General features: G+C 69.2%; 216 protein-coding genes, 6 tRNA genes and 6 pseudogenes (2 of these 228 running past the window's edge). 112 read left to right on the top strand and 116 right to left on the bottom strand.

Annotated elements, in window-relative coordinates:
* Positions 1–291 carry the 5' portion of an SCO4225 family membrane protein gene (locus LUX31_RS30145; protein ID WP_235478455.1) on the bottom strand. Its footprint begins 57 nt before the window's first position, so only the first 291 of its 348 coding nucleotides appear in the window; its start codon is at positions 289–291; the stop codon falls past the left edge of the window.
* A 121-nt stretch (positions 292–412) separates the two neighbouring features.
* Here LUX31_RS30145 and LUX31_RS30140 point away from each other — a divergent pair, with 121 nt between their 5' ends.
* From LUX31_RS30140 to LUX31_RS30105, 8 genes are all read left to right on the top strand, one after another.
* Positions 413–1,672, top strand: a complete 1,260-nt coding sequence (locus LUX31_RS30140; protein ID WP_235478454.1) for a right-handed parallel beta-helix repeat-containing protein — start codon at positions 413–415, stop codon at positions 1,670–1,672.
* Positions 1,673–2,092: 420 nt separating this feature from the next.
* Positions 2,093–3,154 carry an ABC transporter substrate-binding protein gene (locus LUX31_RS30135; RefSeq protein WP_235478453.1) on the top strand — a complete coding sequence of 354 codons (1,062 nt, stop codon included), beginning with the start codon at positions 2,093–2,095 and terminating at the stop codon, positions 3,152–3,154.
* 135 nt (positions 3,155–3,289) lie between these two features.
* Positions 3,290–4,159 carry a siderophore-interacting protein gene (locus LUX31_RS30130; protein ID WP_235478452.1) on the top strand — a complete coding sequence of 290 codons (870 nt, stop codon included), beginning with the start codon at positions 3,290–3,292 and terminating at the stop codon, positions 4,157–4,159.
* 150 nt (positions 4,160–4,309) lie between these two features.
* Entirely contained in the window at positions 4,310–5,764 is a 1,455-nt protein-coding gene (desA, locus tag LUX31_RS30125) for a lysine decarboxylase DesA (RefSeq protein ID WP_235478451.1), read from the top strand.
* A 10-nt stretch (positions 5,765–5,774) separates the two neighbouring features.
* Entirely contained in the window at positions 5,775–7,055 is a 1,281-nt protein-coding gene (locus LUX31_RS30120) for a lysine N(6)-hydroxylase/L-ornithine N(5)-oxygenase family protein (protein WP_235478450.1), read from the top strand.
* Complete coding sequence (locus LUX31_RS30115) at positions 7,052–7,630, top strand: GNAT family N-acetyltransferase (RefSeq protein WP_235478449.1); 579 nt, start codon at positions 7,052–7,054, stop codon at positions 7,628–7,630. Before LUX31_RS30120 ends, LUX31_RS30115 begins: the two co-directional genes overlap by 4 nt.
* Positions 7,627–9,396, top strand: coding sequence for an IucA/IucC family protein (locus LUX31_RS30110; protein ID WP_235478448.1), 1,770 nt, complete (start codon positions 7,627–7,629; stop codon positions 9,394–9,396). The genes LUX31_RS30115 and LUX31_RS30110 overlap by 4 nt, the downstream gene beginning before the upstream one ends.
* 115 nt (positions 9,397–9,511) lie before the next feature.
* Positions 9,512–10,396: a DUF4429 domain-containing protein gene (locus LUX31_RS30105; protein ID WP_235478447.1), complete on the top strand. Its 885-nt coding sequence runs from the start codon at positions 9,512–9,514 to the stop codon at positions 10,394–10,396.
* Between the two features lie 89 nt (positions 10,397–10,485).
* Here the strand turns inward: LUX31_RS30105 and LUX31_RS30100 are convergent, their stop codons facing one another.
* Positions 10,486–12,057: a purple acid phosphatase family protein gene (locus LUX31_RS30100; RefSeq protein WP_235480110.1), complete on the bottom strand. Its 1,572-nt coding sequence runs from the start codon at positions 12,055–12,057 to the stop codon at positions 10,486–10,488.
* Positions 12,058–12,221: 164 nt separating this feature from the next.
* On the opposite strand from LUX31_RS30100, the gene LUX31_RS30095 reads away from it, so the two are divergent.
* Both LUX31_RS30095 and glmS read left to right on the top strand, forming a co-directional pair.
* On the top strand, positions 12,222–12,479 hold the full coding sequence (locus tag LUX31_RS30095) for a hypothetical protein (RefSeq protein WP_235478446.1): 258 nt from the start codon (positions 12,222–12,224) through the stop codon (positions 12,477–12,479).
* 17 nt (positions 12,480–12,496) lie between these two features.
* Positions 12,497–14,314: a glutamine--fructose-6-phosphate transaminase (isomerizing) gene (gene glmS / locus LUX31_RS30090; RefSeq protein ID WP_235478445.1), complete on the top strand. Its 1,818-nt coding sequence runs from the start codon at positions 12,497–12,499 to the stop codon at positions 14,312–14,314.
* A gap of 359 nt (positions 14,315–14,673) precedes the next feature.
* On the opposite strand, the gene LUX31_RS30085 is transcribed toward glmS, so the two are convergent.
* Complete coding sequence (locus LUX31_RS30085; protein ID WP_235478444.1) at positions 14,674–15,201, bottom strand: universal stress protein; 528 nt, start codon at positions 15,199–15,201, stop codon at positions 14,674–14,676.
* Between the two features lie 371 nt (positions 15,202–15,572).
* On the opposite strand from LUX31_RS30085, the gene LUX31_RS30080 reads away from it, so the two are divergent.
* The 5 genes from LUX31_RS30080 to LUX31_RS30060 all read left to right on the top strand — a co-directional run bounded on the left by LUX31_RS30080 (position 15,573) and on the right by LUX31_RS30060 (position 19,118).
* On the top strand, positions 15,573–15,869 hold the full coding sequence (locus tag LUX31_RS30080; protein ID WP_235478443.1) for a hypothetical protein: 297 nt from the start codon (positions 15,573–15,575) through the stop codon (positions 15,867–15,869).
* Positions 15,870–16,246: 377 nt separating this feature from the next.
* A complete protein-coding gene (locus tag LUX31_RS30075) occupies positions 16,247–17,524 on the top strand; it encodes a helix-turn-helix domain-containing protein (protein WP_235478442.1) in 1,278 nt (425 codons plus the stop codon).
* 333 nt (positions 17,525–17,857) lie between these two features.
* Positions 17,858–18,463: an oligoribonuclease gene (orn, locus tag LUX31_RS30070; RefSeq protein WP_235478441.1), complete on the top strand. Its 606-nt coding sequence runs from the start codon at positions 17,858–17,860 to the stop codon at positions 18,461–18,463.
* A gap of 142 nt (positions 18,464–18,605) precedes the next feature.
* A tRNA-His gene (locus LUX31_RS30065) sits at positions 18,606–18,678 on the top strand.
* A 47-nt stretch (positions 18,679–18,725) separates the two neighbouring features.
* Positions 18,726–19,118, top strand: coding sequence for a GNAT family N-acetyltransferase (locus tag LUX31_RS30060; RefSeq protein ID WP_235478440.1), 393 nt, complete (start codon positions 18,726–18,728; stop codon positions 19,116–19,118).
* Between the two features lie 30 nt (positions 19,119–19,148).
* Here the strand turns inward: LUX31_RS30060 and LUX31_RS30055 are convergent, their stop codons facing one another.
* Positions 19,149–20,204, bottom strand: coding sequence for a LacI family DNA-binding transcriptional regulator (locus LUX31_RS30055; RefSeq protein ID WP_235478439.1), 1,056 nt, complete (start codon positions 20,202–20,204; stop codon positions 19,149–19,151).
* A 451-nt stretch (positions 20,205–20,655) separates the two neighbouring features.
* Here LUX31_RS30055 and LUX31_RS30050 point away from each other — a divergent pair, with 451 nt between their 5' ends.
* The 4 genes from LUX31_RS30050 to LUX31_RS30035 all read left to right on the top strand — a co-directional run bounded on the left by LUX31_RS30050 (position 20,656) and on the right by LUX31_RS30035 (position 25,500).
* Positions 20,656–21,981 carry an ABC transporter substrate-binding protein gene (locus LUX31_RS30050; RefSeq protein WP_235478438.1) on the top strand — a complete coding sequence of 442 codons (1,326 nt, stop codon included), beginning with the start codon at positions 20,656–20,658 and terminating at the stop codon, positions 21,979–21,981.
* A 5-nt stretch (positions 21,982–21,986) separates the two neighbouring features.
* Positions 21,987–22,994: a carbohydrate ABC transporter permease gene (locus LUX31_RS30045; RefSeq protein ID WP_235478437.1), complete on the top strand. Its 1,008-nt coding sequence runs from the start codon at positions 21,987–21,989 to the stop codon at positions 22,992–22,994.
* Between the two features lie 11 nt (positions 22,995–23,005).
* Positions 23,006–23,914 (top strand): carbohydrate ABC transporter permease, encoded by a 909-nt coding sequence (locus LUX31_RS30040; protein ID WP_235478436.1) that lies wholly within the window; start codon positions 23,006–23,008, stop codon positions 23,912–23,914.
* A gap of 158 nt (positions 23,915–24,072) precedes the next feature.
* Positions 24,073–25,500 (top strand): GH1 family beta-glucosidase, encoded by a 1,428-nt coding sequence (locus tag LUX31_RS30035; protein WP_235478435.1) that lies wholly within the window; start codon positions 24,073–24,075, stop codon positions 25,498–25,500.
* A 312-nt stretch (positions 25,501–25,812) separates the two neighbouring features.
* On the opposite strand, the gene LUX31_RS30030 is transcribed toward LUX31_RS30035, so the two are convergent.
* Positions 25,813–27,195 (bottom strand): sensor histidine kinase, encoded by a 1,383-nt coding sequence (locus LUX31_RS30030; RefSeq protein ID WP_235478434.1) that lies wholly within the window; start codon positions 27,193–27,195, stop codon positions 25,813–25,815.
* Positions 27,192–27,896: a response regulator transcription factor gene (locus tag LUX31_RS30025; protein WP_235478433.1), complete on the bottom strand. Its 705-nt coding sequence runs from the start codon at positions 27,894–27,896 to the stop codon at positions 27,192–27,194. The genes LUX31_RS30030 and LUX31_RS30025 overlap by 4 nt, the downstream gene beginning before the upstream one ends.
* Positions 27,897–28,015: 119 nt before the next feature.
* On the opposite strand from LUX31_RS30025, the gene LUX31_RS30020 reads away from it, so the two are divergent.
* Positions 28,016–28,546: a hypothetical protein gene (locus tag LUX31_RS30020; RefSeq protein WP_235478432.1), complete on the top strand. Its 531-nt coding sequence runs from the start codon at positions 28,016–28,018 to the stop codon at positions 28,544–28,546.
* Between the two features lie 26 nt (positions 28,547–28,572).
* Here the strand turns inward: LUX31_RS30020 and LUX31_RS30015 are convergent, their stop codons facing one another.
* Positions 28,573–29,442, bottom strand: a complete 870-nt coding sequence (locus LUX31_RS30015) for a spermidine synthase (protein ID WP_235478431.1) — start codon at positions 29,440–29,442, stop codon at positions 28,573–28,575.
* A gap of 37 nt (positions 29,443–29,479) precedes the next feature.
* Positions 29,480–29,911 (bottom strand): hypothetical protein, encoded by a 432-nt coding sequence (locus tag LUX31_RS30010; protein WP_235478430.1) that lies wholly within the window; start codon positions 29,909–29,911, stop codon positions 29,480–29,482.
* A gap of 280 nt (positions 29,912–30,191) precedes the next feature.
* On the opposite strand from LUX31_RS30010, the gene LUX31_RS30005 reads away from it, so the two are divergent.
* Positions 30,192–31,676, top strand: a complete 1,485-nt coding sequence (locus LUX31_RS30005; protein WP_235478429.1) for a hypothetical protein — start codon at positions 30,192–30,194, stop codon at positions 31,674–31,676.
* A gap of 268 nt (positions 31,677–31,944) precedes the next feature.
* On the opposite strand, the gene LUX31_RS30000 is transcribed toward LUX31_RS30005, so the two are convergent.
* Positions 31,945–32,541, bottom strand: a complete 597-nt coding sequence (locus tag LUX31_RS30000; RefSeq protein ID WP_235478428.1) for a histidine phosphatase family protein — start codon at positions 32,539–32,541, stop codon at positions 31,945–31,947.
* A 284-nt stretch (positions 32,542–32,825) separates the two neighbouring features.
* Here LUX31_RS30000 and LUX31_RS29995 point away from each other — a divergent pair, with 284 nt between their 5' ends.
* The 8 genes from LUX31_RS29995 (at position 32,826) to LUX31_RS29960 (ending at position 39,519) form a co-directional block, all read left to right on the top strand.
* Positions 32,826–33,791 carry a phosphatase PAP2 family protein gene (locus tag LUX31_RS29995; protein WP_235478427.1) on the top strand — a complete coding sequence of 322 codons (966 nt, stop codon included), beginning with the start codon at positions 32,826–32,828 and terminating at the stop codon, positions 33,789–33,791.
* Positions 33,742–34,935, top strand: a complete 1,194-nt coding sequence (locus LUX31_RS29990; protein WP_235478426.1) for a hypothetical protein — start codon at positions 33,742–33,744, stop codon at positions 34,933–34,935. The genes LUX31_RS29995 and LUX31_RS29990 overlap by 50 nt, the downstream gene beginning before the upstream one ends.
* Entirely contained in the window at positions 34,926–36,581 is a 1,656-nt protein-coding gene (locus LUX31_RS29985) for a hypothetical protein (RefSeq protein WP_235478425.1), read from the top strand. Before LUX31_RS29990 ends, LUX31_RS29985 begins: the two co-directional genes overlap by 10 nt.
* Positions 36,578–36,718 carry a hypothetical protein gene (locus tag LUX31_RS29980; protein ID WP_235478424.1) on the top strand — a complete coding sequence of 47 codons (141 nt, stop codon included), beginning with the start codon at positions 36,578–36,580 and terminating at the stop codon, positions 36,716–36,718. Before LUX31_RS29985 ends, LUX31_RS29980 begins: the two co-directional genes overlap by 4 nt.
* On the top strand, positions 36,715–38,067 hold the full coding sequence (locus LUX31_RS29975) for an AAA domain-containing protein (RefSeq protein WP_235478423.1): 1,353 nt from the start codon (positions 36,715–36,717) through the stop codon (positions 38,065–38,067). Before LUX31_RS29980 ends, LUX31_RS29975 begins: the two co-directional genes overlap by 4 nt.
* Before the next feature lie 169 nt (positions 38,068–38,236).
* Positions 38,237–38,641: a hypothetical protein gene (locus LUX31_RS29970; protein WP_235478422.1), complete on the top strand. Its 405-nt coding sequence runs from the start codon at positions 38,237–38,239 to the stop codon at positions 38,639–38,641.
* Positions 38,642–38,804: 163 nt separating this feature from the next.
* Positions 38,805–39,455: a bifunctional DNA primase/polymerase gene (locus LUX31_RS29965; RefSeq protein WP_235478421.1), complete on the top strand. Its 651-nt coding sequence runs from the start codon at positions 38,805–38,807 to the stop codon at positions 39,453–39,455.
* Positions 39,446–39,519 (top strand) — tRNA-Lys (locus LUX31_RS29960). Before LUX31_RS29965 ends, LUX31_RS29960 begins: the two co-directional genes overlap by 10 nt.
* A gap of 57 nt (positions 39,520–39,576) precedes the next feature.
* On the opposite strand, the gene LUX31_RS29955 is transcribed toward LUX31_RS29960, so the two are convergent.
* Positions 39,577–40,920: a M6 family metalloprotease domain-containing protein gene (locus LUX31_RS29955; protein ID WP_235478420.1), complete on the bottom strand. Its 1,344-nt coding sequence runs from the start codon at positions 40,918–40,920 to the stop codon at positions 39,577–39,579.
* Between the two features lie 427 nt (positions 40,921–41,347).
* Here LUX31_RS29955 and LUX31_RS29950 point away from each other — a divergent pair, with 427 nt between their 5' ends.
* Positions 41,348–43,231: a putative bifunctional diguanylate cyclase/phosphodiesterase gene (locus tag LUX31_RS29950; RefSeq protein ID WP_235478419.1), complete on the top strand. Its 1,884-nt coding sequence runs from the start codon at positions 41,348–41,350 to the stop codon at positions 43,229–43,231.
* 57 nt (positions 43,232–43,288) lie between these two features.
* Here the strand turns inward: LUX31_RS29950 and LUX31_RS29945 are convergent, their stop codons facing one another.
* From LUX31_RS29945 to LUX31_RS29935, 3 genes are all read right to left on the bottom strand, one after another.
* Positions 43,289–44,389 carry an LLM class flavin-dependent oxidoreductase gene (locus LUX31_RS29945; RefSeq protein WP_235478418.1) on the bottom strand — a complete coding sequence of 367 codons (1,101 nt, stop codon included), beginning with the start codon at positions 44,387–44,389 and terminating at the stop codon, positions 43,289–43,291.
* A gap of 266 nt (positions 44,390–44,655) precedes the next feature.
* Positions 44,656–45,387 (bottom strand): maleate cis-trans isomerase family protein, encoded by a 732-nt coding sequence (locus tag LUX31_RS29940; protein WP_235478417.1) that lies wholly within the window; start codon positions 45,385–45,387, stop codon positions 44,656–44,658.
* Positions 45,384–46,193 carry a maleate cis-trans isomerase family protein gene (locus LUX31_RS29935; protein WP_235480109.1) on the bottom strand — a complete coding sequence of 270 codons (810 nt, stop codon included), beginning with the start codon at positions 46,191–46,193 and terminating at the stop codon, positions 45,384–45,386. The genes LUX31_RS29940 and LUX31_RS29935 overlap by 4 nt, the downstream gene beginning before the upstream one ends.
* Before the next feature lie 155 nt (positions 46,194–46,348).
* On the opposite strand from LUX31_RS29935, the gene LUX31_RS29930 reads away from it, so the two are divergent.
* Together LUX31_RS29930 and LUX31_RS29925 are read left to right on the top strand one after the other, a co-directional pair.
* The gene (locus tag LUX31_RS29930; RefSeq protein ID WP_235478416.1) at positions 46,349–47,299 is read left to right on the top strand and encodes a D-2-hydroxyacid dehydrogenase; all 951 of its coding nucleotides are present in this window, start codon (positions 46,349–46,351) and stop codon (positions 47,297–47,299) included.
* A 36-nt stretch (positions 47,300–47,335) separates the two neighbouring features.
* Positions 47,336–48,748, top strand: a complete 1,413-nt coding sequence (locus tag LUX31_RS29925) for an amidase (RefSeq protein ID WP_235478415.1) — start codon at positions 47,336–47,338, stop codon at positions 48,746–48,748.
* Here the strand turns inward: LUX31_RS29925 and LUX31_RS29920 are convergent.
* On the bottom strand, positions 48,729–49,241 hold the full coding sequence (locus LUX31_RS29920) for a DUF3830 family protein (RefSeq protein ID WP_443046012.1): 513 nt from the start codon (positions 49,239–49,241) through the stop codon (positions 48,729–48,731). The genes LUX31_RS29925 and LUX31_RS29920 overlap by 20 nt on opposite strands.
* 101 nt (positions 49,242–49,342) lie before the next feature.
* Between LUX31_RS29920 and ehuB the strand changes: the two genes are divergently transcribed.
* The 6 genes from ehuB (at position 49,343) to LUX31_RS29890 (ending at position 53,446) form a co-directional block, all read left to right on the top strand.
* Positions 49,343–50,254, top strand: coding sequence for an ectoine/hydroxyectoine ABC transporter substrate-binding protein EhuB (ehuB, locus tag LUX31_RS29915; RefSeq protein ID WP_235478413.1), 912 nt, complete (start codon positions 49,343–49,345; stop codon positions 50,252–50,254).
* A complete protein-coding gene (gene ehuC / locus LUX31_RS29910; RefSeq protein WP_235478412.1) occupies positions 50,251–50,919 on the top strand; it encodes an ectoine/hydroxyectoine ABC transporter permease subunit EhuC in 669 nt (222 codons plus the stop codon). Before ehuB ends, ehuC begins: the two co-directional genes overlap by 4 nt.
* The gene (gene ehuD, locus LUX31_RS29905; protein WP_235478411.1) at positions 50,916–51,566 is read left to right on the top strand and encodes an ectoine/hydroxyectoine ABC transporter permease subunit EhuD; all 651 of its coding nucleotides are present in this window, start codon (positions 50,916–50,918) and stop codon (positions 51,564–51,566) included. Before ehuC ends, ehuD begins: the two co-directional genes overlap by 4 nt.
* Positions 51,556–52,335, top strand: a complete 780-nt coding sequence (gene ehuA, locus LUX31_RS29900; protein WP_235478410.1) for an ectoine/hydroxyectoine ABC transporter ATP-binding protein EhuA — start codon at positions 51,556–51,558, stop codon at positions 52,333–52,335. The genes ehuD and ehuA overlap by 11 nt, the downstream gene beginning before the upstream one ends.
* 181 nt (positions 52,336–52,516) lie before the next feature.
* A complete protein-coding gene (locus LUX31_RS29895) occupies positions 52,517–53,275 on the top strand; it encodes an IclR family transcriptional regulator (RefSeq protein ID WP_235478409.1) in 759 nt (252 codons plus the stop codon).
* 97 nt (positions 53,276–53,372) lie between these two features.
* Positions 53,373–53,446: transfer RNA gene (locus LUX31_RS29890), tRNA-Lys, on the top strand.
* Positions 53,447–53,508: 62 nt separating this feature from the next.
* On the opposite strand, the gene LUX31_RS29885 is transcribed toward LUX31_RS29890, so the two are convergent.
* The 5 genes from LUX31_RS29885 to LUX31_RS29865 all read right to left on the bottom strand — a co-directional run bounded on the left by LUX31_RS29885 (position 53,509) and on the right by LUX31_RS29865 (position 59,199).
* Positions 53,509–55,158 carry an AMP-binding protein gene (locus LUX31_RS29885; RefSeq protein ID WP_235478408.1) on the bottom strand — a complete coding sequence of 550 codons (1,650 nt, stop codon included), beginning with the start codon at positions 55,156–55,158 and terminating at the stop codon, positions 53,509–53,511.
* 40 nt (positions 55,159–55,198) lie between these two features.
* A complete protein-coding gene (locus LUX31_RS29880) occupies positions 55,199–55,741 on the bottom strand; it encodes a hypothetical protein (RefSeq protein WP_235478407.1) in 543 nt (180 codons plus the stop codon).
* 104 nt (positions 55,742–55,845) lie between these two features.
* Positions 55,846–56,451 carry a lytic polysaccharide monooxygenase auxiliary activity family 9 protein gene (locus LUX31_RS29875; protein ID WP_235478406.1) on the bottom strand — a complete coding sequence of 202 codons (606 nt, stop codon included), beginning with the start codon at positions 56,449–56,451 and terminating at the stop codon, positions 55,846–55,848.
* 98 nt (positions 56,452–56,549) lie between these two features.
* On the bottom strand, positions 56,550–57,677 hold the full coding sequence (locus LUX31_RS29870) for an SPFH domain-containing protein (protein ID WP_235478405.1): 1,128 nt from the start codon (positions 57,675–57,677) through the stop codon (positions 56,550–56,552).
* A gap of 97 nt (positions 57,678–57,774) precedes the next feature.
* A complete protein-coding gene (locus LUX31_RS29865; protein WP_235478404.1) occupies positions 57,775–59,199 on the bottom strand; it encodes a peptidoglycan-binding protein in 1,425 nt (474 codons plus the stop codon).
* Between the two features lie 172 nt (positions 59,200–59,371).
* On the opposite strand from LUX31_RS29865, the gene LUX31_RS29860 reads away from it, so the two are divergent.
* The 3 genes from LUX31_RS29860 to LUX31_RS29850 all read left to right on the top strand — a co-directional run bounded on the left by LUX31_RS29860 (position 59,372) and on the right by LUX31_RS29850 (position 64,025).
* Positions 59,372–59,445 (top strand) — tRNA-Lys (locus LUX31_RS29860).
* A 627-nt stretch (positions 59,446–60,072) separates the two neighbouring features.
* The gene (locus LUX31_RS29855; protein WP_235478403.1) at positions 60,073–62,091 is read left to right on the top strand and encodes a glycosyltransferase family 2 protein; all 2,019 of its coding nucleotides are present in this window, start codon (positions 60,073–60,075) and stop codon (positions 62,089–62,091) included.
* Positions 62,088–64,025 (top strand): kelch motif-containing protein, encoded by a 1,938-nt coding sequence (locus LUX31_RS29850; RefSeq protein WP_235478402.1) that lies wholly within the window; start codon positions 62,088–62,090, stop codon positions 64,023–64,025. Before LUX31_RS29855 ends, LUX31_RS29850 begins: the two co-directional genes overlap by 4 nt.
* Before the next feature lie 259 nt (positions 64,026–64,284).
* On the opposite strand, the gene LUX31_RS29845 is transcribed toward LUX31_RS29850, so the two are convergent.
* On the bottom strand, positions 64,285–66,102 hold the full coding sequence (locus LUX31_RS29845; protein WP_235478401.1) for a sensor histidine kinase: 1,818 nt from the start codon (positions 66,100–66,102) through the stop codon (positions 64,285–64,287).
* The gene (locus LUX31_RS29840; RefSeq protein ID WP_235478400.1) at positions 66,099–66,800 is read right to left on the bottom strand and encodes a response regulator transcription factor; all 702 of its coding nucleotides are present in this window, start codon (positions 66,798–66,800) and stop codon (positions 66,099–66,101) included. Before LUX31_RS29840 ends, LUX31_RS29845 begins: the two co-directional genes overlap by 4 nt.
* 108 nt (positions 66,801–66,908) lie before the next feature.
* Between LUX31_RS29840 and LUX31_RS29835 the strand changes: the two genes are divergently transcribed.
* Genes LUX31_RS29835 through LUX31_RS29820 form a run of 4 tightly spaced genes read left to right on the top strand, consistent with a single transcriptional unit; the run spans position 66,909 to position 69,557 of the window.
* On the top strand, positions 66,909–68,153 hold the full coding sequence (locus LUX31_RS29835) for a L,D-transpeptidase (protein ID WP_235478399.1): 1,245 nt from the start codon (positions 66,909–66,911) through the stop codon (positions 68,151–68,153).
* Positions 68,120–68,620 (top strand): hypothetical protein, encoded by a 501-nt coding sequence (locus LUX31_RS29830; RefSeq protein ID WP_235478398.1) that lies wholly within the window; start codon positions 68,120–68,122, stop codon positions 68,618–68,620. The genes LUX31_RS29835 and LUX31_RS29830 overlap by 34 nt, the downstream gene beginning before the upstream one ends.
* Positions 68,621–68,630: 10 nt before the next feature.
* Entirely contained in the window at positions 68,631–68,978 is a 348-nt protein-coding gene (locus LUX31_RS29825; protein WP_235478397.1) for a hypothetical protein, read from the top strand.
* Positions 68,979–68,984: 6 nt separating this feature from the next.
* On the top strand, positions 68,985–69,557 hold the full coding sequence (locus LUX31_RS29820; RefSeq protein WP_235478396.1) for a hypothetical protein: 573 nt from the start codon (positions 68,985–68,987) through the stop codon (positions 69,555–69,557).
* Between the two features lie 83 nt (positions 69,558–69,640).
* On the opposite strand, the gene LUX31_RS29815 is transcribed toward LUX31_RS29820, so the two are convergent.
* From LUX31_RS29815 to LUX31_RS29790, 6 genes are all read right to left on the bottom strand, one after another.
* A complete protein-coding gene (locus LUX31_RS29815) occupies positions 69,641–70,672 on the bottom strand; it encodes a glycoside hydrolase family 6 protein (RefSeq protein WP_235478395.1) in 1,032 nt (343 codons plus the stop codon).
* Positions 70,673–71,124: 452 nt separating this feature from the next.
* Positions 71,125–71,796: a class F sortase gene (locus tag LUX31_RS29810; protein WP_235478394.1), complete on the bottom strand. Its 672-nt coding sequence runs from the start codon at positions 71,794–71,796 to the stop codon at positions 71,125–71,127.
* A 6-nt stretch (positions 71,797–71,802) separates the two neighbouring features.
* A complete protein-coding gene (locus LUX31_RS29805; RefSeq protein WP_235478393.1) occupies positions 71,803–72,393 on the bottom strand; it encodes a hypothetical protein in 591 nt (196 codons plus the stop codon).
* A gap of 116 nt (positions 72,394–72,509) precedes the next feature.
* Complete coding sequence (locus LUX31_RS29800) at positions 72,510–73,289, bottom strand: HAD-IIA family hydrolase (RefSeq protein WP_235478392.1); 780 nt, start codon at positions 73,287–73,289, stop codon at positions 72,510–72,512.
* Between the two features lie 122 nt (positions 73,290–73,411).
* On the bottom strand, positions 73,412–74,128 hold the full coding sequence (locus tag LUX31_RS29795; RefSeq protein WP_235478391.1) for a hypothetical protein: 717 nt from the start codon (positions 74,126–74,128) through the stop codon (positions 73,412–73,414).
* A 495-nt stretch (positions 74,129–74,623) separates the two neighbouring features.
* Positions 74,624–75,631, bottom strand: coding sequence for a PIN domain-containing protein (locus LUX31_RS29790; protein ID WP_235478390.1), 1,008 nt, complete (start codon positions 75,629–75,631; stop codon positions 74,624–74,626).
* A 179-nt stretch (positions 75,632–75,810) separates the two neighbouring features.
* On the opposite strand from LUX31_RS29790, the gene LUX31_RS29785 reads away from it, so the two are divergent.
* Positions 75,811–76,272 carry a hypothetical protein gene (locus LUX31_RS29785; protein WP_235478389.1) on the top strand — a complete coding sequence of 154 codons (462 nt, stop codon included), beginning with the start codon at positions 75,811–75,813 and terminating at the stop codon, positions 76,270–76,272.
* Positions 76,273–76,294: 22 nt separating this feature from the next.
* On the opposite strand, the gene LUX31_RS29780 is transcribed toward LUX31_RS29785, so the two are convergent.
* Positions 76,295–76,486 carry a hypothetical protein gene (locus LUX31_RS29780; protein ID WP_235478388.1) on the bottom strand — a complete coding sequence of 64 codons (192 nt, stop codon included), beginning with the start codon at positions 76,484–76,486 and terminating at the stop codon, positions 76,295–76,297.
* Between the two features lie 555 nt (positions 76,487–77,041).
* Between LUX31_RS29780 and LUX31_RS29775 the strand changes: the two genes are divergently transcribed.
* Together LUX31_RS29775 and LUX31_RS29770 are read left to right on the top strand one after the other, a co-directional pair.
* Positions 77,042–77,248, top strand: a complete 207-nt coding sequence (locus tag LUX31_RS29775; protein WP_235478387.1) for a hypothetical protein — start codon at positions 77,042–77,044, stop codon at positions 77,246–77,248.
* Entirely contained in the window at positions 77,245–77,814 is a 570-nt protein-coding gene (locus LUX31_RS29770; protein ID WP_235478386.1) for a GNAT family N-acetyltransferase, read from the top strand. The genes LUX31_RS29775 and LUX31_RS29770 overlap by 4 nt, the downstream gene beginning before the upstream one ends.
* Positions 77,815–78,049: 235 nt before the next feature.
* Here the strand turns inward: LUX31_RS29770 and LUX31_RS29765 are convergent, their stop codons facing one another.
* Entirely contained in the window at positions 78,050–79,168 is a 1,119-nt protein-coding gene (locus tag LUX31_RS29765) for an ROK family transcriptional regulator (protein ID WP_235480108.1), read from the bottom strand.
* 86 nt (positions 79,169–79,254) lie between these two features.
* Between LUX31_RS29765 and LUX31_RS29760 the strand changes: the two genes are divergently transcribed.
* The 4 genes from LUX31_RS29760 to LUX31_RS29745 all read left to right on the top strand — a co-directional run bounded on the left by LUX31_RS29760 (position 79,255) and on the right by LUX31_RS29745 (position 83,455).
* Positions 79,255–80,337 (top strand): Gfo/Idh/MocA family oxidoreductase, encoded by a 1,083-nt coding sequence (locus LUX31_RS29760; protein ID WP_235478385.1) that lies wholly within the window; start codon positions 79,255–79,257, stop codon positions 80,335–80,337.
* On the top strand, positions 80,334–80,879 hold the full coding sequence (locus LUX31_RS29755) for a heme-degrading domain-containing protein (RefSeq protein ID WP_235478384.1): 546 nt from the start codon (positions 80,334–80,336) through the stop codon (positions 80,877–80,879). Before LUX31_RS29760 ends, LUX31_RS29755 begins: the two co-directional genes overlap by 4 nt.
* Positions 80,880–80,943: 64 nt before the next feature.
* A complete protein-coding gene (locus tag LUX31_RS29750) occupies positions 80,944–81,807 on the top strand; it encodes an LLM class F420-dependent oxidoreductase (protein ID WP_235478383.1) in 864 nt (287 codons plus the stop codon).
* A 166-nt stretch (positions 81,808–81,973) separates the two neighbouring features.
* Positions 81,974–83,455, top strand: a complete 1,482-nt coding sequence (locus tag LUX31_RS29745) for a condensation domain-containing protein (protein ID WP_235478382.1) — start codon at positions 81,974–81,976, stop codon at positions 83,453–83,455.
* On the opposite strand, the gene LUX31_RS29740 is transcribed toward LUX31_RS29745, so the two are convergent.
* The 4 genes from LUX31_RS29740 to LUX31_RS29725 form a co-directional block, all read right to left on the bottom strand.
* Positions 83,442–84,299: a fumarylacetoacetate hydrolase family protein gene (locus tag LUX31_RS29740; protein ID WP_235478381.1), complete on the bottom strand. Its 858-nt coding sequence runs from the start codon at positions 84,297–84,299 to the stop codon at positions 83,442–83,444. The two genes, LUX31_RS29745 and LUX31_RS29740, sit on opposite strands and share 14 nt — an antisense overlap.
* 79 nt (positions 84,300–84,378) lie before the next feature.
* On the bottom strand, positions 84,379–85,134 hold the full coding sequence (locus LUX31_RS29735) for a YidC/Oxa1 family membrane protein insertase (RefSeq protein ID WP_235480107.1): 756 nt from the start codon (positions 85,132–85,134) through the stop codon (positions 84,379–84,381).
* 145 nt (positions 85,135–85,279) lie between these two features.
* On the bottom strand, positions 85,280–85,606 hold the full coding sequence (locus LUX31_RS29730; protein WP_235478380.1) for a DUF6412 domain-containing protein: 327 nt from the start codon (positions 85,604–85,606) through the stop codon (positions 85,280–85,282).
* Between the two features lie 86 nt (positions 85,607–85,692).
* Positions 85,693–86,454: a class E sortase gene (locus tag LUX31_RS29725; protein WP_235478379.1), complete on the bottom strand. Its 762-nt coding sequence runs from the start codon at positions 86,452–86,454 to the stop codon at positions 85,693–85,695.
* Between the two features lie 210 nt (positions 86,455–86,664).
* On the opposite strand from LUX31_RS29725, the gene LUX31_RS29720 reads away from it, so the two are divergent.
* Both LUX31_RS29720 and LUX31_RS29715 read left to right on the top strand, forming a co-directional pair.
* Complete coding sequence (locus LUX31_RS29720) at positions 86,665–88,140, top strand: beta-1,6-galactanase (protein WP_235478378.1); 1,476 nt, start codon at positions 86,665–86,667, stop codon at positions 88,138–88,140.
* A 127-nt stretch (positions 88,141–88,267) separates the two neighbouring features.
* Entirely contained in the window at positions 88,268–89,305 is a 1,038-nt protein-coding gene (locus LUX31_RS29715; protein ID WP_235478377.1) for an SEC-C domain-containing protein, read from the top strand.
* Between the two features lie 524 nt (positions 89,306–89,829).
* On the opposite strand, the gene LUX31_RS29710 is transcribed toward LUX31_RS29715, so the two are convergent.
* From LUX31_RS29710 to LUX31_RS29695, 4 genes are all read right to left on the bottom strand, one after another.
* On the bottom strand, positions 89,830–90,369 hold the full coding sequence (locus LUX31_RS29710) for a GNAT family N-acetyltransferase (RefSeq protein ID WP_235478376.1): 540 nt from the start codon (positions 90,367–90,369) through the stop codon (positions 89,830–89,832).
* A gap of 59 nt (positions 90,370–90,428) precedes the next feature.
* Positions 90,429–91,214, bottom strand: a complete 786-nt coding sequence (locus LUX31_RS29705; RefSeq protein ID WP_235478375.1) for an SDR family NAD(P)-dependent oxidoreductase — start codon at positions 91,212–91,214, stop codon at positions 90,429–90,431.
* Positions 91,215–91,268: 54 nt separating this feature from the next.
* Complete coding sequence (locus LUX31_RS29700) at positions 91,269–92,906, bottom strand: serine hydrolase (protein ID WP_235478374.1); 1,638 nt, start codon at positions 92,904–92,906, stop codon at positions 91,269–91,271.
* Between the two features lie 99 nt (positions 92,907–93,005).
* A complete protein-coding gene (locus tag LUX31_RS29695; RefSeq protein ID WP_235478373.1) occupies positions 93,006–94,061 on the bottom strand; it encodes a PQQ-dependent sugar dehydrogenase in 1,056 nt (351 codons plus the stop codon).
* A 293-nt stretch (positions 94,062–94,354) separates the two neighbouring features.
* On the opposite strand from LUX31_RS29695, the gene pqqA reads away from it, so the two are divergent.
* From pqqA to LUX31_RS29635, 12 genes are read left to right on the top strand one after another with little or no spacing between them, the layout of a single operon-like run.
* Positions 94,355–94,471 (top strand): pyrroloquinoline quinone precursor peptide PqqA, encoded by a 117-nt coding sequence (gene pqqA / locus LUX31_RS29690; protein WP_235478372.1) that lies wholly within the window; start codon positions 94,355–94,357, stop codon positions 94,469–94,471.
* A gap of 9 nt (positions 94,472–94,480) precedes the next feature.
* Positions 94,481–95,389, top strand: coding sequence for a pyrroloquinoline quinone biosynthesis protein PqqB (gene pqqB, locus LUX31_RS29685; RefSeq protein ID WP_235478371.1), 909 nt, complete (start codon positions 94,481–94,483; stop codon positions 95,387–95,389).
* Positions 95,386–96,216 (top strand): pyrroloquinoline-quinone synthase PqqC, encoded by an 831-nt coding sequence (gene pqqC / locus LUX31_RS29680; protein ID WP_443046011.1) that lies wholly within the window; start codon positions 95,386–95,388, stop codon positions 96,214–96,216. Before pqqB ends, pqqC begins: the two co-directional genes overlap by 4 nt.
* Before the next feature lie 26 nt (positions 96,217–96,242).
* A complete protein-coding gene (gene pqqD / locus LUX31_RS29675) occupies positions 96,243–96,506 on the top strand; it encodes a pyrroloquinoline quinone biosynthesis peptide chaperone PqqD (RefSeq protein WP_235478370.1) in 264 nt (87 codons plus the stop codon).
* On the top strand, positions 96,503–97,642 hold the full coding sequence (gene pqqE / locus LUX31_RS29670) for a pyrroloquinoline quinone biosynthesis protein PqqE (protein WP_235478369.1): 1,140 nt from the start codon (positions 96,503–96,505) through the stop codon (positions 97,640–97,642). The genes pqqD and pqqE overlap by 4 nt, the downstream gene beginning before the upstream one ends.
* On the top strand, positions 97,639–98,877 hold the full coding sequence (locus LUX31_RS29665) for an amino acid ABC transporter substrate-binding protein (protein ID WP_235478368.1): 1,239 nt from the start codon (positions 97,639–97,641) through the stop codon (positions 98,875–98,877). Before pqqE ends, LUX31_RS29665 begins: the two co-directional genes overlap by 4 nt.
* Before the next feature lie 7 nt (positions 98,878–98,884).
* Positions 98,885–99,772: a branched-chain amino acid ABC transporter permease gene (locus tag LUX31_RS29660; protein ID WP_235478367.1), complete on the top strand. Its 888-nt coding sequence runs from the start codon at positions 98,885–98,887 to the stop codon at positions 99,770–99,772.
* On the top strand, positions 99,756–100,871 hold the full coding sequence (locus LUX31_RS29655) for a branched-chain amino acid ABC transporter permease (protein WP_235478366.1): 1,116 nt from the start codon (positions 99,756–99,758) through the stop codon (positions 100,869–100,871). The genes LUX31_RS29660 and LUX31_RS29655 overlap by 17 nt, the downstream gene beginning before the upstream one ends.
* Positions 100,852–101,649: an ABC transporter ATP-binding protein gene (locus LUX31_RS29650; RefSeq protein ID WP_235478365.1), complete on the top strand. Its 798-nt coding sequence runs from the start codon at positions 100,852–100,854 to the stop codon at positions 101,647–101,649. Before LUX31_RS29655 ends, LUX31_RS29650 begins: the two co-directional genes overlap by 20 nt.
* The gene (locus tag LUX31_RS29645) at positions 101,639–102,424 is read left to right on the top strand and encodes an ABC transporter ATP-binding protein (RefSeq protein WP_235478364.1); all 786 of its coding nucleotides are present in this window, start codon (positions 101,639–101,641) and stop codon (positions 102,422–102,424) included. The genes LUX31_RS29650 and LUX31_RS29645 overlap by 11 nt, the downstream gene beginning before the upstream one ends.
* 17 nt (positions 102,425–102,441) lie before the next feature.
* Positions 102,442–103,395: a LamG domain-containing protein gene (locus tag LUX31_RS29640; protein WP_235478363.1), complete on the top strand. Its 954-nt coding sequence runs from the start codon at positions 102,442–102,444 to the stop codon at positions 103,393–103,395.
* A gap of 34 nt (positions 103,396–103,429) precedes the next feature.
* Complete coding sequence (locus LUX31_RS29635) at positions 103,430–105,532, top strand: PQQ-dependent sugar dehydrogenase (protein WP_235478362.1); 2,103 nt, start codon at positions 103,430–103,432, stop codon at positions 105,530–105,532.
* A gap of 93 nt (positions 105,533–105,625) precedes the next feature.
* On the opposite strand, the gene LUX31_RS29630 is transcribed toward LUX31_RS29635, so the two are convergent.
* Positions 105,626–106,273: a hypothetical protein gene (locus tag LUX31_RS29630; protein WP_235478361.1), complete on the bottom strand. Its 648-nt coding sequence runs from the start codon at positions 106,271–106,273 to the stop codon at positions 105,626–105,628.
* Between the two features lie 442 nt (positions 106,274–106,715).
* Positions 106,716–106,861: pseudogene (locus LUX31_RS29625) on the bottom strand (IS5/IS1182 family transposase); the annotation flags it as partial.
* Positions 106,862–107,030: 169 nt separating this feature from the next.
* Between LUX31_RS29625 and LUX31_RS29620 the strand changes: the two are divergent.
* Positions 107,031–108,233 (top strand): serine hydrolase domain-containing protein, encoded by a 1,203-nt coding sequence (locus LUX31_RS29620; RefSeq protein ID WP_235478360.1) that lies wholly within the window; start codon positions 107,031–107,033, stop codon positions 108,231–108,233.
* 270 nt (positions 108,234–108,503) lie between these two features.
* Complete coding sequence (locus tag LUX31_RS29615) at positions 108,504–108,851, top strand: VOC family protein (RefSeq protein ID WP_235478359.1); 348 nt, start codon at positions 108,504–108,506, stop codon at positions 108,849–108,851.
* 70 nt (positions 108,852–108,921) lie between these two features.
* Here LUX31_RS29615 and LUX31_RS29610 read toward each other — a convergent pair whose 3' ends face one another.
* Positions 108,922–109,392 carry a hypothetical protein gene (locus LUX31_RS29610; protein WP_235478358.1) on the bottom strand — a complete coding sequence of 157 codons (471 nt, stop codon included), beginning with the start codon at positions 109,390–109,392 and terminating at the stop codon, positions 108,922–108,924.
* A 325-nt stretch (positions 109,393–109,717) separates the two neighbouring features.
* On the opposite strand from LUX31_RS29610, the gene LUX31_RS29605 reads away from it, so the two are divergent.
* Positions 109,718–110,833 carry a hypothetical protein gene (locus LUX31_RS29605; RefSeq protein ID WP_235478357.1) on the top strand — a complete coding sequence of 372 codons (1,116 nt, stop codon included), beginning with the start codon at positions 109,718–109,720 and terminating at the stop codon, positions 110,831–110,833.
* A 29-nt stretch (positions 110,834–110,862) separates the two neighbouring features.
* Here the strand turns inward: LUX31_RS29605 and LUX31_RS29600 are convergent, their stop codons facing one another.
* Complete coding sequence (locus LUX31_RS29600) at positions 110,863–111,708, bottom strand: DUF6602 domain-containing protein (protein WP_235478356.1); 846 nt, start codon at positions 111,706–111,708, stop codon at positions 110,863–110,865.
* A 147-nt stretch (positions 111,709–111,855) separates the two neighbouring features.
* Between LUX31_RS29600 and LUX31_RS29595 the strand changes: the two genes are divergently transcribed.
* Positions 111,856–115,017 (top strand): DUF3427 domain-containing protein, encoded by a 3,162-nt coding sequence (locus tag LUX31_RS29595; protein WP_235478355.1) that lies wholly within the window; start codon positions 111,856–111,858, stop codon positions 115,015–115,017.
* A gap of 4 nt (positions 115,018–115,021) precedes the next feature.
* Here LUX31_RS29595 and LUX31_RS29590 read toward each other — a convergent pair whose 3' ends face one another.
* Positions 115,022–115,690 carry an ATP-binding protein gene (locus LUX31_RS29590; RefSeq protein WP_235478354.1) on the bottom strand — a complete coding sequence of 223 codons (669 nt, stop codon included), beginning with the start codon at positions 115,688–115,690 and terminating at the stop codon, positions 115,022–115,024.
* Positions 115,691–115,893: 203 nt separating this feature from the next.
* Between LUX31_RS29590 and LUX31_RS29585 the strand changes: the two genes are divergently transcribed.
* On the top strand, positions 115,894–116,739 hold the full coding sequence (locus LUX31_RS29585) for a helix-turn-helix domain-containing protein (protein WP_235480105.1): 846 nt from the start codon (positions 115,894–115,896) through the stop codon (positions 116,737–116,739).
* The gene (locus tag LUX31_RS29580; RefSeq protein WP_235478353.1) at positions 116,739–116,945 is read left to right on the top strand and encodes a DUF397 domain-containing protein; all 207 of its coding nucleotides are present in this window, start codon (positions 116,739–116,741) and stop codon (positions 116,943–116,945) included. Before LUX31_RS29585 ends, LUX31_RS29580 begins: the two co-directional genes overlap by 1 nt.
* A gap of 15 nt (positions 116,946–116,960) precedes the next feature.
* Here the strand turns inward: LUX31_RS29580 and LUX31_RS29575 are convergent, their stop codons facing one another.
* The 3 genes from LUX31_RS29575 to LUX31_RS29565 are packed head-to-tail and all read right to left on the bottom strand — an operon-like array spanning position 116,961 to position 118,598.
* Complete coding sequence (locus tag LUX31_RS29575) at positions 116,961–117,809, bottom strand: helix-turn-helix domain-containing protein (protein WP_235478352.1); 849 nt, start codon at positions 117,807–117,809, stop codon at positions 116,961–116,963.
* Positions 117,810–117,832: 23 nt separating this feature from the next.
* Complete coding sequence (locus tag LUX31_RS29570; RefSeq protein WP_235478351.1) at positions 117,833–118,366, bottom strand: DUF6879 family protein; 534 nt, start codon at positions 118,364–118,366, stop codon at positions 117,833–117,835.
* Positions 118,341–118,598 (bottom strand): hypothetical protein, encoded by a 258-nt coding sequence (locus tag LUX31_RS29565; protein ID WP_235478350.1) that lies wholly within the window; start codon positions 118,596–118,598, stop codon positions 118,341–118,343. Before LUX31_RS29565 ends, LUX31_RS29570 begins: the two co-directional genes overlap by 26 nt.
* A 299-nt stretch (positions 118,599–118,897) precedes the next feature.
* Here LUX31_RS29565 and LUX31_RS29560 point away from each other — a divergent pair, with 299 nt between their 5' ends.
* The 5 genes from LUX31_RS29560 (at position 118,898) to LUX31_RS29540 (ending at position 121,569) form a co-directional block, all read left to right on the top strand.
* Positions 118,898–119,224, top strand: a complete 327-nt coding sequence (locus tag LUX31_RS29560) for a DUF6415 family natural product biosynthesis protein (protein ID WP_235478349.1) — start codon at positions 118,898–118,900, stop codon at positions 119,222–119,224.
* 157 nt (positions 119,225–119,381) lie between these two features.
* Positions 119,382–119,819, top strand: a complete 438-nt coding sequence (locus LUX31_RS29555; protein WP_235478348.1) for a hypothetical protein — start codon at positions 119,382–119,384, stop codon at positions 119,817–119,819.
* A gap of 91 nt (positions 119,820–119,910) precedes the next feature.
* A complete protein-coding gene (locus LUX31_RS29550) occupies positions 119,911–120,282 on the top strand; it encodes a hypothetical protein (protein WP_235478347.1) in 372 nt (123 codons plus the stop codon).
* Between the two features lie 110 nt (positions 120,283–120,392).
* On the top strand, positions 120,393–120,953 hold the full coding sequence (locus LUX31_RS29545) for a GNAT family N-acetyltransferase (protein WP_235478346.1): 561 nt from the start codon (positions 120,393–120,395) through the stop codon (positions 120,951–120,953).
* 10 nt (positions 120,954–120,963) lie between these two features.
* The gene (locus LUX31_RS29540; protein WP_235478345.1) at positions 120,964–121,569 is read left to right on the top strand and encodes a DUF5753 domain-containing protein; all 606 of its coding nucleotides are present in this window, start codon (positions 120,964–120,966) and stop codon (positions 121,567–121,569) included.
* 64 nt (positions 121,570–121,633) lie between these two features.
* Here LUX31_RS29540 and LUX31_RS29535 read toward each other — a convergent pair.
* From LUX31_RS29535 to LUX31_RS29495, 9 genes and pseudogenes are all read right to left on the bottom strand, one after another.
* Positions 121,634–122,000, bottom strand: a pseudogene (locus LUX31_RS29535) (aminoacyl--tRNA ligase-related protein); the annotation flags it as partial.
* A 149-nt stretch (positions 122,001–122,149) separates the two neighbouring features.
* Entirely contained in the window at positions 122,150–122,578 is a 429-nt protein-coding gene (locus LUX31_RS29530; protein ID WP_235478344.1) for a hypothetical protein, read from the bottom strand.
* 133 nt (positions 122,579–122,711) lie between these two features.
* Entirely contained in the window at positions 122,712–123,371 is a 660-nt protein-coding gene (locus tag LUX31_RS29525; RefSeq protein ID WP_235478343.1) for a hypothetical protein, read from the bottom strand.
* The gene (locus LUX31_RS29520; RefSeq protein WP_235478342.1) at positions 123,368–124,024 is read right to left on the bottom strand and encodes a hypothetical protein; all 657 of its coding nucleotides are present in this window, start codon (positions 124,022–124,024) and stop codon (positions 123,368–123,370) included. The genes LUX31_RS29525 and LUX31_RS29520 overlap by 4 nt, the downstream gene beginning before the upstream one ends.
* Positions 124,017–124,340, bottom strand: a complete 324-nt coding sequence (locus tag LUX31_RS29515; protein ID WP_235478341.1) for a hypothetical protein — start codon at positions 124,338–124,340, stop codon at positions 124,017–124,019. Before LUX31_RS29515 ends, LUX31_RS29520 begins: the two co-directional genes overlap by 8 nt.
* A 608-nt stretch (positions 124,341–124,948) precedes the next feature.
* Positions 124,949–127,150 (bottom strand): bifunctional serine/threonine-protein kinase/ABC transporter substrate-binding protein, encoded by a 2,202-nt coding sequence (locus tag LUX31_RS29510; protein WP_235480104.1) that lies wholly within the window; start codon positions 127,148–127,150, stop codon positions 124,949–124,951.
* A gap of 51 nt (positions 127,151–127,201) precedes the next feature.
* Complete coding sequence (locus LUX31_RS29505) at positions 127,202–129,439, bottom strand: bifunctional serine/threonine-protein kinase/ABC transporter substrate-binding protein (RefSeq protein WP_235478340.1); 2,238 nt, start codon at positions 129,437–129,439, stop codon at positions 127,202–127,204.
* Entirely contained in the window at positions 129,436–130,233 is a 798-nt protein-coding gene (locus LUX31_RS29500) for a hypothetical protein (protein WP_235478339.1), read from the bottom strand. The genes LUX31_RS29505 and LUX31_RS29500 overlap by 4 nt, the downstream gene beginning before the upstream one ends.
* A gap of 149 nt (positions 130,234–130,382) precedes the next feature.
* Entirely contained in the window at positions 130,383–131,105 is a 723-nt protein-coding gene (locus LUX31_RS29495; protein WP_235478338.1) for a hypothetical protein, read from the bottom strand.
* A gap of 170 nt (positions 131,106–131,275) precedes the next feature.
* On the opposite strand from LUX31_RS29495, the gene LUX31_RS29490 reads away from it, so the two are divergent.
* From LUX31_RS29490 to LUX31_RS29480, 3 genes are all read left to right on the top strand, one after another.
* Positions 131,276–132,247, top strand: coding sequence for an NAD(P)-dependent alcohol dehydrogenase (locus tag LUX31_RS29490; RefSeq protein WP_235478337.1), 972 nt, complete (start codon positions 131,276–131,278; stop codon positions 132,245–132,247).
* Positions 132,248–132,394: 147 nt separating this feature from the next.
* On the top strand, positions 132,395–132,808 hold the full coding sequence (locus LUX31_RS29485; RefSeq protein WP_235478336.1) for a hypothetical protein: 414 nt from the start codon (positions 132,395–132,397) through the stop codon (positions 132,806–132,808).
* 46 nt (positions 132,809–132,854) lie between these two features.
* Complete coding sequence (locus LUX31_RS29480; RefSeq protein WP_235478335.1) at positions 132,855–133,163, top strand: hypothetical protein; 309 nt, start codon at positions 132,855–132,857, stop codon at positions 133,161–133,163.
* Positions 133,164–133,259: 96 nt separating this feature from the next.
* Here the strand turns inward: LUX31_RS29480 and LUX31_RS29475 are convergent, their stop codons facing one another.
* Positions 133,260–134,219, bottom strand: coding sequence for a GlxA family transcriptional regulator (locus LUX31_RS29475; protein ID WP_235478334.1), 960 nt, complete (start codon positions 134,217–134,219; stop codon positions 133,260–133,262).
* A gap of 95 nt (positions 134,220–134,314) precedes the next feature.
* On the opposite strand from LUX31_RS29475, the gene LUX31_RS29470 reads away from it, so the two are divergent.
* Complete coding sequence (locus LUX31_RS29470; protein ID WP_235478333.1) at positions 134,315–134,764, top strand: hypothetical protein; 450 nt, start codon at positions 134,315–134,317, stop codon at positions 134,762–134,764.
* A gap of 64 nt (positions 134,765–134,828) precedes the next feature.
* Here LUX31_RS29470 and LUX31_RS29465 read toward each other — a convergent pair whose 3' ends face one another.
* Both LUX31_RS29465 and LUX31_RS29460 read right to left on the bottom strand, forming a co-directional pair.
* Positions 134,829–135,335: a hypothetical protein gene (locus LUX31_RS29465; RefSeq protein WP_235478332.1), complete on the bottom strand. Its 507-nt coding sequence runs from the start codon at positions 135,333–135,335 to the stop codon at positions 134,829–134,831.
* A 92-nt stretch (positions 135,336–135,427) separates the two neighbouring features.
* Positions 135,428–136,690: a DUF445 domain-containing protein gene (locus LUX31_RS29460; protein WP_443046010.1), complete on the bottom strand. Its 1,263-nt coding sequence runs from the start codon at positions 136,688–136,690 to the stop codon at positions 135,428–135,430.
* A gap of 279 nt (positions 136,691–136,969) precedes the next feature.
* Between LUX31_RS29460 and LUX31_RS29455 the strand changes: the two genes are divergently transcribed.
* On the top strand, positions 136,970–138,316 hold the full coding sequence (locus LUX31_RS29455; RefSeq protein ID WP_235478331.1) for an SGNH/GDSL hydrolase family protein: 1,347 nt from the start codon (positions 136,970–136,972) through the stop codon (positions 138,314–138,316).
* Between the two features lie 393 nt (positions 138,317–138,709).
* On the opposite strand, the gene LUX31_RS29450 is transcribed toward LUX31_RS29455, so the two are convergent.
* The 4 genes from LUX31_RS29450 to LUX31_RS29435 all read right to left on the bottom strand — a co-directional run bounded on the left by LUX31_RS29450 (position 138,710) and on the right by LUX31_RS29435 (position 142,200).
* A complete protein-coding gene (locus LUX31_RS29450; protein WP_235478330.1) occupies positions 138,710–139,441 on the bottom strand; it encodes a DUF1707 SHOCT-like domain-containing protein in 732 nt (243 codons plus the stop codon).
* 32 nt (positions 139,442–139,473) lie between these two features.
* Positions 139,474–140,454, bottom strand: coding sequence for an ABC transporter ATP-binding protein (locus LUX31_RS29445; RefSeq protein WP_235478329.1), 981 nt, complete (start codon positions 140,452–140,454; stop codon positions 139,474–139,476).
* A 14-nt stretch (positions 140,455–140,468) separates the two neighbouring features.
* A complete protein-coding gene (locus LUX31_RS29440) occupies positions 140,469–141,293 on the bottom strand; it encodes an ABC transporter permease (RefSeq protein WP_235480102.1) in 825 nt (274 codons plus the stop codon).
* Between the two features lie 100 nt (positions 141,294–141,393).
* Complete coding sequence (locus LUX31_RS29435; RefSeq protein WP_235478328.1) at positions 141,394–142,200, bottom strand: ABC transporter permease; 807 nt, start codon at positions 142,198–142,200, stop codon at positions 141,394–141,396.
* A gap of 241 nt (positions 142,201–142,441) precedes the next feature.
* On the opposite strand from LUX31_RS29435, the gene LUX31_RS29430 reads away from it, so the two are divergent.
* The gene (locus LUX31_RS29430) at positions 142,442–144,880 is read left to right on the top strand and encodes a transglycosylase domain-containing protein (RefSeq protein ID WP_235478327.1); all 2,439 of its coding nucleotides are present in this window, start codon (positions 142,442–142,444) and stop codon (positions 144,878–144,880) included.
* Between the two features lie 77 nt (positions 144,881–144,957).
* Here the strand turns inward: LUX31_RS29430 and LUX31_RS29425 are convergent, their stop codons facing one another.
* Together LUX31_RS29425 and LUX31_RS29420 are read right to left on the bottom strand one after the other, a co-directional pair.
* Entirely contained in the window at positions 144,958–145,314 is a 357-nt protein-coding gene (locus LUX31_RS29425) for a GroES family chaperonin (RefSeq protein ID WP_235478326.1), read from the bottom strand.
* Positions 145,315–145,335: 21 nt separating this feature from the next.
* A complete protein-coding gene (locus tag LUX31_RS29420; protein WP_235478325.1) occupies positions 145,336–145,665 on the bottom strand; it encodes a DUF3618 domain-containing protein in 330 nt (109 codons plus the stop codon).
* Positions 145,666–145,835: 170 nt separating this feature from the next.
* On the opposite strand from LUX31_RS29420, the gene bcp reads away from it, so the two are divergent.
* The 5 genes and pseudogenes from bcp to LUX31_RS29395 all read left to right on the top strand — a co-directional run bounded on the left by bcp (position 145,836) and on the right by LUX31_RS29395 (position 148,453).
* Positions 145,836–146,303, top strand: a complete 468-nt coding sequence (gene bcp / locus LUX31_RS29415) for a thioredoxin-dependent thiol peroxidase (protein ID WP_235478324.1) — start codon at positions 145,836–145,838, stop codon at positions 146,301–146,303.
* Between the two features lie 60 nt (positions 146,304–146,363).
* Positions 146,364–146,904: pseudogene (locus tag LUX31_RS29410) on the top strand (AAA family ATPase); the annotation flags it as partial.
* A pseudogene (locus LUX31_RS29405) lies at positions 146,901–147,203 on the top strand (hypothetical protein); the annotation flags it as partial. The pseudogenes LUX31_RS29410 and LUX31_RS29405, both read left to right, overlap by 4 nt.
* Before the next feature lie 108 nt (positions 147,204–147,311).
* On the top strand, positions 147,312–148,316 hold the full coding sequence (locus LUX31_RS29400) for an HNH endonuclease signature motif containing protein (RefSeq protein ID WP_235478323.1): 1,005 nt from the start codon (positions 147,312–147,314) through the stop codon (positions 148,314–148,316).
* Between the two features lie 54 nt (positions 148,317–148,370).
* Positions 148,371–148,453: transfer RNA gene (locus LUX31_RS29395), tRNA-Leu, on the top strand.
* Positions 148,454–148,518: 65 nt separating this feature from the next.
* Here LUX31_RS29395 and rdgB read toward each other — a convergent pair.
* The 4 genes from rdgB to LUX31_RS29375 all read right to left on the bottom strand — a co-directional run bounded on the left by rdgB (position 148,519) and on the right by LUX31_RS29375 (position 150,942).
* Positions 148,519–149,121 carry an RdgB/HAM1 family non-canonical purine NTP pyrophosphatase gene (rdgB, locus tag LUX31_RS29390; protein ID WP_235478322.1) on the bottom strand — a complete coding sequence of 201 codons (603 nt, stop codon included), beginning with the start codon at positions 149,119–149,121 and terminating at the stop codon, positions 148,519–148,521.
* Between the two features lie 43 nt (positions 149,122–149,164).
* On the bottom strand, positions 149,165–149,518 hold the full coding sequence (locus LUX31_RS29385; RefSeq protein WP_235478321.1) for a hypothetical protein: 354 nt from the start codon (positions 149,516–149,518) through the stop codon (positions 149,165–149,167).
* Positions 149,519–149,759: 241 nt separating this feature from the next.
* Complete coding sequence (rph, locus tag LUX31_RS29380; protein WP_235478320.1) at positions 149,760–150,497, bottom strand: ribonuclease PH; 738 nt, start codon at positions 150,495–150,497, stop codon at positions 149,760–149,762.
* Between the two features lie 169 nt (positions 150,498–150,666).
* The gene (locus tag LUX31_RS29375) at positions 150,667–150,942 is read right to left on the bottom strand and encodes a PTS glucose/sucrose transporter subunit IIB (RefSeq protein WP_268828215.1); all 276 of its coding nucleotides are present in this window, start codon (positions 150,940–150,942) and stop codon (positions 150,667–150,669) included.
* A gap of 185 nt (positions 150,943–151,127) precedes the next feature.
* Here LUX31_RS29375 and LUX31_RS29370 point away from each other — a divergent pair, with 185 nt between their 5' ends.
* On the top strand, positions 151,128–152,375 hold the full coding sequence (locus LUX31_RS29370; protein ID WP_235478318.1) for a PTS transporter subunit EIIC: 1,248 nt from the start codon (positions 151,128–151,130) through the stop codon (positions 152,373–152,375).
* Positions 152,376–152,449: 74 nt separating this feature from the next.
* Here the strand turns inward: LUX31_RS29370 and LUX31_RS29365 are convergent, their stop codons facing one another.
* Positions 152,450–153,202, bottom strand: coding sequence for an MBL fold metallo-hydrolase (locus LUX31_RS29365; RefSeq protein ID WP_235478317.1), 753 nt, complete (start codon positions 153,200–153,202; stop codon positions 152,450–152,452).
* A 206-nt stretch (positions 153,203–153,408) separates the two neighbouring features.
* Here LUX31_RS29365 and LUX31_RS29360 point away from each other — a divergent pair, with 206 nt between their 5' ends.
* Complete coding sequence (locus LUX31_RS29360) at positions 153,409–153,876, top strand: type II toxin-antitoxin system PemK/MazF family toxin (RefSeq protein WP_235478316.1); 468 nt, start codon at positions 153,409–153,411, stop codon at positions 153,874–153,876.
* A gap of 77 nt (positions 153,877–153,953) precedes the next feature.
* Here LUX31_RS29360 and LUX31_RS29355 read toward each other — a convergent pair whose 3' ends face one another.
* The 7 genes from LUX31_RS29355 to clpS all read right to left on the bottom strand — a co-directional run bounded on the left by LUX31_RS29355 (position 153,954) and on the right by clpS (position 158,736).
* A complete protein-coding gene (locus LUX31_RS29355; RefSeq protein WP_235478315.1) occupies positions 153,954–154,904 on the bottom strand; it encodes a PLP-dependent cysteine synthase family protein in 951 nt (316 codons plus the stop codon).
* A 16-nt stretch (positions 154,905–154,920) separates the two neighbouring features.
* Complete coding sequence (locus LUX31_RS29350) at positions 154,921–155,199, bottom strand: MoaD/ThiS family protein (RefSeq protein ID WP_235478314.1); 279 nt, start codon at positions 155,197–155,199, stop codon at positions 154,921–154,923.
* Positions 155,200–155,323: 124 nt separating this feature from the next.
* Positions 155,324–155,422 carry a putative leader peptide gene (locus LUX31_RS37730; RefSeq protein WP_328285704.1) on the bottom strand — a complete coding sequence of 33 codons (99 nt, stop codon included), beginning with the start codon at positions 155,420–155,422 and terminating at the stop codon, positions 155,324–155,326.
* Positions 155,423–155,501: 79 nt separating this feature from the next.
* On the bottom strand, positions 155,502–155,924 hold the full coding sequence (locus LUX31_RS29345; RefSeq protein WP_235478313.1) for a Mov34/MPN/PAD-1 family protein: 423 nt from the start codon (positions 155,922–155,924) through the stop codon (positions 155,502–155,504).
* Positions 155,925–156,107: 183 nt separating this feature from the next.
* Positions 156,108–157,535 carry an amino acid permease gene (locus LUX31_RS29340; RefSeq protein ID WP_235478312.1) on the bottom strand — a complete coding sequence of 476 codons (1,428 nt, stop codon included), beginning with the start codon at positions 157,533–157,535 and terminating at the stop codon, positions 156,108–156,110.
* Positions 157,536–157,764: 229 nt separating this feature from the next.
* The gene (locus LUX31_RS29335; protein ID WP_235478311.1) at positions 157,765–158,370 is read right to left on the bottom strand and encodes a DUF2017 domain-containing protein; all 606 of its coding nucleotides are present in this window, start codon (positions 158,368–158,370) and stop codon (positions 157,765–157,767) included.
* A 57-nt stretch (positions 158,371–158,427) separates the two neighbouring features.
* Positions 158,428–158,736, bottom strand: a complete 309-nt coding sequence (gene clpS, locus LUX31_RS29330; protein WP_053741646.1) for an ATP-dependent Clp protease adapter ClpS — start codon at positions 158,734–158,736, stop codon at positions 158,428–158,430.
* An 86-nt stretch (positions 158,737–158,822) separates the two neighbouring features.
* Here clpS and LUX31_RS29325 point away from each other — a divergent pair, with 86 nt between their 5' ends.
* A complete protein-coding gene (locus LUX31_RS29325) occupies positions 158,823–160,163 on the top strand; it encodes a nicotinate phosphoribosyltransferase (protein WP_235478310.1) in 1,341 nt (446 codons plus the stop codon).
* A 154-nt stretch (positions 160,164–160,317) separates the two neighbouring features.
* Entirely contained in the window at positions 160,318–160,902 is a 585-nt protein-coding gene (locus LUX31_RS29320) for a nicotinamidase (protein WP_235478309.1), read from the top strand.
* Between the two features lie 335 nt (positions 160,903–161,237).
* Here the strand turns inward: LUX31_RS29320 and LUX31_RS29315 are convergent, their stop codons facing one another.
* From LUX31_RS29315 to LUX31_RS29305, 3 genes are all read right to left on the bottom strand, one after another.
* Positions 161,238–161,747 carry a pyridoxamine 5'-phosphate oxidase family protein gene (locus LUX31_RS29315; RefSeq protein ID WP_235478308.1) on the bottom strand — a complete coding sequence of 170 codons (510 nt, stop codon included), beginning with the start codon at positions 161,745–161,747 and terminating at the stop codon, positions 161,238–161,240.
* An 89-nt stretch (positions 161,748–161,836) separates the two neighbouring features.
* Positions 161,837–162,193, bottom strand: a complete 357-nt coding sequence (locus tag LUX31_RS29310; RefSeq protein WP_235478307.1) for a hypothetical protein — start codon at positions 162,191–162,193, stop codon at positions 161,837–161,839.
* Between the two features lie 121 nt (positions 162,194–162,314).
* Positions 162,315–164,660 (bottom strand): immune inhibitor A domain-containing protein, encoded by a 2,346-nt coding sequence (locus LUX31_RS29305; RefSeq protein ID WP_235478306.1) that lies wholly within the window; start codon positions 164,658–164,660, stop codon positions 162,315–162,317.
* Between the two features lie 425 nt (positions 164,661–165,085).
* On the opposite strand from LUX31_RS29305, the gene LUX31_RS29300 reads away from it, so the two are divergent.
* Complete coding sequence (locus tag LUX31_RS29300; RefSeq protein WP_235478305.1) at positions 165,086–165,379, top strand: hypothetical protein; 294 nt, start codon at positions 165,086–165,088, stop codon at positions 165,377–165,379.
* Positions 165,380–165,459: 80 nt separating this feature from the next.
* Here LUX31_RS29300 and LUX31_RS29295 read toward each other — a convergent pair whose 3' ends face one another.
* Positions 165,460–166,122, bottom strand: coding sequence for an RDD family protein (locus tag LUX31_RS29295; RefSeq protein WP_235478304.1), 663 nt, complete (start codon positions 166,120–166,122; stop codon positions 165,460–165,462).
* A gap of 110 nt (positions 166,123–166,232) precedes the next feature.
* The gene (locus LUX31_RS29290) at positions 166,233–167,732 is read right to left on the bottom strand and encodes an RDD family protein (protein ID WP_235478303.1); all 1,500 of its coding nucleotides are present in this window, start codon (positions 167,730–167,732) and stop codon (positions 166,233–166,235) included.
* Between the two features lie 308 nt (positions 167,733–168,040).
* On the opposite strand from LUX31_RS29290, the gene LUX31_RS29285 reads away from it, so the two are divergent.
* The gene (locus tag LUX31_RS29285; RefSeq protein ID WP_105974374.1) at positions 168,041–168,514 is read left to right on the top strand and encodes an SsgA family sporulation/cell division regulator; all 474 of its coding nucleotides are present in this window, start codon (positions 168,041–168,043) and stop codon (positions 168,512–168,514) included.
* Between the two features lie 17 nt (positions 168,515–168,531).
* On the opposite strand, the gene LUX31_RS29280 is transcribed toward LUX31_RS29285, so the two are convergent.
* Positions 168,532–169,932: an FAD-binding oxidoreductase gene (locus LUX31_RS29280; RefSeq protein WP_235478302.1), complete on the bottom strand. Its 1,401-nt coding sequence runs from the start codon at positions 169,930–169,932 to the stop codon at positions 168,532–168,534.
* A gap of 99 nt (positions 169,933–170,031) precedes the next feature.
* Between LUX31_RS29280 and LUX31_RS29275 the strand changes: the two genes are divergently transcribed.
* Entirely contained in the window at positions 170,032–171,429 is a 1,398-nt protein-coding gene (locus LUX31_RS29275) for a tetratricopeptide repeat protein (RefSeq protein ID WP_235478301.1), read from the top strand.
* 31 nt (positions 171,430–171,460) lie between these two features.
* Here the strand turns inward: LUX31_RS29275 and hppD are convergent, their stop codons facing one another.
* Entirely contained in the window at positions 171,461–172,606 is a 1,146-nt protein-coding gene (gene hppD / locus LUX31_RS29270; RefSeq protein WP_235478300.1) for a 4-hydroxyphenylpyruvate dioxygenase, read from the bottom strand.
* 137 nt (positions 172,607–172,743) lie between these two features.
* Between hppD and LUX31_RS29265 the strand changes: the two genes are divergently transcribed.
* The 7 genes from LUX31_RS29265 (at position 172,744) to LUX31_RS29235 (ending at position 177,863) form a co-directional block, all read left to right on the top strand.
* Positions 172,744–173,220 (top strand): Lrp/AsnC family transcriptional regulator, encoded by a 477-nt coding sequence (locus LUX31_RS29265; protein ID WP_235478299.1) that lies wholly within the window; start codon positions 172,744–172,746, stop codon positions 173,218–173,220.
* A 17-nt stretch (positions 173,221–173,237) separates the two neighbouring features.
* Entirely contained in the window at positions 173,238–173,885 is a 648-nt protein-coding gene (locus LUX31_RS29260) for an ABC transporter permease (protein ID WP_235478298.1), read from the top strand.
* Positions 173,878–175,122 (top strand): betaine/proline/choline family ABC transporter ATP-binding protein, encoded by a 1,245-nt coding sequence (locus LUX31_RS29255; protein ID WP_235478297.1) that lies wholly within the window; start codon positions 173,878–173,880, stop codon positions 175,120–175,122. Before LUX31_RS29260 ends, LUX31_RS29255 begins: the two co-directional genes overlap by 8 nt.
* A gap of 77 nt (positions 175,123–175,199) precedes the next feature.
* Positions 175,200–176,000, top strand: a complete 801-nt coding sequence (locus LUX31_RS29250; protein ID WP_235478296.1) for an ABC transporter permease — start codon at positions 175,200–175,202, stop codon at positions 175,998–176,000.
* On the top strand, positions 176,000–176,971 hold the full coding sequence (locus LUX31_RS29245) for a glycine betaine ABC transporter substrate-binding protein (protein ID WP_235478295.1): 972 nt from the start codon (positions 176,000–176,002) through the stop codon (positions 176,969–176,971). Before LUX31_RS29250 ends, LUX31_RS29245 begins: the two co-directional genes overlap by 1 nt.
* 86 nt (positions 176,972–177,057) lie before the next feature.
* Complete coding sequence (locus LUX31_RS29240; RefSeq protein ID WP_235478294.1) at positions 177,058–177,675, top strand: ArsR/SmtB family transcription factor; 618 nt, start codon at positions 177,058–177,060, stop codon at positions 177,673–177,675.
* On the top strand, positions 177,672–177,863 hold the full coding sequence (locus tag LUX31_RS29235; protein ID WP_235478293.1) for a hypothetical protein: 192 nt from the start codon (positions 177,672–177,674) through the stop codon (positions 177,861–177,863). Before LUX31_RS29240 ends, LUX31_RS29235 begins: the two co-directional genes overlap by 4 nt.
* Positions 177,864–178,123: 260 nt before the next feature.
* Here LUX31_RS29235 and LUX31_RS29230 read toward each other — a convergent pair whose 3' ends face one another.
* From LUX31_RS29230 to LUX31_RS29200, 7 genes are all read right to left on the bottom strand, one after another.
* A complete protein-coding gene (locus tag LUX31_RS29230) occupies positions 178,124–179,167 on the bottom strand; it encodes a LacI family DNA-binding transcriptional regulator (protein WP_235478292.1) in 1,044 nt (347 codons plus the stop codon).
* Between the two features lie 208 nt (positions 179,168–179,375).
* A complete protein-coding gene (locus LUX31_RS29225) occupies positions 179,376–180,167 on the bottom strand; it encodes a S16 family serine protease (RefSeq protein ID WP_235478291.1) in 792 nt (263 codons plus the stop codon).
* 65 nt (positions 180,168–180,232) lie between these two features.
* Positions 180,233–180,874: an IclR family transcriptional regulator gene (locus tag LUX31_RS29220; RefSeq protein ID WP_235478290.1), complete on the bottom strand. Its 642-nt coding sequence runs from the start codon at positions 180,872–180,874 to the stop codon at positions 180,233–180,235.
* Between the two features lie 326 nt (positions 180,875–181,200).
* Positions 181,201–183,012: a DEAD/DEAH box helicase gene (locus LUX31_RS29215; protein WP_235478289.1), complete on the bottom strand. Its 1,812-nt coding sequence runs from the start codon at positions 183,010–183,012 to the stop codon at positions 181,201–181,203.
* 157 nt (positions 183,013–183,169) lie between these two features.
* A complete protein-coding gene (locus tag LUX31_RS29210) occupies positions 183,170–183,559 on the bottom strand; it encodes a type II toxin-antitoxin system death-on-curing family toxin (RefSeq protein ID WP_235478288.1) in 390 nt (129 codons plus the stop codon).
* Positions 183,556–183,756: a CopG family transcriptional regulator gene (locus LUX31_RS29205; RefSeq protein ID WP_053741608.1), complete on the bottom strand. Its 201-nt coding sequence runs from the start codon at positions 183,754–183,756 to the stop codon at positions 183,556–183,558. Before LUX31_RS29205 ends, LUX31_RS29210 begins: the two co-directional genes overlap by 4 nt.
* Before the next feature lie 40 nt (positions 183,757–183,796).
* On the bottom strand, positions 183,797–185,263 hold the full coding sequence (locus LUX31_RS29200) for an MFS transporter (RefSeq protein WP_235478287.1): 1,467 nt from the start codon (positions 185,261–185,263) through the stop codon (positions 183,797–183,799).
* A gap of 229 nt (positions 185,264–185,492) precedes the next feature.
* Here LUX31_RS29200 and LUX31_RS29195 point away from each other — a divergent pair.
* A tRNA-Cys gene (locus LUX31_RS29195) sits at positions 185,493–185,564 on the top strand.
* 117 nt (positions 185,565–185,681) lie between these two features.
* Here the strand turns inward: LUX31_RS29195 and LUX31_RS29190 are convergent.
* Positions 185,682–186,512 carry a hypothetical protein gene (locus LUX31_RS29190; protein ID WP_235478286.1) on the bottom strand — a complete coding sequence of 277 codons (831 nt, stop codon included), beginning with the start codon at positions 186,510–186,512 and terminating at the stop codon, positions 185,682–185,684.
* A 123-nt stretch (positions 186,513–186,635) separates the two neighbouring features.
* A pseudogene (locus LUX31_RS29185) lies at positions 186,636–186,830 on the bottom strand (site-specific integrase); the annotation flags it as partial.
* Positions 186,831–186,958: 128 nt separating this feature from the next.
* On the opposite strand from LUX31_RS29185, the gene LUX31_RS29180 reads away from it, so the two are divergent.
* Complete coding sequence (locus LUX31_RS29180; RefSeq protein ID WP_235478285.1) at positions 186,959–187,411, top strand: hypothetical protein; 453 nt, start codon at positions 186,959–186,961, stop codon at positions 187,409–187,411.
* A 61-nt stretch (positions 187,412–187,472) separates the two neighbouring features.
* On the opposite strand, the gene LUX31_RS29175 is transcribed toward LUX31_RS29180, so the two are convergent.
* Entirely contained in the window at positions 187,473–188,075 is a 603-nt protein-coding gene (locus LUX31_RS29175) for a hypothetical protein (protein ID WP_235478284.1), read from the bottom strand.
* Positions 188,076–188,627: 552 nt separating this feature from the next.
* On the opposite strand from LUX31_RS29175, the gene LUX31_RS29170 reads away from it, so the two are divergent.
* Together LUX31_RS29170 and LUX31_RS29165 are read left to right on the top strand one after the other, a co-directional pair.
* Positions 188,628–189,395, top strand: a complete 768-nt coding sequence (locus LUX31_RS29170; protein WP_235478283.1) for an endonuclease domain-containing protein — start codon at positions 188,628–188,630, stop codon at positions 189,393–189,395.
* Positions 189,396–189,785: 390 nt separating this feature from the next.
* Positions 189,786–190,319 carry a VOC family protein gene (locus LUX31_RS29165; RefSeq protein ID WP_235478282.1) on the top strand — a complete coding sequence of 178 codons (534 nt, stop codon included), beginning with the start codon at positions 189,786–189,788 and terminating at the stop codon, positions 190,317–190,319.
* A 26-nt stretch (positions 190,320–190,345) separates the two neighbouring features.
* Here LUX31_RS29165 and LUX31_RS29160 read toward each other — a convergent pair whose 3' ends face one another.
* From LUX31_RS29160 to LUX31_RS29115, 11 genes are all read right to left on the bottom strand, one after another.
* On the bottom strand, positions 190,346–191,215 hold the full coding sequence (locus LUX31_RS29160) for an SUKH-4 family immunity protein (RefSeq protein ID WP_328285703.1): 870 nt from the start codon (positions 191,213–191,215) through the stop codon (positions 190,346–190,348).
* Between the two features lie 148 nt (positions 191,216–191,363).
* Complete coding sequence (locus LUX31_RS37560; protein ID WP_268828213.1) at positions 191,364–191,489, bottom strand: hypothetical protein; 126 nt, start codon at positions 191,487–191,489, stop codon at positions 191,364–191,366.
* Complete coding sequence (locus LUX31_RS29155) at positions 191,486–193,795, bottom strand: xanthine dehydrogenase family protein molybdopterin-binding subunit (protein WP_235478281.1); 2,310 nt, start codon at positions 193,793–193,795, stop codon at positions 191,486–191,488. Before LUX31_RS29155 ends, LUX31_RS37560 begins: the two co-directional genes overlap by 4 nt.
* Positions 193,792–195,483, bottom strand: a complete 1,692-nt coding sequence (locus LUX31_RS29150; protein WP_235478280.1) for a 2Fe-2S iron-sulfur cluster-binding protein — start codon at positions 195,481–195,483, stop codon at positions 193,792–193,794. Before LUX31_RS29150 ends, LUX31_RS29155 begins: the two co-directional genes overlap by 4 nt.
* Positions 195,480–196,373, bottom strand: coding sequence for an FAD binding domain-containing protein (locus LUX31_RS29145; protein ID WP_235478279.1), 894 nt, complete (start codon positions 196,371–196,373; stop codon positions 195,480–195,482). The genes LUX31_RS29150 and LUX31_RS29145 overlap by 4 nt, the downstream gene beginning before the upstream one ends.
* 263 nt (positions 196,374–196,636) lie before the next feature.
* Positions 196,637–198,262 (bottom strand): beta-N-acetylhexosaminidase, encoded by a 1,626-nt coding sequence (locus LUX31_RS29140; RefSeq protein ID WP_235480101.1) that lies wholly within the window; start codon positions 198,260–198,262, stop codon positions 196,637–196,639.
* A gap of 16 nt (positions 198,263–198,278) precedes the next feature.
* Positions 198,279–199,157: a carbohydrate ABC transporter permease gene (locus tag LUX31_RS29135; RefSeq protein WP_235478278.1), complete on the bottom strand. Its 879-nt coding sequence runs from the start codon at positions 199,155–199,157 to the stop codon at positions 198,279–198,281.
* Positions 199,157–200,074 (bottom strand): carbohydrate ABC transporter permease, encoded by a 918-nt coding sequence (locus tag LUX31_RS29130; RefSeq protein ID WP_235478277.1) that lies wholly within the window; start codon positions 200,072–200,074, stop codon positions 199,157–199,159. The genes LUX31_RS29135 and LUX31_RS29130 overlap by 1 nt, the downstream gene beginning before the upstream one ends.
* A 38-nt stretch (positions 200,075–200,112) precedes the next feature.
* Positions 200,113–201,438, bottom strand: coding sequence for an extracellular solute-binding protein (locus tag LUX31_RS29125; protein WP_235478276.1), 1,326 nt, complete (start codon positions 201,436–201,438; stop codon positions 200,113–200,115).
* A gap of 236 nt (positions 201,439–201,674) precedes the next feature.
* Positions 201,675–201,971, bottom strand: a complete 297-nt coding sequence (locus tag LUX31_RS29120; protein ID WP_053741615.1) for a DUF3039 domain-containing protein — start codon at positions 201,969–201,971, stop codon at positions 201,675–201,677.
* A gap of 30 nt (positions 201,972–202,001) precedes the next feature.
* Entirely contained in the window at positions 202,002–202,577 is a 576-nt protein-coding gene (locus LUX31_RS29115) for a YqgE/AlgH family protein (RefSeq protein ID WP_235478275.1), read from the bottom strand.
* Positions 202,578–202,879: 302 nt separating this feature from the next.
* On the opposite strand from LUX31_RS29115, the gene murA reads away from it, so the two are divergent.
* The gene (gene murA / locus LUX31_RS29110; protein ID WP_235478274.1) at positions 202,880–204,226 is read left to right on the top strand and encodes a UDP-N-acetylglucosamine 1-carboxyvinyltransferase; all 1,347 of its coding nucleotides are present in this window, start codon (positions 202,880–202,882) and stop codon (positions 204,224–204,226) included.
* Between the two features lie 145 nt (positions 204,227–204,371).
* On the opposite strand, the gene LUX31_RS29105 is transcribed toward murA, so the two are convergent.
* The 8 genes from LUX31_RS29105 to LUX31_RS29070 form a co-directional block, all read right to left on the bottom strand.
* Complete coding sequence (locus tag LUX31_RS29105; protein ID WP_105974351.1) at positions 204,372–204,653, bottom strand: HU family DNA-binding protein; 282 nt, start codon at positions 204,651–204,653, stop codon at positions 204,372–204,374.
* Between the two features lie 326 nt (positions 204,654–204,979).
* On the bottom strand, positions 204,980–206,428 hold the full coding sequence (locus LUX31_RS29100) for an NAD-dependent malic enzyme (protein ID WP_235478273.1): 1,449 nt from the start codon (positions 206,426–206,428) through the stop codon (positions 204,980–204,982).
* Positions 206,429–206,767: 339 nt separating this feature from the next.
* Positions 206,768–209,080 carry a HelD family protein gene (locus LUX31_RS29095; protein WP_235478272.1) on the bottom strand — a complete coding sequence of 771 codons (2,313 nt, stop codon included), beginning with the start codon at positions 209,078–209,080 and terminating at the stop codon, positions 206,768–206,770.
* A gap of 147 nt (positions 209,081–209,227) precedes the next feature.
* Positions 209,228–210,013 (bottom strand): anti-sigma factor family protein, encoded by a 786-nt coding sequence (locus LUX31_RS29090; protein WP_235478271.1) that lies wholly within the window; start codon positions 210,011–210,013, stop codon positions 209,228–209,230.
* 47 nt (positions 210,014–210,060) lie between these two features.
* Positions 210,061–210,582 carry a sigma-70 family RNA polymerase sigma factor gene (locus LUX31_RS29085; RefSeq protein ID WP_044471680.1) on the bottom strand — a complete coding sequence of 174 codons (522 nt, stop codon included), beginning with the start codon at positions 210,580–210,582 and terminating at the stop codon, positions 210,061–210,063.
* A gap of 359 nt (positions 210,583–210,941) precedes the next feature.
* The gene (locus LUX31_RS29080) at positions 210,942–211,517 is read right to left on the bottom strand and encodes a CGNR zinc finger domain-containing protein (protein ID WP_235478270.1); all 576 of its coding nucleotides are present in this window, start codon (positions 211,515–211,517) and stop codon (positions 210,942–210,944) included.
* Positions 211,518–211,926: 409 nt separating this feature from the next.
* Entirely contained in the window at positions 211,927–213,096 is a 1,170-nt protein-coding gene (locus LUX31_RS29075) for a uroporphyrinogen-III synthase (RefSeq protein WP_235478269.1), read from the bottom strand.
* A 123-nt stretch (positions 213,097–213,219) separates the two neighbouring features.
* Positions 213,220–214,602, bottom strand: coding sequence for a nitrate/nitrite transporter (locus tag LUX31_RS29070; protein ID WP_235478268.1), 1,383 nt, complete (start codon positions 214,600–214,602; stop codon positions 213,220–213,222).
* Between the two features lie 553 nt (positions 214,603–215,155).
* On the opposite strand from LUX31_RS29070, the pseudogene LUX31_RS29065 reads away from it, so the two are divergent.
* The 3 genes and pseudogenes from LUX31_RS29065 to LUX31_RS29055 all read left to right on the top strand — a co-directional run.
* Positions 215,156–215,539: pseudogene (locus LUX31_RS29065) on the top strand (ISL3 family transposase); the annotation flags it as partial.
* A gap of 124 nt (positions 215,540–215,663) precedes the next feature.
* A complete protein-coding gene (locus tag LUX31_RS29060) occupies positions 215,664–216,338 on the top strand; it encodes an RNA polymerase sigma factor (RefSeq protein WP_235478267.1) in 675 nt (224 codons plus the stop codon).
* A complete protein-coding gene (locus tag LUX31_RS29055) occupies positions 216,335–217,381 on the top strand; it encodes a CU044_5270 family protein (protein ID WP_235478266.1) in 1,047 nt (348 codons plus the stop codon). The genes LUX31_RS29060 and LUX31_RS29055 overlap by 4 nt, the downstream gene beginning before the upstream one ends.
* Before the next feature lies 1 nt (position 217,382).
* Here LUX31_RS29055 and LUX31_RS29050 read toward each other — a convergent pair whose 3' ends face one another.
* From LUX31_RS29050 to LUX31_RS29030, 5 genes are all read right to left on the bottom strand, one after another.
* Positions 217,383–217,901 (bottom strand): hypothetical protein, encoded by a 519-nt coding sequence (locus tag LUX31_RS29050; protein ID WP_235478265.1) that lies wholly within the window; start codon positions 217,899–217,901, stop codon positions 217,383–217,385.
* A gap of 160 nt (positions 217,902–218,061) precedes the next feature.
* Positions 218,062–219,303 carry an acyltransferase family protein gene (locus LUX31_RS29045; RefSeq protein WP_235478264.1) on the bottom strand — a complete coding sequence of 414 codons (1,242 nt, stop codon included), beginning with the start codon at positions 219,301–219,303 and terminating at the stop codon, positions 218,062–218,064.
* Positions 219,300–221,498 (bottom strand): glycosyltransferase, encoded by a 2,199-nt coding sequence (locus LUX31_RS29040; RefSeq protein WP_235478263.1) that lies wholly within the window; start codon positions 221,496–221,498, stop codon positions 219,300–219,302. Before LUX31_RS29040 ends, LUX31_RS29045 begins: the two co-directional genes overlap by 4 nt.
* Positions 221,499–221,563: 65 nt before the next feature.
* A complete protein-coding gene (locus tag LUX31_RS29035) occupies positions 221,564–222,295 on the bottom strand; it encodes a hypothetical protein (protein ID WP_235478262.1) in 732 nt (243 codons plus the stop codon).
* Between the two features lie 471 nt (positions 222,296–222,766).
* Positions 222,767–223,744 carry a LysR family transcriptional regulator gene (locus tag LUX31_RS29030; RefSeq protein WP_235478261.1) on the bottom strand — a complete coding sequence of 326 codons (978 nt, stop codon included), beginning with the start codon at positions 223,742–223,744 and terminating at the stop codon, positions 222,767–222,769.
* Positions 223,745–223,827: 83 nt separating this feature from the next.
* Here LUX31_RS29030 and LUX31_RS29025 point away from each other — a divergent pair, with 83 nt between their 5' ends.
* Together LUX31_RS29025 and yicI are read left to right on the top strand one after the other, a co-directional pair.
* Positions 223,828–225,189: an MFS transporter gene (locus tag LUX31_RS29025; RefSeq protein WP_235478260.1), complete on the top strand. Its 1,362-nt coding sequence runs from the start codon at positions 223,828–223,830 to the stop codon at positions 225,187–225,189.
* 75 nt (positions 225,190–225,264) lie between these two features.
* Positions 225,265–226,395 carry the beginning of an alpha-xylosidase gene (gene yicI / locus LUX31_RS29020; protein ID WP_235478259.1) on the top strand. It continues 1,143 nt past the right edge of the window, so the window shows 1,131 of its 2,274 coding nt (coding positions 1–1,131); it begins with the start codon at positions 225,265–225,267; the stop codon falls past the right edge of the window.

Genomic DNA, 226,395 nt, shown 5'->3' with positions numbered 1-226,395 from the left:
CATGAAGGCCGCGTTCGCCAGAGCAGCCACCCCGATCCCCACCAGGTAGACCGCCAGGAACGCCCCGTCGCCCGTGCCGTTCAGGGTGCCCTCCGGCAGGAGGGTGTACAGGAGGCTCAGCGGGGCCGTCAGGAGCCACGGGACCGCGCCCGCCATCGAGGCGTCGGTGTGGGAGACGAAGAAGGTGTCTACGAGGAAGAAGCCCGTCGCCGCGACGACCACGGCCAGGTAGCCGCGGGAGAGCCAGTTGTCCGTGGCCAGGGTGAGCAGGGTGCGGCGGTTGTTGCTCATGATGGCCTCCGGTACGTGTGGTGCGTCGTGTGATGCAGTGCGTTCACGATGGCCCGCGCACGGCCGCCTCGGCATGAGTACACCTACTCATCCGTAATTGAGCTTCAGGGGGATTCACCACATGGGAAACACGCAGAACAACGCGGAGAACACCGCGCCCCGCACCCGCAGACTGTTCCTCGGCGGAGCCGCGGTCGGTGTCACCACCGCCGCCCTCACCGGAATCGGCGCGGCCACCGCCACCACCGCGACCGCCGCCGAGGGGGACGCGCCCGAGGTCAACGGCCTCGGGTGGCACGACGTACGCGGCTACGGCGCCACCGGTGACGGCACCACCGACGACACCCTCGCCATCCAGGCCGCCCTGGACGCCTGCGAGCCCGGCAACACGGTGTATCTGCCGGCGGGTCAGTACCGTACGAGCGCGCCGGTCAAGATACCGCCGTACGTCACGCTCCAGGGGACCCACGGCGGCGGCGAGAACGAATGGGGCGCGGCCGACCCCGCGTTCGGGCTGAAGCCGTTGCCGGGGTTCACGGGTGAGGCCGTCGTGCTGGTGCTCGACCAACTCCGTGGCGGGTACGCCACCAAGTCCGTCGAGGTGCGGATTCTTCAACTGACCATCGATGGCAGCGCGTTGCCCGTGGGTGGTGCCGAGGTCGACGGGATCCGGGCCGTCGGGCAGGTCCAGCACCTCCAACTGCGGGACGTACAGGTGCGGAAGGTCACCGGGCACGGCATCAACACCACCTACAACGAGGCCGTGCCCACGGGCCCGCAGGCGCCGTTCTGTCTGCACTTCGACCGGGTCTCCGTCCTCTGGCCGGGGACCTACGGCATCGCGCTCAACAACTCCACGGACTCCGTCCTGCACGACGTGTACGTGCTCGGCGGGAACGGCTCCGGCTGGTGGATCGCGGGGGCCGGCAACTCGACGTTCAGCAGTTGCCGGGCCGAGTGGTCGGCCAAGGAGGGCTTCGTACTGCGGACTTGGCAAGGGGTCGTCCAGTTCAGCGGCTGCTCCACCGACCGCAACGGCTACGACGGCATCAACGTGCAGAACACCGACAGCAAGGGCATCCTCCAGCTCAGCGGCTGCCGGCTGACCCGTGACGGCCGCAACGGCGGTACGGGCGGGGGCGGTTACGCCGGGCTGAAGGTGCGGAACACCACCGCCAAGGTCTTCGCCGACGGTCTGCTCGTCACCGCCGGGAACGACGACGACGGTTCACTGGGGGCCTCCCCGGCCCGGGGGGTGTCCGCCGGCAACTCGGCCTGCACCGTGGTGAGTTCGGGCTTCGTCGACGGCGTGGAGATCGACTGGCACGACGACGGCGGCAACACGGTCTTCCAGAAGGGGGCGACTGTCGTCCTGTCGTAGCCGTGGTCGTCCTGTCGTAGCCGTGGTCGTCCTGTCGTGACCCTGGTCTCCCTGTCGCAGTCCTGGTCGTCCTGGCTGGAAACCGCGCTGCCGGTGACCGCTCGACATGCTCTCGCAAGGCTCGATCCCGCCGGGGTCGGGCCTTGCGGCCGTTCAGCAACCCCTCCCCCGAGCCACCTGAGCTATCTGAGCTATCTGAGCTACCTTCACCTTCGCGGTACAGACATCGCTCCAGTGCTTGAATAAGCACCCACGCAGACAGCACACCTTCGATCCACAGGCCGTTCACAGAAACGGGCACACGTCACCCCGGGCATCCCACTTCCCGGAACCGCCCTCTGGACAACAGCTGAGGTTAGGCTAACCTACCTTTCGAATTGTCCGGCGGGCCAAACCGCCCTGTTCGAAAGCAGCCATCTCATGTCCAACGCCCGTGCCACCCACTTCTCCCGCCGCGGCATGCTCGCCGCAGGCGGCGCCCTCGGCCTCGGAGCCGTCCTCGCCGCCTGTGGGGACGACGACGCGAAAAGCGGTGGCTCGGACGCGGACGCGTCGAAGGCCGCCGCGACTCCCGCCGCCGGTCCGTGGACGTTCAAGGACGACCGCGGCACGACCGCCAAGGCCGACAAGGTGCCCTCCAGCATCGTCGCCTTCATCGGTGTCGCCGCCGCGCTCCACGACTACGGCGTCGACGTCAAGGGCGTGTTCGGCCCGACCACGACCAAGGACGGCAAGGCCGACGTCCAGGCCGGCGACCTGGACGTCACCAAGGTGACCGTCCTCGGCAACGAGTGGGGCCAGTTCAACATCGAGAAGTACGCGGCCCTGGCCCCGGACCTCCTCGTCACCACGATGTTCGACAACGCGGGCACCCTCTGGTACGTCCCGGAGGAGTCCAAGGAGAAGATCCTCGGCGTCGGCGCGCCGACCGTCGGCATCTCCGTGTACGACATCCAGCTGGACCAGCCGCTGCAGCGCATGCTGGAACTGGCCAAGACCCTCGGCGCGGACACCGCCTCCGCCAAGGTGACCGCCGCGAAGAAGGCCTTCGAGGACGCCGCCGCCCGGCTGCGCGCGGCCACCAAGGCCAAGCCGAACATCAAGGTGCTGGCCGGTTCCGCCGCGCAGGACATCTTCTACGTCTCCGGCTCCAACCTCTCCACCGACCTGGAGTACTTCAAGGCCCTCGGCGTGAACTTCGTCGAGCCCGCCGCCGATGTCCTCAAGGCGAGCGGTGGCTGGTACGAGAACCTGAGCTGGGAGAACGTCGACAAGTACGAGGCCGACATCATCATGATGGACAACCGGACGTCGGCGATTCAGCCCGCCGACATCACCGAGGCCACGTGGAAGCAGTTGCCTGCGGTGAAGGCGGATCAGGTGATCGCTCGTAATCCCGAGCCGATTCTGTCTTACGACAAGTGCACGCCGCTTCTCACCAGCCTTGCGGAGGCTATCGAGAACGCGAAGAAGGTCAGTTAGCAGCGGGCGCCGGTACTCGCGCCGTGAGTGAGTTAGGTCGTGGGGAACTGCGGGCCCGTCGTGGCTGGTCGCGCAGTTCCCCGCGCCCCTTTGGGGCGCGTCATCGCGTCCCCTGACATCACATCAGGAGTCCGAATGACCACCACCGTCACCGCCCCCTTCCGGTTCTTCGCCCTCCAAGTCGTTCGCACCGTGCGGCTCGGGCCCTCTCTCGTTCGCGTCACCTTCGGCGGGGACGATCTGGCTTCCTTCCTCTCGGAGGGGCGCGACCAGAGCCTCTCCCTCTTCCTTCCGCACCCGGGGCAGGACGCCCCCGCCGTGCCCGTCGAGTTGGGGGACGGATGGTGGCAGGGGTGGCGTGAACTGCCGGACGACGTACGGGCGGTGATGCGCTCGTACACACTCCGCGCGCTGCGTGCCGATGCCCAGGGGCGTACGACGGAGATCGACATCGACTTCGTGCTGCACGGCGTCGAACCGGGCGCCGCCGTCCCCGCCGGGCCGGCCTCCCTCTGGGCCTCCCGGGCCGGCGCCGGTGACCGCGTCCTGCTGCTCGGGCCGGCGATCGCCGACAACCGCGCTATCCGGTTCCGGCCGCCGACCGGGACCGATCTCGTCGTCATCTGGGCCGACGAGACCGCCGTACCGGCCGCCTCCGCGATCCTCGAATCGCTGCCCGCCGGTACCCGGGCGCAGGTCTGGCTGGAGGCCGGGCACGCCGGGGACATCCAGGATCTGGTGACGGCCGCCGACGCCGAGATCACCTGGCTCGTGCGCGGTACGGGCGGAGGCACAGGTGCGCCCACGGCCCTGGAGGCGATCCGAGGCGCCCAACTCCCCTCCGCCGAGCGGCCGTACGTCTGGATCGCGGGCGAGTCGTCCGTCGTGAAGGAGCTGCGCCGACATCTCGTGCGCGAGCGTGGCATCGACCGTCGGGCCGTCACCTTCGTCGGTTACTGGCGGCGCGGGCTCAGCGAGGAGCAGCTGCGCGAGCAGTCCGAATGACGGCAGAGGCCTAGATCACAGCTGTTACGGGTGGGGCAGGACCACACAGGAGTTACAACTTAGGTTAGGCTAACCTAAGTTCCACACGTTGGAGCTGTTCGACATGGCGATCCTGCACCCGCCCTCTCTGTCCCCCCGGAGGCTCCCCCGATGCGCTCGCACCTGCTCAATGACACGACCGCGGAGCGGTACCGCCGCTCCGTGACCGAAGGAGTCGAGCGGGTGGCGGCCAAACTCGCCACCACGGACCGTCCGTTCACCGGCGTCACGGTCGACGCCCTCGCCCCCCACATCGACCGGATCGACCTGGACCGACCCCTTCTCGACGAGGCCGCAGCCCTCGACGAGCTCGAAGAGGTCTATCTGCGCGACGCGATCTACTTCCACCACCCGCGCTACCTCGCCCACCTCAACTGCCCGGTCGTCATACCGGCGGTGCTCGGCGAGGCGATCCTCTCCGCCGTCAACTCCTCCCTGGACACCTGGGACCAGTCGGCCGGCGGCACCCTCATCGAGCGCAAACTGATCGACTGGACGAACGAGCGCATCGGCCTCGGCCCCGCCGCCGACGGCATCTTCACCAGCGGCGGCAGCCAGTCCAACCTCCAGGCGCTGCTGCTCGCCCGCGAGGAGGCGAAGAGCGACTCCTTCGCCAAACTGCGCATCTTCGCCTCGGACGTCAGCCACTTCAGCGTGAAGAAGTCCGCGAAACTGCTCGGTCTGAGCCCCGACTCGGTCGTCTCCATCCCCGTCGACCACGACAAGCGGATGCAGACCGTCGCCCTCGCCCACGAGCTGGAGCGCTGCAAGCGCGCGGGGCTCGTCCCCATGGCCGTCGTCGCCACCGCCGGTACGACCGACTTCGGCTCCATCGACCCGCTGCCCGAGATCGCCGAACTCTGCTCCCAGTACGGGACTTGGATGCACGTCGACGCCGCGTACGGCTGTGGACTGCTCGCCTCGGTCAAGCGCCGCGACCTCCTCACCGGCATCGAGCGCGCCGACTCGGTCACCGTCGACTACCACAAGTCCTTCTTCCAGCCGGTGAGTTCGAGCGCCCTGCTGGTCCGCGACTCGGCCACGCTCCGCCACGCCACCTACCACGCGGAGTACCTCAACCCGCGCCGCATGGTGCAGGAGCGCATCCCCAACCAGGTCGACAAGTCCCTCCAGACGACCCGCCGCTTCGACGCCCTCAAGCTGTGGATGACCCTCCGTGTGATGGGCGCCGACGGCATCGGCCAGCTCTTCGACGAGGTCTGCGACCTGGCCCAGGAGGGCTGGGAGATCCTGGCCTCCGACCCGCGCTACGACGTCGTCGTCGAGCCCTCCCTCTCCACCCTCGTCTTCCGCTACATCCCCGCCGCCGTCACCGACCCCTCGGAGATCGACCGCGCCAACCTGTACGCCCGCAAGGCCCTGTTCGCCTCCGGTGCGGCCGTGGTCGCGGGGACGAAGGTCGGCGGTCGCCACTACCTCAAGTTCACCCTGCTCAACCCCGAGACCACGACGGACGACATCACCGCCGTACTCGATCTGATCGCCGGCCATGCCGAGCAGTACCTGGGAGAATCCGTTGACCGCGTCGCTTCCGTCGCTTCCTGAAGCCGAAGCAATGAACAAGACCTACGACTTCATCGGGATCGGTCTCGGCCCCTTCAACCTCGGCCTCGCCTGCCTCACCGAGCCCATCGACGAACTCGACGGCCTCTTCCTGGAGTCGAAGCCCGACTTCGAGTGGCACTCGGGGATGTTCCTCGAAGGCGCCCATCTCCAGACGCCGTTCATGTCGGACCTCGTCACCCTCGCCGACCCGACCTCCCCGTACTCCTTCCTCAACTACCTGAAGGAATCGGGCCGGTTGTACTCGTTCTACATCCGCGAGAACTTCTACCCCCTGCGCGTCGAGTACGACGACTACTGCCGCTGGGCAGCCAACAAACTCCGCAGCGTCCGCTTCAACACCACGGTCGCCGAGGTGACTTACCAGGACGAGGACGAGCTGTACGTCGTCCGTACCGTCGGCGGTGAGCTCTACCGGGCCCGCAAACTCGTCCTCGGCACCGGCACTCCCCCGTACATCCCGGACGCCTGCGCCGGCCTGGACGGCGACTTCATCCACAACTCCCAGTACATGCAGAACAAGCGGGAGTTGCAGGCCAAGGAGTCGATCACGCTCGTCGGCAGTGGTCAGTCCGCCGCCGAGATCTACTACGACCTCCTCAGCGAGATCGACGTCCACGGCTACCGGCTCAACTGGGTGACGCGCTCGCCGCGGTTCTTCCCGCTCGAATACACCAAGCTGACGCTGGAGATGACCTCCCCGGAGTACATCGACTACTTCCGCGCGCTGCCCGAGCGGACCCGTTACCGGCTCACCCAGGACCAGAAGGGCCTGTTCAAGGGCATCGACGGCGAGCTGATCAACGAGATCTTCGACCTGCTCTACCAGAAGAACCTCGGCGGCCCGGTCCCCACCCGGCTTCTCACCAACTCCGCGCTCAACAGCGTGAGTTACGAGAACGGATGCGAGGGAGGAAGCGGGACGTACACGCTCGGTCTGCGTCAGGAGGAGCAGGAGAAGGAGTACACCCTGGACACCCAGGGCCTGATCCTGGCCACCGGCTACAAGTACGCCGAGCCGGAGTTCCTGAAGCCGGTGCGCGACCGGCTGCGCTACGACACCCAGGGCAACTTCGACATCGGCCGCAACTACGCGATCGACACGACCGGACGCGGGGTCTTCCTCCAGAACGCCGGTGTCCACACCCACTCGATCACCTCGCCCGACCTGGGCATGGGCGCGTACCGCAACAGCTTCATCATCGGCGAGCTGCTCGGCAGCGAGTACTACCCGGTCGAGAAGACCATCGCCTTCCAGGAGTTCGCCGTATGACCTCCATATCCTCCACGACCTCCGTGACCTCAATGAATCTCTCCCTCCGGCCGCTCGACCCCCTCAAGGACGCCGAGCTGCTGCACACCTGGGTCACGCATCCCAAGGCGGCCTTCTGGATGATGCAGGACGCCAAACTGGAGGACGTCGAGCGTGCCTACATGGAGGTCGCCGCCGACGAGCACCACCACGCTCTCCTCGGCCTCCAGGACGGCGTACCCGCCTTCCTGATGGAGAAGTACGACCCCGCCCACCGCGAACTGGTCGGTCTGTACGAGCCGCAGCCCGGCGATGTCGGCATGCACTTCCTGGTGCCGGCGACCGAGACGCCCGTGCACGGCTTCACCCGGGCCGTCATCACCGCCGTGATGGACGAGCTGTTTGCCGACCCGCGCACCCGCCGGGTCGTCGTCGAGCCCGACGTGACCAACAAGGCCGTCCACGCGCTGAACGAGGCCGTCGGCTTCGTCGCCGAACGCGAGATCCAGAAGCCGGAGAAAAAAGCCCTCTTGAGCTTCTGTACCCGCCCGCAATACCTGGCCGCACGAGCGGCTTCCCGAGGAGTAGCGATATGACCCTGTCCGACGCCGTGGCGCACCTGTCCCCCGAGCGCTGGGCACAGGCCAACCGCCTCCTGATCCGCAAAGCCCTCGCCGAGTTCGCCCATGAGCGGCTGATCACGCCCGAGCCGGACGGGGCCGGCTACGCCGTACTCGGCGACGACGGCCTGACCCGCTACCGCTTCACCGCCGTACGTCACGCCCTCGACCACTGGCAGGTCGACGCCGACTCCATCACCCGGCACCGCGACGGGGCCGAACTCCCGCTCTCCGCCCTGGACTTCTTCATCGAGCTGAAGAAATCACTCGGCCTGAGCGACGAGGTCCTCCCGGTCTATCTGGAGGAGATCTCCTCCACCCTCTCCGGCACCTGCTACAAACTCACCAAGCCGCAGATCCCCGTCGCCGAACTCGTCAAAAGCGACTTCCAGGCGATCGAGACGGGGATGACCGAGGGCCACCCCTGCTTCGTCGCCAACAACGGGCGGCTCGGCTTCGGCGTGCACGAGTACCTCTCGTACGCACCCGAGACCGCGAGCCCGGTCCGGCTGGTCTGGCTGGCCGCGCACCGCTCGCGCGCCGCGTTCACGGCGGGCGTCGGTATCGAGTACGAGGCCTTCCTGCGCGAGGAGTTGGGGCAGGAGACGGTCGTCCGCTTCCGTACGAAACTGTCCGACCAGGGCCTCGACCCCACCGAGTACCTGTTCATCCCGGTGCACCCCTGGCAGTGGTGGAACAAGCTCACCGTCACCTTCGCCGCCGAGGTCGCCCAGAAGAGCCTGGTCTGCCTGGGCGAGGGCGACGACGAGTATCTCGCCCAGCAGTCCATCCGGACCTTCTTCAACAAGTCCAACCCCGAGAAGCACTACGTCAAAACGGCTCTCTCGGTCCTCAACATGGGCTTCATGCGCGGACTTTCGGCCGCGTACATGGAGGCGACCCCGGCCATCAACGACTGGCTGGCCCAACTCATCGACAACGACCCGGTGTTGAAGTCGACGGGCCTGTCGATCATCCGCGAGCGCGCGGCCGTCGGCTACCGCCACCTGGAGTACGAGGCCGCCACCGACCGCTACTCCCCGTACCGCAAAATGCTGGCCGCGCTGTGGCGCGAGAGCCCGGTGTCGTCCCTCGACGAGGGCGAATCGCTGGCGACGATGGCCTCCCTCGTCCATGTCGACCACGAGGGGCGCTCCTTCGCCTCCGCGCTCATCGAGCAGTCGGGCCTGAGCCCGAAGGAGTGGCTGCGCGGCTATCTGCGCGCCTACTTCACCCCGCTCCTGCACAGCTTCTACGCCTACGACCTCGTCTACATGCCGCACGGCGAGAACGTCATCCTCGTCCTCAAGGACGGCACCGTGCAGCGCGCGATCTACAAGGACATCGCCGAGGAGATCGCCGTCATGGACCCGGACGCGGTACTGCCGCCGACGGTCGAGCGGCTGCGCGTGGACGTCCCGGAGGAGAAGAAGCTCCTGTCCATCTTCACGGACGTCTTCGACTGCTTCTTCCGCTTCCTGGCCGCGAACCTCGCCACCGAAGGGGTCCTGGAGGAGGACGACTTCTGGCGGACGGTCGCCGACACGGTCCGCGACTACCAGGAGGCCACCCCCGAACTCGCCGACAAGTTCAAGCAGTACGACATGTTCGCGCCCGAGTTCTCGCTGTCCTGCCTCAACCGCCTCCAACTCCGCAACAACAAGCAGATGGTGGACCTCGCGGACCCGGCCGGCGCGCTCCAGCTCGTCGGCAACCTGAAGAACCCCATCGCGGGCCTGTAGCGGTAGCGACACCGCGACACCCGCCCCCATACAGACGGGCACCTCGGAGTACGGTCCTCCGAGGTGCCCGTCGTCGTACGTATCGCGGAGCAATCCCAGTGGAACAATTGCCGTCATGGCGGAAATCATCCAGAAGGACGGCACGTGGGTCTTCGACGGCGACGCCCTCCGGCTCACCCCTGGACGTGACAAGAACGTCAGCCTGCTCCGCAAGACCCTGGGCGAACTCGCCGTCCCCCTCCACTCGTTGGCCGGTGTCTCCTTCGAACAGGGCAGAAAGTCGGGGCGGTTGAGGCTCCGGCTGCGCGACGGCGCCGACCCACTGCTCCAGGCGACCGGCGGCAAGCTGGCGGAGCCCAACGACCCGTATCTGCTGAACGTCGAGTCCGACCGGTACGGCGTCGCCGAGTACTTCGTGGACGAGGTCCGCAACGCGCTGCTGCTCGACGAGGTGCCCTCCGGCGCCGTCGACCGCTATCTGCTGCCCGGACCCGCCGTACCGCTGTCCGTGTCGGCCGGGGACGGCACCGCGGCCTTCGACGGTGAGCACGTCCGGCTGGAGTGGAACTGGAAGACGGAGGACGCGAAGGCCGCCGCCGGCCCCCGTTCCCTCACCGTCGCCGACATCGTGGCCGTGGAGTGGCATCCGGCGGTGGGCCTGGAGAACGGCTATCTGCGCTTCAGCGTACGACACGCGCCGACCAAGGCCCCGCCGAAGTACGACCCCAACTCCGTCGAGCTGTGGGGGTTCAAGAAGGACCCGCTGATGGCACTGGTCGCGGCGGCCGTCCAGGCCCGGCTGCCGCATCCGACGGCGCCCGCAACGGACGTACCGCCGAAGGAACTTGCCGCGCCACCGTCCGACAACACACCACCCGCCGAACACGACCACGACGCCCAGCTGCGCCGCCTGCGCGAACTCGGTGAGCTGCACCAGACGGGCGTACTCACGGACGAGGAGTTCGCCCTCGCCAAACAGGCGGTCCTCAGGCGCATGTAGCAACTCGCGCCGGAGAACCGCCTGTTGGACCAGCCATTCACTACTCACTGCTCACTCGTACGCCCTGCCTTCGGGGCATACGCGCACGCTCAGCGTACGCGGCGGGCGACCGTGAAGCGGTCGACCTCCTCGCCCGTCTCCGCGATACCGCGCACCGTCAGTGTGGCGAGGCGGCCCCGGGAGGCCGGGGTGACGTCGACGCGCAGGAACGAGTAGTCGAGGTAGCGCACGCGCGACCAGGTGACCGTCTCGTTGACCTTGCCGTCCTTGGTGTTGATGAAGGAGGCGACCGAGTCGACCTCGTTCTCGTGGCCCTCGTAGGACTGCGGGGCGGTGAACGCGTACAGGCTGCGGCCCGCCGCGCCCGCCGTCACGTAGACGACACCGTCGGTCTCCGGGTACGAAGTCCCGCCGATCGGGAGCTTCTTGGTGACCTTGCCCGCCTTGATGACGTCGGTGCGCTCGTACTGGTGGTTGTGGCCGTTGATGACCAGGTCGACCGTGTACTTCTCGAACAGCGGCACCCACTCCTGGCGCACGCCCCCCTCCGAGGCGTGCGCGGTGGAGGTGCAGTAGGCGCAGTGGTGGAAGAAGATCACGACGAAGTCGACGTCCTTCGAGGCACGGAACTTCTTGAGCTGCCCCTCCAGCCATGTGGTCTGCGTACCGCCGGAGATCCCCAGGTTGGCCGGGATCTCGAAGGAGATGTCGTTGGCGTCCAGCGAGATGACCGCCGTGTTGCCGTAGACGAAGGAGTACACGCCCGGGAGGTTCTCGGGGTCCGGGCCGTTGTCGGGGAGGTTCCAGCGGGCGTCCTCGCCGCCGTAGCCGTTGGGCGAGTACCAGGCCTCCATGTCGTGGTTGCCGTAGGCCGGCATCCACGGCACGGACTTGGCGACCGACTCGGTCTGCGCGAGGAACTGGTCCCACACGCGCGAGTCGAACCCGGTGTCGGCGGTCTTGCCCGCGCCGGACGGGTCGGCGTACGCGATGTCACCCGCGTGCAGGTGGAAGGCCGGGTTCTGGCCGAGCAGCAGGCTGTTGTTGGCGAGGCCGTGGTAGCCGACGCCCTCGTCGCCGAAGGCCGTGAAGGTGAACGGCTCCTTGTGCGCGGGCGCGGTGGTGAAGGTGCCGAGCGTGCCCAGCAGGTGTGCCTCGGCCGGGTCGAAGCCCGCGTGGCCGACGCCGTAGTAGTACGTCCTGCCCGGGCGCAGGTGGCTCAGCTTGGCGTGCAGGTAGTACTGGGTGTGGTCGCCGCTGGCGCCGACACCCGCCGGGGTGTACAGCGTCCGCACCTCGGCCTCGATCTTGCGGGAGAGGTCCCAAGGAGTGGCGCCGATCCGGATGAAGGGCTTCTTCACCGCGACCGGGACCTGCCAGGAGACGGTGATCTCCGTACGGGGGTCGTTGCCCCAGGCGAGGTGACGGCCGAAGGGGGCGACGAGCGCGCCGTCGACCTTCTCGGTCTGCTGGTACGTCTGGGTCGATGCGGTGGTCCGCGTCGCGGCCTGGGCCGCGCCCGGCACGAACGCACCGCCTGCGACGGCGCCCACGGTGACGGCGCCGCTTCTGATCATCGTGCGCCGCGAGAACTTGGCGCGAAGGTACTCGTGCTGCTCGGCCATGCTCATGCGCGCGGCGAGCTGCTCCGGTACGCCCATACGAGGAGTGTCCATGGCTGAAAAAGGTGCTCTGGGCAGCCATCGATACGCAGGACACAGGATGAACAGGCCCCGAACAGGGTCCCATAAGAGTTTCAACAGACCGTTGCCCGAAATCGGGCAGGATTCTTGCGATTGCCAGCGCTTTACCTCAGGATCGTCGGGTGCACGACGAACTCGTTGATCATCTGATGCGTACCACACCCCTCTCACGGGGTGAGTCGCTACGGGTGATTCAGGACGTTCTCGCCTACTTCGACGAGACGACCGAGGATTATGTCCGTCGCCGCCACCGCGAACTCCAGGGCCAGGGCCTGGTGAACGCGACGATCTTCGACCGGATCGAGGCGGACCTGAAATACCGCGCGGTGGCACCACCGGAGCTGACGCTCCGCCAGCTGCGCCGCATCGTCTACGGCTAGGGACCAGGTACCTATATATGTGCGGAATTGTCGGATACATCGGCAGGCGTGACGTGGCGCCGCTGCTCCTCGAAGGCCTTCAGCGCCTGGAGTACCGCGGCTACGACTCGGCGGGCATCGTCGTGACCTCGCCGAAGGCGGCGGGCCTGAAGATGGTCAAGGCCAAGGGCCGGGTCCGGGACCTGGAGGCCAAGGTCCCCAAGCGCTTCGCCGGCACCACCGGCATCGCCCACACCCGCTGGGCCACGCACGGCGCCCCCTCCGACCACAACGCGCACCCGCACATGTCGGCCGACAACAAGGTCGCCGTCGTCCACAACGGGATCATCGACAACGCCTCCGACCTGCGCAAGAAGCTCGAAGCGGACGGCGTCGAGTTCCTCTCGGAGACGGACACCGAGGTCCTCACCCACCTCATCGCCCGCTCCCAGGCGGAGACCCTGGAGGAGAAGGTCCGCCAGGCCCTCCGGATCGTCGAGGGCACGTACGGCATCGCCGTCATGCACGCCGACTTCAGCGACCGGATCGTCGTCGCCCGCAACGGCTCGCCGGTCGTCCTGGGCATCGGTGAGAAGGAGATGTTCGTCGCCTCGGACATCGCCGCGCTGGTCACCCACACGCGGCAGATAGTGACGTTGGACGACGGCGAGATGGCCACCCTCAAGGCCGACGACTTCCGCACGTACACGACCGAGGGCACCAGCACCACGGCCGAGCCGACGACCGTGGAGTGGGAGGCCGCCTCGTACGACATGGGCGGCCACGACACCTACATGCACAAGGAGATCCACGAGCAGGCCGACGCCGTGGACCGCGTCCTGCGCGGCCGGATCGACGACCGCTTCTCCACCGTCCACCTCGGCGGCCTGAACCTGGACGCCCGCGAGGCGCGCCAGATCCGCCGCGTGAAGATCCTCGGCTGCGGCACCTCGTACCACGCGGGCATGATCGGCGCCCAGATGATCGAGGAGCTGGCCCGCATCCCCGCCGACGCCGAGCCGGCCTCCGAATTCCGGTACCGCAACGCGGTCGTGGATCCCGACACCCTGTACGTCGCCGTCTCCCAGTCCGGCGAGACGTACGACGTGCTGGCCGCCGTACAGGAGTTGAAGCGCAAGGGCGCGCGGGTGCTGGGCATCGTGAACGTGGTCGGTTCGGCGATCGCCCGCGAGGCGGACGGCGGCATGTACGTGCACGCGGGCCCCGAGGTCTGCGTCGTCTCGACGAAGTGCTTCACGAACACGACGGTCGCCTTCGCCCTGTTGGCCCTCCACCTCGGCCGCACCCGCGACCTCTCGGTCCGCGACGGCAAGCGGATCATCGAGGGCCTGCGCAAACTGCCCGCGCAGATCTCCGAGATCCTCGACCAGGAGGACGAGATCAAGAAGCTGGCCGAACAGTACGCCGAGGCCCGCTCGATGCTCTTCATCGGCCGCGTACGGGGCTATCCGGTGGCCCGCGAAGCCTCCCTGAAGCTCAAGGAGGTCTCGTACATCCACGCCGAGGCCTACCCCGCCTCGGAGTTGAAGCACGGCCCGCTGGCCCTCATCGAGCCCGCTCTCCCCACGGTCGCGATCGTCCCGAACGACGACCTCCTGGAGAAGAACCGCGCCGCCCTGGAGGAGATCAAGGCCCGCAGCGGTCCCATCCTCGCGGTGGCCCACCAGCACCAGGAAAAGGCCGACCAGACGATCGTCGTCCCGAAGAACGAGGACGAGTTGGACCCCATCCTGATGGGCATCCCCCTCCAACTCCTGGCGTACCACACGGCCTTGGCCCTCGGCCGAGACATCGACAAGCCGAGGAACCTCGCGAAGTCGGTAACGGTGGAGTAAGACGCCTGTTTTTGGCTGCGGGCCGCGCGGGGAGCTCGTTTCCAGGGGCGCGAGGAACCTGCTTTTAGGGGCGCGGGGAACTGCGCGAGCAACCCCCACCGGCCGGCAGAGGCCAACGAACAAGAAACGAACCCCCCGTGTTGCCACCAACCACGGGGGGTTCGCCATATAGCCGGGGGCCGCCCAAACCCCCAGCCTGCGCAGCAAACCGGTGGCCGTCACACCCCGGCCGCAGCACGTCCTGGAAGGACCAGCTCGCACGGTGACCGGTATATGCCCTTCACAAGCGCACGAACACATCTACGCACGAGTAGATTTGCCCATCTCACCTGGGAGAACGTGGAGTTACGGACAGGGGGTCACGGGATGACGACGACCGGGCGCTGGGCCCGCTTGGCCAACCGCCCCGCCACCGACCCGAAGATGCGGCCGACGATGCCGTGGGTCGAGCCGACGACGATCGCGTCGGCCTCGTACTCCCGCCCCACCTCTTCGAGTTCGTGGCAGATGTCGCCGCCGCGCTCGACCAGGATCCAGGGCACTTCGGCCAGATAGTCCGCGCAGGCCAGTTCGAGCCCGAGGACCTCGGTCCGGTGGTCCGGGACGTCGACGAAGACGGGTGGCTCGCAGCCGGCCCACACCGTGGTGGGCAGCCGGTTGGCGACATGCACGATGATCAGGCCCGAACCGGAGCGGTGGGCCATACCGATGGAGTACGCGAGGGCGCGCTCACTCGACGTCGAGCCGTCGAAACCGACGACGACACCGTGCTTGAACGCGGGGTCGCAGGACTGACGTGATTCTTCCGCCGCCAAGGGCTCGGCCGCCGTGGGGTCGGCGACGGGGCGCTTGCGGTCCGCGGGATCCAGGAATTCGTGACCGGCCATGGGTATCTCGGCGTTTTGATCCTCGTGATGGGACGACGTGATATGGGACGACAGAGTGCGGCGGAGCTGTGTCCGGGAATCATCTTCCCAACCCCATACCCCCAAGGGTACGGCGGCACGCCTCCTTAGCCCATAGCCCGCACAGGCCCCGGTCGGGGTTCCAGGGAGCATGCACGAGGGGGTGCCCGCAACGCAATGGTTGCTGCCCCGTACAGGCTGTTTCCACAGGGTTCGCGTACATCTCGCCTACGTCGATCACGTCCGCACACGTCTTCCGGACACGATCGACCAGTGACCTACTGCTGACCGACCAGTGACTGACCGCTCGAACAAGCGTTGAACCCGGTGACCCACCGTCACAGGGAGCAGTCATGACCTCACCGACGCAGGAATCCGCGAGCGACCTCGTCCGCTGGGCCGCCTTCAGCTGCGTCCTGGTCCCCGTGGTGCTCGTCCTCTACGGCACCTCGCTGGGCGGCGCGGCCGGTACGGCGCTGGGGCTGGCGGCCGTGACAGGGGTGTGCCGGGTGCTGCTGCGGCAGTCCGAGCGCTGTGCGGCCCGGACGCCGGCGGAGGAGAGCGCCGCGCATCGGGGGCGGCACAGCCGAACCCATTCGGGTACCCCGCGCGGCGGCCGCCACTCCGGCGGAACTACACCGGTCGACTGACCTGTTTTCGCGCACGCGCCCGATGCTTTTCAGCCAACTTCCGGCCACCGTACATCCCTTGGCCGAACAACCCCCAAACCCCTGTTCCACCTGCACTGAAAGGGTCCAGACGGGCCCGCGCACCCTACGCGGATTGGCCACTACGACGAGGCGCACTTCCCTGCACGGCCCACGAGTGCAACGCTTCGTGATCGAATGCTTTACGCCAAGTTGCCAAGTCGACAATCTGCCGGGTACCGAACTGGTCACCTCGGCATCATGCGACACAGTAGATTCGATCTTGACTGTCTACGGCGGGGGACTCGTGCAGGACCGAGGGGAAACGTGCAGGAGCGACACAACCGAGGAGCCGCGACCACCGAGGGGGGCTTAGCAGTATGAGCCACGACTCCACTGCCGCGCCGGAAGCCGCGGCCCGGAAACTTTCCGGGCGACGCCGCAAGGAGATCGTCGCGGTGCTGCTGTTCAGCGGCGGCCCCATCTTCGAGAGTTCCATACCACTTTCGGTGTTCGGGATCGACCGCCAGGATGCCGGAGTGCCGCGCTACCGACTGCTGGTGTGCGCCGGAGAAGAGGGCCCGCTGCGGACGACCGGCGGGCTTGAACTGACCGCGCCGAACGGCCTGGAGGCGATCGCACGAGCAGGCACGGTCGTCGTGCCCGCCTGGCGTTCGATCACCGCGCCGCCACCGGAGGAGGCGCTCGACGCACTGCGCCGGGCGCACGAAGAGGGTGCGCGGATCGTGGGCCTGTGCACAGGCGCGTTCGTCCTCGCGGCGGCGGGCCTGCTGGACGGCCGCCCGGCGACGACACACTGGATGTACGCGCCGACGCTGGCGAAGCGCTACCCGTCCGTGCACGTCGATCCACGGGAACTCTTCGTGGACGACGGCGACGTGCTGACGAGCGCCGGCACGGCGGCGGGCATCGACCTGTGCCTGCACATCGTGCGGACGGACCACGGCAACGAGGCGGCCGGCGCACTGGCCCGCCGACTGGTGGTCCCCCCGCGCCGATCGGGCGGCCAGGAGCGCTACCTCGATCGGTCTTTACCAGAGGAGATCGGCGCCGACCCGCTCGCCGAGGTCGTCGCCTGGGCGCTGGAGCACCTCCACGAACAGTTCGACGTGGAGACGCTGGCGGCGCGGGCGTACATGAGCCGTCGTACGTTCGACCGCCGGTTCCGCTCGCTCACGGGCAGCGCGCCGCTGCAGTGGCTGATCACGCAACGCGTGCTCCAGGCGCAGCGCCTGCTGGAGACGTCGGACTACTCGGTGGACGAGGTCGCGGGCCGCTGCGGCTTCCGTTCGCCGGTGGCTCTGCGCGGGCACTTCCGCCGCCAGCTGGGCTCGTCCCCGGCCGCGTACCGCGCGGCGTACCGGGCGCGCAGGCCGCAGGGTGAGCGGGTGCAGGATCCGGACGGTGCGGTGGGTGGCCCCGGCGGCGGCATGGGTACGCCGACCACGGCCGGCCAGGGACACGGGCACGGCCCGGGTCACGGCCACGACCGCGTCCCGCACTCGGAGAGCCCGGTCCCGATCCAGGCACGGCGTACGGCGGCTGCGGCCAGCGCGGTCGGCCTGTCGGCGGAGCATGCGCGGGATCCGTATGTCGGAAGCCGGGCGAGTCTGCCGGGGCAGCGGAGTGGTGCGTAAGGGTGCGTGACGTGTGAATGTGGGGTGGGCCGGGGTTATCTACCCCGGCCCTTCTCGCCCCCGCCGCCCTTACCCGTTCCCATCCCTGGGGGCTGCGCCCCCAGACCCCCCTTTGTCGCGCTGAACGCGCTCGTCCTCAAACGCCGGACGGGCTGGATGGTGCCGGCCGGCGCTTGGGTATTCAGCCCGTCCGGCGTTTGAGGACGAGGCCGTTCAGCCCGATGCGGGGGTCTGGGGGCGCAGCCCCCAGGGATGGGACGGGTAGGGGCGGCGGGGGCGAACCCCTTGCCCCGCGGGGTTCACCCCGCGTCACCTCCCCGTAAGGTGAGACGCATGAACGATCGCATGGTGTGGATCGACTGCGAGATGACCGGTCTCTCGTTGTCCGACGACGCGCTCATCGAGGTGGCCGCACTGGTCACCGACTCCGAGCTGAACGTACTCGGCGAGGGGGTGGACATCGTCATCCGTCCGCCCGACTCGGCGCTGGAGACGATGCCGGAGGTGGTGCGCCAGATGCACACCGCGTCCGGACTCCTCGACGAGCTGGCCGGCGGCACGACGCTGGCGGACGCCGAGGCACAGGTCCTGGCGTATATCCGCGAGCACGTCAAGGAGCCGGGCAAGGCCCCGCTGTGCGGCAACTCGGTCGGCACGGACCGCGGCTTCCTGCTCCGCGACATGAGCACCCTGGAGGCCTACCTCCACTACCGGATCGTGGACGTCAGTTCGGTGAAGGAGCTGGCCCGGCGCTGGTACCCGAGGGCGTACTTCAACAGCCCGCCCAAGAACGGCAACCACCGCGCCCTCGCCGACATCCGCGAGTCGATCGTCGAGCTGCGCTACTACCGCGAGGCGATCTTCGTACCGCAGCCCGGCCCGGACTCGGACACGGCCCGCACGATCGCGGCCAAGCACGCGCTGCCGGCGGCGCAGTAACCCGTACGACAGCCTCCGCAACAGCCCGTACGACAGCCCTTGCCGCAGCCCCGGGAAAGCCGGGCGCGAGCACCCCTTCTGACCCTGTACACTTTTTCTCGGCCGGTCAGGAAGACCACTCGGAACTCCTCACCCGGTCATGGTGGGTGTAGCTCAGCTGGTAGAGCACCTGGTTGTGGTCCAGGATGCCGCGGGTTCAAGTCCCGTCACTCACCCTGAATTGATCAAGGGCTGACCTGTGAAAACAGGTCAGCCCTTGGTCATGTCCAGCCCCTTGGGAACGTCATGGGAACACCGACCCTCCGCACCGCCCGCCTGGACCTGCTCCCCCTCGCCGTCGCGCACGCCGAGGAGATGGCGGCTGCGCGCGGACGGCTGCCTCACGGGCACCGTCCAGGTCACGGTCACCGAGGACCGGGGGGTCGCGGAGATCGCCTGGGTCGTGGGCACGCCCTGGCAGGGGCGCGGGCTCGCCTCGGAGGCGGCGCGGGAGCTGGTGACCTGGCTGGGGCGACGATCGCCGACCGTCCGTACGGTCGTCGCGCACATCCACCCCGGCCATCACGCGTCGGCGGCGGGCCTGTTCCCGACAGAGGAAGAACAGGACGGCGAGATCAGATGGCGGCTGTCACTGCCCGCCGCCAAGCGTCCGTGAACTCCCGTACGCTCCCTGCCCGTCGGCCCCTCAGGACGACGTACGGGTCATCAGCTCCGTAGGAAGCACGACCCGGCGGCGTTCCAGTACCCGGGATGCCGTCGGGCGGCGGTCCGCGACCTCCTCCAGGAGGAGGTCGATCATCGCCCGGCCCATTTCCACGATCGGCTGGCGGACGCTCGTCAGGGGCGGGTCCATGTGGCGGGCTATGGCCGAGTCGTCGTAGCCGACCAGGGCCACGTCGTCGGGTATACGGCGGCCCTGTTCGCGCAGGACCTGGCGGGCGCCGGCCGCTGTCACGTCCGAGCCCGCGAAGACCGCGTCCAGGTCGGGGCAGCGGGCCAGGAGGCTGGTCATCGCGCGGCGGCCGCCCTCCTCCGTGAAGTCGCCCGGTTCGATCAGGGCCTCGTCGACCTGGTGGCCCGCGGCCTCCAGGGCCTCGCGGTAGCCGTCGACGCGGCGCTGGGCGCCGTACACGTCCAGACGGCCCGTGATGTGGGCTATCTTGCGGCGGCCTCGGGAGAGGAGGTGTTCGACTGCCTGGCGGCCGCCTCCGTAGTTGTCCGAGTCCACTGAAGTGAGGGTTTCCGCTGCCGACCTCGGGCCGCTGATCACCGCCGGGATCTCCAGCTGGGCCAGCAGGTCCGGGAGCGGGTCGTCCGCGTGGACCGAGACCAGGAGCACGCCGTCCACGCGGTGGGCGGCCAGGTACTGGGCCAGGCGCTGACGCTCCCTGTCGCTGCCCGCGAAGATCAGCAGGAGTTGCATCTCCGTGTCCGAGATCGCGCCCCCGACGCCACGCAGCATGTCCGAGAAGTACGGCTCCGCGAAGAAACGCGTTTCCGGCTCGGGCACCACCAGCGCGATCGCGTCCGTACGGTTCGCCGCGAGGGCGCGGGCCGCCGTGTTCGGGACGTAGCCGAGTTCCGCGACCGCCGCCTCGACCGCCGCGCGGGTCGCGTCACTGACCCTCGGTGAGCCGTTGATCACCCGGGAGACCGTGCCACGGCCCACTCCGGCGCGCGCGGCGACCTCTTCCAGGGTCGGCCGGCCACCGCTGCGGCCCCGCGCTCCGTGGCTTGCCATCTGGCTCCGCCCTTCCCCTGTCATCGCCCTGGCCTGGAATCTAACAGTCCTGCCTGGGGGCGCCTGTCACCACCGGGGAGGTCCGACCGCCCCGGCGGCAGAGCGGCGACAGGAGTCGCCGAACCGCCCTCCGTACCGGCCCGGCCCGGTTCCCGCGCCGACTGCCGTGATGGCCGATCTTCACCGGTCCGCGTCCCCTCCGCACCGGTCCGCCGAGTTAGTTAACAGGCCGATAACCGAAGACAGCTCCTCCCGTCATCGCCCTTGACACCCCCGCCCGGACCGACGAACCTTCAACACATCACCGATGGGAGCGCTCCCACGGTACCTGACACATACACATCCCGCACGTTCCCCGCCCGAGCCGCAGCGACGCGATTCAAGACGAACTAACGGGCCCAACAATGCAGTTGGCCGGGGGGTCGGCACGTCAGGGCAACAGGAGGACGCAATGCGAGCACGTACCCGATCCGCCCGCAACAGGGCGGTCGTCCTCGCGGCCGTAGCATCGCTGGGCGCCGGGCTGCTGGCCGGCTGTGCCGACGACGGCGGCGACGACACCGGCGGTTCGTCGTCGGAAGGTGGCGGCGGCGGCAAGACCAAGATCACCCTCGGGCTCTTCGGCACCGCCGGCTTCGAGGAGTCCAGTCTGTACAAGGAGTACGAGAAGCTCCACCCGGACATCGACATCCAGCAGACGGTCGTAGAGCGCAACGAGAACTACTACCCCGCGCTGATCAACCACCTCACCACCGGCAGCGGTCTGCAGGACATCCAGATGATCGAGGTCGGCAACATCGCCGAGATCGTCAAGACCCAGTCGGACAAGCTGCTCGACCTGTCGACGTACGGCAAGAAGAGCGACTACCTGGAGTGGAAGTGGGCGCAGGCCACCACCAGCGGCGGCCAGACGATCGCGGTCGGCACCGACATCGGACCGATGGCCATCTGCTACCGCACGGACCTGTTCAAGGCGGCCGGGCTGCCGACCGACCGCGAGGAGGTCGGCAAGCTGTGGGCGGGCAGCTGGGACAAGTTCGTGGACGTCGGCAAGCAGTACAAGGCCAAGGCGCCCAAGGACACCACCTTCCTGGACTCCCCCGGCGGTCTGCTCCAGTCGATCCTGAGCAGTGAGAAGGACCGGTTCTACAACGAGGCCGGCGATGTCATCTACAAGACGAACCCGGCCGTGAAGTCTGCCTTCGACCTCACCGCGCAGGCCGCCGAGGACGGACTCATCGGCAACCAGACCCAGTTCCAGCCCGCCTGGGACACCACCATCGCCAACAGCAAGTTCGCCGCGATGTCCTGCCCGCCGTGGATGCTCGGCTACATCAAGGGCAAGTCGCAGCCCGACGCGGCCGGCAAGTGGGACATCGCCCAGGCCCCCAAGTCCGGCAACTGGGGCGGCTCGTTCCTGAGCGTGCCCAAGTCCGGCAAGAACACCGAGGAGGCGGCGAAGCTGGCCGCCTGGCTGACCGCACCCGCGCAGCAGGCCAAGCTGTTCGGCGTCCAGGGCAGCTTCCCGAGCACCCCGGCGGCGTACGAGTCGACCGAGGTGAAGGACGCGGTCAACGACATGACCGGTGACGCACCGATCGGCACGATCTTCGCCGAGGCCGCGGAGAACATCCCGGTCCAGACGATCGGCCCGAAGGACCAGATCATCCAGCAGGGCCTGACCGACAACGGCGTCATCCTGGTCACCCAGGGCAAGTCCGCCAAGGAAGCCTGGGACACGGCCACCAAGACCATCGACAACAACCTGGACCAGTGACCCGTATGACCACTGGGCACGACACCGCCGCCGCGCCCCCCGCCACGGAGGGGGGCGCGGCCCCGGCCCGCCCGCCCGCGGAGCCCGCGGCCGAGCGCCGCCGGGCCCGGCTGTCCCGCCGCTGGCAGCGGGACATGCGCTGGAGCCCGTACGCGTTCGTCTCGCCGTTCTTCCTGCTGTTCCTCGCGTTCGGCCTGTTCCCGCTGATCTACACCGGCTGGGCCTCGCTGCACACGGTGGAACTGACCGCGCCGACCGACATGTCGTGGGTGGGGCTGCGCAACTACACGCGGATCTTCGACGACGACTTCTTCTGGAACGCGGCGAAGAACACGCTGACCATCGGGATCATCTCGACGGTCCCGCAGCTGATGATGGCGATGGGCCTCGCGCACATCCTCAACTACAAGTTGCGTGCTTCAACCTTCTACCGGGTCGCGATGCTCGCCCCGTACGCGACGTCGATCGCCGCCGCCTCGCTCGTCTTCGTGCTGCTCTTCGGCCGTGACTACGGGATGATCAACTGGGCGCTGAACCTGGTCGGCATCGACAACATCGACTGGCAGAACGACAAGTGGCCCTCCCAGATCGCGGTCTCGACGATCGTCATCTGGCGCTGGACCGGCTACAACGCGCTGATCTACCTGGCGGCGATGCAGGCGATCCCGCAGGACCTGTACGAGTCGGCGGCGCTCGACGGGGCCAACCGCTGGCAGCAGTTCTTCCACGTCACGCTGCCGTCGCTGCGGCCGACGATCCTGTTCACGGTGGTCGTCTCGACCATCGGCGCCTCCCAACTCTTCGGCGAGCCCCTGCTGTTCGACGCGAACAAGGGCGCGTCCGGCGGCTCCCAGCATCAGTTCCAGACCCTCGGCCTGTATCTGTACGAGCAGGGCTGGGTCAACCAGCACCTCGGCCGGGCCTCCGCCATCGCCTGGACGATGTTCCTGATCCTCATCGTCATCGGGATCGTCAACTACGTCATCTCGCGCCGGCTGCGCGCCAGCAGTTAGGAGAACCGGCCGTGACGACGACACTGACACCACCCTCCGAGACACCGGAGCAGAAGAAGCCGACGCGAGTACGGCGCCCCAAGGCCGCGCGCGCCGGCGGCACCATGCACGCCGGGCCGATCGCGTACGTCATCCTCGCCCTGTTCACCATCGGCTCGCTGTTCCCGCTGGTGTGGACGGCCATCGCCGCCTCGCGCGACAACCAGCGGCTCGCGCAGACCCCGCCGCCGTTCTGGTTCGGCTCGGGTCTGTTCGACAAGCTCGAACTGGCCTGGACGGACGCCAACTTGGGCGAGGCGTTCATCAACACCACGTTCGTGGCGGGCGTTTCGGCGATCACCATCGTCGTCCTGTCGACGATCGCCGGGTTCGCCTTCGCCAAGCTGCGCTTCAAGGGCCGCCAGGCCATGATGCTGATCGTCATCGGCACGATGATGGTGCCGCCGCAGCTGAGCGTGATCCCGCTGTACATGATGGTCGCCAAGCTCGACTGGTCCGACCAGCTCCAGGCGGTGATCCTGCCGTCCCTGGTCAGCGCGTTCGGGGTGTTCTTCATGCGGCAGTACCTGCTCCAGGCGCTGCCGGACGAGATCATCGAGGCGGCGCGGGTGGACGGCGCGAGCAGTTGGCGCGTGATCTGGCACGTGGTCTTCCCGGCGGCGCGGCCCGCGATGGCCGTCCTCGGGATGCTGATGTTCGTGCAGACGTGGAACGACTTCCTGTGGCCGTTCCTGGTCCTGACCCAGAACGGCAACCCGACGGTGCAGGTCGCGGTCGCGGGACTGGGCCGCGGGTACACCCCCGACCAGTCCCTGATCATGGCGGGCGCGCTGCTCGGCACGCTGCCGCTGCTGATCGTCTTCGCGATCTTCGGCAAGCAGATCGTGGGCGGGATCATGCAGGGCGCGGTGAAGGGCTGACCCACGCATCGACTGTCGTACGGGAACTTCTGACTGTCGTACGGGAACTTTCTGGGGGCCGGGTCACCGCCGCCTCGGCCCCCTTCGCACTCTCCCCCCACTTCCCTCTTCTCCTCTCCTACCCGTCGGTCTCCACGACCTCCTATGGGAGCGCTTCCATGACTGAGCCCGTTACCCCGGTGACCTTTCCTCCCGCCTTCCTCTGGGGCGCAGCGACCTCCGCGTACCAGATCGAGGGGGCGGTGCGGGAGGACGGCCGCACCCCCTCGATCTGGGACACGTTCAGCCATACGCCGGGCAGGACGGCCGGCGGCGAGCACGGTGACATCGCTGTCGACCACTACCACCGCTACCGCGACGACGTGGCGCTGATGGCCGACCTCGGCCTGACCGCGTACCGCTTCTCGGTCTCCTGGTCGCGCGTGCAGCCGACCGGACGTGGTCCCGCGGTCCAGCGCGGCCTGGACTTCTACCGGCGCCTGGTCGACGAACTCCTCGCCCACAACATCAAGCCGGCGGTCACCCTCTACCACTGGGACCTGCCGCAGGAGCTGGAGGACGCGGGCGGCTGGCCGGAGCGGGAGACCGCGCTGCGGTTCGCCGACTACGCCCAGATCATGGGCGAGGCGCTGGGCGACCGCGTCGAGCAGTGGATCACGCTCAACGAGCCCTGGTGCAGCGCGTTCCTGGGCTACGGCTCGGGTGTGCACGCCCCCGGCCGTACCGAGCCGCTGGCCTCCCTCCGGGCCGCCCATCACCTCAACCTGGCGCACGGGCTGGGCACTTCGGCCCTGCGGGCGGCGATGCCGGCCCGCAACACGGTCGCGGTGAGCCTCAACTCGTCGGTGGTGAGGCCGCTTTCACCGGCCCCGGAGGACCTGGCGGCGGTCCAGAAGATCGACGACCTCGCCAACGGTGTCTTCCACGGCCCGATGCTGCACGGCGCCTACCCGCAGACCCTGTTCGCCGCGACCTCGTCGATCACGGACTGGTCGTACGTCCTGGACGGCGACCTCGCGCTGATCAACCAGCCGCTGGACGCGCTGGGCCTCAACTACTACACGCCCACGCTGGTCTCGGCGGCCGAGGACCAGCCGACCGGCCCGCGCGCCGACGGCCACGGCGCGAGCGACTACTCGCCGTGGCCGGGCGCGGACGAGGTCCTCTTCCACCAGTCGCCGGGCGAGCGTACGGAGATGGGCTGGTCGATCGACCCGACCGGCCTGCACGACCTGATCATGCGCTACACGAAGCTGGCCCCGGGCCTGCCGCTCTACGTCACCGAGAACGGCGCCGCCTACGACGACAAGCCCGACTCCGACGGCCGCGTCCACGACCCGGAACGCATCGCCTACCTCCACGGCCACCTCCGCGCGGTCCGCCGCGCGATCGCCGAGGGCGCGGACGTCCGCGGCTACTACCTCTGGTCCCTCCTGGACAACTTCGAATGGGCCTACGGCTACAGCAAGCGCTTCGGCGCGGTGTACGTCGACTACGCGACCCTCACCCGTACGCCCAAGTCGAGCGCCCTCTGGTACGGCCGCGCGGCGCGGAGCGGGACGTTGCCGCCGGCGAACGGGGAGTGAGCGACCTCGGCTGACGGGGGTCGACCGGGGGTCGGGGCGCGGCACTGGAGGGGGGTGCCGTGCCCCGGCGGGGGCTGGTCCGGCGGGGGTTGGTCCGGCGGGGGTTGGTCCGGCGGGGGTTGGTCCGGCGGATGGGAACCGGGAGGGCGGTCGGGTGCGGGCCGGTGGGGGTTTCTCGCGCAGTTCCCCGCGCCCCTGAAAAGCAGGGGCTACGCCCCGTGCTTTTCGGCCCGCAGGGCCGGGTCCTTCAGGGGCGCGGGGAACTGCGCGACCAGCCCCCACCGGCCCGCACCCGACAGCGAACTCGAGACATCAGGTTCCGGAGTGCCGGCGGCACCAAGTCGCCCCCGTTCCCCGGCCCCGGTGTCCGCGTCGTACCGGCGCCCTGCCGTCCAGTTGGATCCAGATCCGTATCTCCGTGCCGCCGAGTACCGACGAGCCGATGCGTACGTCTCCGCCCGTCGACTCCGCGAGTCGGCGCACGATGTCCAGGCCCAGGCCGGTCGATCCCGCGCTGCCCGAGCCGCGCCCCCTGGCCATCGCGGCCTCGGGGTCGGTGATGCCTGGGCCCGCGTCCGACACCAGGACGATCACCGCGTCGTCGCCGTTGTGGACGTCGACCGCGAAGGCGGTGCCCTCCGGGGTGTGCCGGAAGACGTTGCCGAGGAGGGCGTCGAGGGCGGCGGCCAGGTCGGCGCGGGCCACGGGTATGCGTACCGGCCGGTCGACACCGGCCACCCTCACCTTCCTCCCCTCGTCCTCGGCGAGCGCCGACCAGAAGGCCATCCGCTCGCGCACGACCTCGGCGGCGTCGCAGCCGGCGCCCGGTCCGGCGACCGTCGTCTGGGGTTTGGCCTCGCGGGCGGTACGGATGATCGTGTCGACCTCGTGCTCCAGCTGGGCGACCGCGGTCCGGGTCTGGTCGGCGGCGGGCCCCTCGCCCAGCGAGGCCGCGTTCAGCCGCAGCACGGTCAGCGGCGTGCGGAGGCGGTGGGACAGGTCCGCCGCCAACTCCCTTTCGTTCGCGAGCAGTTGTACGACCTGGTCGGCCATCGAGTTGAACGCGACCGCCGCGAGGCGCAGTTCGGCCGGCCCTTCCTCGGGCACTCTGGCGCCCAGCTTCCCCTCCCCCAGTTCGTGTGCGCCCTCGACCAGGCGCTGAGCGGGCTGCACCATGCGCACGCCGAGCCGGTCGGCGACGGCGACCGATCCGACGACGAGGACGGCCCCGACACCCGCGAGCACCGCCCAGGCCAGGCCGACGCCGTTGCCGACCTCGGCCTCGGGGACGTACACCTCGACGACGGCTATCGCGCCGGAGCCGATCGCGACGGGCTGGAGAAGGGTGGACCCGCCGGACACCTCGGTGGTGGAGGCGCGGCCGAGTCTCCGGACGGCCTCGATGTCGGTGTCGGTGGCGCGCTGCCGCCCGAGATCGACCGCGCCCGTGCCCCCGCTCGCGGGGATGTGCACGGCCATGCCCGCGTCCGACCCCGCGGAGGCGACCACCCGTTCCAACTGGTCGCGGTCGGTGGTGATGGAGAGGGCAGGGGCGACGGCCGCGGCCTCCCGCTCGGCGTTGGAGAAGGCACGGTCGCGGGCCATCTCCCGGATGACCAGCCCGAGCGGCACGGCGAAGGCCACCACGACCATCGTCGTGACCGCCACGCAGACTTTCACCAGCGCCCACCTCACAGCGGCGGCTCCGCTCCCGGCGGCGCCAGCTTCACGCCTACGCCCCGCAGGGTGTGCAGATAGCGGGGCTGGGCCGCCGTCTCGCCCAACTTCCGCCGCAGCCACGACAGATGGACGTCGATCGTCTGGTCGTCGCCGTACGACTGCTGCCACACCTCCGCGAGCAGCTCCTTGCGCGCGACGACGACACCGGGTCGCCCGGCGAGGAAGGCGAGCAGGTCGAACTCACGGCGGGTCAGGTCCAGTCGTACGCCGTCCAGTTCGGCCTGTCGGCGCAGCGGGTCGATGGCCAGGCCGCCGACGCGGATGACGGAGGAGGGAGGAGTGTCCGCGGGCGCTGTGCGGGCGCGGCGCAGTACGGCGGCCATGCGGGCCGACAGGTGTTCGACCGAGAACGGTTTGGTGAGGTAGTCGTCCGCACCAGCGTTGAGCAGCCGGACGATCTCCGTCTCCTCGTCGCGCGCGGTGGCGACGATCACGGGCACATCCGTGATTCCGCGCAGCATCTTGAGGGCCTCGGACCCGTCGAGATCGGGCAGACCGAGATCCAGGATGACCACGTCGAAACGGAAGTGGGCGACCTCGCGCAGCGCCTCAAGGGCGGTGCCGACGCTGCGCACGAGGTGCGCGGCATCGGTCAGATGCCGGATGAGGGCGGAGCGCACGAACTGGTCGTCCTCGACCACGAGCACACTTGCCATGCGCCGCACCGTACGCCAATCCGGCGAGCCGGGTCCGACCCTGTGGATAACTCCCCGGCAGCCGCTCCAAGTCGGCAACAGGCGACACCGGTGGGGCGCGTGAGGCAGTATGACCGGCGATGCGCAGAGGACTCGTACACCTTCTGGCGTGGACGCTGGCCACGGGCGCGGCGGCCACGATGACGTGGTGGGGTGTGCACACGGTGATGGCGGGAACGGCGTACGACCCGCCCCGCGCGCTCCCCATCACGGCGGCCGACTCGGTGCGGCAGAAGTCGATCGTGCAGGAGCCCGCGGCGCGGACGCCGAAGCCTCTGCCCACGGCGACGAGCCCGAAACCGACCCCGACTCCGACCCAGGAACCCAGTCGGTCCGCCACGCCCGCTCCGACTTCCACCCCGAGCGCGACCGCTTCCAAGGCCCCGTCCACGACGGTGAAGGCGTACGACACCGACGGTGGGCGGGCGGTGTTCGACCTCGGGACGGACTACGCGACGCTCGTGTCGGCGACGCCGGGAGCGGGCTGGTCGATGCAGGTGTTCAAGACGGAGACGTGGATCCGGGTGGAGTTCAGCGCGGGCGCGGACCGGGTGTCGGTGTTCTGCACCTGGCACGACGGCCCGCCGCACGTCCAGATCCTCACCTACTGAACCTACTGACCGGCCGGCTCCCGGGTTCAGCGGAACACCGACGGTGGCGGTGCCGGTGAGGCGACGGCCGCCGCGTCCGTGACCGGTGCGGCGCCGCCGGTGAAGTCGGTGAGGGCGCGCCCGTGTTCGAGGCGGGCGGGGTGCGGGTCGGAGGCGGCGCGGCGGGTCAGTTCGGCGATGGGCAGCGGGTGCGCGGAGGCGACGAGCACCGCGTTGCCGAACCGTTTCCCCCGCAGCACGGCCGCGTCGGCGATCAGGGCGAGCTCCGGGAAGACGACTCCCACGGTGGCGATCTGGCCGCGCAGGTGGGCGAGCGGCGGCCCGTCGGCGAGGTTCGCGGCGTAGCAGCCGGCGTCTTTCACGACCCTGCGTACGTCCGTCAGGAACTCGACCGACGTCAGATGGGCCGGGGTGCGGGCGCCGCTGAACACGTCCGCGATGACGAGGTCGGCCCAGCCGTCGGGGACCTTGGCGAGTCCTTCGCGGGCGTCGGTGGAGCGCACCCGGATCCGGGCGTTCGGGTCCAACGGCAGCTCTCGGCGGACCAGTTGGACGAGGGCCGCGTCCCGTTCGACGGCCTGCTGGGTGGACCGGGGGCGGGTCGCGGCGACGTACCGGGCGAGGGTCAGGGCGCCGCCGCCGAGGTGTACGACCTGGACCGGCTTGCCGGGCGGGGCGACGAGGTCGATCACATGACCGAGGCGGCGCTGGTACTCGAAGGAGAGGTACGCCGGGTCGTCGAGGTCGACATGGGACTGTGGGGCGCCGTCGAGGAGCAGTGTCCAGGCGCGCGCCCGGTCCCGGTCGGGGATCAGCTCGGCGAGCCCGCCGTCGACCGTCTCGACGACGGCCTCGGCGGCCGACTGTCCGCGCCGCGCGTTTCTGGACTTTCCCATTCCCCCATTATCGGGGTGGGCCACCGGGGCCACCGGCTCAGTGACGGTTGTCGGCGGCCTCGATGAGCCGGGCCGCTTCGCCGAGTGCCGCGCGGAGCACCGCCGGGTCGGTGGCCAGGTCCGCCTCGCCGGGCGGGAGCAGCCAGTCCGAGCCCTCGACCGGGGGTTCGGGATCGGGGACCGCGAGGCTCAGGCCGCGCCCATTGGTCTCCGTGCAGGTGCTTCCGGGGACGTCCCAGGCGGCGGCGGTGCCCGGCGGGACCAGGAAGGCGAGGGTGTCGCAGCCGTCGTCGTGCAGTACGGGGCCGACCGCGTCGCCGGCACCCCGGCGCAGGATGTCGACCGCTTCCAGCCCCTGCCGGGCCGGGACCGTCACCAGATCGCAGTCGGGCAACGCGGGTGCTGTACGCGTTCTGAACGGCGTACACGGATCGGTGCTCTGGCTGATCTCCATCCCGGCCTCCACCACGGAACCCCTCCTAGTGCGAGTGGGTCGGGAGTTCGGGTGGCTCCCGGTCCGCCAGGTTCAACGCGTCAGAACGTCAACGGCTACGGCACAAGACCGCCGCAAAGGATGGCAGTTCATGGCAGATCGTGGATGAGATATCCGGTTTGTAGCCAAACCCCGCGTGGTGGGTCGTGCACAGCGGGTACGTTCTTGCCCGCCGGAAACAGGGCGTCCGATGGATAACTGTTCCAACTCGCCAGGAATCCGGCACGGTTCGACGGTTCGCAGAGAGGGCCCGGCCATGACGTCGTCAACGGTGACCTCGTCGCAGTCCCCACGGCCGCCACGGCCGAACCTCGCCTTTCGGCAGTTGCGCGGGCAGCGCTCTCCGGGCGAGTTCGCCGCGGCGGTACGGCGGGCCGCCCGCGAGATCGGTGAGCGGGTGAGCTGTGACGCGCGCTACATCGGCCGGGTCGAGGCGGGCGAGATCCGCTGCCCCAACTACGCGTACGAACGGGTGTTCCTGCACATGTTCCCCGGACGGACACTCGCCGACCTGGGGTTCGCACCCCGCGCTTCGGTGCGCGGGCGTGGGGCGCGCGAAACGGGGGACACGCCCCCTGCGCACCTCGCGATCCCGCCGTCCGGCACTGGTGAGACGGCGGGGGTGCACGAGCCGTATGACACGCAGGACGCACAAGAAACACCCGACACGTACGACACGTACGACACGCAGTACCCGTACGAAACGCACGACAACTACGAGGAGAGCGACGTGCTGCGTCGCGCATTCATGGCGGGCGGTGCCACTGTGGCAGCCGCCTCCCTGAGCCCCTTCGGGCTCACATACGAGGCTTCGGCCGCGGGCCGTCCCATGCGCCGCGTCGGGACCGGCGAGGCGGGGGCCCTGGAAGAGGCCGTACGCCGGATCAGGCTGCTCGACGACCGGCACGGCGCCGACGGTCTCTACCGGCGCGCGGCGGCTCCGCTGCGGGCCGCCTACGAGCTGCTCGACGCGGGCGCGGTACGGCGGACCACCGCCGACCGGCTGCACGCGGGCGCCGGTGAACTCGCCATCTCCGTCGGCTGGCTGGCCCACGACTCGGGCCGCTTCGACGACGCGCGCTCGCACTACGCGGAGGCGCTGGCGACGGCCCGGGTGGCCGGGGACGCGGCCCTGGAGGCGCACGCCTTCTGCAACACGGCGTTCCTCGCGCGCGATGCGGGGCGTCCGCGCGAGGCGGTCAGAGCGGCGCAGGCGGCTCAGCGCGTGGCGCGGCCACTGGGCTCGCCCCGGCTGATGTCGCTGCTCGCGCTGCGCGAGGCGGGCGGGTGGGCGGGGCTCGCCGACCGCGCGGGGTGTGAGCAGGCGCTGGCGCGGGCGCAGGGGCTGTACGAACGGGGGCCTTCGGAGGCCGATCCCGAGTGGATGAGCTTCTACGGCGAGGCGGAGCTGGAGGGCTTGGAGGCGCAGTGCTGGTCGACGCTGGGCGACTGGCCGCGGGCGGCTCGGCACGCGCGGCGGGCGGCGCACCTGCAGAACCCGCACTTCACGCGGAACATCGCGTTGTACACGGCCGAGCTGTCGGATGACCTGGCCCGTGGTGGCCATCCGGACGAGGCGGCGGCGGCGGGTATGCGTGTACTGGACCTTCTGGACGAGGTCCAGTCGTCCCGCATCCAGACGATGCTGGCGGCGACGGCTCGGGTGCTTTTGCCTCACCGGCGGGCGGCGGGGGTGTCGACGTTCCTGGAACGCCACGCGAGCGTGCGGCGCACGGCGTGAGCGACTTGGCGGCGGGCGGGTGGGGCTGGTCGCGCAGTTCCCCGCGCCCCTAAATGCCTGCCCCAGGCGGCCGGAGATCGCAGGTACCGAACGATTGTCCAACCCGTCCGGCTGTGGGCCCGGTGGGGGCTGGTCGCGCAGTTCCCCGCGCCCCTAAAAGCACACCCGCCTAGCTGCGGGCATGCGTGCCGCTAGGGGCGGCACGGGTGGGCGCAGCGGCGCCCCGTGCAGCGCCGGGCTGCGCGACCCACCCCCCGGCACCAGCCCCTCAGTCGGTCAGGTGGCCCACGTCGTTCCAGGTTTCTATCGCCGGGGCGTCGTACGCCCAGCCCAGTACCGACAGTGACGTCGGGTTCAGTCTGATGCGGGATGCGAAGTCGAGCGGGAGGCCCAGCCAGCGGGCGCCGATCGTGCGGAGTATGTGGCCGTGTGCGAACACCAGTACGTCTCGGTCCATCGACCGCGCCCACTTCACCACCTCGTCCGCGCGCGCGGACATCGACTCCAGGCTCTCGCCCCCGGGGACCCCGTCCCGCCAGATCAGCCACCCCGGCCGGACGGCCTGGATCTCCGCCGGGGTCATGCCCTCGTACGCCCCGTAGTCCCACTCCATCAACGTGTCCCACTCGGCCGCCCGCTCGCCGAAACCCGCTATCTCGCACGTCTCCCGCGCGCGTGCCAGAGGACTCGTGCGCACCTCGACCCCGGAGAGGCCGTCGAAGGGCGGCCGGTGGAGACGTTCGCCGAGCAGTTTGGCGCCGCGTCGGCCCTCCTCCAGGAGGGGGACGTCGGTCCTGCCGGTGTGCTTGCCGGCCAGCGACCACTCCGTCTGTCCGTGCCGGGCCAGCAGGATGCGCGGTGCCATGAGAGACCCTTCCGGGGGGAGACTGTGAGTGTGGCGGACAAGGTGAGAGGCGAACGTCAGGGGGCAATCAAGCGAATCAGGGGTACCGAAAGGCGGAAAAGCAAGGCGGAACCCCTCCATCATCGCGCACGCTGTGCGAGGGCAACCCGGGGGTCGATCTTTGCGTCCTGTGTGACAGGGGCGCCCGATGGGGCGTTCACGTACACCGTAAAATCGGACGAACCGCAGGCCACCGACGACCGGAGGCGCAGCTCGACGGGGACAGAGAGTGGGAGAGAGATCGGATGCCGCGGACCGATACTGCACCGACGGAGCCCGTCGCTCCCACCCGCCTCCGCTGGTGGACCGAGCTGCCACTGATCCTGCTGGTCTACGCGTGCTACTCCGCCGGACGCCTGCTGGTGAAGGGCAACGAGTCGACCGCCGTCGAGCACGGTCTGGCGATCCTCAGGTTCGAGAAGGACCTCCGGCTCAACGCCGAACACCCGCTCAACCGCCTGTTCACCCGCGAACCCTGGATCGGCATACCCGCCGACTTCTGGTACGCGTCGCTGCACTACATCGTCACCCCCGCCATCCTGATCTGGCTCTTCCGGTCCCGCGCCGTCCGCTACCGGGCGGCCCGCACCTGGCTGATGACATCGACCTTCATCGGGCTGATCGGCTTCACCCTGCTCCCCACCTGCCCGCCCCGGCTCCTCGAACCCGGTCACGGCTTCGTGGACACGATGGCCCAGTACAGCTCGTACGGCTGGTGGGGCGGCCAGGCCAGCGCCCCGCGGGGGCTCGGCAGCATGACCAACCAGTACGCCGCGATGCCGAGCCTGCACGTCGGCTGGTCCCTGTGGTGCGGAGTGATGCTGTGGCGGTACGGCGGTACGCGCACCACCAAGGTCCTGGGTGTCGCGTACCCGCTGATCACCACGATCGTGGTGATGGGCACCGCGAACCACTACCTCCTCGACGCGGTCGCGGGCGCCGCCGTGATGGGCCTCGGGCTGCTTCTCGCCCCGCACGTCATGCGGAACGCGGACCGCGCGAAGGTGTGGATCACGGTACGGATCACGGCTCGTGTCGCGCCCGGCTCAGCGCGCTCTCGCGGCGCAGGGGCCTCAATTGTCAGTGGTGGATGCCAGACTGCCCCGCGTGAGCGAATTCCAAGGCAGCGCGAGTCCGTCTTCGGGCCAGGGGCCGAGCCCGGTGCCGCTTCCGCGGACGCCGGGGACGGCGCTGCGGCAGCGGCTCGCTGAGCTGCGCGGTCCGGACGTACCGGCGAAGGCGCTGGACGCGCGTGCCCTCGCGGCCCTCGCCGCCAACCCCGGGTGCAAGCGGCGCGCGATCCTGGACGGCGCGGGGGTGAACAAGGCGACGCTGGCGAGCGCGCTGGGCTCACCGTCCGGCTTCGGGCAGTCCCAGTTCGCGCTGGCACGCGGCAACACCTTCGAGGCCCGGGTGAAGGCCGACGGCGGCGCGGAACTGCTCCGGCTGGTGCACGAGAAGCTGGACCCGGGTGCCGTACCGCCGACGGAGGCCGAGGTCCCCGACCTCACGGCGACCGGCCCTGAGGGCCGCACCGCGCGGACGGCGCTGGCTCTGCGCGACGCCCACCTGGCGAGGAGCGACAGCGCTGCGGGCGGCTGGACGCTTCTCGACCATCCGATGCTCGCCCTGGACGTCGCGGGCTCACCCGCCTTCCTGGAGCCGGACGCGGTGGTCGTGCACCCGGACGGCGGCTGGACGGTTGTGGAGATCAAGTCCTTCCCGATGCTGGACGGTTCGGCGGACCCCGCGAAGGTGGGCGCGGCGGCCCGCCAGGCCGCGGTGTACGTGCTGGCGCTGGAGGAGGTCGCCGCCCGGCTCACCCGGGACGGCACCGCCCCGGCGCCGACCGTCAACCACCGCGTCCTGCTGGTCTGTCCCAAGGACTTCTCCAACCTCCCCGCCGCATCCGCGGTCGACGTCCGCAAGCAGCGCGCGGTGACCGGTCGCCAGTTGTCCCGGCTGACCCGGATCGAGGACATCGCCGACACCCTCCCCGAGGGCACCTGCTTCGCCCCGGACCTGCCCACCGCCGAACTGACGGCCGCGGTCGAGTCGGTGCCCGCGGAGTACGCGCCGGAGTGCCTGTCCGCGTGCGAGCTGGCCTTCCACTGCCGGGACCGCTCCCGCGCGCGGGGCGCGGTGACGTCCCTGGGCCGTTCCGTACGGGCCGAACTGGGCGCCCTGACCACGGTCGACGACGTCCTGGCGGCGGCCCACGGCCGGTCCGGCGACCCGGAGGACCCGACGGTGGCCGCGCTGCGCAGAGCGGCGGCCCTGCGCGCGGAGGCGCTGAACACCCCGACCGTGTCCCTGCCCTCTCCGCCTTCTCCGGAGGGAGCCGCATGTCGCTGATCACCACCCTCGCCCGCCTCGAAGCCGTCAGCACCGGCCGCGCCCAGCCCGCCGCCACCGTCCGGCACCGCCACCTCTCCGAGCGGCCCCTGGTCCTCGTACCACTGACCACCGCTGGTGAGGCCGGGGCCCCGCTGGGCGCGCTGGTCGGCGACGACCGGGACGCGCCTCGCCTGCTCGTCGTCCCGCAGCCGCGCGATCGCGACCTCAGGTTCGCGTTCCTCGCCGAACTGGCGGACGTGGTCCTGCCGTTCATCGACTCCTACGCCGACGCCGTGGAGGCCGCCGAGCGCAACGAGACCGACCCGGAGACCGGCAAGCGGGTCAAGGTCGAGGTCGAACTGTGCGCGGACGCACCCCAGTTGATCGTCCCGAGCCGCGCCGGCGTCGACTTCGTACGCCTGCTGGGGCGCTCGATGCGCTTCCGCCGTACGGCGGAACAGGACCCGGAGACACCGCATCCGGCCCCGCCCCGGGTGCCGTTGCTCGGCCGCTGGTTCACGCACTACGGGGAGCGGGCCCGGGTCCCCGGCTCCGCCCTGCTCCTGGCGCTGACGGACGTGCTGTCGCGGCACTGGGCCACCGGGCAGTCCACGCTGGAGGACCAGCACCTGGGCGCGCTGCTCGCCTGGATCGACCCGCCGGACGGGGAGTCGGGCGCCGAGGCCGCACTGGGGGCCGAGTTGGCGCGGGACGCGAAGGGGCAGCTGCTGTGGCCGCCGGCCGGTCCGGCGACGGACCCGGCGTTCGACAACAAGCTGCTGGCCCCCGCGATCGAGCGCTTCAACCGCGCGCGGACGGCGCACGCCGCCGCCGAGGACGGATTGGAGGCGGACGACCGGCTGCGTGAACTCACCGCCGCCGAGCGGGAGTTGCACGCCCTCGTCGAGAGCCGTACGCGGCCCACCTGGGACGCGGTGTGGCGCGGCCTCGACCTGTTGCGGGCCCTGCCGGAGGGTGCCCACGCGGCCGACCGGTGGACGCGCGACCGCTGGTCGTTCACCGGCCACCGCGACCGGGTCACCGCGGGTGAGCCCCCGCAGCCACGCCGCGACGACGCGGTGACGGCGGCGAACAAACTCGCCACGCGCGAGCGCGAACAGGCCCGCCTGGAGGCCCAGGAGGCCCTGGACGACCCGCTGGTGATGGCGGGGCGGCGACTGTCCGGGGAGGCGTTCGCGGGCGAGGTCATCGATGTCGTCATGACGTACAGCGAGGGCAAGCGCCCGAGTCCGCGCCCGCTGGTCACCGTACGCACGGACGACCGCCCGCAGCTCGGGGAGCGGGCGAAGGTGTACCGCTCACTGGGCGGCAAGCCACAGGCGGCGGAGTTCGTGCGCCATGAGGACGGCCCGGAGGACGGTCCGAGAGCGGAGGGTTCGGGAGCTGAGGGTTCGGGAGCGGAGGGTTCGGTGATCGTCCTGCGGGTGGTCGACAAGATGGGCCGGGGCAAGGAGCCGGAGGCCGGGTCGGTCCCGGAGAAGGGCGACCTCGTCTGCTTCACCCTCTTCGAGCACGAACAGCGGGGCGGAGCGAAGCTCCCGGACGCGGACCAGACCCCGTGGACGCATGGCGGCCCTCCGGGCGAGCAGGCGGCGACGACGGTTCCGGAGCCGGACGCGGTGACCGAGGAGGATGTTCTGTGAACGCCGGTTCGCGGAGGGGCGGTTCGGCCTCCGGCCAGCGACGTTTCCGCCGCCGCGCCGAGGCGACCGTCCGCGCGCGGACGGGCCCGTCGACCCCCGGCACCATCCGCCCCACCCCCGAGGAAGGCCCCCTGTGACCGCCGCCCGCACCCCGCAGGCCGCCTTCGACCCCGGGGCCGCCGCCGGCCGGGCCACCGACGCGATCCTGCGCGACACGCTGCACGGCGCCCACCGCGGGGTCGTCGTGGACTCGCCGCCCGGGGCCGGGAAGTCGACGCTCGTGGTCCGGGCCGCGCTCGAACTGGCCGAGGCCGGGCGCCCGTTGATGGTCATCGCGCAGACCAACGCACAGGTCGACGACCTTGTCGTGCGGCTCGCCGAGAAGAACCCCGAGCTGCCTGTGGGGCGTCTGCACAGCAGTGACGCCGACCCGTACGACAAGGCGCTGGACGACCTGCCGAACGTACGGAAGTCCGCGAAGGCGGCCGAGCTGGCGGGCCTGGACGTGGTCATCTCGACGGCCGCCAAGTGGGCCCACGTCAAGGTCGACGAGCCGTGGCGGCACGCGATCGTGGACGAGGCGTACCAGATGCGCTCGGACGCGCTGCTCGCCGTCGCGGGACTGTTCGAGCGGGCGCTGTTCGTGGGTGACCCGGGGCAGTTGGACCCGTTCGCGATCGTCGGCAGCGAGCAGTGGGCGGGCCTGTCGTACGACCCGTCGGCCTCTGCGGTCACGACCCTCCTGGCCCACAACCCCGAGCTGCCCCAGCACCGCCTGCCGGTGTCCTGGCGGCTCCCGGCCTCGGCGGCGCCGCTCGTCTCGGCCGCGTTCTACCCGTACACCCCGTTCCGCAGTGGCACCGGCCACGGCGACCGGCGGCTCGCCTTCGCGGTCCCGTCGGACGGCTCGGGCCCGGACCGGGTCCTCGACGAGGCCGCCGAAACGGGCTGGGGCCTGCTGGAACTCCCCGCCCGGCACACCCCTCGTACGGACCCGGAGGCCGTACGCGCGGTCGCCATGGTCGTACGCCGCATGCTGGACCGGGGCGGTGCGGCCACCTCGGAACGCGGGCCGGACCCGACGCCCCTGACCGCCGACCGCATCGCGGTCGGCACCGCACACCGGGACCAGGCGGCGGCGGTCCGGGCGGCGCTCGCCGAGCTGGGGGTCACAGACGTCACCGTCGACACGGCGAACCGGCTCCAGGGCCGGGAGTTCGACGTGACAGTCGTCCTGCACCCCCTCTCGGGCCGCCCCGACGCCACCGCCTTCCACCTGGAAACGGGCCGCCTCTGCGTCCTCGCCTCCAGACACCGGCACGCGTGCGTGGTGGTGTGCCGCGCGGGCGTGACCGAACTCCTGGACGACCATCCGTCGACGGAACCGGTACAGCTGGGGGTGACGGTGAAGTTCCCGGATGGGTGGGAAGCCAACCATGCGGTGCTGTCGCATCTCGCCGAGCACCGGGTGCCCTGGCGGCCGTAGTCGCAGATCAGGTGCCCTGTCGGGTGAAGCCGTGGCCTACTTGCGCGGGCGGGGGACAATGGACGGTGGCCCGGCTCGACCGGCGGGGCCTGTCGACCGTGTGCCGTACATGCCCTGGTGCGTGAGCGGTACGTACGAACGGTGCGGAATCGTACGAGGAGGAGAAGACATGGCGGAGCCCACGCCGCGTCGCAACGAACCGCGGCTACGCCCCGCGCCCCTGCTCTTCGAGCCCACGCAAGTGGCCGACGACCCGGAGCACTTCTTCGACCTGGAGTCGATCGACGACCCCCGCGCGCTGCTGACCCGCGCCACAGAGCTGACCCAGGCGTTTCGCGCCGCGACCGACCGCGCGGTCGAGTACCAGGCGATGGCGGCGGCCCAGCTCGCCGACCCGCGCCGCTTCGACCGGCTGACGACCGCCGACATCGCGGAGCGCGCCGAGTGGACCGAGGACTACGCGAAGAAGATGATCGAGTACGGCCGTGAGCTGCTGCGCGGCGGCGGGGAGAACGCGAGTGGCGGGGGCAGCAGTGGCGGTGGCCATGGCCACGGTCACGTCGACCCGGTCTGACCTCTGACCTGGTCGGACACTCTCGTACCGGCTCGGACTGGCCCCGTCTCGAAAATCCGTGCGGCATATTCAGTAGGGCAAGGTACTCCAGCTCGCCCCCTCCTGTCCCGGTTTCCGGCAACCCTCGGAGGTCGTGCGCTCACTGCCGGTAGATCTAGACGTCATGAGCAGCACATATTCCGACGCCTCGGGAGTCACCTCGGAGGGCGCCGCCTGGCTCGCCTCCGCAGGAACGTATCCGCGCAGCACGCTCTCGCTCTGGGCCGAGCGGCCCACCGCCCCGCTGGTCCTGCCCTGCGGCACCGCGTTCGACGTCGTCAACGTGCCCGCCGTCTTCGGCCGGAGGATGCTCGACCGCCTCTGGGGCGAGGGTCCCGGCTCGGGCCCGGTGGCCGCCTACCGGGGCCGGATCCTCCTGTTCGCGGCACTGGGGACCGCCCAGCGGCTGCCCTCGCTTCTGAGGTGGGAGGAGTGGGGCTCCGCCGCCGAGTGCGGCGATGACGACGACCCCGGCATCGGGCGTCGGCACTCGATCCCGCCGCTCCTCTGCCACGGCCGCGGCGACGCGGTGACCGTCCCCGCCCTGGCGACCGACGACACCGAGTACGAACAGGTCACCGAGGGCAGGCCCCGTCCCGAATCCCGCTGGGTCGTCGCCCCCGATACCTGCCGTCCCTGGCTTCCCGGCCCGGAGATCCTGCTCTGGGCGGCCGTACGAGCGGCCCGTGCCGCCGTCTCCGGTGGCCTGCGGATATCGATTTTTCCTCCCGCCGATCAGGGTGCTAAGGTCTACGACGTCAGCAGGCGCCGCTAGCTCAGTTGGTTAGAGCAGCTGACTCTTAATCAGCGGGTCCGGGGTTCGAGTCCCTGGCGGCGCACAGACGATCGAAGGCCCCCTGCGGAAGCGGGGGGCCTTCGATTTGTCGTCGCTCGGCTCAGCCGGACGTGATCTCCACCGTCCACGCCCCCGAAGGCGTACGGCCCTCCACCTCCACGCGGACGTTCTCGCCCGGCACCGTGAAGCTCTCGCCGAGGGCGACGGGCGCGTCCGCGAGGGGTGGGTAGACCGAGTCCTCCCAGCAGGCCTCGGTACGCGGATGGGCGTCGACCACCTCGACCGGGCCGCCGCCCGACTCGGCCCCGCTCTGCACCCGGTAGACCAGCACGCCCTGTGTGCACGTCGCGCTGTCGTTGCCCGTCGTCCCCCTGGCCTCGAAGGCGAGCGCCCGGTCGACCCCGGTCCGTACGACGGCCAGTTTCACCCCGTCCCCCTGCCCGAAGACGGGCGCGCCCGCCGCGCCCCCTTCGCCACCCGCGTTCGCGTACGCGGTCGTGGCCGGATGGGCTCCCAGCGTTTCCAGGGTCAGGCGGGTCGCGCCTCCCCCGCGTACGCACGCCACCTGGCGCGGTTCCAGCCACCCGAGTTTCCACTTGTGCCAGGCGAACAGATCCGGCGCCAGTCCGAACTGGCTGCCCATCAGGTCCCAGTCGCCGACGTACGTGTCCCAGTCGCCCTTGCCGTCCATGGGCCGGTGATAGAGGTCGGGCAGGTCGAAGACGTGGCCGGTCTCGTGGGCGAGGACGAGCCGGTCGGGCGGGTGGTTCTCGAAGACGGTGACGACGCGGCGGATGTCCGTGCCGTCGGCCCGCAGCGGGACGTCCAGGTTGACGACCTTCGTCGCGTCGGAGTCGACGCCGGGCGCGTCCGGGTCGGCGACGAAGTAGACGATGTCGTAGCGCGAGAAGTCGACCTCGCGGTCGGCGGTGGCGAGCGCGTCGCGCAGATAGGCGGCGCGGTGGGCGGCGCTCCAGTCCCGCTGTATGGCGTACGCGGTGGACGGCTTCGGCATGCGCAGCCAGCGCTGGAGCGGGTGCGGGCGCAGTGTGAATCGGCCGTACGAGGCGCGGTCGAAGAAGTCGCTGGTGGCCGGGAAGTGGTCGGCGGCCAGTTCGGCGGGGGTGGTGCGCGGGGGCGCGTCGGGGAAGGAGAGGAACACCATCACGGCGTCGAGGGCGCGGGACGGGCGCGGATAGGCCGCGTTCCAGGTGTCCAGGCCCTCCGAGTGGTGGGCGTCGGTGCGTTGCAGGGCGCAGGGCTGCGCCGAGAAGGGTTCGGCGACCGAGGGGTCCGCGATGATGGAGGTGGCGGCGAGGGCCGTCATGGTGGTGAGTACGGCGGCGGTGCTGCGCAGTCGGGGGCGCGGTCCGTCGCACGCGAGCCCCTTGAGCCCCGTCAGGGCGTCACGGGTGAGCCCCTTGAGGGGGAGCTGACGCAGCACGCAGACCTCCGGATGCGGTTCGGGGACACCGCAACCCAGCCTGTGTGATCTTGTGTTTATATGCCCTGTTTGTCTGCACCAGAAGGGTGATTGGGCGTCGAACAGGGGTCGACCGGGCATGCTGACAAGCATGTGAGGACTCACCCTTTGTGGAGCGACACCCCGAAACACTCACGGAACGTCACAACCGATCGAGGCCGAAGGAACCCGTCCAGGCGCGGGCAGAAACGATCTGTCAGAACCGGCGGTCGTTCATGGACACTGGACAGTGGCTGGAAGGGCTTGGGGCCAGCCTCTATGATCGGCACACTTTCCTGGCACTTCCCTGACACTTTCCTGCACGGACCTGGCCAGGGCGGCGGTTTGCCGCCCGGTCGGCCGCCCGACGGGATCCATATGAAGACCGAGTGCACTGCGGGAGCGAGCGGTGAGCGGAACGTCCGAAGGGCCGGCGCCCGCGGTAGAACTCGTCCGGCCGGCCGTCACACTGAGTAACTTCACCACGTCCTCTGCGTCATCCTCCCGCGTGGCCGGGGGTACGAACCTGCTGCGTGCGGCGTTCGCGGCGGCGCCGCTGGCGATGGCCGTGGTGAACCGCGAGGGCCTGATCGTGGAGGCGAACGAGTCGCTGGGCACGCTGCTGGGCATCGCCCCGGAAGCGCTGGCCGGCCGGGTCGCCGCCGATCTGGTGGACCTGGCGTCCGACACGCGGGCGTGGCACGCGTACCGCGAGGTCCTGCGCGGCCGACAGGCACGACTGCGCTGCACGCGCCGTCTCAAGCACCCCGACGGGCACTCCCTCTGGGCGCAGGTCACGGTCGCGCCGCTGCCCACGGAGGGGCCCGAGGGGGCGCTGGGGGCTCGGGCGTACGGCGGCCAGGGTGTCCTGCTGTCCGTCGCCGACATCAGCGCGCGCCGTGAACTCCAGGCGCGGCTGCGGCACTTGCAGATGCACGATCCGGTGACCCGACTGCCCAACCGCGCGCTGTTCTTCGAGCGGCTGTCGGCGGCGCTGGAGGCGGAGTCGTACGAGCAGAGCGGGACGGGCCGGATCGGTCTGTGCTACCTGGATCTCGACGGTTTCAAGGCCGTCAACGACACTCTCGGCCATCGTGTCGGCGACCGGCTGCTCGCCGCCGTGGCCGAACGCCTCACGCGCTGCGCGGAGGAGGCGGGTCTTGCCCGGGGGAACCCGGGAGCCGTCGCGCCGCTGGTGGCGAGACTGGGCGGCGACGAGTTCGCGCTGCTGGTCGAGGACTCGACGGGCACCGACCAACTCGCGGACCTGGCCGAGTCGGTGCTGAAGGCGCTCCAGCTGCCCTTCGACCTCGCCGGTCAGCGGGTGTCCGTATCCGCCTCGATCGGTGTCGTGGAACGGCATGCGGCGGGCACGACCCCCACGGGCCTGATGCAGGCCGCGGACACCACGCTGTACTGGGCGAAGGCCGACGGCAAGTCCCGCTGGACGCTCTTCGACCCCGAGCGCAACGCCCACCGGATGACCCGCCAGGCGCTGTCCTCCACGCTCCGGCCGGCCATCGAGCGGGGTGAATTCGCCCTGGACTACCAGCCGTTGGTGGGCATGGAGGACGGCCGGGTGCACGGTGTCGAGGCGCTGGTGCGCTGGCACCACCCCCAGTTCGGCACACTGACGCCGAACCGCTTCATCGGGCTGGCCGAGGAGGACGGTTCGATCGTGCAGCTGGGGCGCTGGGTCCTCGCCACGGCCTGCCGCCAGGCCCGCCGCTGGCAGCTCGAACGCCCGGACGAGCCGCCGATCTTCGTGAGCGTGAACGTGGCGGTACGTCAGGTCTGGGACTCGGATCTCGTCGCGGACGTGGCGGAGATCCTCGCGGAGACGGGCCTGCCCGCGCATCTGCTCCAGCTGGAGCTGACGGAATCGGCGGTCATGGGCTCCGCCGGGCGGCCCCTCCAGGCACTCCAGGCACTCAGTGACATGGGTGTGGGCATCGCGATCGACGACTTCGGCACGGGGTACTCGAACCTGGCCTACCTCAGCAGGCTCCCCGTGTCAGTACTGAAACTGGACGGTTCTTTCGTCCGCGGGTTCATGTACGAGGGTGAGGGTGTCGCGCCGAATCCGGCCGACGAGATCGTCGTCGAGGCGATGATCCAGCTCGCGCACCGGCTGGGGCTGACGGTCACCGCGGAGTGCGTGGAGACGGCGGCGCAGGCGGCTCGGTTGCGGCGGATCGGGTGCGACACGGGGCAGGGGTGGCTCTATTCTCGGCCTGTGGGGGCGGATCGGATTTCGGTGCTGATGGGGGGAAGTGCCTGTCGGCAGGGGTGAGTTGGCCCATCGCCGATTCGTCGACCGCATTCCCCCCAACTCACACGCACGAATCCATCAGGCCGTCGGCAGGCCGTACGCGTCCGCGATCAGTTCGTACGAGCGCAGGCGCAGGTCTCCCCGGTGGGCGTGGGCCGTCAGCATCAACTCGTCTGCCCCCGTGCGCTTCTGGAGGTCGTCCAGGCCTGTGCGGACCTCGTCCGCCGTGCCGTGGATGATGTTCGTCATCCAGGAGTTGATGAACTCCCGTTCCATCGGGCTGAATTCGTAGGCCTCCGCCTCCTCCGGGGCCGGGAACAGGCCCGGCCGGCCGGAGCGCAGACGCGCCATGTTGAGGCCCATCGCCAGGACCTGGCGGCGGGCCTCGTTCGCGTCGTCCGTCGCGAGGGTGGAGACGCCGATGAGGGCGTACGGGGCGTCGAGGACCGCGGAGGGCTGGAAGGACTCGCGGTAGAGGTCCAGGGCCGGGACGGTGTTCTGCGCGGAGAAGTGGTGCGCGAAGGCGAAGGGGAGGCCCAGGACGCCGGCCAGGCGGGCGCTGAAGCCTGAGGAACCGAGCAGCCAGATGGGCGGACGGTGGGTCGACTGGACTCCGCCCGGGGTTGTCGACTGGATCGGGCCCGGGATCGCGTGGATGCGGTGGTAGGGGTGACCGGTCGGGAAGTCGTCGTCCAGGAAGCGGGTCAGCTCCGCCAGTTGCTGGGGGAAGTCGTCGGCGCCCTCGTTGAGCCGGTCGGTGCGGCGGAGGGCCGCGGCGGTGGCGCCGTCCGTGCCCGGGGCTCGGCCCAGGCCCAGGTCGATGCGGTTCGGGGCCATCGCTTCGAGGGTGCCGAACTGTTCCGCGATGACCAAGGGGGCGTGGTTGGGGAGCATGACTCCGCCGGAGCCGAGGCGGATGCGGTGGGTGTGGGCGGCGAGGTGGGCGAGGATCACGGCGGGCGAGGAGGAGGCTACGCCGGGCATGGAGTGGTGCTCTGCTACCCAGTAGCGGTGGAAGCCGCGGGATTCTGTGAGGCGGGAGAGGGCGACGCTGGTCTGGAGGGCTTGGGTGGCGGTGTGGCCGGAGCCGACTGTGACCAGGTCCAGGACGGAGAGGGGGGTGGGGGCGGTGCCCTGTGTTGTGCCTCGGATCTCGTCTGTGGTCGCGTCTGCGGTCACGGTGGGGCCTCCTGCTGCTGTTTTGACGCCGTGCGCTGTCCTCCGGACGAGAACAGGAGGGGGGCTCCGTTTTATTCCGGGGGATGTTCTCGCCCCCGCCGCCCCTACCCGTCCCATCCTCGGGGGCGCTGCCCCCGAACCCCCGCTCCTCAAACGCCGGAGGGGCTGGATGATGCCGGCCGGTGCTTGATCTTTTAGCCCGTCCGGCGTTTGAGGACGAGGCCGTTCAGGCCGATAGCGGGGGTCTGGGGGCGGCAGCCCCCTGGTTATGCCTGTGTCAGTGGTTCCCGTGTGAACAGGGTGCCCAGGGACGGGGCGTTCACCTTGCGGGTGGTCAGTCGCAGGGCCTCCCAGACCGTTACCTGGTTGGCCGTTAGGACCGGCTTCGCCAGCTGGCTCTCCAGTTTTTCTATGTGCGACGCCGTGTGCAGGGCCGTGTCCGGCAGCAGGAGTGCCTCCGCTTCCGGGGCGTCCGACTCCTGTGCCAGGGCTCGTACGTCCTCCTCGCTCCACTCCCCCACCTCCGCCGCCGTGACGATCCCGGCGCCCTTGACCCCCGTCACCTCCACCCCCGCCGCCCCCAGGAACTCCGCGAACAGTTCCGCCACGTCCGCCGGGTACGTCGCCCCGATCGCCACCCTCCGTACCCCCAGCTCCCGCACCGCGTGCACGAAGGCGAACGACGTCGACGAGGCCGGCATGCCCGCGGCGCGGGCGAGGTCGCGTACCTGGTCGTGGGCGCCCTCCCAGCCGTACACGAAGCTGCCGCTGGTGCACGCCCACACCACCGCCTCCGCGCCGCACAGCCGCAGCTCCTCCACACCCGCCGCGAGGCGGTCCGGCGAGCCCATCTCCAGGAGGGCGTCCACGCGGTGCGCGTCCTCGCCGATGTCCGTGTGGATCACGTCCAGCCGGATGTCGCTGCCGAGCAGGTGTTCCATGCGCTGGTAGTCGTCCTCGGCGGAGTGGCCCGGGTACAGGAATCCGAGTGCCGTCATGTCCAACCTTCCCGTTCCTGGTGTTCCTGGTGCTCCTGCTGTTCCTGGGGCCATGCGCGTGCCGCCTCGTCCAGCAGCGCCTGGTACGGCCCCACCGCCCGGGTACCCAGTCGACGCAGCGCTGCCCACATCGTGACCTGGTTGGCCGAGATCACCGGGATGCGCAGTTCCGCCTCCAGCTGTGCGATGACGTCGTACGTGGGGAGGTTCGTGCAGCTGATGAACAGTGCTTCCGGGCGGCCCTGGCGGCTCTCCTCCACCGCCCTCCTCGCCATGTCCGCCACCGCTCGGTACGGGACCTTCCAGATGTGCCGCGTCAGGCCCATGAACGCGCAGCCCGTGACCGTGACGCCCGCCTCCGCCACGTACTCCTCCAGGGACCGCGTCACCGACACCGTGTAGGGGGTGACGAGGGCTACTCGGCGTACGGAGAGTTCCGTCAAGGCCTCCAGCAGCGCGCCCGACGTCGTCACCGACGCCACCTCGCCCGCCCTGGTCATCGCCTCGCACATCGCCCGCTCGCCCGCGACACCGCCGACGAAGCTGCCGGACGTGCAGGCGTAGGCGACGATCTCGGGGGCGATGACGTTGAGGGTGCGTACCGCGTCGCCGAGTGTCTCGTGCTCGCTGACCAGTCGGGCCAGGTCGAGGCTGACCTCCACGGGGACGTACGGGGTGCGGGTGAGGTGGAGGGACACCTCGTCGGGGACCCAGCGCCACAGCTCGCGGTCCAGGGCGAAGTCGAAGGGGGCCACCACGCCTACGCCGCGCTGCGGGCGTGGTCCACCGAGAAACGACACATCCATGACAGGCACCGGCCTCACAGTGAGGAACGACGGGGCAACGGACCGTACGCACGTCCGTGTTGACGAAGGTAGGTTCGGGTGCGAGCGTGGTCAATCCGCGCATGTCAGACGTCCGGCCCCCTCCCCCCAGCGTCCCCAATCGGAAACGGCTCACCATGCCCGCGCCCCCCACCCTCCTCGTCCTCGACGCCGACCCGCCGCCCCGCCTCGGCAGGCTCACCGGGCGGGCCCGGATCGTGCATGCCGATGACACGACTCTTGCCGGGCAGCTCCCTCACGCCGACGCCCTGTTGGTCTGGGACTTCACCTCGCACGCCGTACGGGCCGCCTGGCCGGGCGAGGGGGCGCGGCCGCGCTGGGTGCACACCGCGAGTGCCGGGGTCGACCACTTGATGTGCGCCGAACTCGCCGCGTCCGACACCGTGGTGACCAACGCACGCGGCATCTTCGACCAGCCCATCGCCGAGTACGTCGCCGCCCTCGTCCTCGCCATGGCCAAGGATCTGCCCCGGACACTCGACCTCCAGCGGCGGCACGAGTGGCGGCATCGGGAGTCCCAGCGGGTTGCCGGGACCAAGGCCTGTGTTGTCGGGTCCGGACCCATCGGGCGGGCGATTGCCCAGTATCTCAAGGCACTTGGCATCACCACCGCCCTCGTCGGGCGTATCCCGCGTACCGGGATCCATGGGCCCGACGACCTCAACCGGCTGATGGCGCGGGCCGATTGGGTGATATCCGCCGCTCCCCTCACCGCCGACACCCACCGCATGTTCGACACCCGCCGTTTCGGTGTCATGCAGCCCTCGGCGCGTTTCATCAACGTCGGGCGGGGACAGCTCGTCGACGAGGTCGCGCTCGCCCAGGCGTTGTCGAAGCAGTGGATCGCGGGTGCCGCGCTGGACGTGTTCGAGCATGAACCGCTGCCGTCCGACAGCCCCCTGTGGGACGCGCCCGGGCTCGTCGTCTCCCCGCACATGAGCGGTGACACCGTGGGCTGGCGCGATGAACTCAGCACGCAGTTCGTCGAGTTGTACGAGCGGTGGGAGGCCGGGAAGACGCTGACCAATGTGGTCGACAAACAGCGCGGGTACGTACCGGGGCACTGACACGCACTACCGCACGCACTACCGGAGGGGCGCACGATGACCGAGCCGACCCAGCTTGCCGAACTCACCGCCGACCGGCTCCTCGACGGTTATCGCAAAGGTGAGTTCAGTCCGCTCGACGCCACCCGGGCCGCGCTGGAGCGGGCCGGGCAACTCCAGCCCGTCGTCAACGCGTTCGTGCGCGTCGATGCCGACAGCGCGCTCGCGCAGGCCCGCGAGTCCACCGAGCGGTGGCGGCGCGGTGAGCCGGCGGGGCTCGTGGACGGCGTGCCCACGACCGTGAAGGACATCATCCTGCTGCGCGGTACGCCCACCCTGCGCGGCTCCAAGTCCGTCGACGTCAACGGGAGTTGGCGTGAGGACGCGCCCTCCGTCGCCCGGCTGCGCGAGCACGGCGCCGTCTTTCTCGGCAAGACGACCACCCCCGAGTACGGCTGGAAGGGCGTCACCGATTCGCCGCTGTCCGGCGTCACCCGCAACCCGTACGACACCTCACGCACCGCCGGTGGGTCGAGCGGCGGGAGTGCCGCCGCCGTCGCGCTGGGCGCCGGGCCGCTGTCGCTCGGGACGGACGGCGGGGGCAGTGTCCGTATCCCGGCCGCGTTCTGCGGGGTCTTCGCGCTGAAGCCGACGTACGGCCGTGTCCCCCTCTACCCGGCCAGCGCCTTCGGGACGCTCGCGCATGTCGGGCCGATGACCCGGACCGTGGCGGACGCGGCACTGCTGATGGAGGTGATCGGGCGACCCGACTCCCGTGACTGGTCAGCACTCGGGCCGGTCGACGGTTCGTTCCTCGACTCGCTCTCCGGCGGGGTGCGGGGGCTGCGGGTGGCCTACTCGCCCTCCTTCGGCGGTCAGGTCGCGGTGCGTCCGGCGGTGGCCGGCGCGGTCCGGCGGGCGGTGGAGCGGCTCGCGGAACTCGGCGCGTACGTCACCGAGGCCGACCCCGATTTCGCCGACCCGGTGGACGCCTTCCACACCCTGTGGTTCAGCGGGGCGGCCCGGGTCACCCAGCGACTCGGGGCGGAGCAGGCCGAGTTGCTCGATCCTGGGCTGCGGGAGATCCGGGCGGTGGGGGCTCGTATCAGTGCGCTCGACTATCTCGCGGCTGTCGACGTCCGGATGGAACTCGGGCGGCGGATGGGGCTGTTCCACGAGTCGTACGACCTGCTGGTCACGCCTACCTTGCCGATCACCGCGTTCGAGGCGGGAGTTGAGGTGCCCGTCGGGTCGGGGCTGCGGCGCTGGACGGGGTGGACCCCGTTCACGTACCCGTTCAACATGACGCAGCAGCCCGCCGCGAGTCTCCCGGTGGGGGTCGACGGGGACGGGCTGCCGGTCGGGATCCAGATCGTCGCGGCCCGGCACCGGGACGACCTGGTGCTGCGGGCCGCGCACGCGCTCGAAGAGGCACTCGGCCTCTCCGCCTTCAGGCCCGGCGGAAGCTGAGCGTCTCCCCCGCCGCACCCGTCCGCCACAGGTCGTTGCAGGCTGCCGCCATCTCCGGGAGGCCCTCGACCACCTCGCCCCACACCGTGCCCGGCACCCAGCCCACATCGCCGTTCAGCAGCAGGTTGTTGCGCTCGTAGAACAGGGCCAGGTCGATCAGTGTCGTGCCGGGCCCGACCTCGCGGTCGTAGCCGTACGACTTCGTGCCCAGCTCCGCTCCCGCGAACGCGAAATAGCAGAGATCTCCGGGGATCGGGGTAACTGTCGGATTCTCCAGGGGAGGTTCCGAACCGGCTTCCGCGAAGGGCGGGAAGAGGGCGTAAATCTCGTTGCGCGCGTACTTGGCGTGGTAGACGTCACCGGACAACGGCAAGGCATTCCACACGGTCGCGCAGGTGATGGGGGCACGGTCGGTCAGGAGTTTCGCCGTGCAGTGGATTCCCCGGGCGGCCAGTGACACTTCGATGTATCGATCGTCAGCCATGCCTTCCATGTCTGCCCCGCCGACCCTCTCGCATGCCTTCTCGCCTGCCTCTCGCGTGCCTCTCGCATTCCCCGTGCATAACTCGTGCGCTCTCGGGTAGCCGCGCGGCCATGGCTCCATCAATCGCACCACCACGCATAGGACGCCGGTCGCTGCTCGCGGGGGTAGCGGCGCTCGGCACCCTGGGGACGGTCGGCTCGTTCGGCACCCTCGGGTGCAGTCGTGTGTCCGCGGACTCCGGCGTCGAGGGCGGTGACCTGCTCGACCGGCTCCGGGCGCAGGGCGTCGTACGGCTCGGTATCGCCGGGGAGATTCCCTTCGGGTACATCGACAAGGACGGTGAACTGACCGGCGAGGCGCCTGAGTTGGGAAGGGTCATCTTCAAGCGGCTGGGGGTGGACCGGGTTCAGCCCGTGCCCACCGAGTTCGGGTCGCTCATTCCCGGCCTGAATTCCCAGCAGTTCGATGTCGTGGCCGCCGGGATGTATGTCAATCCGGAACGCTGCCAGCAGGTTCTCTTCGCCGACCCCGACTACCAGATGCTTGATTCTTTCGTTGTCCGCAAGGGAAATCCCAAGGATCTTCACAATTACTCGGACATCGTGAAGAAGAAGGCCAAGCTCGCCACCGGTACCGGATATGCGCAGATCCAGCATGCTGTCGAAGCCGGTTACAAGGAGAGCGATCTGCTCATCGTGCCCGACCAGGTGGCCGGCCTGAACGCCGTGGAGGCCGGGCGCGTCGACGCGTTCGCCGGCACGGCGGTCACCGTCCGGCTGGTCGCGAAGAACTCCCGCAAGGCGGAGGCCACCGACGCCTTCGCGCCGGTCATCGACGGGAAGCCCCGGGGCGACGGGGGCGCGTTCGCGTTCCGGCTGACCGAGACGAAGCTCCGGGACGCCTTCAACGTCGAGCTGCACAAGCTGAAGAAGAGCGGCGAGGTGTACCGCATCCTGCGGCCGTTCGACTTCACCCAGGACGAGATGACCGATCTGACCGCGAAGGAGCTGTGTCGCGGATGACCTCCGGACTCTGGGAAATAGTCCTCAGAGGAGTCTGGGTCACGATCCAACTCCTCGTGTTCAGCGCCCTGTTGGGTGCCGTCGTCGCCTTCGTCCTCGGGATCTCGCGGACCCACCGGCTGTGGTTCGTACGCTTCCTCTCGGGCGCCTGCACCGAGGTCTTCCGTGGCACCTCGGCGCTCGTGATGATCTTCTGGGTGTACTTCGTGCTGCCGCCCGCCTTCGGCTGGCAGCTGGTGCCGATGTGGGCGGGCACGCTCGCGCTCGGCCTGACCTATGGCGCGTACGGCTCGGAGATCGTGCGCGGCGCGCTGAACGCCGTCGACCCGGCGCAGCGGGAGGGCGGGATCGCACTCGGGTTCACGCCCTGGCAGCGGATGCGGCTGATCCTGCTGCCACAGGCGGTGCCGGAGATGATCCCCTCCTTCTGCAACCTGCTGATCGAGCTGCTCAAGGGCACCGCGCTGGTGTCGGTGATGGGCATGGGCGATCTGGCCTTCAGCGCCAACCTGGTGCGGCTCGCGCTGCAGCAGAGCGCCGAGATCTACACGTACATCCTGCTGATCTACTTCGTGATCGCCTTCCTCCTCACCCGGGTCATGCGCGGCCTGGAGAAGCAGCTGAAGCAGCAGCTGGCCGGGCGGCCGACGGGAGGTGCCGCATGACATGGGACTGGGGCGCCGTACGCGACTTCATGCCGTTCTTCTGGGACGGGCTGCTCGTCACCCTCCAGGCGCTGGCCCTCGGGTCGCTGATCTCGTTCACGCTCGGGCTGGTCTGGGCGCTGCTGATGCGGACGCCGACGCGCTGGGTGCGCTGGCCGGTGGGGGTGGTCACGGAGTTCGTGCGGGACACCCCGCTGCTGGTGCAGCTGTTCTTCCTCTTCTATGTGCTCCCCGAGTGGGGCATCGCCGCCTCCGCGCTGACCACCGGTGTCATCGCGATCGGGCTGCACTACTCGACGTACACGATGCAGGTGTACCGCGCCGGCATCGAGGCCGTGCCGCCGGGCCAGTGGGAGGCGGCCACCGCGCTCAGCCTGCCCCTGCGGCGCACCTGGACGTCGGTGGTCCTGCCGCAGGCGGTGCGCCGGGTCGTACCGGCGCTCGGCAACTACGTGGTCGCGATGCTCAAGGACACACCGCTGCTGATGACGATCACCGTGCTGGAGATGCTCGGTGAGGCGCGGCTCTACTCCCAGGAGCACTTCCAGTTCACCGAGCCGCTGACCGTGATCGGCGTCGCCTTCATCGTGATCTCCTTTCCCGCCTCCCTCGTCGTACGAACTCTGGAGCGACGCCTTGCCAGTTGACACCGTTGACACCGACAAGACCCCTGAAACACCCACCGAGCTGGTCCGGCTCGACCAGGTCACCAAGCGGTTCGGTGAGCAGACCGTCCTCGACCGGCTGAGCCTCTCCGTCGACGCCGGGCGGCATGTCACGCTCATCGGGCCGTCCGGGTCGGGCAAGACGACGATCCTGCGGATGCTGATGACCCTGGCCAAGCCCGACGAGGGCACGATCACCGTCGGCGGGGAGCAGCTGTTCCCGGCGCCCGAGAAGCAGGTCCGCGAGGTGCGGAAGAAGATCGGGATGGTGTTCCAGCACTTCAACCTCTTCCCGAACATGAGTGTGCTGCGCAACATCACCGAGGCGCCCGTCACCGTCCTCGGCCTGTCCAAGGAGGAGGCGGAGGCGCGCGGGCGCGATCTGCTGGAGCTGGTGGGCCTCGCGGACAAGGCCGACGAGCGGCCGTCCCGGCTGTCGGGCGGACAGCAGCAGCGGGTGGCGATCGCGCGGGCGCTCGCCATGCGTCCGCAGGTGCTGCTGCTCGACGAGGTGACGTCGGCGCTCGACCCCGAGCTGGTCGCGGGCGTCCTCGACGTGCTGCGGGACATCGCCCGTACCACCGACATCACGATGCTCTGTGTGACCCACGAGATGGGTTTCGCCCGGGACATCTCAGACCAAGTGCTGATGTTCGATTCCGGCCATGTGATCGAGTCGGGTCCGCCGGAGAAGATCTTCAGTGATCCGGAGGAGGACAGAACGCGCGAATTTCTCAGCGCGGTGCTCTGACCGCGCCGAAGAGGCACTCTGCATGCCAACGGCATATGCCAAGTGAACACGCGCCTGCTGAGAGGCCACGGCCCGAGCGAACAATCTCGTCAACGCCCCCTCCACGTAACCCCCTTGACGGCTATCGTGGAGGGGATTGGCTGTCCGGATCACGGCCCAGAAGCAAGCCAGGGGGAACACCGTGGCTCTCAAGCACGAGCCGACCGCGCCGCACCACTCGGCCCAGGACGCCCTGCGCGTCCTGGACACGGTGGCACGGCACTCCGCCGGTGTCACCGACGCCGAAATCGCCCGTCAGACCCGCCTCGGCACGGACCGGCTCACCCCACTCCTGCGCATGCTGCGCCGCGAGGGGTACGTCGAACAGGCCGCCGACGGTTCGTACGTCTCCGGCACCTCCCTCAGCCGCCTCGGCGCCACGCACAGCCACGACCAGGCTCTGCGCACCCAGCTCCAGCACACCCTCGACCGGCTGCGCGACTCGGTGGGCGCGGCGATCTACATGAGCCGGTACGTCGACGGCGAGATCCATGTCACCCAGTGCGCGGCGAGCGCGGCGACGCCCGCGGTCAACGAGTGGGTCGACTTCCGCTCGGCCGCGCACGCCAGCGCGATCGGCAAGAGCCTGCTGGGCCAGCTCGACCACAACAGCCGCCGCGACCATCTCGCCCGCCACAAGCTGGCCCGCCTCACCTCGCGCACGATCACCAACGAGCGGGTCCTGCTCTCCCGCCTGGCGAACCAGCCGCCCACGGTGCCGGTCCTGGACCTCCAGGAGTACGCGGTGGGCACGGTCTGCGCGGCGGTCCCGATCACGGCCGGCTCAACGGTCGGCTGCCTCGCACTGTCCCTCCCGGTCCGCCACGCCCACCGCCTCCGCCAGGCGGCGGACCGGCTGAACCGGGGTGCGGCGCCGGTAATGCTGTCGCTGGCCATCTAGCCCCAGATCGGCGCAGGACTGCCTGGTCCGCAGCACTCTTCCGGACCAGGTATTATTTTTCCTGTCGCCAGCCGCGAGAGCGGTCGGCGAGGGTCATGCGCCGCTAGCTCAGTTGGTTAGAGCAGCTGACTCTTAATCAGCGGGTCCGGGGTTCGAGTCCCTGGCGGCGCACGTGACGAAGGGCCCCTTGCGAAAGCAAGGGGCCCTTCGCGTATTCCGTCCGCCCTGGACGTCTATCTGCTGAGCAGCTCCTCCCGCCCCCGCTCCCGGTACCTCTCCACCAGCCCCGCCACGTCGTCCCCGGTCAGCCTGCGGTACGTCGGCTCTTCCGAGGGGCGCCACCAGACCGGGTCCGGGCAGCGGAACCCCTCCCGTCTGAGGCCCGCCCGGTGGATCTTGTTGGTCGCGGTGACCGGCATCCGCTGTACGACCCGGACGAACCGGGGTGCCATCTTCGTCCCCAGGTCGGGCTGCGCGGCCAGGAAGGCGGTGAAGGCGGCGGGGTCGAACGTGCCGGCCAGGGTCGCCATGACCTGGTCGCCGGAGACCGGGTCCGGCACCGCGTACACGGCGACGGCCACCGCACCCTCGTACCGGGCGAGGATGTTCTCGATCGTCGCGGCGGCCAGGTTCTCGCTGTCGACGCGGAGCCGGTCGTCGGCGCGGCCCGCGAAGTAGAGGAAGCCGTCCGGGTCGCGGTAGAAGAGGTCGCCCGTCCAGTACCAGCCGTCCCTGCGGCGGGCCGCGTCGGCCTCCGGGTTGCGCCAGTAGCCCTCGAAGGGGTTCGGGCCCCGGTTCACCAACTCCCCTATCGCAGCGGTGCCGTTGAGCAGTCTGCCCGAGGCGTCCAGTACGGCCGGCGGGCACTCGGTGCGGGTCTCCGGGTCGACTACGACCAGGTCGTCGTCCGGGGCCGCCCGGCCTACGGCACCGGACGGCGTCCCGGGCGTCCACCGCACCGCCGCCCCGCCCTCCGAGGACCCGTACCCCTCCACCAGCCGCACCCCGAACCGCCGCTCGAAGGCCGCCGCGTCCACCGCCCCGGCCTCCGTGCCGAAGCCCAGCCGGAGGGGGTTGTCCCGGTCGTCGGGACGGGCGGGCGTCGCCAGCAGGTACTGGACGGCCCGGCCCACGTACGTGAAGTAGGTCGCCCGGTAGCGGCGTACGTCCGTCAGGAAGCCGGAGGCCGAGAAGCGGTGGCGCAGCGCGACCCCGGCGCCCGCCGCCAGGGCCGGGGCCCAGTCCGCGATGACCGCGTTGCCGTGGAACATCGGCATGCAGATGTAGTGGACGTCGTCCGGGCCCACCCCGAAAGTCCGGGCCAGTGTTTGGCCTGCGGCGGCCAGTCTGCCCTGCGTGCAGATCGCCGCCTTGGGCGCGCCGGTCGAGCCCGAGGTGAAGTAGAGGAGGAGGCGGTCGGTGGGGGTGGCGCGGGACGGGTCCGGTTCGGCGTCGGCATGCCGGGCCAGGAGGTCCTCGTACTCCTCCGTGTCGGTCAACAGGAGGCGTACGCCGGGGAGTTCGAGGTCCGTGAGAAGTGGGAGGTGGGTGCTCGTGGTGATCAGGAGCGGGCACTCGGTGTGCAGGATGTCGCGGGCCAGCTCGGGGCCCCTGCGGGTGGGGTTGATGCCTGCGACGGCGGCACCGGCGAGGGCAGCCGCGCTCAACCAGAGGGGATATTCAGGGGTGTTGTCCAGCAACACGCCTGAATGCGGTTCGGCGGACGGTGGCAGCAGGTCCCTCAGCAGGGCCGCCCTGGCCGCCGCGCCCGCGGCCACCTCGTGGTGTGTCAGTGTCCGGTCCTCGCACCACAGCCCGGGACGGTGGTCGCCCCACCGTGCCGCCACGAGTTCCGCGACCGTGCGCTTCTCCGTGAACTCCATGAGCGCGCACAATAATTGACGTGCCGTCAGATGTGGAGGGTCACGGCATCTCCGCGAACTCGTCGGCCGGGAACGTCTCCCCCGTCTGCTCGTCGACCACGTACCCGCCGTCGTCCGTACCGAAGAAGACGTCGCCGATCGGCTCGAAGACCTGGCTGTACGTCACCATGAACCCGACGCAGAACACCACGACCACGCCCAGGAACCCGAGGACGCCGGCCAGGGCCAGCCCGTGCCGGACCGGGCTCGGGCGGTGTGCCGTGGCGTTGATCTGCTCGCCCTCGCTGTAGAAGACGGTGACGTAGTCGCCCTCGATGACCGTGCCCGGGCCGTGCGGTTCGTCGAAGCGGACGGTGCGGCCGTCGCGGGCGACGAACTCGTAGACGTGGTGCAGGGTCGTGTGCACGGAGGTGTCGCCGGAGCCGCCGCTCGTCGTCGTGTACGTGCGCAGACAGCGCGCCTCGGCGGTCAGGCCGCTGTTCCAGGCGCGGCGCATCCGCAGCACCCGGCGGATCACGAACGTCGCCATCAGGACGGCGATCGCGATGATGAACGTCGGCCCCGCGTAGAACATGAAGTCCATGGCCGTACCCCGTTTCTCAGTACTGCTCCCCGTACGCCTCACCTGGTCCTGTGGGCGTACGGGGAACGTACCCGTGGGGGGTCGGGGATTTGCTCAAGGAATGCTCAGAACGTGACGTCCGAGCAGGCGTAGAAGGCGTTGGCCGTGTCGGCGATCGTCCACACCGCGACGATCACATGCCGGCCGCTGAGCCCGGACGGCACTGTGCCCGCGTGCGAGAGGGTGGACGGCGGCCGCTGGCCGTTGTAGGGGACGGTGAGGAACGGGGTCAGGTTGAGGTCCGAACGGGCGAGGGCGTGGTTCTGGTTCCAGCCCGACTTCGTGACGTAGTACTTGAAGTCGGTCGTGGCGTGCATGGCGGTGAACTGCCAGCGGAAGGTGTAGCTCTGACCGCCCGTCACCTTCGTCGCCGGCCAGGTGCCGCCGGACGGGGTCTTCGGCTGGTTGAGCGCGCCGAAGTTGGTGTGGTTGGCCGAGCAGATCTGACCGTCGGCGGGTCCGGCCGCCGGGAAGCCCTTGGGGCCCTCGACGCTCTGCGGCTCCCACTGGATGTCGCCGCAGCCCGTCACGGTGCCGTTCTGACAGAGCTTCTGCCTGCTGATCGGGAGGTCGGTGTAGCCGTGACCGGTGGCGCCCCCGGTGGTGAGGACGAGGGCGCCGGTCGTGGCCAGACCGACCACGGAGGCGTACAACTTGGTCTTTTTGCGCATGCTGCCGCTCCTGCTGAACGTGGGGGAGGTTCATGTGAGGCGTGCAGGTCTAGACCAAGTATCAGAATATTACCGTCCCTTGGGCATGTCCAGACCAATCACGGCCCCGGCTCGCTCCGCCCCGCGCAGAACGCGACCGTCAGGTCCTTCACCAGCACCTTGCGTTCGTAGTCGTCCAGTTCGACCAGGCCGCGCATGGTCAGCCGGGTCACCGTGTCCTCCACCGAGTCGACGACCGAGGTGAGCGCGGCGGCCCGGTGCTGGGCGTCCAGGGCGGCGATACGGCGGCGGGTCATCGCGGCGGCGACCTCGGGCGCGTACTCGACCCGGACCGGCAGTACGGAGAACACCTCCAGGCCGACCGGCGCCGTGTCCGCCGCGACCACCCTGGTCAGCGCCTCCCCGGCTACCTCCATCGCCCGCCGCCCAGCGCCCGGCATCTCCACCGGCACCCGCACGAGCGCCGCCTCGACGCACTCGCGCAGATACGTCTCGTGGTCCTCGACGCCGAGCGTGGCCCGCGCGGTGTCCCGCACCCGCCACACCACCAGGACGACGACCCGCAGCGCGACCCCGTTCGCGTCGGCCGCCGGCATCGGCTCGCCGCGCCAGTGCCGCAGCCGTACGTCGACCCGGTTGCGCAGGAGGAGTGGGTTGACCCACAGCAGGCCGGTGCGCCGGACCGTCCCCCGGTAGCGGCCGAACAGGCCCAGCACCCAGGCCCGTCCGGTCCGCCCGCGCGCCAGCCCGCCGAAGCCGAACAGGCCGAGGGCGCCTGCCCCGGCGTACGCCGCCCACTGGGCGGGACCGGGACCGGCGCCCGCGTAGGTCGCCGGGAGCCGCAGCGCCTCCACCGCGAGGGGCGGCAGCGCGCCCGCCCACCAGGAGGTGAGCACGTCCCCGGCCAGCCCGGTGACACCGGCGAGCACGCCCACCGTGCCCGGCAGCACCCGCGCCGGGCGCTCCACCAGGTCGGGGTCGACCGCCGGGACCGCCGGGCGCGGCGTGGCCGGTGCGGGTCTGCGGACGCGCGGCTGCTCGCCCGTACCCTGCCTGCGCCCGACGACGGCCGGCCGCAGCGGCATCGACACCGGGTCGGGTTCGTCGCGGAACAGCAGGTGGACGGGGATCTCGGTGGTGGCCTCGTTCTGGATGAGCCGGGCGGGCCGGGGGCCGTTGTCCGGGGGGCCCTCGGGTTCCGGTGTCTGTTCGGTCGTCGTAGTCATTTGTGCCTCCAGCCTCCGCGCCAGATGCGTTCATGCGTGCGTTGCCGTGTCACGACAGTGGTTACCGGCCAACCGGCATGTGCCGGGGGCGGCGTTACTAGGAGAAGAGGCGGCGCCAGGTCTCCGGGCCCGGGTAGCCGTCGGCCGCGCCGCCCCGCCAGCCCTGGGCGCGCTGGAAGGCCTGCACCGCGCGCCGGTCAGCCTCGCTCCAGCGGGTGCTGGGCCCGGTCGGGTAGTACCGGCCGAACCCCTTCTTCACCAGCTGTTTTCCGAGCTGGGCGACGTACGGGCTGCTGGAGCCCGGCCGGAACACGCCCCGCCCGGGGAACGCGGGGACCGCCTTGCCCGCGGCGGGCGGGCCGGGCGTGCCCACCGGCCCGGGGACCGGCGCCGGGGCCGGGGCCGCCGGAGCCGCGCCGCCCCCGATGTCCCGGCCCGTTCCGCTCACCAGCAGCGTCCAGGTGCGCGGTCCCGGCAGGCCGTCCGCCGCCGAGCCCTTCCAGCCCTGGGCCTGCTGGAACGCCCGGGTCGCCCTGCGGTCCGCGTCCGACCAGCGCGGGCCGGGACCCGAGGTGTAGAAGCGGGCACCGCCGCGCTGGACGAGCATTCTGCCCAGTTGTGTGACGTACGTGTTGCTGGCACCGGGGCCGAAGAACCGCGCGCCCGGGAACTTGCTCGCCTTGTCAGGGGCGGCTCCGGGCGCCGCGCCTGTCGTGCCGTCAGGGTCACCCGTACCTCCCGTACCACCCGTACCACCGGGGTCGCTCCCGTCCCCGGTGGAGCCCGTGTTCGCGGCGAGGCCCTTGTAGCGATAGGCCTGATAGCGGTCCGAGTGGCTCCAGTAGGCGTACGGAGTGGCCTGCCTGCGGGCGTGCGGGCGGGTCTCCTCGTAGGCGATGTAATAGGTGTGCGTGTAGTCCGTCCAGCCGCCGAAAATGACGACGTGCGAGCCCTTCTGAGGGTCCGACGGATTGTGGAAGAGGAGAATGTCGCCGGGTTGCAGATCCTCCTTGGGAATCCGTACGCCGTACTTCTCGAGGCTGCCGGTCCATTCGTTCCCGGCGAGATTCCAGGCCATCGAGACGAAGCCCGAGCAGTCCTGGCGGTAACCGTCCCGCCAGTACGTGCTCATGCTGTACGGGACCCGCGCGGCGACCCAGGTCCTGGCCCGGTTGATGATCTCCGCGCGGGTGGTCGCCCGGAGCTTGTCCGTGGCCGGTTTCCCGGTCGGGCCGTGCAGCGGGGTTTTGCCGCCCTGCGGGGTCTCGGGCTCGTCACCTGCGGGTACGCCCGGACGGTGGGGGGCGTACGGGGCCGCGGCGGCCGGCAGGGCGTGGCCGGCGCCGAGCACGGCGGACGCCGCCGCGGCCACGACGAGGGTCCGTCCGACCGCCGTACGGGCGGGTCCGGAACCCGTTCCCGAGACCGGTCCGGAATACGGTCTGACGCCCCGCCAGTGAACGCATCCGGGGCATTCGCAGTCGCTCGCGGGATCGAATTCCTCGAATACCGGAGTCGCCATGCGATTCCCCTCACACTCCAGGCGATGACTTGCGCGCTTCTGCACGTCCGCAGTTTCTCAACTGTCACCCGCTGTCGCATGTTGACGGTCCGAATGATGTACAAGCCCGATGCGCGGACCACGGCGGTCCTGACCACTCGCCGGTGTCGGGTAGAGTTCTCCACGTCACCGCGCGCCGCTAGCTCAGTTGGTTAGAGCAGCTGACTCTTAATCAGCGGGTCCGGGGTTCGAGTCCCTGGCGGCGCACACGACGATCGAAGGCCTCCTGCCGAAGCGGGGGGCCTTCGGCGTTGAGACGAGCCACTCCGGCGCACGGGGATGGCCGGGGGTTCGGCAAAGGCGGCTGGGGGTCCGGGGGTTATCCCCCGGATGGCACAGCATCAGCGGGTCCGGGGTTCGAGTCCCTGGCGGCGCACAGACACACGGCAGGCCCTCCGCTCCGGCGGGGGGCCTGTTCGCGTCGAAAACACTGAAGAGACGATACGTAAACACTCCGGCATCATCCGTGCACATCCGGTCCCAAACACACCAACCGGACTCATCAGCCGTCACAATGAGCGCGTATGACCGGTAAACACCGTGTTTCGCATCTTGCGATCATGCTGAACGGCGTAGAACCCTGGGTTTCAAGATGCTGCGGATACGCGGCAGTTGGGGGCGGACCGGTTGCACTGACGCGGGGATGGGGCCCCGTTCATGAACAGATGCCGAGGGGGGCATCATGCAACCGGAAGGGCACTGTTCCATGTCTATAGAGTGTGGACGATGTGGCGGCAGTGGTCCATTGCTGATGCGTTTGTGAAGGCCGAGGGGGGCCCAGCAGGCGTTAGGAACCGACAAACACGCGGTGACCTGCGTGTGGGGGGATGACTCATGACGTCGACGCCGACGGGCGCCCGGCAGAACTTCGACGCATCACAGACGACTCAGCTCAGGCTGCCATCACACCGGACCGGGGGCTTCCGCCGCATCAAGAAGAGCTTGCCGAAGTACGACTACGAGCACTACAGCCGGCTGGCCGGACCTCTCACACAACCCGATCCGAACAAGCCCTACACGGTCAAATACCGCTCCCTGCTCTCGCAGGAACCGCACCGCATGCGGGCAGCGCTGATGCTGGGCGCCGCACCACTGCTCTCCGTCGTCCTGCTCGTCTGGCTGCTCCAGCCCGCGCACTGGACCGAACGCGACTACCCGGCCTACGACTTCCTGCCCGCGCTCGACATCGTGATGCTCGTGTCGATCGGCCTGATCGAGCTGTTCCGCTGCCTGAACGTGCTGTCGAACGCGCACGCCACCCTGGTCGCCCGCGACCCCATCCCGGTGGTGCCCGAGACCGGTACGAGAGTGGCCTTCCTCACGTCCTTCGTGCCCGGCAAGGAACCGCTGGAGATGGTGACGAAGACACTCGAAGCCGCGGTCCGGATCCGGCACCGCGGCCTCATGCATGTCTGGCTCCTCGACGAGGGCGACGACGCCGACGTGAAGGCGGTCTGCGAGCGCCTCGGCGTGCACCACTTCTCCCGCAAGGGCGTCGCGAAGTGGAACCAGCCCAAGGGCCCGCACCGCGCCAAGACCAAGCACGGCAACTACAACGCCTGGCTCGACGCGCACGGCGACGACTACGACTTCTTCGCCTCCGTCGACACCGACCACGTGCCGCTGCCCAACTACCTGGAGCGGATGCTCGGCTTCTTCCGCGACCCGAACATCGGCTTCGTCATCGGCCCGCAGGTGTACGGGAACTACGACAACTTCGTCACCAAGGCCGCCGAGTCGCAGCAGTTCCTCTTCCACGCCCTGATCCAGCGGGCCGGCAACCGCTACGGCTCGCCGATGTTCGTGGGGACCAGCAACGCCGTACGCATCAAGGCGCTGAAGCAGATCGGCGGGCTGTACGACTCGATCACCGAGGACATGGCGACCGGCTTCGAGATCCACCGCCACAAGAACCCGGCGACGGGCAAGAAGTGGCGCTCGGTCTACACGCCGGACGTGCTCGCGGTCGGTGAGGGTCCCAGTGCCTGGACGGACTTCTTCACCCAGCAGATGCGCTGGTCGCGCGGGACGTACGAGACGATCCTCACGCAGTACTGGAAGGGCTTCTACTCGCTGCCGCCGAGCAAGCTCTTCAACTACACGATGATGATCATCTTCTACCCGATGTCCGCCCTCAACTGGATCCTGGCGGCGCTGAGTTGTGCGCTGTTCCTGGGTCTCGGCGCCTCGGGTGTGAACATCGACCCGACCGTGTGGCTGATGCTGTACGGCAACGCCTCGGCGCTGCAGATCGGCCTGTACATCTGGAACCGCCGGCACAACGTCTCCCCGCACGAGCCCGAGGGCTCCGGCGGTGTGGCGGGCATGGTCATGTCGGCGCTGTCCGCGCCGCTCTACGCGAAGGCCCTGATCGACTCGGCGCTGCGGCGCAAGAGCAAGTTCGTGGTCACGCCCAAGGGCGACTCGGCGAGCCCGGACCGCTGGTTCGGGACGTTCCGCTACCACTGGTACTTCATCCTGATCTTCGGCGGCTCGATCGGGGCCGGTTTCTACTTCGGGCACTCGCACCCCGCGATGATCATCTGGGCGACGTTCGCCACGACGATCACCGCGACGCCGATCTTCGTCTGGCGGCACATGCTGCGCCAGGAGAAGAAGAAGCTCGCCGCCCGCCCGGCCGGCGAACCGCAGGACGCGGCGCCCGCGCCACAGCCGATCGTGCCCGCCCAGCACGCACCACACGCCCCGCACGCCCCTCACTCCTCCCACACGCCGCGCCCCAAGCCCCAGTGGGCCGCATCGGGCGGGAGCGGCGGGGGCAGCGTAGGGAGCGAGGGCAACGACCAGACCATGCAGATCGCCCTTGGTGGACTTGGGGGACGTAAGGAATGACAGACCGTGCAGGCCGCCGCCGCGCCCGTCGTCTCGCGATAGGCACGGCGGTGGTCCTCGCGTTGGCGGGGATGAACGGGCCGTGGGTGTACCGCTTCAGTACCGAGAAATACCACGACTACAAGATCAACAGACCGGAGTACAAGGCCGAGAACGGCAAGTGGGAGGTGGTGGAATTCCCGGAGGAGTACCGGCAGAACACCATCCACGCGGCCCTGCTGCACACCGGCAAGGTGCTGCTCGTGGCGGGCTCCGGCAACAACGCGGACAACTTCGACGCGAAGAAGTTCGACACCCGCCTCTGGGACCCGGTCAAGGGCACGATCAAGAAGATCGACACGCCGAAGGACCTGTTCTGCACCGGCCACACCCAGCTCGCCAACGGCAATCTGCTGATCGCGGGCGGTACGAAGCGGTACGAGAAGCTGAAGGGTGATGTCACCAAGGCCGGCGGCCTGATGGTGGTGCACAACGAGAACCCGGACAAGCCGATCACGCTGCCCGCGGGCACCAAGTTCACCGGCAAGGAGAACGGCAAGACGTTCGTGTCGAAGGACCCGGTCGTGGTGGAGCGGGCGACGAAGAACTTCGACAAGGCGACGGGCAAGTTCCTGGGCAACTCGCCCGGGCTCGGCCGTATCTACGTGGAGGCGCAGAAGAAGGGCACCAAGTACCAGACCGGTACGCAGGACAACTACCGCGTGCAGGGCCTGTCGGGCGCCGACTCCCGCAACACGTACGGCATCGCCGAGAAGCTCGCCCTGGACAAGAAGGACTTCCAGGGCATCCGGGAGGCCTTCGAGTTCGACCCGGTCGCCGAGAAGTACATCACGGTCGACCCGATGAACGAGGCCCGCTGGTACCCGACGCTGACCACCATGTCGGACGGCAAGATCCTCAGCCTCTCCGGCCTGGACGAGATCGGCCAGCTGGTGCCGGGCAAGAACGAGGTGTACGACCCGAAGACCAAGAAGTGGACGTACACCAAGGGGATCATGCAGTTCCCGACGTACCCGGCGATCTCCCTGATGCAGAACGGCAAGATGTTCTACTCGGGCGCGAACGCGGGCTACGGCCCCGACAACGTCGGCCGTGTCCCCGGCATCTGGGACGTGGGGACCAACAAGTTCACCAAGCTGAAGGGCCTGAGCGACTCCAACATGCTGGAGACGGCGGGCACGGTGCTGCTGCCGCCGGCGCAGGACGAGAAGTACATGGTGATCGGCGGGGGCGGAGTGGGTGAGTCGAGGCTCTCCAGCAAGAAGACCCGCCTGATCGATCTCCTCTCACCCAACCCGGAGTTCACGGACGGCCCGTCCCTGGAGAAGGGCACGCGCTATCCGCAGTACTCGATCCTCCCGGACGACACGGTCATGATCTCGGGCGGCTCGGAGGACTACCGGGGGCGCGGCGACTCCAACATCCTCCAGGCCCATATGTACGACGCGAAGACCGGCAAGCTGAACCGGGTCGCCGATCCGCTGGTGGGCCGGAACTACCACTCGGGCTCGATCCTGCTGCCCGACGGCCGGGTCATGTTCTTCGGCTCGGACTCCCTCTACGCGGACAAGGCCAACACCAAGCCGGGCAAGTTCGAACAGCGCATCGAGATCTACACGCCGCCGTACCTGTACCGCGACGCGCAGCCCTCCCTCACGGGCGGCCCCCAGACGATCGCCCGTGGCGCGTCCGGGACGTTCAAGTCCCAGCACGCGTCCACGATCAAGACGGCCCGTCTGATCCGCCCGAGCGCCTCGACGCACGTGACGGATGTGGACCAGCGGTCGATCGCCCTGGACCTGAAGAAAACGAAGGACAGCGTCACGGTGACGGTTCCGAAGAATCGGAATTTGGTGGAGTCGGGGTGGTACATGCTGTTCGTTACGGATGATCAGGGGACGCCTAGCAAGGCGCAGTGGGTCAAGGTGCCCTAGTACAGGGGTGCGTTGTCGGCTGCGGGCCGGTGGGGGCTGGTCGCGCAGTTCCCCGCGCCCCTGGGTAGGTGATCGGCGCCCCTCGTTGAAAGGGGCGCGCCGAATCGCTTTTAGGGGTGCGTTGTCGGCTGCGGGCCGGTGGGGGGCTGGTCGTGCAGTTCCCCGCGCCCCTTAAAAGCGATCGGCGCCGGTCGCATACCTAGGGGCGCGGGGAACTGCGCGATCGGCCCCCACCGGCCCTCAGCCGACAACGCACCCGTTAGTCCGGCTCACGCACCCGCGGCAGCCGCACCGTGAACACCGCCCCGCTGCCCGGCGTGCTGTCGACCGCCACACTCCCCCCATGCGCCTCGACAAACTGCCGCACGATGGACAACCCGAGCCCACTACCCCCCGTACGCCGACTGCGCGACTTCTCGACCCGCCAGAACCGTTCGAAGACATGGGGCAGGTCAGAAGGGGAAATCCCCGCCCCCGTGTCCCGCACGGTCAGGACAACTTCGTCCGCCATCCGTCGCGCGCCGAGCGTGACCGTTCCGCCCGCCGGAGTGTGCCGCAGCGCGTTGGAGACGAGGTTGCCCAGGACCTGCCGCATCCGCACCGGGTCGGCGTCGATCCAGAGCCCGGGATCGGCATCCGCCCCCAGATACACGGCCCCCGCTTCGGCGCGGCTGCGATGCGCGGCGGCGACCTGGCCGATCAACTCGTCGGCGGCCAGCGGCTCCCGGTGCAGCCGCAAGGTGCCGGCGTCGCCCGCGGAGAGGTCGCGGAGGTCGTCGATGATGTGCTGCAGTTGAAGTGCCTCGTCGTGCAGGGAGGCGATGAGCCCGGGGTCGGGGTCGAGCAGTCCGTCGCGGGTGACCTCCAGCCAGCCGCGGATATTGGTCAGCGGGGTGCGCAGTTCGTGGGCGATGTCGCTGACCATGGCCTTGCGCTGGGCCTCCATCTGTTCCCGGCGGGCGGTCAGGTCGTTGAAGGCGGTGGCCAGGAAGCCTGTCTCGTCCTTGGTGGTGACGGCGACCCGTGCGTGGTGCTGGGGCGGCTGCCGGGCGGCGGCGGTCAGGGCGCGCAGAGGGCGGACGAGACGTACGGCGACGAGGGCGGTCAGGGCGATCGTGACGGCCAGGACGAGACCGGAGACTCCGACGATCTTCGTCTTGTTGGCGGGTGAGAGGTCGAAGCCGGTCCGCTGCTGGTCACGGTCGCCGAGGTAGAGGACCGCCGGCGGGGCGACGTAGGGGTCGAGCTGGGTGCGGCGGGCCGTGTCGATGCAGTTCTGCGTCCGCTCGTCTTCGTACGTCCTGTCGGATATCCCGGGAACGACGTCTTCGCCGAACAGTGTCCGCAGGGAGGGGTCCAGTTTGGGCATCTCCTTGAAGTCGCCCTGGAGGCAGCCGGTCATCAGCTTCCCGAGGGCCACCAGCGCCGTGTGCTCGCTGGGCATCGCCGAGTTGTCCGTCTCGTCGGCGCATCTCGCGACCACGTCCTCCGAGGTGCCGTCGGCGACGGCGACCGTACGACCGCTGGGCATCCGCTCGGTGTGGCCACCGCCGCCGAACCGGGTCAGGCACTTCACCCGCAGTAGCGCCGCCGCGTTCACCTCACTGACCGCGCCGGAGGACAACCGATAGGGCCCCACCGCCCGTGGGTCGATGCCGGCGAGCTGGGCGCCGGGCTGGGTGTAGGTGTCCGTACGCAGCGGGTCGACGGTGGCCGAGGCGCGGGCGGGCAGCGCGGTGCCGGACGCGGCGGAGTCGGCGATGAGCCGTCCGCCCGCGGTGGTCAGGGTGATACGGCGGTCCAGCGTGCGCGAGAGTGTGCGCACGGTGGGCCCTATGCCGTCCCAGTCGGGATGGGCTGCGGCGTAGCCGCTGAGCCGGCGCAGGATGTCGGAGTCGTCGGAGAGCACCTGCCCTCGCTCCTCCTGGATGGCCCGGGTGGTGAGCTGCACGGCCAGCCAGGCGGTGGCGCCGACGGACAGTACGGCGATCGCCACGGAGGTGAGCAGCAGCCGTACCAGCAGGCTCTTGTGCCAGGGGATACGGGCGACGGGTGTCCCGCCGGCCGGGCGGGTCATGCGGGACCCTTTCCGTCCACGAGCTTGTAGCCGACCCCGAACACCGTCAGCAGCCGTGCGGGGGTGCGCGGGTCGGGCTCGATCTTCTTGCGCAGGTTGAGGATGTGCATGTCGATGGCGCGCTCGGTGGAGGCCCGGTCGTGGCCTCGGGTGTGTTCCAGCAACTGGCGGCGCGAGAAGACCCGTTCGGGCTCGGCGGCCATGGCGTTCAGGATGGCGAACTCGCCCGGGGTGCAGCCGACCTCCGCGCCGTCGCAGGTGACCTCGTGCCGTACGGGGTCGACGGTGACGCCCCCGACGCGCAGTACGGGGGATTCCTCCTCGACGGGACGCAGCAGGGTGCGGCGGAGCACGATGCGGATGCGGGCCAGCAGTTCCCGGGGGCTGTACGGCTTCGTCATGTATTCGTCGGCGCCGAGGTCGAGGCCGAGCAGCAGATCGTCCTCGGCGGAGCGGGCCGTGAGCATCAGCACCGGGATGTCCGCGTCCCGGCGCAGGACGCGGCAGACGCCGAACCCGTCGAGGCCGGGCAGCATCACGTCGAGGATCACGAGGTCGGGCCGGCGGTTGCGGGCCTCGTCGAGAGCGGCCCGTCCGTCGAAGACGACGGTGGCCGTATGGCCTTCCCTGACGAGGAGCCGGCGGATCAACTCGGCCTGCATGCCGTCGTCTTCGGCGACCAGAATATATGCGCACACGCAGGTGACCTTAGGTGTGCGGAGGCGTCGTCAGCACGGTGAACAGGCCTCGTGCGGTCCTTCCCACACCCTGACCACTTCCTGATATCCGCGTTCCACGCTGGCCCCATGCACAGCGGAGAAACCACCCATCACACCGGCCCGGCCCGGTCCGCCCTGGCGCTGCTGGCCGTCTCGGTGTGCCTACTGGCCGGCTGCAGCACGGGGACGACGACGTCGGACGCGAAGAACCCCGTCGCGGACCCGGCGAAGACACCCGCTCAGGTCGCCCGGGCGGCGACGGGGCCCCGGCTTGACCTGCACGCCACCGACGGGCAGGAACACGTCCCGGTCACCACCGGAGGCCGGGTCACGGTCGAAGGGGGCACGATCTCCGAGGCGTACCTGTCCACCACGGACGGCCGGGCGGTGCCCGGCGAACGGTCCCCGGACAAGAGGAGCTGGGCTCCCTCGGGCGACCTGAAGCACGGGACGGCCTACCAGCTGACCGCCACGGCCACCGACGCCGGCGGCCACCGCACGACCAGGACCGTGGCGTTCACGACCCTTGCCGAGGCCGACCGGTTCACCGGCACCCACACCCCGGAGGACGGCTCCACGGTGGGCGTGGGCATGCCGGTCTCGTTCACCTTCGACAAGGCGATCACCGACAAGAAGGCCGTCGAGTCCGCCGTGGAGGTCAGTTCCGACAGCGGACAGACGGTCGTGGGCCACTGGTTCGGCGGGCAGCGTCTCGACTTCCGTCCGGAGGACTACTGGAAGACCGACTCCACGGTCACCGTGAGGATCCGCCTCGCCGGGGTGAAGGGGGCCGCCGACGCGTACGGCGAGCAGGACAAGACCCTGCGGTTCAAGGTCGGACGCAGTCAGGTGTCCACCGTGGACGCCGCCGCGCACACCATGAAGGTCGTCCGGGACGGCACCACCGTACGGACCATACCGATCACCGCGGGCGCCGCCTCCTCCCCCACCTGGAACGGACGGATGGTCATCTCCGAGAAGCTGATCTCGACGCGGATGAACGGCGCCACGGTCGGTTTCGCCGGCCAGTACGACATCCCCGACGTCCCGCACGCGATGCGGCTGTCCACCTCGGGCACCTTCATCCACGGCAACTACTGGGGGGACGACTCGGTCTTCGGCCGGTCCAACATCAGCCACGGCTGTGTGGGGCTCAACGACACCAAGGGCGGCGGCGACTCCGGTCAGGACGGCGCCTGGTTCTACGACAACTCCCTCGTCGGCGACGTAGTCGTGGTGAAGAACTCCGACGACAAGGTGATCGCCCCCGACAACGGGCTCAACGGCTGGAACATGCCGTGGGGCGAGTGGACGGCGGGGTCGGCGCGATGAGGCACCGCTTCTCCTCGGTGGGCTCCCGTGTGCCGGTTCCCGTCGCGGTCCTGGTCCTTGCTCTCGCCCTGGCCGGGTGCGGCGGCCCCGGCGCCGACACCGGGGCGGCGGGGGGCGTCGCCCCGGCAGCCGCCGGTGCGCAGGACGTCCGGGCTGTCGCGCCCGTCACGGCTCCCACCGGATCCGGGCCGAACCCGGCAGGCGAGACCGGCGAGATCGGCACGGCCACCAGTTCCCCGGCCCCGAGCCCTTCCGACCCGGCCGAGTTGCCGGGTCTCGGCCCCCGGACGCTCGCCGAGGTCCCCGACAACGCCCGGCAGGTCCTGATCGTCACCGGGAAGGACAAGGACTCCTCGCAGTCGCGGGTGGTGCTGTACGAGCGCCGCACCGCCGACAGCGGCTGGACCGCCGGACGGACCTGGGCCCCAGTTCGGTCCGCTGAAGACGGTCACCCTGATCACCGGTGACCAGGTCACGGTGGACGGTGCCGGAAAAGTCACCGGCGTGGTGCGGGCGGAGGGCCGGGAGCGGATGCCGTTCTCCGTCCAGATGGTCGACGGACACACCCGGGTCGTGCCCGGTGACGCCGAACTGCTGCTGGCGCAGGGCAAGTTGGACGCCCGGCTGTTCGACGTGACCCAGCTGGCCGCCGACGGGTACGACGACGCGGGCCGTACCGACGTACCGCTGATCGTCACGTTCAAAGGCAAGAAGGCGCCCTCGATGACCCCGTTCACCGGGGCCGGGGCGAAGATGGGCCGGGCGCTGCCCGCCGTCAACGGGAAGGCGATGCGGTCCGTCAAGAAGCGCGGCACCGACTTCTAGGACACCGTGACCGATACCGGCGCCGGGCACTACGACAGCGGCGGTGGATCCGCCTCGGCCCAGAGCTCGCTCCAGGTCGACGGCGAGGAGATCCCTCTCAGCTCCTCCCCGGCCGACACCATCACCGAAGTCACTGTTCCCGACCAGGCCGGCACCTACAAGCTGACCCTGGACAACTCCCGTGACCCGGGGCTCTCGTCGGTCAGCACGCGCGTCAGGGCGGAGTGGACCTTCCGCTCAGCCGAGACCCCCGAGGACGAGCCGGCCGCACTGCCGGTGTCGGTGATCCGCTACTCCCCCGAACTGTCCCTGGACAGCACGGCGAAGGCGGGCGAGCGGTTCGAGGTGCCCTTCACCATCGAGGGCGCGGCGGCCGGCCAACAGCCCGCGAAGCTCGCCTTCGAGGTCTCCTACGACGAAGGCGCCACCTGGCAGTCGGCCGAGGCCGTCGACGGCACCCATCTGTCGCTGGAGCACCCGGCCGAGCCCGGCTCCGTCTCCCTGCGGGCCGAGCTGACCGACGACTCGGGCAACACGCTGGTCCAGACGATCGAGCGCGCCTACCTCACCACCAAGTGATCTGACGCATTTCTCTCAACGGGTCTTGCCCGGGGCGGTGTTCGACCACCGCCCCCGGGCAAGAACGTCTCACCCGGTCGTGGTCAGCTGCTCGCTTTCGCGAGCTTCAGCGCGTAATCGACCCACCATTGCCCGGCCTTGGGCCCGCCCTTGCACTCCCCGTCGGACTCCCCGGGCCGCTTCACCCACAGATAGGCGTCCACCAACGGATCGGCCGTCTTCACGGTCGGGGTCTCGCCCAGCGAACGCCCGGGCGGATTGCACCAGTTCTCGTCCGCCTTGCCCCCGGTGTAGGGCCCGTTCCCATTGCGGGACGTGTCAACGACGAAGTGCTTGCCGTTCACCTTCGCCGACAACTCCTTGCCGTACGCGATGGATTCGGCGGTCGAGTAGAAGTTGGACACGTTGACGGAGAACCCGTCGGCCTTCTCGATCCCGGCCCACTGGAGCGGCTCGAAGATCTGGTCGGGGTGTCCCCATCCCGCGTTCCCCGCGTCCAGATACACCTTCGTGTTCTTCAGCGCGGACAGGGTGTCGATCGCCCCGCTCAGCAGGTCGTACCGCTCCTCGTGGAACTCGTCCTGGGTGCAGCCGTCCACGAGGTGGAGGACCGCGTCCGGTTCGAGGATCACCGTGGCCGCGCGGTCGCCGATGCCCTTGGCGACGCCGTCGATCCAGGCGCGGTAGCTGTCGCCGTCGGCGGCGCCTCCGCTGGAGTACTGGCCGCAGTCGCGGTGCGGGATGTTGTAGAGGACGAGGAGTGCGGAGCGGTCCGCCTTCTGCGCGGCCTCCGTGAAGCCTCTGGCCTCCGCTTCCGGGTTCTCCGGGCTGATCCACTCGCCGGTGGGCTGCTCGGCGATCTTCCGGATCTGCTCGGCGTCCGCGGTCTTGTCCTGCTTGACGTACGTGGCGACCTGTTCCGCCGCGTTGCCGTCCGGGTTCACCCAGAACGGGTTGGTGCCCTTGGGCTGTTGGGTGATCAGGGCTTCCGGTTCCTTGGCCGGCTCGTCGCCGTCCCCGTTGTCCGAGGACGAGGAACAACTGGTGAGCAGCAGTGCCGCCCCCAGCACCGCCATGGACGCCCTCCCCCAGGACGCCCCCTTACTGCCGAACATCGAACTCCCCCTCGGGTGCACTGTCCTGGTCCCCCCTGGATGCAGTGGCGTAAGCCTCAATCCTGACATACACGGCCGGGGCCCACGAGTTCACCAGTACCTTGTCGGCTAGCTGTTACACCCTGTTCGGTCATGGTCGGAGCACGACCACCGAAGGCCGGAACACCAGCAGCGGCACAGGGCATAGAACTATCTACGACCTGCGTCGATAACACAGAGCCACGGACCGGGACTTGGCGTCATTCCCCCTCTAGGCCTGGGCGCACATCCGTTCTACAGTCGTCTCAGACGGCCCCAGCCCCGGCCAATGCTTCACCGTCCGCAAGTGAGGGGCGGCACCGAACCTCCCGCGCCGGTCGCCGGGTTACTCCCGCAGCCCGTGCGCGCGCGGTCGAGGACCAGCCCGGTCGACGGCTCTGGGGGGAGCGGGTCGTCGGCCGGGCAGGGCGGGGTCAGACGGCCGCGCCGGTGAGGTACGCCGACACGATCACGTTCGACGTGTAGGTACGGGTGGCGTGGTCGAACGTACCGCCGCAGGTGATGAGCCGGAGTTCCGCGCGGCCCGACTGCCGGGTGCCGTACGCCTGTCGGGCGTCGAAGCTGTCGCGGTGCAGGACCCGTACGTCGTCGACGGTGAACTCGGCGACCTTGCCGTCGGCGCGGGCGACCCGGATCGTCGCGCCCGGGCGCAGGGTGCTGACCTTGTAGAAGACGGCGGGCCTGGTCTCGGTGTCGACGTGTCCGACGAGGAGGGCGGTGCCGACGGCGCCTGGCCGGGTGCCGGAGCCGTACCAGCCCACGACGCCCGCCTGGTCGAAGGGCGGCGGGTCGACCGCCCCGAGCCGGTCGAGGCCGCGGGCCACCACCGGGGCCTGCACGCCCAGTTGGGGTATGTCGACGCGCTGCGGCAGGGCGCCGCTCAACGGCTGGTGCGCGGGCGGGAGTTCGGGGTCCGGGGGGCGGCCGACCGCGGCGATGTCACCGGTGGTCGGCGTGGCTGTGCCATGGCGTACGTCGGTCACCTCGCGGCCCCACAGCCACAGCCCGAGGAGCAGCAGGGCCCAGGCCACGCCGGTGGTGAGCCGCCCGGTGCCGGAGGACCGTACACGGTCGTCGTCGGACATGGCGGTTCAGTCCCTCCCACGGCCCCGGCGGACACTGCGCACCGCCACGACGACCGCCGCCACACCGGCGAGGACCAGCCCGACCACGGCCTGCCGGGTACCGGGACCGGCACCCCGCGCGTCGGCGGCCAGCTCGTCGGCCGCGCCACCGCCACCGGCGGGCACGGGGGCGACGGGCGAGGCGGGAGCGGGAGCGGAGGCAGCCACGGAGGGCTTCGCGGGCTTCTTGGACGCCTCAGGTGTGTTGGACGACTTTTCGGTGACGGCGATCGTGCCCTTCACCTTGCCGTTCTGCCCGTCGCAGCCGACGGTGACGTTGTACGTGCCCGGGACCAGCGAGGAGCGGACGCGGGACCCGCCGACGAGCGCCCCGCCCTGCCCCTCCCCCGCGAGCAGCACATCGGCGACGAACGCCTCCGACTTCGCGGTCCCCGTCTTCCCCGTACAGCCGCGCACGACCAGCCGTACGTCGCTGCCGGGGGCCGGGGACGCCGGGGTCACCGTGACGCCCCCGTCGGCGGCGTACGCCAGGGTGGCAGGGGTGAGCGCGGCGGCGACCGCGACGCCGGCACAGAGAGTGATCCGCATGGAACCCATCGTGAACCTCCAGACACCTGGAGACTCCTCCTCCGGACGCCGGTTCGCATCTCCGGAGCGGGTACGACTGCTCCGTACGGGTGCCGAAGGGTTTGAGGGCGTGCCTGAGGGCGGGCTCAAATACGGTCGACGAGGTCCGCGATGGAGTCGACGATCTCGGACGGGCGGTACGGGAAGTTCTCGACCTGGTCGGGTCCGGTCAGGCCGGTGAGCACCAGGAAGGTCCGCATCCCGGCCTCGATGCCGGCCAGGACGTCGGTGTCCATCCGGTCGCCGATCATCGCGCTGGTCTCGGAGTGGGCGCCGATCGCGTTCAGGCCGGTGCGCATCATGAGGGGGTTCGGCTTGCCCGCGAAGTACGGCTTCCTGCCGGTCGCCTTGGTGATCAGCGCGGCCACGGCACCGGTCGCGGGGAGCGGGCCCTCGGCGGAGGGGCCGGTCTCGTCCGGGTTGGTGGCGATGAAACGGGCGCCGCCCTCGATCAGGCGTACGGCCTTGGTCATGGCCTCGAAGGAGTACGTACGGGTCTCGCCGAGGACGACGTAGTCGGGCTCGTGGTCGGTGAGGATGTAGCCGATGTCGTGCAGGGCGGTGGTCAGGCCGGCCTCGCCGATGACGTACGCCGTGCCGCCGGGGCGCTGGTCGTCGAGGAACTTGGCGGTGGCGAGCGCCGAGGTCCAGATGTTGTCGACGGGCACCTCCAGGCCCATGCGGCGCAGCCGGGCGTGCAGGTCGCGCGGGGTGTAGATCGAGTTGTTGGTGAGCACCAGGAAGGGCTTGCCCGACTCGCGCAGCTTCTTGATGAAGGCGTCGGCGCCGGGGATCGGCACGCCCTCGTGAATGAGCACACCGTCCATGTCGGTGAGCCACGAGTCGATGGGCTTGCGGTCTGCCATGTCCGGTCTCCTGCTCCTGCACTGCGTTGCTTCGCGCTGCGTTTCCTGCGCTGCCGTACACGCGTACGAGATGCCGCGTGGGCCCAGCCTGTCACAGCCCGGATCTTGAGGGAATGGCCGGTTTACGTCCGCCCCGCCCCGCGGACCCGGGCGAGCAGCAGGACTCCGCCGCCGGTCAGCAGGAGCGCGAGCGCGATGCCCGCGAGGCGGATACCGGCGGCGCGGCGCCCGGTACCGGCGAGCTCACCGTCGTACGGCGAGGCGGACTGTGCGCCGGGGACTGTCGTCTCCGCCTCCGCCGGTCCGGGGGCGACGACCCTGAACCGGTAGTCGTTGGACTGCCCGACCCAGTCGCCGTCATCGGCGTGCCGCTGGACGACGGCGGCGTTGGCGACGACGTCGTTGGCCACGGCCCCGGCACGGATCGCGAGCCGCACCTTCACGGAGAGAGTCCGCCCGGGCCCGACGGTGAACCCGGGAAACCCGTCCCCGTCGAAGACCCCGATGGTCTCGTCGGCGTCGGTGACCTCGAACCGCACGGGGTAGGGGCGGGCGCGCTTCCCGTCGTAGAACTCCAGCCGCGCCTGAGCCGGCGTCAGGGCGCGACGCTTGTCGACGAGTACGAGGACGGGGTGGATGTCCGTGCAGGGGTGAGCGGTGTTGTTGGTGAGGTCGAGCCGCCAGGTCCGGTGTTGACCACCGGCTTCGTAGGCGGCGGGGCCGCCTTGGATGCGGGTGGTGAGGGGGAAGGTGCGGTCGGTGGGGGTGGTGGCGGCGCAGGTGGCCGCGTGGGCGGGGCCGGCGGACAGGCCTCCGGGCACGACAAGAAGGACAGTCACGATCACACAGGTACACAGTCGCATGAACACATGACCATGCCGGGGCAACGGTGTCAGCGGACGGCACCGCTCCGAACGACCGCACGAATGCGCCTGATCGGCGCAGGGGCTTTGAGTGTTTGGCTGCGGCCCGGTGGGGGCTGGTCGCGCAGTTCCCCGCGCCCCTAGGGGGCGCCCCGGGCTACCGGAGTTGAGGTGCCGTGAACGAACGGCGAACCAGGTGGCAAGTAACCCGCGAGTAGCCTTCCGGGCTCACTGCCGCAGTAAATCCGGCGTTTCGTTACTCACCACCTGGCCATAGCTACGAGCACTGGACATGGTCCGGCCGCTCACGCGGGCAAAGTGAAGGTGGCGTCCGCATCCGGAATGGCCTGTGTCAACGTGACCGTGCTGCGGGTCCAGCACCGCCTCTGAGTACGGCGAAGGGTGGGCCAGCAGGTAATGGCTGGCCCACCCGGGGCCTGGGCGGTTCGTCCCACGGGCGCGGGCGCCGGGTTACCGGCCACCGAGGCGGCCGACCTGCCAGTGCCCCCGGCCTGTGACGTCCACGAACATCGCGTGGGCGGTCAGCACGTCCAGGACGGCCGCCATCCGCCCGGTGTGCCCGGCACCGGGGATGGCCTCGCCCAGGCGCTCCACGATCGCCGTGCGGGTCAGGGGCTCCCGGGCCCTGACCAGCGTCCGGGCGACCCGGTGCAGCAGTGTGTCGCCGGGCGTCCCCAGCTCCGCCTGCCGCCACAGGTCCTCACCCCGCGTGTGCCGCGCGGTGAGCGCGGCCATCTGCGTCGAGGCGCGCTCCAGCATCACAGGCAGCACCGGCTGCCGCTTCGAGGGGACGCGCGGGCGCTGCCGGCGCCGCCAGTACAGTGCCCCGATCGCCACCGTGCCCACCAACGCCGCGACCGCCAGCCGCTTCGGATCGCCGAGCCGTGCCGCCGCGCCGGCCAAGTTGCCGGTCAGGTTCGCCAAGGCACTGGTCTGCCGCTCCAGGTCGGCCATCCGACCCTCCGTCACCCCCACGTCCCCCAGAGCCGAGCGCAGGGCGACCCAGTTGTCGACCGCGAGCCCGCTGTCGACCAGGTCCGGGTCGGTCCCGATGATGACCACCGGGGCGATCACCCCGGCCAGCAGCAGCATCGGCACGTCGGAGGCGTCCCGTCCCGCGAGGACGTCAGCCTCCGGGGTCATCGGCAGGCCGGAGGTGTCCACGACGTACAGGACGGGAGCGTACCGGGACTGCCACAGCTCCAGTGCCCGCCCCAGGTCGAACTGGCCGCCCTCGTGGTGCCGGTCGGCCAGCACGCGTGGCACCTCCTCCCACACGTGAACCGGGATCAGGCACCGCACGGTCCCCGCCCGCGCCCCGGCGACGAATGACGACGGGTCCCGCCGCCGGGTGGCCGCGACGATGTCCGTGGTCAATACGGAGGTGTCCAGCAGCACGCGACGCAGCGGCCCGCGTTGGTACAGGGTGCGCCGTCCGGCCGGCACCAGCTCGCTCATCCGCGCATCGTAGTGCGGGCGTTGATCGGCCGACGCGGAATTTCGGCGCGGTGCGCGGGCTGAACCGACCGCACTGCGTCGAGGAGAGCGCCGCGTCCCCGCCCGTTCCGTGGTTCCCGGACAAGCTCCCCATATCCGGAGTCCAGATGAGGGCCGATCTCGGGTGAACAGGGCGAATCATGCCAGACAGCCTGAAGGCGGTCGAAGGGGGCTTCATCCCGGCGGCGCCGGCCGGGCCCGAGGATTACGACGCCGCGACCCGGGCCGTGCAGGAGCACATCGACCACCGGGCCGTGCGCACCGTCGCCGACGGCCGCTCGGAACGGACCCGCAGCGGCTACCCCCAGGAGTGGGCGAGCTGGACAAAGTTCTGCAACGAGAGCGGCGTGCCGCTGCTCGCCGTCACCCCGGGCGCGATGGTGATGTTCGTCGAGTGGCTGTGGACCCGGGCCGGGTCGAAGACGGGAACCTTCACCGCGCCGTCCACCATCGACCCCCGCATCTCCGCGGGCGTATCGACGAGTTCTTGCCCAGGTCCACGCGCACGGGCACGTACACGCAACGGAGCCCCAGCGGCTGCGGTCGAGGCAGCTGCCAGGCCTCCGACGTCGTCCAGGCCCAAGCACGGGGGATGGCGCTGAACGACGTTCCCGGAGAGGTCGGTTACTGGACGCCCGCCAGCTTGGCGAGGAAGTCCGCGTTCGCCGTCACGTCGTGGCCGAGGACGATCTGGTGGTGCGGGAGCCTGGCGAGCCGGTCGGCGACGGTGGCACGGGCGATGTCGTCCCCGCCGCCGTTGATACCGGGTGCGAGGCCGAAGTGGTCCGGGTAACGGTCCTCCGTGGCACCGCTCATGAAGTCGTCCTCGCCAAGGGCGCAGTCGCCGTCGACCACGGCCGGGACGGCGGAGGGGTCGATGCGGGGGAACAGCAGATCCGCCGCGCTCCCGCCGGCGCGGGTGATCCGGCCTCAAGATCGGGGCATGACGGAGACGGGAGCGGCACGGTCTCCGCACCCCTGTCGACACACGGATGCTGCCACCGGAGCCCGGTATGGCCGACCGTCGCCATAGCCCCAACGTCCAACTGCGCGCCGTGCGCGTGGACGAATTCCAGATGTCTCGCCAGGAGTTCGCGAAACGCATCGTCGAAGTGGATACCTCGCTGGGCGAGGCGGTCGGGTGCAACGCACGGTTGGTGGCCGCATGGGAGCAACAGCACTGTCCATACCACCGGCCGCCGGCACGTACGGGCTGGAGCAGGAGGGTGGCTGGGTGGAACGGCGCACGTTCCTGCTGGACGGCGCATGCGCGGTCCTGTCTCTGCGTCTCGGTGCCGAGAAACAGACGCCGGGACGGCGTTCGCCCGAAACCGCGCTCTGTACACCGCCGACATCGCCATCCAGCATTCGGTGAGGGAGCGACCCGAGCCGGAGGCAGCCGCCGAGGCCGCGGGCCGACTCCTGCAGTTTCTCCCCGAAGTGCGTTCCGACCGGCTGCTGCAATCGCTGCACAGCGTCGCGGGCGCGCTCCAGCGGCACAACCGCGTCCCCGCGGTCGCGAGCTGGATCGAGGAGTACCGCACCACCACCACCGCCACCGGAGGAGGACGGCCGTGACCCCGAGCACCCGCACAGACGTCGTGATCCGCACCTACGGGACCGGCCAGGTCCCGCCCCTGCTCGACACCATCGCCGACATCTGGGCCGACGCTCACCCCGAACTCGTCAACACCCCGGGCGCATCCACCGACGGCCTGTCCGCCGCCGCGCTGCGCCGCCAGGTCGTCGGCCACCTCCGGCACGAGGGCTTCACCCTGGTCGCCGCGTACGCGCACGGCACGATGGTGGGATTCGGCTACGCGTTCCCATGCACGCCGGAATATTGGTACGGGCCCACCCTGTTGCCGGACATCCCCGAGCACGTCCGCGCAGGCCGTCTCATGGGGCTGTGCGAACTGGCCGTCAGTCCCTCGTGGCAGTCCCAGGGCATCGGCTCACGGCTGCACGCCGAGCTGCTCAAGGCCATCAACCCCGAGTGGTCCTCCCTGTTGGTCCGCCCTGACAACACCGGCGGTCGCGGTCTGTACGACCGGCTCGGGTACGAGTACGCCGGCCCGTACCGCAACAGCGCCGACGGCCCGGAGTATGACCTGCTCCTTCTCCGGGTCCACCCCGCCGCCTGACCGATACCGGGGGTGGCGGGCGACCAGCCCCCACCGGCCCGTCCTTCAGGGACGCGGGAAACTCCGCGATCACCCCCACCGGCCGCTTTTAGGGACGCGGGAAACTCCGCGATCACCCTCACCGGCCGCTTTTAGGGGCGCGGGAAACTCCGCGACCAGCCCCCACCGGCCGCTTTTAGGGGCGCGGGAAACTCCGCGACCAGCCCCCACCGGCCCGCACCCAACCAACAACCCCCTAGTCGGCCCGCCCGAACAGCGGCGCAAGGAGCAACTGGGCCGCCCCCACCGCAACCCCCCGCACCCCACCAGAAGCAACCCCCACAGGCACCGCCACCTCCACCCCCTCCCGCCGAGCCCGCTCGGCGACAACCGCCGCGACCCCCCGCACAAAACGCTCCGGATCCGCAGCCACCGTGCGACCCCCCAACAGCACCCGGTCGATATCAAGCAGCCCCACCAGATTCGCCGCCCCAGCCCCCAACACACGCGCCGCCTCGTCCAGCTCCCCCCGAGCCACCGCCCCCAGACACAGCGCCTCAATGCACCCCCGGTCCCCGCACCCGCACAGTGGTCCGTCCAACTGGATGACCTGGTGGCCGAACTCACCCGCGCCCGTCCGCGCCCCCCGGTGCAACGCCCCGCCGATCACCAGCCCCGCCCCGAGCCCCGTACCGAGGTGCAGGTACGCGAAGGAGCCGTCCTCGCCCCCGACCGCCAGCCCAAGCGCCGCCGCGTTGGTGTCCTTGTCTACGGCCACCGGCACCCCGAGCCGCCCCGCCAGCTCATCCCGTAGCGGGAATCCGTCCCACTCGGGGAATCCCGTCACCCGGTGTAGTACGCCCCGCGCGTGGTCCAGCGGGCCCGGGAGCGCGACGCCGACCCCCAGGACGTCCTCCGGACCGCCGTCGAGCAGCGCCTCCACCTCCCTGGCCACCCTCTCCACCACCACGTCCGCACCCGCGCCGAGGTCCAGCGGGGACAGCCGCTCCGCCACCACCGCGCCCGTGAGGTCGACCAGCAGGGTCCGTACCTCGTCACGGTCCAGGTGGACGCCGATCGCGTGCCCCGCCCCTGGGACCAGGCGCAGCACCGTGCGCGGCTTGCCGCCCGTCGACGCGCGGTGGCCCGCTTCCGCGGCCAGGCCCTCCGTACGCAGCCGGGCGGTGATCTTGCTGACCGCCTGGGGGGTGAGACCGGTGCGCTCGGCCAGTTCGAGGCGGCTGATGCCGTCCGGGCCCGCCGTCCGGAGCAGGTCGAGCACCAGCGCGGTGTTGTGACTGCGCAGGGCCAGCAGATTCGCCCCGGGAGCCGTGGCGATGCCTGTGGTGCCGGTGGTGCCTGTGGTGCCGGTGATGGCCGTGGCTGCGGCACTCGTCCTGTTCACAGAACCATTCTCCCCGCTGCTTGCACTTTGGCAACAGCGTTGCCAAAGTGGACACCATGACTGGTACGACTGGCACTCCCCTGCGCATCGGCCTCGTCGGCTACGGCCTCGCGGGCTCCGTCTTCCACGCCCCGCTGATCGCCGCCACCGAGGGCCTCGTCCTCGACACGGTCGTCACCGCCAACCCCGAGCGGCAGGCCCAGGCCCGCGCCGGTTTCCCGGACGTACGGATCGCCGCGACGCCCGAAGACCTGTTCGCCCGCGCCGCCGAGCTGGACCTGGTCGTCATCGCGTCCCCGAACAAGACGCACGTACCCCTGGCGACCACCGCCCTCAAGGCAGGCCTCCCCGTCGTGGTCGACAAGCCGGTCGCGGGCACGGCCGCCGAGGCGCGTGAGCTGGCCGCCCTCGCCGACCAGCAGGGACTGCTCCTCTCCGTCTTCCAGAACCGCCGCTGGGATCATGACTTCCGGACGCTCCGCAAGCTGATCGCCGAGGGCGAGCTGGGTGACGTGTGGCGGTTCGAGTCGCGGTTCGAGCGGTGGCGGCCCCAGACCAAGGGTGGCTGGCGCGAGTCCGGCGATCCGGCGGAGATCGGCGGGCTCCTGTACGACCTGGGCAGTCATGTCGTCGACCAGGCTCTCGTCCTCTTCGGACCCGTCGACTCCGTCTACGCCGAGACGGACATCCGCCGCGAGGGCGCCGAGACCGACGACGACACGTTCATCGCGCTCACCCACACGAGCGGTGTCCGCAGTCATCTGTACGTGTCGGCGACCACCGCGCAACTCGGGCCGCGCTTCCGGGTGTTGGGCTCGCGCGCCGGATACGTGAAGTACGGCCTCGATCCGCAGGAGGACACCCTGAAGGCGGGCGGGGGCCCTGGTGACGCCGGTTGGGGGCTCGAACCCGAGAGCATGTGGGGGCGGGTCGGGGCCGGCGAGTCCCCGCTCACGGGTGGCGGGCGGCCGGAGCCGACGCTGCCCGGCTCGTACGAGAAGTACTACTCGGCGATCGCCGCCGCCCTGCGCGACGGTGGCCCCAACCCGGTGACCGCCCTGGAGGCGGCTGCCGCCCTCGACGTACTGGAAGCGGCCCGGCGTTCCGCGAACGAGAAGGTGACGGTGACCCTGCGATGACCAGCCACAGCCACAGCCAGAAGGCCGGCGGGCACAAGGCGGGCGGACAGCCCTCGCTCGGGCCGCGCATCGCACCCGAACTCACCCCGAGCGTCGAGGAACTCGAAGCGCAGGAACGGCACTTGGTGTTCCGGCAGTTCGGTCACGAGGACGCGTGGGCGCTGGGTTCGCTGCTGGTGGAGCTGGCGCGGGAGCGGCAGGCGCCGGTGGCGATCGACATCCACCGGGCCGGTCAGCAGCTCTTCCACGCCGCTCTGCCCGGCTCGACCCCCGACAACGACGCCTGGATCGACCGCAAGCGCCGGGTCGTGGCGCGCTACGGCGCCTCCTCCTACCTGGTGGGCGCCCGGTTCCGCGCCAAGGGCACGACGTTCGAGGACGACTCGCGCCTCGACCCGGACGTCTATGCGGCCCATGGCGGCTCCTTCCCGATCACCGTCGAGGGCGTGGGTGTCATCGGGTCGGTGACGGTGTCCGGGCTGCCCCAACTCCAGGACCACCGGCTGGTGGTGGAGGCACTGGAGACGTTCCTCAAGGTGTAGCCACGGTGCAGCGGAGCTCGTGCGTCGGGAATTATCCCGAGGGAGCCTCCGGTTGGGACTGCACATGACGTCATTGAAGGAAACCCTCGGGCGGTACGGCATCTGGAGCGGCGGGCTGCGCGCGGAGGACCCCGACGGGCTCACCGAACGGGCGGAGGCCACCGCCGAACTGGAGGAACTGGGCTTCGGCGCCCTCTGGTTGGGCGGCAGCCCGGGCGTACGGCACGCCGTTCCGCTCGTCGAGGCGACCTCGCGGCTCGTCGTGGCGACCGGCATCCAGAGCATCTGGCAGTACGGGGCCACCGAAACGGCGTCCGAGGCCGCGGAGTTGGAGGCAGCCCACCCCGGCCGCTTCCTGCTCGGCCTCGGCGTGAGCCACGCCCCGCTGACGGAGCGGTACCGCCGCCCGTACGCCACGATGGTCGAGTACCTGGACGCCCTGGACGCGGCCGGACACCCCGCCGAACGCCGGGTGCTGGCCGCGCTGGGCCCGAAGATGCTGAGGCTCTCCCGGGACCGCGCGGCCGGCTCGCACCCGTACCTCGTGACCCCCGAACACACCGCCCAGGCCCGCGAGGCGCTGGGCGAACTCCCGCTGCTGGCACCGGAGTTGAAGGTGGTCCTGGACTCGGACCCGGACCGGGCCCGCGCGACCGCCCGCGACTACCTCTCCATGTACCTGGGACTGCCGAACTACACCAACAATTTCCTGCGCATCGGCTTCACGGAGAGCGACTTCACGGACGGCGGCAGCGACCGGCTGATCGACGCGGTGTACGCCTGGGGCGACGACGACCGGATCCGCGGCCGGATCGACGCCTTCCTCACCGCGGGCGCGGACCACGTCACCCTCCAAGTCGTCGAGGACCGACCCCGGGACGTCCTCCCCCGCGACGGCTGGCGCCGCCTGGCCGACCTCCTGAAGTAACCGGGAGGGACGTGAGAGAGACGTAAGGGACTGAAGGGTGACTGGAGGGGATCTGCCCAACCCTGAAGCGGTGGCGTTTCCTCCGGATGTCTCCGGTCGTTGGTCTGCACGTGTCATCGGGCGAGAGCCAGGAGCCCGGGGACACGCATGCGAACGGAGAAGTCCCGTGCGAATCACCGATATCCAGCGTTGCGAGATCCGGCCCGGACGGCTCGTGACCTGGACCCTGCATCCGACGACCGTCGAGACCGTGGCCGGGCTGCCCGAGGATGCCCGCCCACCCGCGTACGTACAGGAGGCCCACGTCCGGACCGCACGATCGGTGCGCGAGGACGGCCTGTTCGTACCGACCTGGCTCGGCACGGCCTTCGACATCCCCGGGCGGGTCGATCTCGACGTCCTCCAGGGCGCGTTGCGGGCCTGGACGCTGCGCCACGAGACCCTGCGCAGCGGCTTCCGCTGGGCGGACGGCCCCGACGAGCTGCGGCGCTTCACCCTCTCCCCCGAGGCCGTCGTCCTGCACCGCGAGGATGTCGGCGACTTCCAGGACGGGGCGGCACTCCCGCGCTATCTGCAGGACCGGTTCGACATCGCGGCGGACGCGCTGACCTGGCCGAACTTCATCTACAGCGCGGTCGTCAGGGACGACAGCACCAGCGTCTACATGGCGTTCGACCACACCAACGTCGACTCGTACTCGATCTGTCGCATCCCCGCCGAGATCCACCAGCTCTACACGGCCGGCCTCGACGGCAGGACGGTGGACTCGGCGCCGGTCGCCAGTTACGTCGACTTCTGCGCGACCGAACGTACACACGCCGACGGGATCGACGAGACGCACGCGATCGTCGCCGACTGGCGGAAGTTCATCGCCCGCTGCGACGGCAAGCTGCCCAACTTCCCCGTCGACCTCGGCCTCGACCCCGAAGGGCCGCTGCCCACCCAGAAGTTGATGCAGGAGTGGCTCACGGACGACGCGGACGCGGCGGCCTTCGAGGCGTACTGCCGTCCGTACGGCGGCAGCATGATCGGCATCCTCGCGGCCACCGCGCTCATCGTGCGCGAGATCAGCGGCGTACAGGTCTACCGCACGGTCGTGCCCTTCCACACCCGGGCCAGGTCGGAGTGGTCGGACTCGGTGGGCTGGTACGTGGGCGGCGCGCCGATCGAGATCCCGGTGGGCCAGGTGTCGGACTTCGACGGCGCCCTTGACCTGGTCCGCACCGCACTGCGGGCGAAACGGCCCCTGTCGAGGATGCCCATCGCCCGCGTACTGAAGCTCCTGGGCTCCGACTTCCGGCCCACCTCACCGGACCTGTACTCGATCGTCTCCTTCGTGGACACACGTGCCGTACCGGGCTCGGAACACTGGCAGAACCTCAACGCGTACGGCCTGATCCGGGTGTCCTACGGCGACCAGGTCTGCGCCTGGACCACCCGCCTCCACGAGGGCCTCCAGTTCGCGGCCCGCTACCCCGACACGGACATCGCAGAGAAGAACATGCGGTTGTACGTCAGCCGGCTGAAGGACCTGATCATCTCAACGGCGGCGCGGCAGGCACCTTTTAGGGGCGCGGGGAACTGCGCGATCAGCCCCCACCGGCGCGCGGCCGACAACCAACCCACAGGAACCCTCACGCGTCCTTGAACTCCTGCCGCTGACGCCCGAGCCCCTCGATCTCCAGCTCCACCACATCCCCAGCCCGCAGGAACGGCTTAGGCTCGGGCGCCCCCAACGCAACCCCCGCCGGCGTCCCCGTATTGATCACATCCCCCGGATACAAGGTCATGAACTGACTGACATACCGCACAACTTCGGCAACGCCGAAAATCTGCTCCGCAGTCGTCCCGTCCTGCTTCAACTCCCCGTTCACCCACAACCGCAGAGCCAACCCCTGCGGATCCCCCACCTCGTCCGAGGTGACAAGCCACGGCCCCAGCGGGTTGAACGTCTCGCAGTTCTTCCCCTTGTCCCACGTCCCGCCCCGCTCCAGCTGGAACTCCCGCTCGGACACGTCGTGCGCGACCGCGTACCCGGCGACATGCGCGAGCGCCTCCTCGTGCGAGCCGAGGTAGCGGGCCGTACGTCCGATGACAACCGCCAGCTCGACCTCCCAGTCGGTCTTCGTCGAGGCGCGCGGCACGAGCACCGTGTCGTACGGCCCGACGACCGTGTCCGCCGCCTTGAAGAAGATCACCGGCTCGGCGGGCGGCTCGGCGCCGGTCTCGCGGGCGTGGTCGTGGTAGTTGAGCCCGATGCACACGACCTTGCCGATGCCGGTCAGCGGCGGCCCGATCCGCAGCCCGGTGGCGTCCAGCGCGGGCAGCTCACCGGCGTCGGCGGCGGCCCGGATCCGGCCGAGCGCCGCGTCGTCGGCGAGCAGCGGCCCGTCGATGTCCGGGACGACCCCCGAGAGGTCCCGCAGGGTTCCCTCGGCGTCGAGCAGCGCGGGCCGCTCCGCACCCGCCGTACCGACTCGCAGCAGCTTCATGTCGCTCTCTCCCTCGGTCACCAGTCATCGGAGGACTGGTCGATCCTCCAAGGTCGGCGTGCGGTCCGCAATACCCGGTTCACGTACTGGACTGCGCGCCGGCCCGCGGCGCCAGCTGCCAGCGGTACAGCACCGCCCGCTCGACGGCGCTCCACGTCGTACTGGTCACCATGTACAGCGCGGCGGCCAGCGGCATCACGGCCACGGAGAAGAGTGTGAAGAAGGACATGAACGGCATGAACTTGGTGGCGGAGGCGAGCCCGGGCACCGCCTCGCCACCACCGGCGTCCACCGACACCGGGTTGACGGCCATCACGCGCTTCATACGCCGGTAGTTGAAGGTGGCGACGGCGGCGACAAGGGCGAACAGTCCGACGTAGACGAGCCCGGCGGCCCCGAAGATCCCGTCGCCGCCTAGCGCGTCGGCCCACCGGTCGCCGAGGGGTGCGGCGAAGAGCCGGTGGGTGAGGAGTCCGTTGGCCTCGCCGCCGATCTCCGGGTTGGAGAACAGGTGGTAGAGCAGGAAGAACGCGGGCAGCTGGAACAGGCTCGGGAAGCATCCCGACAGCGGCGAGACCTTCTCCTCGGCGTGCAGTGCCATGACGGCCTGCTGGAGCTTCTTGGGGTCCTTCGCGTGCCGTTTGCGCAGTTCGGCGACCTTCGGCTGCAGCGCGGCTCGCGCCCGCTGTCCGCGCGCCGCCGCACGGGACAGGGGGTGCACGAGGAGTCGTACGAACGCGGTGAACAGGACGATCGCGGCGGCGGCCGAGGAGGTGTGGAAGAGGGGCTGGAGGAGGTCGGCGAGGTGGCCGACCAGGCTGGCGAAAGCGGACAGGAACGCGGACATGGTGAGGTGAGCCCTCCGGGGGTCTCGTCGTACCGGGGATTCCGTGGATGCGCGGATGCGGCGTACGGAGATCGGCATGACGGCCCGCGCGGGGATGTCAGCTGGGGATGCCGGCTGTCGGTGCTGCTGTGCCCTACGCGGCGGCCGTCGGGAGGGCGAGTCCCGGGGCGCGGGGGCGGGTGCGGCCACGGGCGTCGGGGTCCCGTTGCGGCAGGAAGGCGGTACGGCGGGCCCGGTCGCGGATGGCCGTACGGACCCGGGTGGGCGGTACGGCGGGCGCACAGCGCGAGGCGATGAGCGAACAGGCGGCGAACGCGGACCCGGCCGCGGCGGTCGCGGCGAGGGCGACGGCGGCGGAGAGGCTGCCGGAGTCGAGCAGCACGACCTCGACGAGGAGCAGGAAGAGCGCGGCGGCGGCACGCGGGTTCAACCGGACGACCGGATTGCAGCTCCGGATCATGTCCACGCCCTCCTCTCACACAGTCGCTTCTCGCACAGTCGTTTGTCCTGCTGTTCGTTCTGTTCGTTATACAGGAAGCCTCTGACTCAGCGGGGGCGCATCGATGTGAGCCTGCCCCACACGACCAGACGGTGGCGGGACGTGTACTCAGGGGTGCAGGTGGTGAGGGTGAGGTAGTAGCCGGGGGTGCGGTAGCCGTAGGCCGGCCTGACGGTGGAGCGGGGTACGGGACTGATCACGCCGTCGTCCCGGGCGGAGGTCTGGGGGAGCGTGCGGTCGACGGTGTACGAGTAGACCGCGTCGACCGTCTCGACCTGGACGGCGTCGCCGCGCCGCAGGCGGTTGATGTACCGGAAGGGCTCGCCGTGGGTGTTGCGGTGCCCGGCGAGGGCGAAGTTCCCTGCCTGGCCCGGCTGTTGGGTGCCGGGGTAGTGGCCGGCGTAACCCCTGTTGAGGACGCGCGACTTGCTGACGCCTTCGGCGACGGGGACGCGGAGGCCGAGGCGGGGGATGCTGAGGATGGCGTACGCCTGGGACCAACTATGGGTGGAGGAACGGGAGTTGGTGGCGCGGGCGGGGCCGGACGACTCGGCGGCGCTGGAGGAGTCGGGCGACTGCTGTGCGGAGTCGAGGGACCCGGAGCCGGAACTGGATCCGGAGCCGCTCTTCGGGAGGCCGGGTTCCTCCCACTCCCTCTCCAGTGCCCGCACCTCCCGCTGGGCTCCCCGCTCGGCCTGATGGTTGGTCCACCACAGCTGGTGGACGACGAGCAGCGCGAGGACGGTACCGAGGGTGACGAGGAGTTCGCCGCAGGTCCACATCACGCGACGACGAGCCCGAGCCCACATGCGTACGCCTCCTTCGCGACGATGGGGACGCCGGCCCGCACGATAGGGCAGACCCCGCCAAGTAGCCAGGCCTGTCCGTCCGCTCCCCGTGAGCCCCCTTTGTCCAGTGGTTTTAGAAAGGGGTGTCACAACTCTCGACAACCTCGCCCACCACGCCTGATGCTTCCTGATGGCATGAACGGGACAAGTCAGTATCCGGACGGAGAAGCCATGATCCGACGCAGATCCCTGCTGGCCGCGGCAGGGGGCACGGTCCTCGGCAGTGCCCTGGCCACGGGCACCGCGCGAGCCGACGCCACCATCGCGGTCACCCCCGGTACGACGTACGGGACTTGGGAGGGGTGGGGCACCTCGCTCGCCTGGTGGGCGAATGTGTTCGGCGCCCGGGACGACTTCGCGGACCTCTTCTTCACCACCAAGTCGGTGACGTACAACGGGACTTCGCTGCCCGGCCTGGGCCTGAACATCGCCCGCTACAACCTCGGCGCGTGCAGCTGGAACAGTGTCAACGGCGAGAGCATGGTGGCGTCGGCCAACATCCCGGCGTACAAGCAGATCGAGGGCTACTGGCAGGACTGGAACAACGAGGACCCGACGTCCTCGGCCTGGGACTGGTCGGCGGACGCGACGCAGCGGGCGGCGCTGACGAAGGCGGTGGCGCGCGGGGCGACGACCGAGCTGTTCGCTAACTCTCCGATGTGGTGGATGTGTTCGAACCACAACCCGTCGGGCGCCTCGGGCGGCGGCAACAACCTCCAGACCTGGAACTACCGCCAGCACGCCTCGCATCTGGCGGCCGTGGCGCTGTACGCGAAGAACAACTGGGGCGTGAACTTCGCGACGGTGGACCCGTTCAACGAGCCCTCGGCGAGCTGGTGGACGGCCACCGGTACGCAGGAGGGCTGCCACATGGACGCGGCGGTGCAGGCGGCCGTACTCCCGTACATGAGAAGCGAGTTGGACGCCCGGGGCCTGACGGGGGTCAGGATCTCGGCCTCGGACGAGACGAACTACGACGTGGCCCGCTCGACCTGGGCGGCCTTCGGCTCGTCGACGAAGGCCCTGGTGAACCAGGTGAACGTGCACGGCTACCAGGGGTCAGGTGGCCGCCGGGACCTCCTCTACACGGACGTGGTGACGACGTCCGGCAAGAAGCTGTGGAACTCGGAGACGGGCGACAGCGACGGCACCGGGCTGACCCTGGCGTCGAACCTCTGCTACGACTTCCGCTGGCTGCACCCCACGGCCTGGGTCTACTGGCAGGTCATGGACCCGACGGCGGGCTGGGCGATGATCGCCTACAACCCGAGCACGCTCCAGCCGACCACGGTCCAGACGAAGCACTATGTGATGGCCCAGTTCAGCCGGCACATCCGCCCGGGCATGACGATCCTCGACACGGGGGTCAGCTACGCGGTGGCGGCGTACGACGCGAGCGCGAAGCGCCTGGTGATAGTGGCCGTGAACACGTCCACCTCGGCCCAGACCTTCACCTTCAACCTGTCCAACTTCACGACGGTGACGGGCGGTTCGGGCGGGCTGGTCCCGCGCTGGAACACGGTGACGGGAGGCGGCGGCGACCTCTACACGGCCCGCTCGGACACGTATCTGAGCGGAAAGACGGTGGCGGTGCCGTTCGCGGCGGGGGCGGTGCAGACGTTGCAGGTGGACGGGGTGACGATCTGAGGGCCGGGCGTAGCGGCGAGCGCTGAGCCACTGCTGAGGGGAGGCGCCGTTCCCGGCACCTCCCCGCACGGTGACCGCTCCTCGGCCGCCCCTCTTCTTTGTCGGTCGTCGGCAGTACGGTGATCTCATGCGCCCCGACACGCCTGCGGAAAACGTCGACCACGTCGCCGAAGCGGCCCGCCTGGAGCGGACCGCCGGCCTCTATCCCGAGGACGCCGAACACCTGCTCCTGCAGGCCTCGGCCCACTTGGAACTGGCCGGCGACCGCCCCGCCGCGACGGCCCTGTACGACCGTCTGCTCCAATCCTCCGACTCCGACTCCGGTTCCGGCTCCGGCTCCCTGGAGAACCCCCATCTCGTCCGGGCCCTGAAGGCCTCGAACCTGTGGGAGTACGGCCACGAGGCGGAGGCCCGGGCGATCATCGACGGCGTCCGCGCCGAGGCCCCGCGCGACCCGGCGCCCTGGGTGATCGTCGCGGAGTCCCTGGAATCGCACGACGAGCTGGAGGCGGCGCAGGAGACGTTCACGGAAGCGGCCCGTCTGCTGGTCTCGGACGCGCAGGAACCCCCGTACTCGACGCATCCGTTGTTGTACGGCCGCCACCGCGTACGCCGGATGCTGGGCGTGCCCCACGACGAGTGGGACACCCTGGCGGACACGCTGCACTCGTCGTCGGTGTCGCTGGACGAGCTGCACGACCCGAAGCGGGTCTGGTCCCTCGGCTCGGACAACCCGGCGGAGCTGGAGGCGGAGATCTCCCGGCTACGGGCGGAACTGGGCGCGTTCCGGGAGGCGCTGTCCCGCCCGTTCCCGGTGGCGGTACTGCACTGGCCGGCGGACGAACTGGCGGAGCTGGTGGAGGCGTACCCGGCCCTGGCGGACGAGTACCCCTCGCACGAGGAGCACCTCGCGACGATAGAGGCCTCGCTGAGGGAGCTAGCTGCCTCCGGCACGGCGAACCTGGGGATCGTCACGGGGACGGTGCCGTCGTACGAGGCCTTCGCGGCCTCGGAGGGGGCGTCTCCGGGGGAGGCGGAACTGCTGCCGCAGTACGCGACGACGCTGGCGGCCCGGGGGAAGGCTGTGGGGTGGCCTCCTCAGCGGGGAGCGGTTTGCTGGTGTGGGTCGGGGGCGGCTTATGAGGGGTGTCACGGGCGGCTGTAGGTCGGTCTGACGGGGTGCTTCCCTCCCCTGTGGGGAAGCACCCCGTCCGCCCTCCAGGTGTAGACGTTGGCCCCGCCGCCGGGCCACCTACGGATGTGGCCATTGGTCAGCGCGTACTCGGTCTTGTTGCAGGCCGACCGGTTGATGGTGGCGATGCCGTCCCCGGTCCGCCACAGCTTGAAGTAGACGGTCTCGTTGGGGATGTAGTACAGAAAATCCGACGGACCGACCAGGAAGACCCGGGCAGGCGGCCGCGGCCTCGGGTGCCGCCGTCGAGACGCCGGCGGTGGTGAGCGACAGGCCCGTTGTGAGGGCCAGGGCGAGACAGATACGGCGTAGTCGTTTCACGGTGGTGTTCCCCTTCCAGTTCCAGTCCGGCGACGCGAACGATGGCGACGCTGGCAGGAGGCTTCGGCGCCCGGCAAGGAATCGGCGCCCGGTGGGACGCCGGGACACTGGGACGTATGGTGACCTCGTGTTTGTGCCGGTCTGACGGGACATCGGTGGGACGGCGTAATGGCGGCTCAGCCCGACGGCGTGACCGGGGACCGCATGCCGAGCCACTGCTCGGCGTCCCACGCCTCGAACCGCTCCACCTCGGTGAACCCCAGCTTCGCCGCGAGACGCATCGAGCTGACGTTGGCGGTCTGGGTGGTGAGCACCACCGGCTCGCCGGGAAGCGCGCCGGCGAGCCAGCCGAGTGCCGCCGCGCACGCCTCGGCCGCGTACCCGAATCCCCACGCGGACGGCAGGAAGAGGTAGCCGAGATCGGCCTTCCCGGCGGCTGCCGGGCGGCGGTGCTCCGTCGCTCTCCTGAGCAGGATCTGGCCGATCATCGCTCCGTCGAGATCGACGACGAAGCTCCCGGGCCACTGCTCGGGCACCTCGGGCATCTCGCGTTCGAGCTCGTCACGCGACCGGGGACCGCCGAGGTAGGTGTGCACCTCCGGCGAGGCGTGCAGTTCGATGAACGCCGTACGGTCCCGGGCCTCGGACTCGCGGAGCACGAGCCGTTCGGTCTTTATCGGGGCAGGTGGCCAGGCGACGGTTCCGAGTCCGGTCATGGCGGACGAACCTATCGCACGCCTGACGGAGCGTCGGGTCGGCGTCGGGTCGGCGTCGACTACGACTGGTCCGGCGCGTCCGGCCTCATCGCGTCCGAGACGGACTTGACCCCGCCGTGCGCGGTGAGGCCTCCGTCCACGGGGATCTCCGCTCCACTGATGAACGACGACGCGTCGGAGAGCAGGAAGACGACGAGGGGCGCGATGTCGTCGACCGTGCCGCTGCGCCCGAGCGGCGTCTCGCGGAACATCGCCTCCCGGAAGGCGGGGGTGGCGGTCGCGGTCATCTCGGTCTCGATGTAGCCCGGGTGCACGGTGTTGACGCGGATGCCTCGCGGCCCCAACTCGGTCGCCGCGATCTTCGAAACCCCGCGCAGGGCCCACTTGCTCGCGGTGTACGCCACGGGGTAGTACGCGGTGAGCGCGGCGGACGACCCGACGTTCACTATGGACGAGCCCGGCGGCATCAGCGGCGCGAGGTACTGGATGCCGAGCAGCGGCCCGACGGTGTTCACCGACTGGACGTACGCGAAGTCGTCCGGACGTACGTCGCCGAGGCGGTCCCGCTGAATGACGCCGGCGTTGTTGACGAGGCCGTGGATGTCGCCGTAGGTGTCACGGAGTTCGGCGGCGAGGGCGGCCCAGTCGGCCTCGCTGGAGACGTCGAGCTTCCGGCAGTCTCCAACTCCGTCCGGGCGTACGTCGGTTGCGATGACCGTGGCTCCGGCCTGCGTAAGGGCTTGGGCCTCTGCGGCGCCCTGGCCTCGGGCGGCGCCGGTGATGACGACGACCTTGCCGGTGAGGGGGCGGGGGGACTGGTCGTCGCTTTGTGGGGTGCGCGTCATGGCGGACAAGGTAGCCGCCGGGGGTAAAGGGGAGACCGCCCGGCGGGCTGGGGCTCATTTTTTGGTGAAGGTGCCGAGGCCGGTCGTGTCGAGGTTCTCGACCCGGACCTTGTCGGCGCGTCCGTCGGACCCGACGCCGAAGGTCACGCCGGACAGCCCGACGGCGTTCTCGCCCGTGGTGCGGTAGCTGAAGGTGTCGCCGTCGTAGTGCCGCAGGGTGAACCGCTGTTTCTTCGGCCCCAGTTGCATGACGAGGTCGTCGCCCTGGGCGCTCACGGTCATCGGGCCGTAGAAGTCGTTGGCGTACGTTCCGGTGTAGGCGCCGTCCGCCCTGGCCGGTGCGCGCGGTGCCGGAGGCTTGGTGTAGTCGGTCTCGGAGCGGTCGCCCGCCGCCGCCTGTTGGATGAGCGGGCCGATGAACGTCAGCCAGTCGACCGTGGGCCCGCCCGTCTGCGCGGTGTCGAGGAAGGTACTGACGATCGCCTCCGGTACGCCGATGGGCGCGCCGTTGGTGAGGACGACGATGCCGAGGTTCTCCGAGGGCAGCAGCGTGACACTGGTGGCCGCGCCCAGCGCGAAGGCGCCGGAGTGGCCGAGTTTCAGCCTGCCCTGGTCGTCGTAGCCGACGTTCCAGCCGAGCCCGTAGAACCCGGTCCTGCCCGCCGGCGCGTGCGGCGGCTCGGAGACGATGTGCGGGAGGTGCGTCTCGTCCAGCGCGTCGGCGTCGACGACCTGCCGCCCCTCGAACTCGCCGTTGCCGAGTTGCAGGCGCAGCCACTTCGTCATGTCCCGGACGGTGGAGCTGGCCCCGCCCGCCGGGCTCTGGGCGTCGGCGTCCCGTACGAACTCGGCCTGCCAGGTGTCGCCCTGCTTCACATGGGTGACGGCCTTGTTCCCGGCTTTCTCGTAGTCGGCGAAGGAGGAGCTGGTGGAGTCCATGCCCAGCGGCCGGTACAGCTTGTCGGCGGACAGGTTCTCCCAGCTGGTGCCCGCCGCCCGCGCGACGGCGACCGCGGCTTCGGTCAGCCCGAAGTTGGTGTACGCGTAACTGGCGCGGAACGGAGCCAGCGGCTCGTACCGCAGATGCCCCAGGATGTACGAGCGGTCGTAGCCGAGGTCCTCCAGGAGGTCCCCGGAGTGGTCGGGCAGCCCGCTGCGGTGCGAGAACAGGTCGGCGAGCGTGACATGGCGGGTGACCCAGGGGTCCTTGAGGGCGAAGCCGGGACTGTGCTCGACGACCGGGTCGTCCCAGCCGACGGTCTTCTCGCCCACGGCCGCGGCGACCACCGTCGAGGCGACCGGCTTGGAGACCGAGGCGAGCTGGAAGACGGTGTCGGGTCCGACCTTGCCCTCCGCGCCCGCCTTCCGTTCGCCGAAGCCCTTCAGATACAGCACCTCGTCGTCATGGACGACACCGACGGCGACCCCCGGCACACCGGTCCTGCGCATGGCGTCCCGTACCACTCCGTCGAGCCGGTCCACCGCTGCGTCGACCTTGGCCCGTGTGAGGCGCGGCGGCGGCTGGGCCGGCGGGACGGTGGGCAGCGGCGACGTCGGGGCGGCCACCTTATGGATGGCGGCGGAGGAGGTGTCGGCGGGGCCCGTGCAGCCGCCGCCGGCCAGGGCCGCGATCAGGCCCAGGCCCACAGCGGAGCGAAGGCGCCGGGCGCGCGCCTGGTCGAGGCGGGACATGCTCTCCAGTGAAGGCCCAGCCCCGACGCCTGTCGCATCGGCGAGCCATTCGGGGGACCCGCCGCCTACTGCACCACCCGGTTACGGCCGGCCGGCGTCCTACTGCAGATCGACCTGGAACACCTTGTCCGCGCCGTCCGGCTCGCCTCCGTTGTTGTCGGCGTTGGTGGTGGCCAGCCACAGGCTGTTCTTGCCGGGGAGCTTCTCCACCGTGCGCAGTCGGCCGTACTGGGTGGTGTAGTACGCGGTGGGGGTGCCGGCGCTGGTGCCGCTGACCGGGATGCGCCACAGCCTCTCGCCGCGCAGTGCCGCCATGTACAGGGCTCCGTCGGCGTACGCGACCGCGCTCGGGGAGGCCTCGCTGACGGTCCACTGCCGCTTGGGGCTGGTCATGCCGGCGGTGGAGCAGGTGCCCTCGCAGACCGGCCAGCCGTAGTTCTTGCCGGACTCGATCAGATTGAGCTCGTCGTACTGGCTGTTGCCGAACTCGGCTTCCCAGAGCCTGCCTTGGGCGTCCCAGGTGATGCCCTGGGGGTTGCGGTGGCCGAGGGAGAGGACGAGTGTGCCGAACGGGTTGCCGGGTGCGGGCTTGCCGTCCTTCGTCATCCGCAGGATCTTCCCGTTGAGGGAGTTCCGGTCCTGGGCGAGGCTGCTGTTCTGCGCGTCGCCCGTGGTGGCGTAGAGGTGGCCGTCCGGGCCGAACTTGATGCGACCGCCGTTGTGGTACTTGCTCTTGGCGATGCCGGTGACGAGGACCGTGTAGCCGCCGAGCGAGGTGCCGTCGTACGTCATCCGGACGATGCGGTTGTCGGAGGCCGCCGAGTGCATGAGGTAGACGTAGTGGTCGCTGTTCCAGTTCGGTGAGACCGCGACGCCGAGGAGACCGCCCTCGCCGCTGGTGGTCACGGCATTGGGCACCTTGCCGATCTCGGTCCTCGTGCCCGCCCGGGTGAGCTTGAAGAGCTTGAAGGAGTCCCGTTCGGTGACGAGCGCCGACCCGTCGGGCAGCCAGCTCAGGCCCCAGGGAACGGTCCAGCCGGACGAGACGGTTCGGATGGCCGACGGGACCGAGGCGGTGCCGCTGTCGGCGCCGAGGAGACCGGTGGTGAGGGCGGCCACGGCAGCGGCCGTTGCGATGGTTCGGAATGCGCGCATGGGCGAACTCCTCGCTGTGGGGGTGTCGGGGAGAGCCCTCCGGAAGGTAGGAGGTATGTGGTCGAGGGCCAAGGACGGTTAAAGCCAAAGGTTCATACCTTCACCTGACGAATCCCTTTGCCATTACCATCTCAACAGCATATTTGCCAACAGACCCGACAGCAGCCGACCTTGGGGTTCGCATTTTCAGCCAACTAGAGATCGGATCACTTTGCCGCCGACCCATTGACCCGGCTGGCAGATGCTGGCGATGCTGCACCACAGGTTCCCCCCTCGGAAGGCAGGTACGGCACATGACCGAATCCGTACAGCAGCAGGTCGACGAAGAGGCGCAGAGCTGGCAGACCCCCGACTACGTGGTCATCGAGACCGCGCTGGAGGTCACCGCGTATTTCCTGAGCGACCGTTAGCCCGCCGCCGTGCTGCTGCACGTGCTCGGCAGCGCGGCGGGCGGTGGCGTACCCCAGTGGAACTGTGCGTGTCCCGGTTGCTCCGGGGCACGTGCACACCCGCACTGGCGCCGCCGCCACGCCTCTCTCGCCGTACAGGCGTCCGACGACCACTGGTATCTGATCAACGCCACCCCCGACATCGGCGACCAGATCGAGGACTGCCCGGCCCTGCAGCCCGGTCCCGGTTCGCGGCGGACCCCGATCGACGGGCTGATCCTGACCGACGCCGAACTCGACCACACCCTCGGCATCGCCCGGCTGCGCGAAGCCGGCGCCGGCGGACTGGAGTTGCTCGCCACCGACCCCGTACGCGAGGCACTGCTCACCGGGCTGCGCCTGGAGGCCATCCTCGGCCCGTACACCCCCCTCACCTGGCGCGAACTGCCCCCGGAGCGGCCCGTACCGCTCACCGAGGACTCGTCCCTCACGATCAGCGCGATCCCCGTCTCCGCCAAACGCCCCCGTTACGCGGCCGAGTTGCCCGTGCCCGACGGTGATTCCTGGGTCGTGGCCCTGCTTCTCACCGATCGCGCCAACGGGACGACGGTCGTCTACGCCCCCGCGCTGGCCGCCTGGCCCGACGCTCTGCAGACCGCTGCCGAGCAAGCCGACTGCGTGATCGTCGACGGCACGTTCTGGGACGACGAGGAGCCCCGGCGCACGGGCATCTCCACCCGCACCGCGACCGGTATGGGGCACCTCCCGATCGAGGGACCGGGCGGCACCGCCGAGCGCCTGGTGCCACTTCGCGCCCGCTGTCTCTACACCCATCTCAACAACACCAATCCCCTCGTCGATCCGAACGCACCGCAGTACAAGCAGCTGGCCGACCGGGGCATCGAGGTGGCCGGAGACGGAATGGTGATCCAACTGTGAGCACAGACAGCGGCTTGGGTGCCGCGAGGGGCTTCGAGGACCGGCACTTCGCGGACCGGCACTTCGAGGATCGGCACTTCGAGGATCGGCACTTCGAGGATCGGCACTTCGAGGATCGGCACTTCGAGGATCGGCACTTCGAGGATCGGCACTTCGAGGATCGGCTGAGAGCCGTGGCCCGCGACCACTACCACGACCGTCACCCCTTCAACATACGTATGCATCAAGGGGAGTTGACCCCTGACGAGCTGCGCCGCTGGATCCTCAACCGGTTCCACTACCAGCGGCACATCCCCGTCAAGGACGCCCTGGTCCTGGCCAAGCTGGGCACCCCGCAACTGCGCCGGATGTGGCTGCGGCGGATCGAGGAGCACGACGGCCGGGCCGAGGGAGAGGGCGGCATCGAGCGGTGGCTGCGGCTGGGCGAGGCCGCCGGGCTCGACCGGGCCGAGCTGCTGTCCGGCGAGGGAGTACTGCCCGGCGTACGGCTGGCGGTGGACGGATACGTCAACTTCTGCCGGCTCCGCTCCCCGTTGGAGGCCGTCGCGGCGTCCCTCACCGAGTTGTCCGCGCCGGGCATCATGCGCACGCGCATCGCCGCGTTCGAGCGTCACTACCGGTGGATCGACGCCGACGGGCTCGCGTACTTCCGTACTCGCGAGACCCAGGGCCGACAGGACAGCGGCGAGGCACTGGGCCTCGTCCTGGACTGGGCCCGCACCGAGGCCGACCAGGAGCGTGCCGTGGCGGCCCTCGCCTTCAAGTGCGACGTGCTGTGGTCGCTGCTCGACGCGATCGAACACGGTGAGCGAAAGGAGCGCGTATGACGGTGACTGGGACTGGGACTGGGACTTTGGCTGGGACCGGGTGGCGGCCGGCGCTGGCGCGCTCGGTGGTGCTCCGCCACGACCGGGTGCGCCAGGCGGAACTGTTGGTCCTGCCGGAGCGGGTAGTGGTCCTCAGCGGCCGGGCGGCGGATGTCCTGCGGCTCTGCGACGGGCACCGACAGGTCGGCGAGATCGTCGACGCGTTGGCGGCACGCTTCCCGGGCGCCCCCGTGGCGGAGGAGGTACCCCGGTTCCTGGACCGGGTACGCGAGGAGGGCTGGCTGAGATGACGAGCCCACCTCCGGATACGGCTCCGCCGCCTCCCTGGGCCCTGCTGGCCGAACTCACCCACGCCTGCCCGCTGCACTGCCCCTACTGCTCCAACCCCCTGGAACTCACGCGCCGTTCACACGAACTCTCCGCCGAGGAATGGGCCGACGTGTTCCGGCAGGCGGCGGACCTCGGCGTCGTAACCACGCATCTCTCCGGTGGCGAGCCGCTGCTCCGCCGCGATCTCACGGCTGTCGTCGCCGCTGCCGAGGGAGCCGGGATCTACACCCAACTGGTCACCAGTGGCGTCGGGTTGAGCGCGGCGAGGATGTCCGCGCTCGTGTCCGCCGGACTGCGCAGCGTGCAGCTGTCGGTGCAGCACGCGGATCCGGTGGCGTCGGACCGGATCGGCGGTCACCGGTCGTTCGGAGCGAAGGAACGGGCCGCCGGTCTCGTACGGGACGCGGGTCTGCCGCTGGGCCTCAACGTCGTTCTGCACCGCGACAACCTCGACGCCGTCGACGACATCGTGGACCTGGGTGTGGCCTGGGGTGCCGAGCGGATCGAGCTGGCCAACGTCCAGTTCCACGGGTGGGCCCTGCGCAACCGCACCGCGCTGCTGCCCACCCGCGACCAGCTGTCCCGCGCCCGGGAGGCGGTCGAGCGCCGGCGGGAGCAACTGGCGGGCACCACCGAGCTGGTGTGGGTCATACCGGACCACTTCGACGGGGTGCCGAAGCCGTGCATGGGCGGCTGGGGCGCGGTGTCGCTGACCGTCGCCCCGGACGGCGCCGTCCTGCCCTGCCCCGCGTCCCGGGACCTGCTGGGCCCGGACGACGTACCGAACGTACGCGACCGGTCCCTGGAGTGGATCTGGACCAGTTCCCCGGCCTTCGAGCGCTATCGCGGCACCGAGTGGATGGTGACCGGACCCTGCGGTGGCTGTCCCCGCCGCGAGATCGACTTCGGCGGCTGCCGCTGTCAGGCCCACGCGCTCACCGGTGACGCCGCCCGCACCGACCCCGCCTGCGCGCTCTCCCCCGACCACGCTCTCGTACGCACCTTGTCGCGAGCGTCGAGGACCGACGCCCCGCACTACGTCTACCGCGGGCTCGATCGCCACCACACGGAAGTCACGAGGGGTGTCAAGCGATGACCAGAACGCACCGCAAACAAGGCCGTAGACAAGCAGGGATCACCGCCGGCACCCTCGCCCTGTTACTCGCCGCCAGTGCCTGCGGCTCGGGCGCCGGTTCCCAGGACTCCGCCGACGACCCCATCGTCATCGGTGTCTCCTTACCGCTCACCGGCGACTTCTCCGAACCCGGCAAGGGTGTCGAACGGGGCTACAAGGCCTGGGCGACGATCGTCAACGACAAGGGCGGACTGCTGGGCCGCGAGGTCGAGTTGAAGATCCTCGACGACCAGTCCAACGCCGACCGCGTCGTCTCCGACTACGAGCAACTCATCGGCAGAGACGAGGTCGACCTGCTCTTCGGGCCGTTCTCCACCCGGCTCGTCGTCCCGTCCGCGCGGCTGGCCGAGGAGTACGGGATGCTCTTCGTCGAACCGGCGGGCGCGGCCCCGGAGGTCTTCGAGCAGGGCTTCAAGAACCTCTTCTACGCCGCTCCGGCCGTCGCCGACGACCACTACAACCTCCTGGCCGACCACATCCTGGCCATGCCGGCGAGCGAGCGTCCCAAGACGGTCGCGTACGCCGCCATGGACGACCCCTTCGCCCAGGGAACCGCGTACGGGCTGAAGGAGAAGCTGGAGAAGGGCGGCGTCAGGACCGTCGCCGACGAGGTCTACCCGCCCAACACCACCGACTTCGGCAGCATCGCCGCCCAGATCGCCGACTCGAAGGCCGACATGGTGGTGGGCGGCACCCAGTACCAGGACGGCGTCAACCTGATCGTCGCCCTCCAACAGCTCGACTACCAGCCGAAGTTGGCCGCCTTCTCCACCGCGCCCACCCAGCCGGAGTTCGCCAAGGCCATCGGCGACAAGACCGAGGGCATCCTCGCGCCCACCGGCTACACCCAGAAGGCCGACTACCCGTCCAACAAGGAGTTCGTCGAGAAGTACACCGAGCAGTTCGGCAAGGCGCCGGAGGAGGACGAGGCCAACGCCTACACGACCGGTCAGGTGGTGGCCGCCGCCGTCGAGGCCGCCCAGTGCGCCTCCCAGGACCCGGACTGCCAGAGCAAGCTGGTGGAGTGGCTCCGCGGCAATCAAGTGGACACCGTCGTGGGCCCGTTGAAGTGGGACGACAAGGGCCGGCCGCAGAGCGCGCACATGATCCAGCAGTGGGTCGGCGGCGAGATCCAGATCGTGCTCCCCGAGGCGCAGAAGGAAACCGGTCTGGTCTATCCGAAGCCGGAGTGGTGAGGCCGGCGTGCCCTCCGCGAGCCTCGTCTTCCAGAGCCTTGTCCTCGGCGTGCTGCTGGGTGGGCTGTACGCCCTCCTGGCGGCGGGCCTCACCCTCTACTTCGGCGTGATGCGCGTCGTGATGATCGCCCACTCCGCCTTTCTGATCCTGGCCGCCTACCTCGCCTGGTTCGCGCACCGGGAGACCGGCGTCGACCCGCTCCTCACCCTGGTCGTCACCGTGCCCCTGTTCTTCGCCGCGGGCGTCGCCCTGCAACGGCTGCTCTTGACCCGGCTCCGCCCGGCGACGCTCACCATGATGTCCGTGCTGCTCACGTTCGCGGTGGCGCTGGTCATCGAGGGGCTGCTCGGGTACGCGTTCAGCGGCACCCAGCGCCGGGTCCGGCTCGGCTACAGCTCCGCGAGCATCGAGTTCCTCGGGGCACGCGTGGCGGTGGTGAAGCTGATCGCCTTCGGCATGGCCGCACTCGCCCTGCTCGGCCTCTACCTCCTCATGAAGCACAGCCGGTTCGGCCAGGCCCTGCGCGCCACCATCCAACACCCGGACGCCGCCCGGCTGTTGGGCATCGACACCGACCGGATCGCCGGTTACGGGTTCGGCCTCGGTCTCGCCACGGCGGCCGTCGGCGGCACGGCACTCGCCCTCGACACCACCATCTACCCCTCGCTGCACTGGCACTGGATCGGCCCGCTGATGGCCATCATCGTCGTCGGCGGACTCGGCAGTGTGCCGGGCGCCGCCATCGCCGCCATGACGCTGGGCATCCTGCAGAGCCTGCTGCAACTGGAACTGTCCACCACCTGGGCGCAGACCGTCTTCTACGTCGCGCTCTTCGCCACGCTGGCCGTCAGGCCGCAGGGATTCTTCGGGGGGCGGCTTGCGCAACGGTTCTGATTCTTCTGACTTCAGGTCCAGACTCGTCCATCCCCGGTACGTCCATCTCGGCGTCCTGCTCCTGGCAGCCGCCGTGGCGCTCTCCTTCCCGTCCATGGCCCCGAGCCCCTACGAGATCACCGTGGGCATCGCCATCCTCAACTACGCGGTGCTGTCCACCTCCTGGAACTTCGTCGGCGGCTTCACGGGCTATGTCTCCCTGGGACATGGGGCGTTCGCCGGACTCGGGGCGTACGGGACCGGACTGCTGGTCGCCAAGGGCGAACTCCCGCCCTTCGCCGCGCTGTTCGTGGCCGCCGTGCTGGTGGCGGCGCTCGCCGTCCCGGTCGGCTACGCCGCCCTGCGGGTACGCGGTGCCTCCTTCGTCATCGTCTCCATCGCCCTCGTCCTCATCCTGCTGCTGGTCTTCCAGAGCTGGGCCTCCCTCACCGGCGGCTCGCGCGGCCTGGTCGTACCCCGGCCCTTCCCCGGCATGCTGCGTGCCGAGCACCACCGCACCTTCTACTTCCTCTTCCTCTCCCTGCTCGCGCTGGCCCTGCTGGTCTGGTGGGTCATCGACCGCTCACGGTTCGGCATGGGCCTGAAGGCGATCCGCGAGGACGAGGACAAGGCGCAGTCGCTCGGCATCCCCACGTTCACGTACAAGCTGGTGGTCTTCGTCGTCTCCGCCGCCTTCACCTCGCTGGCCGGCGGGTTGTACGCCCTGTGGTTCGGCGACCTCGACCCGGTCTTCCAGTTCTCCATCCTCAGCGGGTCGTACATGGTGCTGATGGCGTTGCTCGGTGGCGTACGCCAGTTGTACGGGCCGTTGCTGGGAGCGCTGATCGTCGGGTACGCCCTGGAGTACTCCAAGGTCGAGTACGGGGACACACCTCTGCATCTGGTCGTGGCGGGGCTGCTCCTCGGCGTCGTCGTGACGTTCATGCCGGACGGCGTCATCCCGGCCGCCGGCGCCCTGCTCGGCCGGTTCCGCCGGACCGGCGACGCCTCCATACGGGAGGTGACCGCGGCCGAACTGCGGGAGCGGGGCGGGGAGTTCGAGGAGACCGACGGGCGCGACACGACGGAGGTGAGGAACAGTGAACGAAGCGGCACCTGACAGGGCACCCGAGGTGGAGCCCGACGCGGAGTCCGACGCGGAGCCCGAGCCGAGCCTCGCGACCACCGGGCTCACCAAGGCCTTCGGCGGAGTCACCGCACTCGACTCGGCCAGCGTGACCTTCCACCACGGCAAGGTCAACGCCCTGATCGGGCCCAACGGTTCGGGCAAGACGACCTTCTTCAACTGTGTCACCGGGATGATCCGCCCGGACTCCGGTCGCGTCACGTACCGAGGACGCGACCTCACGGGCAGGCCCCCGCACCGGATCGCCCGCGCCGGCATCGGGCGTTCCTTCCAGCTCTGCCGGGTCTTCCCCCGGATGACCGTGCTGGACAACCTCCTGGCCGCCGTCCGGCCGCACGGTCTCACCGGACAGCTCGGACGCTCGGGCACGCGTGCGGAGACCGAGCGGGCCCGTTACTGGCTGACCCGGATGGGCATCGAGCACCTGGAGCAGGCCGAGGCCCGCCAACTCTCCTGGGGGCAGCAGAAGTTGCTGGAGCTGGCGGGCGTACTGACCAGCGAGCCGGAGCTGATCCTGCTGGACGAGCCGGCGGGCGGGGTCAACCCGGCGCTCATCGACCGCATCGGCGACCTGGTGCGCGAACTCAACGCCGAGGGACGGACGTTCCTGATCGTCGAGCACAACATGGACATGGTCATGAGCCTCAGTGACCACGTCGTCGTGTTCGACCGCGGCAGGCCGATCGCACAGGGCCCGCCCTCCCTGATCCAGTCCGACGAACGAGTACTCGGGGCATACCTTGGCGTCTGACGCGCACACCGACCCGGGCTCGGGGGCCAGCTCCGGCACCGACCCGGCCTTCCTTCTCGAACTCGACGACATCCGCGCCGGATACGGCCGGGCGGCGCTGGTCCTGCGCGGGCTGACGGTCCGCGTACCGGCCGGGGCGATCGTCTGCCTGGTCGGGCCCAACGGGGCAGGAAAGTCCACCGTGTTGAAGGTGGCCAGCGGTCTCCTCACCCCACGCTCGGGCCGGATCCTCGTCGACGGCGAGGACGTCACCGGCCGTGGACCGCAGCGGATGCTGGCGGCCGGAGTCGCCCATGTCCTCCAAGGCCACAGCGTGTTCAGGGAGATGACGGTCGCCGAGAACGTCCTGCTCGGCGGCTACACCCTGCGGGACAAGGCGCTCGTCGCCGAACGGGCCGACTTCGTACGGGAGTTGTTCCCGGTCGTGGCCGAGCGGTGGACGAGCCTGGCCGGGCTGCTCTCCGGCGGGCAGCAGAAGCAGGTGGAGTTCGCGCGTTCGCTGATGGTCGAGCCCCGGGTCGTGCTCCTTGACGAGCCGTCGATGGGGCTCGATCCCAAGGCGACCGGGGTGGTCTTCGAGCAGATCGTCCGGATGCGGGACGCGGGGACCGCCGTACTGCTGGTCGAACAGAACGCGCGGCGCGCCCTGGAGGCCGCCGACACCGGCTGTGTCCTCGACCTCGGCCGGGTCCATATCGCGGGCCCGGCACGGGAGTTGCTCGCGGACCCACAGCTGGGCGAGCTGTATCTGGGCGGCAGGCCCGCACGCCGATGACTCCAAGGAGAACGTAGATGCGCAGCAGACGGAACACGCTCGCGGCAGCAGTCGCCGCACTGCTGACCGCCCTGGCCACCACAGCAGCGGCACCCGCAGGCGGAGGAAGAGGAGAAGGGAGCGTACTCCCCTCCCTACGCCCCCACCTGGCGGCGTACTACGACTTCGAGCACCCGGTCCGCGGCAACCCGGCGCGCGAACGTGACCTGGGCTTCTCCCGTACCGACATCGACCTGATCGGCGGCGGGGCGCGGATGCGCACGGACGACGGAGCGCACCGGGGCAGCCGGACCTCGCTCCAGGTACGGCAGATCACCCCGGACGCGAAGGGCAACGACGACTGGAAGGCGGGGGTGTACGGGCCGTCCGGCGTGCCAACTCTCCGGGCGTTCAAAGGGGTTGAGGGGATGACGGTGATGGGCTGGTTCAAGATGAGCGGCCCGAACCCGGCCCTCAACACCAACACGGCCGCCCCGGACGACCGTTACGGTGCCGTGGGCCTGGCCGGAGTGCTGTCGGGTGACTCCGACGGCCACGCGGTGCGGGGCCTGCTGGAGATCATCGAGGTGAACGGCGAGCTGAAACTCGTAGCCCTGGGCCGGCGCGTCGACGGAGCGGCTTCGCAGACGTTCGCCGCATCCCAGGACTGGCGCACGCTGCTGCCGATCGGCGAGTGGGTCTTCCTGGCCGCCACCTTCGACTTCGACACGGGGGCGATGGCGCTGTACCGCAACGGCCGGCCGCTGGACGGCTCCTACACCGTCCCCGGCGACCCCTGGGACCTCGCGGCCCCGGGCCCGCACCGCACCTCACCCACCGACCCCCGGGGCATCAAGATCGGCGGCAGCTTCCCGCAGAACACCGTCGAACGCAATCCCTGCGACTGCCGCATGGACAGCCTGATGTTCCTGGACAGCGCGGTGGGCGGCGACCGGATACGGGCCCAGTACCGCCTGATGGCCGCCCGCTGACGGCCCACGTCGACATAGGAGTAGTGACGTACGCATGGCCACATCTCCCGGCACCAGACCCGGAGCCCACGCCCCTCTGATCCTTCTGATCGCCCTGGCCCTGCTGCTGTCGGCCCTGGTCGCACTCCCCGGCAGAGCGCTCGCGGCGGCTGCCACCGGCCCCCTCACCGACCCCATCCCCGAGCGCCCCGCCGCCTCCGGCATCGGGCTGACCGTGGAGGAGTACGCCTCCTTCCCGAAGACCGATCCGCCGCCCGGCCCGGTCACCGATCCCCGGCTGATGCGGCAGGCCCGCATCAACTACCTCAGCGAACTCCCCGACCGCTCGGGCCGAAAGGCGGTGCCCGACCTAAACGGCAAGCTGTACCTGGTAAAGGACGGCAGCAGCCCCGCGCTCTACCTGGACATCGCCGCCACCTTCTCCCCCGCGTTCTTCGCCAGCCGGGGTCTGGGCCAGGGCTTCGGTTTCGTCACCTTCGACCCCGACTTCCGCCGCAACGGCCGCTTCTACACCGTGCACACCGAACTGGCCTCCGCCACCACGGCCGTACCCGACTACCGCCAGCAGGCCTCCACCGTCTACCACGGCATCGTCACCGAGTGGACCGCCGCCGACCCCTCGGCGGACACCTTCAGCGGCACCCGCCGCGAAATCCTCCGCATCGGTTTCGCGGGCACGATCCACGGCATCCAGCAGATCGACTTCAACCCGACGGCCCTGCCCCACGACCCCGACCGCGGTCTGCTCTACCTGGCAGTCGGCGACGGCGGCCAGGGCGTAAGGAACACCGAGCCGCAGACCCTCTCCCTCCCGCACGGCAAGATCCTGCGCATAGACCCGCGAGGCACGAACAGCGCGAACGGCAAGTACGGAATCCTGGCGCAGAACCCGTTCACCGCCACTCCCGGAGCGCTGGGCGAGATCTACGCGTACGGCCTGCGCGACCCGCACCGCTTCAGCTGGGACCCGGCGGGCAGCCACCGTATGTACGTCGGCAGCATCGGCCAGCACGCCGTCGAGTCGGTCTACGAGGTGCGCGCGGGCGACAACTTCGGCTGGAGCGAACGCGAAGGCCCGTTCGTCTTCGACAAGACGGCCACCGACCCCTGCGACCAGATCCTCCCGCTCCCCGAGGACGACGAGAAGTACGGCTACGTCTACCCCGTGGTCGCCTACGACCACGACCCGCCCGCCGACTGGGACTGCACCTCCGACGTCGGCCGGGCGGTAGTCGGCGGCTTCGTCTACCGGGGCAGTGACTTGCCCGCACTGCGCGGCAAATACGTCTTCGGGGACATCGTCGACGGACGTCTGCTCTTCGCCGACACCAAGGACATGCGGCGCGGCAGCGGGCAACTGGCGCAGCTGTACGACCTGATGCTGTACGACGCGAGCGGCAAGCGCGTCACGATGCGAGACCTGGCCGAGGACCCCCGGGTGGACCTGCACTTCGGCCGGGACGCCGAAGGTGAGTTGTATTTGTTGTCGAAGGCCAACGGCAGGATCTGGAAGATCACCGGCACGCGCGAGTTCGCGTCCTGCGACACCACCGGCTCCCAGCTCACCCACGTCATGGACGGCCGGAACTGGGCTCCCGTCACCCCGTCCAAGTGGCGCTTCCCGGGCCGCGAGGCCGTCCTCGCGGAGGCCGGGGTCCAGCGCCCGGGCCCGCGCCGCCCGTACGAGTACGCGGTACTGACGGCGGGCCCGGCGGCGTACGGCGACGTACGGATCGACGCGGAAGTCCGCATAGACACCCCCGTCGACACTCCGAACCGAGACGTGATCATCGTCTTCGACTACCAGTCGGACACGAAGTTCTCCTACGCCCACCTGTCCCAGGACAACACGATCTACCCGCACAACGGCATCTTCGTGGTCGACGACTCCGACCGCCTACGCATCGACGACCAGTGGAACGGCACGACGGGCGCCCCGCCGGCCATCACCGACACGGCCTGGCACAAGGTGCGGGTGGTGCGCTGCGCGGGCACGGGCGAGATCGCGGTCTACGTCGACGGCTCGAAACGGCCACTGATGACGGCCGTGGACACGACGCTCGCCTCCGGGAGGGTGGGCTTCGGGTCGTTCGACAACACGGGACGGCTTCGGGGGTTGAGGGTTTCTTCTCCGTGAGGGTGCGCTGGGGGTGCGGCCCTCACCCCCAGCAGCCGGTCTCCTCCGTCAGGCGGCTCGTACGGAGCCTCCGTACGAGCCGCCTGACGTCGATCACGAGGGGAACCTGCACTTGAGGACGAGCGTCACGTTGCTCGACGAGACTCCCTCCTGGCCTTGCTGCTTGGGCACCCTGAGCTGGACGGTCACTCTGGGGCGAGGGTCCGAACGCTTCTCGCGGGCTGGGATCGTCACGGAGAACTGTTCGACCGTGGCAGTGGGGCCCGTGAAGTTGAGGGTGCGCTCAGCACGCTTGCCGTCGCTGCTGGTCCACACGTACTTCACCGATCCGGTTCCCTTCCCGGTGAGCGTGCCCCCGAACGTCGCACGTTGGCGCCTACGGCAGTCGACACTTTGGCTACGGCCGGGGCTGACCAGATTCGCGCTCGCCTCTGTGATGTCGACGGCCGGCGACCTGGGCGGCTTCGTGCAGGGGACCGACACCTTCTTTTTCTTCACCTGGACTGTCGCGGTGTACGTCCCCTTCTTCACGTCCTGCTCGGTGAAGGAACCCTGCTTGTTGACCTGACGTGTGAACTTCTCGGGGCCGCTGATTCTCACCTCCTGCCTCGGCTTGAACCCGGCAAGGACGAGGTCGAATTCGCCTGGGGCATCTGGCGCCTTCACCAACTTGCACGACGGGTTGAAGGGCGCGGCGAGCGCGACGCCCAGCTCGTCTGCAGGAGCCGCCTGGGCGGCCATCGCAGGCGGCATAGCCAGCGCGGAGGCCAGGAGCGGGGTGAGGAGTGCGTAACGTCCGTGACGATTCATACTGCTTCCCTCCTTGCGGGGAGGTCAGGGTGGGTGACGATGGCCGGGGTCACGGGTAGGCACGGACACGTCCGACGTAAATGGCGTGATGAGGAGGAGCCCCCGGTCCCACGCGCCCGACGCGATGTGTCAGCGGCGGCTCGCTGTCGTTGCCCCGGTTTGTGTGGCCCCGTACGCGGGGGCCCGTCCTCGTCCCAGGCTAGCCCAGCAGGGGCGTCACGGCAGGTGGAGCGGGCGGGGACGCCGGGGCGGTCGGTCTGGGGATACTCCTCGGCGAGTTCCGCCTCGTACGCCTCGCCTCGGTGTGGCAGCGCGGTTCGATCGCACAACGTTCGGAACCATGCCCGCCGGGGAGCAGGGGGACCGATGCCCCCGGGCCGGCTCCCGGACAGGCACGGTCGGCGAGGACGGGACGCCTTGGCATTCGCAGATCCGGATCACCCGGATGATCCGGTGGATGCGGGCCGCGCTGAGGTCGTGCGCACGGCCGGGCAACGCGGGCGAGACCCACAGCAGTTGTCAGCGAACCCCGCCACAGCCCTGGGGCAGGGCCGCCTCAGCCACCCGCGCGGCTCCGAACGAGTGGACTCACCGGTACGCGATCGGATGGGGACGTTAGCGACGAGCCGCCGATGGTGATGTTGCCGTCCGAGCCCGTGACTGCCGTGACTGGAAGAGGCACCCCCAGATGCGACGTACCCCACACCTCCGGATGCTCGCCGCAACGCTGTTCGTGGCGTGTGCTGCTCTGGTCCCGATGGCAGCGGCTCCCGCAGCGGCCGTCCAGACCCCAAGGATCGACCGGCACCACCAGGACGACTGCCCTCCGGGCGGCCTCGGCCCCGAGGTGACCGCACAGCTGGACAAGGCGATCGAGGATGTCCGTCGACAGGCCGGCATCCCCGGTGTCGTCGTCGGGGTGTGGATGCCCGGCAAGGGAAGCTACGTCCGCGCGACCGGCGTCGCCGACACCGCCACCCGCCGCCCGATGACCACCGACGGCTTCGTACGGATCGGCAGCGAGACCAAGACCTTCACGGTCACCGCGCTGCTCGAACTCGTCGACGACCACCGGATCCGGCTGGACGACCCGATCTCGCGTTACGTGCGCGGCGTACCGAACGGTGACCGGATCACCCTGCGCCACCTCGCGGAGATGCGCAGCGGCCTGTTCCCGTACACCTCCGATCCGGGCTTCGTCCAGGACCTGCTGAGCGACCCGCAGCGCTCCTTCACACCTCGGGAAGTGCTCGCGTACGGCTTCAAGCACAAGAACACCTTCGCGCCGGGAACGGAGTTCCAGTACTCCAACACCAACCTCGTCCTGCTCGGCCTGGTGATCGAGAAGGTCAGCGGTCAGCGGCTCGCCGACGTCATCGACAAGCGGGTCCTACGGCCCTCCCACCTGGACCACACGCTGTTCCCGCAGGGACCCGAATTCCCCGAGCCGCACCCGCGCGGCTACACGAACCAGACGCTGACCGGCGCGGTCGCCGACGCCACGGACTGGAACCCCAGCTGGGCCTGGGCGGCCGGGGCGATGATCTCCAACCTGCACGACCTGCGCCACTGGGCGGAAATCGTCGCCACCGGCAAGCTGCTGAGCCCCGAGACCCAGGCCCAGCGCCTGAGGACACTGCCGACCGGCCTCCCCGGCCTCAGCTACGGCCTCGGCATCTTCGAGACCGGCGGCTGGATCGGGCACAACGGCTCCATCCCGGGCTACGAGACGGTGACCGTCTATCTGCCTTCGAAGAAGGCCACCCTGGTCATCATGATCAACACGGACATCACGAGTGGGGGGCAGGAGCCGTCCACGCTTATTGCTCGGGCGGTCACGGGGGTTGTTACTCCGGGGAATGTGTATGACGGGGCGATTTCGCCGAGGTAGGTGTGGGGCTCGGTGAGGTGGGGTTGAGACGGTGGGGCCGGGTGCAACCGTCCCCACCCTGTGCCCGGGCTGCTGAAACGCTCAGTGACCGCGGATAGAACTCATGTGCCGCTGCGGTTCCTTACCTGGCGAAGGCCGACGGCGTTCTCACCCGTGCTGTGTGTCGCCGTCGTAGTGCCGTCACCCGATGAGTCTTGCCACTCGGTGGAGTCTGCCTTCTGACGAGCAGCTGTCCGCCCAGGGTTGCTCTTGCGAGAACGGGAGTCGGTCGTGTCTGTAGGCATCTTCGCGGGGATTGCAGTGCGCAACTATGCGAGCGCTCTGGAGTGGTACAAGCAGTTGTTCGGCGCGGAGCCGACGTTCTACCCCAACGACGTCGAAGCGGTGTGGCAGTTGGCCGAGGACCGGTACATGTACATCGTCGAAGACGCCGAGCGGGCCGGAGGCGCTGTGAGCATGGTCTGGATGGACGATCCCGGTTCCGAAATCGCACGGATCGCTGAGCGGGGTCTGCGGCCGGTGGAGGTGGAGCGGCACGGGAACGTGTGCAAGTGGGTGTTTCGCGACTCTGACGGCAATGAGACGGGGATCGGAGGCGAGGTCTCGCAGTCGAAGTAGGCGGGAAACTGTCCTGCCCGTTCCCGATAGCGGAACTGCAAAGGCCAGTGGCGGAGCCGGTGGTGGCGGGCTATGACTCGTCGGAGCGGTGGGCGCGCCAGAGGCGTCTCAGGGCTTCGAGCTCGGTTCGGGGGAAGTGCTCGCCCCACTTGCCTCGGTAGCCGCTCTCGCCGTAGGTCCGAGCCACCTCGTCGAAGCAGCGGATCACGGATCGACCGAGTACGTCGATGCCAAGCTGACCCGACCAGATCTCCGTACCCTTGTTGTCGTGGTCGCGGCCGTCGCGCAGTTCCAGCACCCGGATCCAAACGTCATCGGCCCGCCGGTAGAGGATCCAGCGGTAGGCGGTGGGTTCTGCCTCGAACTGCACGCGAGTCTCCGCTTCGCCGGAGACGAGTCGAGCCACGGCCGTCAGCAGATCCTCGGGAGCGCTGGTGATGTAGGAGACGCTGAACTCTGCCTTCGCCTGGTGATCTTCGACGGTGCACGTGACCCACCCACGTCCGTCGAGCACCCAGGTCATGCGCATACCGGTCGTCATGGCCGCTCCCCACCGAGGAACCGGCGAGTTCAGGGAGACGCTGCCCCTCCCGTTCCTAGCGACGGTACTGCACTGGCCGGCGGACGAACTGGCGGAGCTGGTGGCTGCCTATCCAGGGCAAACAGGTCACCTTGACTAGCCTCACTACTTGGCCGGTTCCAGGTACGTGCAGGCCTTGAAGGGCTGCATCCAACTGCATAGCCTTTGGCACCGGCGCGTGCGGTGGGAACCATGCGCCGACATCAACGAGCCTTCCTCAAAATCGCCCGCTCGCTCATCATCACCCCCTCAAAGTCACCGCGTTGACACTTGTTAGGGTCATGACATGACGACGAGGACTGACACGATCGTTTCCGGCGACATACGCACACGAGCGGAGATCAGGAAGGTATTCGGAGGAAGCGGGCAGGGCGGCATATGCTCCTCCGTTGAAAAGCGGAGCGTCAACCTCTATTCGGACCCCACCGTCGGAGAAGTCAATGGATATTACGACGGTTGGCTGGCTGAGGAAGACGAACTGGGGCCCATTTTCGAGTACACAGGGGCAGGGAAGTCCGGCAATCAGACGTTCGCCGGAGCCGCAGGCTCGGGCAACCGAGCCATCCTCCGCCACGCTGAACAGGACCGCACGCTACGAGTATTCACTCAGGTCGGCTTTATGCCCAATAGTGGCACCAAGACTCATGAATACATCGGGGAATTCACTCTGGATGCGCTGGAACCTTACGTATGGCGCAGAGTGCACGGCGAGGACCGCAAGGAGCGCAATGTAATTGTTTTTCGCCTTCGACCGGATGGAGAATTCCAAAAGTCATCAAAGAACTTGATCCCAGCCGCGACAGAGACCACGTGGGAACTTGTCCCCTTCGAGGTAGTTACAACGGCCAATCTTCACACTGACCCTGCGACTACCGGCGCACTGGAAGGTCCCAGCAAGCGCAGGAAAAAGGCGAGCTCTCTACGAAAAGCTGCAGCGAATGCCGCCACCAGCGGCACGTTCGTCGCATCAGAGAAATTTAACAAGAAGATGAGTCTCCGCTCGTCAGCCGCAGCCTACATCGCCGTGCGTCATGAAGCCGAGTTGACCAGTACCTACATGGCCTATCTCAAAGCCGTCGGGCGCAAAACTGGCGCCTTCCAAATTAAAGTCAAGGGCCTCACATCCACCCTAAAGACAGACCTCTATGACGCAACGGAACATGTACTCTACGAAGCTAAGGGTTCTAGCGCACGCGAGGAAGTAAGGATGGCCCTAGGCCAAATTCTGGACTACAGCCGCTACGTGCGAACCGAGGACCATCCCGAGCCGCCCAAGCGCGTCATCCTTCTCCCCGCGAAGCCCGACCTAGACATGTTTGACCTGTGCGAATCATACGGGGTGGAAATAGTTTACAGATCGGAAAATGGCAGCTTCATCGGAGAATCAGTACCACTTGAATAGATCCTTGAACATCCTTAATCCCTTCTCCCTCACGGACCTTCCAGCATCTTGAGTGGCTGGCCTGCGGGAGTCATACGCCATCGACGTGAAATGACACCAAGCCGAGTGGCTCCCGCATACGGTACGAGGTCTAGAGGATTCATCCACGCGTCAGAGAAGTGAATGTTCAAGTGCAACGCGAGAGCTAATAGAATATCCTGAGATACATCTGTATCTATTTGCACCAATAGAGACCCCGGCTCGGGTGAGCGCTCAAGAAGGTGACTACGAGGATTCTGCCATTGCAGGTGACCCTTACCTAGCACCCACACGCTATCAGGCCACTCGACTGGCGGCCGACTTTGACACCATTCCATAAGATGATTACCGATGGTCTCTAGCTTGAGACCATCAAAAGCAATGACGATTCCAGAAGTTGGGAAGAAGTCGTAGGTTTTCCCGTAAGCCGATGTCTTTCGCGGTACAAGTCCGGGCGTCGGGCGATACGAATCCTTCGACATGCGCCGCAGCTTACTAATCTTGCCGCAAGCATCCAAGAGCTTCTCCTTATCCAGTTTGGTCTTCACTTCGACAACACCATAAACGCACTCGTTCGGAAGGATCCGATACCCGTTCAGGGTTGTAAAAGGCGGAGTTCCTCGATCCGCGAGAACGATGTCACACTGGGGAGATGTTTCACCTGAAGCCGTGACGATCTCGGCATTATGTATCGTTTCCACATGGGATGGTAGATAGCTAGCGAGAAACTCGCGAACAAGAGCTTCTCTAGAAGTTCCCGCTTCGCCGTTGTGACTGAAGTTTCTTGACTGCTCGAAGTCTGCACGCATCCGCATGGCAACTGAGCTGAGGATTCTTCCAAGTTTCTCTTGAGGCATGAAACAACTCTAGGGCAGTGCAACAAGCCGCTGCAGCTATGGCAGACAAGTCGCGCTCTCCCGATCCGGCAGGCGGCCATCGCCTGCGCACTGTCAGTGCCCTCTGTTACACATGAGCACAGTTGATGAGCGATCAAGGGAGCCAGAGTGTCTGAGTCGGGGGATTTCGCGCAGCCTGCCGTGGGTCTGTACGAGGAGCTCATCACGGTGCGCTTCGAGCAGAAGCTGAAGGAGTTCGCGAGCCTCGGGTGGCGTCCCGTGAGCGACACAGTGGGAGACGAGTCCGTTCCCTATGTCCTGTCAAGACACATCGCCCGGACGGTGCGCCGCGTACTGCAGAACATCCCCGCCGAGGAGCGGGTATACGCGACGAACCACATCTTGGACTCCATCAGCACTCTTGAGGGAGCGCTGGAGTGGGTGGAATTGGTGGCAGAGGGACCACGCCAACTCCTGGCGCTGACAAGGCAAGAGGCCCCCGGCGTCTTCGCTGTACGCCCAGGCATCCCGCTCTCCGACACCGCGCTCATCACCAACTCACCCGATGACCCCAGCCTCGGCTTCGAGTTGCGAGCCGAGCTCGCCACCGCTGATCGCGTCGACCTGCTCTGCGCCTTTGTGAAGTGGCACGGCCTGCGCATCATCGAGCAGTCGCTCCAAGCCGCTCGTGACCGAGGCGTGCCGATACGCGTCATCACGACGACCTACATCGGGGCGACCGAGCGGCGCGCGCTGGATCGACTGGTGCAGGACTTCAACGCCGAGGTCAAGGTCAGCTACGAGACGCGGTCGACGCGACTCCACGCCAAGGCATGGTTGTTCCGTCGGAACAGTGGTTACGACACCGCGTACGTCGGCAGCTCCAACCTCTCCAAGGCCGCGCTGCTCGATGGCTTGGAGTGGAACGTCCGGCTGTCGTCCATCGCCACGCCTGACGTACTGCGCAAGTTCGACGCGACCTTCGAGGCGTACTGGAGTGATCCGTCCTTCGAGTTGTACGACCCCGATGCCGACGGGGCTCGGCTCCAGGAAGCGTTGGCGATCGCTGGAGGCTCCTCCGCTACCTCCGCTGCGGATCGCAGAATCACCTTGTCCGGCCTCGAAGTACGCCCCTATCCGCACCAGCGCGACATGCTGGAGCGCCTCGAAGTCGAGCGGGAGGTGCATGACCGGCATCAGAACCTGCTGGTTGCGGCGACGGGCACCGGCAAGACTGTGATGGCAGCGCTGGACTACAAGCAATTGCGGAAGAAGCACGGGCGCGACCTACGGCTGCTGTTCGTCGCTCACCGCAAGGAGATCCTCCAGCAGTCCCTGCGGACCTACCAAGACGTCTTGGTAGACGCGAACTTCGGCGAGTCCCTGCACAGCGGAGAGATCCCTGAGCGCTGGACGCATGTCTTCGCCAGCGTGCAGTCACTGAACGCGCGCACGCTGGAGCGCGTCGCTGCTGATCACTTCGATGTGATCGTGATCGATGAGTTCCACCACGGGACTTCACCGACGTACCGAAAGATCCTCGATCACTTCGAGCCGCTGGAACTGCTCGGACTGACCGCGACTCCCGAGCGCATGAACGGTAAGAACATCCAGGACGAGTTCTTCGATGGGCGCATCGCTGCCGAGATGCGGCTGTGGGAAGCCTTGGAGAACGACCTACTGAGCCCCTTCCACTACCTCGGTATCAGCGACAACACCGATCTGAGCGCGGTGAAGTGGCATCGCGGGGCGTACGACGCAAGCGCGCTGAGTGAGGTGCTGTCCGCCAATCATGCGCGGGCGCTGTTGGTCTTGAAGGCCGTTGAGGAGAAGGTGGCCGATCCAAGTGCCATGCGCGCCTTGGGCTTCTGCGTTTCTGTCGAGCACGCGCACTTCATGGCGGAGTCCTTCCGCAAGGCCGGCCTCAACGCCGTTGCCCTGTCTGGCGGAACCCCTGCCGATGAGCGCAAGCAGGCGCTGGATGACCTCAAGTCCGGGGCGTTGCAGGTGATCTTCTCGGTCGACCTCTTCAACGAGGGCCTCGACATCCCTGACGTAGACACCCTACTCCTGCTGCGCCCCACGTCCAGCTCAACTGTGTTCTTGCAGCAGCTCGGCCGAGGGCTCCGGCGTACCGAGAACAAGGCGGTGCTGACCGTGCTCGACTTCATCGGGCAGCACCGTAAGGAGTTCCGCTTCGAGAACCAGTTCCGCGCTCTGACGAATCTGACCCGCAAGCGGCTCTTGGACAACATCGAGCATGACTTCCCGCAACTCCCGTCCGGCTGCGAGATCCTCCTTGAGGAGAAGGCCAAGAAAACCATCATCGCCAACATCAAGGACCAGATCGGCGTCAACGTCACTGCCCTGGCCCGCGAGGTGGCGGACTACGCCGAACTGAAGCTCAGCCAATACCTGGACGAGAGCGGACGCGAGCTCAAGGAGCTCTACCGGGGCAACGGGAACTCTTGGACGGGTCTACTCCGCCGCTCCGGCCTCCTGAAGGGAGAGGCGCCGGAAGGAGAGAGCTCACTCCTCAAGCGCGTCTCCGCGTTCCTACACGTAGACGACCCGGTCCGGGTTGCTGCGTACACGCGGATGTTGGAAGACGACGCACCTGCCTACAGCACCCTCGATGAGCAGGGACAGGCCTACGCCCGCATGCTGTTCTTCCAGTTGTGGCCACTCGGCGGCATTGTCCGCAAGGGGTACGCAAACTACGACGCCGGATTTGCCACCCTGCGTAAGCAGCACGCTTTCCGAAGTGAGCTGCGCCAGGTGCTGGAGTACAACCTCGCTCACACCGAGCACGTGCCGATCCCTCTCTTGGGCTTGGGCGGTCCGAGTGGCGTCCCCCTCACCGTGCACGCCTCGTACAGCCGCGAGGAGATCCTGCCTGCGCTGGGGCAGTCGTACATCGGGGGCTTCATGCCGGCCGATTTCCGCGAGGGTGTGAAGTGGTGCGACTCGATCAAGACGGATGCTCTCCTCATCACGCTGGAGAAGGACGAGAAGGACTTCTCACCGCAGACCCGGTATCACGACTACGCGCAGAGCGAGACTCTCTTCCACTGGGAGTCCCAGAACCAGACGTCCGAGACCTCCCCCACTGGCCTTCGCTATCAGCGTCACGTCGCTGAGGGAAGCCATGTCCTGCTCTTCGTACGCCGCTACAAGAGCACCGACATCGGCGGTGCCCAGCCGTGGATACTGCTCGGCCCTGCGGAGTACGAGAAGCACACGGGTAGCAAGCCGATGGCGATCACGTGGATGCTGAAGCACGAGATCCCGGCGGATGTCTGGACGTACTCGACGATCAAAGCGGGGTAGCGCTTCACACCGAGCCGCCCACCACCCCCGCTTCCACTTCGGCTTCGAAGTGCATCTGCGCACGATCCAACGCATCATCGGCATCACGGCCGTGCGCTCGGAGCCAGTGGAGGAGGTCAGCAATCGCACCGATTGCTGCCTCTTCCGCCAAGGCTGCGCCCAGCCGACCTGAGTTGCCCGCGGGCACCAGCTTCCCCTCGCTGTAGAGGTCGAGCACCTCCTCCGCTCTTGTGATGCGGGGTCCGCCGCGGTGGCCGTTAGGGGAGGTCAGCGTGGTGGAGAGCTCGCACCACGTCATCTTGCGGTCGGCGAGAAGCTGCACGCCCCAACGGTCAGAGATGCAGGTGATGAGCTCCATCCCTCGTCCGGATTCGGAGTTGACGCCTTGGTTGAGGAGCGTGGGCAGAGCCCGGGTGTCGGGGTCGTAGACCTCGATCCGAAGGCGGGTGTCCTTCATGGAGACCGCGAGGGTCGTGGGGGTGCCGGGACCGACGTGCGTGATCACGTTGGAGACGAGTTCGCTGACGCAGAGTTGGGCCGCGTCGATGAGCTCGTCCAAGCCCCAGAGCCCGAGATGGATCCGAAGTACGCGCCGTAGGCCTGCGACTTCCTCGGGCTCCGCCAGAAAGTGAAGGTCCCAGGGCTTCCTTGGCATGCAGGTGGTGCAGTCCATGTGCAACTCCTTCTCACCCCCGCCGAGTTGCACAGCGCACTCGGCCACGCACCTAGAGTTGCATTGGAACTCTCAAAATGGAACTCTCATGAGAGTCGAGGAGGAGCGCACCGCCAAATCTCACGCCCCCAGCGCACACCGCCTTGCCGACCTGCGCACGCAACCAGGACGATCTGATGGATCGACACGAAGGGCTTGTAGGCATGCCGATTGGACCCACCACGCGAAGGCGCCAACTGGGCGCGGATCTGCGCCGCCTACGCGAACTCAAGAGTCTGACCCTTGAGGAAGCAGGCGCGCGCGTCGGCATCTCCAAGGCAACGCTGAGTCGCTACGAGACGAAGGAAGGCACGGTCAAGTGGCCGGCCGTGGACGCGCTTTGTCGCGAATACGGAGCGACCGATGAAGAGCGGCTGGCCCTGGTCGAACTCGCCAAGGGGGCCAGGATTCAGGGCTGGTGGCGATCACTCGCCGACCCCATCCCCGACTCCATGAACCTCATGCTCACGCTTGAGGACGAGGTCGTACGCGAGGATCACTACGCCTGCATGTACATCCCTGGGCTTCTCCAGACCCGCAAGTACGCCGAGGCCGTTCACCGGGCCTCGGAGGTTCAGTGCGCGGAGCGGGAAGTGCAGCACATGGTGGACATCCGCATGAAGCGACAGGAACTCCTTGAGCGGGAGGAGCCGCCGCACATCTGGTCTGTGATCGACGAAGCCGCAGTCCGACGCAGCGTCGGGGGGCGTGAGGTCATGGGCGAACAGTTGCGACACCTGCTCACCATGTGCGAGCGCCCGAACATCACCGTCCAAGTGCTCCCCTTCTCAACAGGAGCCCACGCAGCGGCGGTTGGCAGCTTCGCCGTCTTGCGCGGGCCGCAGCCCGACTTGGATGTGGTCTACGTGGACCTCCTCGGCGGCGGACTCTTCATGGAGAAGCCCCAGGAACTGGACCGCTATAGGTTGGCGTTCGAGTACCTGAGCGCACAGGCGCTCGACCTTGAGTCTTCGGCAGCCCTCATCGCCCGTATAAGCAAGGAGACGTGATGACCGCACCGTCCGCGCCCGCTCTTTCGTGGTTCAAGTCCTCTTACAGCGGGGGAAGTGGGACGGAGTGCGTTGAGTGCGTTAGGTCGGCAGACGGCACCTTCGTACGCGACTCAAAGTGCGTCAGAGGGCCCGTAGTTGCTGTTCGAAGGCAGGCGTGGCGGGTGTTCATAGGGGCATTGAACGACCTGAGATTTGAAGAATGAGGGCCCGCACAGTCACTACAGCGCCTCGATGGCTTTCACAATCAGCGCCCGTGCCTCCGCCCCATACACAGCCATACCCCGGAGCTGCTCAAAAGCCTTGATGTACAGGGCAATCTCGGAGGGCTGCGTGATGTTCACCTCCGCCGAGAGCAGTTCCACGGACACAAGTGTGTCGTCGTGCACGTCGAAGGTCTCCTGTGGCCACAAGGCACGCTCACGCGTCGACATGGGGATGATGCCGAACGACACCGCCGGAAGCGCCCCCGCAGTGAGCAGATAGCCCAACTGCGCAGCCATCGCGTCCGAATTGCCAAGCTGGTAGTAGAGCACCGCTTCCTCAATGACCATCACGAAGCGGTGCCCTGCCTCGTGGATGATCTGTGAGCGCTGGAGGCGTGCAGCTGCGGCCTCGGCCGAGTCGTCGGGAACTGCGAGAAGGCGGGCGTTGGTGCTCAGCAAAGCCTGCGCGTATCCCTCGGTTTGCAGTAGTCCCGGGATCAGCACCGGCGAGTACACGCGCAGCAGGCTCGTCGACCTGTACAGCTCCACGTAGCTGTCCTGGAGCTTCTGCAGTCCCGTGCGTACGCGTTGGCGCCACTCCCGGTAGAGGGATTCCGCGTGCTGGGAGGCTGCGATCAGGTCGGGAGCCTGGTCGGCGGCGCCGGTCGCGCGGCACCACAGGCGGATGTCCGTGGGTGATGGCGGTGTCCTGGCGTTCTCGATGCGGGAGGTCTTGGCGTGATGCCAGCCGCAGTGGGAGGCCAGCTCAGTTACCGTCAGCCCAGAGTTTCTCCTCAGATCGCGTAGCTGGCGCGCCACGTTCTCGCGCGCGGCCTGGGCTGAGGAAGACGGGGAGACGGACATGAGCTGGCCAGTGATGCTTTCTGTCAGTGGATCTCGTACTCGTCGTGCGGGACGGCGCGTTCCCAGACTGCCTCGAACGCGTCCGAGCACTGTTTCACGATGCTCGGTTCAGTTCGCAGTTCCATGGGCGGATTGCTCCAATTGCCGTCCCCGGAGAAGTGGTTGAAGAGGACCTGTGTTCCGTCGAAGATCCACAGGTCAGCGCCGGGCAGCATCAGGTCGCATGCCCGGCGGCGGGGCAGCCAGCGCACCTGTTCGCCGGCATGCACGTTCACGGCGGTTCCGGCGTGCTCGTACCGGATGTACTCGGTGACAGGTTCGGACACGACGCGGGCACGGCGTACGACGACTCCACGGGCGACCGCACGGGAGATCATGTCGACCCAGGGCTCCCAGTACTCCGAGGCGGGGTCGGCATCGCGCCGACCGTCACGGAGCCAGGTGTTGTAGTCGTCGGCCTCGTCACCGACGGCGTACTGGTCGCGCATTTCGAGGTGCACCGCTGAGCGTTGTGCCGCCTCCATCAGCTCGTCAAAGCTGGGCACGTTCTGCGGCATCGCAGGCCTCCCTCAAAATCGGGACCAGGCGGGCAGGGATGCGGATCACCGTTTCGTGGGCGGGAATGCCCTTGGCATGCCCCGGTGCCGTGTTCTCCCCACACTGGGTCCGCGTCTCCTCATCGGCTGTGTAGCTCTGGAGCACGATGTCCGCGGTCTCTAGATCCACCCACGCCGTTGGCGACCCGTTCTTGCCCGTGTCCGGGTCGATTCCGATGAACTGTAAAGCCATGGCTGCCCTCCATGTCGAGCCGTGCGTCGATGTGCACAACGGTCATTCCTCAGCGGCGCACAGTCAAGGGTGCCAAGCCATCTAATAACTCTTCATCATCCTGTGCGCACATTGGTGCACATCGCTGGCTGTTCGCCACGCCACGCTCATAGCGTCCAGGACTACGACAAGACTCCGGCGAGGCGGTGAGGCCTCCCGAGACGTGGCCAACGCCGCTGAGGAGTGCCAACGTGAGGCAAGCTGCAGCCCATCCACCAACCGGCGAGGGCCGGGATCGAGTACCGCCCGATCTTGAGGGGATGCGAGACAGCGCCCGCCAGTTGCTGGACCCGGATTCCGCACCGGACGTGCTCCCACCGAGCTACGCCGAACTGGATGCGCTCACCCTCAAGCTCCGCACGCACCTGGAACTCCTCATCTTCGAGGTCGAGCAGGCGGCGCTACGGATTCCTGAGAGCGAGATCCTGCGTTACTGCGCCCTCGCCTGCGTCGGCGAGGCACGGGGGAGGTTGCGCATCAGCCCACGCCCGGGAGTCAGTTCCGGCGTCACGTACGCACGGCGCCTCGCGCGTGTCCTGAACGCTCTGTGCGACCACCTCGAAACCCTGGGCCGTCACCACAGCTGAGGTGAAGCCGACCGGCGTTCCCGTCCGCGCCCTTGCCCGCTCGGCGGGCTGCGAGATCCCACTCCCGAGTGCACGACTGGTGTTCGGCGCTCCGGGAGATGGCCACTCCCATGTCCTTCAACTGAGAGGTGAGTCCATGTCCTGCCCAACTCCTGTCATGACAACCGTCGTTGCCGCCGAATCTCGCATCGGTCGTTCCCTGATCACCGATGCCGAGTTCGACATGCTCGCCGCGTTCTGCGCCGCCGAGTACGGCTTGGAGCGCTGTGTCGCCGACCGCGTCATGGACCAGGCCCTCGCCTTGGTCCATGTGATGGGTACGACCCGTTCGGGCGCCGCCATGGCGCCGTCCCAGCAGGTCGACCCCGGCTGGCACACGCTCATCCTCCACACCGACTGGTACGCCAACTGGTGCCAGGAGCAGTTCGGTTACTTCCTCCACCACCAGCCGAACAGCAAGACCCGCACGCGCGGCCTGATGACCGACGTCGTCGGGAGGATCCGGGCGGCCGGCTTCGAGGTCGACGAGCGGCTGTGGGGCACGGCCGCCGACTGCAATCCGCCTGCCTGCTGTGGCGACGGCCCCTGCTGCTGATCGGAAGTCCCCATCCGCTTCCGCTAGGCCGGGCCCGCTTCTCTCCGAGCGGGCCCGCTCTGCCTTCCCACACCAGAACGGATTCACCCCCATGTCCCTGGCCGAGCTGACCGCTAGCAGCCGCGTTACCGTCTTCCCTCTCGAAAACCTCACTGTCGCCTACACCACCCAGTCCGGTGACGAGCGCCGCCTGGGCGACATCGGGCTCGTCACCGTTGTCGACGAGCACAGCGACGGTGAGGAGCTTTGGCGGCTGGCCTGCGAACTGGGCGGCCGGGCCGCCGACGGGGACCGAGCCCGATGGATCCTCACGCAGGCCAGTCGCGCGCGAGTGGTCAAGTCGTACACGGACCTGCCGAACGCGGCCTGGACGGCGTACATCCGTCGTCGCTTCGAACTCGACTCCCTGTTCGCGAATCACGACGTCCTGTTGACCGGCCGCATCACGCTGCCGATTCTCTGAACGGGCAGGCTCTTTCTCCGGCACTCTCGGTCCAGGTGGACCACCATCCGCGAGCAGTTCAACAAGCACCTGCCAGTTGACCGACGCTCAACCCCCGGAGGAAGCAAGCAATGACGAGTTCGGTCCAGCGTCTCGGCGACCGCCTCCTCCTACGCGAACTCACCCCCGCCGACGTGGACGCCGTACACGCGATCTACGGCGACCCGAAAGCCACGGAACACCTCTCCTTCGATCCGCGTACCCGGGACCAGGTCGAGCAGATCGTCGCCCGATCTATCGAGGCCGCTCGTGCTGACGAGCGCCATGAGTACGCACTGGCCGTCGTTGAGCGGGCCGACGGGGATCTGGTCGGTTTCGGACGTCTGGCGCTCGACCCGCATCAGCCGAGGACCGCAACGATGGGTTTCGCCCTCAGGGCGTCGAGTTGGGGGCGTGGCTACGGAGTGGAGACCGTCCGGCTGCTCCTGGCCGTCGCCTTCGACGATCTCGGACTGCATCGGGTCTGGGGCGCACGCTCGCCCGCCAATGACGCCTCGGCCCGCACCATGGAGCGGGCCGGCATGGTCGTGGAAGGGCGGATCCGGGAACACATCCAGCGGGGAGGTCGCTGGCGGGACAGCATCGTCCACGCCGTCCTCGATCACGAGTGGCAGTCCATCAACAAGCAATAGGGGGAACACGGTGACCAGTTCGGTCCCTTGGCAGCAACGTCTGTCCACCGGCACGGCAAGCGTCCAGAGCGAGGTCGTCCGCCTCTACCAACAGACTCGGCACGGCAAGGCCTACGTCCCCGCCATGATCTGGGGCACCCTCCAGACCGAGGCCTACGCGACCGTGATCCTCCGTAAGGTCGTCGCCTTCCTCGACATCCCCGACGATGTGCCGGCGGGCGTGGCCAAGCGGATGGAGCGTCAGCAGGTGCTGTACGACGGTGAGCATCGGTACGACGTGATCCTCGGCGAACAGGCCCTGTACACGAACGTCGGTGGGCCCGAGGTGATGCGCGGGCAACTCGAACGCCTGCTCCGTGAGATCGACCTTCCCTCCCTCACCCTCGGCGTCCTTCCCGCTACCGCCGACGTCGGCATGGTCCCCACGCACGGCTTCAACATGTACGACGACAGCCGAGCCCACTACGAGCTCGTCTCCACCGGCGTGGACATCACCGACCCTGCCGAACTCGCCCTCCACAACAAGGCATTCGGCCTCCTCAGTGACGCCGCCTATTACGGAGACGACGCCAAGGAGTTGATCGAGAAGGCGCTGGCCTTCTGGAACGTTGGTTGACGACTCGTCGTCGATCCCTCCGTATCCGCCGGGGGAAAGTGTGACCGTTGGCAAAGTCGCAGACTTACGCCTCCGAGGGCGTGCCGTCCGCCAAAATCCGCCGGAACCCAAGGTACTTGACGAGAAGATCGGGCAGCAGGACAGACCCGTCGGCCTGCTGATGCTGTTCGAGTACGGCGGCCGATGGGCAGGCCGGAGCCGTTGACCGTGGCGGCCGGGGTGGGCCTGCCGTGCTCGTCACGGGTGCGGATGCCGGCACGGCGGCTCTGGAAGGTGCCGAAGTCGGAGACCGAGGAGATCTCGCGGTAGGTGCCGTGGCTGGGCAGCCAGACCTCCAGGTCGTATGTGAACTGCGCGGAGAAACCGGTGTCCCCGGCGACGAGCGTGACGACCCGGTAGGCCAGGTCCAGTTCCTTCAGGCAGCCCTTACTGGCGCAACGCCGACACCGCCACCGCGATGTCCTGGCCGCCGAACAAAGCAAGGAACGCACCCGTATCAGCAGCGAGAAGGCATCCGCTGGGGCGGACGCCCCCTCGCCACCGCGGCCTGAAGACCCGGCGAATCGATGCCCTCACAGCACTAACCAGCCGAACTGACCAAGGTCTCGAAGCCTGAGCTGTCGCAGTAGGACACCGCACGACCCTCAGCCCCGATGTCGCCGCCAACCGCGTTGACGGTGTCATCCAGGATGTCGGTGCCACCGTGCTCCAAGCCTGCCCGGTCAAGCCTTTTCGAGGCATCGATGACCGCATGCCCTGCCGGTTCGACGTTGTCGAAATCGGGCGACTGAACACTCTGTCCGTCACCGGCATCGGCGTCTGCCTCGCTGGTTGTCGTGGCGTGCACCGCGTCCTGCCAGGACCCCAGCTTGGTGCAGTAATCCCGTTGCCACTCCTTGGCCTGCGCCGGATCGTCCGATGAACAACCGCTCATCAGGACAGCGGCAACGACAACGACCGCTGCTCGCTTGACCGCTCGTGCAATCCCACCGCTGTGCTGCAAAGCCATGCCCTCCCCGAAGCTGCCGCCACAGAGTATGGCCGACGGCCCCCGTCCGGCGTCCTGCTGGAGCAGATACGTCGCTGGAGCGCGGGCGAGCTGCTCCTCTCCACAGAAGCCCGAGAAAGCCCTACGGGTGCTTCTACGACTTCGTATCCGGCGATTCCTCGTCGTCCGGTTCGAGATTCCAGACCGCCACGCTCACCTTGTGCGCCAGCTCTTCGATGTCCTGGGCGGCCCGGATCATCTGTGCGGTGTCGTTGGTGGCGGTCCACAGCACCACGTCGGCGCCGACTTCCTCGTCGCGCCAGGCGTAGCGGAGTGCGGCGAGCACTTCGGGGGTGTCGTCCTGCCGTAGATAGCGGAATGCCCGCAGCCCCTCCCCGAGATGGTCCGTGCGGAAGGACTCGACGACCGGGGGCTCGACAGCGTCCGGGTCCTCCGCTCCGACGAGGAAGCGCAGCGTCTCCTCGCGGTCACCTTGCGCGGGTTTGACCATGCCGAAGACCTGGAGAGGCATGCTCGTCGGTTCCCACATGCGCAGCAGCACTCGCGTATCGAAGGGCTCCGGCGCGAAGGCTTCCGCGAAGCGCCGCAGCACCCCCGTGAGGAAGGCGATACCTGAGTCTCCTGGATCCCGTCCGTACGACCGCCAGAACAGCTCGGCGCACGAACGCGCCCAGACGCCGATGTCCTGCCACTCCTCGGTGTCCCAGCGCGGAGGAATCTCCAGCCATCGACTCGGGTCGTAGTCGATGTCGAGGCTGAACTCGTGCTCCAGCTCGACCAGGGGCTCAGTCATGTCCAGCTCCACGTGAACGTCGTCATCAGCGCGTCGAACCACTCGACGAGCGCGTTGGCCAGGTCGTCCTTCGGGTCCCCGGCGCCGATGGTGGAGAAGGCTGCCGCGAACCAGCGGCTTGTGTCGCTGGGCACGGACACCAGGTAGTCCACCCTGCGGCTGGCCAGCTCGACACCGCGCTCAGGATCCGCGGGGACGACGCGCTCGCGGCGCACAGCGAGAGCACCGTCCACTTCGCCGCTGCTCAGATCCAGGTCGGTGCCGCCGCCACCGGAGATCAACTGCACAGCGACCTCGGCCGGATCGGACACCGGTGCAGGCGCCCCGCTGGGCCCGGAGCGGGACGGCAGCAGTGCCTCGGACACGACGATCGACGCGCCGAGGTTCACCTCGCCCGACAATCGCATGGGCAGGTACAGCTCCAGCGCCTTGGCCTTGCGCGCGTCGGCGACGGCCGCGAGAAGTCCGCGCTCCAACTCCAGCCGCAGAGGCGTCAGTCTGTCGCGCGGTACATCGGCCGGTACGCGGGCGAAGGCGGAAGCGACGATCTCCCGTACGGCCTGTTCCGCGTCGCCCTTGCGGAGCGGGATCTGTACCCAGTCCGACGGCAGGAGGAGGCGGTAGCCGGTGGGCGGGGACGTGGGTTCAGCCACGGGTGCGGGCCCGCCTGTTCGAGTACCAGATACCTGCGTAGACGGTGACGCTGAAGGCCACGGCCGGCCACAGCTGCCAGCGGCCGTCGAGTGCGGCGAAGGGCAGTGCGTAGAAGAGGTAGAAGCCGCTGAAGATTCTCAGGTGAGATTCCAGCTGCGTAACCCTCGACCGCAGAGCCGAGTCCCGATATCGGATCAGTACCAGCAGCGGTGTGAGAGCGGCGATGTCCCACTCCCATGTCGGGAGGGGCAGGAGTGCTTCGCCCTGGATCTCCTTGGTGGCCATCGACAGGGCGACTCGTACGAACGCCAGCATGCAGACGGCCAGAAGGGCGTATCGGTATCTGTCACCGCGCCTGAACTCTTCACCACCGCCGTTGTCCGGGGAGCCCGGGCCGGCTGTGACCGGTGCTGCTTCCTGTGCGGACCTCGCGGAACGAACCGCCCGTGGAGAGAGGCGTGGGTGCTGCCGTCCGGACGCCCCGACACGTCCCTGACGCATCTTCTGCGCCCGGCGTCGCGGTGTGGCGCCTGAGTCGTCCTTCACCAGCTTGCCCCTCACCATTGCGAACCGACCGGCGCTGTTTGGTACGTCATGTGACCACTTGCGATTATCTCGTGATCGGCGGTTCTCCAGGCTCGACGAGATTCATCCGGTCGCATCGGAGCCGTTTGCCAACGCTTGCTTCACTGATCGTCCACATTGGCATTGAGAAGCTGTTGCCTTTCCGGACGTGACAGTTGAATTTCCGCTGGTCAGGCGTGGGGGCGTGGGTTTCGTGGCAGTAGAGGGCGTCGTGTCGTCGCGGTGGCGGAGTCCAGTCACCGCAACCTGGGGAGCGCGCGCCGCCTCAGCAGCGGAAGCAACTCCCGTTCCTGGAGCGCGCGTTCATGAACCTTCCCGCCCCCTGGTGAACGAGTCGCTCACGTCTTCCCCAACTGGTCGTACCGCCCCAAAAACCGCGGCGCCCCGTTCTCCACCCGGTGCAGGAAGAGGCCGTTGACCAGGAGGAACTGTCCGGTCCCCGCATCGAACGCGATGGTCTTGGCCAGCCCCTTGTAGCTGGACGCGCGGAGCCTGCGCACCATGGCGCCCCGCTCGACCTCGACAGCGCCGAGTCCGCCCAGCCCCTGGGCTACGAAGAGCAGCGCGTCGTACGCCTCCACCGCGAAGTGCTCGACCGCGCGCACCCCGAAGCGTTTCTGATACGCCGTCACGAAGCGGGTTGCGGCGGGCAGTTCGGCCGGGTCTACGTAGGTCGCGCTGATCAGCCAGCCCTCGGCCGCCGCGCCCGCCTCCTTGAGGAACGCGGGTTCCAGGACCGGTTCCGGGGCCATGCGGGTGCCCCGGAATCCGGCCTGTGCCAGCGCGCGGGCGCACAGGGCGGCCCGGTGCGGGGAGGTGCCGCCGTAGACCACCGCGTCCGCCTCGGCGGCGAGCACGGCGGCGGCGGCCGTGTCGAAGTCCTCGCTGTCCGCGGGGACGACATGGGTGGTGGTCGTCGCGTCGGAGGGCGGGTACGCGGTCAGGGTCTTGACGATCTGCCAGCTGATGCGGCTTGCCTCCTGGTCGTCTATGAGGGCCGTCCTGGTGCTCTTCTCGCTGTGGGTGAGGTAGTGGATGAAGGGCGTGGACAGTGTGTTCTCGTCCGGTCTGAGCTGGAAGAACGCGCGGGTGCTGGCGTACGGGTCCAGGCCTGCGGAGACGGTCACCAGGGGCAGCAGGGCCTTGTCGTAGCGGGTGACGGATGCCTCGGTCGAGGTGTTGCCGGTCGGGCCGATGACGGCGTACACGTCGTCGTCCGCGATGAACTTCGCGGCCACCTCCGCGGCCCGCTTCGCCTCCCCCGCGTCGTCGAGGACCTTCAGGGCCAGCTCGAAGGCGCGGCCACCGGAGGAACCGGAACTGCCGGAACTGCCGGAACGGGAGCGGGAGTTGAACTCCTCCACTGCCAGCCGTACGCCCCGCTCCTGCGCCCGGCCGATCGTCTTGTCCGGTCCCGACAGGTCCGCGTGCACGCCGATGACGTACACCGGCAGTGGTCCTGAGCCCGTTGTCCCGCTCCCGCTGCCCGCCGTCGGCCTGGAGGCGGCCCAGGCCGCGAGGCCGCCGCCGGTCAGGGTCACCGCTGCGGCCGAGCCCAGGGTCAGCAGTCGGCGCCGGGAGGGGGAGGGCCGGTCCGGCGACTGTACGAGGGTGGTCGGGACGGGGTCGGGGAGGGCCAGGACGGCGGCCGAGCGTCGGGCGATCAGCCGGGGCAGCGAGGGCGGCAGCCAGTCTCCCCCGGCCCCGACCCCGGCCTCGTCGTTCGCGGACCCGGCCTCGTCGGTCAGGGCCTCCCGTACCTCCCGTGCCGTGGGTCTGGCCTGCGGGTCCTTGGCCAGGCAGCCCGTCAGCAGCGGGACCAGGGTCCAGGGCACCGTGTCCAGGTCCGGTTCCTCGTGGACCGTACGGAAGATGACGGCGGCCGGGGTCCCGGTGCCGAACGGGCGGCGGCCGGTCGCCGCGTACGCCAGGACGCAGCCCAGCGAGAAGACGTCGCTCGGCGGGCCCATGTCACCGGCTCGCGCCTGCGCCTGCTCGGGCGAGAGGTAGCCGGGCGAGCCGATCACCACGTCGGTCGCGGTCAGCGCGGTGGCCGTGGTGGAGCGGGCTATGCCGAAGTCGATCAGCCGGGGGCCGTCCAGGGCGAGGAGGACGTTGTGCGGTTTCACGTCCCGGTGCACCAGGCCCGCCGCGTGCACCTCGGTGAGCGCCTCGGCCAGCCGGGCGCCCAGGGCGCGTACCGTGCGGTCCGGCAGGGGCCCGTACAGCTCGACGGCCTCGGCCAGCGACGGGCCCGGTACGAAGGCGGTCGCCAGCCAGGGCTCGTGGGCCTCCGGTTCCGCCGCCGTGACCGGGACCAGCCACCGCCCGGTGAGCCCGGTCGCCGCCTCGGCCTCGCGCCGGAACCGGGTCCGGAAGCCGGGGTCGGCCGCGTACTCGGCGCGGATCACCTTCAGCGCGACCAGCGCCCCGCCCGTCGAACGGGCCAGGTAGACCACGCCCATACCGCCCGCGCCGAGCCGGGCAAGGAGGCGGTGGCCGCCGACGAAGGGCGGGTCGCCCGGCTTGAGCGCCTGCACTCCCACGCTGCCTTCCGCGTGGCCGTCCGGGTGCGTCCCGCTCACCGCTGCTTACACCTCGGAGGGGGCGTCGCCGAGGAAGCGGAAGTGGCCGTTCTCGACCTGGTGCAGGAAGATGCCCCACCCGGCGAACGTGCCGTCCTCCGGTTCGAAGGAGAACTCCTTGGTGATTCCCTTGTAGCGGCTCTTGCGCAGCAGGCCCACCAACTCCTGGCGGTTCGGCGGGCGTCCGGCCTTCGTCGTCTTCGTCGTCGTCTTCGTCGTCGTCTTCGTGGCCTTCAGCAGTTCCTGGATGACCAGGTTGACCGTGTCGTACGCCTCGGCGGCGTAGTAGCCGGGCGCGGCGCCGTACCGCTTGCGGAAGGCGGTGGTGAAGGGTGCTGCGGCCGGTACGGCGGTGGGGTCGATGAAGGAGGAGGTCATCAGCCAGCCCTCGGCCGCGTCCCCGGCCAGATCGAGGAACTCCTGGTCGATCACGGCCTGCGAGGTGATCCGTGGCCTGTCGAAGCCTGCGGTCGCCAGCTCCCGGGCCACCTGGGCCGCGCCCTGTGCGTAGCCGGCGTAGATGAAGGAGCCGATCCCGGCCCGCAGCATGTCGGCGACCACGGGCTCCAGGTCGTCCGTCCCCGCCGGGACCACCCGGGGGTAGGCGGGCCGGCCCAGCTGGCGCAGCATGATGACGCTGATCGAGGCGGTTTCCTGGGCGTACGTCTGCGCGGTCCGGTCCTGGAGCACACCGGGGCGCGCGGTCTCCTTCTGCCCCATGAGGTAGATGCCGATCGGGAGGGCGAGCGCCGAGTCACTGGGCCGGCAGTGCACGAAGGACCGGTACTGCGTCGTCGACAGGATCAGCCCGCCGGCCGAGACCGACAGCAGTGGCAGCAGGGCCTCGTCGTACGCGCCGAGGACCGCGTGGGCGCTCTCGTCGTTGGTCGGGCCGAGCACGGCGAGTACGTCGGGGTCCTGGATCAGTTTCCTGGCGGCGGCGGGTGCCCGCCCCGCGCTGCCGCCGTCGTCGACCGTCTTCAGGGTGAGTTCGAACGGTTTGTTCCTGCGGGCGTTGAACTGCTCGACCGCCAGCCGCGCGCCCTGTTCCTGCGCCCGGCCCGATGTCTTCTGTGCGCCGCTGAGGTCCGCCTGCACCCCGATGGCCCAGCGGCGGGCCGCCGGTGCGGACGGGGTGTCCTCGTCGCGGAGTGCGGCCCAGGCCGCGGCGCCGCCCGCCGCCAGGAGCAGCGCCGCGCCGGAGGCCAGGAGCAGCCGACGCCGGCCTGGCGACGCCGGCTCCGCTTCCTGTGCCGCGTCGGCGACGGTCGGCTCGATGTCGGGCAGCGCCAGCATCTCGGCCGAGCGGTCCGCGATTCCCCGTACGACGTCGTCGGGCAGCCAGTCGGTCCGGCCGCCGTCGGGGACGGTGTCCTCGACCAGCAGCACCGTGCAGATCTGCGCGGCCGTCGGACGGTCCGCGGGGTCCTTCGCGAGGCACATGTGCAGCAGCGTCAGCAGTTCGCCGCTGTCCGTGTCACCGCTGTCCGTGTCACCGCTCTCCGCGTCGCCGTCGCCGTCGCCGTCGGATCCGATGCCGGCCAGGTCGGGTTCGTCGTGGACCGTGCGGTAGCGCAGGGCGTCCACCGTGCCGGTGCCGAAGGGCGGGCGGCCGGTCGCCGCGTACGCGAGCAGACAGCCCAGCGAGAAGACGTCGCTCGGTGGGCCCACCTCGGCGCCGCGTGCCTCGGCCTGCTCGGGGGAGAGGAAGCCGGGCGTGCCGACGACCAGGTCGGGGGAGGTGATCGCGGTCTCGTCGGTCGCGCGGGCGATGCCGAAGTCGATCAGGCGCGGACCGTCCACGGCGAGCAGGACGTTGGCGGGCTTGACGTCACGGTGGACGAGCCCGGCCGCGTGCACCTCGCGGAGCGCCATCGCGAGCATCCGGCCCAGGATCCGTACGCTCCGGGCGGGCAGCGGACCATGACGTTGGACCGCCTCCCCGAGCGAGGGGCCTGGCACGAAGGCGGTGGCCAGCCAGGGTTCCGCAGCGTCCGGGTCGGCGCCGGTGACCGGGACCGCCCAGGGGCTGGTCACCCGGCGGGCGGCCTCGACCTCGCGGCGGAAGCGGGCGCGGAAGTCCGGCTCGTCGGCGTACTCGGCCTGGATGACCTTGACGGCGGACAGTGACCCTGCCTCCGTACGGCCGAGGTAGACGACGCCCATGCCGCCCGCGCCGAGGCGGGCGAGGAGCCGGTGGCCGCCGATCGAGGAGGGGTCGGTGGGGAGCAGACGCTCGCTCATTCGGCCGCCCCCAGTTCGGTCTCGACGTCGCTCAGCATCTGGGTGATCGCCTGGCTCATGGCGGTACTGACCTCTGCCTCGGTCCTGCCCTTGGCGCCCCGGCCGACGACGGCGACGGTGACCTGGCCCAGTCGGCTCTGGGACCAGTAGTAGTAGTGGGGGCCGCCGAGTTCGTCGCTGTGGTACTCGCCGCTCTCCGAGAGGAAGTCCTCGGAGGTGAGGTTGCCCATCAGGCCGAACGCCGCGCCCTGGGAGAGCAGTCCGGTGATCCGCTCGCCCTGGCGGAGCTGCTGGTCGGGGCAGCGCAGTGCCTCTTCGAGGGTCCCGGCCATCTCCCAGCCGGCGTCCGTCACGGTTCGGTGCACGGTGACGACGGCGGTGCCCCGGATCGGGCCCTTGCCGTCCTGTGCGGGCAGTTCGCTGTAGCGGGTGAGCGAGGCGAGCACCGTCGGGGGCAGCGAGTCACGCTGCCAGACGCAGTTCGCGTCGAGGACGGGCCAGTAGCCGGGGTCGGTCTCGTACGGGTCGCGCTTCACGTAGCCGGGACCCCAGTTGACGGGCTCCGCCGCGACGGCGCGGGCCAGGCGTACGGCCTGTGCGCGGGTCTTCGGCAGGCGGGCGGGGTCGGGAGCGAAGGAGAAGACCGAGGAGCTGGAGGTGGCACTCGGGTTCGGGGTGGAGCTTGGACCGGGGCTCGAAGTCGGGCTGGAGCGGGTGCCGGCGCTCGTGGTCGAGCCCGTCGAGCCCTTGGCCCCGGCGGCGTCGCCCCCTCCCGAACCTGAACAGCCGGCCAATAACAAACCGACTCCGAACAACGCTCCGCAGCACTGCCACACGGGTCTCGGGAACATCATCAACTCCCCCACTCCGCAACTGTGTTGCCCCCGCGTGGAGCGTAGCGACTATGCCTCCGGCGCACTACGAAACGGTCTGTCTCGGCGCACTACGAAATGGCCGCGTCCCGCTGCCGGATCGCCCGCCTCTCCTCCCGCCGACGCCACCACGCGAGCCCGAACCCCACCCCGGCGATCAGCGCCGGCACGGCCAACTCCGTTGCCAGGTAAGCCACCCAGTCCGGATTCAGCTGCCGCGTCGTACCGCTGGTGAACCGGCAGGTCGCCTGCGGGGGAAGGAAGCTGTACTCCAGGGTCGTCGGCGGGTTGGTTCCCCAGTCCGCACCCGCCGCGCAGGCCGACGAGGGGCCCGCGAGCAGCTGCCAACCGGCCAGCGCGTAGAACATCAGGAACGCCGAGCCGGTCACGAAGAACGCCACCGCTGTACGGCGCAGCTTCGCGGCCCTGGAGACCGGCTCCACGAACGGGCCGCCCAGCTCCGGCTCGAACCACTCCGCGATCAGGGCGGCGAACAGACACACGAGCAGGACCAGCATGCCGATCCAGAGCAGCCCGCCGAGGACGAACCCTCCCCCGATGGACGTCACGTCCCCGTGCTCGAACTCGCAGATCGTGGCCGGGGGAAAGGCCTGGTACCGGATGTCCCCCAGCTCGCCCGGGCCCGTCACCAACCCCTGCGCGCACTGCTCGTCGAACTCCAGCATGCCGAACAACGCCAGCGCCGAGCCGACCACCACCGCACCGAACGAGATCCCGACCGCGACCCACAGGCCGCCGGTCCGGTAGCCGCCGTACGTGCGCGTGTTTGACATTCGCGCAGAGTACTGCCGTGCGCCGCAGCAGACACGTGCCGCACCCACACCGTTCGGCAGGTGAGCCACGGCTTCGACGTGTACTCGACGTGTATTCGACTATTCGACGTGTACCGGTCGCCGGTCCGGTCCGTCGCAACTGCCGGGCCCCTTCCCACGTCCTCAAGGGCATGAAGGCAGCGGTGCGCAGTCGGTACGGGCCCCCGGACGTCGTCCGGATCGTCGAGACGGACAAACCGGCGGTCGGGGACGGGGACGTCCTGGTGAGGGTGCACGCGACGACCGTCAACCGCACCGACTGCGCCTACCGCGCCGCCCGGCCCTTCTTCATGCGCGCGTTCACCGGGCTCACCCGGCCACGGCTCACCGTGCTCGGAACCGAGTACGCGGGCGTGGTGGAAGCGGTCGGCGGCGGTGTCTCGGCCTTCTCCGTCGGTGACCGCGTGTTCGGGTACAACGAGGGGCCGTTCGGCACCCACGCCGAGTACGTGTCCGTTCCGCACGACGCGGCCATCGCGACCATGCCGGACGGCATGACCTTCGAGGAGGCCGCTCCCGGCACCGAGGGCGCGCACTACGCGCTGGCGTTCGTCAGGAGGTCGGGCCTCGGGGCCGGGCACGACGTCCTCGTGTACGGCGCGACCGGCGGTATCGGCTCGGCGGCGGTGCAGTTGCTGAAGCAGCGCGGGGCGACCGTGACCGCGGTGTGCGACACGGCGCATCTGGAGCTGGTGAAGGGGCTCGGCGCGGACCGCGTCGTCGACCGCACCGCCCAGGACTTCACCCGGGACGAGCAGCGCTACGACGCGGTGCTCGACGCCGTCGGCAAGAGTACGTTCGGGCGCTGCAGGCGGCTGCTGAAGCCCAACGGGGTGTATTCGTCCTCGGAGTTGGGTCCCGGCGGGCAGAACATCCTCCTGCCGCTCGTCACGCCGCTGTTCCGGGGGCGGAAGGTGGTGTTCCCCTTCCCTGTGGAGGGTCAGGAGATGGTGCGGTTCCTCCGGGGGCTGATGGAGACCGGGGAGTTCCGGCCCGTCATCGACCGGCGGTACCCGCTGGAGCGGATCGCCGACGCCTACCGCTACGTCGAGACCGGCCAGAAGATCGGGAACGTGGTCGTCACCGTCGTACCGCCGGACTGATCCTGACGGCGTGTGCTCTCGTCGTGGCCCCGGGCCCTCCCGGTATGCGGACAGCTCGTGGTCCTCGTACGCCGAGGTTGTACCGTCGATCTTCCTCAGCCCAGGCATAGTCGATCAGCACAATCAGAGCACTCGGACGGGACCGCCTTGCTTTTCCTGAACCTGGATCGCGGTTCCCTGCTCCGTGGGCTCGCGCTGCTGTCCGGCGCCCTCGCGCTCGCACTGTACTGCTGGGGGCTGCTGCACGTCTTCGGCGCGGTGCTGGAGGCGGAGGACGGCGGGGCGGACTCGGCGCCGGTACGGCCCTGTCGTACGACTCCTGCGAAGGGTGTCGAGGCGGTCGACTACACCATCGGGTACGTCCCCCTCCGGTTCGTCTGCGAGACGCGTGGCGGCGGGAGTTACGTCTCCGACCGCGTGCCGGGGTACGTCAATCCGGGCGCGCTCGGGTTCGCGCTGGCCGGGGTCGCGCTCGCCGTCGGCGCCGGGTACGAGGCCGAGTCGACCGCCCGCCGGGCCGCCGCCACCCCGCCGGACGAGGCACCCAGGATCACGGGTTAGCCTCGCCCCGTACGACATGACCGACCGCGCGGGAGGCAGGCCCACCATGGCGAAGACGACGAAGGTTCCTACGGCGCTTGTGGCCGCCGGCGGGCTTGTCGGCGGGTACGGCGTCGCTCGCTGGAGCAGGAACCGGCAGCTTGGCGGGGCTGTGCTGGCCGTCGCCGGGACCGTCGCCGCTCAGCAGTGGCGGGAGCAGGCGGGGGTGGCTGCTGCGGGGGCGTTGACCGTGGCGTACGTCGGTGCGTTTGCGGGGTCGCACCCCTTGGCCAAGAAGGTGGGGGCCTGGCCTGCTGTGTTCGGGGTTGCGGGGGTTGTCGCGCTTGCGTCCTGGGTGGTTGCCGACCGGCGGTAGGGGCGCCGTTTAGGGGTTGTTGGGTCGCTGCTGCGCCGTTGGGGCTGGTCGCGCAGTTCCCCGCGCCCCTGAAGGCGGGGCCTGCGGCCCGCCCCTTCAGGGCGCTGCTGTCTGGAATGCCCTTCTGTATGCGTGCGGGCTTGTTCCTACCACCCTCTTGAAGCGGTCCCTGAACGCCGTCGGGGAGCCGAAACCCGTTTGGGTGGCGATGCGTTCGACCGGGTGGGTCGTCGTCTCCAGGAGGTGTTGGGCCCGCCTTACGCGCGCCCGGTGCAGCCACTGCAGGGGTGTCGTGCCGGTCTGTTCGCGGAAGCGGCGGTTGAGGGTACGGGTGCTCATGCCGGCCTGGGCCGCGATGTCGGCCAGTGTCAGGTCGTCGCGGTCCGCCTGCTCCTCCAGCCAGCGCAGCACCGGTTCCATCGTCGCGCCCGCCGGGGCCGGCGGCTGGGCCTGGACGATGAACTGGGCCTGGCCGCCCTCCCGTTCGAGGGGCATCACGCACATCCGGGCCGCCTGTGCGGCGACCGCCGAGCCGTGGTCGTTGCGGATCATGTGCAGGCACATGTCCATGGCCGCCGCCGCGCCCGCCGAGGTGAGGAACCGGCCGTTGTCGACGTACAGGACGTTCGGGTCGACGGTCACCTTCGGGTACATGGCCGCGAGATCCTGGGCGGCGATCCAGTGCGTGGTCGCGCGCAGCCCGTCCAGCAGGCCGGTCGCCGCGAAGAGGAACGCGCCGACGCAGATCGAGGCGATCCTCGTCCCCTTGGCCGCCGCCGCGCACAGCGCCTCCGCGACGCCCGGCGGCAACGGCAGGGTCGGGTCGGCGGTGCCCGGCAGGATGATCGTGTCGGCGTCCGCGAGTACGTCGAGCCCGTACGGGGCCCGGACGCTGAACGGCCCCGCGCTCACCTCGTCGCCCGCCGTCACCGAGCAGACCCGTACGCGGTACGCCTCACGCCCGTCCGGCAGCCGGGCCCAGCCGAAGGCGTCGATCGGCGCGGAGAGGTCGAACGGGATGACACCTTCGAGGGCGAGCACGGCGACGGTATGCATGGGGAGAGCGTAGACAACGGCCCTGGCGAGAATCCGTTGACCCCTGGCAGAACCGCCACTTCTGCGTGCCCCTCCCCCGCGCCTAGCGTCACCCCGTGACCAAGTTTCTCCTCGCCGTCCATGTCCTTGCCGCGATCGTCGCAGTCGGTCCCGTGACCGTCGCGGCCAGCATGTTTCCGCCCAGCGCGCGGAAGGCGCTTGCGGCGCCCGATGATCCGCGGGCGCTGGAGACGGTGCGGCTGCTGCATCGGATCTGCCGGGTGTACGCGGGAGTTGGCATCGCGGTGCCTGTGTTCGGGATCGCGACGGCCAGCAGTATGGGGGTGATGGGGGATGCGTGGCTGATCGTGTCCATGGCGTTGACGGTGGCTGCGGCGATCGTGTTGGTGGTGCTGGTGCTGCCTCGGCAGGAGTCGCTTGTCGAGGGTGGGGCGGATCGGGCTGCGACTGTTCAACTCGCCATGTTCACCGGGGTTTTCAATCTGTTGTGGGCGACGGTGACGGTGTTGATGATTGTGCGCCCAGGGTCCACTACAGGGGCGTAGGTCCGGTGCTTCGGCTGCGGGCCCGGTGGGGGCTTGTCGCGCAGTTCCCCGCGCCCCTAGGGGATCACCGCAAGCCCTGCTGGGAACTCACCGCCGACACCAAACCCTCCAGCGACTCCTCCTCCACCCGGAACGCCCGGCCCACTCCCGCCGCCACCAGTACGCCCGCCGCGATTACCAGGGTGAAGAAGGCCCAGGTCAGGGGCCAGGCGTTGGCGAAGCCGTCGGGTGGGCCGGGGTGGGTGCGGAGGGAGACGTACATGAGGGCCGCCGGGGGGACCGCCACCAGGAGCAGGGGCCAGCCTCGGCTGTCTCGGTAGCCGAAGTAGGCGGCCAGGAGGAGGAGTACGACGCCCAGGGCGACCACCCCGACGCCCGTCACCGGGGTCGTCTCCTGGGTCGAGCCCGCGCTCTCGACGCGGTTGCGCAGGTCCCAGGGGACGCAGAGGACGTACGCCGCCGAAGCGACGACGACGCCGAGTGCGCGCGTCAGCCAGCGCTCGGCCCAGGGACGCGCTCCCAGCGGCCGGAGCAGCTTCCCGGTAGTGCCAGTACCAGTCATCTCGGTCATACGTACGAGGGTTCCCTGCTCGGGAGCGGTCCGACAGAGTACGGATACTCAGGTGCGCGTACCTAGTCGCTCGCTGTACCTGGTTGCCGCCGTCACACCCCTACCGCCCGCGAGAGCGTGTAGATGAGCAGGCCGGCCAGCGAGCCGACCACCGTGCCGTTGATGCGGATGAACTGCAGGTCGCGGCCGATGTGCGCCTCGATCTTCTTCGTCGTGTGCTCGGCGTCCCAGCCCGCGACCGTGTCCGTGATCAGGGAGGTGATCTCGCCCTGGTAGGTCGTCACGACGTACACCGCCGCGCCCTCGACCCAGCCGTCCACCTTGTTCTGCAGCCCGGCGTCGACCGACATCCGCGACCCCAGCGACAGCAGCGACGCCCGTACGCGCAGCCGCAGCTCGCTGCGCTCGTCCTCCGCCGCCGAGACGATCATCGAGCGTACGGCCGTCCAGGCGGACGCGATCAGGTCCTGGACCTCGCCGCGCCCCAGGACCTCGGTCTTCAGCCGCTCGACACGCGCGCGGGTGTCGGTGTCGGACTGGAGGTCGGAGGCGAAGTCGTTGAGGAAGCGGTCGAGGGCGCCGCGCGCCGGGTGGGCGGGCGCGTCGCGCATCTCGGTGACGAAGCGCAGCAGCTCCTTGTAGACGCGCTCGCCGACCTTCTTGTCGACGAACCTCGGCGTCCAGCCCGGCGCCCCGCCCGCCACCGCGACCATGACCTCCGCCTCGTGCATCACGAGCCAGTCGTGGGCGCGTACGCAGACCAGGTCGACGACCCGCTTGTGGCCGCCGTCGGCGACGACCCTCTCCAGCATCTTCCCTATGCCGGGCGCGATCTCCTGGGCGTCGGCCCGCCGGGTGATGGCCTCGCCGACGACCGCCTGGACATCGGAGTCGCGGAGGACGGTGAGCGCGCCGCGCAGGGCGGCCGAGAGTTCGGCGGTGACACGGTCCGCGTGTTCCGGCTCGGCGAGCCAGGCGCCGAGGCGGCTGCCGATGCCTACGGCGCGCAGCCGCTGCCGTACGACGTCCTGGGAGAGGAAGTTCTCGCCGACGAACTCCCCGAGCGAGACACCGAGTTGGTCCTTCTTGGTGGGGATGATCGCGGTGTGCGGGATGGGCAGGCCGAGGGGCCGGCGGAAGAGGGCGGTGACCGCGAACCAGTCGGCCAGCGCACCGACCATGCCGGCCTCGGCCGCCGCGGCGACGTAACCCGTCCAGGCACCGGCGCCCTGGTCGCCGGCCCACTTGGCGAGGACGTAGACGACAGCGACGAAGAGCAGCAGCCCGACCGCGGTGAGCTTCATCCGGCGCACGCCACGCATGCGCTCCTCGTCGGCGGAACCGAAGGAGGTCATGGCACGCCCCGGGACGGCACGGCCGCCCGTACCGTCCACACCGTCCCCGGTTTCAGTTCTGGTCCGTTCCACTCGCTCCACCGTTCAGTGATCCTTCTCCGTGATCCCTCACACATTGTCCCTTCCTGACCTACTCCCGGAACGGAACAGGAGTTCCCCACGTATATCCGGAGGGAGTCCGACCGCATGATTCGGCGGGCTCGCACAGGCCCATCCCGCATCATGGGCTCAGCCCACCGGAGCCCATGGCTCCCCGCCGTACGAGGAGTCACGCATCCCATGACCAGGCGCCACGGTTATGGCCTGCTCGCCGCGATGGTCACGCTCGTCGTGGCCGTTTCCGCCGCCATCTACGCAGGGGCGACCCTCGACGACGGCAGCCGGCACACGAAGGCCGTCAGCCGCGCCCGCGGCGACTCGGGCAACGCCGTCGCCCCCGCGTCCACCGGTGCGTGGGTCGGCACCTGGGCCGCGTCCCCGGTCGACGGCGAACCGGGCACCCAGGCGAAGGGCCTGGCCGGCCGCTCCCTGCGCAACGTCGTCCACACGGCGGCAGGCGGTACGAGCGCCCGCGTCACGCTCTCCAACCTGTACGGCAAGCAGCCCCTGACCATCGCCCACGCCTCCATAGCCGTCGCCGCCGCCGAGAACAGCGCGGCGGCCGACGCCGCGACGATGCGCCGGCTGACCTTCGGCGGCAGCCCCTCGGTGACGATCCCGGCCGGCCGCCAGATCGTCTCGGACGCGGTACGGGTGAGCGTCCCGCGCGACACGGACATCCTGGTGACGACGTACTCGGCGGTCCCGTCCGGCCCGGTCACCTACCACCCGCGCGCCCGGCAGATCTCGTACGCGGCGGTGGGCGACCACACCGAGGACCCGACCAGCACGGCATACACGGAACAGATCGAGGCCTGGCGGTACGTCACCGCCGTGGACGTCCTCAGCAACCAGGCCGACGGGACGGTCGTCGTCCTCGGCGACTCGCTCACCGCGGGCAGCACGTCCAGCGTGGGCACGAACAGCAGGTGGCCGGACGTCCTGGCCGACCGCCTCCACTCGGCGGCGGAGTCCGGCTCTGACCTGCCTCACTACAGCGTCGTCAACCAGGGCATCGGCGGAAACCGCGTCCTGCGGCACGGCGGCGTCGGCACGCCGGCGCCCAACGCCAGCGGGCTGACACGGTTCGGCCGGGACGTCCTCGGCCGTACGAACGTCAAGGTCGTCGTCATCGACCTGGGCGTCAACGACATCCTGCGCGCCCGCGACCCGAAGACCCTGAGCGCGTCCTCGATCGTGGCGGGCCTGCGCGCACTGGTGGCCGAGGCGCATGGGCGGGGCCTGAAGGTGGTGGGCGCGACGCTGATGCCGTTCGGGGGCTTCCGCGGCTACTCGGCGACCACGGAGGCATTGCGCCAGTCCGTGAACGCGCAGATCCGGGCGGGGCGTGTGTACGACGCGTACGCGGACTTCGACAAGGCGCTCCGCGATCCGTACGACCCGCGCCGCTTCCGCCCGGAGTACGACTCCGGGGACCACTTGCATCCGAGTGATCGGGGGTATGCGCGGATGGGAGAGGTGTTCGACTTGGAGGATTTGAGGGGGGCGGCACCGGCGGAGCTGTGAGGGAGGGTGCGGGTGCGTGTGCGGGTGCGGGTGCGGGTGCGTGGGGGCTGGTCGCGCAGTTCCCCGCGCCCCTGAAAACCCGCCCGTCCCGATCCGTTCGGCTGCCAGCCGGTGGGGGCTCGTCGCGCAGTTCCTCGCGCCCCTAAAGCCCGCCCGTCCCTTGCTGTTCGGCTGCCAGTCGGTGGGGGTTGCTCGCGCAGTTCCTCGCGCCCCTGAAGGGGCGCCCCAGCTGGCCGGGGTTCGCAGCGGCGAGCCGCGCAGCCAGCTCGCACGCGGCTCCCGCCCAACCCGCCTAGCTGCGGGCATGCGTGCCGCTAGGGGCGGCACGGGTGGGCGCAGCGGCACCCCGTTAGCGCCGGGCTGCGCGTCCCACCCCCAGCACCAGCCGCCGGCTCAGTCCTCGTTCCGCCTGTGCAAGTCGTGCATGCCGTGGTGGAACCCGGAGTCAGAGCCGCCCAGCTCCCCCCGCCCCTCCCGCCGCTCCAGCTTCTCCTGGCGGCGTTCCTCCTTCAGGCGTTGGCGTTCCGCCTTTGTGAGCTTTCGGGTCACTCCCACGCCGCCCCAGAAGGCGAACCCCTGGATGATCACGCGGGGGCCGCCGGGGTCGCCCAGGACGCCCTCCTGGCCGTGGTCGAAGCCCCCCATGATGCCGATGCCCCGCACGACGACCTCGACGCCCGGCGGCACGATCACGCCCATGCCGCCCATGATCACCGCGCAGTTGACGACCACCTCACGGTCCGCGAAGTTCGCGTCCCGAAGATCGATCTCCCCACCGCCCCAGAACACGAACGTGTTGAACCGCCGGGGCATCGTCCAGCGCCCCCTGCGCTGAAACCCGCCCATGATCGCGACACCCCACCGCGAAGAACCCTCGCCCCCGACGATCCGGTCAGGCCAACCTCCGCTTCCCGTAGGTCGCTTGACCATGTTCACCGCGGGGTCGGGCAGGTCACGCGTGATCGGCGTCAACTCGCCGTACGTACGGGCCTGGTAGGTCGCGTCCAGCCGTTCCTCGAACTCGGCCATGTCCAGCCGGCCCTCCGCGAGGGCGTCCCTCAGTACCTCGGCGACTCGTTCACGATCGGCGTCGGAGGCGCGCAGCTCCGGAAGGTCGTCCGTCATGCAAGCAGCCTACGAGGTGGCCGCCCCCGGCACTATGCCAAGGTGCCCGACGCCCGGTCGGCGTACATCTTGGCGATCACCGCCTCGATGTCAGGCTCCCGTACCGACAGGTCCACCAGCGGATACTCCGCCGCGATCCGCGCGACCAGCGGAGCCGCCGACTCCGACGCCGGGAACGCCAGCCACTGGCGCGGGCCCTCCACCCGTACGACCCGTGCCGACGGCACCTCGATCGGCGGCAGCTCTCGCTCCAGGTCCACGACCAGGGTCCGCTCGCTGTCGCCCACCTCGTGCAGGCCGGTCAGCGGGCCGTCGTACATCAGACGGCCGTGGTCGATGACCATCACCCGCGAGCACAACTGCTCGATGTCCTGGAGGTCGTGCGTCGTCAGCAGGACCGTCGTGCCTCGTTCGGTGTTCAGGTCGCGGAGGAACTCGCGGACCCTCGCCTTCGAGATCACGTCCAGGCCGATCGTCGGCTCGTCGAGGTACAGCACCTCGGGGTCGTGCAGCAGCGCCGCCGCGATGTCGCCCCGCATCCGTTGCCCCAGGGAGAGTTGACGGACGGGGACGTCCAACAGGTCGGCCAGTTCGAGGAGTTCGACGCAGCGGTCGAGGTTCGACCTGTAGCGCTCATCGGGAATCCTGTACATGCGGTGCATCAGGCGGTACGAGTCGATCAGTGGGAGGTCCCACCAGAGTGTTGTCCGCTGTCCGAACACCACACCTATGCGTCGTGCGAGACGGGTGCGTTCCCGGGACGGGTCGATGCCCGCCACTCGGAGCCGGCCGGCGCTGGGGGTGAGAATGCCCGTCAGCATCTTGATGGTCGTCGACTTTCCGGCGCCGTTCGGGCCGATGTAGCCGACCATCTCCCCTCTCGCCACCCGGAACGAGATCGAGTCGACCGCCCGCACCTCCCGCCGCTCACTCCGCAGGAACCCGGTCCTCTTCCGCACGTCGAACACCTTCTCGACGCCGGCCAGCTCGATGAAGGACTCAAAAGACTCCAAGGACTCCACGTGCCCTAACTCCCCGTGCTCCGGTACGAACGAACTCCCGCCCGCCAGGCCAGCCCCGCGAGCGCGCAGCAGCCCGCCGCCACCAGCGGTGGCAGGAACGCCACCCACTCCGGCAGATCGAGCGGATAGGGGCGGCCCAGCACGTACAGCGCGGGCAGCCAGTTGACGAAGGCCAGCGGGAAGACGAACGTCACCCCGCGCACCAGGTCCTGCGCGAAGAGGCCCGGCGGGTACTGCAACAGCGTGGCGCCGCCGTACGTGAACGCGTTCTGCACCTCGGAGGCGTCCCGCGCCACGAACTGGAAGGCCGCGCCCCCGACGAACACCGCGCAGAAGATCGCCCCGCCGCTGATCATCGTCACCGGCACAAGCAGCACCTTGAGCGTCGTCCAGTGGACGTCGTCGAGGGCGAGCAGGGCATAGCCGAGGACCATCAGACCCTGGGTGATCCGGCCCAGGCGGCGCAGCGCGAACCGGTCCGCGGCGACCTGCGCGAGCAACGGCGCCGGCCGGACGAGCAGCGTGTCCAGGGTGCCGTCGCGGACCCGGCGCCCCAGCCGGTCCATCGACCCGACGACGAGGTCGGCGATCCCGAACGCGATCGACGACAGCCCGTACAGGAACGCGATCTCGGGCAGCGAGTAGCCGCCGAGACTGTCGATCTGGGAGAACATCAGCACGATCGTCAGGAAGTCGAGGCCGGTCGCCGCGAAGTTGCCGAACGTGGTCATCGCGAAGGAGGCCCGGTAGGCCATCGTGGACCGGATCCACATCGCGGCGATCATCCGGTACGCCCGGACACTGTCGCGCACCCGGGCGGTACGGCTCAGCGGCCCGTCGTCCCAGTCACCGTCGTCCCAGTCACCGTCGGCCCACCGGTCGCCCCGCACCCCGGTCTTCACCGCGCCGACGACACCCCCGTCACCCCTGTCACCCACCCTGGACCACCACCCGCCGAGTAGCCGCCGCCTGCAGCAGTCGCCCCGCCGCCAGCAGCGCCACCGCCCACCCGGCCTGGAAGGCGTACGTGCTCAGCGCGTCCGCCTCCCCCAGCAGGATGTCCGCGGGCGCCTGGATCAGCGCCGCCCAGGGCAGGGCCCGGATCACCTCGCCCAGCAGCCCCGGGATGACGTTCAGCGGGAGCACCATGCCCGAGCAGAAGACCCCCGCGAGCCAGGCCATCTGGATGATGCCCGCACCGTCGAGGAGCCAGAACGCGGCCAGCGCCAGCAGAAACCGGAACGAGTAGCTGACCAGCATGCCGAACCAGACCGCGACCAGGAACTCCAGCCAGGTCAGCGCGGACGCCGGGAACGTCAGATCGAAGGCCCACGCGCCGAACGCGACCGGCACCACACCACGGCCCAGGAGGTGGAACAGGGCCCGGCCCATGTCCTGGGCCAGCCACCACAGCTGGAGGTCGGCCGGCCGGTAGAGGTCGATCGCGATGTCACCCGTACGGATACGCTCGATCAGCTCCTCCTCGAAGCCCGTACCCATCACGCACATCGTCATCAGCAGCGCCTGCCCCAGCCACACATAGGTCAGGGCCTGGGACTGGTCGTATCCGCCGAGGTGCGGCCGCTCGTCCCACAGGGCGATGTAGGTATAGGCCAGGATCACGCCGAAGACGGTGTTGGTGAACACCCCCGCGAGCGTGGCCGCACGATAGGTGGCATACCGTCGGAAACCCCCCGCCGCGACGGCCGCGTACAACCGCCAAGAACCCACCGACACCAGCCCTCTCCCCCGTAGCCGCCCGGTATTCGCCCCGTATCCGGACCGTATCCGGACCGAAACGCAAGAGCTTAGTCCGCACCCTTCCCCGCCCGCCACGCGTTTTCAGGCAGGACGCGTACCGAGGTCAGGGAACTGATCGCGTGTTGCGACAGTCTTCAAGAGGGGGGCGTAAGAGACGTTTGAACGCGTGAGAGGTCGTACGGGAACGTACGACGCGAAACAGGAGTCAGTGCACCACATGAGCGACCAGCCAGAGCCGCAGCAGCCGACGCAGGGCTGGGCACCGACAGAACCCGAACTGCCCGAAGGCACGGAGGGCGAGAAGCCCGGGAAGCCGAAGCGTCCCCGGCGCACCGGATGGCGTCGGCTGGTGCCGACCTGGCGGTTCGTGCTGGGCACGTTCGTGCTCGGGATCCTGCTGGTCGTCGGCCTGTTCGCGTTCGGTTACTACGCGGTGCACATCCCGGCGGCGAACGCGGCGGCCACCAAGCAGAGCAACGTCTACCTCTACGCCGACGGCAGCCAGCTCGCCCGCGACGGCGAGGTCAACCGGGAGAACGTGCCGCTGTCGCAGATCTCCAAGGCCGCCCAGCACGCCGTACTGGCCGCCGAGGACCGCGACTTCTACACCGAGTCCGCGGTCGACCCGAAGGCGATGCTCCGCGCCGCCTGGAACACGGTGACCGGCAAGGGCAAGCAGTCCGGGTCGACGATCACCCAGCAGTACGTGAAGAACTACTACCTCGCGCAGGAGCAGACCGTCACCCGAAAGGTGAAGGAGTTCTTCATCTCGATCAAGCTGGACCAGGTGAAGACCAAGGACCAGATCCTCGAGGGCTACCTCAACACCAGCTACGCCGGCCGCAACTCGTACGGCCTCCAGGCCGCCGCCCAGGCCTACTACGGCATCGACGCCATCGACCTGACGGCCGGCCAGGGCGCCTACCTCGCCGCACTGCTGAACGCCCCGAGCGAGTACGACGTGATCGCCCACCCCGAGAACCGGCCGGCCGCGCTCGCACGCTGGAACTACGTCCTCGACGGCATGGTCAAGAAGGGCTGGCTGACGGAGGCCGAGCGAAAGGCCACCACCTTCCCCGAGCCGAAGCAGTCGATCGTCTCGACGGGCATGTCCGGCCAGCGCGGCTACCTGGTCAAGGCGGTCAATGACTACCTCTTCGACAACAAGATCCTCACCGAGGACGAGCTCCAGGCCGGCGGCTACCGCATCACGACCACCTTGCAGAAGCCCAAGCAGGACGCCTTCGTGAAGGCGGTCAACGACCAGGTCATGTCGAAGCTCGACAAGAAGAACAACAAGGTCGACAACTACGTCCGCGCGGGCGGTGTCGCCATCGACCCGGCGACCGGCAAGGTCCTCGCGATGTACGGCGGCATCGACTACACCAAGCAGTACGTCAACAACGCGACCCGCCGCGACTACCAGGACGGCTCCACCTTCAAGCCGTTCGTGTTCACCTCGGCGGTCGAGAACGGCTCGGTCACGCAGGACGGCCAGACGATCACCCCGAACACGTACTACGACGGCACCAACGAGCGCCCGGTCCAGGGCTGGGACGGCGACGAGTACTCCCCCGAGAACGAGGACCAGGTCTCGTACGGCGACATCACGGTCCGTACGGCCACGGACAAGTCCGTCAACTCGGTGTACGCGCAGCTGGCGGTGGACGTAGGCCCCGCGAAGGTCAAGCAGACGGCCATCGACCTGGGCCTCCCCTCCGACACGCCCGAGCTGAACCCGTACCCGTCCATCGCGCTCGGTACGTCGACGGCCAGCGTCCTCGACATGGCGGAGGCGTACGCCACGCTCGCGAACCACGGCAAGCACGGCACGTACACGATCATCGACAAGATCACCAAGGACGGCGAGGCCGGTTCGGTCACCCTCCCGAAGCAGAAGACGAAGCAGGTGGTGTCGCGGGAGGCCGCCGACACGACCACCTCGGTCCTGCAGAGCGTGGTGGAGAGCGGTACGGCGACGGCGGCGCTGGAGGCAGGCCGCCCGGCGGCGGGCAAGACCGGCACCGCCGAGGAGGACACGGCGGCCTGGTTCGCGGGCTACACCCCCGACCTGGCGACGGTCGTGTCGGTGATGGGCCAGGACCCGGACACAGGCAAGCACAAGTCCCTCTACGGCGCGATGGGCCTCGACCGCATCAACGGCGGCGGCGCCCCCGCCGAGATCTGGGCCCAGTTCACGAAGGCCGCCCTGAAGGGCAAGAAGGCGAAGGAGTTCGACCTCCAGCTCCAGGAAGGCGCCGAGGAACAGCAGGCCCCGCCCGCCGACACCCAGCCCGACCCCGGCACGGACGCAGGCCAGGACAACGGCGGCACCACGGACGGCGGCCAGGAGACCCCGGGCGCGACGACCGGCGCCTCCCCGACCCCCTCCGGCGGCACGACGACGGACGGGACCACTGCCACGGGCGGCACGACCACCACCGGCGGCACGACGGACACCGGCGGAACCACCACGACCGGCGGCACGACGGACACCGGCGGCACGACCACGGACGGCGGAACGACCGACACCGGCGGCACGACGACCGACGGCGGAACCACCGACACCGGCGGCACGACGGACACGGGCGGAAGCACGGGAGGAACGACGCCGGGCGTGGCGACGGGCGCGCTGACCACGTCGAGAAGGGACTGACGGGAGAGGCTGACGAGAGAGGGGCTGGTGACGATGGTCACCAGCCCCAATACGTACGTACGGCAGACAGCGCTGATTTACAGGTAGAGGCCGGTCGAGTCCTCGGAGCCCTCGAAGCGGTCGGCGGCGACGGCATGCAGATCACGCTCGCGCATCAGCACGTAGGCGACGCCGCGCACCTCGACCTCGGCGAGGTCCTCCGGGTCGTACAGGACGCGGTCGCCCGGCTCGACCGTCCGTACGTTCTGCCCGACCGCGACGACCTCCGCCCAGGCCAGCCGGCGACCGACGGCCGCGGTGGCGGGAATCAGGATGCCGCCACCGGAACGCCGCTCGCCCTCGCTGATGTCCTGCCGCACGAGCACACGGTCGTGCAGCATCCGGATGGGCAGCTTGTCGTGATGGGTGCTCTGCTCATTGCTTTTGGCGCTCACACTCCGAACCTACCTGCCAAGTCAGCCCTTGCGCCGCCGGGTCCCCAAGGCGAGCACCCCGACCAGCCCCACGACGACAAGAGCGACAGGCACGATCCGCTCAATCCGGGGCGCCCCGTCCTCGTCGACGAACTGTCCCTTGACGTCGCCGACGACGCGATTGACGCCGACGTAAGCACGCCCAAGAGTGTGATCGATATTCGAAACGACCTTGGCCTTGGCATCGCCGACGATCGTCTTCGGGTGCACCCGCACCCCGATCTCGTCGAGCGTCTCGGCCAGCGTCTCGCGACGGCGCTTGATGTCCGCCTCGATCTGCACCGGGGTTCTGCTGTCCGAGGTGTCCGCCACCGTACGCCCTCCGAAGTCCGCTGATGCGTTGATGCACTAATGCCCTGCTCCGGACAGTCTGTCAGCTCCGCTCGGGACCGCACTGTCAGCACCCCCGGATAGGCTCGGTCCCGCGCCCTCAAAGGCGCGCGTGGACACGACAGCACAGGACGTACGAGGAGAGCAGACGGATGAGCGAGCGACTCCAGCCCGGGGATGCGGCCCCCGCCTTCACCCTGCCCGACGCCGACGGCAACGAGGTGTCGCTGGCCGACCACAAGGGCCGCAAGGTCATCGTCTACTTCTACCCGGCCGCCCTGACCCCCGGCTGCACCAAGCAGGCCTGCGACTTCACGGACAACCTCGACCTCCTGGCCGGCGCGGGCTACGACGTCATCGGCATCTCCCCCGACAAGCCGGAGAAGCTCGCGAAGTTCCGCGAGAAGGAGGACCTGAAGGTCACCCTCCTCGGCGACACGGACAAGACGGTCCTGCAGGCGTACGGCGCCTTCGGCGAAAAGATGAACTACGGCAAGACGTACGTCGGAGTCATCCGCTCCACGATCATCGTGGACGAGGAGGGCAAGGTGGAACGGGCCCTGTACAACGTACGGGCGACGGGCCACGTGGCGAAGATCATCAAGGACCTGGGCGTCTGATCCGAGGCACCGTTCCGCTGATCGTCATCTCAACAGGGCGTCGCAGGCTAGGAGTTGAATGTGGACTCGCAGGACCCGCAGGACACTGCCAAGAGGCTGCGGGCGATCAGCGACGAGCTCTCGGACCGTTTCTACGAGCGGGCCGACGCAGTACGCACACTGGTGGTGACGCTGCTGGCCGGGCAGCACTCGTTGGTGCTCGGCCCGCCCGGAACGGCGAAGTCCGAGATGGCCCGGGAACTCACGGGCCGCATCGAGGGCGCGGCCTACTGGGAGATCCTCCTGTCGAAGTTCACCGCGCCGACGAGGATGTTCGGCCCCATCGACGTCGCCGCACTGGCCCGGGGCGAGTACCGCCAGGTCTACGACGGCCGCGCCACCACCGCGCACGTCGCGTTCATCGACGAGATCTTCAAGTGCTCCACGGCGGCGCTGAACGAGACCTTGGGCTACCTCAACGAGCGGATCTACCACCCCGAGAGCGGCGGCGAGCCGATCCGCTGCCCCCTGATCGGGGCCATCACGGCGAGCAACGAACTGCCCAGCGGAGAGGACACGGCCGCGATCTACGACCGGCTGCTGGTCCGGATCGAGGAAACCAGCTACCAGACACCACTCTCGGCGGCCGGGAAGCTGCTGGAGGAGGAGTTCAACGACACGGCCCGCACACGCGGCGACATCGTGATGATCACCGACGACGACTGCGGCGTCACCGAGGAGTGGATGCGCGGCTGGAACGACGCCAAACACCGTCTGGGCTTCCGCGTCTTCGGCGTGGCCGTCGGCACCCCCCGCGTCGCCGAAGCCGACTCGGTCCTCGAGTCCCTGTGCGACAACCTCCGCACCATCGAGGACCTCACCGACGTCCACACAGCCGCCGACCTCTTCCGCGTGATCTGACCAGGCCAGAAGCTCCCTTGCATTTCGGGCGTGACTGTCCGATAAACGGTTCGTTACTCCGTACGAGGCCGCGAACGGGTGGTCGGAAAACGGAGGGGACACGCAGCGATGCCATCGACAGACCCGTACGGCAAGGAGCGGCTCGCACCGGTCGTCGCCGAAGCACGCAACTGGACGGACCTGATGCGGCGGCTCGGGCTCCGGCCCAGTGGAGGGCAGCGGCGCGTGCTCCAGGAGAAAGTCGCTGGTCATGGACTCGACACCGGCCACTTCGTGAAACGGAGCCCGTGGCGCAAGTACCCGGACACCGCCATCGCGGAAGCCGCGAATTCTTCGTCGTCGCTACGCGAAGTAGCCCTGAAGCTGGGTGCCACCCCGGCTACCGGAACCCTTTCCCACATCAGGCGCCGCATCGACGCCGCAGGAATCGACATCAGCCACTTCCCCGGTGCGAATCGCGCGGAGTTGGACCTGCCCTTCACCCCTGAGGAACTGAGCGCGGCGGCGGCAGACGCCACCAGCGTGCGTGGTGTGGCGCGCGCCCTGGGAGTACCCGACGACAGTCGGTCCCGTGCGACGCTGAGCCGCATGCTGCGCGCACAGGGCGTCGATACGGGGCATCTTTCGCATCGGCGCGCGACCATCCCCGAAGACAGGCTTCGCGACCTCGTACCGCACTCCACGAGTTACGCCGACGTGATGCGCGGCCTCGGCCTTGACGTCAATGACATCAACCACCGGCGAGTCCGTCGCGCGGCAGCCCGCCTCGGCCTCGACACGAGCCACTTCAAGCGCCGAGCCTGGGGCCGACCCGATGCCCCTGCACCAGCGCCCATCGCCCACCGGGTACTGGTCCTTCTGCCTCACCAGGCAGGCCGGACCAACAGGGCTCAACTCCACCGCGCCCTGGGCGAGGTCGGAGTGCCTTACGCATGCGAGAGTTGCGGCAACACCGGTGAGTGGCTGGGCCGCCCGATCACCTTGCAGATCGACCACATCAACGGAGACTGGCACGACAACCGCCAGGAAAACCTGCGGTACCTGTGCCCGAACTGCCACGCCCTCACAGATACGTGGTGCCGGCAGAAAGAGAGAACGCCACTCGCCGGATAGCCGCGTCCCCCCGTACACTTGCACCCGCCCGTCATGCTCAACGACGGGCGACCGGCGGCCTTGGCGGAACGGCAGACGCCTCGCGTTTAGGGCGCGATGGGAGCAATCCCGTGAGGGTTCGAATCCCTCAGGCCGCACTCACCTTCACTTACATGGTCCGGCTTGCGAATCCTGCAAGCCGGACCTTCTTGCTGGGCATCCCTCAGCCCAACAACTCCCGAACCACCGGCACCAACCCCCGAAACGCCTGCCCCCGATGGCTGATCGCGTTCTTCTCCGCGGCCGTCAGTTGTGCGCATGTTCGGGTGTCGCCCTCCGGCTGGAGGATCGGGTCGTAGCCGAAGCCGCCCGTGCCCTCCGGGGCGTGGCGCAGTACGCCCCGCAACTGCCCCTCGACCACCCTCTCCGTGCCGTCCGGCAGCGCCAACGCCGCCGCGCACGCGAAGTGGGCGCCCCGGTGTTCGTCCGCGATGTCCGACAGCTGGGCCAGGAGGAGGTCCAGGTTGGCGCGGTCGTCTCCGTGCCGTCCCGACCAGCGTGCCGAGAAGATGCCCGGCGCGCCGTTCAGGACGTCCACGCACAGGCCCGAGTCGTCGGCCACCGCCGGGAGGCCTGTTGCCTGGGCCAGGGCGTGGGCCTTGAGCAGGGCGTTCTCCGCGAACGTGATGCCCGTTTCTTTGACGTCGGGGATCTCCGGGTAGGCGTCCGCGCCGACCAGGTCCATGGGGAGGGCCGCGTCGGCGAGGATCTGCCTCAGCTCGGTGATCTTTCCGGCGTTACGGGTGGCGAGGATCAGGCGTGTCATGGCATCCAGTATCCCGGCAGCACCGGGCTCGCCTGCGACTCGTTTACGACGTGCAGACCTTCGTCAGTTCGGCCGCCGCGTCCGTCACGCCGCTGATGTCCGGGGTCGCGTCGCCGCCGTCGATGGCCGTCTGGACGTTGTTCACAGCCGTGCTGAGGTCATCGACCGCCTTGTTGACGTCGGCGTTGTCCGTCTTGTCGCCGATGTCGTTGAGGTTCTTGTCGATCGAGTCCAGGGCCTCGGACGCCTGCGTCGGGTCGTTCGCCGCGTTCTCGACCGCCTGCTGGAGGTCGGAGACGCTGGTGGCGATGGCGTCGGCGGTCTGGACGCAGTCCAGGGCCTTGTTGACGGCGTCGCATCCGGTGGTGAGCCCGGCGGTCAGCGCGACGGCTGCCACCGTGGCCGCAATGGCGGTGACGCGGCGCCCCCGTCCAAGTCCTCGTCCAAGTCCTCGTACGAGTCCTCGGTCGTTTCGGAGTCGGCGGCTCACGGGCATCGTTGGGGTTCCCTCCGTTGACTGGTCGGGCGTACGGCATGCCGCCGTACGCCCGTGTTCCTGCGTATCGCTGCGTGTCTCTGGAGACGCGTTGGATCAGGTGTGCGGTTGCCCGCCACCGCCACCCTATTTGGTCTGCCCTTTACCTTTCCAGGGCCTCGTCCAACGCCTTGCGCTGGAGTGCCGCCAGGTCCGTGCAGCCGGCGACCGCGAGGTCGAGGAGGGAGTTCAACTCCTCGCGGGCGAAGGGCTCCGCCTCCGCCGTGCCCTGGACCTCCACGAAGCGGCCGTCGCCGGTGCAGACGACGTTCATGTCCGTCTCCGCGCGTACGTCCTCCTCGTAGCAGAGGTCCAACAACGGGACTCCGCCTACGATGCCCACCGACACCGCGCTCACCGTGCCGGTGAGGGGCTGGCGGTTGGCCCTGATCAGCTTCTTGCCCTGTGCCCAGGCGATCGCGTCGGCCAGGGCGACGTACGCGCCGGTGATGGCCGCCGTACGCGTGCCGCCGTCGGCCTGGAGGACGTCGCAGTCGAGGACGATCGTGTTCTCGCCGAGCGCCTTGTAGTCGATGACCGCGCGCAGGGAGCGGCCGATGAGGCGGCTGATCTCGTGCGTACGGCCGCCGATCTTGCCGCGGACGGACTCGCGGTCGCCGCGGGTGTTCGTGGCGCGCGGGAGCATCGAGTATTCGGCGGTGACCCAGCCCTCGCCGCTGCCCTTGCGCCAGCGCGGGACGCCCTCGGTGACGGAGGCGGTGCAGAAGACCTTCGTGTCGCCGAAGGAGACGAGGACAGAGCCCTCGGCGTGCTTGCTCCACCCGCGTTCGATGGTGACGGGGCGGAGCTGTTCGGGGGTGCGGCCGTCGATACGTGACATGGCGACGAGCCTAGCCGTAACGGCGGAGGGGGCCCTTCCCGTCAGCGGGAAAGGCCCCCTCAGGGGTGAACATCCGTACCAGGTACGGGGGTTGGGGGGTTGGGGGGTTGGGGGGTTGGGGGGTTGGGGGGTTGGGGGGTTGGGGGGTTGGGGGGTTCGGGCCCGGGAACTACATCATGTCCTCGATGTCCGCCGCGATCGGGTCGGCGTCCGTGCCGATGACGACCTGGATCGCGGTGCCCATCTTGACGACGCCGTGGGCGCCGGCGGCCTTCAGGGCCGCGTCGTCGACCAGTGCGGGGTTGATGACCTCGCAGCGGAGGCGGGTGATACAGCCCTCGACCTCTTCGATGTTGTCGACGCCGCCGAGTCCGGCAACGATCTTCTCAGCCTTGGTGGACATGTCCTTCTCCCTGGTCCGAGCCGCTTTGTCGCAGTAACCCACAGTTGACCGATCTTCGCGAGCGGTCTGCGCGCGGTCCGTATACGGTCCGCGCACTGTATTGCCGACTGGTCTACACCAGTCTGAATCTGTTGTGAAATCGTGGGTTCCTTATGCACCCTTCACCGTGCTACAACATGGTCTACACCACTGACTGGTGTAGACCATGTTCACCCGTTGGAGGAAGTATGAGCACCGCCACCACCGCGGCGGTCCCCGCGAAGAAGAGGGGATCCGGCCTGTTCCAGGGCCTGCAGAAGGTCGGCCGCAGCCTGCAGCTCCCTATCGCCGTACTTCCGGCGGCGGGCATCCTGCTCCGGCTCGGCCAGCAGGACGTCCACGACAAGTTGAACCTGCCGGACAAGGTGACGGCGGTGTTCGCCACCGCCGGTGGCGCCATCTTCGACAACCTGCCGATGCTGTTCTGTATCGGTGTGGCGATCGGCTTCGCCAAGAAGTCGGACGGCTCCACCGCACTCGCCGCCCTCGTCGGCTACCTGGTCTACAGCAACGTCCTCAAGGCGTTCCCGGTCACCGAGGCCAAGGTCCAGGCGGGCGCCGACATCGCCGCGACCTACAACAATCCCGGTGTCCTCGGCGGCATCGTGATGGGTCTGCTGTCCGCCGTACTGTGGCAGCGCTACCACCGCAAGAAGCTGGTCGACTGGCTGGGCTTCTTCAACGGCCGCCGTCTGGTGCCGATCATCATGGCCTTCGTCGGCACCGCGATGGGCGTCTTCTTCGGCCTCGTCTGGGAGCCGATCGGTGAGGGCATCTCCGACTTCGGCGAGTGGATCACGGGTCTCGGCTCCCTCGGCGCCGGTCTGTTCGGCCTGATCAACCGCGCGCTGATCCCGGTCGGCATGCACCAGTTCGTGAACACGGTCTCCTGGTTCCAGATCGGCGACTTCACCGACGCCACCGGCGCCGTCGTCCACGGTGACCTCAACCGCTTCTTCGCGGGCGACCCGACCGCCGGTCAGTTCATGTCGGGCTTCTTCCCGATCATGATGTTCGGTCTCCCGGCCGCCGCGATCGCCATCGCGCACTCCGCCCGCCCCGAGCGCCGCAAGGCCGTGATGGGCATGATGATCTCGCTCGCGCTGACGTCCTTCGTGACGGGTGTGACCGAGCCCATCGAGTTCTCGTTCATGTTCATCGCCCCGCTGCTGTACGTGATCCACGCGGTCCTGACCGCCCTGTCCATGGCGATCACCTGGGCCCTCGGCGTCCATGCGGGCTTCACCTTCTCCGCCGGCTTCATCGACTACGCCCTGAACTGGAACCTCGCCACCAAGCCATGGCTGATCATCCCGATCGGTCTCGTCTTCGGCGCGATCTACTACTTCCTCTTCCGCTTCGCGATCACCAAGTTCGACCTCCCGACCCCGGGCCGCGAGCCCGTGGAGGAGATCGAGGACCTCACCAAGGCGTAAGCCACTCCCCGTACGGGACATGACGTGGCCCCGGAACCGTCTCGGTTCCGGGGCCCTCGTGCGCGTACACGACGTCAGATCTCGTACGACGCCCTCGGCATCGCCAGTTCCACCGGCCCCCTGAACACCTCGCGTGCGTCGGCCAGGTTGACCTGCGGGTCGGTCCACGGGGGGATGTGGGTCAGTACGAGCTTGCGCGCGCCCGCGCGGTTCGCCGTCTCGCCCGCCTCGCGGCCGTTGAGGTGCAGGTCCGGGATGTTCTCCTTGCCGTGTGTGAACGCGGCCTCGCAGAGGAACAGGTCGGTGTCCTGGGCGAGTTGGACCAGCGCGTCGCTCACGCCGGTGTCCCCGGAGTAGGTGAGGGACTTCCCGGCGTGCTCGACGCGGATGCCGTACGCCTCCACCGGGTGGCGGACCCGCTCGGTGTGGACGGTGAAGGGGCCGACGTCGAACGTGCTCGGCTTGACCGTGTGGAAGTCGAAGACCTCGCTCATGGAGGAGGCGGTGGGGGTGTCGGCGTACGCCGTGGTCAGGCGGTGTTCGGTGCCCTCGGGGCCGTAGACCGGGATCGGGTCGCAGCGGCCGCCGTCATGGCGGTAGTACCGTGCGACAAAATACGCGCACATGTCGATGCAGTGGTCGGCGTGCAGATGGCTGAGAAAGATGGCGTCGAGGTCGTAAAGACCAACATGGCGCTGCAACTCTCCAAGGGCACCGTTGCCCATGTCGAGAAGCAGCCGGAAGCCGTCGGCCTCTACGAGGTAGCTCGAACAGGCCGATTCCGCGGACGGGAACGACCCCGAGCAGCCGACGACGGTGAGCTTCATAAAGCAGAAACCTCCGCTGGCGGGGAGCGTCAAAAACAAACGTGACGGGGTTCTTGCGGTCCGTCGAGCGTAAGGCGCAAAACCTCCCGTCGCTCCTCCGCCAAGGGCTGTTGTGGGCGAACTCACCTGTGCTGTCACCGGTTCGGCTGGACCTGGAGTGCCGGTAGCGCGGGCGGGTCGGGGGGTGCGCCGGTACCGTCGTCCGTATGGACACGTCATGGTGGCTCGCCCTGGCGGCCGTCGTGCTGCTCGCGCTGGTCGCGGCGCTGGTGGACGGCTGGGGGCGCGGGCATCGGCCCCGGAGCCGCGGGGGCAGGCCGCCGGGACGGGCGGAGGCGCCGGAGCGGCAGCGGGGACGGTCCGTACGGCCCCGGCCTGCGGAGATCTGGTGGGCGAACGTGCCCTTCGAGGACGGCCCCGGGGGCAAGGACCGGCCGTGTCTGGTGCTCGCGGTGCACGGGCGGCACGCGACCGTCGCGAAGATCACCAGCAAGTACCACGACGAGCGGCCCGGAGTGATCCCGATGCCGCCGGGCGCGGTGGGCGACGCCCAGGGCCGGCCGAGCTTCCTGGAGACGGACGAGCTGCGTGACCTGCCCGTATGGGAGTTCCGGCGGCGGGTGGGGGTGGTGGACCCGGCCCTGTGGGACCAGGTCCGCCACCTCGCCACGTGAACCACGGGGAATCACGAGGAACCGCGAGGAACCGCGAGGAACCGCGAAAAACCACCGGACTTCGGCCGGTTAGGGCCTTACGCCCAGAGCTGGCCCTGCAAGGTCTCGATGGCTTCCTCTGTCGTGGCAGCCGTGTAGACGCCTGTCGAGAGGTATTTCCAGCCACCGTCGGCGACCACGAAGACGATGTCCGCGCTCTCGCCCGCCTTGACTGCCTTGTTGCCGACGCCGATCGCGGCGTGCAGTGCGGCGCCGGTGGAGACGCCCGCGAAGATGCCCTCCTGCTGGAGGAGTTCACGGGTACGGGTGACCGCGTCCGCCGAGCCGACGGAGAAGCGGGTCGTCAGTACGGAGGCGTCGTACAGCTCCGGTACGAAGCCCTCGTCGAGGTTGCGCAGGCCGTACACCAGGTCGTCGTAGCGCGGTTCGGCGGCGACGATCTTGACGTCCGGCTTGTGCTCGCGGAGGTAGCGGCCGACGCCCATGAGGGTGCCGGTGGTGCCGAGGCCCGCGACGAAGTGGGTGATGGAGGGGAGGTCGGTGAGGATCTCCGGGCCGGTGGTGGCGTAGTGGGCGCCCGCGTTGTCGGGGTTGCCGTACTGGTAGAGCATCACCCAGTCCGGGTGCTCGGCGGCCAGCTCCTTGGCGACGCGTACGGCGGTGTTGGAGCCGCCTGCCGCCGGGCTCGGGATGATCTCGGCGCCCCACATGGCGAGCAGCTCGCGGCGTTCCTGCGAGGTGTTCTCGGGCATCACGCAGACCATGCGGTAGCCCTTGAGCTTCGCCGCCATGGCGAGCGAGATGCCGGTGTTGCCGGAGGTGGGCTCCAGGATGGTGCAGCCGGGGGTGAGCCGGCCGTCCTTCTCGGCCTGCTCGACCATGTGCAGGGCGGGGCGGTCCTTGACCGAGCCGGTGGGGTTGCGGTCCTCCAGCTTCGCCCAGATCCGTACGTCGGTGGACGGCGACAGCCGCGGCAGGCGCACCAGGGGGGTGTTGCCTACCGCGGCCAGCGGCGAGTCGTAGCGCATGGGTGCCAGGGGCCTGTCAGGCCATGCCGCCGGCCACGGCCGGCAGGATGGTCACGGTGTCGCCGTCGGCGAGCTTGGTGTTGATGCCGTCGAGGAAGCGGACGTCCTCGTCGTTGAGGTAGACGTTGACGAAGCGGCGCAGCTTGCCGTCGTCCACGATGCGGGCCTGGACTCCCGCGTGCCGGGTCTCGAGGTCGGCGAACAGCTCGGCGAGGGTCTCCCCGGCACCGGGGACGGCCTTCTCGCCGTCGGTGTAGGTGCGGAGGATGGTCGGGATGCGGACCTCGATGGCCATGGCTCGGGGCTCCTGTCGGGAGTGGTAGGTCGATGGGCGCGCGGCGGCGCGAAAAGCATTCTTCAGCGGGTCATGCGTGTGTGAGGCGCCGCGGCTCACGGCCGTACGGCAGCAGGGGGCAGCGTCAACAGATGGCGCTGGCCAGCCTGCACAGGTCGACGTGCAGCCGCGCCACGAGCAGCAGGGCGCTCGGCGTCTTCTCACTCACGTCGTAGGGAACCATGGGCTCATCGTATCGATTCCCGGTCCGGATTCCGGAGGGCTGTCCCGCATTCTGGACATTTTCGGGCCGTCAGGTGAGATCAGTACGTTTCTACGACGTTGACCTCTTCCTCTGTGACGACGCCTTCGAGGATTCGGAAGGAGCGGAACTGGAAGTCGCCGGCGCCGTCCGTGTCGCGGGTCGAGACGAGGACGTAGTGGGCCTGGGGTTCGTGGGCGTAGGAGATGTCGGTGCGGGACGGGTAGGCCTCGGTCATGGTGTGGGAGTGGTAGACGATCACCGCCTCCTCGTCGCGGTCCCACATCTCGTCGTGCACCTTCTTGTGCTCGCCGCTGTCGAACTCGTAGAACGTCGGCGATCCGGCCGCGTTCAGCATCGGGATGAAGCGCTCGGGGCGGTCCGAGCCCTCGGGGCCGGCGATGACGCCGCATGCCTCGTCGGGGTGGTCCTTGCGAGCGTGGGCGACGATCTGGTCGACGAGGGCCTGGGTGATGGTCAGCATGTTCGTCAGGATAAGCAACCCGTACGAACGGATGGGCAGTCCCGTACCACCCCTTGGTACGGGACTGCCCACATGCCGGGATGTATGCGGTTGTTCGTCGACCGCGCGCCGGTGGGGGCTTGTCGCGCAGTTCCCCGCGCCCCTATCGGGGCGCTGTCGCGCGCCCGATCCCGTCAGGACCGCTCAGCCTCGCGCCGCGACCTGCGGGGTGCGGGCCTTCAGGATCGTCCAGCCGATGCCCAAAGCGGCGGCCCAGCCCGCCATCACGTACAGGCAGACGCGGGAGTCGGCGTCGTACGCGATGAGAGCCGTGACGAAGAGGAGGAAGGCGATGGCGATCCAGCTGCACTTCGAGCCGCCCGGGGCCGGGAAGGAGGAGGCGGGGAGGCGGCCGGCGACCACGCCGCGGCGGTAGAGGACGTGGCTGATCAGGATCATCAGCCAGGTCCAGATGCCGGCGGCGGTGGCGACCGACATGACGTAGCCGAAGGCCTTCTCCGGGACGACGTAGTTGAGGACGACGCCGATGCCCATGAAGGCGACGGAGATGGCGATGCCGAAGGCCGGGGTCTTCGTCGTCGACAGTTTGCTGAAGACCTTGGGGGCCTCACCGTTGTCCGCGAGGGTACGGAGCATGCGGCCCGTCGAGTACATGCCCGAGTTGCAGGAGGAGAGGGCGGCCGTCAACACCACGAAGTTGACGATTCCCGCGCCCGCCGGGATGCCGATCTTCGCGAACGCCTCGACGAACGGGCTGACGCCCGGGGCGAACTCGGTCCACTTCACGACGCAGAGGATGACGGTGAGGGCGCCGACGTAGAAGAGGGCGATGCGCCACGGGAGGGTGTTGATGGCCTTGGGGAGGGTTTTTTCGGGGTTCTCGGACTCGCCCGCCGTGACGCCGACCAACTCGACCGCGAGGTAGGCGAACATCACGCCCTGGAGGGTCATCAGGGAGGAGCCGATGCCCTTGGGGAAGAAGCCGTCGAAGGCCCAGAGGTTGGAGACGGCGGCCGTGTCACCGGCGGAGCTGAAGCCGAAGGTGAGGACGCCCAGGCCGATCACGATCATGCCGATGAGGGCGGTGACCTTGACCATCGAGAACCAGAACTCCAGTTCGCCGAAGACCTTCACGGAGATCAGGTTCACGCCGAAGAGGATCACCAGGAAGACCAGGGCCGTCACCCACTGGGGGACGCCGGGGGCCCAGTAGTTGACGTAGATCGCGGCGGCGGTCAGCTCGGCCATGCCGGTTACCACCCACATCAGCCAGTACGTCCAGCCGGTGAAGTAGCCGAAGAACGGGCCGAGGAACTCCCGTGAGTACTCGGCGAAGGAGCCGGAGACCGGGCGGTAGAGGAGCAGTTCGCCCAGCGCCCGCATGATGAAGAAGACGATCACGCCGGCCAGGGCGTACATGAAGATGAGGCTGGGGCCGGCCTTGGCGATGTTCGCCCCGGCGCCCAGGAAGAGGCCGACGCCGATGGCGCCGCCGATCGCGATCATCTGGACCTGGCGGCTGCCGAGTCCGCGCTCGTATCCCTCTTCGGACGCTTCGGACGCTTTGGATACTTCGGACGCGTCGGATGCTTCGGGCGCTTGGGACGTCATGCGTGGTGAACCTTTCTTCCCGCCCCCCGGACTGATGCAGCGTGAAGATCTATCACGGCCGCACCAGTGATCACCGGGGTGATTTGTGGCGCACACCACAGGAAGAAGGGGCCAAACAGCCCACGGAAGGGACACAGCCGACGACAGCGGTAATGCGATCGTTATCCGGATTTGAGCGTCCGCTGAGCGAACACGGAACCATCACACAACGGGAGATTCCCGTCCCGTCTCACGGCATGAGTGTGGAGACGAGCGTCTCCTGCAACCCGCCCAGCCACAGATAGGCCATCACCATCGGCTTACGGGGGTCCTCGTCCGGGAGCCGGTAGAGGAGGTCGGTATCCTCCTCGTCGACGACGTCCAGCCGGGAGCCGATCGCCAGGCGCAGGTCGTTGATCGTGCCCAGCCACCGCTGGGACTCCTCATGGGTCAGCTTGAGCACCGCGCCGCCGTCACCGGCCGGCGTCAGCGAGTCCAGCGAGCGGATCACCGCGAGGGCGCTCTCGCGCTTACCGGTGCGCAGGTCGTTCTCGGTGAACCGGCGGAACTCGGCCGCGTACTCCTTCTCCTCCTGGGCCTGCCCGGGGGAGGACGGTACGTCGACGGGGTCGCCGTAGGCGTCCGGGAACAGGCGCCTGAGGACCGGGTCGGAGGGCGGCTCGCTCGGGCCCTCGGCGAACAGCTCGGCGAGCGGGTCGTCGGGGGCGTCCTCGGCGGGGCCGGGGCCGATCAGCTCCAGGAGCTGGACGGCCAGCGACCGGATGATGGAGATCTCGACGTCGTCGAGCGCGACGGCCGCGCCGCCGCCGGGGAGCGGTTCGAAGTGTCCTGGCATGGAGTGGTTCGCTACTTCCGATCCTGCGCGCTAGGTCGGGTTTGTTTACGGTTCTGTTTATTTACGGTCCTGCTGGAGGGTGGCCCACAGACCGTAGCCGTGCATGGCCTGCACGTCGCGTTCCATCTCCTCGCGGCTGCCGCTGGAGACGACGGCCCGGCCTTTGTGGTGGACGTCCTTCATGAGCTTGGTGGCCTTGTCCTTCGGGTAGCCGAAGTACGTCTGGAAGACGTACGTCACATAGCTCATGAGGTTGACCGGGTCGTTGTGGACGATGGTGACCCAGGGGACGTCGGGCTCGGGTACGGCGAAGGTCTCCTCCGCCGACTCGGTGCGTTCGATCTCTACGGGAGCGGGTGACGTCACATGCCCATGCTGCCACCAGAAGGGGGTCTCCGGCCAAACGGACCGGAAATCGTCAAAGTGACGAGATGGGGGTAGCATCCGGTCTTATGAACACAGCGGATCTCGGGCTGCCGGTGGATGTTCCCTCTACGGCGCTCTTCACGGATCACTACGAGCTGACGATGCTCCAGGCCGCCCTGAAGGCGGGCACCGCCGACCGGCGGTCCGTCTTCGAGGTCTTCACCCGGCGGCTGCCGGAGGGCCGCCGCTACGGCGTCGTCGCGGGCACCGGGCGGGTGCTCGACGCGGTGGAGAACTTCCGCTTCGACCCGGACGTCCTCGGCTTCCTGCGCGAGCACGGGATCGTCAACGAGGAGACCCTGCAGTGGCTGGCCTCGTACCACTTCGGCGGGGACATCTGGGGCTATCCCGAGGGGGAGGTCTACTTCCCGGGCTCGCCGATCCTCCGCGTCGAGGGCTCCTTCGCGGAGTGCGTGCTGCTGGAGACGGTGATCCTCTCGATCCTCAACCACGACTCGGCGATCGCCGCGGCGGCCTCCCGGATGGCCTCGGCCGCCGGTGACCGCCCGCTGATCGAGATGGGCGCCCGGCGCACCCACGAGCTGGCCGCGGTCGCCGCCTCCCGGGCCGCGTACGTCGGGGGCTTCACGTCCACGTCCGACCTGGCCGCCGGTTTCCGCTACGGCATCCCGACCGTCGGGACCAGCGCCCACGCGTTCACCCTGCTCCACGACCGGGAGCGGGACGCCTTCCAGGCCCAGGTGGACTCGCTGGGCCGGAACACGACGCTGCTGGTGGACACGTACGACGTCGCCGAGGCGGTACGGGCGGCGGTGGAGATCGCCGGGCCCGAGCTGGGCGCGGTGCGCATCGACTCCGGGGATCTGCTGCTGGTCGCGCACCGGGTACGGCAGCAGCTGGACGCGCTCGGCGCGGAGCGGACCCGGATCGTCGTGACCTCGGACCTCGACGAGTACGCGATCGCCTCGCTGGCGGCGGCGCCCGTGGACGCGTACGGGGTCGGTACGCAGCTGGTGACGGGTTCCGGCCACCCGACCTGCTCGATGGTCTACAAGTTGGTGGCCCGCGCGGAGTCGGCGGACCCGAAGGCTCCGCTCGTCCCGGTGGCGAAGAAGGCGAGCGGCGGCAAGACGTCGATCGGGGGCCGGAAGTGGGCGGCCCGGCGGCTCGACCGGGACGGGACCGCGGAGGCCGAGGTGATCGGTACGGGACCGGTGCCCGGGGAGCTGGCGGACCGGCAGCTGCTGGTCGAGCTGGTGAAGGGCGGTGAGGTCGTCGCCCGCGAGCCGCTGGACGTCGTGCGGGACCGGCATGCCGCCGCGCGTGCCAACCTGCCGCTGTCGGCGACGCAGCTGTCGCGCGGGGAGGCGGTCATTCCGACGGAGTACCTGTCCGTACCGGCCTGACACCCCCAGTGCACAGGGGCAACGGGCGTCCACGTGCGCCGGTTGCCCCGAATGCCCCCTCCCGAAGCGGTCCTCGGGCCTCTAGGCTCGGTAGTTCACATATTCACACTGGCCGGGCCCGCACCCCTCCACACCAGTCGAAGGAAGACCGACCATGCGCCGCGCCCTGATCGTCGTCGATGTGCAGAACGACTTCTGCGAAGGAGGCAGTCTCGCGGTGGCCGGGGGTGCCGACGTGGCCGCCGCGATCACCGAGCTGATCGGGCAGGCCCCCGCCGGATACCGCCACGTCGTGGCGACCCGCGACCACCACATCGCCCCCGGCGGCCACTTCGCCGACAACCCCGACTTCCGGCACTCCTGGCCGGCACACTGCGTGGCCGGCACGGAGGGCGTCGGCTTCCACCCGAACTTCGCGCCGGCGGTCGCCTCCGGTGCGATCGACGCGGTGTTCGACAAGGGGGCGTACGCGGCGGCCTACAGCGGGTTCGAGGGGGCCGACGAGAACGGGGTGACGCTGGCGGACTGGCTGCGGGCCCGCGAGATCGACGAGGTGGATGTGGTCGGCATCGCGACCGACCACTGCGTCCGGGCGACGGCCCTGGACGCGGCCCGTGAGGGCTTCCGCACGCAGGTGCTGCTCGACCTCACGGCGGGCGTGGCCGAGGAGACGACGGAGCGAGCGCTGGAGGAGTTGCGGGAGGCAGGGGTGGAACTGTCGGGCAAGCCGGTGGTGTAGGACGGTTTCTTCGCCCCCGCCGCCCCTACCCGTCCCATCCTTGGGGGCTGCGCCCCCAGACCCCCCTTTCGCGCTGAACGCGCTCGTCCTCAATCGCCGGACGGGCTAAAAGATCAACCCCGGCCGGCGTTCGAGGACCACCGAGCTCAGCCCATCCTTTTCCCCGCCGCTTCCGCAGCACAGGCGGTACCTCTTCAACACCGGCCGCGGCATTTCAGCCCGTCCGGCGTTTGAGGACGAGGCCGTTCAGGCCGACAAGCGGGGGTCTGGGGGCGCAGCCCCCAGGGATGGGAACGGGTAGGGGCGGCGGGGGCGAGAAAACCAACGGCCCCGATTCAGTTGCCCCTGACCAGCCACTTCCCATCGCGCATCAGATCCCGGTCCCGCATCTCAGCGACCGTTCCCCATGCCTGGATCCGATCCGGGGTGACCTGGAACCAGACGTACGACGCGTGGTCCTCGCGCGGGTCCCAGCCGTCCTTCGCCGTGAACGCGTCGCCCACGCCGGGCGGCAGCTCCTCGCGGGACAGTGCGCGGGCCGTGCCGTGCATCAGGACCACGTCCCGGGTGTGGCCGAAGCTGAGGCACACCCGGCCCGAGGCGATCAGGTTGCGGCCGGTCGGGTTGGTGTCGCGGGTGGCCAGCCACACCGTCGCGCCGTCCCACCAGAAGGCCAGCGGAACGAGCGTCGGCTCGCCGGTGGCGTCGGCCGTGGCGACCCAGACGTCGATGTCCCTGTCGAGGCGCTCCAGCGCTTCGCGCATGCGCTGCTCGATGCTGCGGGGGCCGGTGGGCCCGGTGGGTCCGGTGGGTCCGGTGGGGGGAGCGTCAGCTTCTGCCGTCATGCGGCGAGGGTATGGGCGTACGACGCGCGGTCGCATCCGGCGGTGGGACTAGGTCCAGGGACGGAGACCCCCAGGCACCCGGGCGGCACTTACGCCCGCGCCGCCGGCCTCCGCAGCAGCGACCTGATCGGATGCCACAGCTCCGTCCGCTCCAGTGCCGTCGGCGGGACGCTGTTGTCCGGGGCCGTGCGCCATATCAGGCCGTCGGGGTGGTGGAGGACGGCCGTGATCTCGTCCGGGGTGGGCGGGGCCGCGTTGCCCCGGAGGTAGACCGCTCGCAGGCCCAGGTTGCGCAGCCGGGTCAGGGCCCGGGCGCGGTTCTGGGCCAGGACCAGGACGCGTACGCCGGGCGGGCCGACCGCCGTGGTCGGGGCGGTGGGGCTGGGCAGGTTCAGCGCCACCACCACGCTGCCACTGGGCAGCTTGCAGAAACCTCCTGCGGCCATGCGGTCAACCCCCCGTGGGACTCGGTGTCAATAAGAAAGCCACAGGAGGCACCTAAACACGATCGGCCGCGACCCGCCAGGGGGTCACGGCCGATCACGCTCTGACCTGCAATTATGCGGATTACTTCACTGCGGGGCCTACCTGGACCGAGATCGTCGAGCCATCCTTGACCTCCTTGACGATCTTGATCTTGGTGTTGGTGTCAGTGACGTTCACACCCGCGAGCGGGGTCGCCGCGTCGTAGTAGGTGGAGGTGTGGTCGTTGAAGGTCCCCACGCCCTGCTGGGAGGCGACCTTCGTCTCGACGTCCGCCTTGTGAAGCGTCAGCGCGTCCGTGCGGGACAGGCTGAACGGGGAGTCGTAGGACTGGATGCGGTTGCGCATCAGCGTGCCGTCCGCCCACTTCAGCGGGGTCGGGTGCGCGTCCACCGGAAGGACCAGGCCGACACCCGGGTGCTGGGTGACGTTGTTGTCCTTCTGCGAGGTGTCCCACTTCCAGATCAGCAGACCGTTCTGGTACGGGAAGTGCTCGACCCACGACGGACGGGTCGTCGAGAAGCCGAAGTTGTACGGGCCGACCTTGAGGGTCTTGTCGTACGACACGTACTGGCGGTTCTCGGCGATGTAGTACTGCGGGTAGTCGTCCGTGATGCCCGCGCCGATGCGCGAGAAGCCCTTCGTCGTCCAGGCCGCGTCCGCGCTCTCCGCGTCGTCGGAGAAGACCGTCGCGCCGTCCGCGGTGACCGTGATCTCGTCGGCCGTGAAGCCCTTCTGGGAGACGCCGCCGTCCGAGGTGTAGCGGAAGCGCAGGGTGAACTCCTGGCCCGCGTAGGCGTCCAGGGGGTACGACAGCTTCTTGTACGCGTCGACCGTGCCGGTGAGCGCCGGCTTGCCGCTGCCGTCGCGCGGGATGGCCGCGCCGTCGACCGTGCCGTCCAGGGGCGTGTAGGTGGCGCCGCCGTCGGTGGAGACCTCGGTGTAGAGGTAGTCGTAGTCGGCCTCGATGTCGTACCAGCCGTCCAGGGTCAGGGTGGCCGAGGACTTTCCGGTGAGGTCGACCGAACGGGTCAGCGTGTTGGAGAGGTTGTTGTCGCTGCCGCTCCACCACTGGGTCGCGCCCTGCGCCGGGGTGACGACCTCGGTGGTGACCGTCTTCTCGGGCAGCTCGACGATGAGCGCCTGCGCGTTCGTGGTGTTGTACTCGGCGACGCCCAGCTTGTGACTGGACTTCGTCGCGGCCTTCGCCGTGTCGTAGTCGAGCCAGCCCAGCTGGAGCTTGTCCCAGGCGGTCATGTCACCGGGCAGGTTGCCGATGTTGTCGCCGCCGGTTCCGAGCCAGGAGCCGGACGACATCAGCGTCCAGAACCCGGTCGAGTTCTCACCGGTGTTGGTGGTGTCGTAGTGGTCCGGCAGACCGAGGTCGTGGCCGAACTCGTGGGCGAAGACGCCGAGTCCGCCGTTCTCGGGCTGGATCGTGTAGTCGCCGACCCAGATGCCGGTGTCGCCGATCTGCGCGCCGCCGAGCAGGTTGCCCGAGGGGCCGGTCGAGCCGGCGTCGGTGCCGAACGCGTACCAGCGGTGGGCCCAGATGGCGTCCTCGCCCTGCGCGCCGCCGCCCGCGGACTCGTCCTCACCGGCGTGCACGATCTGGAAGTGGTCGATGTAGCCGTCGGGTTCGTTGAAGTCGCCGTCGCCGTCGAAGTCGTAGCGGTCCCACTGGTCGTACTCGGCCAGCTGCGCCTTGATCTCCGCGTCGGTCGCGCCTGCCGCCTCCTGCGCCGCGACCCATGCGGTGACACCGTCCTGAACGGCGTACCAGGCACCGTCGTTGGCCAGGTTGGAGCCGTAACGGGCCTCGTTGTAGGGGACCTTGACCCAGTCCGAGACCGTGCCCTCGACCGAGTAGCGGCCCGAGGACTGCTTCTCGTAGTACTTCTTCATCGACTCGACGCCGTCGCCGGTGCCGAAGTAAAGCTCCTGGAAGTGCTCGGTGTTGTAGTCCGCCTGCCAGGCCGTGCTGTTGTCCTGCGTGCGGTCCGGCTCGGCTATCTCGTTGTGGAGCGGGCCGACCGTGCCGCCGTAGCGGCTGTCTATCTGGTCGCCGAACTCGACCAGGATGGTGAAGATCTTGTCGGTCTTCTCCCGGCCCAGTTCGACGTACTTGCCCTTGCCCTTGCCGCTCTTGAGCTGCACGACCTGCGAGCCGTCACGGTTCTTGGCCGTGGCCTCGCCGGAGATGACCTGGCCCAGGGCTTCCTCGCGCTGGGCCTCCTGGGTCTTGCTGAGCGGGCCGTCGAGGTCGTGCTCCTGCTCGGCGTGCTGCTGCTCCGCCGGGTCGTGCCGGTTGAGCGCCGCCGCGGCGCCCGCGTCGGCCTGCGCGATGGCGTAGGTGGAGAAGGTGGCGGCGGCTGTGGCGAGTGCCACGCCGACGGCCGCCGTTCGGAACGTCCAGGGTCTGCTGGTCACTTGAGGGTCCTCCCCCGCGTCCGTCCGCGCGGATGGGGGGTTCCCGGTTCGGAATCTGTCCGCGCGCGGTATTACGCGTGTAGTCAAGTGACGCAATTTGACTAGAGGTTCAGAAGAAAAGACAGACCTTGACTTGCACAGGTCAATTGCATTATGCGGAGTTGGCCTGCGCCTTATGTTCGCTATACGGACATCGGAGGCACGTCCGATCTGTCGCCCAACCGGCGCGCGGGCGCGTCCAATTGATGGACGCCATGACTCCGTGCGCCCCCTGTGCTCCGGAGCCGTGGGTTAGGTCACGCTTACTGCGCGTTCCACTCGGGCATGCACGCGATTAGAGTCGGTCGGCGGAACGCCGGATGTCCGGTGGAAAGCCAGGCCGACACGCTCCCCTCACCCCCGAATCCAACGAGGACTCGATTGCCATGCCTCGTCCGACTCGTCCGACCGCGCCGCGTCCGACCACCGCACAGCTCGCCTACGGTTCGTGCACCGTGATTCTCTCGACGCTCGCCATGCTGCTGCTGTCTCAGACGAGTTCGGGCCCGGGGGTCGTGCTGATCGCCCTCGTGGGACTCGTCCTGGGGCTGCTCGTCGCCATGACCGTGCCCCGCCCCAAGCAGTCCCGGGCGACCTCACAGGTCGTCGCCTCGTCGGCCGCCCCAGCGGCACCGCGCGAGCGCGTCCCGGTGGAGGCATCCTCGGTCCACCAGGACTGAACCGCCCGTACGGAAACGGCGGTTGGGCGGACCTGCATGTCGCAGGTCCGCCCAACCGCCGTTTCCGTCCCCGGGGTTGGTCAACTCGTGCTGACCACCACCGTCTTGGCCGCCTTGTCGTGCAGCCCCTGCTTGTACGGCTTGTCGAAGAAGCTCCAGCCGCCCGCGATCGCCGTCCAGATGCAGGCGCAGCAGAACGCGAACGGGATCCACAGCACGAGTGACCGGATGAGCAGGGTCTGCACGGAGGGCGTGGAGCCGTTGTCGAGGTTGGCCACCCGGAGCCCGAGCCACTTCTTGCCGAGGGTCTGCCCGGTCCGGGACATCAGGATCGTGTCGTACGCGATGTAGAGCACGGCGGCGATGAGCGACTGGCCGAGCGAGCGTCCGTACTCGATCTCGTCACTGTCGACCTCGTACTCGTTGACGTTGAAGCCCCAGGTGAGCAGCCAGACCACGATCCCGACGAGGATCATGTCGATGATCCGCGCGAGCACGCGTCGGCCGCTGTCGGCGAGGGGCGGCATACCCGCGAGGGGGTCACCGGCCCCGCCGTACGGATCACCGCCACCGGCTCCGTACGGCGAACCGGCACCGCCGCCGTACGGCGAGCCGCCGCCGGCCGGACCTGAGCTGCCGTACGGGTCTCCTGCGCCGTACGACGGAGGCGGTGGCTGCTTCCTGAACGGGTCGTCGTCTTCCGGTGGCTGCTGACCGGCGCCGGGGGGCGGTTCGCTGCTCATGGCCCGAGTCGACCGCGAACCGCCCGGCTCCGCATCCGGCGAGCGGCCGTCCGGGGTACCGAATCCGGTGATTCGTACGCCGCACCCGGCCGCCCTCTATCTGTAGGGGCTCAGCCTGCCACGAAGGTGTGCGCCGCCTTGTCGTGCCAGCACTGGCGCCACGGGCGGTCGAACAGGCACCACAGGACGCCCACGACACCGATGCCGAGGAGTCCGGGGACGGCGTAGACGAGCCAGCGGCGCAGGGCCAGGCCGAACGACGGGGGCTCGTGGCCCTCGATGTCCCGGACCTCAAGACCGACCAGCTTCTTGCCGAGGGTGCGGCCCCACTTGGCGGTGGGCCACGCCTCGGACAGGATCCCGGCGAGCAGCAGCACGGCGAGCACGATGCCCAGGTACAGGCCGGTCGTGCCGTCCAGCAGCCATACGGTCACGGTCTCGCCGGAGAGCTTGGCCGCGTCGATCTTGCCGGTGATGTGGTCGACGGCCATGGTGCCCAGCGGTACGGCGGCCGTGGCGGTGAGGGCGCCGAGGACCAGGGTGTCCACGAGCCGTGCCACGAGCCGCTTGCCGAGGCCCGCCGGACGGGCCGACGCCTGTCTGCGGGCGGCGGCCTGGAACACGTCCTCGACGGGCGGCTTCCAGGGCGCGAGGCGCGGTTCTCCGCCCTCCTCGGGCTCGGCCAGGCGGCCCACCTGCTGGGCCCAGGAGGGCTGGCCGCCGCCGGTGCCGGGGGCCATGGGCGCACCCGCGCCGGGACTGTTCTGCTGGGGGACGGCCGGGGTCGCGGGCAGCAGGGCGGGGTTGGCGCCCTGGGCCGCGGCCGCGCGCGCGGCCGCGGCCTTGCCGGCGCCGAAGCCACCGGAACCGGACGCCGGCGCGGGTGCCGTGACCGGGCCCTGCGCGCCCCCCGGCGAGCCCGTGCTCCCCGGCTGCGCGCCGTCGGCCCCGCTCTCACGCTCCGTGCGCGGGGAGAGCGCGCGGAAGGTCATGGTGCTCTCGGAGGGGACGGGGCCACGGGTGCCGGGAACGCCTCCCTCCGCGCCACCACCGCCACCGCCACCGCCACCGCCACCGCCACCGATGGCGGCCGGTCCGGGGGTGGGCCGGCGGAACACGAACGTGCCCGACTCGGGCACGTCACCGGCGTCCGGCTCGGCGGGCGGGATCGTCGCCGTGCCGTCCGTACGGGCCGAGTGCCCGTCCGGCTGGGCCGGAGGCTCGTTCGTCACCCGGGGGTCGGCCGCCGGGGAGCCCCAGGAGACCTGGCGGTCCCTGTTTCCGCCGAAGCCGGACTGGTGGGAGCGGTCGGCGCCCCAGGCGGACGCCGGTTCGGGCCGGCTGCCGTGCTGGGCCTCCGCGGGGGTCGCCCGGCGCGGCTCGGCGGCCTGCGACTGCGGCTCCTCGTCGAAGAAGTGCGGCCCGGTCTCCTCGACCCGCGCCACGGCCGACGCGCCGTCGGACGGCGCACCGTCGGACGGCGCGGGACGGCTGGTGCCCGGCACCCAGGCGGTGCCGTTCCAGAACCGGACATATCCAGGAATGGACGGGTCCGGGTAATACCCTTCGCGGGGCCTGTCGTCACCGGGGGCCGGGGTTGGGGCGCTCATGTCCGTCGTCCCGTATCTGCTCGGGGGTCATTTGGGGTGCCCCACATCTATCAGACGAGCGCACTCATGGATGCCCCTCGTGCCCTACCTACCTCGTTCGTGACAGCTTCTGCCATCTGTCGCGACGGGTCCGACACCGTTGGACACCGTTCGACATCGTTCGCAAGAAACATCTCCGAAAAACTTCCCGGAAACTCGCGTAATGCTGACGGCTCTCCGCCCTCTCTCCTCTTGCGGGCCCGACATGGACCCCGCACGACATGCACGACAGGTTCGACGAGAGAGGAAGTACCGCCATGACGCACGCCATGAACACCGTGGTGGAACGGGAACTGGAGCTGAAACTCATCCTGTCGCCGGAGCGGAGCATCCCCGTCCCGGCGCGGCTGACCTACCGCACCAACGATCCGTTCGCCGTCCACATCGCCTTCCACATCAGCTCCGAGAACCCCGTGAACTGGACGTTCGCCCGCGAACTCCTGGTCGAGGGGGTGTTCCGGCCGTGCGGGCACGGTGACGTACGCGTGTGGCCGACGAAGGTCGACGGGCGCAGCGTCGTCCTGATGGCGCTGAGTTCACCCGACGGGGACGCCTTGCTGGAGGCGCCCGCCGCTCAGGTGTCCGCATGGCTGGAGCGCACCCTCCGGGCGGTCCCCCCGGGCTCTGAGGCCGAGCAGCTCGGTATCGACGACGGCCTCGCCGAGCTGCTCGCACCCACCCCGGCCGATGACCTGTGGCTGCGCGACCCGTGGCCCTCGGACGAGTCCCAGGACGGCGAGTGACGCGTACCGCACAGGCCTCAGAACAACTTGCCCGGATTCAGGATGCCCAGCGGGTCGAAGGTCGCCTTGACCGCCCGCTGCATCTCCATGCCCACGGGGCCCAACTCCCGGGCCAGCCACTCCTTCTTGAGGATGCCGACGCCGTGCTCCCCGGTGATCGTGCCGCCGAGTTCCAGGCCGAGAGCCATGATCTCGTCGAAGGACTCACGGGCCCGCCGGGACTCGTCGGCGTCCTGGGCGTCGAAGCAGACCGTGGGGTGGGTGTTGCCGTCGCCGGCATGCGCGCACACGCCGATGGTCAGCTTGTACTTCTCGGCGATGCGCTCGACGCCCTCCAGCAGCTCACCGAGCCGCGACCGGGGTACGCACACGTCGTCGATCATCGTCGTGCCCTTGACCGCTTCGAGGGCGACCAGGCACAACCGCCGCGCCTGGAGCAGGAGTTCGGACTCGGCGGCGTCGTCGGCGGGGACGACCTGGGTGGCCCCGGCCGTCTCGCAGAGCGCGCCGACGGCGGTCAGGTCGGCGGCGGGGTCGAGGGTGTCGAAGGCGCAGAGCAGCAGGGCCTCGGTGGTCTCCGGCAGTCCCATGTTCGCCAGGTCGTTGACGGCCTTGACGGTCGTACGGTCCATCAGTTCGAGGAGGGACGGGACGTGACCGCCCTCCATGATCCGACACACGGCGTCGCAGACGGCGGACGCCGACTCGAACTCGGCGGCCAGCACCAGCTGTTGGGGCGGCTGCGGTTTCAGGGCGAGGACCGCCCGTACGACGATGCCGAGCGAGCCCTCCGAGCCGACGAACAGCCGGGTGAGGTCGTACCCGGCGACGCCCTTCGCGGTCCGCCGCCCGGTGGACATGAGCCGCCCGTCGGCCAACACCACGTCCAGGCCCAGTACGTACTCGGCCGTGACCCCGTACTTCACGCAGCACAGCCCGCCCGACGCGGTGCCGATGTTGCCGCCGATCGTGCACATCTCCCAGCTGGAGGGGTCCGGGGGGTAGTACAGGCCGTGTTCGTTGACGGCGCGGGAGAGCGTGGCGTTGATGACGCCGGGCTCGACGACGGCGATGCGGTCGACGGGGCTGATCTCCAGGATCCGGTCCATCTTCACGAGCGACAGCACGATGCAGCCCTCGGAGGCGTTGGCCGCGCCGGACAGGCCGGTCCGGGCGCCCTGTGGGACGACCGGGACGCGCAGTTCGGTGGCGACGCGCATCACGTGCTGGACCTGTTCGACCGTGCGCGGCAGGACGACCACGGCCGGGGTCCCGGCCTCGCAGAAGCTCGCCATGTCGTTCGCGTAGGCGGACGTGACGTCCGGATCGGTGAGCACCGCCTCGGCCGGCAGCTCCACGAGGAGCCGGTCCGTGAGGTTGCCCTGGGCTTCGTCGGGTGCGGCTTGGATACGGCTCATGATCTAAAGCGTCGCACCCGGGGCCATCGGTGTGAACCCCGTCCGCGCGGTGCTTTCGGTACGGGAATCTGGTCGTCGTACTGACGCAGAGTGAGCGCCATGGAGATGGAGAGAGCCCGCGTTCGTGTCCTCCCGCGCCCGCTGATCGCCGCACTCGCGGGGTGTGCGGTACTCGGCGGCGCCCTGATGCTGCTGCCCCAGGACCGGCCCGACTCACCACCGGCACCGGGTCCGGCGGCCCGCGCGGAACGGGCGGTGACCGCCGGGGCGCCCGCCGCCCTGCCCGACCTGGCGGCGCTCATCGGCGACCGCGAGTCATTCGTACGCACCCATCCGCGTGACGGACAGGCCTGGGCGCAGCTCGGCACGGCGTACGTGGAGCGAGGCCGGCGGACGGCGGACGCCGCCGACTTCCCCAGGGCGGAACGTGCGCTGCGGACGTCGATCAAGGTGCGCCCGGGCGGGAACGCGGAGGCGTTCGGCGCGCTGGCCGCGCTGGCGAACACCCGCCGTGACTTCCCGGCCGCCCGGAAGTGGGGCGAGGCGGCGCTGCGCGAGGCGCCGAGGCGCTGGACGTCGTACCCGCCGCTGCTGGACGCGTACACGGGCCTCGGCGACTACAAGGCGGTGCGGCGGACGCTGGGGCAGATGCAGGGGCTGCGTTCCGGGGCGGCGGTGCCTGCTGTGCTGGCGCGGGCGGCGGGCGTGTACCGGGACCAGGGCAGGCGCGAGGACGCGCAGGCGGCGCTGGCGGACGCGGCGGCGCGGGCGGCGACCCCGGCCGAGGAGGCCGAATGGCAGTACCGGGCGGGCGAGTTGGCCTGGGAGCGCGGCGAACCGACCGCCGCCCTGGACCACTTCGAGGCCGCCCTGCGCCTCGACCCCGGCCTGGGCTCCGCACGGGCGGGCGAGGGACGGGCGTTGGCGGCGCTGGGGCGGTCGACGGAGGCGGTGACCGCCTACCGCACGGCCCTCGCCGAGCAACCGTCTCCCCAATACGCGCTGGAACTGGGCGAGTTGTACGAGTCCCTGGGGCAACAGGAAGAAGCGCGTGCGCAGTACGCCGTACTGCGAGCCCGGGTCGCGAAGGAGCAAGCCGCCGGTGTGAACGGCGAGTTGCTGCTCGGGCGGTTCGAGGCGGACCACGGGGACGCGGAGTCGGCCGTACGGCGGCTGCGGGCGGAGTGGGCGCGGCAGCCGGGCCTCGATGTCGCGGACGCGCTGGGCTGGGCGCTGCACCGGGCGGGGAAGGCCGAGTTGGCGCTCGGCTGGGCCAGGCGGGCGACCGACAAGGAGCACGGCGGCGAGGTGCGCAGCGCGCTGTACGCGTACCACCGGGGCATGATCGAGTGGGAGTTGGGGCTGGCGGGGCCCGCGCGCCGGCATCTGGAGGAGGCGTTGCGGATCAATCCGTACTTCTCACCGGCGGGGGCGGTCGCGGCGAAGGAGGCACTGGCGGCGCTGGGCGAGCCCGTGGCGGCGGGCCCGCCCAACTGACCGCCGGCATCAGCCCGTTAGAGATTGCCGGTTACAGGTTGCCGCGCTTGTCCTGCTCCCGCTCGATCGCCTCGAAGAGGGCCTTGAAGTTGCCCTTGCCGAAGCCCATCGAGCCGTGTCGTTCGATGATCTCGAAGAAGACGGTCGGACGGTCCTGGACCGGCTTGGTGAAGATCTGGAGCAGGTAGCCGTCCTCGTCGCGGTCGGCGAGGATCTTCAGCTCGCGGAGGGTGTCGACGGGGACGCGGGTGTCGCCGACCCACTCCCCCAGGGTGTCGTAGTACGAGTCGGGGGTGTCGAGGAACTGGACCCCGGCCGCCCGCATGGTCCGTACAGTCTCGACGATGTCGTTCGAGTTGAGGGCGATGTGCTGGACGCCCGCGCCGCCGTAGAACTCCAGGTACTCGTCGATCTGGGACTTCTTCTTGGCGATGGCGGGCTCGTTGATCGGGAACTTCACCTTCAGGGTCCCGTCGGCGACGACCTTCGACATCAGCGCGCTGTACTCGGTGGCGATGTCGTCGCCCACGAACTCCTTCATGTTCGTGAAGCCCATGACCTTGTTGTAGAAGCCGACCCATTCGTTCATATGGCCGAGTTCGACGTTGCCCACGCAGTGGTCGATCGCCTGGAAGGTGCGCCGGGCGGGCGGTTCGACGAGGGGGGCCGCCGCCGCGTACCCCGGGAGGTACGGGCCGTCGTACCCCGTGCGCTCGACGAGGGTGTGGCGGGTCTGGCCGTACGTGGCGATGGCGGCGAGTACGACGGTGCCGTGCTCGTCCTTCAGCTCGTACGGTTCGGCCAGTGAGCGGGCGCCGTGGCCGACGGCGTACTCGTACGCGGCGCGGGCGTCCGGGACCTCGATGGCGAGGTCGACGACGCCGTCGCCGTGCTCGGCCACATGGCCGGCCAGGAAGTGGCCCCAGGGGGTGGCGGGCTTGACGACCGAGGTGAAGACGAACCGGGCGGAGCCGTTCTCCAGGACGTACGACGCCGTCTCGCGGCTGCCCGTCTCCGGTCCGGAGTAGGCGACGAGCCGCATGCCGAAGGCCGTGGAGTAGTAGTGCGCGGCCTGTTTGGCGTTGCCCACGGCGAAGACGACCGCGTCCATTCCCTTGACCGGGAAGGGGTCTGCCTGCCGGGCGGTGTCGGGAGTGTGGTGTGTGGTCTGCGTCATAGGTGAAGCGTCGCCCCGGGCTCGCAAGATGCGCAACAGTTTGCGCTGCGACTGGACATTCTGCTCAGCTGTAGGCCTGTACCTCCGGGCTTTCTGTACAGGATGACCATCCGCTCGAAGGACTTCGGGAGGCCGCTGTGACGATCGACGAACTCGACGGGCGGATCATCGTGCTGCTCGCGCGGGAGCCGCGGATCGGTGTGTTGGAGATGTCCCGGCGGCTGGGAGTGGCGCGGGGGACGGCACAGGCGCGGCTCGACCGGCTTACTTCGAATGGCGTCATCCGGGGGTTCGGGCCGCAGGTGGACCCGGCGGCCCTCGGCTACCCGGTCACCGCCTTCGCGACGCTCCAGATCCGGCAGGGGCAAGGGCCGGACGTACGGGCCCACTTGGCGTCCGTACCGGAGGTGCTGGAACTGCACACGACCACCGGCAGCGGGGACATGCTGTGCCGGCTCGTGGCGCGCTCGAACGCCGATCTCCAGCGGGTGATCGACCGGGTCGTCGGTTTTGATGGCATCGACCGGGCCGCCACGGCGATCGTCATGGAGAACCCCGTTCCGCTGCGGATCATCCCGCTGGTGGAGCAGGCGGCATCAGAACACACCGAGTGAGTTGAAGGGTGATGGCGGTGAACTTCTGGGAGTACCTCGGAAACCGCCATCAGCAGCTGCTCACGGACGCGTTCCAGCACGCCAGCGCCGTCTTCCAGTGCATGGTCGTGGCGACGGTCATCGGGATCACGCTCGGCGTCGTCACGTACCGCAGCGACTGGGCGGGCAACCTCGCGACCACGGCGACGTCGACGATCCTGACGATCCCCTCCCTCGCGATGATCGGCCTGCTGATCCCGATCGTGGGCCTGGGCGTGCCGCCGACGGTCATCGCCCTCACCCTCTACGGCCTCCTCCCGATCGTGCGCAACGCGATCGTGGGCCTGCGCGGTGTCGACCCGTCGCTCGTCGACGCGGCGAGGGGCATCGGGATGTCCCGCGTGGCGCAACTGGCGCGGGTGGAGCTGCCACTGGCCTGGCCGCCGATCCTGACCGGAATCCGGGTCTCGACGCAGATGCTGATGGGCATCGCGGCCATCGCCGCGTACGCGTCCGGGCCTGGGCTCGGCAACGAGATCTTCCGGGGCATCGCCTCGCTGGGCAGCAAGAACGCCCTGAACCAGGTCCTCGCCGGCACGCTGGGGATCATCGTGCTCGCGCTGCTGTTCGACGCGGCGTACGTGCTCGTCGGGCGGCTGACGATTCCGAGGGGGATCCGTGTCTGAGACCAGTTCCCATGGGGCCACCATCGAGCTGGAGGGTCTGACCAAGCGCTATCCGGGGAGTCCCCGGCCCGCCGTGGACAACGTCTCGATGGAGATCAAGGCAGGCGAGACCGTCGTCTTCGTGGGCCCGTCGGGCTGCGGGAAGTCGACGACCCTCAAGATGATCAACCGGCTGATCGAGCCGAGCGGCGGCCGGATCCGGATCGGCGGCGAGGACGTCACCGACATGGACCCGGTGAAGCTGCGCCGCAGGATCGGGTACGCGATCCAGTCGTCCGGGCTCTTCCCGCACATGACGGTCGCCCAGAACATCGCGCTTGTCCCGAGGATGACGGGCTGGCCGACGGGACGGATCAAGGCGCGGGTGGAGGAGATGCTCGACCTGGTCGGCCTGGACCCCGGCGAGTTCCACGACCGCTATCCGCGTCAGCTGTCCGGCGGTCAGCAGCAACGGGTGGGCGTGGCAAGGGCGTTGGCGGCCGATCCGCCGGTCCTGCTGATGGACGAGCCGTTCGGTGCCGTCGACCCGATCACCCGGGACCACCTCCAGGACGAGCTGATCCGGCTCCAGCACGAGCTGCACAAGACGATCGTCTTCGTCACGCACGACTTCGACGAGGCGATCAAGCTGGGCGACCGGATCGCGGTCCTGCGCGAACGCTCGCACATCGCCCAGTTCGACACCCCGGAGGCGATCCTCACCAACCCCGCCGACGACTTCGTGTCCGGGTTCGTGGGCGCGGGGGCGGCCCTGAAGCGACTGAACCTCACCCGCGTACGAAATGTGGAGATCACCGATTACCCGACGGTGGCCGTCGACGACCCGCTCCAGGACATCTTCAACAAGCTCCGGTCCAGCGGTACGAACGAGATCCTGCTGCTCGACAAGCGGCGCCGCCCGTACAAGTGGCTGCGGCGGGGCGACCTGATGCGGGCCCGGGGTTCGCTGGCGCGCGCCGGGACGCTGGTCTCCGACACGGTGACCCGGGACGCGACCCTGCGGGACGCGCTGGAGGCGGTGCTGACGGACAACGCGGGGCGGGTCGCGGTGACCGGGCGGCACGGTGAGTACGAGGGCGTCGTCGACATAGAGACACTGATGAACTCCGTGCACGAACTCCTGGATGCCGACCGGCTGGAGGCGGTGGAGGCGCAGCACGACCTGGAGACGGCACGGACGGACCTGACGCATGCCGAGCAGGAAGGGGACGGAGAGGGAGGGGAGGTGCGGGCGTGACCACTCCTACGGTGGATCCGGAGACGGAGGAAGAAGGAGAGGGAGGGGGAGGAGAGGGAGGCGGAGGAGAGGAGGCGGTGGCGGGACCGGGTCTCGGAGGGACTCCGGCGACCCCTCCCCCATCCGTCAACTCCCGCACAGTCAGGCTGAGTTGGCAGAAGCTGACGATCCTGCCCGGTGTCCTGGTCCTCGTACTGCTCGCGACCTGGCTGTGGTTCCGGCAGGCCGACCTGGACGCGATCTCCGAGAACGCGCTGTCCAACGGGCAGGTGTCGAAGGCCCTTTGGCAGCACATCGAACTGACGGCGATCTCGACGTTCTTCGTACTGGTCATCGCGATCCCGCTGGGCATCCTGCTCACGCGGAGGGCGTTCCGGCGGGCGACCCCGGTGGTGATGGCGGTCGCCAACATGGGTCAGGCGACCCCGGCGATCGGCCTGTTGGCGCTGCTGGTGATCTGGCTGGGCATCGGCCGGAAGGCGGCGCTGATCGGCATCGTGGCGTACGCGGTCCTGCCGGTCCTGTCGAACACCATCGCCGGCCTGAAGGCGAACGACCCGACACTCCTGGAGGCGGCTCGGGGCATCGGCATGTCGTCGCTGTGGGTGCTGGCCCGGGTCGAACTCCCGCTGGCGGTACCGCTGATCCTCGCGGGCGTGCGGACGGCGCTCGTCCTGAACGTGGGGACGGCGACGCTGGCCACGTTCGGCGGGGGCGGTGGGCTGGGGGTGCTGATCACGACCGGGATCACCAACCAGCGGATGCCGGTGCTGATGCTGGGCTCGATCCTGACCGTCGTACTGGCGCTGCTGGTGGACTGGCTGGCCTCGCTGGCCGAACTGCTGCTGCGGCCACGGGGGTTGGAGGCGGGGACGTGATGCGGCGCGGGCGGGCTGGGCCGGCTGTGGCCGGTTGCGTGCTCCTCGCGGCACTGGCGCCCGGCTGCGGCCTGACCAGCGGCTCCCCGATGGTCGACGACGTCGAACCGGGCACGATCGGCAAGGGGAAGCCGTTGAAGGGCGCCCAACTGACGGTGACGTCCAAGTCGTTCACCGAGAACCTGATCCTCGGCGCGATGATGGGCATCGCCTTCGAGGCGGCGGGCGCGGACGTGCTCGACCGTACGGGCATCCAGGGTTCGTTCGGCGCCCGCGAGGCGGTGAAGAAGGGCGACGCGGACGGCATGTACGAGTACACGGGCACCGCGTGGATCACGTACCAGGGCAACAGCGAACCGATCGCCGACCCGCACGAGCAGTGGAAGGCGGTACGGGACGCCGACCTGAAGAGCGGACTGACGTGGCTGTCCCCGTCGGCGCTGAACAACACGTACGCCCTGGCGATGAACCGGTCGAATTTCAAGGAGTACGGCACGAAGACTCTGTCGGCGGTGGCCGAGCTGGCGGCGACCCGCCCCAAGGCGGTGACGCTGTGCGTGGAGGGCGAGTTCGCCAACCGCGCGGACGGTCTGCCGGGCATGGAGAAGGCGTACGGCATGAGCCTGCCCGCCGGGAACATCACGCAGATGGACACCGGGATCATCTACACGCAGGCGGCGAAGGGGAGTTGCGTATACGGGGAGGTCTTCACGACGGACGGCCGCATCAAGTCGATGAACCTCGCGGTGATGGCGGACGACCGCAAGTTCTTCCCCAACTACAACGCGGCCCCCGAGATCAACTCGAAGACCCTGAAGAAGTGGCCGGCGATCACGAAGATCCTCGACCCGGTGACGGCGAAACTGACGAACGCGGTGGCCCAGGAGCTGAACGCCAAGGTGGATGTGGAGGGGGAGGATCCGCATCAGGTGGCGTTGGACTGGATGCGGGCGGAGGGGTTTGTGAAGTAGGCCTGTGGAATAGGCCCACTCTCTACAAAGGAGTGGTTGCAAAGAAACCCTTGCAACTATTCCTTTGCAAGGCTACCTTTGCAAGCATGCCGGAGCAGCCCGAAGACCCGACCCCCCCGACCCCCCAGGTAGTCGAACTCGACGCCCGCTCGCTGCGTGGTCTCGCCCATCCGCTGCGGATGCAGCTGCTGACCACGCTGCGGCGCAGCGGACCCGCCACCGCCTCCCAACTGGCCGCGAAACTGGGCGAGTCGAGCGGCGCGACCAGCTATCACCTGAGGCAGCTCGCCGCGCACGGCTTCATCGAGGACGCGCCCGAGCACGGCAAGGGCCGGGAACGCTGGTGGCGGGCGGCGCACGAGGGCGTGCGGTTCAACGACGCCCTGCACAGGGACCCCGACCCGGCCGTCCGTGGCGCCGCCGACCTGTTCATCCACGAGGTCGCGAACATCCACACCAGGGAGATCTCGACCTGGCTGGGCAACCCGAACGACTGGTCCGAGGCATGGCGGCGTTCCTCGGACCTGAGCGACATGACGCTACGGCTGACACCCGAGACCGCCCTGGACCTGATCCACCGGATGCACGAGCTCGTCGACAGCTACCGCGCCCAGGCCCCGGCCGAGGGCACCCCGGAAGCGGAGACGGTACGCGTCCACACCCATGTCTTCCCGACCCACGACCTGAGAGGACGCGCCCGATGAACCCCGCCGAGCCCTACCTCGCCCTCCACCACCTCCGAGCCGCCGACCTCCGAGCCGAGGCAGACGCCCACAGACTCGCCGCCACGGCCAAGCGCCCCACACCGGACCTACGCACGCGGGTCGGCTGGACCCTCGTAGAGGTGGGCCTGCGCCTGGCGTCGGTACCGCCGAAGCAGCAACTCGCGTAAGCGGACACGGCGAAATCCGCGACGCATCGCCCCCGATGGGGCCGCAGGCCCCCAAGGGGCGCGGGGAACTGCGCGACCAGCCACGACGGCGCAGCAGCAAACCACCACCCCCTCGCCGCACTCCCAGCAACGCACCGCCGAAATCCGCCACAGCTCAACAGCACCCCCTGACGGGGCCGCAGGCCCCATCAGGGGCGCGGGGAACTGCGCGACCAGCCCCCCACCGGCCCGCAGCAAACCAACAACCCTCCACGGCACCCTCAGCCCACCCGAGGCCGCCCGCTCGACTCCCGAACCACCAACGGCGGATCCACCTCACGCAGAACCCGCTCCGCAGACCCCGGGTTCGCAATCTCCTCCACCAGCAACCCCACCCCCTCCGTCGCCACCGCGTCGAAGTCCTGCGCCACAGTCGTCAGCGCGGGCTGCTGGAAACGGGCAGCCGGGATATCGTCCATCCCCACCACACTCACCTCGTCCGGAACCCGCCGCCCCCGCTCGTGCAACGCCCTGACCAGGCCGATCGCCATGTCGTCGTTCGCGACGAACACGGCGGTCATCGCCGAGTCGTCCGCCAGCCGCAACCCCGCCTCGTACCCGCTCGCGCAGGACCAGTCCCCCGCGACGGGCTCGACCACAGGCAGACCCGCCTCGCTCAGCGCCGACCGCCAGCCCTCCGCGCGGTCGCGGGACGCCCACCACTGACCGGGCCCCGAGACATGCCGGATCTCGGTGTGCCCCAGGTCGATGAGGTGCCGCGTCGCCACATACCCGCTGCGGTCCGACTTCTCCGCCGAGCGGATCCGCCGCGCCGCGACCAGCCCCGGAAACCGGCCGATGGTGAGAATCGGCACGTCCAGCCAGACCTTGACCGGGCTGCCCTCGTCGATCGCCTCCGACAGCACGATGCCGTCGACGCCCTGTTCGAGGAGGCTGTCGATGGCCTCGGCGGTGCTGTGTTCGTCGTCCTCGGTGGTGTGGGCGACGCTGACCGAGTAACCGAGCCGACGCGCCGAGCGCTCTATGGCGACGAGCATGGTCGTGGGGCCGTACAGGCGGGCGCCCAGGGAGATGACCCCTAGCCTCCGGCTCCGGCCCGAAGTCAGGCTGCGCGCCGCGCCGTTGGGGCGGTACCCGAGCTGCTGGGCCGCCCGCAGGACACGCGTGCGCAGCTCCTCACGGACGTACGGCTCGTTGTTCATCACCCGCGAGACCGTCTTCTGGGAGACACCGCTGAGGCGCGCGACATCGGAACTCGTCGCCGGGGCCCGCGAGATGCCGTCACGACCTTGAGTACCGGCCACTGAAGCCCCTTCCTCACCGGATGCGTCACCGTATGCGTCGTCGGACTGCGCTGTCAGAGAAACGTCGAAATCAGTGTACGACTATTGACGCCGCCTGAATCAGAGCCACAGACTCCGGCCTGACTACGCAGTCAGGCCGGAGTCTGTAGGGGCGCGGGGAACTGCGCGACAAGCCCCCACCGGCCCGCAGCCAAGGAACCGACCGTGCTCAACAACCAGGCACAGTCCCCTGCCCCGACGACAACGCCACCAACGCCCCAACCGCCCCCTTCAACGTCGTCACCGGAATCAACCGCAACCCCTTGGGAAGCTCAGACTCCGCATCCGAACACTCCGCCGCAGGCACCAAAAACACGGTCGCCCCATCCCGCCGAGCAGCCTGCGTCTTCAACGCGACACCCCCCACCGCGCCAACAGTCCCATCCGCGTCAATGGTCCCCGTACCCGCGATGGACCGCCCCCCGGTCAGATCACCCCCGCTACCGTCACCGTCCAACTTGTCCACGATGCCCAGAGAAAACAGAAGCCCCGCGCTAGGCCCACCAACATCGGAAAGCTTCAGCGAGACCTTGACCTTGCCGGAGTCCACGTCCAGATACTTCAGCGCCGCCTCGGCCGCCGCGTCCTGCGACTCCTTCATCTCGGCCGCGTTGTGCTCCTCGATCTCCTTGGTGCTGTCACCGCTCGGATAGACCGAGTCGCGCGGCATCACGGCCTGATCGGTGGAGAACCAACCATCAAGTACGTCACCGAGGCTCACGTGGGTGTCAGGACCGGTCGCCTCGATGGTCGTCATCCGCAGCTGACCGCGCGTCTCACGGACCGTCGCGCCGGTGATGGTGATGACCGGGTCGCCGTCGTTGTCGCCGAGAACGTTCGCCGTCATCCCGGGCTGCGCCAAGGCGAACGGCAACGGCGCGAACGCGGCCGTGGCGAGCAGGGCCACGACGGGCAGGGCACAGACGGCGACGGCCCGGGGGCGCGTGAGGCGAGAGAGCACGGGGTCAATCTAACGTGGGGCCGGGTTCAGGCCAGGGGCGGCTGCCCTGCCCTCCCGCACGCCGGTCAGCGCAGGGCCTCGGACACTTCCCGCGCCGCGTCCATGACCCGAGGCCCCACCCGCTCGGGCACCGCGTCGGCGAGCATGACGACCCCCACGCTCCCCTCGACCCCCGTCACCCCGATCAGCGGAGCCGCGGCCCCGCTCGCGCCGGCCTCCAGCTCGCCGTGCGTGAGGGTGTACCCGGGATCGATGGCGGGCTTCTGCCGCGCGGAGAGGATGGCTTTGCCGGCCGCGCCGCGCTCCAAGGAGTGGCGGAAACCGGCCCGGTACGCCACGTGGTAGTCGGTCCAGGTCGGCTCGACGACGGCGACGGCGAGCGCCTCCGTCCCGTCGACGAGGGTCAGGTGGGCGGTGGCGCCGATGTCCTCGGCCAGCGACCTGAGCGCGGGCAGCGCCGCCTCCCGTACGAGGGGATGCACCTGCCGCCCGAGCCGCAGCACGCCCAGCCCCACCCTGGCGCGACCGCCCAGGTCACGGCGTACGAGGGCGTGCTGTTCCAGGGTGGCCAGCAGGCGGTACACGACCGTCCGATTGACCCCGAGCCGGGTCGACAGTTCGGTGACGGTCAGCCCGTGGTCGGTGTCGGCGAGCAGCTTGAGGACGCGCAGTCCCCGGTCGAGCGTCTGGGAGGTCTCCGCGGTCACGACGCCCACTCCTTCACGTGGTGAGGTCGGCAGCTCCCTGACGACGGGTGCGTCGCCGGTCCCGTGGGCGACGCGTGTCAGAGGCGGCCGATCGGCGCGGCCCGGGCTCTCCCGGACACGGTCGCTTCACGACTGCGCTCCGCGGCGGCGCTGCCACGGGGCGTGTGCGTGTCGGGGACATTAGCGAAGGCGGTTCGCTCAGCGGAAGGCTACGTCCAGAATCCGGTCACTCCGCGGTACGGACTACTGCGCTTCCTCCCGATATGCACAGCGTGTGCACGACCGCACACGCCCCTCACCGGACGCGCCGGGCGGCGGTGAGGTGATCACCGCATCCGGGTGGCCCACTCCTGCACTTTGGCGATGCGCTGTCGCAACTGTCCGGCCGTCGCCTCCGCGCTCGGCGGCCCGCCGCACACCCGCCGCAGCTCGGTGTGGATCACCCCGTGCGGTTTGCCGCTCTGATGGACGTACGCGCCGACCATGGTGTTGAGCTGCTTACGCAGTTCGAGCATCTCCTTGTGAGAGACCACAGGCCGCCGCTCGGCGGGCAACTCAAGAAGATCGGCCTCGTCGTCCGGCTTCTTACGGCTGTGCGCGATCTGCCGGGCCTGCCGCTTCTGGAGCAGCAGCTGCACCTGATCGGGTTCGAGCAGCCCCGGGATCCCGAGATAGTCCTGCTCCTCCTCGCTCCCCGGGTGCGCCTGCATCCCGAACTCGGCGCCGTCGTACAGCACCCGGTCGAAGACGGCGTCGGACTCCAGCGCCTCGAAGGAGAACTGCTCCTGCTCCCCGGTGTCCTCGTCCTCCTCCCGGTTCGCCTCCTCCATCTCCTTCTCGGATTCGGCGTACGGGTCCTCCTCGCCCTCCTTCTTGGGCTTGTCGAGGGCGTGGTCGCGCTCGACCTCCATCTCGTTGGCGAAGGTGAGGAGGTCGGGGACGGTCGGCAGGAACACGGACGCGGTCTCACCACGCCGCCGGGACCGCACGAAGCGCCCGACGGCCTGGGCGAAGAAGAGGGGCGTGGAGATGGTGGTGGCGTACACGCCAACGGCGAGCCGAGGCACATCCACCCCCTCGGACACCATCCGAACGGCGACCATCCAGCGGGAGTCGTTGTTGGCGAACTCGTCGATGCGATCGGAGGCGCCGGAGTCGTCGGAGAGAACGACGGTGGCCCTGGTCCCGGTGATGTCGCGAATCAACTTGGCGTAGGCGCGGGCCGACTCCTGATCGGAGGCGATGACAAGCGCCCCGGCGTCCGGAATCCCCTTCCGCACCTCGGTCAGCCGCTTGTCGGCGGCGCGCAGCACGCTCGGCATCCACTCACCGCGCGGATCGAGCGCGGTACGCCATGCCTGCGAGATGGCGTCCTTGGTCATCGGCTCACCGAGCCGGGCGGCGATTTCATCCCCCGCCTTGGTCCGCCACCGCATCTGCCCGCTATAGGAGAGGAAGATGACGGGCCGGACGACATGGTCGGCGAGCGCGTTCCCGTACCCGTAGGTGTAGTCGGCGGAGGACCGCCGAATCCCGTCATTCCCTTCCTCATACGTGACAAAGGGAATGGGATTGGTGTCGGACCGGAAGGGCGTACCGGTGAGCGCGAGCCGCCGGGTGGCAGGCTCGAAGGCCTCAAGACAGGCCTCACCCCAGGACTTGGAATCCCCGGCGTGGTGGATCTCGTCGAGAATGACAAGGGTCTTCCGCTGCTCGCAGCGATTGCGGTGCAGCATGGGCCGCACGCCAACCCCCGCGTACGTCACGGCAACGCCCTGGTACTCCTTGCTGAGCGGCCCGGCGCTGTACTCGGGATCGAGCTTGATCCCTATCCGCGCCGCCGCCTCGGCCCACTGCTTCTTCAGATGCTCGGTGGGCGCGACCACGGTCACCTGCTGCACGACATGGTGGTGCAACAGCCAGGAGGCGAGCGTCAGCGCGAACGTCGTCTTGCCGGCGCCGGGTGTGGCGACGGCGAGAAAGTCACGCGGCTGCTCGTGCAGATACCTCTCCATCGCCCCCTGCTGCCAGGCACGCAGCTTGCTGGCGGTACCCCAGGGGGCACGGCCCGGAAAGGCAGGCGAGAGGTGATGGTTGGCAGCGGTGCTGGTGGAGGCGCTGGCGGCGGTGGTAGTCACGGTCTCCGGGGGTGGTGGGTCGGGCGGCTCGGCGGCGGTTGCAGCTACAGCGGGAAGGCTGGGGCTGGAGCTACGTATGACAACCGGGCCACCCTACCGGCGGCCCGGTGCTGTCAACGTGCGTACGGCGCGGGGTCACCCGGGGATGGGACTCAGCTCACACCGACGGCTCGGCGAGGTCTCGCAGCACTTCGGCGATGGCCTTGACCTCATCCACGCTGCCGGACGCCACCGCGATCACCAGACGTTCGGCCGCATCGATGTCCGGTCGCAGCTGGACGTCGTTCAGCGCCAGGAAGACGACGCAGGATGTCCACGCCGTGCGCTTGTTGCCGTCGACGAAAGGGTGGTTGATCGCGAGCGACTGCAAGAGGGCCGCCGCCTTCTCGAACAGGTCGGAGTACGCCTCCTGCCCGAACATCGAAGCCGAGGGACGATGCACGGCCGACTCCAGCAGACCGGCGTCGCGGACGACGACTTGCTGATCGTCGACAGCGAGTCCGGCGATGTCCAGAACGTCCTCGGCCGACAGATAGACGTACGTCACTTGAGCCGCTCCAGCAGTTCAGCCCACTTGACCGTCTGCTCCTTGGCGGCCTTGCGGACCAGCGCCTCGTGAGCCGTCCTGGAGAGGTAGTCGTCCACAGCCTTCAGCAATATGGCGTGCATACTCGTGCCCTCCTCCTCGGCACGCAGCTTCAGAGCTTCCGTCTGGTCGTCGCGGAGACGCAGGTTCATAGCCATACCAAAACGGTACCACTCGATGGGGTCAGACTGGTACCACTCAAGAGGGAGTGACCCGCAACCGCGTAGTCACCCAAGCCCCCACCAACGCCACCCCCGCCATCGGCAGAAACACAACGGCGAAGGCACCCGGATGGGAGCCGCCCCCCGACACGGCGGAGGCATGAGCCACCGACCCGCCACCCAGCGCGGCGAAGGCCGCACCCCCACCGGCCAGCAACACAACGTTGGACAGCCCGTCGGAGATCTGCAGGGAGGCGGAGTTGGCGCCGGCCTCCTCGGGAGCGGAGAGATGCAGCAACAAAACACTGGTACTGGCGATGACGAGCCCCATCCCAAAACACCCGAACGCCCACACCACCGCAAGGGTCCACACGGGCACGGCATCAATAAGCACGGCAGGCGCCCCGGCAATCGACGCGGCGACGAGAACCATCCCGAACGTCATCAGCCGCTCCCGATACGGCTCCATCCGCGCCCGCGCCTGCACGGACGACCCCAGCGCCCACGTAACGCCCCCCGCGGCGAGCGAGAACCCGGCCAACGTCGGCGACAGCCCCCGCTGGGTGACGAGCATCAACGGGATGAAGGACTCGGCGGCGATGAAGGACCCCGCGGCGACTCCACGCAACAACACAACGGACGGCAACCCACGAGCGGCCCGATAGGTCCCTCGGGGAAGCAGCCCGAGCACGGCGGGCACGAGCAACGAGACGCCCAACAGCCCCGGAACGACGGAGAACCACCGCAAATCCTGGGCGGCGTACTGAAGCAGCCCGGCGCCGAGCGAAATCCCGCAGGCAAGTCGAATACGACGCCGATCCCCCTGCTCGTCCCGCTCCCCCTCCTTCACAGCCCCACCGGCGAGCCGCCGTATCTGCGGCAGGGCAAGGGCCAGCGGAAAGACAACCAGCACAGGAATCCCGACGAACACCCACCGCCACCCGAGCTGCTCGGTAACGGCCCCGGCGGCAAGGGGCCCAACAACAGAGGGCACAACCCAACTGGCGGCAAAGGCAGCCATGATGGAGGCCCGCAACCGCTCCGGATAGGCCCGCCCGACAACGACGTACAGGGAAACGATCACCAGCCCACCCCCGAGCCCCTGCACGGCCCGCCCGGCGATGAACAGCCACATGACGCCGGCGGTCCCGGACAACAACAGCCCGGCGGCAAAGGCGGCGATGCCGGTGGTGAGCGCCCCCAGCGGCCCCTTCCGATCCGACCACTGTCCGGCAAGCACCATCCCGAACAGACTGGTCGTGAAGTACCCGGAGAAGGCGAACGCGTACAGCGACACCCCGTCCAGCTCCCGAGCCGCAACGGGCATAGCGGTCCCGACGGCAGTCGCCTCAAAGGCGATCAGCAGCACGACGGACACGATCCCGACACTGAGCGCCCGATAGGAACGCCCGAGCACCCCCTCACCAGGTACGGCAGCCAAGGGAGCATCCGCGTCGACGCTGTCGGTGGCGACGCCAGTGTCGCCCGATTCCAGTGAGGTCATGCAGGCCAGCGTAAGGGCCATCCCCCACCTTGACCCCTGTCGGAGGTAGGGCCCGACCCGAGACCTTGGACGTACGCCCACGGTCCGCCGACCCCCGGTTCATGAACGGCGTATGGCAGTCCCATTGCGGCGCGCCCAGCACCCTTGTTCCCCCATGTCCCCACCCGTACGGTCAAGTCACGAAGTTCGGAACGGACAGGGGAACGGCCACGAGGCCCGCCCCCGACCCGGCCGTGTGCCCGAGTGGTTTAGGGACTCGCCTGCAAAGCGAGTTACGTGGGTTCGATTCCCGCCACGGCCTCAAGTGCTTGACCAGGCAAAAGGGGAAGGGCGGCATCCCGGAAGGGGCGCCGCCCTTTCAGGCGTCCGTCTCAGTTGGCTGAATGAGCGCACCACGAGAAGCCGCCGGCCCTGGGCGCTACGGCTCGATGGCCCTATGAGTCCCTGAGGTGTCGACGCCAAACATCGGCTCAGGTAGCCGCAGTCCACGCGCCCTAGAAATCCAGTAGGTGCGCTCCCGGGACGGCTGAACCTGGAAGATCATGCTTCGCGACCCGCTTCCATCAGTGAGGTCGTCGCGGGTGACATGCCAGACGCTTCCTCGGGTTTCGTGAGGCTGTACCGGCCATCCGGTCAGCTCCACTTCCCAAGTGTCAGTGACGCCGTTGTCGCGGCCATCGTGAACGGTGACGGTACCCACCACCCGATGGGGAAGCCGCTGCTCGGCCTGGTGCGCTTCGAAGTTCTCCGAGAGTTCCTTAATGGTGAAGTCACCCTGCAAATACAACGAGTTGGTTGCCGAACCACCCCTTCCATCGGGCCACAGAAGGTGCTGGGTTGCCGGACGCGGCCGGTTGTCAACGGAGACGACAAAATCACCTCCGTATTCGACGCTAACGTGTTTCGCTCCCTTATTCTCGACCACAACCTTTGCCTGTAGGACAAGCCGCTCGTTCTCTTTCTCTGGGAAGTGCCACACGTCGCTACCGGGTGGGAACGGCTGGACGGGCATCCCGTGCGAAGTCCAAGCGAGCGGGGGCCAAGGGACTTCGGAGATCTTCACGGTGACGTTGGGAGCTTCGACATCGAGCCGTCCGCGTGCTGCGTCCAGTGCAACAGCCTCGGAGGCAATAAGGGCCCGCTGAGCAGTGACAACCGCGCTACGAGTGAGAACCGATTGCCAGGCGACCGCGATGAAGGCCGCCGCAGTCGCACATGCGGAGAGCGCGGTCCAGAAAGTGTCGGACATGGCCGATGATTGTCGTCCTTGACCTGCCGAAAGCGCCAATCTCCTGGTCATCACCATCACACAGCAACAGGGCGGCACCCCCGAGAGGATGTCGCCCTGTTGCTCGCCCTCCGCAGTCCCCGTCTAGCTGACCGGCACGAGCGCGCCGGCCGCGCCGTCGTCGTCATACGGTCGGTCCGCGTCGGCCTTCCAAATCAGACCGTCGACCTGCCGTGCCACATCGGCCCGCACCGCGTCGACCATGTGCTGATACCTCGCGGCCATGGCCGTTGTCGACCATCCCATGAGACCCATGACGGCCCTCTCCGAGACACCGAGGCTATCGCGGCGTCATCTCAGCGGCGCGAGCCGGAGCAGAGGCAGCACCGAACCATGGCGTTGCCGTACAGCTCGCGGGCCAGGAAGCCAAGGCATGGGCGCGACTCGGCGATCGCCGGCAAGTCGAGGTGGCCCTCGACAAATGGCGACGGCTGCTTGAGGGAATGCCGCACCCCGAGAACCTGGACAACCACTTTGTAGTGGACCCTGCAAAGTTCGATTTCTACTCGATGGACTGTTACCGGCTGGTCGGGGAGGACAAGCTTGCGCGGACGCTCGCGAATGAGGTTCTGAGGGCCGGAACAGACTTCGACGGCACGGAGCGCTCACCCATGCGGAACGCCGAAGCACGAGTAACCCTGGGAGCTGCCGCAGCGCGCGAGGGCGACCTCGAACAGGCACTCATCCATGGCGAACGGGCACTGCAGGGCGACCGACAGTCCGTCCCCTCCCTCATCATGACCAGTCGAGAACTCGCGGCCGTCATGAGGCAGCGCTACAGCACGGAGCCGACAGCCCAGGACTACCTGAGCCGCCTGCAAGAGCTTGGCAGGGAGAAGCCGGGGTTTCTCCCTGCATGAGTGTCGTAAACAGAGGATGGGTGCAACCCCACAAAGGGGTTGCACCCATCCTCTGTTTACGCTACCCGACGGACCAAGTGGTCACCTCAATGGTAAGACTGCCGTCGTCGCCGGTGCTGACCACATGAACCAATGCAAGATCGTTTTCACTTGTATATTGGCACCAATTCAGACCATCGCGAAGCCGGAAAGTGGAGTTGGCTGGAGAGGATCGAATGGCCTTATCGCAGCCCGCCGCGTCCAGGGTAGCCATATTCGTGGAAGCTTCCATGTAATTACTTAGCCAATTATTGTGGCTATTTTCTATACAAGGCCCGCCATCGATACGCTCAGGGCTGCCAGAGCTGGCATTAGCTCTGGGTTCATCCAGGTCGACAAACATGAAGTTTCCATTGCATACACCACTCTGGGGCGGGATGGAAATCTTTGAAGCGGTGAGGATAGGCGCATAAGCCTCTCCGCCCGCCTCGGGCGATGAAGGAGCTTGCGTCTCCGGAGTCGTGGCCGGCGTTTGGGGCGTGGCAGTAACCGTCGCGGTAACAGTTACTGTTGCCGTCACGGTTGCCGGTGTCCCGGTTGGCGAATCAACCCCCGCTGCCGGTAGGCCGATGAACCCGAGCAGGAACGTCAGAGCTGAAACGGCGGCGCCAATGAGAGAGGCCATGGCATTCCAGTGTTCTGGTGTCTTACGTGCCCGAGGCGCGCCGCCAGTTGGCGGAGCGGGAAATGTCATAAGGACCTCCCGACTTGGACGGATTCCGATGGTCCCACTCAGGCGTGACTGGCGCACCCATTCCGGAAGAATCTCACGTTCGGTAATGCCTTGGGCATGAATATCGCGACCAGCGTCAGATTGGGTTCCCCGAACTACGCCGCCGTTTTGAGACGCCATTTCGAGGCTGCGGTGACATGTGAGGCCTTGCGGGCTAGGCGGTGCCGGATGCTGCTCGCGTCTGGTTCTAAGGAACTGACACCGAGCGCTCGTTGTCCTGGTCTTTGTCCAGTGCGCCGACGGACGCCACCGTTCACCGCCGTGCGCGCACCCCGTCCGACCTGCCGCGTGAACCCTGACGGACGCCCCCGTACGGCCCTACGCACAGTTGGAAAGCGTGTTGGGGACGATCCTTCACGAACACATCCCGATCACGTCCTGACCAGCGTGGACAAGTCTGGAGGCGGGGTTCCCGACTGCCGATCTTCCTGTCACCGTGGAGGCATGACGAACGACTTACCAGTACGCATCGTCGGCGACCGCGTAGTCACGAAACCCGGCATCGGGCCCGTGCCGACGGTATGGCTTCCACTGCACGGGCAAGTCATCGCCGAACTGCCGCCTCGGAAGGGCAACCGCCGTTGGCTGCACGAGACGGTAGGCATTCGTTCCCCGGAGTTCAACGGTGATCAATGGACCCTGCCGCGCAGCAGTCTCGTGCGGCTGGTAACAGCGGCGGTCGACCGGTACGGGTTCATCGTGGTCTGGCGAGACATGTCGCAGCTCTCGCAGTGCACCAGTAACTGCTTGAAAGCAACGGGCATCGAATGCCAGTGCTCATGCCTAGGAGCGCACCATGGACAGGATGCCGCAGGCTGGTTTGAGGTGATTGGGGACGCGGTGGTGGCCGACCTTGGCGAGTGCATCCGTACAGGCGTCGTCTACGGCGCGAGAGGCAGCGACGCAGACGCCGTGGTCTATAGCAGCGAACTGGCGGGCGAACGCTACTGCGTCGATCGCATCGGCCGGCAGAACTGGCCGACGGCCGCGCAGTTCATGTGCGCGAGCTGCATGACTACGCGTGCGACCGTGTGGGACCACTGCCACACTCACGGCTTTGTACGCGCGCCGTTATGCAATCGCTGCAACACACGTCACTGGCGTGGATGGCAGTCTCAGTACGGCCGGGCACCACACAGCCGCAACCTTGATGACAGCTACTACCGCCAGTGCCCCAAGCACGCCGATACATGGAGGACGTGCAGCGCATAGCTCCCTTGAGCACCCCTTCTCGGCGAGGCGCCGTCTAGGACACCACCTCGCTCCGTCTCAGTTTCCGTCTCATTCATCGCCGTGCGCGGCCGTTCAGGGCCGTTCACTCCGCTTCCCTCGGCGCAGCGCCCGTACGGGAATGAACGCCCGTGAACGCATCCGGATCATGCCCTGACCAGCACCAACAAACCTGCAAAGCGAGTTACGTGGGTTCGATTCCCGCCACGGCCTCAGACAGCCCGAACATGGCACACAGATGGGGTGGCCCTCCTAGGCAGAGGGCCACCCCATCTGCCGTTCAGCTCGGCTCGCCCTCCGTCTAGGTCAGAGGCAGACCTACATCTCGCCTAGCGTCGCTGTCAGCATCCGGCATCGGCGAAAGGGACCGCGATGTCCAAACAGAGCAACACCACGCCAGAGGGCTACACCACCGTCGCGCCCTGGGTCGTCACCGACGACACGGGGGCCTTCCTCGACTTCGTCGCCCAGGCGTTCGACGGCGAGGAACTCGGGCGGGTACAGACCGACGACGGCTTGATCGGGCACGGTGAGATCCGCGTCGGCGACACCGTCGTGCTGGCCTTCGACCGGCGTGCGGACTGGCCCGTCATGCCGAGTCTGCTGCGTGTGTTCGTCGCCGACGCGGATCAGGTGTTCTCGCGAGCCGTCGCAGCCGGCAGCCAGGTCGTCACCGCTGTGGCGGACGACGCCTTCGGGCAGCGTGGAGGGCGGATCAAAGACCCCTTCGGCAATATCTGGTGGGTGGTCAGTCACGTCGAGGACGTCCCTGAGGACGAGATGTGGAAGCGGCTGCAGGAACCCGTGTACGCCGAGGCCATGCGCGTGGCTCAGGAGACGCTCGACGCCGAGCTGAGCGGTCGGGAGCACGGGCGTGGCAGTGCTCCCGTCCGGAAACCCGACTGACCCGACTGGGCCCAACTGCCTCTCGCTCAGCGCACCTTGCCCGCCTCCGCCTCGAAGTCGATCGTCTTCGCCCGCCGCAGCAGCCACAGCGTGAAGGCCAGCGTCGAGACGTCCGTGTTCAAGCGGTGCAGGGTTGCCTCGGGCTCGTTCCAGACGAAGATCGTGCCCGTTCTGCCGTCCAGGACCAGGCTGTTGCCCTCCGTCAGGCAGCCCAGGCGGATCAAGTCGGCCACCCCCTGCGGGAGTTCCGTTGCCGTGTCCTCCTCCGCGCAGTACTCCGCCAGCGTCGGCAGCGGTATCTCCGTGTCCAGCTGGAAGTGGCCGTCGTCCTCCGGGAGGCCCGTGCCGGTCAGGAAGCGGCGGGTCGGCTCGTGAGTGAGCGGGGCCGGGAAGTCGACGTCCTCGAAGCGTGCCACCCTGCCGTGGCCGAACTCCTGCTCCAGGAGCCTCGCGGGCAGGTCCAGGGCGAGGCCCGACTCCGCACCGGGGGCCGCGAACCTGGCCAGCGGGCGGATCAGGGCGGCCATCTTCCAGTACGGCAGCACATCACTGTTGGGGCCCTGTGCGAACACCGTCAGCAGGTGCCGGGAGGTCTCCGCCACCGTCATCGGACCGAACCGGCCTGCCGAGAAAGCCAGTTGGCCTCGCGCGGCCGCCATCTCCTCCGTCGCCGCCGCGAACCGCAGCAGCACCTCCAGCGAGGAGGCCGGCGCGCGCCGGTCCAGCGGGGCGCGCCGGTTGGGCACGCATGATCCCGCGGGTGCCTCCCCCGTCGGGTTCACCATCGTCCGTACGACACCGGTGCGCAGTGCGCCGAACCTCAACCGGCCCCTGCCGCCCGGCAGTCCCACACGCGTCAGCAGCTCGCCCCTGGTCAGCGTGATCGTCGTGCTCATGGTTTCCCCCGCGCATGGTTGTTCGCAGTCCCCCGGGCGCAACGTCGAAAAACGACCGCCGCCCGGCAGGCCCTCCCACTGAGCAGAACACTACGCGGCACCACTGACAACGGGCCCTGACCTGCGGCGGAGCCCAACCCGACTGCCCTCAGCCGAAGTACACGCCACCCGCGACAACCACGACCGCCGCCACCACGAACAGCAGCACCCACGCCAGGATCTTGCCCGGCGTCGGCCCCGGTTCGTATCGCGGCTCCTCCTCCGGCAGCGTCATGTCGCCGTCACCACCGCCGCCTGCGGGCGGATCGGCAGGCGGTTCACCGGGCGACCCGTCGCCGCGCGTACCGCCGAGGCGATGGCCGCCGGGGACGTCACCACCGGTACCGCGCTCGCCGCCTTCGCGCCGAAGGGGGCGACCACGTCACGTTCCTCGACGAGTTTCACGATGCGGATGTCGGGGGCGTCCAGGGCCGTCGGGAGGGCGTAGCCCGTGAGGTCGGGGTGGCGGATCAGCCCGCGCGCGGAGCGCAGGTTTTCGGTCAGGGCGATGCCCACGCCCTGGGTGACGCCCGCCTCGATACGAGCCTCCAGTTGCGCCGGGTTCAGGACTCGGCCCACGTCCTGGGCCAGCGCCACTTCCACCACCCGTACCGAGCCCAGCTCGATGTCCACGTCCACCACCGCGCGGATCGCGCAGAACGCCAACCCCACGAACGCGTCGCCCTGGCCTGCCTCGTCGAGCGGCTCCGTGGGGTGCGGGCGGCACTGTGCCGTCGCCCACAGTTCCTTGCCGTCCATCGCCTCCGTGACCGTGGTCGACAGGACACCGTCGTACGACGTGATCTTGCCGTCGGTGATCTGCAGTAGTTCCGTGGACATGCCGAACTTGTGGGCCAGGGGCTGGAGGAGCTGGGTGCGGACCATTTTTGCCGCCCTCTCCACCGCGCCGCCCGACACCCAGGTGTGGCGGCCCCGCGCGCCCGGGCCGGCCGGGGGCTGGTCGGTGTCGACGGGAGCTACGTGAACCTCGTCGATGCCTAGCGTCTCCTGGACGATCTGGCGGGCCAGGGTGGTGAAGCCCTGGCCTGTTTCCACCGCCGCGCACAGGACCGTGGCGATGCCGTCGTGGACCTTGACGGTGGCCGTCGAGACCTCGTCCGCGCCCTCGGCGCCGAGCATGTGGACCATGCCCAGGCCGTAGCCCACGCCACGGCGGACGGCGCCGGGCTCGCCCGCGCCCTCGGGGCCGCCCGGGAGCAGCCACTCGTCCTCGGGGGTGTCCTTGGGGAGCGCGGGGAGCGGGAAGTCCCGTACCGCCTGGAGGAGTTCGGCCACCGGGGCCGGGCAGGTGACCGATTGGCCGGTCGGGAGTACGTCGCCCGTGGCCATCGCGTTGCGCAGGCGCAGCTCCGCCGGGTCGACGCCGAGCTTCTTCGCGAGCTTGTCCATCTGGGCCTCGTAGGCCGCGCAGACCTGCATCGCGCCCTCACCGCGGACATGGCCCGAGGGGGGGTTGTTGGTGCGGACGGCCCAGCCCTCGATGAAGGCGTTGGGGACGACGTACGGGCCGCAGGCGAAGGAGACTGCCGCCGCGAGGGCCTCGGAGGACGTGTCTGCGTACGCACCCGCGTCTAGCAGGATCTGTGCCTCGACCTTGACCAGCTTGCCGTCGGTGTCCGCGTGGTGGCGGTAGCGGAGGAGGGTGGGGTGTCTGTGGACGTGGCCCAGGAAGGATTCCTCGCGGGTCGCCGTCAGTTTCACCGGGCAGCCGGTCTTCAGCGCCAGCAGGCCGAGCGGGAGTTGGAAGCCCTGGTCCTCGCGGTCGGCGGTGGCGCCGGGGACTCCCGTGACGACCACCTTCACGCGCTCCGGTTCCAGGCCGTAGCAGGCGGCGGCGGCGTCGCGGTCCCCGTGGGGGTCCGTCGAGGCCAGGTACAGCTCCACGCCGCCGTCGGGACGCGGTACCGCGAGGCCCGCCTCCGCGCCGATGGGGGCGGGGTCCTGGCGGCCGATCCGGTAGAGGCCCTCGACGACGATCTCGCCGGCCGCGTCCGGGTCGCCGTGGCGCAGCGGGATGTGCCGGATCAGGTTGCCGTCGGGGTGCAGCGGTTCGGCCTCGAAGGCCTGCTCGGGGTCGGTCACCGGGTCGAGTACTTCGTACTCGACGATGATCGCCGCGGCGGCCATGCGCGCGGTGTCGGGGTGGTCGGCGGCGACGGCGGCGATGGGCTCCCCGTGGTGGCGTACGACCTCGGAGGCGAACATCGGGCGGTCTGCTCTGCCCCGGCCGTGCAGTTCGGCGCCCGGCACGTCCTCGTGCGTGACGACGGCCCGTACGCCGGGCATGTCCCGCGCGTGGGTGGTATCGATGGAGAGGATGCGCGCGTGCGGGTGCGGTGAGCGCAGTACGGCGGCCCACAGCAGGCCCTCGGCCCACAGGTCGGCCGCGTAGGGGAACGTGCCCTCGGTCTTCGCGCGCGCGTCGGCGGCCGGCAGCGACACGCCGAGGCCGTGCGGGAGCGCCTCCGCGTCGGGGGCGGCCTCCGCGGCCGTGGTCGCGGTGGCGGCTTCGTTGCTCACGTCTGGCCTCCGTCCTGGCCGTACGTCTGGTCGTGCGGGGCGTGCGAGTCGTGGTTGCGGGCGGGCTCGAAGCCCGGCGCGTCGAACGCGGAGGGGTTGACCCCGCCCGCGCCCGGTCCTGCCTGGTGCGGGATGCGGGCCTCGCCGTCCTCCGCCTCGGCGTCGGCGGCGTGCGCCTCGCGTTCGGCGACGACCTCGCGGACCGCCTCCAGGACACCCCGGTAGCCGGAGCAGCGGCACAGGTTGCCGCAGAGGGCCTGGCGGGTCTCCAGGTCGGTCGGGGCGGGGTTGCCCTCCAGGAGGTCGTGCACGGTCATCGCCATCCCGGGGACACAGAAACCGCACTGCACCGCGCCGCATTTGGCGAGCGCACGCTGGACGTCCGAGGGCTGTCCGTCGGTGGCGAGGCCCTCCACGGTGCGCACCTCGCTGCCTGCGGCGGTGACCGCGGGCACCAGGCAGGAGGCGACGAGCCGTCCGTCCACCTGGACGTTGCAGGCGCCGCACTCGCCCTGGGAGCAGCCGTCCTTGGCGCCGGCGAGGCCGAGGCGCTCGCGCAGTACGTAGAGCAGCGACTCGCCGATCCAGGCGTCGGTGACGGGCCGGTCGGAGCCGTTGACGCGCAGGACGTAGGAGGCGAGGGGGTGTTCCTCGCCGGGCATTCCGGGGGCGTCGTCGGTCGCGTCCGGGTCGGTGTCGGGCTCCGCGTCGGTCGCGCCGGCACCGGATGCCTCGGTGTCCGCGTCGGGCTCGCCCTCCACGGGCTCCTCAGCGGCCTCCGGCGCGTCTTCCGGCCCGGAGGTCGCGTCGGGGTCCGTGACGGCCTCTGCGGGGCCTTCAGGGCCCTCGGCGGGGTCGTGGGTGATCTCGACGGGGATGCGGTCCTCGTCGGCGACCGGGTGACCGGCTTCGACAGCGGTGCGACCGGAGCCGTCGGCCGGGTGACCGATCCCGACGGCCGGGCGACCGGCGCCGCCCGTTTCGTGCACGGATTCGGGCGCGTACGTCGCCTCCGCGCCCGGCGCGGGACCGGGCTCGCGCTCCCGCGTCGACTCGGCTCCGGGCGCCCAGGTCTGTCCCGCGCCCTCCGTCGCCCAGGGCGCGGGCGCGCCGCCGGGGAGCGTGGCCGGCGGCGTGCCGCCCCACTGCTCGACCAACGCGGATGCACTGAACTCGCCCGATTCGTCCGGAAGGTCACCACCGGCGACGGGGATCCGCCACTCACCGGTCACCTCGCGGCCCGGCCCACCGGGACCCGTGCCCTCCGGCGCGGCGGTGCCCTGCTCGAAGGCCCACTGCCCCGTCGAGCTCTGCTCGTACGTGAACCCGTCGTGCTGGGTCTGCGGGGACTCCCGGGACACGGCGTTCGGGTCCGGCCACTGGACACCCTCGGGGGGCGCGGGCGGCGCGCCCCAGGAGCCGTCCTCGGCCCCGGTGCCCGGCGCTGTCTCTATCTGTGGGGGCACGTATCCGTGGCCGGGAGCGGCCAGCGGGCTGTCCACGGAGGCCAGGAGCGCCTCGATGCCCCCTTCGGGGAGCTTCACGAAGGCGGTGGCACCGTCGTCGTAGTCGCCCTGGGGCAGCGGGTCCCAGCGGCCCCCGCCCCGGGGCGCGCCCTCTCCCTGCGCCCCTTGTTGATTCCCGCGCCCGTCCCCGTACTGGTCGTCGCTGTACTGGTCGTCGGTCACGAAAGTGCCCTCCCCAGTGCTCGTCGGGCCAGCGCGGCGACGGTGCGCCGCAGATGCAGTACGGCGGGCGGAAGCGATGGCACGGAACCGTCCGCGTCCGGGACCGGGTCGGGGATGCAGGCCGCGGCGACGTACTCCCCGAAGGCACCCAGTGCCTCCGGGACGATCGTGCGGTTGTTGTCCCAGTCGATCAGCCGGGCGACCCACTGCTCGGCGTCCAGGGGGCGCAGCGGCATCGGCGCTATGGCACCGACGGCGCACCTGACGCCACGCCGGGCGGGGTCGAGGACGAGCGCGACGGACGCGAGGGCGCGCCCGGGGCCGGTCCGTCCGGTGGCCTTCAGGAAGACCTGGGGCGCGTGCAGCAGGGGCACGCGCACGAAGCCGATGAGTTCACCGGCGCGCAGCAGTTCCACGCCGGCCAGCAGGTGCGACACCGGGATCTCCCGGCGGGCGCCGCCGGGGCCCGCGATGATGAGCGTCGCCTCCAGGGCTGCCAGCACGGGAAGCGCGTCCCCCGTGGGGGCGGCCGTGGCGATGTTGCCGCCCAGGGTGCCCGCGTTGCGGATCTGCGGCGGGCCCGCGGCGCGCGCGGAGGCGGCCAGGGCCGGGATGAGGGCGGCGAAGTCGGGACGTCCCATCCGCGCGTGGGTCAGACCGGCGCCCAGCAGGGCGTGGCCGTCCTGGTACTGCCAGCCGCGGATCTCGCTGATCCGGCCGAGGCCGACGAGCGCGGCGGGCCTGAGCTGCCCGGAGTTGACGGTGGCCATGAGGTCGGTGCCGCCCGCCACGGGGACGGCGGCCGGCATGGCGGCGAGCGCCGCGACGGCCTCGTCCAGCGAGGCGGGCAGCGTCACGGCCTGCGCCGCCTGCGGTGCGTGCGTGGTCAAACCGGCTGCCCCTTCCCGCTGCCCCACCTGGTCCCACCTGTGTTGCCGTACGGTACGTGCTGACAGGGCGGACGTGGCAACTCTGGCACATTCTCGCGAGACCCGAACGCAGGGGTCCGCTAGGAGGCATTCGCCCGTCTCACCAGCGGGATGGTCCGTTTTCGTACGAGATCGCCGACCGGTTCCGATTGGAACTGGTCGGCGACTGTTGTGAGCTTTTTCCTATGGGCCTATGGGCCTTGGGGCCTTGGGCCCGTGGAAACTCACCCCTTGGGGGGCGTCCCCTCGATCGGACGTCCGGGCACTCCCGGCCGTCGCTGCCACGGATGCGGTCCCGCGGGTGGCCGATAGCCGACGCCCAGGGCGTCAAGTCGCCCGTAATGGGCGGTCATCCGACGTTCGAAGTCGGCGAAGTCCCGTTCAGCGGGCGCGGGAAGAGCACTCCAGGCGACCTCGGCGAACGCGACCAGGCGCGGGAATGCCTGGTAGTCGACGCGCCCGGTGTCCTCCATCACCTCGGTCCACAGGTTGGCCTGGGTACCGAGGACGTGCCGCGCCTCCTCGGGGCCCAACTCCGGTGGAACCGGCTCGAAGCGGAAGACATCCTCAAGGGTGCGGACGTACCCGATGGGGACGGGTTCGTCGGCGCCGTCGTGCTGACGGTGGTCCAAGTACACCTGCTGCTCGGGGCACATGACGACGTCGTGACCCGCGCGCGCGGCCGTGATGCCGCCCGCGTAACCGCGCCAGGAGGAGACGGCGGCCCCCGGTGCGAGGCCGCCCTCCAGGATCTCGTCCCAGCCGATGAGCCGACGCCCGCGCGCGGTCAGCCAGGTGTCGAAGTGCCGGATGAACCAGGACTGGAGCCCGTCCTCGTCGCCGAGCCCGAGTTCCTCGATTCGGGCCTGCGCGGTGGGCGACTCCCGCCACTGGTCCTTCGCGCACTCGTCGCCGCCGACGTGGATGAACTCCCCGGGGAACAGGTCGAGGAGTTCCTCGAAGACGCCCTCGAAGAAGCGCAGGGTGTTGTCAGTGGGTGCGAGTACGTTCTTGTTGATGCCCCAGGTGTCCCAGACGGAGAGGGTGGTGGTGTCGATGACATCGGTGTTGCCGAGTTCCGGATACGCGGCGATCGCGGCCTGCGAGTGCCCCGGTACGTCGATTTCGGGGACGACGGTGATATGCCGCTCGGCGGCGTAGGCGACGATCTCGCGGATGTCGTCCTGGGTGTAGAAGCCCCCGTGCGGCTTCTCCTCCCACAGCGGTGAGGCACGGTGGCCGAATTTCGTCCGGGCCCGCCAGGAGCCGACCTCCGTCAGCTTCGGGTACCGCTTGATCTCGACGCGCCAGCCCTGGTCGTCCGTCAGGTGGAAGTGGAAGACGTTGAGTTTGTGCGCCGCCATCAGGTCGAGGTAGCGCAGGACGCCTTCCTTGGGCATGAAGTGCCGGGCCACGTCGAGCATGAGGCCGCGCCAGCGGAAGCGGGGGGTGTCCTCGATGGTCACGTGCGGCACGGCCCAGGTGCGGTCGAGGCCCAGTGGGGCCTTTCGGTACGCGTCGGGGCCGAGCAGTTGACGCAGTGTCTGGGCGCCCCAGAAGACACCGGCCGCGCTGCCGCCCTCGATGAGGACGCCGGTCGCGTCGCTGACGAGGCGGTACTCCTCGGGGCCGAGTTCGGGGTCGAGTTGGAGCCCGATGCCGTCCTCGTCGGTGTCGTCGAGTTCCCGACCCTCCCTCAGCGGCAGACCGGTGGCCTGCCAGAGGGCGGTGCGCAACCAGTGGCCGACGCCCTCCACCCCGTCGCCGGCGTACAGCTGGGAGCGCGCTGTCAGTCGTACCTCACCGGCACCGGCGACGACGCCGCCCGGCGCCGGAATCACATCCGTCAGTGAACTCACGTCAGCCTCAGTCCTTTACCGCTCCACCGAGCCCCGACACCAGTCGGCGCTGTACGAGTACGAAGAACACCAGCACCGGGATCGTCATCACCGTGGAGGCGGCCATCACGCCGCCCCAGTCCGGGTCGTCGGGCTTGTAGAAGACCAGCAGGGCCATCGGCAGCGTCGACTGGGAGGTGTCGCTGATGATGAACGACTTGGCGAACAGGAAGTCGTTCCAGGCCGAGATGAAGGAGAACACGCTCGTGGCCACCAACCCCGGGAAGACCAGCGGGAAAAGGATCTGCCACAGGAATCGCGACCGGCTGGCCCCGTCGATGTACGCGGCCTCCTCAAGGGCCTCCGGAACGGCCTTCACAAAGCCCCGCAGCATCCAGATCGCGAAGGGCAGCGAGAAGGCGATGTGCGGCAGGATCAGGGCACCCAGCGTGTTCAGCTGTCCGAAGTCCCGCATGAGGAAGAACAGCGGGATGGTGAGCGCCTCCACGGGCACCATCTGGGCCACCAGGAACATGATCAGCAGGGTGGTCCGGAATCGGAACCGGAATCGGGTCACCGCGGTCGCCGCGAGAAACGCGATCAGCGCCGAGACGACGACCACCGAGCAGGCGACCACAAGGCTGTTGAGAAAGTAACGGCCGAATTCCTGCTGTCCGAAGACCCGCCGGAAGGAGTCCAGGGACGGTTCCAGTGTCCAGGGCCGAGGCTCCGTCGACTCGATCTCGCCAGCCGGTTTGAAGGCGCTGAGCACCATCCAGTAGAGGGGGAAGGCGACGACGGCCGCGATCAGCAGCGCCGACACCTCGGCGGCCAGCCGCCAGGGCCGCCGTACGAACCGCTGGACGCCACGCAGGCCCCGGACACCTTGGACAACGTTGCCGGACATCACAGTTCCTCTCCCTGCCTGCGCAGCAGCCGCAGATACACGAGCGTCACGGCGAGCAGGATCAGCAGCATCACGATCCCGATCGCCGAGCCGAGGCTGTACTGGGAGGAGGCGAAGGCCTGTTGGTAGGCGTAGACGTTGAGGGTCAGGTTCTGGCCGGCGATACCGCCGCCGTTCGTCATCACATAGATCTGCGTGAAGACCTTGAAGTCCCAGATGACCGACTGGATGGTGACGACCACCAGGATCGGGCGGAGCATCGGCGCCAGCACCGAGCGCCAGATGCGCAGTTGGGACGCGCCGTCCAAAGCCGCCGCCTCCAGCACCTCGGCCGGTACGGCGCGGATCCCCGCGTACACCGTGACCATCACGAACGGGAAGGAGCACCACACCACTTCGAGCAGCACCAGGAAGAAGGCGCTCAGCCGGCCGTACGTCCACGAGTAGTCGCCGAGGCCCAGCATCCGGTTGACGGGCCCGAAGTCGGGGTCGAACAGAAACAGCCACACGGTGGACCCGGTGACCGCGGGCGTCGCCCACGCCCCGAGCGCCGCCAGCATCAACGCGAGCCGGGGCAGCGCACGAACACGAGTCAGCAGCACGGCCAGCGCACACCCGACGGAGAGCGTGGACACCACACAGGCCGCCGCGAAGAGCACGGTCGCCAGCAGCACCTGCCAGAACTGGGAGTCAGAAAAGATCTCCCGGTAGTTGGCAAGCCCCTCGAAGGTGGTCGGCTTACCGCCACTGACCTGAGCCTGGGTGTAGTCAAAGAACGAGATCAACCCAAGCTGATAAATGGGGTAGAGGAGAAGCCCACCAAGGACGACAAGAGCAGGGGCAAGATAAAGCCAGGGGACACTGGTCCTACCCCAGGGGCGCGGGGAACTGCGCGACAAGCCACGACGGACCGGCACGCGCAAACCCTCCGCACCCCCCACCCGAGTAGGCGCCGTCACCCCACAGACCCAAACGCGTCATCCATCTTCTTCGCCGCGTCAGCAGAAGCCGCAGCAACATCCTTCTTACCGCTGACGATCTCCTGGAACATCGTCGGCAACACCGACGACGAGTCGATCTGCGACCACGCGGGAGAAGCCGGCACGAACTTCGTACCCGCAGTCAGCGTCTTCACGAACGGCGCGACAAACGGCTCCTTCTTGGCGACCACGGCCCGCGTGTCCGCGAACGTGGGCAGAAAGCCCATCGCGTCGAAAAGCTCCGTCTGCGTCTGCTTCGAGGCGAGCTGTTCCATCAGTTGCACCGCGAGCGTGCGATGCGAAGTGCTGTTCAGCACACCGAGGTTGTTCCCGCCCGCGAACGCCGGCGCCACCGAGCCGGCCGTGACACCCGGCAGCGGTACGACCGCGTACTTGCCCTTCGCCTTGCCCGCCTCGACGGCCGTGTGGCTGAAGTCGCCGCCGATCACCATGCCGGCCTTGCCCGCGGCGAAGGCGGTGACGCTGTCGTTGCCGCTCATGCCCGCGCACTTGGCGGCGGGACAGTTGTCGTCGCCGAAGAGGGACGTGTAGGCCTTGATGCCCTTCTGGGAGGCGGTGCTGTCGATGGCGGAGGCGTACGATCCGCCCCGGCCGGTGGCGAGTTCGCCGCCGTTGGCCCAGACGAACGGCATCGCGCCGTACGTGTAGGCGCCGCCGACCGCGATGCCGTACAGGTCGGGCCTGGCCGCGCGGATCGCGTGGGCGGTCTCGGTCAACTCGGCCAGGGTCTTGGGGACTTCGAGGCCGAGTTCCTTGAAGATGTCGGTGCGGTAGTACAGGGCGCGGACACCCACGAAGAAGGGGGCGCCGTAGACCTTGCCGTCGACGGTGACGGACTGACGGGCAGTCGGGTCGGTGTCCGACGACTCGTCCCAGGCCGCGAACTCCTTGCTGATGTCGAGGAGTCCGCCGTCGGCGACGTAACCGGCGGTGTCCGTGTTGCCGTACTCGATGACGTCGGGGGCGCTCTTCGGGTCGTTGAAGGCGGCCTTGATGCGCTGGGCGCGGGTCTCGACGGGGATGTACTCGATCTTGACCTCGGCGCCCTTGTGGGCCTTCTCGAAGGCGTCGACGACCGAGGTGACGACCTTCTCCTTCGGGGCGTTGCCGACCTCCTGGAAGAGCCACACGCGCAGGGTGCCGGTCTGCTCGTCCTTGCCGGAGGAGGAGTTGTCCGAGGTTTCGGGGGCACATGCGGTGGCAGTGAGCCCGGCGAGGGCCAGGGCGGCCACGGAGGCGACCAGCCGAGCAGATCGAACAGATCGGACAGAGTGCTTCATCTGGCGTTTCCTCCGGTAAAAGCGTTGCAACATGCGCAATGGATGTTTCGCTCTGCACAACACCACGGAGGTTATGGACTACATGGACATGGCCACAAGAGGTCTTGACCACGTCTCCACCACTCTGTGACCGGCCGAAGCACCCCGTGCAACGACAGACAGCGCAAAGGTCCCCAGGGCACGCAAAACGCACCCTGGGGACCTCTCCCTACTGAACAACCGACCAGCGCGCGGCCCTACTTCTTGCCGTCGCCCTTGCCCTCGTCGCCGCCGGAGCCCATGGACTCGTAGATCTCCTTGCACATGGGACACACCGGGTACTTCTTCGGGTCGCGGCCCGGCACCCACACCTTGCCGCACAGCGCCACGACGGGAGTCCCGTCGAGGGCGCTCGCCATGATCTTGTCCTTCTGGACGTAGTGGGCGAAGCGCTCGTGGTCGCCGTCGCCGTGCGAGGTCTGCGGCGCCGGTTCGACGAGGGTCCCCGTACCAGTCCCGCGCTGGGGCTGGGTCTCAGGCTCAAGAGTGCTCATAACCGCCAAGGGTACTGAAGGTCACAGCCCTCAGTTGAGCGAAGGGTCGTCCGGGTACGTGGCGACCATCGCGAGTTCACTGCGCTGGCGTCTGAGCACCTCGCGCCACAGGCGTTCCGGGGACGGGGAGGAGACGTCCCCCGGCTCCGACTCGACGACGTACCAGGCACCGTCCGTCAGCTCGTCCTGCAGCTGGCCCGGTCCCCAGCCCGAGTACCCGGCGAAGATGCGCAGCGAGCCGAGCGCCTTGGCGAGCAGTTCGGGCGGGGCCTCCAGGTCGACGAGGCCGATCGCGCCGTGCACACGCCGCCAGCCGAGCGGGGTGCGCTCCCCGGACATCCCGCCGCCGGGGATGACCGCGATGCCGAGCGCCGAGTCCAGCGCGACCGGGCCGCCCTGGAAGACGACCCCGGGTTCGCCGGCGAGTTCCGCCCAGCCCTCCAGGATGTCCTCGACCTCCACCGGGGTGGGCCGGTTGAGGACGACACCGAGGGAGCCCTTCGCGTCGTGGTCGAGAAGGAGCACCACCGCTCTGTCGAAGTTCGGGTCCGCCAGGGCCGGCGTTGCCACGAGCAGCCGCCCTGTGAGCGAGGACACCTCGGTCATGCCTGACATGATCCCGCATCTTCCCCCGGTGCGGGGAGCCAATCGGGGTACCCGAGTGAACGCAGCTCAGGGCACGGGGAAGCGGGGCGGGCGCATGGCAGCGCCGGTGACCGCATGTGCCCGGCGGCGAACGGTTCGTGTTGTGGCAAAGCTATGACACGGCTGGGCGGCGCTTGGGCTTACAGAAGGGGGGTGTACGGCGATTACCCTGTCTCTTCGGCTCCTGCGCGTGCCTGTACGACCGCGTCCTGCACGACGGGCCCGCCCAACACCCCCGCCCAACTCATCGGAACGCGAGATACATGACGGTCAACGGCACAGACGACGTACTGCTTGTCCACGGCGGCACCCCGCTGGAGGGCGAGATCCGTGTCCGCGGTGCGAAGAACCTCGTACCGAAGGCCATGGTGGCCGCCCTGCTGGGCAGTGCGCCAAGTCGACTGCGCAATGTCCCCGACATCCGTGACGTCCGTGTCGTGCGCGGGCTGCTCCAGCTGCACGGGGTGACGGTCCGGCCGGGCGAGGAGCCCGGCGAGCTGATCATGGACCCGTCGCATGTGGAGAGCGCCAACGTCGCCGACATCGACGCGCACGCGGGTTCGAGCCGTATCCCGATCCTCTTCTGCGGCCCCCTTCTGCACCGGCTCGGGCACGCGTTCATCCCGGGTCTCGGCGGCTGTGACATCGGCGGCCGGCCGATCGACTTCCACTTCGAGGTGCTGCGGAAGTTCGGCGCGACGATCGAGAAGCGGGCGGACGGTCAGTACCTGGAGGCCCCGCAGCGGCTGCGCGGTACGAAGATCGCCCTGCCGTATCCGTCCGTGGGCGCGACCGAGCAGGTGCTGCTGACGGCGGTGCTGGCGGAGGGCGTCACGGAGCTGTCCAACGCGGCCGTGGAGCCGGAGATCGAGGACCTCATCTGCGTACTGCAGAAGATGGGCGCGATCATCGCCATGGACACCGACCGCACGATCCGTGTCACCGGTGTCGACAAGCTCGACGGCTACAACCACGCGGCCCTCCCGGACCGGCTGGAGGCCGCCTCGTGGGCGTCGGCGGCGCTGGCGACCGAGGGGAACATCTACGTCCGCGGCGCCCAGCAGCGCTCGATGATGACGTTCCTGAACACCTACCGGAAGGTCGGCGGGGCCTTCGAGATCGACGACGAGGGCATCCGCTTCTGGCACCCGGGCGGCCAGTTGAAGTCCATCGCCCTCGAAACGGACGTACACCCGGGCTTCCAGACGGACTGGCAGCAGCCGCTGGTCGTCGCCCTGACGCAGGCGACGGGCCTGTCCATCGTCCACGAGACGGTGTACGAGTCCCGGCTCGGCTTCACGTCGGCGCTGAACCAGATGGGCGCGCACATCCAGCTCTACCGCGAGTGCCTCGGCGGCTCCCACTGCCGCTTCGGGCAGCGCAACTTCCTCCACTCGGCGGTCGTGTCGGGCCCCACGCGCCTCCAGGGCGCCGACCTGGTCATCCCGGACCTCCGGGGCGGCTTCTCGTACCTCATCGCGGCCCTGGCCGCCCAGGGCACCTCCAGGGTCCACGGCATCGACCTGATCAACCGCGGCTACGAGAACTTCATGGAGAAGCTCGTGGAGTTGGGCGCGAAGGTGGAGCTGCCGGGCAAGGCGCTCGGATAGGTATTTTCAGCCCGGCCTGGGGGTCCCCCCGCTCGAGCGAAGCCGAGAGTGGGGGAGTTTGAGGCCTTGGTGACAGCAACGCCAATGGGGCGGCACCCGAACTCCGGGGGCCGCCCCATTGGCGTGTTACAAGTCTTAGGGCAAGTTACTTGCCCTTGGCCGCTTCCTTGAGCTTGCTGCCCGCGGAGACCTTGACGCTGTAGCCGGCGGGGATGTTGATCGGGTCGCCGGTCTGCGGGTTGCGCGCGGTGCGAGCGGCACGGTGGGTGCGCTCGAAGGTCAGGAAGCCGGGGATGGTGACCTTCTCGTCGCCCTTGGCGACGATCTCACCGACGGTCTCGGCGAACGCGGCCAGCACGGCGTCGGCGTCCTTGCGAGTCACTTCGGCGCGGTCGGCCAGCGCGGCCACCAGCTCACTGCGGTTCATGTCGTTACTCCCGTGTTCTTCTTGCTGTTGAGGCGTGCCCCGCGGCGGAGCCGCATGGTGGGCACAGCGAAGCCGATGTTGCCAGGGTCCTCGGTGGGTCCCCGGACCCGGGTCCGTCGTCGGACCCTCGCGCCCGAAGACGCATCCTGCCCCCACCTGCGGCGGGAAAGCCAATCCGGCACCCCTGGGAGTCACACGAACACCCTTGGGAGTCACCTGGAAAGCGTCACCGGCCGGGGCCGGGCGGGGTGAGTCTGGCCGCCACCCTAGAGCCGCCCGGGGGCGGGGTGCCCCCGACGCGCCGGTACGGGGGCCCGTGGCAACCGTCACATATTGTGCCCGTCTGCCCGTGTGGACGCCTGCTCGGCGGCCGCCGCGGCCTTCGCCGCCTCGCGCACCGCACCCGCCACCGCGCCCGCGACCTTGTCGTTGAAGACGCTCGGCACGATGTAGTTCGGGTTCAGCTCGTCCTCGGTGACGACGTTCGCGAGTGCGGTGGCCGCCGCGAGCATCATCTCGGTGTTGACCGTGCGGGACTGCGCGTCCAGGAGGCCGCGGAAGACACCCGGGAAGACCAGCACGTTGTTGATCTGGTTCGGGAAGTCCGAGCGGCCGGTGGCCACGACGGCCGCCGTCTGACGGGCGATCGCCGGGTCGACCTCGGGGTCGGGATTCGCGAGCGCGAACACGATCGCGTCGTCCGCCATCGCGGCCACGTCGTCGCCGTCGATGACGTTCGGGGCGGAGACGCCGATGAAGACGTCGGCGCCGCGCACGGCCTCCTTGAGGGTGCCGGTGAGGCCCTCCAGGTTGGTGTTGTCGGCGATCCAGCGCAGCGGGGAGTCGGGGGCCGCGTTCACCAGGTCCGCGCGGCCCGCGTGGACGACGCCCTGGATGTCGGCGACGACCGCCTGCTTGACGCCGGCCGCGATGAGCAGCTTGAGGATGGCCGTACCGGCCGCGCCGGCGCCGGACATGACGACCCGGATGTCGCCGATCGCCTTGCCCGTGACGCGCAGGGCGTTGGTGAGGGCGGCGAGGACGACGATCGCGGTGCCGTGCTGGTCGTCGTGGAAGACGGGGATGTCGAGGGCCTCACGGAGGCGGGCCTCGATCTCGAAGCAGCGCGGGGCCGAGATGTCTTCCAGGTTGATGCCGGCGAAGCCCGGGGCGATGGCCTTGACGATCGTGACGATCTCGTCGGTGTCCTGGGTGTCCAGGCAGATCGGCCAGGCGTCGATGTCGGCGAAGCGCTTGAAGAGGGCAGCCTTGCCCTCCATGACCGGCATGGCGGCCATCGGGCCGATGTTGCCGAGGCCGAGGACCGCGGAGCCGTCGGTGACGACCGCGACGGTGTTGCGCTTGATGGTGAGGCGGCGGGCGTCCTCGGGGTTCTCGGCGATCGCCATGCACACGCGGGCCACGCCCGGGGTGTAGATCATCGAGAGGTCGTCGCGGTTGCGGATGGGGTGCTTGGACTGCATCTCGATCTTGCCGCCGAGGTGCATGAGGAACGTACGGTCCGAGACCTTGCCGAGGGTGACGCCCTCGATGCCGCGGAGCTTCTGCACGATCTCGTCGGCGTGCGCGGTCGAGGTGGCCGCGATGGTGACGTCGATCCGGAGCAGTTCGTGGCCGGAGGCGGTGACGTCGAGGCCGGTCACCGAGCCTCCGGAGGACTCCACGGCGGTGGTGATCTGAGAGACCGCGGTTCCGCTCGCGGGCACCTCCAACCGGACCGTGATCGAGTAGGAGACGCTGGGCGCCGTTGCCATGGCCGACTTCCTTCTGCTTTCACCCTGATGCTTGGTTTGCTGTCCGATCGTCGCACCTACCGTTGGGTAGCTGGTAGCTGGGCCTCGATTGCGAACCTTTTGTTCTCAATACGTTCTTCAGCAAGTTCTTGAGCAAAAAGAGGTCCACGTCACCAGGTGACGTGGACCTCTTCATGTGCCTTCTGCGTTCAAGTGGCACCGACCCGCCATGCTCGCCTCGCGGCAAGTGGTCGCTCGTAGCGACGAAGGTTGGGCCCGGGGGCTTGGATCGAGCCGGTGCCACGTCAACGGTAACAAACGATCCCCGTAAGGCAATTCCCATCGGCCACTGTCTTGTCATCAGTCACGGAGAAGGTCGGGCACCCCCTGCGCATCGGGCTCGTCGCGGTCCGCCGACACGACCGTGAGCTGCTGTGTTGCCCGGGTCAGGGCGACGTACAGCACGCGCAGGCCGGCCGGGCTCTCGTCGGCGATCTCCGCCGGGGAGACGACCACGGTGGCGTCGTACTCCAGTCCCTTGGCCTCCAGGCTGCCCAGGGCCACCACGCGGTCGCCCAGGCCCGCCAGCCAGCGGGCGGCCTCCTCGCGGCGGTTCATGGCGACCACGACACCCACTGTCCCGTCCACGAGGTCCAGGAGACGCGCGGCCTCCTCGCGGACCGACTTGGCCAGGGAACCCCGTACCGCCGTGAAGCGCGGTTCCACTCCCGTCGAGCGGACCGCCCTCGGGGACTCCGAGCCGGGCATCGCCAGGGCCAGGACCTTCGCCGCCAGGTCGGCGATCTCGGCCGGATTGCGGTAGTTGACGGTGAGGGTGAAGCGGCGGCGGGGGCGGGTGCCGAGGGCCTCGTCCCTCGCCTCGCCCGCCTCGTCGGGGTCGGACCAGGAGGACTGGGCCGGGTCGCCGACGACCGTCCAGGTGGCGTGCCGGCCGCGGCGGCCGACCATGCGCCACTGCATCGGGGTGAGGTCCTGGGCCTCGTCGACGATGACGTGGGCGTACTCGGTGCGCTCCTCGGCGAGGCGCTCGGCGCGTTCGCGTTGTGTCTCCTCCCGTACCGGCATCAGTTCTTCGAGGCCGGTGAGGTGGTCCAGGGGGTCCTGGTCGCGCTTCCTGCGGGGGCGGGCCGGGGTGCCGAGGATCGCGAGGAGTTCGTCGAGCATGGCCACGTCGTGGACCGAGAGGCCGTCCCGCTTGAGGGAGCGGGCGACCCGGCGGACCTCGCCCGGGTTCAGGATGCGGCGGGCCCAGCGGCCGAGGCGGCGTTCGTCGGACATCGCCGTGAGGACGGAGGCAGGGGTCAGTTCCGGCCACCAGGCGTCGAGGAACGCGATGAAGTCGTCCTCGGTCGTGACGTCCTCGTCGAAGGAGGAGCGGAGTTCCGCGGCCAGCTCCGGGTCGGTGTGGCGGCCCTGGGCGCCCGAGCGGGCCCACAGGGCGTCCAGGAGGAGCTTGCGGGCGCGGGGGCGCAGCAGGTTGACGGGTGCCGTGCCGCTGAGCGCCGACTCGCGGATGCGGGCCAGTTCGGGGGCCTCCAGTTCGATACGGCGGCCGAAGGCGACGACCCGCAGCCTGGCCGACTGGTCGTTGTGTTCGAGGGCGCCCCGCGCGGCCTTCCGCAGCACCTTGAGCATGCGGTACGAGCCCTTGGCGCGAGCCACGGCCGGGGAGTCGTACAGGGTCGCCTCGGCGCCGTCGACGAGGGAACCGATGGCGCGGATCGCGACCTGGCCCTCCTCGCCGAGGGAGGGCAGGACGCCCTCCGTGTACGCCACGAGCAGGGGCGTGGGCGAGACGATCAGGATGCCGCCCGCGTACCGGCGGCGGTCCTGGTAGAGGAGGTAGGCGGCGCGGTGCAGCGCGACGGCCGTCTTGCCTGTCCCCGGGCCGCCCTCGACGTACGTCACCGAGGCGGCGGGGGCCCGGATCACCAGGTCCTGTTCGGCCTGGATGGACGACACGATGTCCCGCATGGTGTGGCTGCGGGCCTGGCCGAGGGCCGCCATCAGGGCGCCGTCGCCGATCACCGCGAGTTCGTGGCCGTCCAGGGACGCCGTCAGCTCGGGGCGCATCAGGTCGTCCTCGACGCCGAGGACCCGGCGGCCCTTGGAGCGGATGACGCGCCGGCGGACCACCCGGCCCGGATCGACCGGGGTCGAGCGGTAGAAGGGCGCGGCGGCCGGGGCGCGCCAGTCGATGACGAGGGGCGCGTACTCCTCGTCGAGGACGCCGATACGGCCGATGTGGAGGGTCTCGGCGATGTCGGCGGTGCTGTCGGGGCGTACGGCCCCCTCAGCGGGCTCCACGGCCGTGTACGCGCCGTCCGGGCCCTTCTTGCCGTCCATGCCCCGCAGCAGGTCGATACGGCCGAAGAGGAAGTCCTCGAACTCGTTGTTCAGCCTGTTGAGGTGGATGCCTGCGCGGAACACCTGGGCGTCCCGTTCGGCGAGCGCGCCAGGGGTGCCGACCTGGCCTCGCTTGGCCGCGTCGTGCATGAGGAACTCGGCCTCGTCGATCTTCTCCTCGAGCCTGCGGTACACCCGGTCCAGGTGTTCCTGTTCGACGCTGATCTCGCGGTCGCGGACGGAGTCCTGTACTGAGGAGTCCTCGACCGGTACGAGCGCCGTTTCCTGCTGAGCCTGTGCGGCCACCGGGCCCCCTTCTGACGTGCTGGGCAGCCGTCAACCGTACGCGAAAGGGAGGCCGTCAGGCTACGCAACCGCCCCAGGACACCGTACGAGTCTTCGTACGAGGCGTCCTGGGGCGGTCGCGGAGCGGTTGACAGAGGTACGAAGAGGTCAGGCGTCGACCTCGACGAGCTGCTTGCCGGTGGAGGTGACGACCTCGAAGTGGTCGATCTCGTCGGCGGTGAAGGCCGTTCCACCGTGGATGTAGAGCGGGTTGCGGGCCTCCGCGTTCGTCGAGTCCTTGATGCCGTAACCCCACTTCGGGACGGACCAGTTGGACATCGTCTCGCGCGAGCCGTCCTTGCCGACGACGATGAGCGAGCACTTGAGCGGGCCCTTGACGCCGGCCAGCTCCAGGACCGCGCCGACGCCCCAGTTCTTCGCGTCCATCGCCACGGTCGCGGTGACCTTGGTGGTGGGGTCGGTGGCGGAGACCCGGTCGCTCATGAGAGCGAAGGCTTCCTGTGCGGAACCGGTGGCCTTCGCCACGGACGACGACGGCGTGGGCGCGGCCTCGTTACTGGTGCTGCCGCTGGTCGTCGCGAACACCGTGGCCGGGCCGCCGATGATGAGAGCCGCCGCGGCGGCCACCATGTAGAAGCTGCGGCGACGCTTGGTCGCACGCCGTTCCGCGACCTCGTCGACGAGTCTGGTCGACAGTTGCGGACTCGGGCGGGCGGACAGCGACTCGCCGATGGCCGGGGATCCCTGGGCACCGGGCAGGTCCGCGAGGGCGGCCAGCATCGGTTCCATCCCGGCCAGCTCGTCCAGCTGCTGGGCGCACCACTCGCAGCCCGCGAGGTGCGCCTCGAAGGCCGTGGCCTCCGCGTCGTCGAGGATGCCGAGGGCGTAGGCGCCTACGGTCTCGTGTTCGTTCGGTCCCTGGGAACCCTGCATTCCTCGCATGGAACCAGGACTACCCGCTCCGAACCCCCCGTAAATGCTCATGCCGTCACCCCCCGCTCCTCCAGTGCGAGCTTCATCGAACGCAGGGCATAGAACACCCGTGAGCGCACCGTTCCGCTGGGTATGCCCAGCGTTTCGGCGGCTTCGTTTACGGTACGCCCCTTGAAGTAAGTCTCGACCAGTACCTCCCGGTGGGCCGGGGTCAGGTCGTCCAGCGCGTCCGACAACGTCATCAGCCACAACGCCTTGTCGATCTCGTCCTCCGCGGGGATGACCTCCAGCGGCGACGGGTCCACCTCCTGCGGCCGGGCCTGCCGGCTGCGGTGGCCGTCGATGACGATGCGCCGGGCGACCGTCACCAGCCAGGGGCGTACCGAACCGGTTGCTCGATTGAGCTGACCGGCGTTCTTCCAGGCACGGATGAGCGTCTCCTGCACGACGTCCTCGGCTCGTTGCCGGTCTCCGGCGACCAGTCTGAGGACATACGCCAGCAGAGGCCCTGCGTGCTCTCGGTACAGCGCACGCATCAAGTCCTCGTCGGGTTCCGAGGGCTGGGACATGCGATGTCGGGCCCTCGGTGCTCGTTCATTGGCCACGACGGAATCCTTGCGCACGCCCACCTCCGCTGTCCCGGGTTCCCCCAGTCGGTCGCTCCCCCCGAGGTACGGAAGTGGCGTGCGGGATGTTCAACGTGCGACCACAACTTTCTTTATCTGGACGAGACGTGAGGGACAAGGGAGCACATTCCTGCCGCAAGTGCTTTACATTTCCGCCACATTGGCAAGATCACGGCGATGCCCGCGGCGCGCCGACTGGAAACTCACGTGTAATCAACGTCACTGCAACCTGCGGGAGTTGGTGGGCCCGATTCCGCCCGAGTAGCCCGCTATGAGCGAACTGTGAACGACTGACGAAGGGTCTACGCGCGTGCGAGTGCGGCCCGTCGGCGGTGCCTCGCGACCCGCTCCCGGTTGCCGCAGATTTCACTGGAACACCATCTGCGTCGTCTGCCCCGGGAGGTGTCGAGGTAGACGATCGGGCAGTTGTCGCCCTCGCACTGCCGCAGACACGCGCGTGCCACGGGGTCGGTGAGCAGCTCCACGGCGTCCCGGGCGACCACGCCGAGCAGGGCCGCGCAGTCGGGCGGCCCGTGCAACTCCCGTACGAGCGTGCCGTCTTCGGCGCGGACCGCGCGGGGCGCCGGGGGCGCGGGGCGGGCGAGTTCGTTGAGGCGGTCGAGGAGGGGCGGCTCGACGCCTGCCGGGTTCCGCACCAACCGGCCGACGAGGTCCCGGAGTTCACGGAAGTGGGCTGCCCAGGAGTCGTCGGCGTGGTGGAGGGGGGTGCCGGGCGGGACGAGCCCGGATGCGGTGATCCAGGCACGGAGCGGCTCGACGGCGCCGAGCCGTTCGTCGGGGTGGGTGGTCGCCAGCAGGTCCAGGCAGATCCGCCCGGCGTCGAAACGCAGCTCGTACGAGGCTGAGGCTGTGGCCACGGTCGTCTCCGATGCGGATGCCAGTGACGGGGGCAGGGGGAACCGTTGCCTCTACAGTGCCTGGCCGGTGCCGTGGCCGGAACCCCCCGTGCGGGTCGCTCCGCGGGATGGGCGGTTCTTCGTCCGCAGGCCGGTGGGGGCTTGTCGCGCAGTTCCCCGCGCCCCTGTCGGGCGCGTTGCGCCCGGGGCCCGCCCCCCCCCACCGGGCCGCAGACGAAGAACCCACGCATCGCCCCCCGATAGGGGCGCGGGGAACTGCGCGCTCAGCCCCCACCGGGCCGCGGACAAAGAAACCACGGATCAACCCCCGACAGGGGCGCGGGGAACTGCGCGCTCAGCCCCCACCGGGCCGCGGTCGAAGAACGGCCCATCCCGCGGAGCGCCCCCCACCGGGCCGCAGGCGAGAGAACTACCTGTCGGAGTACTTCGCGTCCGCTGCTGGGTCCAGGGCCAGGCGGTAGCCGCGTTTTACTACCGTCTGGATCAGTTTCGGGGCGCCCAGGGCCGTGCGTAGGCGGGCCATCGCTGTCTCCACCGCGTGTTCGTCGCGGCCCGCTCCGGGGAGGGCACGGAGGAGTTCGGCTCGGGCTACCACCCAGCCCGGGCGGCGGGACAGGGCCCGCAGGAGGGACATGCCGGCCGGAGGGACGGGGCGTAGGGCGCCGTCCACCAGGACCGCGTGGCCTCGGATCTCAACGCGGTGGCCCGCGATGGGCAACGCCCTTGCGCGGGCCGGGAGTTCCTGGCAGAGGAGCTGGACCAACGGGCCCAGGCGGAAGCGCTCCGGAGACACCGTGTCCACGCCGTGGGCCTGGAGCGGCAGCGCCGTGACCGGGCCCACGCACGCGGGCAGCACGTCGTGGTGGAGGGCGGCCAGGAGTTCCGGAAGCATGCCCCGGTGCTCCGCCCTGGAGAGGAGCGACGCCGCTGCGGGGGCGCTCGTGAAGGTCAGCGCGTCCAGGCCGCGCGAGACCGTGGCGTCGAGGAGCCGGTCGACGGGGCCGATGTCCTCCGGCGGCATCCACCGGTACACGGGCACGCCGACGACCTCCGCGCCTGCCGCCCGCAGCGACTCCACGAAGCCCGGCAGGGGCTCCCCGTGCAGCTGGATGGCGATACGGCGGCCGTCGACGCCCTCCTCCAGGAGCCGGTCGAGCACCTCGGCCATGGATTCGGAGGACGGCGACCAGTGCTCGGTGAGCCCGGCGGCCCGGACGGAACCCTTGACCTTGGGGCCGCGCGCCAGCAGTTCCACCCCGCCGAGACAGGCGAGCAGGTCCTCGCCGAGCCCCCACCCGTCAGCGGCCTCGATCCAGCCCCGGAAGCCGATGGCGGTCGTGGCGACGACGATGTCCGGCGCCTGGCCGATCAGCTGCTTGGTCGCCGCGAGGAGCTCGCTGTCGTCGGCGAGCTGCACGATCCGCAGAGCGGGCGCGTGCACGACGGCCGCTCCCCTCCGCTGGAGGAGTGTCCCGAGTTCATCGGCCCGACGCGCGGCCGTGACACCCACGGTGAACCCCGCGAGGGGACCGTGGTCAGGTTGGGCCGGTCGTACTGGTCGCTGCTCTTCGTCGTACATGGCTCTCGTCCCGCAGTCGGGTCACATCCGGCACTGGCGTGCCGAACGAGCCTGTCAACGGCGCGTGACAGGCTCGGTTCGGATATATGTCGCTGGTGTTACTTAAGCCGCTTTGGGTGAATGTCACACCTCGGCGTAGCTGAGCTGCGTCTTCGCCTCGGAGGCTGTGGTTTCTGTGGCCCGTGCGCCTGCCGGACGCCGAAGGTATACGGCCCAGGTGACCACGAAGCACACACCGTAGAAGGCGAGGAAGGCGACGAAGGCACCGGTGCCGGAGCCGACGCTCAGGAAGGACTGGCGGAAGGCGAGGTTGATGCCGAGGCCGCCGAGCGCGCCCACCGCGCCGATGAGCCCCATGGAGGCACCGGACAGGCGACGGCCGTACGCCGCGGCCTCTTCACCGTCCAGCCCCTTGGCCAGGGCCTTGGCGTGGAAGATGCCGGGGATCATCTTGAACGTCGAGCCGTTGCCGAGGCCGGTGAGGACGAACAGGAAGATGAAGGCGGTGGTGAAGAGGGGCAGCGACTTCTCCATCGAGGCCATCACGATGACGCCGGTCGCTGCGGCCATGGCGACGAAGTTCCACAGCGTGATCTTCGCGCCGCCGTAGCGGTCGGCCAGCCAGCCGCCCACGGGGCGGATCAGCGAGCCCAGCAGCGGACCGATGAAGGTGACGTACGCGGACTCGAGCGGCGTACGCCCGAACTGCGTCTGAAGGACGAGGCCGAACGCGAAGCTGTACCCGATGAACGACCCGAACGTCCCGATGTAGAGGAACGACATGATCCAGGTGTGCGCGTCCTTCGCGGCGTCCTTGGCGGCGCCGGTGTCGTTCTTCACGGACGTGATGTTGTCCATGTAGAGCGCGGCGAGGACCGCGGCGATGACGATGAGCGGGATGTAGATGCCGAGGAGTACGCGCGGTCCGCCGCTCGCGCCGATGACCGCGAGGCCGATGAGCTGCACGACCGGGACGCCGATGTTGCCGCCGCCCGCGTTGAGCCCGAGGGCCCAGCCCTTCTTCCTGAGCGGGAAGAAGGCGTTGATGTTGGTCATGCTGGAGGCGAAGTTGCCGCCGCCGATGCCGGCGAGCATTGCGCAGACCAGGAACGTGCCGAAGGACGTGCCCGGCTCCATCACGATGAACGCCGCGATGGTGGGGATGAGCAGGAGCGACGCGGAGACGATGGTCCAGTTCCGGCCACCGAAGAGGGCGACGGCGAAGGTGTAGGGGACGCGGACGACGGCTCCGACGGCGGTCGCCATCGACACGATGAAGAACTTGTCGGCCGGGGTGAGCCCGTACTCCGGTCCCATGAACAGCACCATCACGGACCACAGCGTCCAGATGGAGAAGCCGATGTGCTCGGACAGGACGGAGAAGAACAGGTTGCGGCGGGCGACCTTTTCGCCGGTCGCGTTCCAGAAGGCCTCGTCCTCGGGATCCCAGTGCTCGATCCAGCGGCCTCCCCTGCCGGGTGCGGGGGCTGAACTAGGGGCTGTCATGACGCCTCCACGGTGGTCCGGGGCTCGGGTGGTTCTTTTCGGGGTACTGAGCGGTGATGAGTCCCGAAGGTAGGCAGAGCGCGTTTCCGCACTGTGGCTGTGGGTGACCGGAAGGGAACTTTGCTCTCACCCCGCGAGGAGGTGGGATGAGAGGTTACGCAGACGGAGGTCACGGCCAGAGCACGGCGGGCCCCTCTTGGGGTCCCCGTGCCCCGCTGTTCGACAGGCCTAAGGCGGAGCCTGCGAAGCACACCTTCGCCGGGAACGTGCTCTTCGCGGTGGCGTTCCTCTTTGTCTTCGCGACGTCGCTGGGCGGGGCGTTCGGGTGCGTGTACCTGATGCTGAGGCTGGGGGACACCACACTGTCGTCCCTGGTTCACGAGGACGGGCGGGGCGCCCTGGTGGCCGGAGGGATCGGTCTGGGCGCAGTCACGGGGCTGTTTCTGCCGGTCACGCTGTTCCGCGTGGTGCGGGGGACCGAGAACCTTCCCCGGCTGGGGCCCGGCGAGGCCGCCCGAAATATCCTCGTGCTGCTCGCCTTCGACGTCTATGTGTCCGCACCGTCGTCGGCTGGATCACCCGTCACCCCGACACGCTCACCGAGGACGAAGGTAAGCAGCTCAAGGCGGTGCTCGACGCCTGCCCAGAGCTGGAGCGAACTCACGAACTCGTCCGCGACTTCGCGCAGATACTCGCCCAGCGCACGGGTGCTGACCTGCCGGACTGGATCAGCTCCGCCCGCGACGCGCAACTGCCCGGGATCACCGGCTTCGCCCGCGGACTGATCGCCGACCTCGAAGCCGTGATCGCCGGGCTGACCGTGCACTGGAGCTCCGGGGGCACCGAAGGTGCTGTGAACCGCATCAAGAAGATCAAGAGACAGCTGTACGGTCGTGCCGGATTCGACCTGCTCCGCAAGATGATCCTGCTTCAGTGACCTTCCGCGACCGCTCCCCAAGATGTGGCGCCTTCGCAGCCTCATCCCACAGGCATGTCCATGGTCCGGCCATGGTGTGACGCGGATCACCGCAGCGCGGTCCTCGCAGAGGACAGGGAGGAGTGTGGAGATTTCACTGCGGGCCCGCGTGCGAGCCGGGGATCCGGATGCGTTCAGGCAACTCTTCGACGAGCACGCTTCGGTGGTCCACCGGCACGCCGTCCGGATGACCGGCAACTGGGTCATGGCCGACGACATCGTGTCGCTGACCTTCCTGGAGGCATGGCGGCTGCGTGAGCGGGTGCTTCCGGGTGACGACAGCCTGCGCCCGTGGCTGCTGGGGATCGCGACGAACGTCACACGCAACACCGCGCGGGCGGCGCGAAGACACCAGGCCGCGCTCATCAGAGTCCCGCCCCCCGATCCAGTGCCGGACTTCGCCGACGAGGTGACACAGCGCCTGGCCGACACCGAGGAACTGGCCGCCGCGCAGAAAGCATTGAGCACGATGCGCCGCGGGGAGCGCGAGGTGTTCACGCTCTGCGTGTGGGAGGGCCTGGACGCCGCCACAGCGGCCGAGGCCCTGGGCGTGGCCGTCGGCACCGTACGGGCCCGGCTCTCGCGCGCGAGGAAACGCCTGCGCAAGCTCACTGAGCTCGAACTCGACGGCGGCACAGGCGGCAGTAACGGCGCGGAAGACGCCACCGGGCAGAGCCGAGTGCAACGCCCGGCCACGGTCGGACAGTTACCGGTTAGCCGCCATCAGGCGGCTCGGTCCACGCAGGAGAAGAAGCGATGAACACCAACCCGCGACGACGCGATCAGCCGGTCGACTACCAGGATCTGGCCGAGTTGCTGCCCGCGCCGGGCCGTCCGGTGCTCGCGCAGGACCGCCACCGCGTACTGAGGGAACACCTGATGGAACAGATCACTCACGAGACCACCCACGAGCAGTCGGGTGCGACGAACCCATCACCGAGCGCATCACCTGTGCCCCCCGCACGCCGACGCCCCGGGCGGCGCCTCGTTCTCGTCGCGGCCCCGCTGGCACTGGCCGCCGTCGTGAGCCTGGGCGTAGTGGCGGTCGACGGCGCACAGGACGGCCGGCGCGACACAGCTGGCGCCGGTGTCACCGCGGACGACCACCGGAAAGCCGCGCAGTTGCTGGACCGGATCGCCCTGGCGGCGGCCGGCCGCCCGGCGGTCACGGTACGCGGCGACCAGTACATCTACACCAAGTCCCAAGGGTCGGCAGGTGAGTTGGGCGTTGACTTCCGCGATTTCGAAGAGCTCGCGAAGCGCAAGGGGACCTTCGAGGTGGAGGAGTACAAGGGGTCCGTCCGACGAGAGCAATGGGATTCGGTAGACGGCAAGCGGGACGGTTTGAGGAAGGGCGTCGCGCTCAACGACCCGTCCAAGAAGATGGTCATGGGCATGAGCGGCGTCGGATACCTGACCTTCCGGCAGCTTCAAGCTCTGCCCACCGATCCCGACGCGCTGCTGAAGAAGCTCTCCGGCGACGCGAAGAATGTGGAAGCGAGCCGCCTCACGGAAGTGGTCGTCGAGAACCTCGGGGCCATCATCGACGACGCCACTCTGCTGCCCGACCTCAGCGCCGCGATCTACCGTGCCATGGCCAAGCTCCCCGACGTGCGCGTCGTGAGTCATGTCAAGGACGCCGCGGGGCGGGAGGGCGTCGGCCTTACGTTCCAGGGCTCCTCAAAGGGCTACGCCTGGGTCTTCGACTCGTCGAGTCTCGTCTACCTTGGAACAACCAAGAGCGCACTCCTGGGAATTGGCGTCGCGGACAAAACGGGTGAGGTGCCGGTCAGCTCATCCTGAGTCAGCCTCGGTGCCGCCGCACAGCCAGAAGGGCGTCCGCTCCGGCGGACGCCCTTCTGAGATCTGTGCCAGAACCGTCGAACAGCCCCACCATGGCGTCCGCGATCGGCTCCAGCGGAGTGCTGAACGTCAGCATCAGCACCTCGTCGCGGTCCGGGACCGGGACGAAGTACTCGACGACGGTGTCCTCGAACTCTGAGCCCAGCTTCCGCGACTGCTTCGACCGCTCGCGCCGGACCAGCCGGGCCGCCCGTCCGGCGGGCAGCCTCGTCAGCCCGACCTCGCCCGAACCGGCGAGCGCGGCGACGGCGTCCAGGCCGTCGAACCTCTGGTGGAGGTGGGAGACGAGAAGGGAGGCGGACAGCGGGATGCCGCCGACCTCCAGGAACGACAGGTACAGCACGACGCCGCCCTGCTCGACGCCCGCCCCGGCCGTGTCGAGCAGCTGTTCCTCGGTCCTGCGGCGCAGGATCGGCTGGTCGTCGACACCGGCGAACTGCCGCTTGATCAGCGCGTTCACGGACGCTTCGAGGCGTTCCCGGGCTGGAGCGGGATGCGGTACCAGTCCTCGGGCGTGACCAGCCCGAAGACCGGCGCGCGCCCGGGGGACGGCTCTGTCGACGTCGTGCCTTGCTCAACTTCGTTCTCCCGCTCAACAGGACAAGGGGGCTGTCCCTCCCTCAGCCCTTCCGTCGCCCTCCCCCGCGCTTCGCCCCGTTCGGCCACAGCCGTGGGCTCCGCTTGGCGGCGACGTCCTCGATCCAGCCCAGGGACAGGATCGTCAGGCCGATCAGGGGCCAGACCAGGACGAACATCCACAGGATGTACGTCGTGTCCAGCGCGGACATCATCCCCTCGGTCATGAAGGGGAGTTCGTACAGGCGGTCGATCAGGGGGACCGTGGCCATGATCAGGAGGTTGTGCCACAGGTAGATCGTGACGGCCCTGTTGTTGGAGAGCGTGACCAGCTTGTCCCACTTCGCCAGGCGGCCCGGCAGTTCCTGCCACGACGGGGAGTACTGGAGCAGGATCACCACGAACCCGAAGGACCAGGTCGCCTGGGCCAGCGGGATGTCGTTGAGGTCCCAGCCGTCGGGGCCCTTGTGGCCCGAGGCCCACCAGATGCCGAATGCCATGATCATGGCCGCGCAGGACACGGACAGATAGCGCGGGATCTGCTTCAGCAGGCCCTCGTGGTGGGCGAAGCCCAGCACCCAGCAGCCGCCGAACACCGCGAAGTCCGTCACCGCGTTGCCCGTTTCCCCGGGGATCTTCACCAGGCCCGTACCGACCACCACCGTCAGGGCCAGCGGGGCGAACAGGGTCGCCCACGGGAGACGGCGGAACGCCCACAGCAGGAGCGGCGAGGCGATCACGAACCACAGATAGGCCCGCAGGTACCAGAGCGGGCCCGCCGCCTGGACCGCCCAGGTGTCCTCCAGCACGCCCGACTTGGAGCCGATGCTCCAGGGGAAGGGCGGGGCGCCGATCGGGACGATGTAGTTGAGGAGTTCGACCAGACCCCAGGTGCCGCCGTGGTCGGGATCCTTGGTCGGGTTCCAGCCCCCGATGAACATCAGCGCCAGCGCCACGACGCTGAACGCCCACAGCGGGGGCAGCAGGCGCCTGACCCGGCCCTTGATGACCCCGACCGCCGGGCGGTTCAGGGAGCGGGCCATCAGCGAGCCCGCCAGCGCGAACATCACGCCCATGGAGGGGAACAGGATCGTCAGCCACGCCCAGCCGAACAGGTGGTAGACGATCACTCGGACCAGGGCGATGCTCCGGAGCAGGTCCAGGTAGCGGTCACGGCCGGGCTTCTTCGCCCGGGGTGCGGCGGGCGGTTCGTCCGTCGTCGGTTGGAGCGGTATGTCGTACGTCGGCGAGGACGTCGCGTCCGTCGCCGGGGGTGGCTGGGTCATCCCACGGGCCTCCTGTCGGCGCCGGCGTTCGTCCGCGCGGCCGGTACGGCGTCGGGGGCCGAGCCGACGACCCCGGTGCGCCGCAGCTTCTGCCAGCGCAGCCGGCCGCCGGTGAGGGCGGTGATCCAGGACTGGAGCAGGACGACGTACATGAGCTGGCGGTAGAGGATCTGTTGCAGGGGCAGCGAGATCAGGTGGGTCATCTTCTCTCGGTCGAGGCGGAACGCGTAGGCCGCGCAGATCAGTTGGATGGCCAGGACGCCCAGCCAGGCGAAGACGGTCTTCTCGGTCGGGCCGAACACCAGCCCGTAGAGCAGGAACACGTCGATCAGGGGGGCCAGTAGCGGGGCCACCACCATGAAGAGGGAGACGAAAGGCAGGCCGACGCGGCCGAAGCGGCCCGAGGGACCCCGTTCGACGACGGAGCGGCGGTGCTTCCAGATCGCCTGCATGGTGCCGTACGACCAGCGGTAGCGCTGGGACCAGAGCTGCTGGACGGATTCCGGGGCCTCGGTCCAGGCGCGGGCGTTCTCCGCGTACACGACCCGCCAGCCGTCGCGGTGCAGGGCCATCGTGATGTCGGTGTCCTCGGCGAGCGTGTCGTCGCTCATCCCGCCGACCCGCTTCAGGGCCGAGCGGCGGAACGCGCCCACCGCGCCGGGGATCGTCGGCATACAGCCCAGGACGTCGTACATACGGCGGTCCAGGTTGAAGCCCATCACGTACTCGATGTGCTGCCAGGCGCCGATCAGGGAGTCCTTGTTGCCGACCTTGGCGTTGCCGGCGACGGCGCCCACGCGCGGGTCGCCGAACGGCTGGACGAGTTCACGGACGGTGCCCGGCTCGAAGACCGTGTCGCCGTCCATCATCACGATCAGGTTGTGACGGGCGTTCGCCACACCCCTGTTGAGGGCGGCGGGCTTGCCCGCGTTGAGCTGGCGGACCACGCGTACGTTCGGCAGGCCCATGTTCTCGACGATGCGGGCCGTGCCGTCGCTCGACCCGTCGTCGATGACGATCACCTCGATGGGATGCTCGCTCCGCATCAGTGACCGCACGGTCGCCTCGATGCACTTGGCCTCGTTGTACGCCGGGACCAGCACCGACACCGGTTCGGTGATCGGCGGGCCCCAGCTGAAGTCGGGGCGGCGGGTGCGGCGGGCGTGCAGCACGGAGAGCAGCAGCATCAGGCCGAACCGGGCGAACACCAGGACGCCGATGATCGCGAGACCGACGACCAGAACGGAGGTGATCCCGTCGGAGGCCCGGACCAGGAAGGTCCACGCCTTGCCCTTCGCCAGCTCGACGCCCGCGACCGGGGTGTGCGCGCTGGGCGCGTCCAGTGCCTCGGTGAGGTTCTGGAGCTCGTACCCCTTCTTCTTCATGTCGGGCAGGAAGCGGTCCAGGGCCTCGACGGTCTGGTGCCGGTCGCCGCCGGAGTCGTGCATGAGGACGATCGCGCCCTTGCCGCCCTTGGGGGTGGCCCGGCGGATGATCTCGCGGACGCCCGGCTTGCGCCAGTCCTCGCTGTCCGTGTTGTTGACGACGGTGATGTAGCCGCGCTTGCCGATGTACTCCGTGACCGGCCACGACTTGTTGTCCATCGCGCCGGCGAAGGAGGAGTACGGCGGCCGGAACAGCGATGTACGGATGCCCGCCGCACCGGCGAGCGCCAGCTGGTTCTGGGACAGCTCCCAGTCGATCCGCTTCTTCGACTGGAGGGAGAGGTCGGGGTGGTTGAAGGTGTGGAGCCCCACCTCGTGCCCCTCGTCCACCATCCGCCGTACGAGTTCCGGGTAGCGCGAGGCCATGGTGCCCGTGACGAAGAAGACGGCGTGCGCGTCGTACTTCTTCAGGACGTCCAGGACCTTCGGGGTCCACTCGGGGTCCGGGCCGTCGTCGAACGTGAGGACGAGGCGGTGGTCGGGCATCTGCAGGGTGGTGGCCTGGCCGCTTCTGGTGTCGATGACCGGGCCGCCCTTGAGGATCTTCTCCGGCACCAGGTCGGCGGAGGCCTCGGTCTGGATGCGGTGGTCGGCGAGGATTTCGCTGTGCACGTACCCGCGCAGCATCAGCATCGCCATCAGGGCGACCAGGATGAGCGAGGGCAGCAGCAGGCGCATGGGCAGCCGTCGGCGCCGGGCGGCGCCGTCGGCGCCGTTCCGGGCGCCGCGGCGGCGGGTGCGGGATGCCATCAGAGGTTGTTCTCCGGGGACGAGGAGATCAGAACGGAGTCGGCGGTCGGCGGGTCGGAGGGTGGTCAGGCCGTCGTGGTGGCCGACTCCGACGCGGAGACCGGGTCGCCGGCGGAGCCGGTGGCACTCGGTTCGGCCGGGCTCTCGGCGATCGGGGTCGGGTCGGTCGTACCGCCGGCGACCGCGCCGTCGTCCGCGCCGCCGTCCGTGGCCGGGGACTCCGACGGGTCGGGCGAGGAACCGACGGTCTCCGACGGGCTCGGCTCCGGCGAGTTGGACACCGTCGCGGACGGCTCGGGGTCCGGGTCGCTCGACGTGGTTACCGGGCCGGGCACGGTGGCGCTGGCCGAGGGCTTGGGCTCGACGGACGGGCCGGGGTTCGCGGCGCTGGACGAGACGTCCGGCGTGGCGGCGGTGCTCCCCTGCGACGGCGTGACCCCCGCGCTGACCGACGCCTCCGGGGTCGGTGTGACCCCGGCCGAGTCCGACGGCCGCACCGACTCCGCGGGCAGCGGCGAGGTCTCGACCTGCCCGGCCGGCTGCTCGTCCTGCTGGCCCGGTACCGGCAGCCAGGGCGCGTCCGAGTTGCCGGAGAGCAGGGTGCCGACGATGACGACGGCGTACACGGCGCAGGCGATGCCCACGACGATGCCTATCCGGCGGTAGCGGCGGCTGCGGCGGCCGGTCTCGTCGACGAAGACGGGGCCGTCACCAGCGCCGGCGTCCGCGCCCTCCTTGGCCTGCCGTACGAGGAGTTCCTCGAGCTGCCGGCCGACGCCGTCGAGCTGGACGGTCACCTCGTGCGGGTCATGGGTGTGACCCGCCTCCGCGGTGTTCTCCCAGGGACGGCTGGAGAGCGACGCGATCGAATCGGCCGGGCTGGTCGGCCCGCCCGGTTCAGCCGGTTCCGTTTCGCCCTTACGCGGCTGGGCATACGCGCCTCTGCCTCCGGTTCGCCCGGGGCGCGCCGGTGCCGCGGCGTGTCTTTGCCGGGGCACAGGACCGGTGCTGCCCGGAGCGACTCCGGGAAGCTGTTGGGTTCCGGACGCGGCCTCACTGTCGGCCCACTCCGGTTGGGCGTCTTCACGCCACTTCTTCACACGCACGCACATCCCCCCCACGGGAACTTTCGGGGTGCGCGTACGATTCCGGGTTATTCGTACATCCATGTTCGAACCAGACCCCCATCCGGTCCGAGCGCCCCCATTTATCACACTGCACCCGGGTCTCGAATGTAGCGCACATGGAGGTGCCGTGTTTGCCATGTGTTACTTCCGGGTCGAAATGATGTTGACATCGGTGGCCGGAACCCAACCGTCAACAGGCCTCCGCAGCCACCCCTCCTCGCTCGCGAGCTGAGCCGCGGCCTGCCGAAGGGCGTCGATTCCCGGATGCAACAACCCCCTCCGCCACACCAGCGACACGGGCGAGAACGGGACAGGGTCGACCAGGGGTCGCAACACTGTTCGAGCCATGGCCGGAAAATCCACCACGACCAGAATCGGATTCCGCATCTTGGCCATGATCCGCTCGAACTCCTCGTCGCCCACAGCGAGCGGAGCGGGTGGCGCGATGCCGATGCCGCGCCCCTCGAAGAGTTGACGTGCGAGATCGGTCCACTCCGGTGTACGAGGGTTTCCCGCACCCGCGTACACGGTCTCCCCCGCCAGCGCGGCCAACGGCACCTCGGACAGCTCCGCCAGCCGGTGGTCCTCGGGCAGGACGACCGCCATCGGCTCGTAGCGCACGGGCTGTTGGTCCAACTGGGCCCGCAGCGCCGGGTCCAGGCCCGCGAACCGTCCGAACGACGCGTCGAGCCGGCCCGCGATCAACTCCCCCGCTGCGAAGGTGAGTCCGCTCTCGAACCGGGCCATCAGCTCGCACTCCGGGGCGAGTTCACGCGCCCGGTGCAGCACCCGGCGCCCGGTCGCCAGCCCCGGCGAGTTCAGATCCACCAGCAGCGGCCGGGCCTCCCCGAACGCGGCCAGCAGCTCGTCGTGGGCGGCCAACACCCGCCGGGCGTACGGCAACAGCCGCTCCCCGTCGGCCGACAGCGCCACCCGCCGGGTCGACCGTACGAAGAGATCGGCGCCCAACTCCCGTTCCAGGCGCCGGATGTCACGGCTCAGCGCCTGCTGGGCCACATAGAGACGGGCGGCGGCCCTGGTGAAGTGCAGCTCCTCGGCGACGGCGACGAAGGCGCGCAGGAGGCGGGGGTCGAGATGGTTCGGGGCAGACGCGGGCATCCGGCGAACTTACAACAGGAGTGCGTGAATGGGCGGAGAACAGGTGTTGGACCCGGTGATCGACTCGGGCCGACGGTGGACACATGCCGCAGCCATCCCCTCACGACCGCGCTCGTTCACACCCCCGCCCTCACCCCCGACCACTCCCCACCGTCACCCAGGACACCCTGGTCATCGTCGACTTCGGCCCCCGTAGCCGTACGCCCAATGGGACCCCCCGCCCGCCCGGCCCGTACCGCCGCCTGTTCACCATCCCCGGCACCCGCGCCTTCACCGCCGGGAACCTGATCGCTCGCCTCCCCATGGGCATGTTCAGCGTGAGCGCGGTCATCATGATCGCCGGTGCGCGCGGCTCGTACGCCCTCGCCGGTGCCGTCACCGCGACCGGGCTCGCCGCGACCGCCGTGGTCGCCCCCTGGACCGCACGGCTCGTCGACCGGTACGGCCAGGCCCGAATCGCCGTACCCGCCACGGCACTTGCCGCCCTCGGCTCCCTCGCCCTGCTGCTCTGCGTGCACCACGGCGCCCCCGACTGGACCCTCTTCGCCGCGTACGCCGCCACCGCCACGACCCCCAACACGGGCGGCATGTCACGCGCCCGCTGGGCCCACCTCCTGGACGGCGACGAGAAGAGCGACAAGGAAGCGCTGCACACCGCCAACTCCTTCGAACAGTCCGCCGACGAACTCTGCTTCATGCTCGGCCCGGTCCTGGCGGCCTTCCTCTGCGGGGCGCTGTTCCCGGAGGCGGGCACGCTGGTCGGAGCGGTGCTGATGATGACGGGGGTGCTGCTCTTCGCGGCCCAGCGGTCGACCGAGCCGCCGGTCCGGCCCCGTGTCGAAGGGCTTCACCAGCTCGGTACGTCTCCGCTGCGCGCCCCCGGGATGCGCCCGCTGCTCGCCGTATGCCTGGCCACGGGTGCGGTGTTCGGGTCGATGGAGGTCGTCACGATCGCCTTCGCGGACGAGCGGGGGCACAAGGCGGCCGCCGGTGCCGTACTCGCCCTCCAGGCGGCCGGATCGTGCGCGGCCGGTCTGCTGTACGGGGCGCTGCGGCCGGCCGGGCCCGCCGAGCGACGCCACCCCTGGTGTCTGGCCGCGATGACGGTCCTGATGACGCTTCCCCTGCTCGCCGCCGCCCTGACCGGCTCGCTCCTCGTCCTCGCGGGCGCGCTGCTCGTGGCCGGGATGGCCACCGCGCCCACGATGATCACGAACATGACCCTGATCCAGAGCCGCACCCCCGAGGGCCGCCTGAACGAGGGCATGACCCTCGCGGTGACCGGCCTCCTCGGCGGCATCGCCTGCGGTTCGGCGGCCGGCGGCTGGACGGCGGAACATGTGTCGGCCACGGCGGGGTACGGCGTTCCGGTCACGGCGGCTGCGAGCGCGCTGCTGCTGTCACTGGCCACGGCCCGCCGGACCGATTCCCGTATATCCCATTGACTCGGCTGCACGCGGCACATACCTTCGCCCGTCGAAGCGCTTCGACACCACACGGGGCACGAAGGGGTACGGGCTGTGAAGTTCACCGACGGCTACTGGCTGCTGCGCGAGGGCGTCACCGCCGCCCACCCGGTCGAGGTCCTCGACGTGACGGACACCGACGGCACGCTCGACATCCACGCGCCGACCCAGCCCATCCGCCACCGCGGCGACCTGCTGAAGGGACCCGTCGTGACGATCAGCGCACACGCCCCGATGCCCGACGTCATCGGCGTCACCTTCACCCACTTCCAGGGCGAGCAGCCGCAGAGCCCCCAATTCGAGGTGCGGAGAGAGGAGTTGACGGCGCACACCGAGTACGACGACGAGCACGCGACCCTGACCTCCGGCACCCTTTCGATCCGGGTCAGCCGCACCACCCCCTGGCACGTCGACTTCCTCGCTCACGGCCGTGTCCTCACCAGCAGCGGGCCCAAGGGCATGGGCATCATGCGGGACGCGACGACCGGGGCCCATTACCTGCGCGAGCAGCTGGGGTTGGGGATCGGGACCAGCGTCTACGGCCTCGGCGAACGCTTCGGGCCGCTGGTCAAGAACGGCCAGGTCGTCGACATGTGGAACGCGGACGGCGGCACGGCGACCGAACAGGCCTACAAGAACGTGCCGTTCTACCTCACCGACGCGGGCTACGGAGTCTTCGTCGACCACCCCGGCCGGGTCTCCTTCGAGGTCGGCTCGGAGGCGGTGTCGAGGGTCCAGTTCAGCGCCGAGACACAGCAGTTGACGTACTACGTCATCCACGGCCCGACCCCGAAGGACATCCTCCGCAAGTACACGGCCCTGACCGGCCGCCCGGCACTGCCACCGCCGTGGTCGTTCGGCCTGTGGCTCTCCACCTCCTTCACCACCTCCTACGACGAGGAGACGGTGACGTCGTTCATCGAGGGCATGCGGGAGCGTGAACTCCCGCTCTCCGTCTTCCACTTCGACTGTTTCTGGATGCGCGAGTTCAACTGGTGCGACTTCCAGTGGGACCCACGGGTGTTCCCCGACCCCGAGGGCATGCTGGCCAGGCTGAAGGAACGGGGCCTGCACATCAGCGTCTGGATCAACCCGTACATCGCCCAGCGCTCCCCACTCTTCGCCGAGGGCAAGGCACTTGGCCATCTGCTCCGCAGACCGGACGGGAGTGTCTGGCAGTGGGAT

The sequence above is a fragment of the Streptomyces sp. GQFP genome (assembly GCF_021545335.1).
Classification (GTDB): Bacteria; Actinomycetota; Actinomycetes; order Streptomycetales; family Streptomycetaceae; genus Streptomyces.
The sequence above is the reverse complement of the archived record's forward strand: the minus strand, read 5'-3'. Positions and strand labels throughout refer to the sequence as shown.

Excerpts from the sequence above, each read along its gene's own strand:
- LUX31_RS29200 (WP_235478287.1), bottom strand. The coding sequence starts at position 185,263 with ATGACCTCACTGGAATCGGGCGACACTGGCGTCGCCACCGACAGCGTC.
- LUX31_RS29590 (WP_235478354.1), bottom strand. The coding sequence starts at position 115,690 with ATGGACTGCACCACCTGCATGCCAAGGAAGCCCTGGGACCTTCACTTT.
- LUX31_RS29880 (WP_235478407.1), bottom strand. The coding sequence starts at position 55,741 with ATGGACTTCATGTTCTACGCGGGGCCGACGTTCATCATCGCGATCGCC.
- LUX31_RS29300 (WP_235478305.1), top strand. The coding sequence starts at position 165,086 with ATGCCTCGTCCGACTCGTCCGACCGCGCCGCGTCCGACCACCGCACAG.
- LUX31_RS29865 (WP_235478404.1), bottom strand. The coding sequence starts at position 59,199 with ATGGCGACTCCGGTATTCGAGGAATTCGATCCCGCGAGCGACTGCGAA.
- LUX31_RS29315 (WP_235478308.1), bottom strand. The coding sequence starts at position 161,747 with ATGACGGCAGAAGCTGACGCTCCCCCCACCGGACCCACCGGACCCACC.
- LUX31_RS30035 (WP_235478435.1), top strand. The coding sequence starts at position 24,073 with ATGACTGAGCCCGTTACCCCGGTGACCTTTCCTCCCGCCTTCCTCTGG.
- LUX31_RS30110 (WP_235478448.1), top strand. The coding sequence starts at position 7,627 with ATGACCCTGTCCGACGCCGTGGCGCACCTGTCCCCCGAGCGCTGGGCA.
- LUX31_RS29125 (WP_235478276.1), bottom strand. The coding sequence starts at position 201,438 with ATGAAGCACTCTGTCCGATCTGTTCGATCTGCTCGGCTGGTCGCCTCC.
- LUX31_RS29970 (WP_235478422.1), top strand. The coding sequence starts at position 38,237 with ATGGCGGAGCCCACGCCGCGTCGCAACGAACCGCGGCTACGCCCCGCG.
- LUX31_RS29785 (WP_235478389.1), top strand. The coding sequence starts at position 75,811 with ATGCCAGACAGCCTGAAGGCGGTCGAAGGGGGCTTCATCCCGGCGGCG.
- LUX31_RS29570 (WP_235478351.1), bottom strand. The coding sequence starts at position 118,366 with ATGCCGCAGAACGTGCCCAGCTTTGACGAGCTGATGGAGGCGGCACAA.
- LUX31_RS29525 (WP_235478343.1), bottom strand. The coding sequence starts at position 123,371 with ATGACTGAGCCCCTGGTCGAGCTGGAGCACGAGTTCAGCCTCGACATC.
- LUX31_RS29545 (WP_235478346.1), top strand. The coding sequence starts at position 120,393 with ATGACGAGTTCGGTCCAGCGTCTCGGCGACCGCCTCCTCCTACGCGAA.
- rdgB (WP_235478322.1), bottom strand. The coding sequence starts at position 149,121 with ATGACACGCCTGATCCTCGCCACCCGTAACGCCGGAAAGATCACCGAG.
- LUX31_RS37730 (WP_328285704.1), bottom strand. The coding sequence starts at position 155,422 with ATGGTTCCCTACGACGTGAGTGAGAAGACGCCGAGCGCCCTGCTGCTC.
- LUX31_RS29885 (WP_235478408.1), bottom strand. The coding sequence starts at position 55,158 with ATGGAGTTCACGGAGAAGCGCACGGTCGCGGAACTCGTGGCGGCACGG.
- LUX31_RS29760 (WP_235478385.1), top strand. The coding sequence starts at position 79,255 with ATGACTGGTACGACTGGCACTCCCCTGCGCATCGGCCTCGTCGGCTAC.
- LUX31_RS29040 (WP_235478263.1), bottom strand. The coding sequence starts at position 221,498 with ATGGCATCCCGCACCCGCCGCCGCGGCGCCCGGAACGGCGCCGACGGC.
- LUX31_RS29480 (WP_235478335.1), top strand. The coding sequence starts at position 132,855 with ATGGCGAAGACGACGAAGGTTCCTACGGCGCTTGTGGCCGCCGGCGGG.
- LUX31_RS29630 (WP_235478361.1), bottom strand. The coding sequence starts at position 106,273 with ATGGCCGCCCAGGCGGCTCCTGCAGACGAGCTGGGCGTCGCGCTCGCC.
- LUX31_RS30020 (WP_235478432.1), top strand. The coding sequence starts at position 28,016 with ATGCGCAGAGGACTCGTACACCTTCTGGCGTGGACGCTGGCCACGGGC.
- LUX31_RS29350 (WP_235478314.1), bottom strand. The coding sequence starts at position 155,199 with ATGGCCATCGAGGTCCGCATCCCGACCATCCTCCGCACCTACACCGAC.
- LUX31_RS29935 (WP_235480109.1), bottom strand. The coding sequence starts at position 46,193 with ATGGATGTGTCGTTTCTCGGTGGACCACGCCCGCAGCGCGGCGTAGGC.
- LUX31_RS29355 (WP_235478315.1), bottom strand. The coding sequence starts at position 154,904 with ATGCGCTACGACTCGCCGCTGGCCGCGGTAGGCAACACCCCCCTGGTG.
- LUX31_RS29700 (WP_235478374.1), bottom strand. The coding sequence starts at position 92,906 with ATGTCCCGCCTCGACCAGGCGCGCGCCCGGCGCCTTCGCTCCGCTGTG.
- LUX31_RS29475 (WP_235478334.1), bottom strand. The coding sequence starts at position 134,219 with ATGCATACCGTCGCCGTGCTCGCCCTCGAAGGTGTCATCCCGTTCGAC.
- LUX31_RS29985 (WP_235478425.1), top strand. The coding sequence starts at position 34,926 with ATGTCGCTGATCACCACCCTCGCCCGCCTCGAAGCCGTCAGCACCGGC.
- LUX31_RS29740 (WP_235478381.1), bottom strand. The coding sequence starts at position 84,299 with ATGAAGCTGCTGCGAGTCGGTACGGCGGGTGCGGAGCGGCCCGCGCTG.
- LUX31_RS29175 (WP_235478284.1), bottom strand. The coding sequence starts at position 188,075 with ATGGCCTCTCTCATTGGCGCCGCCGTTTCAGCTCTGACGTTCCTGCTC.
- LUX31_RS29530 (WP_235478344.1), bottom strand. The coding sequence starts at position 122,578 with ATGGCTTTGCAGCACAGCGGTGGGATTGCACGAGCGGTCAAGCGAGCA.
- LUX31_RS29335 (WP_235478311.1), bottom strand. The coding sequence starts at position 158,370 with ATGCCAGGACACTTCGAACCGCTCCCCGGCGGCGGCGCGGCCGTCGCG.
- LUX31_RS29930 (WP_235478416.1), top strand. The coding sequence starts at position 46,349 with ATGCCCGCGCCCCCCACCCTCCTCGTCCTCGACGCCGACCCGCCGCCC.
- LUX31_RS30140 (WP_235478454.1), top strand. The coding sequence starts at position 413 with ATGGGAAACACGCAGAACAACGCGGAGAACACCGCGCCCCGCACCCGC.
- LUX31_RS29780 (WP_235478388.1), bottom strand. The coding sequence starts at position 76,486 with ATGAGCGGTGCCACGGAGGACCGTTACCCGGACCACTTCGGCCTCGCA.
- LUX31_RS29710 (WP_235478376.1), bottom strand. The coding sequence starts at position 90,369 with ATGACCGGACTCGGAACCGTCGCCTGGCCACCTGCCCCGATAAAGACC.
- LUX31_RS29550 (WP_235478347.1), top strand. The coding sequence starts at position 119,911 with ATGTCCCTGGCCGAGCTGACCGCTAGCAGCCGCGTTACCGTCTTCCCT.
- LUX31_RS29280 (WP_235478302.1), bottom strand. The coding sequence starts at position 169,932 with ATGAGCCGTATCCAAGCCGCACCCGACGAAGCCCAGGGCAACCTCACG.
- LUX31_RS29720 (WP_235478378.1), top strand. The coding sequence starts at position 86,665 with ATGATCCGACGCAGATCCCTGCTGGCCGCGGCAGGGGGCACGGTCCTC.
- LUX31_RS29705 (WP_235478375.1), bottom strand. The coding sequence starts at position 91,214 with ATGACGCGCACCCCACAAAGCGACGACCAGTCCCCCCGCCCCCTCACC.
- LUX31_RS29160 (WP_328285703.1), bottom strand. The coding sequence starts at position 191,215 with ATGAGCACGACGATCACGCTGACCAGGGGCGAGCTGCTGACGCGTGTG.
- LUX31_RS29585 (WP_235480105.1), top strand. The coding sequence starts at position 115,894 with ATGCCGATTGGACCCACCACGCGAAGGCGCCAACTGGGCGCGGATCTG.
- LUX31_RS29115 (WP_235478275.1), bottom strand. The coding sequence starts at position 202,577 with ATGACCGAGGTGTCCTCGCTCACAGGGCGGCTGCTCGTGGCAACGCCG.
- LUX31_RS29275 (WP_235478301.1), top strand. The coding sequence starts at position 170,032 with ATGGAGATGGAGAGAGCCCGCGTTCGTGTCCTCCCGCGCCCGCTGATC.
- LUX31_RS29580 (WP_235478353.1), top strand. The coding sequence starts at position 116,739 with ATGACCGCACCGTCCGCGCCCGCTCTTTCGTGGTTCAAGTCCTCTTAC.
- LUX31_RS30105 (WP_235478447.1), top strand. The coding sequence starts at position 9,512 with ATGGCGGAAATCATCCAGAAGGACGGCACGTGGGTCTTCGACGGCGAC.
- LUX31_RS29340 (WP_235478312.1), bottom strand. The coding sequence starts at position 157,535 with ATGACGTCCCAAGCGCCCGAAGCATCCGACGCGTCCGAAGTATCCAAA.
- LUX31_RS29430 (WP_235478327.1), top strand. The coding sequence starts at position 142,442 with ATGAGCGACCAGCCAGAGCCGCAGCAGCCGACGCAGGGCTGGGCACCG.
- LUX31_RS29190 (WP_235478286.1), bottom strand. The coding sequence starts at position 186,512 with ATGTCCGACACTTTCTGGACCGCGCTCTCCGCATGTGCGACTGCGGCG.
- LUX31_RS29965 (WP_235478421.1), top strand. The coding sequence starts at position 38,805 with ATGAGCAGCACATATTCCGACGCCTCGGGAGTCACCTCGGAGGGCGCC.
- LUX31_RS29085 (WP_044471680.1), bottom strand. The coding sequence starts at position 210,582 with ATGTCCCAGCCCTCGGAACCCGACGAGGACTTGATGCGTGCGCTGTAC.
- LUX31_RS30120 (WP_235478450.1), top strand. The coding sequence starts at position 5,775 with ATGAACAAGACCTACGACTTCATCGGGATCGGTCTCGGCCCCTTCAAC.
- LUX31_RS29400 (WP_235478323.1), top strand. The coding sequence starts at position 147,312 with ATGCCATCGACAGACCCGTACGGCAAGGAGCGGCTCGCACCGGTCGTC.
- LUX31_RS30100 (WP_235480110.1), bottom strand. The coding sequence starts at position 12,057 with ATGGGCGTACCGGAGCAGCTCGCCGCGCGCATGAGCATGGCCGAGCAG.
- LUX31_RS29635 (WP_235478362.1), top strand. The coding sequence starts at position 103,430 with ATGGCCACATCTCCCGGCACCAGACCCGGAGCCCACGCCCCTCTGATC.
- LUX31_RS29555 (WP_235478348.1), top strand. The coding sequence starts at position 119,382 with ATGACAACCGTCGTTGCCGCCGAATCTCGCATCGGTCGTTCCCTGATC.
- LUX31_RS29025 (WP_235478260.1), top strand. The coding sequence starts at position 223,828 with ATGCCGCAGCCATCCCCTCACGACCGCGCTCGTTCACACCCCCGCCCT.
- LUX31_RS29695 (WP_235478373.1), bottom strand. The coding sequence starts at position 94,061 with ATGCGCGCATTCCGAACCATCGCAACGGCCGCTGCCGTGGCCGCCCTC.
- LUX31_RS29515 (WP_235478341.1), bottom strand. The coding sequence starts at position 124,340 with ATGCTGGCGTTCGTACGAGTCGCCCTGTCGATGGCCACCAAGGAGATC.
- LUX31_RS29730 (WP_235478380.1), bottom strand. The coding sequence starts at position 85,606 with ATGATCCGGAGCTGCAATCCGGTCGTCCGGTTGAACCCGCGTGCCGCC.
- LUX31_RS29070 (WP_235478268.1), bottom strand. The coding sequence starts at position 214,602 with ATGACAGCCCCTAGTTCAGCCCCCGCACCCGGCAGGGGAGGCCGCTGG.
- LUX31_RS29120 (WP_053741615.1), bottom strand. The coding sequence starts at position 201,971 with ATGAGCACTCTTGAGCCTGAGACCCAGCCCCAGCGCGGGACTGGTACG.
- LUX31_RS29925 (WP_235478415.1), top strand. The coding sequence starts at position 47,336 with ATGACCGAGCCGACCCAGCTTGCCGAACTCACCGCCGACCGGCTCCTC.
- LUX31_RS29030 (WP_235478261.1), bottom strand. The coding sequence starts at position 223,744 with ATGCCCGCGTCTGCCCCGAACCATCTCGACCCCCGCCTCCTGCGCGCC.
- LUX31_RS29810 (WP_235478394.1), bottom strand. The coding sequence starts at position 71,796 with ATGTCCGACGACGACCGTGTACGGTCCTCCGGCACCGGGCGGCTCACC.
- LUX31_RS29790 (WP_235478390.1), bottom strand. The coding sequence starts at position 75,631 with ATGAGCGAGCTGGTGCCGGCCGGACGGCGCACCCTGTACCAACGCGGG.
- LUX31_RS29920 (WP_443046012.1), bottom strand. The coding sequence starts at position 49,241 with ATGGAAGGCATGGCTGACGATCGATACATCGAAGTGTCACTGGCCGCC.
- LUX31_RS29600 (WP_235478356.1), bottom strand. The coding sequence starts at position 111,708 with ATGCCTCAAGAGAAACTTGGAAGAATCCTCAGCTCAGTTGCCATGCGG.
- LUX31_RS29170 (WP_235478283.1), top strand. The coding sequence starts at position 188,628 with ATGACGAACGACTTACCAGTACGCATCGTCGGCGACCGCGTAGTCACG.
- LUX31_RS29090 (WP_235478271.1), bottom strand. The coding sequence starts at position 210,013 with ATGCAGGGTTCCCAGGGACCGAACGAACACGAGACCGTAGGCGCCTAC.
- LUX31_RS30055 (WP_235478439.1), bottom strand. The coding sequence starts at position 20,204 with ATGGCAAGCCACGGAGCGCGGGGCCGCAGCGGTGGCCGGCCGACCCTG.
- LUX31_RS37560 (WP_268828213.1), bottom strand. The coding sequence starts at position 191,489 with ATGACGCTGCCGGAGGAGGAGCCGCGATACGAACCGGGGCCGACGCCG.
- murA (WP_235478274.1), top strand. The coding sequence starts at position 202,880 with ATGACGGTCAACGGCACAGACGACGTACTGCTTGTCCACGGCGGCACC.
- LUX31_RS29870 (WP_235478405.1), bottom strand. The coding sequence starts at position 57,677 with ATGACTACGACGACCGAACAGACACCGGAACCCGAGGGCCCCCCGGAC.
- LUX31_RS29205 (WP_053741608.1), bottom strand. The coding sequence starts at position 183,756 with ATGGCTATGAACCTGCGTCTCCGCGACGACCAGACGGAAGCTCTGAAG.
- LUX31_RS29750 (WP_235478383.1), top strand. The coding sequence starts at position 80,944 with ATGACGTCATTGAAGGAAACCCTCGGGCGGTACGGCATCTGGAGCGGC.
- LUX31_RS29235 (WP_235478293.1), top strand. The coding sequence starts at position 177,672 with ATGAACCCCGCCGAGCCCTACCTCGCCCTCCACCACCTCCGAGCCGCC.
- LUX31_RS29725 (WP_235478379.1), bottom strand. The coding sequence starts at position 86,454 with ATGTGGGCTCGGGCTCGTCGTCGCGTGATGTGGACCTGCGGCGAACTC.
- LUX31_RS29370 (WP_235478318.1), top strand. The coding sequence starts at position 151,128 with ATGAGCACCGCCACCACCGCGGCGGTCCCCGCGAAGAAGAGGGGATCC.
- LUX31_RS29505 (WP_235478340.1), bottom strand. The coding sequence starts at position 129,439 with ATGAGCGAGCGTCTGCTCCCCACCGACCCCTCCTCGATCGGCGGCCAC.
- LUX31_RS29345 (WP_235478313.1), bottom strand. The coding sequence starts at position 155,924 with ATGCTGACCATCACCCAGGCCCTCGTCGACCAGATCGTCGCCCACGCT.
- LUX31_RS29360 (WP_235478316.1), top strand. The coding sequence starts at position 153,409 with ATGGACACGTCATGGTGGCTCGCCCTGGCGGCCGTCGTGCTGCTCGCG.
- LUX31_RS30000 (WP_235478428.1), bottom strand. The coding sequence starts at position 32,541 with ATGGCACCGCGCATCCTGCTGGCCCGGCACGGACAGACGGAGTGGTCG.
- LUX31_RS29715 (WP_235478377.1), top strand. The coding sequence starts at position 88,268 with ATGCGCCCCGACACGCCTGCGGAAAACGTCGACCACGTCGCCGAAGCG.
- LUX31_RS29245 (WP_235478295.1), top strand. The coding sequence starts at position 176,000 with ATGCGGCGCGGGCGGGCTGGGCCGGCTGTGGCCGGTTGCGTGCTCCTC.
- LUX31_RS29290 (WP_235478303.1), bottom strand. The coding sequence starts at position 167,732 with ATGAGCGCCCCAACCCCGGCCCCCGGTGACGACAGGCCCCGCGAAGGG.
- LUX31_RS29105 (WP_105974351.1), bottom strand. The coding sequence starts at position 204,653 with ATGAACCGCAGTGAGCTGGTGGCCGCGCTGGCCGACCGCGCCGAAGTG.
- LUX31_RS29045 (WP_235478264.1), bottom strand. The coding sequence starts at position 219,303 with ATGACCCAGCCACCCCCGGCGACGGACGCGACGTCCTCGCCGACGTAC.
- LUX31_RS29835 (WP_235478399.1), top strand. The coding sequence starts at position 66,909 with ATGCACAGCGGAGAAACCACCCATCACACCGGCCCGGCCCGGTCCGCC.
- LUX31_RS29620 (WP_235478360.1), top strand. The coding sequence starts at position 107,031 with ATGCGACGTACCCCACACCTCCGGATGCTCGCCGCAACGCTGTTCGTG.
- LUX31_RS30050 (WP_235478438.1), top strand. The coding sequence starts at position 20,656 with ATGCGAGCACGTACCCGATCCGCCCGCAACAGGGCGGTCGTCCTCGCG.
- LUX31_RS29100 (WP_235478273.1), bottom strand. The coding sequence starts at position 206,428 with ATGGCAACGGCGCCCAGCGTCTCCTACTCGATCACGGTCCGGTTGGAG.
- LUX31_RS29875 (WP_235478406.1), bottom strand. The coding sequence starts at position 56,451 with ATGCGCAAAAAGACCAAGTTGTACGCCTCCGTGGTCGGTCTGGCCACG.
- pqqA (WP_235478372.1), top strand. The coding sequence starts at position 94,355 with ATGACCGAATCCGTACAGCAGCAGGTCGACGAAGAGGCGCAGAGCTGG.
- LUX31_RS30015 (WP_235478431.1), bottom strand. The coding sequence starts at position 29,442 with ATGGGAAAGTCCAGAAACGCGCGGCGCGGACAGTCGGCCGCCGAGGCC.
- glmS (WP_235478445.1), top strand. The coding sequence starts at position 12,497 with ATGTGCGGAATTGTCGGATACATCGGCAGGCGTGACGTGGCGCCGCTG.
- LUX31_RS29850 (WP_235478402.1), top strand. The coding sequence starts at position 62,088 with ATGACAGACCGTGCAGGCCGCCGCCGCGCCCGTCGTCTCGCGATAGGC.
- LUX31_RS29310 (WP_235478307.1), bottom strand. The coding sequence starts at position 162,193 with ATGGCCGCAGGAGGTTTCTGCAAGCTGCCCAGTGGCAGCGTGGTGGTG.
- LUX31_RS30085 (WP_235478444.1), bottom strand. The coding sequence starts at position 15,201 with ATGGCCGGTCACGAATTCCTGGATCCCGCGGACCGCAAGCGCCCCGTC.
- LUX31_RS29285 (WP_105974374.1), top strand. The coding sequence starts at position 168,041 with ATGAACACCGTGGTGGAACGGGAACTGGAGCTGAAACTCATCCTGTCG.
- LUX31_RS30130 (WP_235478452.1), top strand. The coding sequence starts at position 3,290 with ATGACCACCACCGTCACCGCCCCCTTCCGGTTCTTCGCCCTCCAAGTC.
- LUX31_RS29495 (WP_235478338.1), bottom strand. The coding sequence starts at position 131,105 with ATGTCAAACACGCGCACGTACGGCGGCTACCGGACCGGCGGCCTGTGG.
- LUX31_RS29450 (WP_235478330.1), bottom strand. The coding sequence starts at position 139,441 with ATGACGGACGACCTTCCGGAGCTGCGCGCCTCCGACGCCGATCGTGAA.
- LUX31_RS30080 (WP_235478443.1), top strand. The coding sequence starts at position 15,573 with ATGACCTCACCGACGCAGGAATCCGCGAGCGACCTCGTCCGCTGGGCC.
- LUX31_RS29055 (WP_235478266.1), top strand. The coding sequence starts at position 216,335 with ATGAACACCAACCCGCGACGACGCGATCAGCCGGTCGACTACCAGGAT.
- LUX31_RS29800 (WP_235478392.1), bottom strand. The coding sequence starts at position 73,289 with ATGGCAGACCGCAAGCCCATCGACTCGTGGCTCACCGACATGGACGGT.
- LUX31_RS29295 (WP_235478304.1), bottom strand. The coding sequence starts at position 166,122 with ATGAGCAGCGAACCGCCCCCCGGCGCCGGTCAGCAGCCACCGGAAGAC.
- LUX31_RS29455 (WP_235478331.1), top strand. The coding sequence starts at position 136,970 with ATGACCAGGCGCCACGGTTATGGCCTGCTCGCCGCGATGGTCACGCTC.
- LUX31_RS29805 (WP_235478393.1), bottom strand. The coding sequence starts at position 72,393 with ATGGGTTCCATGCGGATCACTCTCTGTGCCGGCGTCGCGGTCGCCGCC.
- LUX31_RS29605 (WP_235478357.1), top strand. The coding sequence starts at position 109,718 with ATGACGACGAGGACTGACACGATCGTTTCCGGCGACATACGCACACGA.
- LUX31_RS30115 (WP_235478449.1), top strand. The coding sequence starts at position 7,052 with ATGACCTCCATATCCTCCACGACCTCCGTGACCTCAATGAATCTCTCC.
- LUX31_RS29135 (WP_235478278.1), bottom strand. The coding sequence starts at position 199,157 with ATGTCCGGCAACGTTGTCCAAGGTGTCCGGGGCCTGCGTGGCGTCCAG.
- LUX31_RS29755 (WP_235478384.1), top strand. The coding sequence starts at position 80,334 with ATGACCAGCCACAGCCACAGCCAGAAGGCCGGCGGGCACAAGGCGGGC.
- LUX31_RS29165 (WP_235478282.1), top strand. The coding sequence starts at position 189,786 with ATGTCCAAACAGAGCAACACCACGCCAGAGGGCTACACCACCGTCGCG.
- LUX31_RS29075 (WP_235478269.1), bottom strand. The coding sequence starts at position 213,096 with ATGTACGACGAAGAGCAGCGACCAGTACGACCGGCCCAACCTGACCAC.
- LUX31_RS29465 (WP_235478332.1), bottom strand. The coding sequence starts at position 135,335 with ATGACCGAGATGACTGGTACTGGCACTACCGGGAAGCTGCTCCGGCCG.
- desA (WP_235478451.1), top strand. The coding sequence starts at position 4,310 with ATGCGCTCGCACCTGCTCAATGACACGACCGCGGAGCGGTACCGCCGC.
- LUX31_RS29560 (WP_235478349.1), top strand. The coding sequence starts at position 118,898 with ATGCGAGACAGCGCCCGCCAGTTGCTGGACCCGGATTCCGCACCGGAC.
- LUX31_RS29575 (WP_235478352.1), bottom strand. The coding sequence starts at position 117,809 with ATGTCCGTCTCCCCGTCTTCCTCAGCCCAGGCCGCGCGCGAGAACGTG.
- LUX31_RS30005 (WP_235478429.1), top strand. The coding sequence starts at position 30,192 with ATGACGTCGTCAACGGTGACCTCGTCGCAGTCCCCACGGCCGCCACGG.
- ehuC (WP_235478412.1), top strand. The coding sequence starts at position 50,251 with ATGACCTCCGGACTCTGGGAAATAGTCCTCAGAGGAGTCTGGGTCACG.
- LUX31_RS29665 (WP_235478368.1), top strand. The coding sequence starts at position 97,639 with ATGACCAGAACGCACCGCAAACAAGGCCGTAGACAAGCAGGGATCACC.
- LUX31_RS29940 (WP_235478417.1), bottom strand. The coding sequence starts at position 45,387 with ATGACGGCACTCGGATTCCTGTACCCGGGCCACTCCGCCGAGGACGAC.
- orn (WP_235478441.1), top strand. The coding sequence starts at position 17,858 with ATGAACGATCGCATGGTGTGGATCGACTGCGAGATGACCGGTCTCTCG.
- LUX31_RS30075 (WP_235478442.1), top strand. The coding sequence starts at position 16,247 with ATGAGCCACGACTCCACTGCCGCGCCGGAAGCCGCGGCCCGGAAACTT.
- bcp (WP_235478324.1), top strand. The coding sequence starts at position 145,836 with ATGAGCGAGCGACTCCAGCCCGGGGATGCGGCCCCCGCCTTCACCCTG.
- rph (WP_235478320.1), bottom strand. The coding sequence starts at position 150,497 with ATGTCACGTATCGACGGCCGCACCCCCGAACAGCTCCGCCCCGTCACC.
- LUX31_RS29365 (WP_235478317.1), bottom strand. The coding sequence starts at position 153,202 with ATGAAGCTCACCGTCGTCGGCTGCTCGGGGTCGTTCCCGTCCGCGGAA.
- LUX31_RS30060 (WP_235478440.1), top strand. The coding sequence starts at position 18,726 with ATGTCCAGCCCCTTGGGAACGTCATGGGAACACCGACCCTCCGCACCG.
- LUX31_RS29995 (WP_235478427.1), top strand. The coding sequence starts at position 32,826 with ATGCCGCGGACCGATACTGCACCGACGGAGCCCGTCGCTCCCACCCGC.
- LUX31_RS29815 (WP_235478395.1), bottom strand. The coding sequence starts at position 70,672 with ATGTTCGGCAGTAAGGGGGCGTCCTGGGGGAGGGCGTCCATGGCGGTG.
- pqqE (WP_235478369.1), top strand. The coding sequence starts at position 96,503 with ATGACGAGCCCACCTCCGGATACGGCTCCGCCGCCTCCCTGGGCCCTG.
- LUX31_RS30025 (WP_235478433.1), bottom strand. The coding sequence starts at position 27,896 with ATGGCAAGTGTGCTCGTGGTCGAGGACGACCAGTTCGTGCGCTCCGCC.
- LUX31_RS29240 (WP_235478294.1), top strand. The coding sequence starts at position 177,058 with ATGCCGGAGCAGCCCGAAGACCCGACCCCCCCGACCCCCCAGGTAGTC.
- LUX31_RS29490 (WP_235478337.1), top strand. The coding sequence starts at position 131,276 with ATGAAGGCAGCGGTGCGCAGTCGGTACGGGCCCCCGGACGTCGTCCGG.
- LUX31_RS30135 (WP_235478453.1), top strand. The coding sequence starts at position 2,093 with ATGTCCAACGCCCGTGCCACCCACTTCTCCCGCCGCGGCATGCTCGCC.
- LUX31_RS30045 (WP_235478437.1), top strand. The coding sequence starts at position 21,987 with ATGACCACTGGGCACGACACCGCCGCCGCGCCCCCCGCCACGGAGGGG.
- hppD (WP_235478300.1), bottom strand. The coding sequence starts at position 172,606 with ATGACGCAGACCACACACCACACTCCCGACACCGCCCGGCAGGCAGAC.
- LUX31_RS29460 (WP_443046010.1), bottom strand. The coding sequence starts at position 136,690 with ATGACCTCCTTCGGTTCCGCCGACGAGGAGCGCATGCGTGGCGTGCGC.
- LUX31_RS29320 (WP_235478309.1), top strand. The coding sequence starts at position 160,318 with ATGCGCCGCGCCCTGATCGTCGTCGATGTGCAGAACGACTTCTGCGAA.
- LUX31_RS29845 (WP_235478401.1), bottom strand. The coding sequence starts at position 66,102 with ATGACCCGCCCGGCCGGCGGGACACCCGTCGCCCGTATCCCCTGGCAC.
- LUX31_RS29855 (WP_235478403.1), top strand. The coding sequence starts at position 60,073 with ATGACGTCGACGCCGACGGGCGCCCGGCAGAACTTCGACGCATCACAG.
- LUX31_RS29640 (WP_235478363.1), top strand. The coding sequence starts at position 102,442 with ATGCGCAGCAGACGGAACACGCTCGCGGCAGCAGTCGCCGCACTGCTG.
- ehuB (WP_235478413.1), top strand. The coding sequence starts at position 49,343 with ATGGCTCCATCAATCGCACCACCACGCATAGGACGCCGGTCGCTGCTC.
- LUX31_RS29610 (WP_235478358.1), bottom strand. The coding sequence starts at position 109,392 with ATGACGACCGGTATGCGCATGACCTGGGTGCTCGACGGACGTGGGTGG.
- LUX31_RS29565 (WP_235478350.1), bottom strand. The coding sequence starts at position 118,598 with ATGGCTTTACAGTTCATCGGAATCGACCCGGACACGGGCAAGAACGGG.
- LUX31_RS29325 (WP_235478310.1), top strand. The coding sequence starts at position 158,823 with ATGAACACAGCGGATCTCGGGCTGCCGGTGGATGTTCCCTCTACGGCG.
- ehuD (WP_235478411.1), top strand. The coding sequence starts at position 50,916 with ATGACATGGGACTGGGGCGCCGTACGCGACTTCATGCCGTTCTTCTGG.